The following is a 227,548-nucleotide window of genomic DNA, read 5'->3' on the forward strand; positions in this document are numbered from 1 at the left end:
AGCAGATGAAGGCCATTCAGAAAGAGCTGGGCGACGGTGACGAAGGTCACAATGAAATCGAAGAGCTGAAAAAGCGCATCGATGCCGCCGGCCTGCCGAAAGATGCCTTGGCCAAGGCCACCGCCGAGCTGAACAAGCTCAAGCAAATGTCGCCGATGTCCGCTGAAGCCACCGTGGTGCGCTCCTACATCGACTGGCTGGTGCAGGTGCCGTGGAAGGCGCAAAGCAAGGTACGTCTCGACCTGGCGCGTGCTGAAGACATTCTCGATGCCGATCACTACGGTCTCGAAGAGGTCAAGGAGCGCATTCTTGAATACCTCGCCGTGCAGAAGCGCGTGAAGAAGATCCGTGGCCCCGTGTTGTGCCTGGTGGGTCCTCCTGGCGTGGGTAAAACCTCGCTGGCAGAGTCGATTGCCCACGCCACCAACCGTAAATTCGTGCGCATGGCCCTGGGTGGCGTGCGCGACGAGGCGGAAATTCGTGGTCACCGCCGGACTTACATCGGTTCGATGCCGGGAAGATTGATTCAAAAGATGACAAAAGTGGGAGTGCGCAATCCGCTGTTCCTGCTCGATGAAATCGACAAAATGGGCAGCGACATGCGTGGCGACCCGGCATCGGCGTTGCTGGAAGTGCTCGATCCGGAGCAGAACCACAACTTCAACGATCACTATCTGGAAGTCGATTACGATTTGTCCGATGTGATGTTCCTGTGCACCTCGAACTCGATGAACATCCCGCCGGCACTGCTGGACCGGATGGAGGTCATTCGTCTGCCGGGCTACACCGAAGACGAAAAGATCAACATTGCCGTCAAGTACCTGTCGCCCAAGCAGATCGCCGCTAATGGTCTGAAGAAGGGCGAGCTGGAATTCGACGAGGAAGCGATTCGCGACATCATCCGTTACTACACCCGTGAAGCCGGTGTGCGTGGCCTCGAACGTCAGATCGCCAAAGTCTGCCGCAAGGCCGTCAAAGAGCACGCGCTGGAAAAACGTTTCTCGGTGAAAGTGACAGCAGACTTGCTGGAGCACTTCCTCGGCGTGCGCAAATTCCGCTACGGTCTGGCAGAGCAACAGGATCAGATCGGTCAGGTGACTGGCCTGGCGTGGACGCAGGTCGGCGGTGAATTGCTGACCATCGAAGCGGCTGTGGTGCCGGGTAAAGGTCAATTGATCAAGACCGGTTCGCTGGGCGATGTAATGGTCGAATCGATCACTGCCGCGCTGACCGTTGTGCGCAGCCGTGCCAAAAGCCTGGGCATTCCTCTGGACTTCCACGAGAAGCGCGACACACACATTCACATGCCGGAAGGGGCGACCCCGAAAGACGGTCCTAGCGCTGGTGTGGGCATGTGCACGGCACTGGTGTCGGCCTTGACCGGAATTCCGGTGCGCGCCGATGTTGCCATGACGGGTGAGATCACGTTGCGTGGTCAGGTACTGGCGATTGGTGGTCTGAAGGAAAAACTGCTCGCGGCTCATCGCGGCGGAATCAAGATTGTGATTATTCCGGAAGAAAACGTGCGCGATCTGAAGGAGATTCCTGACAATATCAAGCAGGATCTGCAGATTAAACCGGTTAAATGGATTGACGAGGTCCTGCAAATTGCGCTGCAATACGCGCCGGAGCCCTTGCCGGATGTGGCTCCGGAGATAGTTTCCAAGGACGAAAAACGTGAGTCTGATTCAAAGGAAAGAATTAGCACGCATTAATACGTTTTTGCCTGGGTGGCTTCCTTGACAGCTTTTTAGAGCCCTTGTTATAAAGCGGCTCTTAAGTGTCTGTAGGCCATTCAGCACTCGTTTTTGCTTTCACCAAAAAACTTAGAATCATCTCAAAATAGATATAAGGGGACTTAGAGTGAACAAGTCGGAACTGATTGATGCTATCGCTGCATCCGCTGATATCCCGAAAGCTGCTGCTGGCCGTGCGCTGGACGCTGTGATCGAATCCGTCACTGGCGCTCTCAAGGCTGGCGACTCCGTTGTTCTGGTTGGTTTCGGCACTTTCTCCGTGACTGATCGTCCAGCTCGCGTTGGTCGTAACCCACAGACCGGCAAGACGCTGCAAATCGCTGCTGCTAAAAAGCCAGGTTTCAAAGCCGGTAAAGCACTGAAAGAAGCTGTTAACTAAGTTAGTTTGTTTCAGGTTTTTACCCATCCGGGTCGGGGTCATGCCTGACTTGGCAGCGGAGCGGTAGAGCAGGTCGCTGGAACAGCCGCCTGTAACGCCGGGATCGAGGGTTCGAGCCCTGTCCGCTCCGCCAGTTACGAGAAGGCGCATCCTCGGATGCGCCTTTCTTCTATCCGGATTCTACCCACGCTCCACGGTTGCCAAATTTTTGAAGTTCAACCGTTTCTGGGGGACGCATGCTGCAGAATATCAGGGACAATTCACAAGGCTGGATTGCCAAGACCATTATCGGGGTCATCGTTGCACTGATGGCTCTGACCGGTTTCGACGCCATTTTCCAGGCCACGACGCATACCAACGATGCGGCCAAGGTCAATGGTGAAGAAATCAGCCAGAACGAGCTGAGCCAGGCCGTTGACATGCAACGCCGTCAGCTGATGCAACAGCTGGGCAAGGACTTCGATGCTTCCTTGCTTGACGAAAAAATGCTCCGCGAATCGGCCCTCAAGGGTCTGATCGATCGCAAGCTGCTGCTGCAAGGCGCAGAACAGTCGAAATTCGCTTTCTCCGAAGGCGCACTGGATCAGGTGATCCTGCAGACTCCTGAATTCCAGGTGGACGGCAAGTTCAGCTCCGAGCGCTTCGACCAGGTGATTCGTCAACTGGGCTACACCCGCATGCAATTCCGCCAGATGCTGGCTCAGGAAATGCTGATCGGTCAGTTGCGCGCCGGTGTTGCCGGCAGCGGCTTTGTTACCGACGCCGAAGTGCTGGCCTTTGCCCGTCTGGAAAAACAGACCCGCGATTTCGCCTCGCTGAACGTCAAGGCCGATCCGGCCGCGGTCAAGCTGACTGACGATGAGGTCAAGGCTTACTACGACGAGCACGCCAAGGAGTTCATGACCCCTGAGCAAGTGGTTGTCGATTATGTCGAGTTGAAGAAGTCCTCGTTCTTCGACCAGGTTGGGGTCAAGGACGAAGACCTGCAGGCGGCGTATCAGAAAGAGATCGCCAACCTGTCGGAACAGCGTCGAGCGGCGCACATTCTGATCGAAGTCAACGACAAGACCACCGACGCTCAGGCCAAGGCGAAGATCGAAGAAGTCCAGGCGCGTCTGGCCAAGGGCGAGAAATTCGAAGCGCTGGCCAAGGAGTTCTCGCAGGATCCGGGTTCGGCCAACAATGGCGGTGACCTCGGTTTCGCCGGTCCTGGCGTTTACGATCCTGCCTTCGAAAAAGCCCTGTACTCGTTGAACAAGGATCAGGTGTCCGAGCCGGTGCGTACCGATTTCGGTTACCACCTGATCAAGCTGCTGGGTGTTGAAGCGCCGGAAGTTCCGACCCTGGCCAGCCTGAAAGACAAGCTGACCCGCGAGCTGAAGACTCAACAGGTCGAGCAGCGTTTTGTCGAGGCAACCAAGCAACTGGAAGACTCGGCGTTCGAAGCGTCTGACCTGGCTCAGCCTGCGGCAGATCTGAAACTGACTGTGCACACCTCCAAGCCGTTCGGCCGTGAAGGTGGTGAAGGCATTGCGGCCAACCGTGCTGTGGTGACCGCTGCGTTCAGCCAGGAAGTGCTGGAAGAAAACGCCAACAGCACCGGCATCGAGCTGGATCCGGAAACCGTGGTTGTCCTGCGTGCCAAGGAGCATCTGAAGCCCGAGCAACTGCCGCTGGAAGCGGTCAACACCTCGATTCGTGCCCAGTTGACCAAAGAGCATGCCAGCGCTGCGGCCAAGACCAAGGCTGACCAGTTGATCGCCAGTCTGCGTGATGGCAAGACTCCGCTGGACAAGGCAGTTGATGGCCAGAGCTGGAGGGTTGTGACGGCGGCGACTCGTGCTCAGGAAGGGGTTGACCCGACTGTGCTGCAGGCGTTGTTCCGTATGCCGAAGCCGGCGGCCAAGGGCAAGCCGACGTTCAGCAGCGTGACCTTGCAGGACGGTAGTCTGATGATTGTGCGTCTGGACGGTGTGAATGAAGCGGTAGCGCCGACTGATGAAGAGAAGGCGCAGTACCGTCGTTTCCTTGCTTCGCGTGAGGGGCAGCAGGATTTTGCGGCGTTGCGTAAGCAGTTGGAGAGTCAGGCGGACATCAAGCGGTATTGATGGTTGACTGAGTGGTAACAGGGAAGCCCCGATCTTATGGTCGGGGCTTTTTTTTCGCTTGGGTTTTTGCGCTTGGCGGCCTTTGGGCCGACCATGCTCTTGTGGGTTGGGTGAATATCCGTTGCTTCGGGTGCTGCGGCTGGCGGTTTCGCCCTTACGGCGACTCCCTTTGGCAAACGCCCCAAAGGAAGCAAAGGTCTGGGCCCCGGCGTTCGGCCCTCGCCGTGGCTCGGGTTCCTTCGTTACGGGATTCATCCGGGGGCATCGCCTCCGGTTTGCTTCGCTGCACCTCCTCTCGATGTGTTCGACTTCGTCGAACGGTCGCTGCGCTCCCACCCCCCCGGATAAACCCCTCCACTCAGCCTGCCGAAGGGGCCGGCACGGCAAGATCAAGAGCTGCAGCCGAGCTTGCGCTCATCCTGTTGAGTGGTGAAAAGCGTGCGGTCGGCTTTTGCTTTTCTGTAGGAGTGAGCCTGCTCGCGAAGGCGGCCTACGAGCCGACCTGTCTCTAACTGACTATCCGCAGATCAATTGTGGGAGCTGGCTTGCCAGCGAAGACGTCCGACTAGCCGCCCGGCCCCTTACAGACAAACATCCCAATCACACAAACCCATAGCTCCGCGCCATGAGCGCCGCATACAAAGTCAAAACCAGCAATCCCACAACAATCCACGGAAAAAACCCAACCCCCAGACTCCCCAGCAGCAAACCACCCGCCAAACCACCCCCGGCAATCCCGACATTCCACAGGGTCACCAGCATCGACTGGGCCGTATCGGCAGCCTCGCCAGCGGTTTTCGCCGATGCAGTCTGCAGCAGTGAAGGCATCGCACCGAACGCCAGGCCCCACACGGCGACGGCGATGTAGACCACGGTCGCCGAGTCTCGCCACAGGCCCAAGGCGATGGCGGAGAGCATGAACAGCAGCGTGCTGATCAGCATCAGCTCGCGCAGCCAGTGATCGATCAGGCTGCCGACGATCCACAGGCTGAGCACTGAGGCGAGGCCGAACACCAGCAGCACCCGGTCGATATCACTGGCCAGTCCCGACGGTTGCAGGAATGGTGCGATGTAGGTGTACAGCAGGTTGTGGGCGATCACGTAGGTCAAGGTTACGAAGAGCACTGAGCGTACGCCGGGCAAGGTGAAGACCTGACGCAGAGGCAGGCGTTTTCCTGCGCGTTCTCCGGCAAAGTCCGGCACTTGCCAGCGCACCCAGATCACCAGCAATAGCGTCAGCGCAGTCATGATGGCGAAGCTCAGGCGCCAGCCGACCAGTGTGCCGAGCAGTGTTCCCGCCGGGATGCCCAGCGACAGCGCCAGCGGCGCGCCGAGCATGGCTACGGTAATCGCGCGGCCTTGCAGGTGTGGGGCGACCATACGGCTGGCGTAGCCTGCCAGCAACGCCCACAGCAGCCCGGCAAATATCCCGGCGAGCAAGCGCGCGGTCAACGTCAGCCAGTACCACTCCGACACGGCGGTGATGCTGTTGGCGATGGCGAAGCCGCCGATGGCAGACAGCAGCAATGGCCGACGACGCCAGCCGCGGGTGGCGATGGTCAGCGGGATGGCGGCGAGCATCGAGCCAATCGCGTACAGGGTAACCAGTTGCCCGATCAGTGCCTGCGAGACATTCAGCCCCGCGCTCATTTGTGGTAGCAGGCCGGCGGGCATGGCTTCGGTCAGCACCGTGATGAAGCCGGCGGTGGCCAGGGCCAGCAGAGCGCCGAGGGGTAATCGTTCGCGGGTGTCGACTGGCTGTGTGAGGGCCGAGGAGGCCAGTTGTACGTCGTTCATGAGTCAGCGTCCATGTGCCGAAGTGGGTGAAGGCCTTAGGCTAGGGCGCTGCGCAGTGGAGAAAAATGGGTTACGGTTCCGAACATATCGGACACGGATGTCGTGAATCGGAGGGATGGAATGGACAGTCTGGGCAGTATTTCGGTGTTTGTGCAGGTCGCCGAGACCCGCAGTTTTACCGAGGCGGGGCGGCTGCAGGGCGTGTCGGCTTCAGCGGTGGGCAAGAGTATCGCTCGGCTGGAGGCGCGATTGGGCGTGCGGCTGTTTCATCGCACCACCCGCAGCATCACCCTGACCAGCGAGGGCGCGCTTTTTCTCGCACGCTGTCGCAAAATTCTTGCCGAGGTGGAAGCCGCCGAATTCGAGCTCTGCGATTCCGCATCGCAACCCCATGGCAAACTGCGCATCAGCCTGCCGCAGGTGCACGGCCTGGTGATGCCGGTGATGAACGAGTTCATGGCGCTGTACCCGCAGATCGAGCTGGATCTGGACCTGACCGATCGCATGGTCGATGTGGTGGAGGAGGGCTTCGATGCGGTGATTCGTACCGGTCAGCCACGAGATTCGCGGCTGATGGCGCGGCCCTTGGGCGCGTTTCACATGGTGCTGGTGGCGAGCCCGCAGTATCTGCAACAGCGCGGCGTACCGCGAATCCCCGCCGATCTGGCGGAGCACGCCTGCTTGCGGCACACCTTTCATGCCACCGGCAAGCTGGAGCCGTGGCCATTGATTGGCGAGGAGGGCGCGCCGGAGCCGAGGTTGCCGGCGCGGCTGGTCACCACCTCCATCGAAGCCGTCAATCATGCGGCCCTGGCAGGGATGGGTATCGCCTGCCTGCCGGATTTCATGACCCATGAGGACGTAGCGCAGGGGCGCTTGCAGCGGGTGCTGGATGCGCATCTGCAACACGTCGGTCAGTTCTGGGTGTTGTGGCCGTCCAGCCGCCATGCCACCGCCAAATTGCGCGTCTTCATCGATCACTTGGCGCTGCGACTTTTTCCGGTAAACAAGGGTCAATAGGGTTGTAACGGCTTTAAGACACAATCCATGCGCCGCAGGGCCAAGTTCTGTTGCACAATACGCCCCGGACTGTTTTTCCTCAGGATGTTCAATGTTGATTTCAATTCCCATGCGTGTCGTTGGGTTGGCGCTGTTGTTGACCGCTGTTGCTGGCTGTTCGAAGGACAAGCCGATCTATGAGCATGAGAACTTCGATGATTCCGGCACGTTCTCGCGCAATTATCCGGTGGCCGACACCGCGAGTTGCGAGGCGGCCCGTCGTGCGTTGCTCAGCCAGGGCTACATCATCACCAGCAGTGACCCGAAACTGGTCAGTGGCCACAAGAGTTTCCAGCAGACCGGGGAAACCCACCTGGAAATCAGCTTCAACGTGGTGTGTGCCGAAGATGGCAGCGCCAAGCACCATGCCACGGTGTTCGCCAATGCCCTGCAGGATCGCTACGCGCTGAAGAAGACCAACAACTCCGCCAGTCTCGGGGTTGGCGTACTGGGTTCGGTATCGATGCCGATCGGTTCTTCTGACGATTCGATGGTCAAGGTTGCCAGCGAAACCGTGACTTCGCAGAAATTCTACGAGCGGTTCTTCACTCTGGTTGAGTTGTTCCTGCCGGCAGATGCGAAGAAAGCCGCGCATATCGAAGAGAAACCCAAGACCGATCTCGGTGTGCCGGAGCCCAAGCCTGCCGCTGCAGCGCCGGCGACGTCTTCAACACCTGCGCCGGCAGCAGAGACAGCGCCTGCGCCACAGCCAGCCGGGATTGTCGAGCCTGCCCAGAACACGACGCCGGCAGCCCCGGCAGTGACCCCGGCGCCGGCCCAGGTTGCGCCGACCCCAACGGGTTCCGAGCCGGTAGTGCCGCCGGCCGAGTCAGCGCCGATTACCCCGGCACCGAGTGCAGAGCCTGCACCGGCCACCGAAACGATCACGCCGCCGGCCAACCCGACCAATATCCCGCCACCGTCCGAGCCGATTCCGGCAATGCAGTAAGCCGCGCCGGGTTCTCCTGTGGGAGCGGGCTTGCTCGCGAATACGGAGTGTCAGTCCATGTACATGGCGACTGACACTGCGCTTTCGCGAGCAAGCCCGCTCCCACATTTGTTTTGTGGTGTACTCAAATCTCGTTACATTCCCCCGACAAAAATCCTGCGATAAATTCCTGACCACCTGCTACGTTTTATTCATGAAGGCTGGATGTCACTTTTCCTTCATACGGGCACGATAGGCTCGAGGCACTGGTCAGTTGGCCGGGCTATTTTCAAGCGGGCGGCAGGGGGATGACACGATGGACGAGTATCAAGAAGAACTGCTCGAATACCAGGCGTATGAACTGGATCAGCCAGAGCCGGCCGAAGACGCCACCGAGCTGTAAGGTGTCAGGCGGTTTTGCGGTGACTGCGGCGAAACTCGCCGGGCGTCTGGCCGCTCCAGCGCTTGAAGGCGCGTTGAAACGCCTCGGCTGAAGCAAAGCCCAGCAGGTAGGCAATTTCGCCGAACGCCAGTTCGGTGTCGCGGATGTAGGTCATCGCCAGATCACGGCGGGTGTCGTTGAGGATCGCGCGAAACTGTGTGCCTTCTTCGGCCAGTTTGCGGCGCAAGGTCCAGGTTGGCAGCTTCAGGCGCGCCGCCACTTCTTCCAGGTCGGGCTCCCGGCCACCATTGAGCAACGGCCCCAACAGCTGAGTAATACGTTCACGCAGGCTGCGGGTGCGGGTCAATTGCTCCAGTTCCCGTTCACACAACGTCAGCAAATGCTTCCAGGTACTCGGGCAGTGCTCGGGGTTGCGCAGCGCAAGGCTGTTCAGGCTCAGGCGCAATTGATTGCGCTCAGCGCCGAACTGGATCGGGCAGTCGCCCAGTGCGCTGTAGGCGTCGCGATAGTCCGGCGCGTCAAATTCGATCTCGATGCGCTCGGCGCGCAGTGGCTCGCGCCCGACGCTGGACAGCTGATGCAGCCAGCCGGCGATGATCGAATCCACCACAAAGCGGTTATAGGCGTTGTACGGGCTGATCGAATAGAAGCGCAGCCACGCGCCATGGGCGTCTTCATGAAAACTCGACTGGCCGCGATAGTTGGAGCCGTACAGCGGCTCGAAGCGGATCAGGCAACGGGCGGCCTCGCGCACGGTCGGCGCTTGTGCGGCAGTGACCCCGGCCAGTCCAGCCTGACTCAAGCGGCTGAGCTGGCCCATGCGCAGGCCCAGCGCCGGATCGCCGGTCAACTGGATCGCGCTGTGCCCCAGACGCATGTAGCGCGGGATCGACAGCCGCGCACCGGCCTCGGCCAGTCGCGCGGCATCCAGACCATATTGTTCAAGCAGTGATTGCGGATCAGCGCCGTGGCTGCGCACCGCATCGGCCAGGCTGTGAACGAAGCCTACCGACAGATCCCCAAGGCGCATCGGCAGCGGCTTCATGTCTCACAACCAGACGTTCAGCAGGCGCGCACCACGGGCCTCGCCGTCGGCGAATTGCTGGCCGTTGCTGCTGAGGAAGCTTTGCCCCGAGCCGGGCTTGTCCCAGAATTGGCCGCGCAGGAACACACTCATGCCGGCAATTGCACGGCTGCTCGGCGGTTGCGCGGTCAGCGTCAGGCGATGCCACGCCTGACCTTCACTGATTTCCCCGGGCTTGAGGCTGACCGACCCCGGCGTACTCGAACCCTTGTAGCCGGCCCACGGCTGATTCCAGGCGTCGTGACCGACGACGAAGGCGGGTACCGCCACCAGTTGCGCGCCATGCTCGTCGAGTTGGCGATAGTTGTCGGGGTACCAGCTGTCGCTGCCGATCAGCACGCCCAAGCGCCCGGCCGGGGTCTCGACCACGTTGATCGCGTGGGCATCTTCGCTATCTAGCACATCGCGCTGTTCGAAGATCGGGTGCATCTGCCGCTGGGGCTGGCCCAGCGGCACGCCATCACGACCGAACACCACGCTGCTGTTGAACAGCGCGCCGCTGCCGGGCTTGAGCTGTCCATCGCGAATGCTCGGTTCGGGCAAGACGATGGAGCCGGCCACCAGCGTCACCTGGAATTCCTTGGCAAGACCACCGAACAACGCCTGGTAGTCCTTGGCCATGGCCTTGGACTTCATGCGCAGGTGCGCGTCGTCGAGGCGATTTTCGCCCTTTGCAGTGAGCCAGGCGCGGGCGAACAGCAACGGATTGCTCGCCGCCAGCCAGTTCATGGCTTCGGCGAGGGTCGGGGCCTGATACAGCTCGTCTTTTTCGCCGCTGATCATCAGCCAGGTGCCGACATGCTCGGGCAGGACTACCACGGTTTTTTCGTTCAGCAACCCCTGATCCTGCGCCTGTTGCAGATAGGCCGCGAGTTTGCGATGCAGGCGTTCCGGGCTTTGGTAGTCGGTGGGAAACAGTTCCGGCTGGATGCCCAGCAAATTGCCACGGTCGGACGGGGTGCCCTGATCGACCGCCAGTTTGATCCGCAGGTCCGACAGGTAATGCCCCGCCGGCCGGTCCGCCGCCCACATGGCGTAGGTGGTCAGGGCGGCAACGATAGCCATGGAGAAAAACAGATACAGAAGTTTGCGCATGAAAACCAACAACAGCCGGGTACAGGGTGTGGCGACTAGGGTAGGGCGCATACCTGCGCTTGCCAAGGGGCGCTGCGCATTTGGATCAATAAGTTGTCAGTTTCGGTCATTGAGTGACAGCAGTGCGACTCTTAGTCTGTCGAACATGACTGACGGGGGACGCAGAGCTCCCGCAATTTCCGTGATTGCTCGTTGTGGAGTTACCGATGACCGCCGCTCACTACCCGCACCTCTTGGCCCCGCTGGACCTGGGATTCACCACGCTGCGCAACCGCACCCTGATGGGCTCGATGCACACTGGCCTAGAAGAGAAACCGGGCGGCTTCGAACGCATGGCCGCGTACTTCGCCGAGCGTGCCCGTGGCGGCGTCGGTCTGATGGTCACTGGCGGTATCGGCCCGAACGACGAGGGCGGCGTGTACTCCGGTGCAGCCAAGCTGACAACCGAGGAAGAAGCGCTCAAACACCGCATCGTCACCCGCGCAGTGCACGAGGCGGGCGGCAAGATCTGCATGCAGATCCTCCACGCCGGGCGGTATGCCTACAGCCCGAAACAGGTGGCGCCAAGCGCGATTCAGGCGCCGATCAACCCGTTCAAGCCCAAAGAGCTGGACGAGGACGGCATCGAGAAACAGATCAGCGATTTTGTCACCTGCTCGGTGCTGGCACAGAGCGCCGAGTACGACGGTGTGGAAATCATGGGCTCGGAAGGTTATTTCATTAACCAGTTCCTCGCCGCGCACACCAACCACCGCACTGACCGCTGGGGCGGCAGCTACGAAAACCGCATGCGCCTGCCGGTGGAAATCGTTCGCCGCGTACGCGAAGCAGTCGGGCCGAACTTCATCATCATTTTCCGTCTGTCGATGCTCGATCTGGTCGAGGGCGGCAGCAGCTGGGAAGAGATTGTGACCCTGGCCAAAGCCATCGAGCAGGCTGGCGCGACCATCATCAACACCGGCATTGGCTGGCACGAAGCGCGGATCCCGACCATCGCCACCAAGGTGCCGCGTGCGGCGTTCAGCAAGGTCACCGCCAAGCTGCGTGGTTCGGTGAGCATCCCGCTGATCACCACCAACCGCATCAACACCCCGGAGATCGCCGAGCAGATTCTCGCCGAAGGCGATGCCGACATGGTCTCGATGGCGCGGCCATTCCTTGCCGATCCGGACTTCGTCAACAAGGCCGCCGAAGGCCGCGCCGACGAAATCAACACCTGCATCGGTTGCAATCAGGCGTGCCTCGATCACACCTTCGGCGGCAAGCTCACCAGTTGCCTGGTCAACCCGCGTGCCTGCCATGAAACCGAGCTCAACTATTTGCCGGTGCAGCAGATCAAGAAGATCGCCGTGGTCGGTGCCGGCCCTGCCGGTCTGTCCGCCGCGACCGTGGCCGCCGAGCGTGGCCATCAGGTGACGTTGTTCGATTCGGCCAGCGAGATTGGCGGCCAGTTCAACATCGCCAAGCGCGTGCCGGGCAAGGAAGAATTCTTCGAAACCCTGCGCTACTTCAAGCGCAAGCTGCAGACCACGAATGTCGAGGTGTGCCTGAACACCCGCGTCGACGTGGCGAAACTGGTAGAGGGCGGTTACGACGAAATCATCCTCGCCACCGGCATCGCACCACGTGTGCCGGCGATTCCGGGCGTCGAGAATGCCAAGGTGTTGAGCTATCTGGACGTGATCCTTGAGCGCAAACCGGTGGGCAAACGCGTTGCCGTGATTGGCGCGGGCGGTATCGGTTTCGACGTCTCCGAGTTCCTCGTGCACCAAGGCGTGGCCACCAGTCTGGATCGCGCCGCGTTCTGGAAGGAGTGGGGCATTGACACCCATCTGGAAGCCCGTGGTGGCGTAGCCGGGATCAAAGCCGCACCGCACGCTCCGGCTCGCGAAGTGTTCCTGTTGCAGCGCAAGAAAACCAAAGTCGGTGATGGTCTGGGCAAGACCACTGGCTGGATTCACCGCACCGGTCTGAAGAACAAGCAGGTGCAGATGCTCAACAGCGTCGAATACCTGAAGATCGACGACGAAGGCCTGCACATCCGCATCGGCGAAACCGGCGAGCCGCAAGTGCTGGCGGTGGACAACATCGTCATCTGCGCCGGCCAGGATCCACTGCGCGATCTGCAGGACGGTCTGGTCGCAGCGGGGCAGAACGTGCACCTGATCGGCGGCGCTGATGTGGCGGCGGAGCTGGATGCCAAGCGCGCGATCAATCAGGGTTCGCGTCTCGCCGCTGAACTTTAACCACCACGAATCCCCCCTGTGGGAGCGGGCTTGCTCGCGAAGGCGGAGTGTCAGTCAACGCATAGGTCGGCTGACACGACGCTTTCGCGAGCAAGCCCGCTCCCACAGTAGATGTATGGTGTTCGCACGGATCCTGTAGGAGTGAGCCTGCTCGCGATGGCGTCCTGTGAGCGACTAGAATGCCGGCCTCTGCCCAGAATGATCAGTCGCCCATGCTTGTTCCTCCCGCCAACTGGCTACCCCAAGCCCCCCTCGAATTGCTTCAACTCGACTGGCTCACCAACGCCGGAATCGAGGTCGCGATCCTGCGTCTGGATCGGATCGACCCGCTGATCAGCGGCAACAAGTGGTTCAAACTCACCGAACACCTCAAGGCTGCCGATCGCGCCGGCGCGCAGGGCATCATCAGCCTGGGTGGCGCGCATTCCAATCATCTGCATGCGCTGGCTGCGGCTGGCAAGCGTCTGGGTTTCGAAACCGTTGGGCTGTTGCGTGGCCATCCACAGCAGACGCCCACGGTTGAGGACTTGCAGGCGTTCGGCATGCAACTGCACTGGCTCGGTTACGGCGGCTATCGGGCGCGGCATGAGCCCGGCTTCTGGGAGCCTTGGCAGGCGCAGTACCCGAATCTGCACGCGGTGCCGGAGGGTGGCGGCGGATTGGCCGGTGCGCTGGGCTGCAAAGCGCTCAGGGAGCAAGTCAACACGCAACTGAACCATCTGGGCTGGAGCGATTATCAAGGCTGGTGGCTGGCGTGCGGCACCGGGACGACTCTGGCAGGGCTGGTACTCGCCGAGGCGGGAGAGCGTGCGGTGTACGGTGCGCTGGCGGTGCCGGAGGATCATGGCGTGGCGGCGCAGGTGGAGGCGATCGTTCGGGAGACGGATATGGCAATGACGAATTACGCATTGTTCGACGCGAGTCGGGGTGGGTTCGCCAAAGTCGATCCGGTGTTGCTCGAATTCATCGACAACACTGAACAGAGCAGCGGCGTCCCGTTGGAGCCGCTGTATACCGGCAAGGCTTTGTTGATGCTCAAGGAGCAGATCGAGGCCGGCAGATTTGAGCCAGGCACCCGGTTGATCTTTGTTCATACCGGCGGTTTGCAGGGGCGCCGCGGATTCAATTCCTACAGTTGAACTTCTGTGGCGAGGGAGCTTGCTCCCGCTCGGCGGCGCAGCCGTCGTCGATTCAGCGAATACAGTTTGCCTGACAGTCCACATTTTCAGGATTCAGGTCTGCTGCGCAGCCCAGCGGGAGCAAGCTCCCTCGCCACAGGGGAAATTCACCGAGTTGGTGTTCAACCGCGTTTGGGCATCATCCGCAGCAACGTGTTATCGCCCACCACATAATGGTGATAAAGCCCCGCCACGGCATGCAGACCGATCAGCCAGTAACCTGCGGTGGCAATCAGCACGTGCCAGCCTTCAACTTGTTTGGCGAACGCTTTGTCCTCGCTCACCAGCAATGGCAAATCGAAACCGTAGAACATCACCTGATGCCCTTCGGCGCTGGTGATCAGCCAGCCAAGAATCGGCATGCTGATCATGAACAGGTACAACAGCCAGTGCATCACCCGCGCCAGCAGGGTTTGCCACTGCGGCGAGGCCGGGAAGATTTTCGGTGCCGGGCCGATGCTGCGTGCTACCAGACGAAACCACACCAGCACGAACACGGTCAGGCCGAGCATGTAATGCACTTCGCGGATCAGCGTGCGACCGCCACTGCCTTTGGGAAAAATCCCGCGCAACTCCATGCTGGCGTACACCAGCACCAACAGGATCAGCATCAGCCAGTGCAGCAGCACGGACACGGTGCTGTAGCGGGATTCGGAACTTGTCCACGGCATACGGTGTTTTCCTCACAGATCAGGGTCGCCACGTGCCGTTCTTGTGCGACGGCATGCTTTAACTGTAATCCGCTTTGGCGGATTTGCCTGAGGCTGATCGGAGTTTCACTGCGCTGAGTCAGGGCTTTAGCCAAAAAAAACGCCAGTGTCGCGAAGACCCTGGCGTTTTCTATTGTTTGACCAAAGGCGCAATCAGCTCGATTGCGGCATCTCACCGTTGGCCAGACGCTTGTTGATGTCGGCAATCACTTCCAGCAGGTCGCTGATGGTGTCGATCATGTAGTGGGGACGCGAATCGGCGAACAGCGCGTGGATGCGTTTGCGTTCGCTGGCCATTTCGTCGCTGCCCAGCGCCCGGTAGCCGGCGTAATCCAGGCCCAGTGCGTTACCCGAGCAGATCAGCGCCACGGTCCACATTCCGGCGCGACGACCTTCGAGGATGCCCGGCACGGTGTCGTCGATCTTCACGCAGGCGCCGACGTCGTCGATGCCCAGGGCGATCACGTTGGCCAGGGCCTGAGCCGGCCATGGCCGACCGTTCGGCACTTCGTCGGTGGCGACTACGTGGTCGGCGACGTAGCCGTTGGTAGCGGCCAGCGCCACGACCTTGTCCATCACCTGTTTCGGGTAGCCGGAGCAGGAACCGATCTTGATCCCTTGCTGGCGCAGGTTGGCGATGGTTTCCAGTGCGCCGGGAATCAGCGCCGAGTGCTCGGCGATCTTCTCGATCTGCAGCGGCATGAAGCGGTTGTAGATCGCGGTCACGTCATCATCGGTCGGGGTGCGGCCGAAGGCTTTGCGGTAACGCTCGGCCACTTGTGGCTGATCGCACAGGGTACGAATGTGATCCCACTTGCCCATGCCCATCGGGCCACGGGCCTCTTCGATGGAGACCTGAACGTCGAATTCGGCGAAGGCTTCAACGAAGATCTGCGTCGGTGCGAACGAGCCGAAATCGACCACGGTGCCGGCCCAGTCGAGGATGGCGGCTTGCAGTTTGTTTGGGTTGGTGTAGTTCATGTTGGTCAGAATCCTGTATTGGAATGCGATTCAAACTGTAGGAGTGAGCCTGCTCGCGATAGCGGTGTGTCAGTCGCCATCGTCGGTGAATGCTGAAACGCAATCGCGAGCAGGCTCACTCCTACAAAGGGATTTTTGGTGTGGGTTAGATCTCTAGCACTTCCATCTCGCGCAGCACTTCACCCACTGCCGCCACGGCCTGGCGCATTTCGTCCGGATTGACGTGACCGATGCAGCCGACGCGGAAGGTTTCGACCTGGGTCAGTTTGCCGGGGTAGAGGATGTAGCCCTTCGCCTTGACCCGTTCGTAGAAGTCCTTGAACTGGTAACGCGGGTCTTGCGGGGCATGGAAGGTGGCGATGATCGGTGCCTGGATCGCCGCCGGCAGGAAGCTGCGCAGGCCGAGTTTGCCCATCTCTTCCATCAGCGCCTGACAGTTGGCGGCGTAGCGCGCATGACGGGCGGGCAGGCCACCTTCTTCGTTGTATTGCAGCAACGCTTCGTGCAGCGCGGCGACCACGTGGGTCGGTGGGGTGAAACGCCACTGACCGGTCTTCTGCATGTAGGTGTGCTGGTCGTACAGGTCCATCGCCAACGAATGCGAGTTGCCGGCCGCTGCAGCCAGCGATTCTTTGCGGGCGAAGACAAACCCCATCCCCGGCACGCCTTCCAGACACTTGCCCGAAGCGGCGATCAGCGCATCGAACGGGACTTTTTGCGCATCCACCGGCAACGCGCCAAACGAGCTCATGGCGTCGATGATCAGGCGCTTGCCGTGCTGCGCAACAACGTCGGCAATCTCTGGCAGCGGGTTGAGGATGCCGGTGCTGGTTTCGCAGTGGATCAGCGCGACGTGCGTGATGTCGCCATCGGCGCGCAGCAGGCGGTCGACGTCAGCGGCGGTGGTCGGTTCGTCTTCGGCGGTTTCGAAGGTGCTGAACGAGCGGCCGAGCACTTCGCAGATCTTCGCCAGACGCTTGCCATAGGCACCGTTGATCAGCACGAGGATTTTGCCGTCGCGTGGCACCAGGGTGCCGATGGCGGCTTCGACCGCGAAGGTGCCGCTGCCCTGCAACGGCACGCAGTGGTGAGTGGCGGCGCCGTTGAGGATCGCCAGCAATTGTTCGCAGAGGCTGGCGGTCAGTTGATTGAAGCGGTCATCCCATGACCCCCAGTCGACCATCATTGCCTGGCGGGTGCGGGCCGAGGTGGTCAACGGGCCGGGAGTGAGCAGGATGGGTGCGGCAGTACTCATTCGTGTGTCCTCGCGTAAGCGCTGTGGGATGAAGCTACGGGGCATACGTTGCAATTCGGCGGTCTATCAATCAAATTGTTTGTTGTTATGCCAGCCATCAGTGAGGGTTATCCATGAATCTGTTCCAACTGCGCGCCTTCGACGCCGTGGCCCGGGAAGGCAGCTTCACCCGCGCCGCCGCGCGTCTGTTCATCAGTCAGCCGGCGGTCACCGGACACATCAAGGCGCTGGAGGAGCATTACCAGATCACCTTATTGCGCCGTACTGCACGCCGGGTGGAGCTGACCGAGGAGGGCATTAAACTGGCGGCGATCACCCGCGCCATGTTCGGTCTGGCCGAAGAAGCGCAGACCCTGCTCGAAGCCAACCGCCAGTTGCTCACCGGGCGTCTGGAAGTGGCGGCGGACGGCCCGCACATGGTCATGCCGATGCTCGCCAGCCTGCGCGCGCGCTATCCGGGGATCACGGTGAATTTGCGCCTGGGCAATGCCCAAGAAACCTTGGCGGCGCTGTTATCCGAGCATGCGGACGTGGCGGTGCTGACCGAGGTCGAACCGCGCAAAGGCTTGCATTTGCAAGCGTTGAGCGAATCGCGGATTTGCGCGCTGGTGCCGGCGGCGCATGCGTGGGCGCAGCGTGCCGGCGAAGTGAAGCTCAAGGAGCTGGATCAAGTGATCATGGTGTTGCGCGAGCCGAGCTCGATTACCCGCCGTACCTTCGATCAGGCGTGTGCGCAGGCGGCGGTCAATCCGCGAGTGTTGCTGGAACTCGACAGCCGTGAGGCAGTGACCGAAGCGGTGGCAGCGGAGCTGGGGGTGGGTGTGGTGTCGTCGGTGGAGGTCAGCCATGACCCGCGGGTGGTGGCGATTCCGATTGTCGGGGACGGGCTGGTCAATCGGCACATGATCGGCTGCATGGAGCGGCGGCGGGAGTTGCGCCTGATTCAGGCGTTCTTCGGTCTGGCGACAGTTTGACAATTCGCGTCGCCTCATTCGCGAGCAAGCTCGCTCCCACAGGTATTGTGGCGTGTACATAATGTGTGAACGACCGAGAACCCTGTGGGAGATTCTATGTTGCTCAGCAACCCTAGAATCTCAAACTGATCGGTATTCGCCCTGATTCTTCATCAGGGTGAATGCCACTCGGCAGAGCTTGCGAGCAAGAGCTACCAATGCCTGTGTTTTCGAGAAGCCTCTGGCCAGGTAAGACTCGTAAAAAGGCTTCCACTTGGTTGAGCGACACGCCGCCATTGCGGCGTTGTAGGCTAATCGACGGGTCTCCGGATCTCCTTTTTTGCTCAGGAACCTCGGGCCGTTCTTTTTCCCCGAATCGTCCACCGTCAGATCCATACCCAAAAACGCGATGAACGCGTCGCTGTTGGCAAAGTCACCGCGCATATAGGTCGTTGCCAACCCAGTTGCAGTCAGCTCTCCCACGCCCTCGATTGCTTTGCAGCGGTCAATATTGTCATCAATACCGGCCTCTTTGCTGACTTTGCGCAGCAGTTTTTGAATGACCTTGTCGGATCGCTCGAATGCCTTTTGCTGAGCCGTACGTTCTTTCTTCAGCAAGGGTTCGTCGGCCCAGCTCAACATCAGACCCGTATGGTTCTGAATCAGCGTCGCGCGTCTGTGCAGTAAGCTTTTCAGTACGGTGTAGGCTTTAGGAGGCGGGTTCCAAAGCCGCAGTTTGCTTTGTTCATTCGTCAGATAGCGTGCGAGCACGCGTGCATCGCAGGGATCATTTTTGGCTCGCTGACCGACACCGCGACGATAGTGGCTGACTCGATAAGCATCCACCACATAGACCTGATGTCCCATCGCATGAGCCAGATCAACAGTCTCCAAATGGTAGATATTGGTGGCTTCGACAGCGATAGCGCTTTGCGCGGGCAGAGTTTTGAGCCAACGTTTGAGGGCGGCACGATCATTCTTGACCGCTTCAATAGTTTCCAAGTCGGCGCGATAGACAACGATTTCGGCCTTGGCGATATCGATACCAACAACCGTCTGCGAAGTAAGGATTGTCATGACGAATCCTCGGAGCTAGTGTTTAAGAGCTTGTTGGGGTCTACCGTTGCGCTGGCTTGTCTCTGTCGTCGGTTTACCGATGAATTCCTTATTGGCGCTTTGGGTAGAAGGGGCGGGACGAGAAGTCTCCCACGGTCTGTACTGGTCAGAGTCAGAATCGAGTCTGTAGTCCCGCCCACCCCTTCAAGTCTAAACATACAAGCGAGCCTGCTCGCGAAGGGGCCAGACCGGTTTACACAAGGCTCTCGCGCACCATCTCGAGAAACGTCGCCACCACCCGCCGTGAACTCTGCTCACGCAAGCACACCAGTGTCTCGGTCAAGCGCCGGGTGCAATCGGTAATCGGCAACGCACACACCCGCGAATCCGCGCCAAACTCCGCCGCCGATACCACCCCCACACCGATCCCCACCACCACCGCCTCACGCGCCGCTTCCCGGCCCTCGACCTGAATCGCCGGACGAATGCGGAACCCGGCGCGGGCCATTTCTTCCTCCAGGGTCTGCCGGGTCACCGAGCCGTGTTCGCGCAGCACCAGCGGTGTGTCGTCCAGATCGGCCAGGCAGATCGACTCGCGCTCGGCCCACGGATGATGGCGCGAAACGAACGCCACCATCGGGTCGTTACGCAGCGGCACGCACAGCAGACGTTCATCACTGACATCACGCCCGAGCAGCGCCAGATCGGCCTGATAGTTGAACAAGCGAAACAGCGATTCATCGGTGTTGCCGGTTTCGATCTTCACGCTGATCCCCGGATACCGCTCACAGAACTGCGCGATCTGCGGCAGCACGTGTATCGGCGCGTCCACTGCGAGAATCAGGCTGCCGGTCTGCAACGCCTGGGATTCCTGCAGCAGCTCCTGGGCTTCAGCCTCGATCACAAACAGCCTCTGAGTGATTGCCAGCAGGCGCTCACCGAGATCGGTCAGCCGCACCGAGCGCTTGTTGCGATGAAACAGCAACACGCCGAAGCGTTCTTCGAGTTTGCGCACCTGGTCGGAAATCGCCGGTTGCGTGAGAAAAAGCCGTTCGGCGGCTTTGGTAAAGCTTCCATGGACGGCCACGGCGTGGAAGGCTTTGAGCTGGGCGTGGGACACCGACATGCAGCCTCCAGTAACAAGCTGAGCTTATGTGTGAAATACGATAAATCGATTTTATTTATTAAACAGTAATTGCTTTGATCCGCTCACGCCAGCGCTGACTGTCCGCTCGGACAGCAGCGTCGGCGATGAGCCTGTGCGTGCAACAACAGGACTCATCTGACCGCTATCGCCATCAGGGATGGGGCGCTGGCGCAGTGCTCAACAATAAAAAACACAGGCGTTTACTTAACGATTCTGCCGGCACACTCACACCCTGAGGTCAGAACCACAATGAACAAGCACATCGGCACCATTGCGCGTTGGCGCATGCAGATTTTCGCTATCACCTGGCTCGCATACGCCGCTTTCTATTTCACCCGCAAAGCGTTTTCGGTGGCCAAACTGGGCATCGCCGAAGACCCGACCTTCATGCTCGACAAAATGGCCATGGCCAACCTCGATGCGATCTATCTGGCGGCCTACGCCATCGGCCAATTCACCTGGGGCATGCTCGCCGACCGCTTTGGCCCGAGGGTCGTGGTGCTTGGCGGGTTGTTGATTTCCGCTGGTGCGGCATTGGTGATGGGCAGTTTTGCCACCTTGCCGATCTTCGCCACCTGCATGCTGATTCAAGGGCTGGCGCAGTCCACCGGCTGGTCGGGCTTGTGCAAGAACCTCGGCAGTTTTTTCCCTTCCGCACAACGTGGGCGAGTGCTGGGGTTGTGGAGTTCCTGCTATGCGTTTGGCGGTCTGGTGGCGTCGCCGTTCGCCGGTTGGTGTGCGTACACGCTGATGGGCACCTGGCACGCGGCGTTTATTTCCAGTGCGGCGGTGGTCGCGGTGGTGGCGGTGTTGTTCTTCATTTTTCAGCGCAACAAACCCGAAGATGTCGGCCTGCCAGCGGTAGAGCCGGAGCCGGAACTGAGCGCTGAAGAGATCGAAGCCAACAGCAAACTCAGCGTCTGGGAGCCGTTGAAGGAAATCCTGCGCAACCGCACGGTGCTGGTGCTGGGGCTGGCGTACTTCATGTTGAAACCGGCGCGTTACGCGATTCTGTTGTGGGGCCCGGTGATCGTCTTCGAGCAGATGCCAAGTGTCGGCAAGGTCGGCGCGGCGATCATTCCCACCTCGTTCGAACTGGCCGGTCTGCTAGGGCCGATCCTGATCGGTCTGGCCTCGGACAAACTGTTCGGTGCCCGGCGCATGCCGGCCTGTGTGTTGAGTCTGCTGGCGCTGACCGTGACCCTGGCGCTGTTCATGGGCGCCTTGCAAACCGGCAGTGTGTTGCTGGTGGTGGCGCTGCTGTTTGTCATGGGCCTGACCCTGTACGGCCCGGATTCGATGATCAGCGGCGCGGCCGCCATCGACTTCGGCAAAGCCAAGGCCGGTGCCACGGCGGCCGGTTTCGTCAACGGTTGCGGCTCGGTCGGCGCGGTGCTCGGCGGATTGCTGCCGGGTTACTTCGATTCGGTGACGGTGTTCATCGTCTTCGCCGGTTGCGCGTTGTTCTCGGCGCTGGTGCTGATTCCGCACTGGAACAGCCGCCCGGTCGGGGTGATGGAACCGCGCGCGTCCATTCCCAATTGCCCGCTGACGATCAAACCCCTGCGTAACTGAAAACCCTTGCCTCGTGGCCTGCTGCGGCGCTCGCGGCGGGCTGTGCCGTGGCCATCTGACTGGAGAATCCCATGCGACCGTTTTGGCTCGAACAGGCCTTGCAGGCCGACCCATCCCCGACGTGCCCGCCGCTGCAAGGCGAAGTGCGCAGCGACGTGTGCATCGTCGGCGGCGGCTATACCGGGTTGTGGACGGCGATCATGCTCAAGCAGCAGAACCCGGAACTCGATGTGCTGCTGATCGAAGCCGACATCTGCGGCGCCGGCGCCAGTGGGCGCAACGGTGGTTGCGCGTTGTCGTGGTCGGCCAAGTATTTCACCCTCGAGCGACTGTTCGGTGTCGAGGAGGCGGTGCGCCTGGTCAAGGAATCCGAGCGCAGCATCCACGCCATTGGCGCGTTCTGCGAACAGTACGGTGTTGATGCCGATTACCGCCTCGACGGCACGCTGTACACCGCCACCAACAAGGCGCAGGTCGGTTCGACCGACGCCGTGATCGCAGCACTGGAGCGCAATGGCATCAACTCGTTCACCCAGCGTCCCGTGGCCGACGTGCAGCGCATGGCCGGTTCCAGCAAGCATCTGGAGGGCTGGTTTTCGCCGGCGGCGGCCAGTGTGCAACCGGGCAAACTGGTGCGCGGGCTGCGTCGGGTGGCGTTGCAGCTAGGCGTGAAGATTCACGAGAACACGGCGATGACCGGCCTGGAGGAGGGCCGTCCGGCGCGCATTCACACCGCTGGCGGCAGTGTGATTGCCGACCGCGTGGTGCTGGCGATGAACGCGTGGATGGCCCGGGCGTTTCCGCAGTTCGAGCGCAGCGTGGCGATCGTTTCCAGCGACATGCTGATCACCGAGCCGCGCCCGGATCTGTTGCAGGAAATCGGTTTGACCAGCGGCGTCACGGTGCTCGATTCGCGGATTTTCGTGCACTACTACCACAACACGCCGGACGGCCGGATCATGCTTGGCAAGGGGGGCAACACGTTTGCGTTTGGTGGGCGGATGTTGCCGGTGTTTGATCAGCCATCGCCCTATGCGGATTTGCTCAAGCGTAGCCTTGGGGAGTTTTTTCCGGCGTTTGCCGAGGTCAAGGTGGATGCGACCTGGAATGGGCCCTCGGATCGTTCGGTGACCGGGTTGCCGTTTTTTGGGCAGATGAGTGCCAGTGGCAATGTGTTTTATGGTTTTGGTTATTCCGGCAGTGGCGTCGGGCCGTGTCACATGGGCGGGCAGATTCTTGCCTCGTTGGTGCAGGGGCTCGATAACCCCTGGACCCGTTCGCCGTTGGTGAACGGGCCGCTGGGGTTTTTTCCGCCGGAGCCGATTCGGTATCTGGGGTCGTTGATGGTACGTAATGCGATTCGGCGCAAGGAGCGGGCTGAGGATCATGGGCGGCGGCCGCGGCATCTGGATGTGCGGTTGGCGAAGTTTGCGGCGGCGGCTGGGAAGGCTGACAAGGGGTGAATGGGGGCTTTGATTTATGGGGGCATATCCGTTGCTGTGGTAACGGCTGCTTAGGGTTCCGCCCTTACGGCGGGTCACTTTTGACAAACGCCTCAAAAGTAACCAAAAAGGCTTGCCCCGGCGTTCGGCCCTCGCCGTGGCTCGGGTTCCTTCGCTCCGGGATTCATCCGGGGGCATCGCCTCCGGTTTGCTTCGCTGCACCTCCTCTCGATGTGTTCGACTTCGTCGAACGGTCGCTGCGCTCCCACCCCCGGATAAACCCCTCCACTCAGCCTGCCGATGGGGCCGGCACGGCAAGATCAAGAGCTTTCGGCGAGCTGACACTCGGCCATTTGAGTGGTGAAAAGCATGCGCCCGGCTTTAGCTCTCCTGTGGAAGCTGGCTTGCCAGCGATGGCGGCCTACGAGCCGACCCACCTCCCACTGCCCACACCCAATCCACTGTGGGAGCTGGCTTGCCAGCGATGGCGGCCTACGAGCCGACCCACCTCCCACTGCCCACACCCAATCCACTGTGGGAGCTGGCTTGCCAGCGATGGCGGCCTACGAGCCGACCAACCTTCAACTGCCCACACCCAATCCACTGTGGGAGCTGGCCTGCCAGCGATGGCGGCCTACGAGCCGACCAACCTTCAACTGCCCACACCCAATCCACTGTGGGAGCTGGCCTGCCAGCGAAGGCGGCCTACGAGCCGACCAATCTCTAACTGCCCGCACCCAATCCACTGTGGGAGCTGGCCTGCCAGCGAAGGCGGCCTACGAGCCGACCAATCTCTAACTGCCCACACCCAATCCACTGTGGGAGTTGGCTTGCCGGCGATGGCGGCCTACGAGCCGACCAATCTCTAACTGCCCACACCCAATCCACTGTGGGAGTTGGCTTGCCGGCGATGGCGGCCTACGAGCCGACCAACCTCCCACTGCCCGCACCCAATCCACTGTGGGAGCTGGCTTGCCAGCGAAGGCGGCCTACGAGCCGACCAACCTCCAACTGCCCGCACCCAATCCACTGTGGGAGCTGGCTTGCCAGCGAAGGCAGCCTACGAGCCGACCAATCTCTAACTGCCCACACCCAATCCACTGTGGGAGCGGGCTTGCTCGCGAAGGCGGCCTGACAGTCGACCAATCTCCAACAGCCCACACCCAATCCAACTATAGGAGTGAGCCTGCTGGCGATAGCCACCTCCCAGCCAAACAGTGTCCGGCCGCCGTACTCAATTCCTATGTTTGCGGCACTTAAGGATCGGCACCATGCAGCAGCCAATCGAGCAACAGGCTGCTGTCGCGCGGTGGTGGTGTTTCGCTCGGTGGCGCAGGGCGTGGGTTGGCGAGGCAGAGAATCGGGCGATCCGGGTCGCTGTCGAGGAAGCTGACCCACACCTCACTGCCGGCGCGGGGCAACTGGTGGGCGGTGAGTCGGCCGGCGCCGGTCAGCGCGATTGGCAGCCACAGGCATGCAGACGCGGCTGTTTGCGCCGGCCATAGGCTGACGCCGATGCGCCCGCGATCATCCAGTTGTGCGGGCTGGCCGGGCGATCCCAGCACTTGTGCCAGGTGGTAGCCGCCGATGTTCGGGCGCGGCTGTGCCAGTGGCGGGCGAAAATCGTTTGACCAGGGCAGGGCAGTGAAGTCGTTTCGATAGCGATGCACATCCGTTGTCGGATCGAGGATCGAGGGATGCTGGCCTTGATGGTGCAGCTCGGTGATCAGCCATTGTTCATTGAAGGCATTGATCGGATGTTCGCTGATCTGCAACAGATGCCCGCTGCGCAACGCGCTGCAATCGCAGGTGCCGCGGATCGAGCGCGACTGACAGCGCTGGCGCTGCAGATGGCGACGGCTGCGTTGTTCGGCGTGACGCTGTTCCCCCGACAGGTTCTGCGGCGTGAGCGGGGGCACGGGATGATTGGCTGCGTCGGCGGCGATGGCCTCTTGTCCACGGTTGCGAATGCCGTGCGCGGCCATCAAGGGTGGCGCGTCATGGCGCTGAAACAGCGTGCTGACACGTGGTGACGGCGTGTCTTCGGTGATGCCAAACGGTACCGGCAATGGTTCCTGCGGCAGACTGAGGTTGTCATCGGCAAATATCAGCACATGCCCGTTCGGGTGATGTTCGAAGTGATAATGGATGCCTTCCTCCTCACACAGCCGTTGCACGAAGGCCAGGTCGCTTTCCTCGTACTGGATGCAAAAGGGCCGCGGCGGGTATTGGCCGACGCTCATTTCGATCCGGTAACTGTCCGCCGGCAATTCATATTCGCCGAGCAATTGCGCGAGGATCGCCGGCACGCTCGTTTGCACGAAGACCCGGCGCCGGGGCGGCTGGTCCAGACTCAGCAGCAGCGGGACGAGGATCAGCCGGTAGCCGATGCGGTGGCTGGCGCGATGCTCGCAACTGACGCTGTGGATCAGACCGTGAATCCCGTGATCGGCGCCCAGGCGCAGGAATGCCGGTTGATGCAGCAGACTGCCAGGGGACAATGCCGGCGCCAGACCGATCACTTCGATTTCGAAGCGAAACGGCTGATTGAGTGCTTCCTTGCCACTGAAACGCAAGACCGGCAGGCACAGCGGGCCGTCGGTCAGGGTCAGGGTGAACGGGCTTTCCTTGTCATTGAGCATTCGTACGGGCTCTGTGGGCAATACGGACGGCAGAGGGTACGAAAACGCGAGCACGAATGGTCATGGCTGGTGGGCTTTTCAGAATCGCCCTACAAGTCGTGGTGAAGATGTCGATTCAACAATGATTTTTTTGGTCGATTGCCGACTTTAGGCCGTATAAACTTGGCGCCACGCGTCGGCCAATAGATGTCTCGGCGCCACAGATCAAGAGAGTGAGTAATGGGCGCACAGTGGAAGGTTAAACACAAAGAAGCGGCAGCCAACGCCAAGGGCAAGATCTTCGGCAAACTGGTGAAAGAAATCACCATCGCTGCCCGCAACGGTGCCGATACCGCCACCAACGCACACCTGCGTCTGGTGGTCGAACAGGCCAAGAAAGCCTCGATGCCCAAGGAAACCCTGGACCGCGCCATCAAGAAAGGTGCCGGCCTGCTGGGCGAAACCGTGCAATACCACCGCGTGACGTACGAAGGTTTCGCGCCGCACCAGGTTCCGTTGATCGTCGAGTGCGTCACCGACAACATCAACCGCACCGTCGCGGAAATCCGCGTGGCCTTCCGCAAGGGCCAACTGGGCGCTTCCGGTTCGGTGGCCTGGGACTTCAACCACGTCGGCATGATCGAAGCCTCGCCGGACACTCCGGACGCCGATCCGGAAATGGCCGCGATCGAGGCCGGTGCCCAGGACTTCGAGCCGGGCGAAGAGGGCGCGACCCTGTTCCTGACCGATCCGACCGACCTCGACGCTGTGCAGAAAGCCCTGCCTGAGCAAGGTTTTACCGTGCTGTCGGCCAAACTCGGTTACCAGCCGAAGAACCCGGTCAGCGGCCTGAGCGCCGAGCAGATGGCTGAAGTCGAGGCGTTCCTCGAAGGCCTCGACAACCACGATGACGTGCAGGACATGTTTGTCGGTCTGGCGGGCTGATCTGTTGCAAAGATAACTGTGGCGAGGGAGCTTGCTCCCGCTCGGCTGCGCAGCAGTCGTTGTTTTTGGGACGGCTTTGCCGTCCAGCGGGAGCAAGCTCCCTCGCCACAGGATTTGCGTCAGTTACAGCGTTTCCAGCACCTCAATCACTTCGCTGAACCCCGGCCGCGCCAGCACATCTGGCTGACAGCAACGCTGTTCCAGCACTTCCAGCACCTCGCGCTGTTCATCGCTCAACCCCGAGTCGATGCGCGCCAGCAATTCCCCGAGCAGAACCCCGAACGCCCGCACTTCGATGCGTTGCAGCGCCCGGGTTTCCAGGGTGTCGGTGGTGGCATGGAACGACGCCGCGCCGAAATCCCCGAGCAAGCAATCACCCTGATCGTTCAACAAAATGTTGTGGCCGTAGAGGTCGCCGTGGGTGATGCCCTGTTGATGCAAGTGTTCGGCCGCCGAAGCGATGCCTCGGGCAATGTTCAGCGCCACTTCGGCACTGAAGCGGCAATCCTCGGCATACACATCCCGCGAGCAGCTCGCCAGGCTCGGTAATGCCGCCAGATTGCGAAAGCTTGGGTCGATCAGTTGCATCACCAACCCCTGTTGGCCATCGGGATGCCCGTGAATACGGCCTTCGACGCGGATCAGGTTCGGGTGCAGTCCGGCGGTGATGCAGGCGTTCATCTCGTGCAGCGGCGAACCGTCGCTGGTCATTTCACCTTTATAAAGCTTCACCGCGACCGGCACCTGCGAGCCGTCGTCGCGCTGCCACTGCGCCCGGGAAATCACCCCCGAGGCGCCTTCGCCCAGGCGCTGTTCCAGACGCAGCGCCGACCAGTCGATCAGCGGCGTGGCTTCCAGCGCGGCGGCATCGGCCTCGGTTTCCAGCGGATTGCCGGCATACGCCAGCCAGGTCAGGCTCGGCAGGGTCAGCAGCCACTGCGGCAGTTCACGCATCTGGTTGGCGGCGATGCGGATCAGCTCCAGGCGATGGCATTGGCTCATGGAGGCGGGCAGCGCTTGCAGGCGATTGCCGGCCAGCAGCAGTTTTTGCAGATAAGGGCGCTCGCCCAATTCGTTCGGCAAGGTTTCGATGCAGTTGTCGGTCAGGATCAACCAGCGCAACAGCGGCGGCAGTGCGGCGCCCGGTACGTGGCTGATGCGGTTGGCCTTGAAGCCGATCATCGTCAGCGCTGTACATTGGCCGACGCATTCCGGTACTTCGGTGAAGCGATTGTCCGAGCAGAACAGAATGCGCATCCTGGTCAAGCGATGCAGGTCGTCCGGCAGGCTGCTCAAGGCGTTGCCGCTGAGGTTGAGCACCTCCAGCGTATCGGCCAGCTCGAAAATCTCCCGGGGAAACTCGGTCAGGCCGCAAGACAGATCCAGCCGGGTAATGCCCGACAACTCGCCGGCGCGCAATTGAGCAAGGGTGTGCATGGGGATGTTCACTATCAAAAGAAAGAAGCGCCGGGCGCTCGAAACGGGCGACATGATAACGGCAATGGCTGGATTTGCACTGACCCGACTCCCGATAACACCGGAAACCCTGTGGGAGCGAGCTTGCTCGCGAAGGCGTCCTGTCAGTCAGTGATTCGTCACTGACACTCCGCTTTCGCGAGCAAGCTCGCTCCCACAAGGGACTTGAGTTGTCAGTGGATTTCCTGCAACTGCCCCAGGCGACTGCGGGTGCGGGCCAGGTCGATGGCATTGCCGCCAAGCGCCTCGCGCAGTGGCAAGCGGCTGAGCAGGGTCAGGTGTTTGTCCTGGTCGTAGAGCACGTCGATCAGGTTGATGAAGCGCTGTTGTGCAGCGATCGAGCACTCACCGAGTTCCGGCAGGTCGTCGATGATCCACTGGTCGAAACGCCGACACAGCTCCAGGTAATCCATCACCGCCGTCGGTTGCTCGCACATATCGTTGAAGGTGAAAGCGACCCGGCTGCCATCGCACAGCCGCGCCTGAACGTGTCGGCTGCCCACCGGCAACTCAATGGCCGGGGCACCTTCGGGCGGCAGGTTCAGCGTCTGGCGCTGGGTTACGGTGGCTGGCCACACATAGTGGCCCTGTGTGAAAACCTGATGCGCATGGTTGCTCGCCTGGCTGCGGTAATCGTGCGGGCCGCCGACCTCCATCACTTGCATTCGGGCGTTGATCAATTCGATCACCGGTTTGAAGCGTGCGTGATAGAGCGGATTGGGCAGCAAGCCTTCCGGCGGATAGTTGGAGGTCACCAGCAGCAGAATTCCGCGCTGAAACAAGGCCTTGAACAGCCGAGTGATGAGCATCGCATCGCCGATGTCATGCACATGAAATTCGTCGAAACACAGTACCCGGCAATCGGCTAACAGCTCGTCGAGGGTGACGCCGAGGGCGTCGTCCTGTTCGCGATGATGGAACATGCCCTGATGCAGCCGGGCGAAGAATTCATGGAAATGCACGCGCTGTTTCTGCGCGGTCGGCAGTGCCTGGAAGAAACCGTCGAGCAGCCAGCTCTTGCCGCGTCCGACCGCGCCATGCAGGTACAGGCTCGGCGGCGTTTGCGGCTTGGCGCCGAACAACAGGCTGGCCTGTTGCGCCATGCAGTCGATCACCCGCTGCTGGCTGTGGCTGAGGGTGTAGCCCTGACCGTGAGCCTTGTGCCGGAAATAGTCGCGGATCGACTGGGCATTCGCGTCATGCCCGGCATTCGCGGGCCGGCCCTTGGCGAACCAACGGCGCAGCGCCGACCAGCGTAGGGTCAGTGGCGATCGTTTGGGCGATCGAGAGGGCACAGTGCAGTCACTCCGTAGTCATCAGGCCGACGCCCGGGAGCGCGGCGCCGTAGTGTAACCAGAGGCGGCGCCCGGCTTCCATCACGGCTCGTCGACTGTGGGCGATCACTGAACAAATTTGTGCGGGACGTACAGCTATTTTCAGCGATGTAATTCGCCGTGTTGCCAAACTTTCGAAACATATCCCGGCAGATCCATGGATCCAATCGACTGGCGGATTCGTCGACCGTTGCTAACCTGAAACACAGCAACGTCATCCAGGATGTTCCCTCGCAAGGAATGGGAAAGTGATTGCACGTGTGGTGGTGGGCCTGCTCGGGGTGCTTGGGGCCTCGGTGTATGCGGCGGATCTTCAGGTCGAAGTACGCGTTGACGTGCAGCGTGGTTGCCAGTTGATCGGCCAGCAGCGCGAAGCGGGTATCGAACAATTGGGCGTGCTGGATTTCGGCAGTACTGCGCGTCTCGATGACCCGGCCGGGCCACTCGGAGCGGCGCTGACCAACCAACGGTTGCCACGCCTGGAGTGCAACCCTGACACGCCGTATCAGCTACGGGTCGACGGTGGCCTGCATGGCGGGGTTGGTGAGGTTCGCTATATGGCGGGGGCGGCGGGGAGCCAGCCGATTCCTTATCGGCTGTATCAGGACGCGGCGCGCCGGGTGCCGCTGGTGGTGGACGTACCGGTGAGCGGTCGGGTGCCGGACACCGGCACTGTGGAGCTGCCGCTGTACGCGCGGATCGAGCGTCTGGCGCAGGTTCCGCAGGTCAGCCGCTATTCGGATCTGGTAAAGGTCACCGTGACCTGGTGAGTGCAGGATTTCAGGCAATCCGCTGGAGGCGGGTTGCGCAGGGAAGGCGCGTTCAATGCTGAACGCGAGGTACGCAGGCATCCTGAAGGAGTAGGAGCGGACGCAATGACAGGCAAGCACTGGATGGTTATCGCCGCAGGGACAATGCTGTTGCTCGCTGACGACGCACAGGCGGCAATCAGTGGGCAGATCAATGCGCGGCTGATTCTGATCGCCGGGTGCGAAGTCACCAACAGTGCCACGCCCGCGATCCCGGTGAGCAATCTGGGCACCCTCGACTTCGGTCAGCAGGGGCCGACCTGGACCGCGCCGATCAAGGCCAGTCTCGACGGCGACAGCAGCGGCAAGTTGAACGTCGCCTGCAATCCCTCGGTCACCGGTTTCACCGTCACTATTGATGGCGGCAGCCACGGTGACGGCACCACCCGCCGCCTGAGCAACGGGCGCCAGACCCTGCCTTATCAACTCTTTCTGGATGCCTCCGGCAGCCAGCGCTACAGCATTGGCCAACAACACAACTTCGCTGTCACCAGCGGTGCGCAGATACCGATTCCGGTGTTTGGCACGGTGGTGGCGAATACCCGCGCGGTACCGGCAGGTGTCTATACCGACACGCTGACGGTGACGCTCGACTGGTAACCCCGTAGAGGACGGACACCATGCGCAAGTTTGCATCAAGGATAGGTTTGTCGTTGCTCGGCCTGACGCTGGTTTCCAGTGCCAACGCCGCCACCACGGTCACCGGCCAGATCACCGCCAGCCTGACCCTGATCAGCAGCTGTCAGGTCAACGGTGCCGGCGGTTCCACCGGGCTGAACTTCGGTGCGCTGAACTTCGGCACCGCCAACAGTCTGTTCACCACCGCCAGCGGGCAAGTGCTCGGCGGTGGTGGCGGGGCGCTGTCGATTCTCTGCTCCAGCGGCACGACCCCGGTGGTCAAGGTGCGTGCCGGTGCTCACGACGGGCAGTCGCCGGGTGGCGCTCGCGCGCTGTACGACGGTGTCGCCAACTACGTGCCGTACGACTTTTACACCGATGCCGGGCATTCGCAGCTACTGCCGATCGACGGCACGATCAACCTGGCGACCAGCACTGGCGTGGCGCAGACGGTGAATATCTACGGTCAGGCGGTGGGCAAGGCCGGGTTGCCGGCGGGCACGTACACCGACACCGTCGCTGTCGAACTGACGTTCTGATGCCATGCGCCGCCAAGGCTGTGCCGCGCTGCTCCTGCTCTGTGCGGGCAGTGTGCCGCTGCCGCTGGGGGCGGCGACCAGCCAGAGCTTTCAGGTCAGCGCGACCATCACGCCGGGGTGTCTTGTGGTCGGCGGAGTGTCGAATTACGGCGGGCTGAATTTCGGTTCGAGTTCGGCCCTCGCGACCGGCACGGTGCAAGTGGCATTGACCGGCGGCGTGCAACTGCAATGCACGCCGGGGGTGGCACTGAACATGACGGTCGATGGCGGCCAGTACAACAGCAGCGGTCGGCATATGCAGATCAACAGCGGCAGTGCGCGGGTGGCGTATGCGCTGTTTCGCGATGCGGCTTACAGCCAGAGCCTGGGCATTGGCCAGAGCGTGGCGGTGGCCTATAGCGATGCGAACAACATCAGCCTGCCGATTTACGGCCAGGTGCAATTGCCGGGCAATCAGCCTGGGGGGACGTACAGCGACGTGTTGCAGGTGCAGCTGTCGTGGTGAGGCGAAGTTTGAATGCTGACAAGGAGCAGGTTCATGGGGGTAGTTACTTCACTGCATTCGGTTGTGCAGCTGGTGTTGCTGGCGCTGGTCATACTCGGGGCCGGGCATGCACAGGCCGCCAGTTCGGTGCTGATCTGGCCAATCGATCCGGTGCTGGAGGCCGATCAACAGGCCAGTGCGTTGTGGCTGGAGAATCGCGGCACGGAAACCGCCAACCTGCAGATCCGCGTGTTCGGCTGGAGTCAGAGTGGCTTTGCAGAGCAATACCAGAACCAGCGTGATGTGATCGGTAGCCCGCCGGTGGCGAAGATCGAGCCGGGGCAAAAACAACTGGTGCGCCTGACCCGGACCAAGGATGTGCCGCCGGGGCAGGAACTGGCCTACCGGATCATCATCGACGAAATCCCTTCTGCCCAGCCGCCGGCTGCCGAGGGCGGCAAAACCGCAGCCGCGATCCGCTTTCAGATGCGTTATTCGGTGCCCTTGTTTGCTTACGGTGCGGGGCTGTGGAGCAAGGAAGACAGCACCCGCCCGCGTGATCCCAAAGGTGTCGGTGTGCCGCAACTGAGCTGGCGCACGGTGGCGGTGGACGGTCGGCCGTATGTCGAGGTGCGCAACCAGGGCGCGGTGCATGCGCGGCTGACCGACGTGGTGATCAAACAGGGTGGGCAGAGCAAGCCATTGGCCGAGGGCTTGCTGGGTTATGTGTTGCCGGGAGCAGTGATGCGCTGGCCGGCACCGGGGCCGTTGGCCAGTGAGTCGGCGTTGCAGGTGCGAGTCAATGGTGGCGCGCAGGTGCAGAGCATTGCGCCGGGACGCTAAAACAAGACGCTGTGTCGAGAGGATTACTGTGGCGAGGGAGCTTGCTCCCGCTAGGTTGCGAAGCAGCCCCAAGCCGTGGCAGGTAGTCCGCTTCAACAGTTCTGACGACGGCCGCGCCGCCGAGCGGGAGCAAGCTCCCTCGCCACAATGATTGCGTCGGGTCGTCAAAAAACCAGAGAAAGATAACTGGCTTTGGCAAGAGTGGCATCAGGAGGATCAAGTCCATTGACGGACGTAAAGCGTGTATGAGCCCGGGATGGGCTCGTCGTATTCAGCGTCCGTTGTGGCTCATGACCGGCGCGTGGTGCCTGATGTTCGTGCAACCATCCGAGGCCGGCGAACTGCCGCCGCCGCCCAGCGGCATGGAGGCCGTAAGTGATGCACAGTTGTTTCTGGAACTGGTGGTCAATCAGATGAACACCGGGCGGGTGGTGGCAGTGCAGCAGCGCGACGGGCATCTGTTTCTGCCGGCCAGCGTATTGGCTGCAACCGGGATGAAACTGCCGGGCAATGCTGGGGCCGAAGTCGATCTCGACGGCCTGCCGGGACTGCACAGCGAGTACGACAGTGTCGGTCAGCGGCTGCTTCTGGATGTGCCGCCGCAGTGGCTGCCGGATCAGTTCATCGGTAATCGCGAGAACTATCCGCGCACCCCGGCGCTGAGCAGTTTCGGCGCGCTGTTCAACTACGACTTGTACCTTAATGACACCGACGATGCTGGCACTTATCTGGCGGCGTGGAACGAGGTGCGGCTGTTCGACAGCTGGGGCACGCTGTCCAACACCGGGCAGTACCGGCGCACCTTGTCCGGGGATTCGGTCAGTACGCTCGACAATGGTTACCTGCGCTACGACACCACCTGGCGTTACTCCGATGACGAGCGAATGCTCACCTACGAAGGCGGGGACGTGATCAGTGGCGCCTTGCCCTGGAGCAATTCGGTGCGTCTGGGCGGCGTGCAGTTCTCACGGGATTTTGCCGTGCGCCCGGATCTGGTGACCTATCCGTTGCCGCAGTTCGCCGGTGAGGCCGCGGTGCCGTCGTCGGTTGATCTGTTTATCAACGGCTACAAGTCGAGCAGCACCGACCTGCAACCGGGGCCGTATACCCTGACCAACATTCCGTTCATCAACGGCGCCGGGGAGGCAGTGGTGGTGACCACTGATGCGCTGGGGCGGCAGGTGTCGACCACGGTGCCGTTCTATGTCACCAGCAGTCTGCTGCAAAAAGGCCTGAGTGATTTTTCGGTGGCGGCCGGTACGTTGCGCCGCGATTACGGCTTGAAGGACTTCAGCTATGGCCCCGGCGTGACCTCCGGCAGCCTGCGCTACGGTGTCAGCGACAGCTTCACCCTGGAAAGCCACGCCGAAGCGGCTGACTCGCTGACCCTCGGCGGGATCGGCGGCAATTTGCGTCTGGGCAATTTCGGCGTACTCAACAGCGCCATCAGTCAGAGCCGATTCGAGGGTGACGCTGGCGAGCAATTGAGCCTCGGTTATCAATACAGCAGCCAGCGTTACAGTTTTTCCTGGCAGCGCCTGCAACGCCGCGATCGGTACGCCGACCTCAGCGTGATCGACAGCCCTTACATCAGCCTCAGCCGGCGCAGCGAGCAGGCGACCCTGAGCGTCAACCTCGAACGCTGGGGCAGCCTCGGTGCTGGCTACTTCGACGTGCGCGCGGCGGACGATTCGCGCACGCGGTTGCTCAACCTGAGCTGGAGCAAACCACTGTGGCGCAACAGCAGTTTTTATCTGTCGGCCAACCGCGAGATCGGCGACAGCAACTGGGCGGTGCAGGCGCAACTGGTGATTCCGTTCGATCTGCGCGGCAGCCTGGCGATCAGCAGCGAGCGCAGCAAGACCGGGCAGAGTCAGCAGCGGGTCAATTACAGCCGCTCGGTGCCGACCGAGGGCGGGGTCGGTTTCAATCTGGGTTACGCCAAGGGTGATGGTCCCGATTATCGCCAGGCCGACGTCACCTGGCGTCTGCAATCGGTGCAATTGCAGGCCGGTGTTTATGGCACTTCGGAGGCTGAAACCCGTTGGGCCGATGCCAGTGGTTCGCTGGTGTGGATGGACCGCCAGGTGTTCGCGGCCAATCGCATCGACGATGCTTTTGTGGTGGTCAGCACCGAGGGGTTTGCCGATATTCCGGTGCGCTACGAAAACCAGCAGGTCGGTCAGACCGATAAAAACGGCCACTTGCTGGTGCCGTGGAGCAGCGCGTACTACCGCGGCAAATACGAAATCGATCCGCTGAATCTGCCGGCCAACGTGCGCAGCCCTAACGTCGAACAGCGCATCGCCGTGCGTCGTGGCAGCGGCTATTTGCTGGAGTTTCCGCTGACCCGGGTGATCGCCGCGAGCATCGTGCTGGTGGATGCGCAGCAACGCGAGCTGCCATTGGGCGCGGGCGTGCTGCACGAGCAGAGTGGCGCGCGCACGGTGGTCGGCTGGGATGGTCTGGTCTATCTGGAAAACCTGCAGGCGCAGAACGCGTTGCTGGTGACGCTGGCGGACGGCAAGATCTGCAAGACGCAGTTCGAGGTGGACATGCAGCAGAGCCAGGTGCCGCTGATCGGCCCGTTGGTGTGCCAGTGAATGCGGTGCGGATCTGCCTGTGTCTGGCGCTGCTGCTGCCGGGGGTAGCGCAGGCCTTGTGTTCGGTGGTGAGCACCACACCGGCGGCGTTCGGCTCAATCAGTTCGATTGCCGTGCGCACCACGACGCAGCCCAGTTCCACCCTCAACGCCGGGTTGAGTTGTACCGGTTCATTGCTGTCATTGCTGACCAGCAACGATCATTTCTACGCCACCATCACCTCGACCCAGAGCGGCTTGCGCGGGCCGACCGGCGACGTCATCGGCTACACAATTTACGCCAACAACAGCACCAGCTACCCGGTCACCCGTGGCACCGCATTCGACTTCGCCCGCAACGGCATCATCGATGCCTTGGGGCTGCTCAACGGCACCACCCCGAAAACCGTGCCGCTGTATCTGGGCACGACCATTGGCAGCAACGTCGCCGCCGGGGTGTACACGGAAACCCTGAGCATTTTCTGGAACTGGAATTACTGCTCGGGCATTGGCATTGGCGCCATTTGCATCGGCCGCGATATTGCCAGCGGCACCACCACGCTGACCGTGAACCTGACCGTGTCCAACGACTGCACGATTACCGCGCCGAACATCGCCTTCGGCAGCGCGCCGGTAATCAGCGCCTTTACCCCGGTGACCGGGCAGACGATCAACCTGGCCTGTACCAAGGGCAGCGCTTACACCGTCGGTTTGAGCGACGGGCAGAACCCGCTCAGCGTCGGCGGTCGGCGGCGGATGATTTCCGGGAGCAACTATCTGGCCTACGACATCTTCAAAAGCGCCGGCACCACCCGGTGGGGCAGCGTCGGCAGCGCGCGCCGGTCGAGCACTGACGCGGAGGTCAATCCGGGGAATGGACTGGGCACGGGGAGCCAGATTTTCAATTACAACGCGAAGATCTACACCGACCAGACCACGCCGCCGGCGGGGACGTACCTGGACAATGTGGTGCTCGACGTGGGTTTCTGACTCATACGATGAACCCTTGTGGGAGCGGGCTTGCTCGCGAAAGCGGTAGACCAGCCACCATCATTGTTGAATGACACACCGTATTCGCGAGCAAGCCCGCTCCCACAGGGGGATTGCGCAGTTTTCACAATGGCAGTGACTGCCTCAGTTGCTGCGCCGCCGGCGAGTCCGTCGGGCTGACCATCGCATAGTTGTACCCGCCACCGGACCAGTAATCGGCCTGCAGATCGCCGTCGCTGCGGCTACCGCGTGGCAGGAAGGTGTTCTTCGGTCCCGGTGGCCGCACGTAGAAACTGACCTTGTGGCCGCTGCGATCCTCATACATGACCATCGCCGCCGGGCCTTCGTTGGTGCTGAGCAGGCGGCCGCTGACCGGTTCGAAGCCGGCGGATTTCAGATCCGGCAAGCGACTGGCCTGGGTGAAATAGCGGTCGAGCCAATGCTGCATGTCGCCGTCACTGTCGACTTTGTAGTCCGCCGGCAAAATCCCTTGCTGGGCGATCAAACGATAGGCCTGCAAGGCATCGGTCATCGGCAGCATGGAGGAGCGCACGAGGGTCATCTCCCGCGCCTGCCAGCCACTGAAGCCGCCGATGCCGACCGCGATCAGCAACACCGCCGCGCTGGCCAGGTGGCGCCGCGACTGACGCTTGAGGCGCTGGCGAATCAGCGCTGGATCGAGCTCCGGATTGGCCGGTTGCTGCAAGGCACCACCCAGGGCTGCGCGCAACAACTGGGCGTCGTGCTGCCAGGCGCGCACTTGCGCGGCGGCTTCCGGGTGAGTGGTCAGCCAGGTGTCGACCAGACGCCGGTCGGCTTCGTTGAGTTGGTGATCGACGTACGCGTGCAGGTCGCGCTCGCTGGGGGGCATGCTGATCATTTGAGTATCCGCAAGGAAGGGCTGCTGATTTCGCCGTCGCTGAGCTGGCGCAAGGCCTGGCGGGCGCGGGACAGGCGCGACATCACGGTGCCGCTGGGGACGTTGAGGATTTGCGCGACTTCCTTGTAGCTCAGGCCTTCGACCGAAACCATCAACAGCAGCGCGCGTTGCTCGCTGGGCAGTCGATCGAAGGCTTGCAGGGTCGATTGGGCGATCACGGTGCGCTCGGTCGAGGGTTCGGCATCGTCGCGACCGGTGAAGAATTCGAGCATCCGCGCATAACGACGCGAGCGCCGATGGGCATCGAGAAACTGGCGATAGAGGATCGCGAACAGCCACGCGCGCACGTCACCCTCGGCGCGTTTCTCGCCCCAGCCGGACAGGGCCCGCTCAAGGCTGGCCTGCACCAGATCGTCGGCGCTGCTGCTGTTGCGGGTCAATGACACGGCAAAGCGGCGCAATCTGGGAATGATTTCTCTCAACTGTTCGTCGAATTCGCTCATGAATTTCTACTAGTCACTACGCTGTGGACTAGGGAGACGTCTGCCGTTCGAGGTTATTCCACGTTCGGAAAAATAAATACCGGGCCATGGAATAAATCCCGATGGGGCGCGTCTTGCTGATTCTTCCTACTTGTGGCCGATGGCCCTGGAGTTATTCATGGTTGATCGCACTTCACCGTCGGGCAGGCCGTCGCGCCCACCCTTGAGTGCCGCGAGCACAGTGTTGCGCCTGACGGCGATTGCCGTGGTGGTTGCCGCAGTGGCCGGGGCGTTTGCCTACGTGCACGGTAACCTTGACCCACAACGTCTGACGCCCAAGGCGCTGGTCGATGTGCTGGAGAAAAACAACGGCGTGCACCCCGGATTTCGCCGCAATCACGCCAAGGGCGTGTGCGTGATCGGACATTTCGAGAGCAGTGGCGAGGCGCGGGCGTTTTCTTCCGCGCAGGTGTTCAACGAGGCGCAGACCCCGGTGGTCGGACGCTTCGCATTGCCGGCGGGGAATCCCTATGCCCCGGACAGCAGTGTGCCGATCCGCAGCCTGGCGCTGCGTTTCACCCAGGCCAACGGGCAGCAATGGCGCACCGGGATGAACAGCATGCCGGTGTTCCCGGTCGGCACTCCCGAGGCGTTCTATCAGTTGCAGCAGGCGCAGTCGCCGGACCCGGCCACGGGCAAACCGGATCCGTCGAAAGTCCCGGCATTCTTCGCTGCGCATCCGGAAGCCGTGCCGTTCCTGACGTGGGTGAAGACCGCCAAACCTTCCGCCAGCTATGCCACTGAAACCTACAACAGCGTGAATGCGTTTTATCTGGTCAACGCCAGCGGGCAGAAGCAGGCGGTGCGCTGGAGTGTCACGCCGCTGGCGCGTGATGCCGCCGGAGCCTCGGCGCCGGAGGGTGCGGATTTTCTCGAGAAGGATCTGGTGCAGCGTCTGGCCGAGGGGCCGTTGCGCTGGCAGTTGAATATCACCTTGGCCAACCCTGGTGATCCGGTGAACGACGCCAGCAAAGCCTGGCCCGAGGGCCGCAAGGTGATCAACGCTGGCACGCTGGTGCTGGAGAAGACTCAACCGCAGCTCAGCGGCGAATGCCGTGACATCAACTACGATCCGCTGGTGTTGCCGGCTGGTATCGAGGGTTCCGACGACCCATTGCTCGCGGCGCGTTCCGCCGGTTACGCCGATTCTTATCTACGGCGTACCAGTGAAGTCAGCCAATTGCCCGCCGCCAAACAGGAGGCTCGCCCATGAGCACGCAACCGACTCATTTCGCTCTCTTGGCGCGCCTGCTGCACTGGCTGATGGCGGTAATGATCATCGCCATGTTGTTCATCGGCGCCGGCATGGTCACTTCGGTTTCACAGCGGCATGAATGGCTGATCCATCTGCATAAGCCGCTGGGGATTGCGATTCTGCTGCTGGTGGTCGTGCGTCTGTTGGTGCGGTTTTCCACCCGCCAGCCGCCACTGCCGGACGATCTGCCGGGCTGGCAGGTGCTGGCGGCCAAGGCCTCGCATGTGTTGTTGTACGCGTTGATGCTGGTGCTGCCGCTTCTCGGTTGGGCGATGATCAGTGCGTCGGGGGAGCCGGTGATGCTCAGCAATACCTTGCACTTGCCGTCGATCCTGCCAGCCGATGCGCAAGTGTTTGCCCTGCTGCGCAAGGCGCATGGCTATTTGGCGTACCTGTTGTTTCTGACCGTGCTGTTGCACCTGGCGGCGGCGCTGTTCCATGGTTGGGTGCGCCGCGACCAGGTCCTTGACAGCATGTTGCGCGGTCGTGATCGCGACTAGCCCGCCTGGGTGGCGCACCGCTGGGGTGCGCCATTTTTCAGGGTCAGCCACCAGTAACCCAGCGCCATCGCATTGATAGCGGCACCGAGCAGACACACGCCGGTCCAGCCGGCCCAGGCGTACATCGCCGTCGACGTAATCGAACCCAATGCACTGCCGATCGAATAGAACAGCATGTAGCCGGCAGTGAGACGGCTTTGCGCTTCGGGGCGCACGTTGTAGATCATGCTCTGGCTGGTGACGTGCACGGCCTGCAAGCCCAGATCGAGGGTGATCACGCCGAGCAACAGCGCCCACAACGAGGACTGGGTGAGGGCGATCGGCAGCCACGAGGCGAGCATCAGCAGCAGCGACAGACCGCTGACCCATTGGCCCAGACCGCGATCAGCCAGATGTCCGGCCCGCGCAGCGGCGAGTGCACCGGCGGCGCCGGCCAACCCGAACAGGCCAATTTCGCTATGGGATAACGACAGCGGAGGGGCGGCCAGCGGCAGCACCATCGGCGTCCACAGCACCATGGCGCTGGCAAAGGTCAGCAGCGCGAGAATCGCCCGTTGCCGCAGCACCGGCTCTTGCCTGAACAGGCTGAACACCGAAGCGATCAGCTCGACGTAACCACTGGGCGGCTGCGCGGCTTCATCCCGGGGCAATACGCGCAACAGCAGCAGCGCCATCAGCAGCGTCAGCCCCGCCGACAGCAGATAGATCGCCCGCCAACCAGCCAGATCAGCCATGGCCCCTGCAATCGTGCGGGCGAGCAGAATGCCGACGACGATGCCGCTGGTGACGACGCCGACTACCCGGCCGCGTTGCGCCGGAACGGCCAATGTCGCGGCGTAGGCCACCAGTATTTGCGTGACCACGGCGAGCAAACCGGTCAGGGTCATGCCGAGCAGCAACCACGCGCTATCGGGGGCCAGCGCGATCATCAGCAGGGCGGCAGCCGAGAGCAGGGTCTGAGTGACGATCAGCCGGCGACGGTTGAGCAAATCGCCGAGCGGCACCAGCAACACCAGACCGAGGCCATAACCGATCTGCGTCAGGGTGATGACGATGCCGATGGTTGCCGGCGCCATGGCGAAGGCCTCGGCCATGGCGTCCAGCAGCGGCTGCGCGTAATACACGTTGCCCACGGCCAGTCCACAGGCGATGGCGAACAGCAGCACCACGCTGCTTTTGAGGGGTTGAGATTGCATGCCCTGATTCCTTTTTGGGTTTCAAATTAAAACCAGAATCAAGGTAGGCAGCTTGGTTTTAATTTGCAACCTTTTTGGTCGTGGCATTTGATTGCGCAAAAAAAGATCGCAGCCAACAGCTGCGATCTTTGGATGGAGCGGGGGAGGGATCAGCGCAGAGTGTCGACCATGTCGGCGATGGTGGTCAGCACGTCCTTGCCCAACTGTTTCGAGCGCTTGCCCGACCAGCCCGTTTCTTTGTCCGGATGGTCGTCGTGATCCTTGAACGGCATTTCCAGGGTCAGCGACAGGCAGTCGTACTTCTGACCGACAGCGTTGCAGGCCAGGGTCATGTTGGCCTGGCCCGGTTCGTCGCGGGTGTAACCATACTTGGTCTGGAAGTCTTTGGTGGTGTGCTTGAGGTGCGTGCGGAAATGCTCTTCAAGCTTCTCGATACGCGGCGTGTAACCCGGGTTACCTTCACAACCGGCGGTGAACACGTGGGGAATTTCTTCGTCACCGTGTACGTCGAGGAACAGATCGACGCCGTACTTTTCCATCTGCTGTTGTATGAAAAGTACCTCGGGGCTGACTTCCTGACTGGCGCTCTGCCAGGCGCGGTTCAAATCCTGGCCCATGGCGTTGGTGCGCAGGTGACCGTGGAAGGCGCCGTCCGGGTTCATGTTCGGCACCAGATACAGATCGGCGCTGGCCAGCAACTTGTTCAGCACCGGGTCGTCGTGGCGTTCCAGGCGTTCGATCACACCTTCCATGAACCATTCGGCCATGTGCTCGCCCGGGTGCTGTTGCGCGATGATCCAGATTTTGCGCTGGCCTTCGGCGCCGCTGCCCTTGCGCAGCAGCTGAATGTCACGACCCTCGACGCTCTTGCCGGTGGCCAGTAGCTCGGTGCCGGCCTTGCTCAGCGCTTGCTCGATCAGCCAGTCATGACGACCGCGGCTGTAGGGTTCGAAGTAGGCGAACCAGGCGTGGGTCTGCTCGGCTTCGAGGCAGAAGCGCAGGCTGTCGCCTTCGAAGCTGGTAGGAATACGGAACCAGTTGACGTGGTCGTAGGACGCGACAGCCTGATAGCCAGTCCAGGCCTTGTTGTAAGAGGATTGACTGGCGTTGACCAGGCGAAACCAGTGTTCCTGATGGACATGCAGGCCGCTGGCCTTGAAGTGGAACCACTGGAAGTGAGCGCTGCGGGTATCCGGGCGAATGGCCAGAACCGGGTTGAGCGGATTGGAGATGTCGATGACTTGAATGTTGCCGCTGTCGAAGTTGGCGCTGATGTCGAACGAAGATTTGGCCACGGTCATAATCGGTTCCTGAATATGATTTTTATGGCGGCTACTTTACACGCAAGACAGGGCTGAAACCGAGGGAAATTGCGGGTTGCGGTGGGGGGCGTCTTCCGTGACGCGCAAGCAGCTTAGAGAGTGTGCGATTGATTCTCAAGTGCTAATTGTCATTAGTTTGGCCCAATCCGGCCGGGCTTTGCTTGCCAAGCGATATTCTTTTGATATTATCCGCGCCATCGAATTTGCAACACCAACGTCTTCATTAGCCTGAAGCCATAAGCCCGAAAAACGGGCAAAAAAAGACCCGGCAAAAAGCCGGGTCAAAAACCGTGATTAGCCTGATGAGGAGATAGTCCAGAAGACCGACCTAAGGTCTCTGGTCCATCGACTGATCTCGCGACCAGCTGCTTGCAATAATAATCATTATCATTTGCAAGTCAAATGTTTTTATCTGCTCGATGGGAAAAATCTTTCCTGTCCGTCCGCTTCCCGTGTCCGTCAGAGCTGTTCGCCATCGATTGAATGGTCGACCATCGCCCGCGCCATATCCACCATGTGCACCACCGAAAAGGCCAGGTCGCGGCTTGCGCCCTGCAGATTTTCGGCTGCCTTGAAGGCAGTGGCCGCTGCACAGCGCAACAGATCTGACGCGTGCACCAGGGCTTCTTCGCCGCTGAGATGGCGTTTCACATTGAAAAAACGCTCCTCGACCTCGGGTTCTGAAACAGCTGGTTTCAAGTAATAATCCAGCGCCCGCTGCGCTGCCGCGTTGCCTTGAGGGGAGGTGAACGTGGTGTCCATTTGCAGATCGGGCAAGTCTTTGCTGCTGATATTCATGGTGAAGGGTCACTCCTTGTTCGATTGAAGATCCGTGCTTTCAGCATAGTACGATGCGTAGTTGTGACCAGAATTTAAATACTACAATATGTGTTTTGTCGGCCGAAGGCGGGGCAAGTAAGGTGCCGCACATGGATAAATGGATTGAGTTGGTCAAGGCCAAGATGAGTGAACTCAAAATCACTCAAACAGAGCTCGGAGAGCGCGTCGGCATGTCCCAGGGCGGCATCGGCCATTGGCTGAACAAACGTCGCGAACCGGGCATCACCCAAATGAACCGCGTGTTGCAAGCGCTGGGCATGGACTTCCTCGAAGTCGTGCTGGTGATCCGTGAGCCGCAGGAATCCACGGATGACGAGATGCCACTGGCGCAGAAGTACAACCCGTACTTCCGCTACCCGGTCAGCGACTGGCGCACCTCGTGTGAAACCCGCGAAAGTGCAGCCACGAGCTATACCCCGACGCAGGACAAGCAGCGCTTCGAACTGACGGATTATCACGCCCGTGGTGCAGCGTTCTGGCTGACGGTGGCGGGGGACTCGATGACCGCACCCACCGGCCAGAGCATCGCCGAAGGCATGCTGATCCTGGTGGACCCGGAGGTGGAAGCGGTGCCCGGCAAACTGGTGATCGCCCAGTGGCAGAACAGCGAAGAAGCGATCTTCCGCAAACTGGACGAAGAGGGCGGCCAGCGTTACCTGGTACCGCTCAATCCGACCTGGCCCAAAGCCCTGTTCACCGAGGAGTGTCGAATCATCGGCGTGGTGGTTCAGGCTACGGCGCGTTTCTAGTCAGATCGATCCTCGCGCGGCGTAGGATCGATCTCCCATTTACACGGCTTCCAATTCAACCAAAGCGCTGCCTTCGCCGACCATTTCGCCTTCATGGCAATACAGCGCTTTGATCACTCCCGCATGGGGCGCGCGAATGCTGTGCTCCATCTTCATCGCCTCCAGCACCACCAGTTGCGCACCGGCCTCGACCGATTGCCCGGCCTCCACCAACACCCGCACGATGCTGCCGTTCATGGGCGCAGTCAGACCGCCCTGATGGCTGTGGCTGGCGTCGACGGCGCTGATCGGATCGTAAGTCTGAATGCGCCGCAACTCGCCGTCCCATTGCAGGTACAGCGAATCGCCCTGACGAATTGCCCGCAAGGTGCGGCGCACGCCATCGTGCTCGACGACCAATGCTTCATCCGTCAGTTTGGCGTTGTCGGCGGTGCTCAAGGTCAACGCCCGATCCTGACCTTCACAGCTCAAATGCAAGGTGATTTCCGCCGGCAACCCCGCGCGCAAACCGCTGTTCAACGCCCACGGCGAACCGAGGTCATCCGCCCGAACAGTGCCCGGCAAGCTCTGCGCGAATGCCTGCGCTGCGGTCTGCCAGAACTCATCGCTCAACGCACGCGGCGCTGGTAACAACTGTTCCTGATAACGCGGAATAAACCCGGTATCCAGCTCCGCGGCGGCAAACGCCGGATGCGCGATGATCCGCCGCAGAAAGTTGATGTTGGTCTTCAAACCGCCGATCGCGAACTCATCGAGCATGCTCAACAGCCGCAGGCGCGCCTGCTCTCGATCTTCGCCCCAGGCGATCAGCTTGCCGAGCATCGGGTCGTAGAACGGCGAAATTTCATCGCCTTCTTCTACGCCGCTATCGACCCGACGCCCAGGTCCTTCAGCCGATTCACGATACAAATCCAGGCGACCGGTAGCCGGCAGGAAATCATTCGACGGATCTTCGGCATACAGGCGCACTTCAATCGCATGGCCATTGAGCGGCACCTGATCCTGGGTGATCGGCAACGCTTCACCGCGCGCCACACGAATCTGCCACGCCACCAGATCGAGGCCGGTGATCGCTTCGGTGACCGGATGCTCGACCTGCAGACGGGTATTCATCTCCATGAAGAAAAATTCGCCACGCGCATCGAGCAGAAACTCGACGGTGCCGGCACCGACGTAACCGATCGCCTGCGCCGAACGCACGGCCGCTTCGCCCATGGCGCGACGCAGTTCCGGGGTCAGGCCCGGGGCCGGGGCTTCTTCGACGACTTTCTGGTGCCGGCGCTGAATCGAGCAATCGCGCTCGTTGAGGTACAGGCAGTTGCCGTGTTGGTCGGCGAACACTTGGATTTCCACGTGACGCGGTTTGAGCAGGTATTTCTCCACCAGCATCCGCGAATCGCCGAACGACGACTGCGCTTCACGTTGCGCCGAGGCCAGGGCTTCGGCCAGTTGGCTGACGTCCTCGACGACTTTCATGCCTTTGCCGCCGCCTCCGGCAGTGGCCTTGAGCAGCACCGGATAGCCGATGCGTGCGCAGGCATCGCGGAAGGTTTCGAGATCTTGCGCCTCGCCGTGATAGCCCGGCACCAGGGGCACACCGGCGGTTTCCATCAGCGCCTTGGCCGCCGATTTGCTGCCCATCGCGTCGATGGCCGAGGCAGGCGGGCCGAGGAAAAGCAGCCCGGCCTGTTCAATGGCGCGAGCGAAACCGGCGTTCTCCGACAGAAAACCGTAACCCGGGTGAATCGCCTGAGCGCCGCTGGCCTTGGCCGCTGCGATCAGTTTGTCGATTTGCAGATAGCTGTCGGCGGCTTTGCTGCCCCCGAGATCAACGCGGATATCCGCTTCGCGGCTGTGCCGCGCTTCGCGGTCGGTGGCACTGTGCACGGCGACGGTGGTCAGGCCCAGCGCCTTGGCGGTACGCATGACCCGGCAAGCGATTTCGCCACGGTTGGCCACCAGCAGGGTGGTGAGAACAGGTGCGCTCATCAACGCGGCTCCTTGGTGGTGGATGCGGCTTGCCAGCTTGGCGGACGTTTTTGCAGGAAGGCGCGCAAGCCCTCCTGGCCTTCAGGGCTGACGCGGATGCGTGCGATGGCGTTTTCGGTGTAGCGGCGCAGAGCTGGGGTCAGCGCGCCGTTGCCGACTTCGCGCAGCAGATCCTTGCTGGCGCGCATCGCGGCGGGACTGTTGAGCAGCAGATTGTCGATCCATTGCTCGACGGCTTGATCAAGCTCGGCGGCCGGGTAGCTCTCGGACAACAAACCGATTTCCCGCGCACGCTGCCCGCCGAAGCGCTCGGCGGTCAGCGCATACCGACGCGCCGCACGTTCGCCGATGGCCTGCACCACGAACGGACTGATCACCGCCGGCGCCAGGCCGATGCGCACTTCCGACAGACAGAATTGCGCGTCATCGGCGCCGATCGCCATGTCGCAGCAACTGATCAGGCCTAGCGCGCCGCCGAACGCCGCGCCTTGCACCACGGCCACGGTCGGGATTTTCAGCTTGGCGAGGTTGTACATCAGCTCCGCCAATTCGCGGGCGTCGTCCAGATTGGTGTGGTAATCGAGTTCGGCTGACTGCTGCATCCACGCCAGATCGGCGCCGGCGCTGAAGTGTCTGCCACGCCCGCGCACCAACAGGAAACGCAGGCTGGCGTCGCTGGCAACCTTGTCCAGCGCCAGAATCAGTTCGCGGATCATTTCTGCGTTGAACGCGTTGTTCTTTTCCGCACGGTTGAGCCACAGGGTGGCGAAACCCCGTGGGTCGTTGTGCAGTTCAAGGGTGTTGAAGTCGCTCATATTCTTCCGTCTCCACGGTTTCTGTGGGAGCGGGCTTGCTCGCGAAGACGGTCTTTCAGTTCCGGATACGTCAACTGAAACACCGCTTTCGCGAGCTAGCCCGCTCCCACAAAAAAGCATCACATCCGGAACACGCCGAAGCGGCTCGGCTCGATAGGCGCGTTCAACGACGCGGACAGGGCCAGGGCCAGCACATCGCGGGTCTGCGCCGGGTCGATGACGCCGTCGTCCCACAGCCGTGCGCTGGAATAGTAGGGATGACCCTGCTCTTCGTACTGATCGAGGATCGGTTGCTTGATCTCGGCTTCCTGCGCGGCGCTGAAGGCCTGGCCGCTGCGTTCGGCCTGCTCGCGCTTGACCTGCACCAGCACGCCCGCAGCCTGTTCGGCGCCCATCACGCCAATGCGCGCATTCGGCCACATCCACAGGAAGCGCGGATCGTAAGCGCGCCCGCACATGCCGTAGTTACCGGCGCCGAAACTGCCGCCGATGATTACGGTGAATTTCGGCACCTTGGCGCAGGCCACCGCCGTCACCAGTTTCGCGCCGTGCTTGGCGATGCCTCCGGCCTCGTACTTCTGGCCGACCATGAACCCGGTGATGTTCTGCAGGAACAGCAGCGGAATGCCGCGCTGGCAGGCCAGTTCGATGAAGTGCGCACCTTTTTGCGCGGCTTCGGCGAAGAGGATGCCGTTGTTGGCGAGGATCGCGATCGGGTATCCATGCAGGTGCGCAAAACCGCAGACCAGGGTGGTGCCGAACAGCGCCTTGAACTCATCGAACACCGAGCCGTCGACCAGCCGCGCAATCACTTCGCGCACGTCGAATGGCTGTTTGGCGTCGGCCGAAACCACGCCATATAACTCGTCGCTGGCGTACAGCGGCGCAATCGGCGTGCGCTGCTGCACTTCGCCGAGCTTGCGCCAGTTGAGGTTGGCGACGCTGCGGCGGGCGAGGGCGAGGGCGTGTTCGTCGCTCTCGGCGTAATGGTCGGCCACGCCGGAAATCTTGCAGTGCACATCGGCACCGCCGAGGTCTTCAGCGCTGACCACTTCACCGGTCGCGGCTTTCACCAACGGTGGGCCGGCAAGGAAGATCGTCGCCTGATTGCGCACCATGATTGCTTCGTCCGCCATCGCCGGCACATAGGCGCCGCCAGCGGTGCACGAACCCATGACCACGGCGATCTGCGGAATGCCCATCGCGCTCATATTGGCCTGGTTGAAGAAGATCCGGCCAAAGTGCTCGCGATCCGGGAACACTTCGTCCTGACGCGGCAGGTTGGCGCCGCCCGAGTCCACCAGATAGATGCACGGCAGGCGGTTTTGCTGGGCGATGGTCTGCGCGCGCAGGTGTTTTTTCACGGTCAGCGGGTAGTACGAGCCACCTTTCACCGTCGCGTCGTTGGCGACGATCATGCACTCGACGCCTTCGACCCGGCCGATCCCGGCAATCACCCCGGCGGCCGGTACGTCTTCGCCATACACGGCGTGCGCGGCGAGCTGGCTGATCTCGAGAAACGACGAGCCCGGATCGAGCAGACGATTGATCCGCTCACGCGGCAGCAATTTACCGCGCGAGGTGTGCCGTTCCTGGGCTTTCGCGCCGCCACCCTGCGCCACTTGGGCGAGCAGGGTGTGCAGGGCGTCGACCTGTTCAAGCATCGCCGCGCTGTTGGCGGCGAACTCCGCTGAACGGGGGTTGAGCTGGGTATGCAGGATAGCCATGTGCAGCTCCGTTTAGCGGGTTTCGTTGAACAGTTCGCGACCGATCAGCATGCGCCGGATCTCACTGGTACCCGCGCCGATTTCGTAGAGCTTGGCGTCGCGCAGCAAGCGGCCCGCAGGGAATTCGTTGATGTAGCCGTTGCCGCCGAGAATCTGGATGGCGTCGAGGGCCATTTGTGTGGCGCGTTCGGCGGTGTAGAGGATCACCCCGGCGGCGTCCTTGCGCGTGGTTTCGCCGCGCTCGCAGGCCTGGGCCACCGCGTACAGGTAGGCGCGGCTGGCGTTGAGTTGGGTGTACATGTCGGCGACTTTGCCCTGGATCAGCTGGAATTCGCCGATGCTCTGGCCGAACTGCTTGCGATCGTGGATGTACGGCACGATCAGGTCCATGCACGACTGCATGATCCCGGTCGGACCGCCGGACAGTACGACGCGCTCGTAATCGAGGCCACTCATCAGCACCTTCACGCCGCCGTTGAGCACACCGAGGATATTTTCTTCCGGCACTTCGACGTCATCGAAGAACAGCTCGCAGGTGTTGGAACCGCGCATGCCGAGCTTGTCGAACTTGTTGCTGCGGCTGAAGCCTTTCCAGTCGCGCTCGACGATGAACGCAGTGATGCCGTGCGGGCCTTTTTCCAGGTCGGTCTTGGCGTAGATCACGTAGGTGTTGGCGTCGGGGCCGTTGGTGATCCAGGTCTTGCTGCCATTGAGCACGAAGCGGTCGCCGCGTTTGTCGGCGCGCAGTTTCATCGAAACCACGTCGGAGCCGGCGTTGGGTTCGCTCATGGCGAGGGCGCCGACGTGTTCGCCGCTGATCAGCTTCGGCAGGTACTGGCTTTTCTGTTCGTGGTTGCCGTTACGGTTGATCTGGTTGACGCAGAGGTTGGAATGCGCGCCGTAGGACAGCGCCACCGAAGCCGAACCACGGCTGATTTCCTCCATCGCCACCACATGCGCCAGGTAACCCAGGCCCGCACCGCCGTACTCTTCCGGCACGGTGATACCCAGCAGGCCCATGTCACCGAATTTGCGCCACATGTCGGCCGGGAACAGGTTGTCGCGGTCGATCTGCGCGGCGCGTGGGGCGATCTGATCGGCGACGAAGGACTGAACCTGATCGCGCAGCATGTCGATGGTTTCACCGAGGGCGAAGTTCAGGGATGGGTAGCTCATGGGTCACCTTTTGGCTTTTTTGTAGGGTGGGGAGGGCGGTCAATGGCTCTCACCTTTACGTTAACGTAAGCCTGTGACGAATGGCTGTCAATCACCCTTTACGTTAACGTCAACATAGGCGAGAGTAGGACCAGTTCAGGATTGAAGCGGAGTGCTTTTGGTGGGAGCGGGCTTGCTCGCGAATGCAGTGTGTCAGCCTATACATCTGGCGACTGATCCTCCCCATTCGCGAGCAAGCCCGCTCCCACCCGAAGCAAAATCCCGGTAAACCCACTAATAAAGACAATAGGGGTCGTCATGGATCAACCCAGTGCAAACCCGCAGCGCAGCTACACCCGAGGCTCCCAGGACCAAGCCTTGCTGGCGATGACCATCGGGCAGAAGTTCGACCAGACTGTCGCGCAACACCCGGATGGCGAGGCGCTGGTCGTACGGCATCAGCAGTTGCGCTACACCTGGCAGCAACTGGCCGATAGCGTCGATCTGCACGCCAGAGCCTTGCTGGCGCTGGGTTTGCAGGCCGGCGATCGGCTTGGCATCTGGGCGCCGAACTGTGCGCAGTGGTGCATCACGCAAATCGCCACGGCGAAGCTCGGCGTGATCCTCGTCAACATCAACCCGGCCTACCGCAGCTCCGAACTGGAATACGTGCTCAAACAGTCCGGTTGCCAGTGGCTGGTTTGCGCCGGCGCGTTCAAGTCCTCCAACTACCACGCCATGCTGCAAGGGCTGGTGCCGGAACTCGCCGAGCAATCCATAGGCCAGTTGCGCAGCGAACGTCTGCCGGATTTACGTGGGGTGATCAGCCTCGACGCACAGCCACCGTCGGGCTTCCTGCCGTGGTCGCAACTGGCCGATCTGGCGAGCAGTGTTTCGCCCGAACAATTGCGTGAGCGCAGCGACAGCCTGCACTTCGATCAACCGGTGAATATCCAGTACACCTCCGGCACCACCGGTTTCCCCAAGGGCGCGACCCTCAGTCACTACAACATCCTCAACAACGGTTACATGGTCGGCGAAAGCATCGGCCTGACCCCGAGCGACCGGCTGGTGATCCCGGTGCCGCTGTATCACTGCTTCGGCATGGTCATGGGCAACCTCGGCTGCATCACCCACGCCAGCACCATGATTTACCCCAACGACGCGTTCGACCCGTTACTGACCCTGCAAACCGTCGCCGAAGAACAAGCCACCGGCCTCTATGGCGTGCCGACCATGTTCATCGCCATGCTCGATCAACCGCTGCGTGGCGAATTCGATCTGTCGAGCCTGCGCACCGGGATCATGGCCGGCGCCACGTGCCCGATCGAAGTCATGCGCCGGGTCATCAGCGAGATGCACATGAGCGAAGTGCAGATTGCCTACGGCATGACCGAAACCAGCCCGGTGTCGCTGCAGACCGGACCCAACGATGAGCTTGAACTGCGCGTGACCACCGTCGGCCGCACCCAGCCGCAACTGGAAAGCAAAATCATCGACGAGGCCGGCAACCTGGTGCCGCGCGGTACCATTGGTGAGCTGTGCACCCGCGGTTACAGCGTGATGCTCGGTTACTGGAGCAACCCGCAGGCCACCGCTGAAGCCATCGATGAGGCCGGCTGGATGCACACCGGCGACCTGGCCAGTATGAACGATGAGGGTTACGTGAACATCGCCGGGCGCAACAAGGACATGATCATTCGCGGCGGCGAGAACGTTTATCCGCGTGAGCTGGAAGAGTTTTTCTTCACCCACCCGGCGGTGGCGGACGTGCAGGTGATCGGCATTCCGTGCTCGCGTTACGGTGAGGAGATTGTCGCCTGGATCAAGTTCCACCCCGGTCACAGCGCCTCCGAACTGGAATTGCAAACATGGTGCAAGGAGCGCATCGCGCACTTCAAGACGCCGCGTTACTTCAAATTCGTCGAAGAGTTCCCGATGACGGTGACGGGCAAGATCCAGAAATTCAGGATGCGTGAGATCAGTATCGAGGAGCTCCGCGAAAAGCAGGCCTGACAACGATCAAATGTGGGAGCGGGCTTGCTCGCGAATGCGGTGTATCAGATACAAATTTGTCGCCTGACACTCAGCATTCGCGAGCAAGCCCGCTCCCACAGGGAATCTGTGATGTTTTCCGGAATCACAGAAAGCACAAAGGGGAGCCGAAGCTCCCCTTTAATTTTGTCGTCGCGTGCTCTTTCTTATTATTGAGGGGCGGTCTGTTGTTGTTTTTGGCAACCGTGGCCCTTTACCGCTGTTTTTGGCGACCCCCATCCGGGGTCAAGAGCAAACGTATTTTTTTGAGCGCTGATCTGCTTTCTCGTTAAACGATCCAACCGATTCGGGAGCTACCTGAAGGTAGTTTTATTGTTCTCTGCCCGGTTGCGGGTCACTCCTGAGAGCACCCTGGAAAGCACACCTTCTCCAAAAAAATCTGTTAGCTGCGTCTCTGCCGTGTTGTTTTTGTTATGTCAGAGTCGGTACGTCTTATTTTTATTGGTTTGCTGCTTTTTATTCTTGTTATGCCATAGAGATAGCAGAAGCCGTGCCAACTTTTTAAAATCCTTGTAAATCAAGGGTTTGAGATTTTTGAAGGATTTTTCTTTCAGGCAAAACCAGACAATTTGTTTCCGTGTTACTCGACTACGCCCACGTTTCCGACACAGCGGTAACACCTTCACCCTCACTGGGCGTTACGGGCCTTGGCCACACGCGAACCGCTCGGGCGACCGAGCACCGCGCTGATCTGCTGACCCGCCGCAATCAAGGCGTCCAGGTCGATACCAGTCTCGATGCCCAAGCCGTTGAGCAGGTACACCACATCTTCGGTGGCGACGTTACCGCTCGCGCCTTTGGCGTACGGGCAGCCGCCGAGGCCGGCGATAGAGCTGTCGAACACCGCGATGCCTTCCAGCAGGCTGGCATAGATGTTGGCCATCGCCTGGCCGTAGGTGTCGTGGAAGTGCCCGGCGAGTTTTTCCCGTGGCACTTGCGCCGACACCACTTCGAACAACCGCCGGGTCGCGCCGGCGGTGCCGGTGCCGATGGTGTCGCCGAGGGACACTTCGTAGCAGCCCATTGCGTACAACTCGCGCGCGACCATCGCCACTTGCTCCGGCGCGACCTCGCCTTCATAAGGGCAGCCGAGCACACAGGACACGTAACCGCGCACGGTAACGCCATGCTGTTTCGCCGCTTCCATGATCGGTGCGAAGCGCGCCAGGCTTTCGCTGATCGAGCAATTGATGTTGCGCTGCGAGAACGCCTCGGACGCGGCGGCGAACACCGCGACTTCTTTCACGCCTGCTGCCAGCGCGTCTTCAAAGCCGCGCAGGTTCGGCGCCAGTGCGCCGTAGGTCACACCGGGCTTGCGCTGGATCTGCGCGAACACCTCGGCGGACCCGGCCATCTGCGGCACCCATTTCGGTGAGACAAAACTGCCGACTTCGATGTAACCAAGGCCGGCGGCGCTCAGGGCGTCGACCAGTTGCACCTTGTCAGCCACGCTGATCGGTTGGGCTTCGTTCTGCAGGCCATCGCGCGGGCCGACTTCGATCAGGCGTACTTGAGAGGGGAGGGACATGGGATTGACCTGCTCATTTTCGGAATTACATGAGGTCCCTGTGGGAGCGGGCTTGCTCGCGAAGGCGGTGTATCAGATACAAAATTTGTCGCCTGACACTCCGCCTTCGCGAGCAAGCCCGCTCCCACAGGAAATGAGTTGTGGCTGATTACTGCGCTATCTGCTGGCTCTTCAGCGTCTGTTCCAACGCCTGCACGCAGCGTTCTTCAGCAGTATCGAGTTCCAGCTTCATCTGTTCGATGTCGAGCAGCTGCTGCTCGAGCTGTTCGCGGCGCTCGCTGATTTTCGCCAGCATGCTGTTGAGCTGTTTGGTGTTACCGCTGGACGGGTCGTAGAGCTCGATCAACTCACGGCATTCGGCCAGCGAGAAACCGATGCGCTTGCCGCGCAGGATCAGCTTCAGGCTGACCTTGTCGCGTGGGGAGTAGATGCGTTCCTGGCCACGGCGCTCAGGGCTGAGCAGGCCTTGTTCTTCATAAAAGCGGATCGCCCGGGTGGTGATGTCCAGCTCGCGGGCGAGGTCGGAAATGCTATAGGTCTGGCTGCTCATGAACGCGCTCGGAAAAGGTCTTGGCGCTAAGCTAATGGCGAGTTGACGTTTACGTCAAGGTTCAAAATGTGTGCTGTGAGGGATGGCCCCTTCGCGAGCAAGCCCGCTCCCACATTTGATTGCGTTCCATCTGGTGGAACGCGGTCGTATGTGGGAGCGAGCTTGCTCGCGAAGAACGATGACTCGGTAAAAAGACTTACACCTTATCGAGCTTCTTCTCCTGCGCCGCCACCTGCTGGCACAACTCGATGATCTGCTCGCGCATCCAGCGATTGGCCGGGTCCTGGTCGGTGCTTTCATGCCAATACAGATGAGTCTCCAGCGGCGGTACGTCGTTGACCGGCAGGTTGAACGCATGCAAGTCATTACGCCGGGCAAAGCGCTCGGGTACCGTCATCACCATGTCGGTCTGCTGCATGACCTGCGACGCCATCAGATAATGCTGCGAGCGCAGGGCGATCTTGCGCTGAATGCCCATTTTGCCCAGCGCCAGATCCACGTAGCCCAGCCCGCTGCGGCGGCTGGAGATATGGATGTGGGTCAGCGACAGATAGTCATCCAGCGACAGTTTTTCCTTGCCCGCCAGCGGATGGCCCTTGCGCATCGCACAGACGTAACGGTCCTCCATCAGCTTGACGTGACGCACCTGCGGGTCAGTGTTGAGCGGTGCATCGACGGCGAAATCCAGGCGCCCGGCAGCCAATTCCTTGGTAGTTTCGCGGCGTTTGGACAGGAAACTCTCGATGATCACCGTCGGCGCCAGACGCCGCAAACGCTGGAACAGCGGCGGCAGAATCACCGCCTCAGTGAGGTCGGTCATGCTGATGCGGTAAGTCTTCACCGCCTGCGCCGGGTTGAAAATCCGGCTTTCCTGCACTGACACCCGCAGCAGCGATAGCGCGTTGCGCACCGGGCCGATGATGTTCTGCGCCATCGGCGTCGGCACCATGCCCTGCGCGGTGCGCACGAACAGCGGATCGTTGAAGGTTTCGCGCAACCGCGCCAACGCGTTGGACACCGCCGGCTGGGTAATCCCGACAATCTGCCCGGCGCGGGTCAGGTTGGCTTCGGTGTAGATCGCGTCGAAGACGATGAAAAGGTTGAGGTCGACCTTACTCAGATTCATAACGCGGCTTCTCTTGTTCTGTGGGCTGACGATCAGCGGATCATATATCGGTGATGAATGTTTATACACGCCGAGAATAGGCTAGGTAAATTATCCGCGCTGTTCTAGCATCGATTGCATGATCTGAACAACCTCTGCCTAAAGAAGGTAATTGCTCATGGATTTCGCTTATTCGCCCAAGGTGCAAGAACTGCGTGAGCGCGTGACCGCGTTCATGGACGCTTACGTTTACCCGGCCGAAGCCGTGTTCGAACGCCAGGTTGCCGAGGGCGATCGCTGGCAGCCGACCGCGATCATGGAAGAGCTCAAAGCCAAGGCCAAGGCTGAAGGGCTGTGGAATCTGTTCCTGCCGGAATCGGAACTCGGCGCCGGCCTGACCAACCTTGAATACGCACCGCTGGCGGAAATCATGGGCCGTTCGTTGTTGGGGCCGGAGCCGTTCAACTGCTCGGCGCCGGACACCGGCAACATGGAAGTGCTGGTGCGCTACGCCAACGAAGAGCAGAAGCAGCGCTGGCTCCAACCGCTGCTACGCGGCGAGATCCGCTCGGCGTTCGCCATGACCGAGCCGGACGTGGCCTCGTCCGACGCGACCAACATGGCTGCCCGCGCCGTGCGTGATGGCGACGAGTGGGTGATCAACGGCAAGAAATGGTGGACTTCCGGCGCCTGCGATCCGCGCTGCAAGATTCTGATCTTCATGGGCCTGAGCAACCCCGACGCACCGCGCCATGCGCAGCACTCGATGATCCTCGTGCCGGTCGATACCCCCGGGGTGAAAATCGTCCGTCCGCTGCCGGTGTTCGGCTACGACGATGCACCGCACGGCCACGCCGAAGTGCTGTTCGACAACGTGCGCGTGCCGTACGAAAACGTCCTGCTTGGTGAGGGAAGAGGCTTCGAGATCGCTCAGGGGCGCCTCGGCCCAGGGCGGATTCACCACTGCATGCGCTCGATCGGCATGGCTGAACGTGCGCTGGAATTGATGTGCAAGCGCTCGGTGAGTCGCACCGCGTTCGGCAAGCCATTGGCGCGTCTGGGCGGTAATGTCGACAAGATCGCCGACTCGCGGATGGAAATCGACATGGCCCGTCTGCTGACCCTGAAAGCGGCGTACATGATGGACACCGTCGGCAACAAAGTGGCGAAGAGCGAGATCGCGCAGATCAAGGTCGTCGCACCGAACGTGGCCCTGCGGGTGATCGACCGGGCGATCCAGATCCACGGCGGGGCCGGGGTCTCGAATGATTTCCCGCTGGCCTACATGTACGCCATGCAGCGCACCCTGCGCCTGGCCGACGGCCCGGACGAAGTGCACCGCGCGGCGATCGGCAAGTTCGAAATCGGCAAGTATGTGCCGAAGGAAATGTTGCGTAGCGGTCATTAAGACCGCGTCGCCGGCTTCGCGAGCAAGCCCGCTCTCACATTCGACCGCATTCCAGCTGGAAGCATGCGATCAAAAGTGGGAGCGGGCTTGCTCGCGAAGGGGCCCATGCATCCAGCACATCAACATCAGATTCAATACAGCCAAACCTCAACCCGCCGATTCTTGATCCTGCCTTCATCCGCACTGTTCGCCGCCACCGGCATCAGCGCGCCAAACCCGCGCACCTCGCGCAGCACCACGCCGTTCTTCACCAACTCGCGACGCACGGCCATCGCCCGCAGCTTCGACAGCAGGTCGGCGCGTGCCGGATCGTCTTTCTCGTCGCCAAACCCCACCAGCGTCACCGCGCGCTCGGTCTTGTCGTGGCGCTGTATATAGTCGAGCACCCGCGCCAGATCCTGCCGCGCCTTATTGTCGAGGCTGGCGCTGCCTTCTTCGAAACGGAAATTCACTGTCAGACGCTGGGCGTGGCGGCTGAGGGATTGATAACCCTCGGGCATCAGCGCATTCGGCGTGACGGTCATCGCGTGCACGGTCTGGCTGATGAAACCTTTGGCCGCGACAATCTTCTGGCCCTGTGAGCTTTGCGCAAACGCCACCAATGCCGATGCCCATGGATTCTGGTTGTGGGGCGGCAGATAAAAGAACAGGCGCCGCGACAGCGGATAGTCCTCAGTGGCAATCAGGCTGTTGAGCGGCAACATCGATTGCGATGCGCCGTCGGCGATGGCCACGGCTTTGGCCTGGCGCACATACGGCAGACCGATGAAACCAATACCCTGCGGATCACTGCTCACCGCGTCGGACAATTGCTCGCTGGATTCGAAGCGTTTCGCACTGGAACTCAGATTTTTCCCACGCCGACCCAGCACCAGTTCCTTGAACGTGTCGTAAGTGCCGGACTGATCATCCCGCGCATATAAATGAATCGCGCCGCCGCGACCGCCGAGTTCTTCCCAGGTTTTCACCTCACCGCTGAAGATCCGCGCCAGTTGCTCGGTGTCCAGTTGCTGCAGTGGGTTGCCGGGGTGAAGGATTATCGCCAGACCGTCGATGGCGATGACCTGTTCGGCTTCGGGGCTCTTCATGTCGCCGAGCGCTTGCAGGCTGAGCAGTTCGTTGTCCTTGATCGGGCGGGAAGAAGCGGCGAGGTCGGCACTGGCGCTTTTCAGTGCAGTGAAGCCGGTGCTGGAACCGTGGGCGGCGACTTCAATCACCACCCGTTTGCCTTGGGCGTTCTGGCCGACGATGTGTTGTTCGTTGGCGGTGTCGGGATTTTCGCGGTGGACTTTGAGCAGCCCTTGTTCTTGCAGGAAACCTTCGACCAACGCCGGGCCGAGATCGGCGCCAATGGTGTTGGAACCCTGAATGCGCAATGCCGGGCCGTTTTCGGGGATGGGCAGAGTGGCGGCAGACACCGACAGCCATGCACTCGACAGAAAAGCGAACAGAACACGCAGGGTCATGCCGGCACCGAATCAAGCCAAGGGGATTGCCGGGGAGATTAAGTCAGGCGCATGACCAAAACATGACAGTGATCCAATGTAGGAGTGAGCCTGCTCGCGATGGCGGAGTATCAGCCAATAAACACATCGACTGATCCACCGTCATCGCGAGCAGGCTCACTCCTACAAGGTTCTCTTAAAGCTTGAGATCAGGCCAGTTCAAGCCAGATCGGCGCATGATCCGACGGTTTTTCCATGCCGCGCAGTTCATAGTCCACGCCCGCATCCTTGACCCGCGGCAGCAAGCCATGGGAGGCGAGGATCACGTCGATGCGCAGGCCACGTTTCGGTTCGTCCTCAAACCCACGGCTGCGATAGTCGAACCAGCTGAACATGTCGGTCACGTCCGGGTTCAAGTGACGATAGCTGTCGGTCAGGCCCCAGTTTTTCAGGCGGGCCATCCACTCGCGTTCTTCCGGCAGGAAGCTGCACTTGCCGGTTTTCAGCCAGCGCTTCATGTTGTCCGGACCGATGCCGATGTCGCAGTCTTCCGGGGAAATGTTCACATCGCCCATTACCACCAGCGGCTGTTCGTTGTGGAACTGGCTTTCCAGCAGGGTTTGCAGGTCGCTGTAAAAGCGTTGCTTGGCCGGGAATTTGGTCGGGTGGTCGCGGCTTTCGCCCTGCGGGAAGTAGCCGTTCATGATGGTCACCGGCACGCCATTGGCGTCGGCGAAAGTGCCCCAGATAAAGCGACGCTGCGCGTCTTCTTCATCGCTGGCGAAGCCTTTATGAATCGCGATCGGCTCTTTGCGCGACAGTAGCGCGACGCCGTAATGGCCTTTCTGGCCGTGGAAATAAACGTGATAACCCAGCGCACGCACTTCTTCCAGCGGAAACTGGTCGTCGTGAACCTTGGTTTCCTGCAGGCCGATCACGTCCGGCTGATGCTTTTCGATCAGCGCTGCCAGCTGATGCGGACGGGCGCGCAGTCCGTTGATGTTGAAGGAAACAATCTTCATGGTCGGCAGTCCTGGCAAAAGGGCGATGCTAGCTGACATGTGGGACGGGGGCCAGTGTGGGGTGGGAGAAATCATTTTTGCCTGCAAGATAGATGTTGTCTGAACCGGCCTCTTCGCGAGCAAGCCCGCTCCCACAGGTTTATGCATTCCAAATGTGGGAGCTCGCTTGCTCGCGAAGGCGTCATTTGAATCGATGAAGATCCCGAGTTGGTCTATACCTGTGGGGAACTGCGCCACCGGCAAAAGGTTCGTACCATCAAGAGCGCAGTCATTTGAGCCGCGCCCCGGGGAGAATCACCGTCATGCCTGAAACCCAGACCGCCATCGCCGACATCCACATGCTCGACCGCGGTTACTCGCGCGAAGCCCGATCGCTGCTGTATCAGGCCTATCGCCACGAGCCGACCTTCGGTTACCTGTTCGAGGCCGAGCGGCCGGGCTACGAGCAGCGCGTGCGGGCCACGGTGCGCGAACTGGTCAAACAGCATTTTCTGCAGGATCAGCCGGCCATCGGCCTATTGGTCAATGACCGCCTGATCGGCATTGCCCTGATCGCGCCGCCGCAGCGTCGCCTGGGCATCACCGAGAGCTGGGCGTGGCGCCTGCGCATGGTGCTCAGCACCGGTTTCCGCTGCACCCGGCGCTATCTGGAATACCACGATGCAGTGGCCGCCTGCGTGCCCAGCGACTCGGTGCACATGCTGCCGCTGCTGGGCATTCATCCGCAGTTTCAGGGCAAACACTTCGGCGAGCAGTTGCTGACCGCCGTGCACAACTGGTGCGCGGTGGACGAAACTTCGCAAGGCGTGGTGCTCGACACCGGCAACCCGCGTTACCTGGAATTCTATAAACGCCAAGGCTACGAAGAGATCGGCGAAGTGGCCGTCGGCCCGGTGCGCGAGCACGTGTTTTTTCACGCCAATCCGCAGGTGTTACAAACTGCAACGGCTTAGCCATAGAACTTTTCAGGAAATTTCCTGTTCTATCACGCTCCCAAGCCCGTGATAGCATCCGCGCCTATGAAGTTTCCAGGAAGATTTACCAGTGGCGTGCTCATGCTGTTAACCAGCTGCGCGGCGCTGGCTCAAAGTGAATTGGACGTGCGGATCAAACCGTCCAACGATGAACTTAAAGCCAATATAGAAGGCTATATCGGCAGCCTCGGCGATCGTGATGAAGAAGCCTTGCTGCGCTTCAGTCGCGGGGCCGAGGAGCAGGCGCGCAAAGCTGCGCAGGCCTTGGGTTATTACCAGCCGCAGATCGACAGTGACGTGAAGGGCGGCGACAAGCCGCGCCTGGTGCTGAACATCGATCCCGGCGAACCGATTCGCCTGCGCAACGTAACCATCCGCGTCGACGGGCCTGCTGCCTCCCTCAAATCCTTTCGTGTGCCGAGCAGTGACACGCTCAAGTCCGGCGCGGTGCTCAACCATGGGCGTTATGAAGACGCCAAACGCCTGATCCAGAACCAGGCCTCGCGCTTCGGTTTTTTCAGTGGCCATTTCACCAGTCAGAAACTCCTGGTCGACCCGCGTGCCGGGGTGGCCGACGTTGAATTGATCTACGAAAGCGGCCCGCGTTATGCGCTGGGCAAAGTCAGTTTCGAGGGCGATACGCCGTTCGACGAAGACCTGCTGCAACGCATGGTGCCGTTCAAGGCTGGCGACCCGTATGACTCCGAGCTGATCGCCGAACTCAACCGCGACTTGCAATCGAGCGGCTACTTCGAAGGCGTGCGCGTCGATGCGGCGCCGACGGCGGCCAAAAACGACGTGATCCCGGTCGACGTCAAACTCGACACCCGCAAGCCACGCACCATGGGCCTGGGCCTCGGTTATTCGACCGACGTCGGCCCACGGATCAAGGCCAACTGGACGCGCCACTGGGTCAACCCGCAGGGCGACAGTTACGGCTGGGAAGCCGAATTGTCGGCGCCGCGACAGAACGTCGGGTTGTTCTATGACATCCCGCTCGACCCGCCGCTGACCGACAAACTGCGTTGGGCCGGTGGTTATCAATTTGAAAACATCGACGGCTCGGACACCCTGAGCAAACTGCTGACCTTCGGCCCGGAATGGCACAGCAAGTTGCCGAGCGGCTGGCAGCGGGTGATCTCGTTGAAATGGCAGCGTGAAGAATATGAACTCGGCGACGACTCCGGCCTGAGTACGTTGCTGATGCCCGGCATCAGTTACTCGTACCTGAAAAGCGACAACCGCATCGACCCGCACAACGGCTATCGCCTGAGCTTCGAAAGCAAAGTGGCCAAGGAAGGCCTCGGTTCGGACAACAACCTTTTATATGGCACGGCGTTGATCAAAGGCCTGACCACGGTGTTCGACAAACACCGCTTCCTCGGTCGGGTGCAGGTCGGCGGTAGCGCCACCAACGGTTACAACTCGGTGCCGCCGTCCCTGCGTTTCTTCGCCGGTGGCGATCAAAGCGTGCGCGGTTACGACTACCAGAGTCTGTCTCCGGAAAACTCCGATGGCGACCGCATCGGTGGACGCTACATGGTCGCCGGCAGCGTCGAGTACCAGTATTCGATTGCCGAGAAATGGCGGGTCGCGACCTTCGTCGACCAGGGCAACTCCTTCAACAAACTCGAACTGCCGAACCTCAAGACCGGGGTCGGTATCGGTGTGCGCTGGGTCTCGCCGGTGGGGCCGATCCGCCTCGACCTGGCCCACGCGCTGGACGACGACGGCGGCATCCGGCTGCACTTTTCCATGGGGCCTGAGCTGTGAAGCGTGGTTTGAAAATAGTGGCACTGGCGCTGTTGGCGCTGGTGCTGTTGGTTGCATTGAGCATCGCAGCCGTACTCGGCACGCAAGCCGGCAGCCGTTGGGCGCTGAGCCTGGTGCCGGGTTTGAGCGTGGAGAATTTCCAGGGCCGTCTCGGTGGCCAATGGAGCGCCGATCATCTGCTGTGGCAGCAGGACAGCAGTCGCGTCGAGCTGAACCAGGCAATCTTCGCCTGGTCGCCGCTGTGCCTGACCCGCATGACTTTGTGCATCGAACAGCTCAAGGCCGATCAGGTAATTCTGCAATTCCCGCCGAGTGAAGAAACCACTGAAAGCGGCCCGATCAAACTGCCGGATCTGCAACTGCCGGTGGCCATCGAACTCGGCGACGTACAAGTCGGCAGCCTGCTGTTCAACGGCAGCGAGCAGCTCAAGGGCCTGCAACTGGCGGCGCACTGGACCGCCCAGGGCATGCAGATCGACAGCGTGAAACTGCAGCGCGACGACCTCAGCCTGAACCTCTCCGGCCTGCTGCAACCGACCGGCAACTGGCCGCTGAACATCGCCGGTGACCTGAGCCTGCCGTCCCCAGGCACTGGCCCATGGACGCTGGCGTTGAAAGTCGACGGCGATCTGCTGAAAACCATCAACCTGCACGCCAACAGCCACGGTTACCTCGACGGCCAGTTGAGCGGCGAACTGCAACCGCTGGCGGAAAACCTGCCGGCCAAGGTGCGCATCACTAGCGAGGCGTTCAAACCGAGCGCCGATTTGCCGGACACGCTGCAACTCAATCAACTGGTATTGACCGCCGACGGTGACCTGCAAAACGGTTATCAGCTCAACGGCAACGCCACGCTGCCCGCCGATAAAGGCCCGGTGGCGCTGCTGCTCAAAGGCAAGGTCGATGCCAGTGGCGCGCAGATCGCCGGCCTCGACCTGAGTGCCAACGACAAGCAAAGCCTCAAGCTCACTGGCAGCGTTGACTGGAGCAAGGGCCTCACGGCTCAGGCCAATATCAACTGGCAGGATTTCCCGTGGCATCGGCTCTATAACGAAATCGACGAGCCGCAAGTCGCCTTGCGCACCTTCACTGGCGAAGTCTCCTACACCGACGGTCAATACCTCGGTAACTTCGCCGCCGACCTCGATGGCCCGGCGGGGGCGTTCAGCCTGAGCAGCCCGTTCAGCGGCAGCCTGAAGCAGATCGCCTTCCCGCAATTGAAAATGGAAGCCGGGCAGGGCAAGGCCGAAGGTCATGTCAACGTGCAGTTCGCCGATGGCATCGCCTGGGACACCGCGCTGGATCTCTCTGCGCTGAACCCGGCGTACTGGGTTGCGGAGTTGCCGGGCACCCTGGCCGGGCCGTTGCGCAGCAAAGGCGAAATGAAGAACGAACGCCTGAGCCTGACTGCTGACCTCGATCTGAAAGGCAAACTGCGCGGCCAACCGGCGATCCTGCAAGCCAAGGCTGACGGCGCGGGCGAGCAGTGGAACCTGAATGCCCTGCAAATCCGCCTCGGCGATAACAGCATCAGCGGCAAGGGTAGCCTGCAACAGAAACTCACCGGCCAGATCGACATCAAACTGACGCGTCTGGCCCAGCTCTGGCCGCAGTTGCGCGGGCAGGTCATGGGGCAGGTCAACGTTGCTGGCACGCTGAAAGCTCCGCAAGGCAAACTCGGCCTGCAAGGTTCGCAACTGGCGTTTCAGGACAATCGCCTGCAAAGCCTCAACCTCGACGCCACGCTCGACAGTGCGCAACGGGCGAAGATCGATCTCAAGGGCAGCGGCATTCAGGCCGGCGACACCAATCTTGGCGTGTTGACCGCCAGCGCGCAGGGCGACATCAAGAGCCAGAAACTCAACCTCGACCTGCTCGGGCCGAAGCTGAAACTGGCCCTCGGTCTGGACGGCAATCTGGACAAGGGCAACTGGCGCGGCCGTCTGGCCAGCGGCGATATTCAGGCCGGCGGCCAGGACTGGAAACTGCAGAGCCCGGCCAAACTCGAACGCCTCGCCGACGGCAAGATCAACTTCGGCGCGCATTGCTGGATGTCCGGCAATGCCAGCCTGTGCGGTGAAGATCAGCGGCTGCTGCCGGAGCCGAAACTGCGCTATCACCTCAAGCAGTTCCCGATCGAAAGCCTCGCACAATGGCTACCGAAAGACTTCGCCTGGCAGGGCAAACTCAACGCCGACCTGCAACTGGACCTGCCGGCCAGCGGCCCCAACGGCGTGGTCAGCGTCGACGCCAGCGGCGGCACCTTGCGCATGAAGGAAAAGGATCAGTGGCTGGACTTCCCGTACCAGACCCTGAAGCTCACCAGCAAACTCACACCGAAGCGCGTCGATACCGAACTCAACTTCGTCGGCGGCAAGCTAGGCGAATTGATGGTGCAGGCACAGCTCAATCCGCTGCCGAAAAACAAACCGCTGAGTGGTTCTTTCCGTCTCAGCGGGCTGGACCTTTCGGTGGCGCGGCCGTTTGTGCCGATGGTCGAGAAACTGACCGGGCGCCTGAACGGCAGCGGCACGATTTCCGGCGGGCTGCTGGCGCCGCTGGTCAACGGCACCGTGCAACTCAGCGACGGCGAAGTATCTGGCGCCGAGTTGCCGATGGAGTTGCAGAATCTGCAACTCACCGCGGTGATTGCCGGCGAATCGGTGCGCCTCGACGGTGGCTGGAAAAGCGGCAAGAGCGGGCAGGGCAGCCTGAACGGTAACGTCGCCTGGGGCCAGGCGCTGGTGGTCGATCTGGCGCTCAAGGGCACGCAATTGCCGGTCACCGTCGAGCCGTACGCCAAGCTGGAAGTGGCGCCGGACCTGAAGATTTCCATGGCCGGCGATGAGCTGAAAATTGCCGGCAGGGTTCAGGTGCCGCGAGGCGAAATCACCGTGCGTGAACTGCCGCCGTCAACGGTGAAGGTGTCCGACGACACGATCATCGTCGGGGCGCAGACCGAAGAGGGTAAACCACCGCTGGCGATGAAAATGGACATCGACGTGGTGGTCGGCGAAGACAAACTGAGCTTCGCCGGGTTCGGCCTGACCGCCAACCTGCAAGGTCAAGTGCACATCGGCGACAACATGGACACCCGCGGCGAGCTGTGGCTCAACGACGGCCGTTACCGCGCCTATGGCCAGCGCCTGAACGTGCGCCGTGCGCGGCTGCTGTTTGCCGGCCCGATCGATCAGCCGTATCTGGACATCGAGGCGATTCGCCAGACCGACGACGTGATCGCCGGTATCCGCCTGAGCGGCAGCGCCGAGCAACCGACCACGCAAATCTTCTCCGAACCGGCCATGAGTCAGGAACAGGCCTTGTCCTACCTGGTACTGGGGCGTCCGCTGAGCACCAACGGTGAAGACAACAACATGCTCGCGCAAGCGGCGTTGGGCCTGGGCTTGATGGGCAGTTCCGGGGTCACCAGCGGCCTGGCCAAGGACCTGGGGATTCAGGACTTCCAGCTCGACACCCAGGGCAGTGGCAACACCACCAGCGTAGTTGCCAGCGGCAATATCTCCGAGAAACTCAGCCTGCGTTATGGCGTCGGCGTGTTCGAACCAGCCAACACCATCGCGCTGCGTTACAAGCTGAGCAAGAAGGTTTATGTCGAGGCGGCCAGCGGCGTCGCCAGTTCGCTGGATATCTTCTACAAACGGGATTTCTAGACCGTAAGTGGTTATTTGAACCGAGGCGCGGCCTTCGCGAGCAGGCCCGCTCCCACATTCGAACTGTGCCAGGCACGGATTTGTGTTCGCTCGCCCCCCCTGTGGGAGATTCTATGTTGCTCAGCAACCCTAGAATCTCAAACTGATCGGTATTCGCCCTGATTCTTCATCAGGGTGAATGCCACTCGGCAGAGCTTGCGAGCAAGAGCTACCAATGCCTGTGTTTTCGAGAAGCCTCTGGCCAGGTAAGACTCGTAAAAAGGCTTCCACTTGGTTGAGCGACACGCCGCCATTGCGGCGTTGTAGGCTAATCGACGGATCTCCGGATCTCCTTTTTTGCTCAGGAACCTCGGGCCGTTCTTTTTCCCCGAATCGTCCACCGTCAGATCCATACCCAAAAACGCGATGAACGCGTCGCTGTTGGCAAAGTCACCGCGCATATAGGTCGTTGCCAACCCAGTTGCAGTCAGCTCTCCCACGCCCTCGATTGCTTTGCAGCGGTCAATATTGTCATCAATACCGGCCTCTTTGCTGACTTTGCGCAGCAGTTTTTGAATGACCTTGTCGGATCGCTCGAATGCCTTTTGCTGAGCCGTACGTTCTTTCTTCAGCAAGGGTTCGTCGGCCCAGCTCAACATCAGACCCGTATGGTTCTGAATCAGCGTCGCGCGTCTGTGCAGTAAGCTTTTCAGTACGGTGTAGGCTTTAGGAGGCGGGTTCCAAAGCCGCAGTTTGCTTTGTTCATTCGTCAGATAGCGTGCGAGCACGCGTGCATCGCAGGGATCATTTTTGGCTCGCTGACCGACACCGCGACGATAGTGGCTGACTCGATAAGCATCCACCACATAGACCTGATGTCCCATCGCATGAGCCAGATCAACAGTCTCCAAATGGTAGATATTGGTGGCTTCGACAGCGATAGCGCTTTGCGCGGGCAGAGTTTTGAGCCAACGTTTGAGGGCGGCACGATCATTCTTGACCGCTTCAATAGTTTCCAAGTCGGCGCGATAGACAACGATTTCGGCCTTGGCGATATCGATACCAACAACCGTCTGCGAAGTAAGGATTGTCATGACGAATCCTCGGAGCTAGTGTTTAAGAGCTTGTTGGGGTCTACCGTTGCGCTGGCTTGTCTCTGTCGTCGGTTTACCGATGAATTCCTTATTGGCGCTTTGGGTAGAAGGGGCGGGACGAGAAGTCTCCCACGGTCTGTACTGGTCAGAGTCAGAATCGAGTCTGTAGTCCCGCCCACCCCTTCAAGTCTAAACATACAAGCGAGCCTGCTCGCGAAGGCGTCTTCTCATTCATCGATGATGCTGAGGTTGCCGACCTCTTCGCGAGCAGGCTCGCTCCTGATTTGAACTGTTGGGATTACTGGGGCGGGCGGCACACCAGCGCCACCCGTTCGTAGTTCAGCGCCTTGTTGCGTTCCGACAACGCATAAGGCGCTTCGCAGCGCTGGTTCTGCCAGTTGATGATCAGGGTGCCGGCGTCGGCCTCCACCAGCGCCAGTGCCTTGCCGCCCGGGTCGGAGATCGCCAATTGCTTGCCGGCGCTGTCCTCCAGCGAGGCGCCAAACGGGATCGGCTGGTGCTGCGCATCGAACAAGGCGAACTGCACGCGGCGTCCGGTCTTGCTGGTGTAACGCGCCAGCACCACGGCACCACGGCGTGGCACCACTTGTCGGGTCGCATTGTCGATCTCGACATCGCCGCCCAGATCGCGGGTGTCGAGGTTGATCCAGTTCACGCGATAAGGCTGCGCATTGGGCACCACGGCGAAGCCGTTACTGCCAGTGCTGGCCCCGGTGAAACTGCCGATTTTCACTCCTTCCACGCCTTCGACCTGAGCCAGCGCGAACGTCTCGCCCACGGTTTGTCCGATGTTGATCCCGCCGGCATGGCCGACGATCGAACCTGCCAGGTTCAGGTTCTGCGAGTTGTAACCGCGGCCCTGACTGTAACCGGCACTGATATCCATCACCGAGGTGCGGGTGCTGAGGTTGACCGACCCGGAGCTGCCACCGGTGCTGCTGTTGCCGGCTTGTACCGAGTAATAGGTGTCGCTGTCTTCCGACAGATAGCCGTTGATGCCCATTTGCGTGGTGTCGCTGGATTTCTGCGTGCTGGCCGAGACAAACGCCCGGGGAGCGCGGGGCTTGGAACCCAGCGGGAACGACACCGACAGGTTGACCAGTGTGTCGTTGTTCGCCGCCCCGTAATTGCCGACATCCTTAGTATACGTCGCGCCGATGTTGTAACTCACATCCCCCCAATAGTTGCTGTACCCGGCCGACAGGCTTTGCGAACCGCCGCGCCCCCAGTAACGCTGGTCGCTGGCGTTCACGTAGACGCTGCCATATTCCTGGTTGCGCCCCAGGCTCTGGTTGACGGTCAGGTCGGTGCGGGTTTTCGAGTTGCCGGTGCGTTGCTGGCCATCGCGGCTCAACTCCTCGACGTGCTCGGTGAGGGTGCGATAGCCCTCGGTCGAGTAACGGTAGGCAGCGAGGGTGAAGTTGGTGTCGGTGCCGGTGAACGTTTTCGCATACAGCGCGCGCAGGCTGTTACCGGTGACCGTTTCGCCGAAGGTGTTGCTCATCGAGTGGGTCAAGTCCAGGGAGATCGCACCGATGGCGGTATTGCGACCGGCTCCGACGGACAACGCCTTGAAATTGTCCGTCGCCTGCACACCGACGATCCCGGACAAGTTGCTGCTGATGCCATACGCCAGTGTGCTGCTGACAAACTGCGGGGTCTTCTGATCCTCGCTGTTGCTGTTGTACTGGCCGGCCGAGACGCTGTACTTCAACTGGCCCTGACGAACCATGATCGGTAGGCTGGAAAATGCTTGCACCGTCACCCGGCGTCGACCATCGGCTTCGATAATCGTCACTTCCAGGTCACCGTTGGAACCGCTGGGGTAGATATCGCTGATCTCGAACGGCCCCGGCGGCACGTTGGCGGTGTAGAGGATGTAGTTGTTCTGGCGAATCTCCACGGTCGCGCTGGATTGCGCAATGCCGCGAATCACGGGTGCATAACCGCGCTCGCTGTCGGCGCGCATGCCGTCGTCGGACGCCAGTTTCAGGCCGCGATAGCGCACGCTGTCGAACAGGTCGGCGTCGGAGAAAATATCCCCGGCACTGAACTGGCCTTTGAGCGCGGTCACGTCATGTTGCAGATAGCTGCGGTTGCTCTTGAACGTGCTGGGCTGGCCGGTGCTGCTGTTGAAGTTCGATTCGTTACGCAAACGCCAGGCGCCGAGGTTGATGCCATTGCGCAAGCCAACGTTATTGCTCAGCGTGTTTACACCCTGAGTGCTGTTGCGGCTGCTGCTCAACTGATAGTTGATGAACGCGGCGGGCACGCCTGCGTCCCACAAAGCCGGGTCGACATAGCCACGCCGGCCACGCTCCATGGCGCTTTGCGGCACGCTGACCATCAGGCGCAGGCGCGGCACGTCGTAGCGCACGGTGGCGTGGTCGATCAACGCGGGCAGGTCGAGGCAGGCGTCGGGGTCATCGCCGACGAGTTTGCCAGCGGCTTGCAGTTTGCCGATGTCGACCCCCAATTGCTGCACCATCTCCAGGGTCAGGCAGGCCTGGACCTTACCCGTGCCGGGGGGGCGACGGAAGTCGATATCGCGACGGCCGACCAGGGTCTCGTTGCCGTAGAGATCCACCCGGTAAATACCGGGCAGTACGCGACTGGTGGCGAGCAGTGATTGCAGGTCAACAGAGGAGGGAGCGCCTTGCAGAAACGATGTATTGAATTGTTCTTCGTCATCGGCCAGGCAGGTGCAACTGAACACCAGGGCCATTGAAAAAGGCACCAATCCGTCGCGCTTGAGTAAAAACATGCAGGAACCCTATATCACCTCCGATACGAACTAACGGAGCGAAGAGAAATACAGTGAAAGTGCGGCTGTGACAGCGACACGTAAGTTATGGCGCTTCTTTATTCAATCTGGCTCGAATATCGGCACTGTTGGAAAGTTGCGCGCTGTAACGGTCTTGTGCGCCATAGTCATTAATGCTGCTGAATAACAGGCGTGCGGTATTGGTGTGATGAAGTTGTTTGAGGCTGAACTCTTTTTGTTCGCCGGGAGCAATCATCATTGAATCAAAGGGATGTTCGCTGAGTGCGCCCGATTGCAGTGTTATTTCGGCAATCGACACGTGATACTGGCCCGGGTTGTTCACCAGCAGTACTTGTTTGCCGGCGCGTTCGGCCAGGCGCCAGGTCAGTTCGCTCGGTGCCAGGTAGGCATTGTTTTTCAGTCCCGAGGGGCGGAAGAACACCTTGATGCGCTGGCGCACGGCCAGTTGCAAAGTGTTGGCCGATTTCGCCGACTGGGGAATTTCCTGCACGTTGAGCCAGACCACCGACTCGCGGTCGGTCGGCATGCCCGCGCCTTCGTAGATCACCCGCAAGATCTGCTGTTCGTCGCCGCTGACTCGCACCAGTGGCGGAGTGACGGCAAACGGTACCGCGGCAGTTTCACTGGACTCGGTGTCGATCCACGACTGAATCAGTACATCTGCACCGCTGTTACGCACGGTGATCCCGGCTTCCTTGTGTTGGCCGTCGAAGACCAGACGGGTGCTGCTCAAGGAAATGCCGGCCGTGGCCTGATTGGCCACGAGCAGACCCAAAAGGCCCGCACAAAAGGACAATGAGTGACGATAAAACATGATGGTTACCGCGCAAGTGATTGAAAGCGCGGGGCCGTGTGGCCCCGCACCGGGCTCGAGCATTTGCGCGGGTTATTCGTATTGCAGCGTGAACGGCAGGGTGGCATCGCCGCGACCGGCAACGGCAGTTGCCACATCGGCGGTGGTGACGTAGGCGGCCGAGAATTTCAGCGTGGTGTTGCTGTCTTGCAGGGTATTTTCGATCTTCGCGGTGGACGGCGAGCTCAGGTCGATCAATGCGCCGTTGGAGTCGAGCAAGGCGATACCGATGTTCTTCGCAGCGCCCAGGCCGTCGATCAGCTTCAGCACTTTGGTCCCGGCAACGATGCCCGAGCCTGCGCCCTTGGTCGGTTCGAAAATCATCGCCACTTTTGTGCCGGCGTTGCAGTTGATCTTCATGTCGAAGTTTTCGGCGCTCAGGGTGCCGTTGCCTTTAGGTGCAGTGGCGGTGCCCATGTCCTTGATCGACACTTCGCCCATGTTGACCGAAATGGTTTTGTTGCTTCCGGCGCCTTCAACCGAGCAGGCATCGTTGTTGATGGTGCCGGTGAAGTTGATGGTGCCGCTGCCGGCCTTGGTCGGGGTTGGGGCCGGTGGATCTTCTGCCAGAGCGTTGCCGGCAGCGGCAATGATCGAAAGGGCGAGAAGTGCGCGAGTCAGATTTTTCATGTTGCTTTTCCATTGGTTGGGGTTAAAGCAACACAATAAAACCCGGGTTCCCGGTGGAACATCAGACGATTCCTAGATGCGGGGATGTTACGTCGAAGTGCAGAGTCGTTTATTTGAACAAGTTGCGTTCTATGCAATAAGCCAGTAACTCTTGATCGCTATTTACTTCAAGTTTGCGCATGGCTGAGATTTTCTGCGTACTGATGGTTTTGGCACTTCTGTTCAATCCTCTGGCAATTTCGTTAACGCCCTGGCCTTGAACGAACAGCCGCAGAATTTCATGTTCCTTGGGCGACAGTCGGGAAAAGCGTTCATCCAGATCGGCGCCATCGTTGAGCACCGACGTTGGCGCTGGTCCTTTGCTACGTACCCGATTGCCTTTGGCAATGGCTTTGAGCGCCACCTCTATTTCAACGTGCAGCTGGCTTTTCTGAATCACCGCCAGTACACCGAGTTCCTGCAGGCGGGTCAGGATCAGAGGATTGGAAATCATGGTCAGGACCAGCACCTTCACTTCAGGAAAATGCCGGGTCACGAACTCCACCAGCTTCAGGCCGTCACCGTAGGGCGAGTCACCGGGCATGTTGAAATCGGTGATCAACAGATCCACCGCCTGAGACTTCAGCAACTCGATCAAGCCATCGGGACACACTGCCTCGCCCACCACGTTGAAGCGTCGGTCACGCTCGACCAGTTCCCGTACCCCCAGAAGGACGATGGGATGATCGTCGGCGATGACAACGTTGAAGGTTTCCATGGGTGCTTTATCCAGAGTGAAATTATTCGAGGGTGTCGAGCAGGTCAGTCAGACGCGCCAGTTGTTGGCGCACTTGCAGGGCCAGCGCCGGGGTGATCGCCATGCCGGTCAAGCGACATTCCAGCTCGACAAACGTGCTGGCCAGGGCCTCGACCCGCACGGCGCCGAGTGCCCCGGCCATGCTGTGCAGTTGCTGTGCGACGCTGCTGGCGTTGGCCGCATCCAGCGCCGTCAGTGTGGCCTGAACGTCGCGGCGCAGGGTCGCGACAAACAGCTCGCGCATTTTGGGTGAGAGGGGTGGCGCGGCGTCTGCCACCGGCGCGATCGCTGTCTGGCAGTGGCTTTGCAGCTGTGTGCGCAGTGTCGCCAGGTTCAGCGGCTTGACCATCCATGCGTTCATGCCGACGGCGGCGCAACGTTCGCCTTCTTCGCGCAGGGCATTGGCGGTGACGCCGATGATCGGCAGCGTCGCATCCTGCTGGCGCAGTGCGGCGGCCAACTGGTAACCGTTCATGATCGGCATGTTGACGTCGGTCAGCAGCAGATCGAAGCGTCCGGGTGCCCATTGCACCAGCGCCTGTTCGCCATTGGCGGCGACCACTACCGAACAGCCCAGCGCCTCCAGTTGTTCCTTGATGATCGCCGCATTGATCGTATTGTCCTCGGCCACCAGTACGCGCAGGTTCAGCGTTCGGCTGTTTTTCTGCTGCGAAGGCGCACGCGGGTGACTGGCGCCGTGTCGGGCCAGCGCAATTGCCCAGCCAATTGCACGTACATCGTCGGCATCAACCAGCCAGTCGCTGCCGCTCACCTGCGCCGGATTAGGGCCGCCCGCCATGGCGATGATTCGCGGGCCATCGAATACGCTGGCGTTGGCCAGCGGCGCAAGGTCCACCAGCAGCGCCGAGGAGGGTGGCAGCTCGTTCGTCACCAGGCGGCAATCAAGACCAAAGCGGTCAAGCCAGGCGCTCAGATGCTGCGCCAGTTCGGCCACCGGTGCCCGTACATAAACGGCGGCGCCGCCGGCCACGAACGATGGGCAATCGGCGAGGCTGCCAGGTGCGCAATCCAGGGTCAGTTGCAAGTTGAAGCGGCTGCCCAGTCCCGGCTCGCTGACCACGTTCAACTGACCCTGCATCAACTCACACAGCCACTTGCAAATGGCCAGACCCAACCCGGCACCGGCATGACTGTCGGCTTCGTTGACTTGATAGAACGGGTCGAACAACTGCTGTTGCTGCGCCTGGGAAATGCCGACGCCCGAATCGCTGACCTGCCACTGCACCTCGGCGCGCCCGCCAGTGTTTTGCAGCACATGAACGCGCATGACCACACGGCCATTGTCAGTGAACTTGATTGCGTTGCTCAGCAAGTTATTGAGGATCTGGCGAATGCGCTGCGCATCACCGAGCAATTGATCCGGTAGCGCCGCATCGATGCAGGCATACAGTTGCAAACCTTTGCCACGGGCAAACGCGCCGAAGCTGCGCACGACGTCTTCGGTCAGCTCCAGCGGACAAAACGGCTGAAGCTCGAGATTCATTTGCCCGGCCTCGATCTTCGACACATCCAGCACGTCGCTGATCAGCTTGAACAGACTGGCCGACGAGCGCTGGATGGTGTCCAGATAAGCCTGTTGACGCGGGTTAAGCGTGGTCAGACCGAGCAGTTCCAGAGTGCCGAGCACGCCATACAGCGGCGTGCGGATTTCATGGCTCATCGTCGCCAGAAACCGGCTCTTGGCTCGATTGGCCGAATCAGCGGCCTGGCGCGCGACCTCAAGCGCCGCCGCGTCTTCGACATGGCGGGTCACATCATGCAGTGCACACAGCCAGGCGTCCTGGCCCTGATAACGGGTGGCGACGAAGGCGACATGCAAATGCCGACCGTCAATCTCCAGTTCGGCATGGCCTTGGCCGGTCGCTGCCTGCCGGTCGAGCAGGTTTATCAGTTCGCGGGTGTCGTGCCATTGCTGGGCGCGCTGGTTCTCCAGCAACACCTGATGATCGCGGCGACTGATCACGCACAGGCCGGTGGGCGCGGTGTCGATGACCGCGCGGCTGAACGCTTCGCTTTCGGCGATGCTCGCGTGGGCACTTTGCGCGGGAAGAATGACGCGCTGGGTGTACCAGCGATTGAGTGCCCGGCCACTGCCGAGCAGGGCGAGCACGAGAACCAAAAGGCACAGCAATGGCCACAGCGCGTAATCGAGAAAGCTCTGCACACTGATAACGTAAATCGCCGTCCACGGACGTTCGTCGGGGCTGGTCAGCTTGAACACCAAGCCGTCCGCGGTCAGATTCGTGCCTTCATTGAGCACTTGATCGGGCTTCAGCGCACCGATCAACACCGTACCGTCGGGCGTGAGCAGGGTGAAGTCGTCGTAAATCGACCACGCCATCAAACGCTCGATGTTGTTGACCTGGGACAGTTTCAGCAGCGCGCCGACCACCGCCCAGGAATTGGCGCCTTCGATGGCCTGCGTCGGTTTGCTCAGATTGATCCGCACGTAGGCCAGCAGAGTCGGGGTAACGTTGTCCTTCTCGGCGAACGCGTAGGGCACCCAGTGAACCTGCGCTGAAGTCTGCGTGCGCCGTTGCATGTTCATCCGGGTCATGAGCTCGACGAAGGTGCTTATCTGCGTCGGCCCTGCACCACGCAAACGGCCGGCGGCGGGCACGGCGATATCGAAATTGTCCGGCCCGTTGAGCAGGATCACCTGCGGTGACTGGTAATGCGAGGCTGCCCAGAAGGCGCTGTAATAAGCTGCCAGATAGCTGCCGAGGGCAAACACCTTGGGGTGTTGGCTGGGGGCGATTCGCTCCGGATCGATCTTTACGCTGAACGGCAGCGAAAACGGCAGCCCACGGCCTTCGTAAATGTTCGGCCCTTCTTCGGGCAAAAGCTTTTGGACAACAGGTGGCGTCACAGCCTCGGAAAGGTACACACCCTTGGCGCTGGCCCTTGAGATAGCGTCGAGAAAGGCTTCCTGCTCGTGAATGTTTTCCATCAGTCGGGCGAAGTGGAACTGCAGGGTATCGCGCTGTTCTTCCACCATGCGCTGCACGCCCAGATAACTGATGCCCAGCAACAACAGGACCAGCGCACCGAGCACCAGCAAGCTCTTGTTCAGGCGTAGCGAACTGCTGGCGAGTCTTTCCAGAAATGCGTTGGGCTGCGGCATTACAGCGCCTGATCAGTCAAAGTGGAAAAGTGTCTGGACACAAAGACCTCGGTAGCAAACAGCGTCGTCAACAGCGTATGGGGTTCACCATGCATTGGCCGGTCCATCATGGGTCAGCAACTGCTGGAACTGCTCCGCAGACACGGCGTGGGAAATCAGGAAACCCTGAACCTGAGTGCAGTCGATCTTACGCAACAGAGCAAGTTCTTGCGCGGTTTCCACGCCTTCGGCGACCACCGTCAGGCCCAGTTGCCGACCCAGGGTGACAATGCTGGTCAGCGCCTGGGCCAGCTCGGCGTTACTGTTACAACCCTTCACCAGGGCGCGGTCGATTTTAAGCTCGGTGAAAGGTGCAGACACCAGATTCATATAAGAACTGTAGCCTTTGCCGAAATCATCCTGAGACAAACCGAAACCCTTGATCCGCAAGCGGCAGGCGCCGGCGTAGAAATTACTGATGTCATCGGGCACCGAACATTCCATCAGCTCGAAACAGATCCGCGCCGGCAGGCCTTCATGTTGCAGCACGAAAGCGAGGATGCGGTCGGGCAGGTCATGGCTGTTAAGCAGGTGCGTGGGCAGATTGATCGACACCGGAATGTCATAGCCCTGCTGGCGCCATACGGTTTGCGCGGCAATCGCCTGTTCCAGCATTCGCCAGAGCAGCCGTTCTTCGAGGTCATAAGCAATCAGCGCCGGTAGAAATGCCCCTGGCAACAGCGTGCCATGTTCGGGATGCATCCAGCGCACCAATGTTTCGGCGGCGACGATGCGCCCATTGTCCAGTGCCTTTTTGGGTTGGAACCAGGCCTGTAATTCACCCTTGTCCAAAGCATGCAGAATACTTTGCCGATCAATGCCGGGCTGCGTCGCGACCGGGCCGGCCTGGCGCAGCGTCTGTAACTGCTCGATCAGACAACGCAGGGCAGCGCTGTTGACCGGTTTGGAAATCAGCCCGATGACTTTGACCTGCAGGTTGCTCGCCACCAGGCTCGCGCCCATCAACATGCGCCGCGAGGCAGCGCTCATGATCGCCAGTGCCGGGCGCGAGGGCTGTGCGGCCAGGCCCTGGATGAACTGCACGCCGTCCATGCCCGGCATCAGCAGATCGGTGAGGACCAGATCGAACTCGCGGTTTTTCAGACGCCGCAAGGCTTCTTCGCCGTCCCGGGCAAACTCCAGATCGAACACGCCCAACTCGTTGAACAGGTTCTGCAAGTACAGGTGCTGGAACGGATGATCTTCGACAATCAGCAGGCTAGAGGACTTCATGGGTGACTCGTTCGTAGGGAGCCAGGACGATCGACAAGGCTCTTAGCGTAAAAGGTTTGACCAGGCAGTGGTTCATGCCGGCCGCCAGGCACAGGGCCTCTTCACCGCGCAGGGCGTTGGCGGTGGCGCCGATGATCGGCGTGGTGCAGCCCAGGTGACGCAAGGCTTTGGCCAATTCATAACCGTTGAGTCGTGGCATGTTGACGTCGCTGAGCACGACATCGAAGGTGTCGTCCTGCCACAGTGACAAGGCCTCTTCGCCATCGCTGGCCAACGCTACCGTGCAGCCCAGCTCTTGCAACTGGTCGCGCAGGATCAACTGGTTGATTGCATTATCTTCGGCCACGAGGATGTGCAGGTGCAGCGGCGCCAGCGCCTGGGTTTCTGCCTGTTGCGGATGCTCAATGGTCTGGCCGCCCTGAGCCTGACGCACGGCTCGGCGGATCGCGGCCAGATCACTCAGATTCGCCACCCAGCCTTTACCCGTGCATTGCGGTTCACAGGCAGCATCGCCGCTGGCCAGTACCCGCGGCCCTGACCATTGCAGTTCGCCGCGCGGCTCCATCGGTGCCGGGTACAGTTCCAGCAACACGCCAGCGTCGGCTGATTCGTGGTTGTCCGGCGCGCCGAGGTGCGGTCGGGCGCCCCAACGGCGCAGCCAGCCAGCGAGGCTTTCGGCCAGTTCGCGTACCGGCGACACCACGTAAACGGTTTCACCCGCCAGATTCGGCGCTGCTGCGGGCAATCCGCTGCCCGCGCGCTGCTCCAGTGGCAAGGTCAGGGAAAAACTACTGCCCAGCCCCGGTTCGCTGACCATGCGTAGCGTGCCGTTCATCAAATTTGTCAGCCGCTGGCAGATCGGCAGGCCCAACCCGGTGCCCGCGACCGCATGGCTATTGCCCTGAGTCTGATAGAACGGATCGAAGATAAATGCCTGATCAGCATGGGCAATGCCGCGCCCGGTGTCCGACACCTGCCATTGCACGCACACGCGCTCGCCTTCACGGGACAGCGCTTTGACCCGCAACACCACGCGTCCGGAGTCGGTGAATTTGACCGCGTTGCTCAACAGATTATTGAGAATCTGCCGCACCCGGCTGACATCGCCCACCAGGGTGTCGGGCAGTTGCGGATCAAAGCATGCGTACAGTTGCAAACCTTTGCTCTGCGCCGCCGCCGCGTATCCCTGCACCACCTCCTGCGCCAGCGCAACGATGGAAAAATCGCTCAGCTCCAGCGCCAGTTGCCCGGCCTCGATTTTCGACACATCAAGCACATCGCAGATCAATTGCAGCAGGGTCGCGGACGAGCCTTCGATCGCGCGCAAATAGCTTTTCTGCTGGTTGTCGAGCCGGGTGCGGGCGAGCAGTTCGAGGGTGCCGAGCACGCCATACAGCGGCGTGCGGATTTCGTGGCTCATGGTCGCGAGAAACAGGGTTTTCGCTTCGTTGGCGGCATCGGCCGACTGGCGCGCCTGCTCCAGCGCCGCTTCGATTTGCCGGCGCGCGCTGATATCGCTGAAGGCGCAAAGCAATACGTCTTCACCTTTGTAGCGGGTCGGTGCGCAGCTCAGGTACAGGTGCCGGCCATCAGCGGTGTCGAAATAGTCGGTCAGGCAGGGCGCATTGTCGTCAAACGCAGCGCGAATCCAGCCGGGGCCCAGTTGCTGGCTGCATGTGCCCAGCCATTGTTGGGCAAGGGTATTTTCCAGTACCACCTGGCCATCGCTGCGGCGCAACACGCAGAGTGCCACGGGTGCGGTCTGGATCACGTCGCGGCTGAACAGCTCGCTTTCCACCAGCGCCTGAATCCGGTGCAGTGTGGGCGTGATGAAGCGATGTTCCAGGCGCCGGGTCAGCAGACACACCAGGTTGATGCTCGCCAGACAGAACACCAGTGCGCCAAGCATCTGCGGCCACAAGGCCCAAAGCACCGCCAGCAAGTCGATGGAGTAGGTGAGTTGCCAGTCCGACGACTTCAGTTGTTTGCGCAACACCAGTTGCTCGGGCAGCCAGCCGTTGCCGACGAATCCGAAGAAATCCTGCTGGCGCAGCAGTGGCAGATCCTGCCCCGGCGGCGGCTTGTGGCTGTTGCTGAAGAGCGGCATCCCTTGCGAGTTGAACATGGTGAACTCGCCGGCGCTATGGTCACTCAAGGCGTTGGAGACTTCCCGGTCGTCCATTTCCAGACCGAGCCAGCCGGAATCGAGGTCGCGATCATCCAGGCGAATGAAGATGTACAGCTGCGAGTGCCCTTGCAAGTTGTGGGTCAGCCAGATTTCTTTGAGGGCGCTGGTGTTGTCGCGTTTGAAGGTTTCCAGGCGATCAAGCATCGCACGCGGAAAATCGCCAGCCATGGGCGTCGTGTTGTACAGGCGCCACACCTGCGCCTCGGTGCCGCTGCTGACGTAGAGCAGATTCAATTTGCGCGCTTGCAGATAGTCACGCATGCGCTGGGTCAGCCAGATGCTCCATTGCTTGCCGGGGGTTTGTCCCAGCAGCAGCCGGATTTCTTCCTCGGACAGCGGCGCGCTCAAAGCGGTCTGGCGAGTCGCCGACAAACTCAGGCTTTCCAGCAGCGCCTCGCGGGTGGTGAAAAAGGTGTGCGCCTCGGCGATGGCGCTGCTCATGTAACTGCGCCGCTGAGAAATTTCGTTGTTGAAGGTGAACAGCAGAAAGCTGTACACGCCGCCGAGGATGCCCACCAGCAGCACCCACGCAAAAATGCGCAACAAACGTCGCGCAGCGTGGGGTGTGGACAGGACCGGGCTGATCTGGTGGAGGTAGTTCTTCAATCGCATCCCGGCACAGTAGGAGCGGCCGGGCATGATGAAAATCAGACGATTCTTAAAGAGGGCTGCGCGAACAATTGGCTATAGCAACCCATCAATGGATTCAAAGGTAACTCATGACAAATGCAATCGTTGCGTTGGCTGTTCCGGCGCGCATGCCCTTGTCAAACCCACCATTGCCACCTGTTTCAGCGACGCGAAAGTAACGAGCGCTCAGGGGGATCTTCAAGTTGCCTCCCGCAGGGGAATAGTCCGCGAACACATAGCTTTGATGTAAAACCAAGGGGTTTCCATTGCTATCGAGTACTTGCAACGCCACGCCCTGAGCAGTCGAATCTGCACTCAGCTTTACGATGCCCCTCGTGGAGTTTTGCGAAGGAGAAGTCAGGGTAGGCTTGAGCGTATAAGTTACTTTGTTTATGCCTGGCGGACAGTTATTAAGGCTGATGTCAAATTTGACCGGCTCAGAATATGCGCCGTTTTGGGCAAAGCTACTCATGTCATGCGCGCCCATGTCTACTTTGATGTCAGGCGTTTCACAGGATTGAGGCACAATCGTTGTGCCATTGGTCGCCATTGCGAGTGGTGACACTCCATCTGCATGGAAAATCCCAAGTGTTCCTGCCGGGATTTTCTGTACATCGATTACATCCGCTATTTTGAATAGCCGTAGCACGTGTCTTGTGGTGTCCCATCCGTATCCGCCCGCCTCTCGGCGAATACCCGGATAAATGGGTAGGGTTACATTGTCTTTGTAGGACCATTGCCATGCGAGCCCGGTGTTTCCGATTGCGTAAACAAGGTCACCCGATTTAGACACACCGACGTTGTTCTGAACACCATATGAAAACTCGTTAGTACATTTATACGAGCTGGGCGTAGGTCCCATTGTGAATGGAGGACTTTCATATATTACGGTGCCGTTAGGTGTATCACGAGGAATCGAAAGTGTAGCGGGTACTTGCATAGTGATAGTTGTTTGATGATGACCCGGGTAGAACGAGCAATTAGCCGCGCCCGCGTAGCAGGGCGCAAAAAGTAACGACAGACATAGCGTGTGAATCAATTTCGTTAGCTGGAGCGGGCGCTGGAGTTTGAAACGTTTCATGAAGAGGGCTTTACGTATCGGCCAGTGAGCGGCGTACGTTAGCCAAGGTATTCAAGCCCGCACATCAGGCGATTCTTAGAAAGCAATCATCCCTTGCACCGTGTTGCCGCCTTCGCGAGCAGGCTCGCTCCTACATGTGGAATGGGTTCCCCCTGTAGGATTGAGCCTGCTCGCGATGGCGTTCTTCCATGCAACACAAAAACCCACTCCACTGGTCAACTAATTACAAAGCAACCTAACTATTACGTTGACATTCGCTGCCTAGGCAGTAACATCTCGACATACATTCACTGCCTAGGCAGTTATTAGGTGAGCACATGAAGCATTTCACCCCGGACGAATTCAAACACTGCCATCTCGGCCTGTTGCTCGGCCGTGCCGCGCTGCTCAAGGACCGGATCATCGACACCCACATGGAACCCCACGGCATCACCGCCGCGCAGTTCAAGGTGTTGATCATCATGGCCCAGTTCGGCGTCGACACCCCGGCCGAGCTGTGCCGGCATCTGTCGCTGGACAGCGGTTCGATGACACGCATGCTCGATCGTCTGGAGCAGAAAGGTTTCCTGGCTCGCCAACGCAACGAAGGCGATCGCCGTCAGGTGCAGCTCAAGCTCACCGAGCAGGGCCAGCAACTGGCCGATCGCCTGCCATACATCGGTGCCGATGCGATGAATGAACTGGCCGGCGCCATCTCCCGCGAAGAGCTGAAAACCCTGGAATACATCCTCAAGAAAATCCTGCTGGCAGCCGGTGACCCGATCACTATCCAGCGGTTAGGTGAACACAATGAGCGGTAAAACCTTGCGCAGCAGTCTGACCCTGGTGCTGTCGGCAATGATCCTCGCCGGCTGCGCCAACTACAGCGGCCTCGACACTCAAGGCAAAAGCCTGGATGCGAAAAGCCTCAACGCCAGCCAGTCCCTCAACGGCGTGACTCTGTCGCCGGCCGCATGGCCGAAGAGCGACTGGTGGACCAGCCTTGGCGATCCGCAACTCGACGGTCTGATCCGCGAAGCGCTGCACGACAGCCCTGACATGCAGATCGCCGAAGCCCGCGCGCATCAGGCCAGCGCCGCCGCGTATGCCGCCGATGCCGAACGCTATCCGACCCTCGACGCCAGCGCCGGCATCAGCCGTTCGCGGCTGGCCAAGGATCAGGACCCGCGAGGGCAGGGCGACGCCTACGCCACCGTGCGTAACGTCAGCGCCGGTTTCAATTACAACTTCGATCTCTGGGGCGGCCAGCGTGACGCCTGGGAAGCCGCACTCGGTCAGGCCCGTGCCGCCGAAGTCGACCGCCAGGCTGCGCAGTTGACCCTCGCCGCCGATGTGGCCCGCGCCTACAGCGATCTGGGGCAGGCGCACATCGTTTATGACCTGGCCAACGAAGACCTCAAGCGCACCAGGCAGATGCTCGAGCTGAGCCAGCGCCGCTTGGGTGCCGGGATCGACAGCCAGTACCAGTTTCAGCAAACCCAGAGTCTGGAAGCCAGCTCCGAAGCCAGCCTGATCGACGCGGAAAAACGCCTGAACAGCGCGAAAATCGCCTTGGCCGTGTTGCTCGGTAAAGGTCCGGATCGCGGCGGCGAAATCGCCCGGCCAAAAGTGTTGCAGGCCAGTGCCGTGGCGGTGCCGTCGGTGCTGCCGGCGGAACTGCTTGGCCGTCGCCCGGATCTGGTCGCTGCGCGCTGGCGCGTAGAGGCGGCGAGCAAAGACATCGACTCGGCGAAAACCCGCTTCTATCCGAACTTGAACCTCACGGCTTCGGCCGGTGCGGAATCCTTGTTGGGTGACGCGATGTTCGGGTCGGCCAGTCGTTTCTTCAACATCGCCCCGACCATCTCGGTGCCGATTTTCGATGGCGGGCGTCTGCGCGCCAACCTCGATGCGCGCGACGCTGATTACGATCTGGCGGTGGCGCAGTACAACAAAAGTCTGGTGAAAGCACTGGGCGATGTCAGCGACACGATCAACCAGTTGCGTGACATCGGCCGCCAGATCGGTGCGCAGCAGCACGCCACCGAGATTGCCCAGGATTCTTACAACACCGTCGTCCAGCGTTACGGTTCCGGCATCGGCAACTACCTGGACGTGCTCAGCATCGAGCAGCAATTGCTCCAGGCCCAGCGTCAGCTGGCCACCCTCAATGCCGAGCAGATCGACCTGTCGATTCAACTGATGCAAGCGCTGGGCGGCGGCTTTCAGGGTGAAACCCTGACCGCAGCCAACGCCACCCCAGCCACGTCGCACAACTAATTCAGGTATTTGTCATGGCCACTGCCGAAAACACTCAAGCTCAAGCCAACACCCCCGACACCGGCAATCCGCGCAAGCGCAAAGTCATGCTGTTGGTCTTGGCCGTTATCGTGCTCCTCGCCTGTGCTGGCGTGTGGGCGTATCACGAATTCATCGGGCGCTTCAACGAGAGCACCGACGACGCCTACGTCAACGGCAACGTCGTTGAGATCACGCCGCTGGTGACCGGCACCGTGGTCAGCATCGGCGCCGACGATGGCGACCTGGTCCACGAAGGTCAGGTGCTGATCAACTTCGACCCGAACGACGCTGAAGTCGGCCTGCAAAGTGCCCAGGCGAAACTGGCGCGCACCGTGCGTCAGGTACGTGGCCTCTACAGCAACGTCGACGGCATGAAAGCCCAGGTCAACGCGCAACAGGCCGAAGTGCAGAAGGCCCAGGACAACTACAACCGCCGGAAAAACCTCGCTGCTGGCGGGGCGATTTCCCAGGAAGAACTGTCCCACGCTCGCGACGACCTGACCTCGGCGCAAAACGCCCTGGCCAACGCCAAGCAGCAACTGAAAACCACCAGCGCACTGGTCGATGACACCGTGGTTTCGTCGCACCCGGACGTGATGTCCGCCGCTGCCGATCTGCGTCAGGCCTACCTGACCAACGCCCGTAGCACCCTGATTGCGCCGGTCACCGGTTACGTCGCCAAACGCACCGTGCAACTCGGTCAGCGTGTACAGCCGGGCACTGCGCTGATGGCGGTGATTCCGCTGGATCAATTGTGGATCGACGCCAACTTCAAGGAAACCCAGCTGCGTGACATGCGCATCGGCCAGCCGGTGGACATCGAGTCCGACATCTACGGCAGCGACGTGAAATACAGCGGCACCGTCGACAGCCTCGGCGCCGGCACCGGCAGCGCGTTCGCCCTGTTGCCGGCGCAGAACGCCACCGGTAACTGGATCAAGATCGTGCAGCGCGTGCCGGTGCGGATTCACATCAATGCCGAAGAGCTGGCCAAGCACCCGCTGCGGGTCGGTCTGTCGACCAACGTTGAAGTGAATCTGCACGACCAGAGCGGCCCGGTGCTGGCCCAGCAACCGCCGCAAAAGGCCTCGTTCAGCACCAACGTCTACGACCGCCAACTGGCTGAAGCCGACGCGATGATTGCGCAGCTGATCCACGACAACAGCGCAGCGGTGAGCAAGACCGCGCAACGCTGACCTGCACTGACCTTGTAGGAGTGAGCCTGCTCGCGATAGCGGTGTATCAGTCGAGAAAATTGGGTCTGACACACCGCTATCGCGAGCAGGCTCACTCCTACAGGGCTGCGGCGACCATCAGGTTTCATAGGATTCACAATGAGCAATAACGCCTCTTTCACGCCGCCCAGCCTGTTGCTCAGCACCATCGGCCTGTCGCTGGCGACGTTCATGCAAGTGCTCGACACCACCATCGCCAACGTGGCGCTGCCGACCATTTCCGGCAACCTCGGGGTGAGTTCGGAGCAGGGCACCTGGGTGATCACCTCGTTTGCCGTGAGTAACGCCATCGCGCTGCCGCTGACCGGTTGGCTCAGCCGGCGTTTCGGCGAGGTGAAGCTGTTTCTCTGGGCCACCATCCTGTTTGTGCTGGCCTCGTTTCTCTGCGGTATCTCCACCTCGATGCCGGAACTGATCGGCTTCCGTGTGCTGCAAGGCCTGGTGGCCGGGCCGCTGTACCCGATGACGCAGACGCTGTTGATTGCCGTGTACCCCCCCGCGAGGCGCGGCATGGCCCTGGCGTTGCTGGCGATGGTCACGGTGGTCGCGCCAATTGCAGGTCCCATTCTCGGTGGCTGGATTACCGACAGCTACAGCTGGCCGTGGATCTTCTTCATCAACGTACCGATCGGCATCTTTGCGGTGATGGTGGTGCGCTCGCAACTGGCCAAGCGCCCGGTGGAGACCAGTCGCCAGCCGATGGACTACGTCGGGCTGATCACGCTGATCATCGGCGTCGGCGCGTTGCAGGTGATCCTCGACAAGGGCAATGACCTGGACTGGTTCGAGTCGAACTTCATCATCATCGGTGCTGCGATTTCGGTGATCGCCCTGGCAGTGTTCGTCATCTGGGAAATGACCGATCAGCATCCGGTGGTGAATCTGCGCCTGTTCGCCCATCGCAACTTCCGCATCGGCACACTGGTGCTGGTGCTGGGTTACGCCGGGTTCTTCGGCATCAACCTGATTCTGCCGCAGTGGCTGCAAACCCAGATGGGTTACACCGCGACCTGGGCCGGTCTGGCGGTGGCGCCGATCGGGATTCTGCCGGTGTTGCTGTCGCCGTTTGTCGGCAAGTACGCGAACAAATTCGACCTGCGCCTGTTGGCCGGTCTGGCGTTCCTCGCGATTGGCCTGAGCTGCTTCATGCGCGCCGAGTTCACCAACGAGGTGGACTTCCAGCACATCGCCCTGGTGCAGCTGTTCATGGGGATTGGCGTGGCGCTGTTCTTCATGCCGACCCTGAGCATCCTCATGTCCGACCTGCCACCGAGCCAGATCGCCGACGGCGCAGGCCTGGCGACCTTCCTGCGCACCTTGGGCGGCAGCTTTGCCGCATCGCTGACCACGTGGATCTGGATCCGCCGCGCCGATCAGCATCATGCATACATGAGCGAAAGCATCAGCGCCTATGAGCCGGCGACCCGCGAGACCTTGAATCATTTGGGCGGCGCGAGCCAATCGGCGTACGCGCAGATGGATCAGATCCTCACCAGCCAGGCGTACATGCTCTCCACCGTGGATTACTTCACGTTGTTGGGCTGGGGCTTCATGGGGCTGATTCTGATTGTGTGGCTGGCGAAGCCACCGTTTGCGGCGAAGGCCGGCCCGGCAGCCAGCGGTCACTAGGCAAAACGCGGTCAAAAATGTGGGAGCGGGCTTGCTCGCGAAAGCGGTGTATCAGACAAATCAATGCTGAATGACACTCCGTATTCGCGAGCAAGCCCGCTCCCACATTGGGTTTTGTGTTGTGTCAGTTGGCAGGTGCTGCCAGTTGTGGCGGCGGAGCAAAGTCGAACGGCGCCAGGGCAAACCCGTTCTCATCCACCTGCAACGCCCAACCCTGACGATCCCAGTCCCCCAGCACAATCCGCTTCGCCGCTTGCTCACCGAGCTGCAGCTTGTGGATCGCCGGGCGATGGGTATGGCCATGAATCAGGGTTTTCACCGCGTATTGCTGCATGATCCGCGGAATCTCTTCCGGTGTGACATCGACGATGTCATTAGCCTTCATCCGCGTCTGCGCGCGGCTTTCGCTGCGCAGCTTGCGCGCCAGTTTGTGGCGGGTGCTCAGCGGCAGGTGGCGCAGGATAAACAGCGTGATCGGGTTGCGCAGGTAGCGCCGCAGCTTCATGTAGCCAACGTCGCGGGTGCACAGGCTGTCGCCGTGCATCAGCAGCACCGGCTCGCCGTAAAACTGCACGACACTCGGGTCCTTCAACAGCGTGCAGCCAGCCTCTTTGCAGAAGGCCTTGCCGAGCAGGAAGTCGCGATTGCCGTGCATCAGAAAGATCGCCGTGCCGCTGTCGCTCAATTGGCGCAGGGCCTGGCAGATGGAACGCTGGAAGGGCGTCATGGCGTCGTCGCCAATCCACGCCTCGAAAAAATCGCCGAGAATGTACAACGCACTCGCCGAGCGGGCGCGTCCGGCGAGCAAATCCAGAAACGCCCGGGTGATGTCCGGGCGCTCCTCTTCCAGATGCAAGTCTGAAATCAGCAATATCACGCTTCGATGATCTCGGCTTTCTCGATGATCACGTCGTCTTTCGGCACGTCCTGGTGACCGGCCTTGGAAGTGGTGGCAACGCCTTCGATCTTGTCGACCACGTCGGTACCGGCAACCACTTTACCGAACACGGCATAACCCCAGCCCTGAGCGGTCTTGGCGGTGTGGTTGAGGAAGCTGTTGTTGGTGGCGTTGATGAAGAACTGCGCCGAGGCCGAATGCGGGTCCATGGTGCGGGCCATGGCAACGGTGTACTTCTCGTTTTTCAGGCCGTTGTCAGCTTCGTTCTGAATGCTTGGGCTCTTGTCTTTCTTTTCCTGCATGCCAGGCTCGAAACCGCCGCCCTGGATCATGAAGCCCTTGATCACACGGTGGAACACCACGTTCTCGTAGTGACCTTTCTTAACGTATTCGATGAAGTTGGCAGCGGTGATCGGCGCTTTTTCCGCGTCCAGTTCGATGACGATGTCGCCGTAGTTGGTGGTCAGTTTGACTTGAGTCATGATCGCTACTCTTTATAAGGAATTCGTGGTTTTCGGACACTGAGTACCGAAACCGGTTCAGCCTGCATCGGCCAAGGTGCGCAGTTTAGCGTGACAGGCGCGAATTTCGAGGCTGTTTTTCAAATCCCGGTGATTAAATGCGCTCCTTTATAGGCCACGCTCTGTCAGCCCCTTGACAGCATCGGCTATGATAGCGGCTTTGTTTTGTCTGGCCCCCTTTGCGGCCGCGCACATGTAAGTCAAGGATCCTATGAGCAAGCCCACTGTCGACCCTACCTCGAATGCCAAGTCCGGCCCTGCCGTGCCGGTCAATTTCCTGCGGCCGATCATCCAGGCAGACCTGGACTCGGGCAAGCACACCCAGATCGTCACCCGTTTTCCGCCTGAGCCCAACGGCTACCTGCACATCGGCCACGCCAAGTCGATCTGCGTGAACTTCGGCCTGGCCCAGGAGTTCGGCGGCGTCACGCACCTGCGTTTCGACGACACCAATCCGGCCAAGGAAGACCAGGAATACATCGACGCGATCGAATCCGACGTCAAATGGCTGGGCTTCGAGTGGTCCGGCGAAGTGCGCTACGCCTCGCAGTATTTCGACCAGTTGCACGACTGGGCGGTGGAACTGATCAAGGCCGGCAAGGCCTACGTCGACGACCTGACCCCTGAGCAGGCCAAGGAATACCGTGGCAGCCTGACCGAGCCGGGCAAGAACAGTCCGTTCCGCGACCGTTCGGTGGAAGAGAACCTTGACTGGTTTGCACGCATGCGCGCCGGTGAGTTCCCGGACGGCGCCCGCGTGCTGCGCGCGAAGATCGACATGGCCTCGCCGAACATGAACCTGCGCGACCCGATCATGTACCGCATCCGCCACGCCCATCACCATCAGACCGGTGACAAGTGGTGCATCTACCCGAACTACGACTTCACCCACGGTCAGTCGGACGCCATCGAAGGCATCACCCACTCGATCTGCACCCTGGAATTCGAAAGCCATCGTCCGCTGTACGAGTGGTTCCTGGAAAACCTGCCGGTGCCGGCCAACCCGCGCCAGTACGAGTTCAGCCGCCTGAACCTGAACTACACCATCACCAGCAAGCGCAAACTCAAGCAACTGGTCGATGAAAAGCACGTCAATGGCTGGGACGACCCGCGCATGTCGACGCTGTCGGGCTTCCGCCGCCGTGGCTATACGCCGGCGTCGATCCGCAACTTCTGCGACATGATCGGCACCAACCGTTCCGATGGCGTGGTCGATTTCGGCATGCTCGAGTTCAGCATCCGTCAGGATCTGGACGCGAACGCCCCGCGTGCCATGTGCGTGCTGCGTCCGTTGAAAGTCGTGATCACCAACTACCCGGAAGGTCAGGTCGAAAACCTCGAACTGCCGCGTCATCCGCAGAAAGAAGAACTCGGCGTGCGTCAGCTGCCGTTCGCCCGTGAAATCTACATCGACCGCGATGATTTCATGGAAGAACCGCCAAAGGGCTACAAGCGCCTGGAGCCGAACGGCGAAGTGCGTCTGCGTGGCAGTTACGTGATCCGTGCGGACGAAGCGATCAAGGACGCCGACGGCAACATCGTCGAGCTGCGTTGCTCGTACGACCCGGACACCCTCGGCAAGAACCCTGAAGGCCGCAAGGTCAAAGGCGTGATCCACTGGGTGCCGGCGGCTGCCAGCATCGAGTGCGAAGTTCGTCTGTACGATCGCCTGTTCCGCTCTCCGAACCCGGAGAAGGCCGAAGACAGCGCGAGTTTCCTCGACAACATCAACCCTGACTCACTGCAAGTGCTGACCGGTTGTCGTGCTGAGCCATCGCTTGGCAACGCACAGCCGGAAGACCGTTTCCAGTTCGAGCGCGAAGGCTACTTCGTTGCCGACATCAAGGACTCGAAACCAGGTCAGCCGGTATTCAACCGTACCGTGACCCTGCGTGATTCGTGGGGCCAGTGATTTAGCGTCAAGGAAATATAAAGTGCTGACGATCTACAACACGCTCACCAAGAGCAAAGAAGTCTTCAAGCCGCTGGATGGCAACAAGGTGCGCATGTACGTGTGCGGCATGACCGTGTACGACTACTGCCACCTCGGCCACGGCCGCAGCATGGTCGCGTTCGACCTGGTGACCCGCTGGTTGCGTTTCAGCGGTTACGACCTGACCTACGTGCGCAACATCACCGACATCGACGACAAGATCATCAATCGTGCCCGCGAGAACGGTGAGTCGTTCGAAGTGCTGACCGAGCGCATGATCGCCGCGATGCACGAAGACGAAGCGCGCCTGAACATCAAGAAGCCGGACATGGAGCCGCGCGCCACGGATCACATTCCGGGCATGCACGCGATGATCCAGACCCTGATCGACAAGGGCTTCGCTTACGCTCCGGGCAATGGCGACGTGTATTACCGCGTCGCCAAATTCATGGGCTACGGCAAGCTGTCGCGCAAGAAGATCGAAGACCTGCGCATCGGTGCACGCATCGAAGTCGACGAGTCGAAAGAAGATCCGCTGGACTTCGTCCTGTGGAAAGCCGCCAAACCGGGCGAGCCGAGCTGGGAATCGCCGTGGGGCGCCGGGCGTCCGGGCTGGCACATCGAGTGCTCGGTGATGTCCACCTGCTGCCTCGGTGAGACCTTCGATATTCATGGCGGCGGCAGTGACCTCGAATTCCCGCACCACGAAAACGAAATCGCCCAGAGTGAAGCGGCCACCGGCAAGACCTACGCCAACGCGTGGATGCATTGCGGCATGATCCGTATCAATGGCGAGAAGATGTCCAAGTCCTTGAACAACTTCTTCACCATTCGCGACGTGCTCGACAAGTACCACCCGGAAGTCGTGCGTTACCTGCTGGTGTCGAGCCACTACCGCAGCGCGATCAACTACTCGGAAGAAAACCTCAAGGACGCCAAGGGCGCTCTGGAGCGTTTCTACCACGCGTTGAAAGGCCTGCCGAGCGTTGCTCCGGCCGGCGGCGAAGCCTTTGTCGAGCGTTTCACCACGGTGATGAACGACGACTTCGGCACGCCGGAAGCCTGTGCGGTGCTGTTCGAGATGGTGCGTGAGATCAACCGTCTGCGCGAGAGCGATCTCAATGCGGCGGCCGGTCTGGCGGCACGTCTGAAAGAGCTGGCGAGCGTGCTGGGCGTGTTGCAGCTGGAAGCCGATGACTTCCTGCAGGCGGGCGCCGAAGGGCGTGTCGATGCGGCTGAGGTTGATTCGCTGATTGCGGCGCGTCTGGCGGCACGTGCGGGTAAGGATTGGGCTGAGTCCGATCGTATCCGTGACCAGCTGACGGCAATGGGCGTGGTGCTGGAAGACGGCAAGGGTGGGACTACCTGGCGTTTGGCTGACTGAATGCCTGATCCGCTTTAAAAACAAAACCCGCCGTGTGCGGGTTTTTGTTTTTGGGGTGCGCTGTGGTTTTTGTGGTGAAGGGACTGGCGCCTTCGCGAGCAAGCCCGCTCCCACACGGGTCATCGGTTACGCCACCAATCCTGAGTCGGTCGCAAATCCCTGTGGGAGCGGGCTTGCTCGCGAAGAGGCCCACAAGGCCGACGCATCATTCAGCCTGGCGCGAGCGCTTGTAGAGGGTATTGCGGCTCACCCCAAGCCTGCGTGCCAGATGCGAAATATTGCCCCCGGAAGCCTTCAGCTCCCGGTTCAACGCTTCAACATCATTCAGATCCAGCCCCAGCGGCTGCACGCTCTCCACCGGCTCCATCTCCAGATCAACAAAAAAATCATCCGGCAGATGCTCCGGCCGCACCGGTTGCTCCTCGGCCATTGCCAGCGCTACCTGCATCACACTGCTGACCTGACGCAGATTGCCCGGCCACGGGTGCCGCTCGAACAGCTCCAGCACTTCGCGGCTGAGCCCGGCCCATTGCGTCGGTTCGCGATGTTGTTCCCACAGCCGTTTGAACAGCGCCTGCTTGTCGCTGCGCTCGCGAAGTGGCGGCAATTCGAGGGTCAAACCGCCGATGCGGTAGTACAAGTCCTCACGAAACCGCCCCAGTTGCACTTGTTCGCGCAAAGAGCGGTTGGTCGCCGAGATGATCCGCAGATCCACCGGGAACAACTCGCTGCTGCCCACTGGTTGCACGCAGCGCTCCTGCAACACCCGCAGCAGCCGGGCCTGAGTCGGCAACGGCATGTCACCGATTTCGTCGAGGAAGAGGGTGCCTTTGTCGGCTTTGCGGATCAGGCCGATGCTGCCTTTCTGGTTGGCGCCGGTGAACGCGCCTTTTTCATAGCCGAACAGTTCCGACTCCACCAGTTCGGCGGGGATTGCCGCGCAGTTGACGGCGATAAATGCCTGTTTGCTGCGTGAGCTGGCCTGGTGCAGGGCTTTGACGAAGACTTCCTTGCCGACCCCGGTTTCGCCGTGGATCAGCAGCGGAATGTCTTTTTCCAGCAGGCGTTCGGCCTGACGCACGGCTTTCTCGACGCGGCTATCACCGAAGTGCAGGGTGCTGAGGCTGATCGCTCCAGCTGGTTTGTTCGACGTTTCGGTGTTTTTCGGGTCTGCAAACACCCGGGGCTGGATCGCAGCCTGTTTCGGCCGCTTCAGCAAACACTGAAAACGGTTGCGCCCGGAGGTCTGCAGGGCGAACGGCAAGCCGTCCGGCTGATTGATCAGCTCCAGCAGCGACACGTTGAACAGGCTCTCGACACTGACCCGCGACAGGCGCACGCCGAGCAGATTGTCGGCGCGGCGATTGGCCGACAGCACTTGACCGCTCTCATCGAAAATCAGCAAACCGGCCCACTGACTGTCGAGGTTGTTCAACCCGGTGTTGAAGGTCAGTTGAAAGTGCTGGCCGTGGAACAGGTTGAGGATCAGCCGGTTCTCCACGGTCTGACTCATCATCTTGACCATGCCCAGCGTGTGCGAGGGCGGCAGATAGCTGTCGCTGGAGACGTCGAGCACCGCGATCACCTTGCGCTCGGCATCGAAAATCGGCGCGGCGGAACCGGTCATGAAACGGTTGGCTTTCAGAAAGTGTTCATCGTGCTCGATGTGCACCGCCTGTTCGCAGGCCAGCGCGGTACCGATCGCGTTGGTGCCGCTGGAACACTCCATCCAGCTCGCCCCGGCCTGAAACCCCCGCGCCAGACTCGGCTCGATAAAGCGCTGAGTGCCCCACGAGGTCAGCACCTGGCCCTGATGGTCGGCGAGCATGATCAGGCAGTTGGAGTTGCTCAGGATATTTTCGTAATACGGCAGGACTTCCTGATGGGTGGTTTGCACCAGCGCGTGGTGACTGTCGAGCAACTGTGCGATGCCGGCGGCGGGCAGTTGATCGAAGGCCGGGGTGCTTTGGTGGTCAAGGCCGAAGGCGCGGCAACGTTGCCAGGAGGTCTGGACAATCGCGTCGTGGGACAGCGGCGGGGCAGGTGCGGCCATGGTGGTGGGCCTCTGAAGGGCATTTTATTGTTGTTATGGCACTGCTTTCAAAACCAACACAGATCAAAACTGTGGGAGCGGGCTTGCTCGCGAAAGCGGTATATCAGACACATTTACATCGACTGACACACCGCCTTCGCGAGCAAGCCCGCTCCCACATTGGATTTTCATCGTTCACAGAATTTGGGCAAAAAGCGTTCATAGAGTGTTGTTCACTATTGTTCATTGTCAATCGCCCAACTGTTCAAATGTGTTCAGCAATGAACGCCCATTCCCCGCGTTTTCAGCCCTTTTCACGACAAATCAACCACTTGCCATTTCTGGCACGAATGTCGCTCTGCTGCACAGGTCGCTTGACTCCAATAATAAAAAGGCCGAGCCATGTCACTCACCCTGGAGCACGTCAGCCGCACCGTCGAGGGCCAGACCTGGATCGACGATGCCTGCCTGAAATTCGAACCCGGTTCGTTCAACGTTTTGCTCGGCCGTACCCTGTCCGGCAAAACCAGCCTCATGCGTTTAATGGCCGGGCTCGATAAGCCCGACAGCGGCCGCATCCTTATGAACGGCGTCGACGTCACCCAGCGTCCGGTGCGCCTGCGCAACGTGTCGATGGTTTATCAGCAGTTCATCAATTACCCGACCATGACCGTGTTCGAGAACATCGCCTCGCCGCTGCGTCAGGCCGGTGTTTCCAAAGAAATCATCCATAGCAAAGTGCTGGAAACGGCGAAGATGCTGCGCATCGAGAAGTTCCTGCAGCGCTATCCGCTGGAGCTGTCCGGCGGCCAGCAGCAGCGCACGGCGATGGCCAGGGCGCTGGTCAAGGATGCCGAACTGATCCTGTTCGACGAGCCGCTGGTCAACCTCGATTACAAGCTGCGCGAAGAGCTGCGTCAGGAAATGCGCGAGCTGTTCAAGCTGCGTCACACCATTGCGATTTACGCCACCACCGAGCCCAACGAAGCGTTGGCGCTGGGCGGCACCACGACGATTCTGCACGAGGGCCGGGTGATCCAGAGCGGCCCGTCGACCTCGGTTTACCACCAGCCGCAAACCGTGCTGGCGGCGGAGCTGTTTTCCGAACCGCCGATCAACCTGATGCCCGGGCGCATCGCCGGCAACGAAGTCAGCTTCGCCAATTTCGTGCACTTCCCGCTGAACGTCGATCTGCGCCCGGTGGGCGAGGGCGAGTTTCGCTTTGGCGTGCGCCCAAGCCATATCTCGCTGGTGCCGAGCAACGATGACGATCTGGAGCTGGCGGTGACCGTCGAAGTGGCCGAGATCAGCGGTTCGGAAACCTTCCTGCATGTGCGCAACGAGCATTTCCTGCTGGTGCTGCACCTGCCGGGGGTTCACGAATACGACGTCGATGCGCCGATCCGCATCTACATCCCGACTCACAAACTGTTCGTGTTCGATGCGCAGGGCCGTCTGGTGCAGGCACCGGGCCAGCGTGTCGCGAGGGTTGCCTGATGGCCGAAATCCGTTTGCAGCACCTCGCCCACAGCTACAGCAAAACCCCGAGCGGCGCGGAGGATTACGCGATCCGCGAGATGGACCACGTCTGGGAGCAGGGCGGCGCGTATGCCTTGCTCGGCCCTTCGGGTTGCGGCAAGTCGACCTTGCTCAACATCATTTCCGGCCTGCTCAGTCCCTCGCAAGGGCATGTGCTGTTCGATGGCAAAGCGGTGAATGACCTGACCCCGGAGAAGCGCAACATCGCTCAGGTGTTCCAGTTCCCAGTGGTCTACGACACCATGACGGTGTTTGACAACCTTGCCTTCCCCCTGAGAAATCAGGGCATGGCCGAGGCGAAAGTGCACAGCAAGGTGCAGGAAATCGCTGAAGTCCTTGACCTGCAAAACCTGCTGAGCAAAAAGGCGCGCAACCTCACCGCTGACGAAAAACAGAAAGTCTCCATGGGTCGTGGTCTGGTGCGCGACGACGTTTCCGCAATCCTGTTCGACGAGCCGCTAACGGTGATCGACCCGCACCTGAAGTGGAAACTGCGACGCAAGCTCAAGCAGATCCACGAGCAGTTCAACATCACCATGGTCTACGTCACCCACGATCAGCTCGAAGCCTCGACCTTCGCCGACAAAATCGCGGTGATGTATGGCGGGCAGATCGTGCAATTCGGCACGCCCCGTGAGTTGTTCGAGCGGCCGAGCCATACTTTTGTCGGCTACTTCATCGGCAGCCCCGGCATGAACCTGATCGAAGTGCAGCCGCAGCCGGGTGGGGTCGGTTTCGCCTCGACGCACTTGCCGTTGTCTGACGCCTTGCAACGGCATATCGAACATGGTCAGTGGAAAAATCTGAAGGTCGGCATCCGCCCGGAGTTCATTCACGTGTGGGACGAGCCGTTTGATGACGCGATGCAGGCCAGGGTCGTACACGTCGAAGACCTCGGCACCTACAAGATCCTCACCCTTGACCTCGATGGCGCACCGCTGAAAGTGCGTCTGGCCGAAGACAAACCGGTGCCGCAGGGCACGGCGTACATCAGTTTTCCTGCGCAGTGGCTGATGGTTTATGCCGATGAGTTTCTGCTTGAAGCCGATGAAGAGGTGCAGCCATGAACAAGGTGCAGAACAACAAGGCCTGGTGGCTGGTGTTGCCGGTGTTCCTGCTGGTGGCGTTCAGTGCGGTGATCCCGATGATGACCGTGGTCAACTACTCGGTGCAGGACATCTTCGACCAGTCCAGCCGCTACTTTGTCGGCGCCGACTGGTACAAGCAGGTGCTGCTCGATCCGCGCCTGCATGACTCGCTGCTGCGCCAGTTCATCTACTCGGCCTGCGTGCTGTTGATCGAAATCCCGTTGGGCATCGCTGTCGCCTTGACCATGCCGACCAAGGGCCGCTGGTCGTCGGTGGTGCTGATCATTCTGGCGATTCCGTTGCTGATCCCATGGAATGTGGTCGGCACCATCTGGCAGATCTTCGGCCGCGCCGATATTGGACTGCTCGGTTCGAGCCTGAATGCGCTGGGCATCAGTTACAACTACGCGGCCAACACCATGGACGCCTGGGTCACGGTGCTGGTGATGGACGTCTGGCACTGGACTTCGCTGGTGGCACTGCTGTGTTTTTCCGGGCTGCGGGCGATTCCCGACGTGTATTACCAGGCGGCGCGGATCGACCGGGCTTCGGCGTGGGCAGTGTTCCGCCATATTCAGTTGCCGAAGCTGAAAAGCGTGCTGCTGATCGCGGTGATGCTGCGCTTCATGGACAGCTTCATGATCTACACCGAGCCGTTCGTGCTCACTGGCGGCGGGCCAGGCAATGCCACGACTTTCTTGAGCCAGACCTTGACCCAGATGGCCGTCGGTCAATTCGATCTGGGGCCGGCAGCGGCGTTTTCGCTGGTGTACTTCCTGATCATCCTGCTGGTTTCGTGGCTGTTCTACACCGCCATGACCCATTCCGATGCCAATCGCTGAGGGCCCGGCCATGAGCAAGAGAAAGCTTATTCCGTTGCTGGTGTACATCCTGTTTCTGCTGGTGCCGATCTACTGGCTGCTGAACATGTCGTTCAAGAGCAACACCGAAATTCTCGGCGGGTTGACCCTGTTTCCGCAGGATTTCACCTGGCACAACTACAAGGTGATTTTCACCGACCCGAGCTGGTACACCGGTTATCTCAATTCGCTGTATTACGTCAGCCTGAACACGGTGATCTCGCTGAGTGTGGCGCTTCCGGCGGCCTATGCGTTTTCGCGCTATCGCTTTCTCGGCGACAAGCACCTGTTCTTCTGGCTGCTGACCAACCGCATGGCGCCACCGGCGGTGTTTCTGTTGCCGTTCTTTCAGTTGTATTCGTCGATCGGACTGTTCGACACGCACATTGCCGTGGCCTTGGCGCACTGCCTGTTCAACGTGCCGCTGGCGGTGTGGATTCTGGAGGGCTTCATGTCGGGTGTGCCGAAGGAGATCGACGAAACCGCCTACATTGATGGCTACAGTTTTCCCAAGTTCTTCGTGAAGATTTTCATCCCGTTGATCGGTTCCGGCATAGGCGTCACGGCGTTTTTCTGCTTCATGTTTTCCTGGGTCGAACTGCTGCTGGCGCGCACGCTGACTTCGGTGAATGCCAAGCCGATTGCCGCGGTGATGACGCGCACGGTGTCGGCCTCGGGCATCGACTGGGGCGTGCTGGCAGCGGCGGGGGTGTTGACCATCCTCCCGGGCATGCTGGTGATCTGGTTTGTTCGCAACCACGTGGCCAAGGGCTTTGCCCTGGGTCGGGTCTGAGGAACGCATGATGGAATGGATGAGCTGGACCACCCCCACGGCGGGGTTCTTTATCGCCATCGGCCTGCTGCTGGTGGGCATGACCACCTGGGAATTGCGCTCGCCGAGCATCCTGCGGCGAGGTTTTCTGCCGATTGCCACCACCCGTGGCGATCGCTTGTTCATCGGTCTTCTCGGCAGCGCCTACCTGCATCTGCTGGTAATCGGCGTCACCGACTGGAGCATCTGGGTAGCGTCCGCGCTGTCTCTGGTGTGGCTGTTGGCTGTGATGCGCTGGGGCTAGTCGAGTCGCTCGGCAATCGTGCTCCGTAACTCAAACTGGAGGTCTCTATGTTCGACAAAAACAATAAGCTGCGACATAGCATTTCATTGGCAGCCTTGCTGGCACTCAGCGGTTTGAGCGCATCTGCCTGGGCCGATGCCTACGAAGACGCTGCGAAAAAATGGATCGGCAGCGAGTTCAAGCCGTCGACCCTGACGGCGGATCAGCAGCTCGAAGAATTGAAGTGGTTCATCAAGGCCGCCGAGCCGTTTCGCGGCATGGAAATCAAAGTGGTTTCCGAGACCCTGACCACCCACGAATACGAGTCCAAGGTGCTGGCCAAGGCCTTCAGCGAAATCACTGGGATCAAGCTCACCCACGACCTGCTGCAAGAAGGCGACGTGGTGGAAAAAATGCAGACGGTGATGCAGTCGGACAAGAACATTTACGACGGCTGGGTTAACGACTCGGATCTGATCGGTACGCACTTTCGCTACGGCAAAACCGAATCGATCACCGACCTGATGGCCAACGAAGGCAAGAACTTCACCTCGCCGACCCTCGACATCAAGGACTTCATCGGCATCTCGTTCACCACCGCGCCGGACGGCAAGATCTATCAACTGCCCGACCAGCAGTTCGCCAACCTGTACTGGTTCCGCGCCGACTGGTTCGAACGCGCGGATCTGAAAGCCAAGTTCAAGGAAAAGTACGGCTACGAACTCGGCGTGCCGGTGAACTGGTCAGCCTATGAAGACATCGCCAAATTCTTCAGCGAAGACGTCAAGGAAATCGACGGCAAGCGCGTCTACGGGCACATGGACTACGGCAAGAAAGACCCGTCGCTGGGCTGGCGCTTCACCGATGCCTGGTTCTCCATGGCCGGTGGCGGCGACAAGGGCCTGCCCAACGGCTTGCCGGTGGACGAGTGGGGGATTCGCGTCGAGGACTGTCATCCGGTCGGTTCCAGCGTGACCCGTGGCGGCGACACCAACGGCCCGGCGGCGGTGTTCGCCACCACTAAGTATGTCGACTGGCTGAAGAAGTACGCGCCACCGGAAGCGGCGGGCATGACTTTCTCCGAGTCCGGCCCGGTGCCGTCGCAGGGCAACATCGCTCAGCAGATCTTCTGGTACACCGCGTTCACCGCCGACATGACCAAACCGGGCCTGCCGGTGGTCAATGCCGACGGCACGCCGAAATGGCGCATGGCGCCATCGCCGCGTGGGCCGTATTGGGAAGAGGGCATGAAGCTCGGGTATCAGGACGTGGGTTCGTGGACGTTCATGAAATCCACGCCTGAGAAACAGAAGCTGGCGGCGTGGCTGTACGCGCAGTTCGTCACCTCGAAAACCGTGTCGCTGAAGAAAACCATCGTCGGCCTGACGCCGATTCGCGAGTCGGACATCAACTCGCAGGCGATGACCGATCTGGCGCCGAAGCTCGGTGGCCTGGTCGAGTTCTACCGCAGCCCGGCCCGCGTGCAATGGACCCCGACCGGAACCAACGTGCCGGACTATCCGCGTCTGGCGCAATTGTGGTGGAGCCACATCGCCGAAGCGGCCAGCGGCGAGAAGACTCCGCAACAGGCGCTGGATGGGTTGGCCAAGGATCAGGACGCAATCATGACCCGCCTCGAACGCTCCAAGGCGCAAGCCACTTGCGCACCGAAAATGAACCCGGAACGCGACGCGCAATACTGGTTCGATCAACCGGGCGCACCAAAACCGAAACTGGCCAACGAGAAGCCGAAGGGCGAGACCGTGAGCTACAACGAACTGCTGAAATCGTGGGCGGATGCGCGTAAGTGATAGGGGAACTGTGAAAGGCAAACGGCACCGGAAGGTGCCGTTTTTTTTGCTGCCTGATCTACCGTAATCGCTTGCAGGCAAGCTCCCACAGGTTTCTGCGTCGCTCACACATTCCGAGTGCACCTGAAACCACTGTGGGAGCTTGCCTGCAAGCGATTGCTTTCTGACATTCAACATGGATATCGCTTGATCCGACGCTTTCGCGAGCAAGCTCGCTCCCACAGGTTTTGGCTGTGTTAACACACTCTGTGGATGACTACTGCCCCTGTGGGAGCGAGCTTGCTCGCGAAGGCTGAGTATCAGATTACTGTGGGAGCTTGCCTGCAAGCGATGGGGCCGTGGATGTCGCCGCAGGAAAGCCGAGGCGAAACACGGTCATGACGCCGGGCAAGCTCTTCACCTCCGCCACGCCCTGATGCAGGCTCATGATCGAGCGCACGATTGCCAGTCCCAGCCCGGTGCTGCCCTGTGAACGCGAGCGGGCGCTGTCGACGCGGTAGAAGCGGTCGAACAGGTGGGGCAGGTGTTGCGCCTCGATGCCGGCGCCGGGATTGCTCACCAGCAGTGACGCTTGCGTTGCACCTTGCTCGATCAGCAAGGTGATGGTTTTGCCATTCGGGCAATGGCGCAGCGCGTTGGACAGCAGATTGGAAATCGCCCGCTGGATCATCAGCCGATCGCCCAACACCGATGCGCTGCCAACAACATTCAAATGAATCTGCTTGTCCTGCGCCGCCAGCGAAAACATCTCCGCGACCTTCGCCGCTTCCTCCTCCAGCGCCACCGCTTCAAACGGCGCCAGTGCCGACGGATGACTGACCTGCGCCAAAAACAGCATGTCGGAAACAATCCGCGCCACGCGCTCCAGCTCCTCGGTGCACGACACCAGAACGTCCTGGTATTCCTCGCTCGTGCGCTCGCGCGACAGCGTCACCTGGGCCTTGCCCATCAGATTGTTGATCGGCGTGCGCAGTTCATGCGCCAGGTCATCGGAGAACTGTGACAACTGCTGCACCCCGGCATCGAGGCGATGCAGCATGAAGTTGATGCCCTGCGCCAGTTCGCTCAACTCCTGCGGCATGTTCACCACCGACAGCCGATGATCCAGGTCCTGCGTCGAGACCATCGCCGCCACTTTGCGAAACTCGCGCAGCGGCGCCAATCCACGCTGCACCGCGCCCCACGCCGTCAGGCCGATGAACACCAGCAACAGCGGCAGGGCAATCAGCGTCGAGCGCAGATAGGCGCTGAGCAAAGCCTGATCATGCGCGTTGTCCATCGACAGCAGCACCGGCACGCTGCTGCCATCCTTGAGGCGAATCAGCTTCGACGCGGTGAGGAACTTCGCGCCTTCGGCATCGCTGCTGTCGCTGTAGGTCAGTTGATCGGTGGTCCCGCGAACAGCTCTGAGTTCCACCCGTGGATCGGTCAGACCCGTGCCGGATTTGAGCAGCGGCGAACGCAGATTCGAGCGCTCGTAAATCGTCAGCGTCAGGTTGTCATGGCCCATGACCTGATCGAGCAGAATGTGCGGCTTGCCACTGACTTCGTTGGCATCGACGTACAGCGACAGGCTGTGCTCGACCTGCGCCATCTTCTTTTGCAGGCTGTCGCGGGACAGCGCATTCAGCTCATGGGTCAGGGCGAAATAGGCGAGGATCGCCAGGAACACCACCAACAGCGCGCCGAGAATACTCACCGTCAAACCAAGGCGCATCGACAGGCTGGCCGGCTTCATTCCCGCGCCTCCAGCACGTAGCCGACACCGCGCAGGGTGTGGATCAGCTTGTTGTCGAACGGGTCATCGATCTTCGCCCGCAAGCGCCTGATCGAGACTTCGACCACGTTGGTGTCGCAGTCGAAATTCATGTCCCACACCAGCGAGATGATTTGCGTACGGGTCAGCACCTCGCCGGACTGGCGCATCAGCAGGTGCAGCAGGGCGAATTCCTTGGTGGTCAGGTCAATACGCTGCTCGCCGCGAAATGCGCGATGACGCCCGGGATCGAGTTCCAGATCGGCGACTTTCAGCACCTGCGGCAGCGGGATGTTTTCACTGCGGCGCATCAGGGTGCGCACCCGCGCCAGCAGTTCGGGAAACTCGAAAGGCTTGACCAGATAGTCGTCGGCGCCCAGATCCAGACCGCGAATCTTGTCCGCCAGGCGCCCGCGCGCGGTGAGCATCATTACCCGCGTCGAGTGGGTGCGGCGCAGTTGCTCCAGCACGCCCCAGCCGTCCAGTTCCGGCAAGTTCACGTCGAGAATAATCAGGTCATACGCCTGCTGTTGCGCCAGATGCAAGCCATCGGCGCCAGTGGCGGCGTGGTCAACGATATAACCACTTTCGGTCAAACCCTGATGCAAGTATTCGGCAGCTTTAAGCTCGTCCTCGACGACAAGGATTCGCATGATCTATCACCACTTTTATTTAAGGGATATTTAATTAAGGCAACCCCTCACCCTAACCCTCTCCCCGAGGGAGAGGGGACTGAATGCGGGATATTTCAGAACTACGCCAACGTGAAAAAACTTTACTGAATCCATAATCGACTTGATGTAACAGGTCGATAAAAAACGCGAGACACTTCGGTCGGCCCCCTCTCCCCCCGGGAGAGGGCTGGGGTGAGGGGATGTCCGCAACGATAAAGGTTGTAGCGGCTACAGGGTCAACAACTCAATGCTTTAATCCGGGGCTGTGCGACAGTCCGCCGCAGCGCGGACCACGTGACTCTCGTAAGTTTGATTCCGACAAGTACTGTTCAGCAGATAACTACCGAGTATTTGTTTCCATGTATTGCGGCAAAGCCGTTTGCACTTCGCATCGTAGAACAAAACAACTTTGCTGAACCGTGGATAACGGATTTGTAATGTTCCAGTCACCTTGTCGATAAGTTCAAAACCCTAACGTGGCGGCATCGAAAAATCCTGAATCAAAGGAAGTCCTCCATTGCCCGGTTTAATTGAACTGACGGCGCGATCACGCCTGAAAAAAGCTGCCAGCGGCCTCTTGTTGCTGGTTGGCAGCAGCTTGGCCAGCGCATCGACCCTGACACTGGATCAGGCGCTGCAAAGTGCCTTCGCCGGCAACCCCGATCTCGCCGCCGCGCAGTGGGAAATCGGCATTGCCGAGGGCGATCGGCAACAGGCCGGGCTGATCCCTAATCCCGAGGTGTCGTGGGAGGCCGAAGACACCCGGCGCGACTCGCGCACCACTACGGTGATGCTCAGCCAGCCGATTGAACTGGGCGGCAAACGCGGTGCGCGCATTGATGTCGCCAGCCGTGCGCAGGACGCCGCCGGCGTCGAACTGGAGCGCAAGCGCAATGCCTTGCGCGCCGATGTGATTCAGGCGTTCAACAGCGCGCAAACCGCGCAGCAACGCTTGCAGCTGTCGCGTCAGTCACTGCAACTGGCCGAGCACGGTTTGCGCGTCGCTCAGGGGCGGATCGAGGCCGGTAAATCGTCGCCGGTCGAAGGCACCCGGGCACAGGTGCAGCTCTCGGAAGTGCGCCTGGAGGTGAGCCGCGCCGAGCGCGATCAGGCCAACGCCTATCAGCAACTGGCGCAAGTCATGGGCGCACCGTTGCCGACCTCGACCAACGTCCAGGCCGCCACGCAAAACCTCGCCACGCTGCCGCCGCCGGGCCGTTTGCTCGAGCGTCTGAACCAGACCGCCGAGCTGCGTCTGGCGAAACTGCAGATCGATCAGCGCGAAGCCTCGTTGGGCCTGGAAAAGTCCCAGCGCATTCCTGATCTGACCGTGAGCATCGGCAGCCAGTACAGCGAAACCGAGCGCGAACGGGTCAACGTGGTCGGGCTGTCGATGCCGATTCCGCTGTTCAACCGCAATCAGGGCAACGTGCTCGCCGCCGCACGGCGCAGCGATCAGGCGCGGGATCTGCGCAACGCCACCGAGCTGCGTTTGCGCACTGAAGTCCAGACCAGCCTTGAGCAATGGCAGACCGCCAATGGCGAAGTCAACGCGTTCAACCAGACCATCCTGCCTGCCGCACAAAGCGCAGTGGACAGCGCCACCCGTGGTTTCGAAATGGGCAAGTTCGGTTTCCTCGACGTACTCGACGCCCAGCGCACCCTGATTGCCGCGCGCAGCCAATACATCCAGGCCGTCAGCGAGGCGACCGACGCCCGCGTGCGCCTCGAACGGATCTACGGCGACCTCAGCGTCAGCCCTTGAATTTCACTTTTCAGACAACTGCGCGATGGCACGGCGCAGAGGAGTTTCCATGGATAAAAAACTGATGGTGGTCGCGGTGGCGACCTTGGTGTTGGGCATTGGTATCGGTTCGATGTGGCCGGCCAATTCAAATATCGACGCGCATGCCGATGAGGCTGCTGAACACGCCGATCACGATGAAGAAGGTGCAGCGGCTGACCATGCCGAAGAGGGCCACATCGAATTGAGCTCCGAGCAGATCGCGGCGGCGGGCATTCAACTGGTCGAGGCGCGGGCGCAGAGCATCAGTCTCGGCCTGTCGTTCCCCGGAGAAGTGCGTTTCGATGAGGACCGCACGGCGCACGTCGTGCCGCGCGTGCCGGGGGTGGTCGAGTCGGTGGCGGTCAACCTCGGGCAAACCGTGAAGAAGGGCCAGTTGCTGGCGGTGATCGCCAGTCAGCAGATCTCCGATCAGCGCAGCGAACAGGCCGCCGCGCAACGTCGCTTGGCGTTGGCGCGTACTACCTACGAGCGCGAGAAAAAGCTCTGGCAGGACAGGATCTCCGCCGAGCAGGATTTCCTCCAGGCAAAGCAGGCGTTGGAAGAGGCGGAAATCGCCATGAACAACGCCCGGCAAAAAATCAGCGTGCTCAGCGGCAGCGTGGTCGCCACCGGCGGCAATCGCTACGAACTGCGTGCGCCGTTCGACGGCGTGGTGGTGGAAAAACACCTGACGCCGGGCGAGGTGGTCGATGAAACCACCGCCGCGTTCACCCTTTCGGACTTGTCCCGGGTGTGGGTGACCTTCGGCGTTTCACCCAAGGATCTGACCCAGGTGCAGGTGGGCAGACCGGTCACCGTGAGCGCGCCAGAACTGAAAGCCGAAGTGAGCGGCAGCGTGGCTTACGTCGGCAGTCTGCTCGGCGAACAGACCCGCACCGCGACCGTGCGCGTGACCCTGGAAAACCCGCAGGGCTCATGGCGTCCGGGGCTGTTCGTCACCGCACTGGTCGCCACCGAGAGCCGCCAGGCCAAAGTCGCCGTGCCGGAAACCGCGATCCAGACCGTCGAGGACAAACCCACGGTGTTCGTGCGTACCGACGACGGCTTCAAGGCGCGGGCGGTAGAACTGGGCAGCCGTGCCGCCGGCCACGTCGAAGTCACCCAAGGCCTGGAACCGGGCGTGCAAGTCGCCAGCGCCGGCAGCTTCGTCCTCAAGTCGGAGCTGGGCAAAGCCTCAGCCGAGCACAGTCATTAATTCTGGAAGGTCACCATGTTCGAACGCCTGATCCAGTTTGCCATCGAGCAGCGCATCATCGTGCTGCTCGCCGTTCTGCTCATGGCCGGCCTCGGCATCGCCAGTTATCAGAAACTGCCGATCGACGCCGTGCCCGACATCACCAACGTCCAGGTGCAGATCAACACCGGCGCCGCCGGGTTCTCACCGCTGGAAACCGAGCAGCGCATCACTTTCCCGATTGAAACCGCGATGGCCGGTTTGCCGGCGCTGGAGCAGACCCGGTCGCTGTCGCGTTCGGGGCTGTCGCAAGTGACGGTGATCTTCAAGGACGGCACCGACCTGTTTTTCGCTCGCCAACTGGTCAACGAGCGTCTGCAGATTGCCAAGGAGCAATTGCCCGAAGGCGCGGAAGCCGTGATGGGGCCGATCTCCACCGGCCTCGGTGAAATCTTTTTGTGGACGGTCGAGGCGAAGGAGGGCGCGTTGAAAGACGATGGCACAACCTACACGCCGACCGATCTGCGGGTGATTCAGGACTGGATCATCAAGCCGCAATTGCGCAACGTACCGGGTGTTGCCGAGATCAACACCATCGGTGGGTTTGCCAAGGAATACCAGATCGCGCCGGACCCGAAACGCCTCGCCGCGTACAAGCTCACGCTTACCGATCTGATCACCGCGCTAGAGCGCAACAACGCCAACGTCGGCGCCGGCTACATCGAGCGCAGCGGCGAGCAATTGCTGATCCGCGCGCCGGGGCAAGTGGCGAGTACCGAGGACATCGCCAACATCGTCATGGCCAATGTCGACGGCACGCCGATCCGGGTGAAGAACGTCGCCACCGTGGAAATCGGCCGTGAATTGCGCACCGGTGCGGCTACCGAAAACGGTCGTGAAGTGGTGCTTGGCACGGTATTCATGTTGATCGGCGAGAACAGCCGCACCGTGTCGCAAACCGTCGCGAGCAAGCTTGAACAGATCAACAAATCCCTGCCGCAAGGCGTGATCGCCGTGCCGGTGTACGACCGCACGCACCTGGTCGACAAAGCCATCGCCACGGTGAAAAAAAACCTGATCGAAGGCGCGATTCTGGTGATCGCGATTCTGTTCCTGTTCCTCGGGAACATCCGCGCCGCGCTGATCACGGCGATGGTGATTCCGCTGTCGATGCTGTTCACCTTCACCGGCATGTTCAGCAACAAGGTCAGCGCCAACCTGATGAGCCTCGGCGCGCTGGACTTCGGCATCATCGTCGACGGCGCGGTGGTGATCGTCGAAAACACCCTGCGCCGCCTGGCTCACGCGCAGCAGCATCACGGGCGTTTGTTGACCCGTGCCGAGCGTTTCAAGGAAGTCTTCGCCGCGGCGAAGGAGGCGCGGCGCCCGCTGATTTTCGGCCAGTTGATCATCATGGTCGTGTACCTGCCGATCTTCGCCCTGAGCGGCGTTGAAGGGAAAATGTTCCACCCGATGGCGTTCACCGTGGTCATCGCGCTGCTCGGTGCGATGCTGTTGTCGGTGACCTTTGTGCCGGCAGCGATTGCGCTGTTCGTCACCGGCAAGGTCAAGGAAGAAGAGGGCGTGGTGATGCGTGGCGCGCGTCGTGTTTATGCGCCGGCGCTGGCCTGGGTCATGGCGCATCGCGCGGTGGCCGTGGGCGCGGCGTTGGCGGTGATCGTGCTCAGCGGCGTGCTCACCAGTCGCATGGGCAGCGAGTTTGTGCCGAGCCTCAGTGAAGGCGATTTTGCCCTGCAAGCGTTGCGCGTACCGGGCACCAGCCTGACGCAATCGGTGGACATGCAGCAGCGGCTGGAGACGCTGATCCTGGCCAAAGTGCCGGAGGTTGAACGGGTGTTTGCCCGCACCGGTACGGCCGAAATTGCTTCTGATCCGATGCCGCCGAACATCTCCGACAGCTACGTGATGCTCAAACCGAAGGATCAATGGCCAGACCCGAACAAGTCCCGCGAAACCCTGATGGCCGAGCTGCAAGCCGCTGCCGCGACGCTGCCGGGCAGCAACTATGAACTGTCGCAGCCGATCCAGTTGCGCTTCAACGAACTGATCTCCGGCGTGCGCAGCGACGTCGCGGTGAAGGTGTTCGGCGATGACATGGACGTGCTCAACGCCACGGCGGCGAAGATCGCGGCGGTGATGCAAAAGGTCAACGGTGCCGCTGAAGTGAAGGTCGAGCAGACGACCGGGTTGCCGGTGTTGACCATCAATATCGACCGCGACAAGGCGGCGCGCTACGGGCTCAACGTCGGTGATGTGCAGGACACCATCGCCGTCGCAGTGGGCGGGCGTCAGGCCGGGACGTTATATGAGGGTGATCGGCGTTTCGACATGGTGGTGCGTTTGTCCGACGCCATGCGCAAGGACATCGACGGCTTGTCGGCGTTGCTGATTCCGGTGCCGGCGTTGAGCGGTGCGGCGAATCAGATCGGTTTTATCGCGCTCAAGGACGTCGCCAGCCTCGATCTGGTGCTCGGGCCGAACCAGGTCAGCCGCGAAAACGGCAAGCGCCTGGTGATCGTCAGCGCCAACGTGCGCGGGCGCGATATCGGCTCGTTCGTCAGTGAGGCCGGTGCGCTTATCGAACGCGAGGTGCAGGTGCCGGCCGGTTACTGGACCAGTTGGGGCGGACAGTTCGAGCAACTGCAATCGGCGGCCAAGCGCTTGCAGATTGTGGTGCCGGTGGCGTTGCTGCTGGTGTTCGGCTTGTTGTTCATGATGTTCAACAATCTGAAGGACGGTTTGCTGGTGTTTACCGGGATTCCGTTTGCGTTGACCGGCGGGGTGATGGCGCTGTGGCTGCGGGATATTCCGCTGTCGATTTCCGCAGGCGTGGGGTTTATCGCGCTGTCCGGGGTGGCGGTGTTGAACGGGTTGGTGATGATCGCGTTCATTCGCAATTTGCGTGAGGAGGGACGGTCGCTGGCGGAGGCGATCAACGTCGGCGCGTTGACGCGGTTGCGGCCGGTGTTGATGACGGCGTTGGTGGCGTCGCTGGGGTTTATTCCGATGGCGCTGGCAACCGGCACCGGTGCCGAAGTGCAGCGGCCACTGGCAACCGTGGTGATCGGCGGAATTCTGTCCTCGACGATCCTCACGCTTCTGATATTGCCCGCGCTGTACCAGATCGCCCATCGCCGGGATGAGGACACCGTCCCGTCTGAATAGGTGATCCCTTGTGGGAGCGGGCTTGCTCGCGAAGAGGCCGTGTCAGTCGACATCAATGTTGGATGACACACCGCTTTCGCGAGCAAGCCCGCTCCCACATGGGTTCCGTGCACTGATCCGGCAGATAACGGATATGTAATTCCCCCGCCACCGTCACGAAAGGTGCGCCTTGTTACCTTGATCCCGTCAGCTACTTAAACGAGGAATCAAACATGAAATTCGTCCAACTGAGCACCTTCGCAGCCGCCCTGATGTTGTCGTCCCTGGCCATGGCCGAAGGCGGCGGTGACCGTACTTTCGAGCGGATGATGACCGCCAATGACCGTTCCATGGAGCTGTTCGTCGCCAAGGAACAGGCCCGCGACCCGGTCGTGGTCAACGAGAAGAAAGACGACAAGAGCAAAGACCTGTAAGCCCGGCGTACTGAAACAAGCCCGTTGTCGTGTGCCGATGCCGGGTTTTTTACGGAGGAGTAAACATGCAGTTGATCAAATGGATGACCCTCGCCGGCGTCATGGCGATGTCGGTAAATGCACTGGCTGAAGGCGGCGGCGATCGCACTTTCGAGCGTGCGTTCAGCGCCAACGCCAAAGCCATGGAGCAATACGCCGCCGAGCAGGGCAAAGCGGCGCCGGTGGTCAAGGAATATGAATACGGCATGAAGCTCGACGTGGTGAAAATCGTCAGCGTGGTGAAGCCGCAACCGGCTTGCTCGGTGGTGCCGACCGCCATGACCTACGAGGACTCGCAAGGGCAGCTCAATACGCTCAGATACAGCGTGGCAGGCGTGTGCCGCAACAGCGGTGGCTAATTGCTGCAGCATGAGCCTGCATTGAGACATTGATTCGACGGAATACAGTTACACGGTGCTGAGAGGTTTTTGGCATATATACAACTTCAATTGAGCCTAAAAAACTGTCAACTCTGACAGTTGCCCCCATGTCTGATCGCACCAAGAGTGAGAGCGGCATAAACAACTTCAATCACTCTGCATTTAGAAGGCAATTTTATGGGCACCCAAGTAGATAAGTACAATGACTCCAATTTCGAATCCATCGTTCTACAAAACTCCACGCCTGCCTTGGCGATGTTCTACGCTACGTGGAACGGTGCTTCAAGAGGCATGGCTATCACGTTCAGGCAGGCAGCCCTCCGTTATTCAGCCGATGTGAGCTTCGTCATGTTGGATATAGAGGAAAGCCCTCAAATGGCTCAGAGATTTGAGGTCACTAACGTTCCTACAGTTTGCTTGTTCAAGAATGGCAAAGTGGTAGCGACGCTAGGGCTCGCTGACGAAGCTCAATTAACTGCCTTTATTGATAGGAATATTTAGCGCAAAAGAAGTAATTGGTGGGCGAATTTCTCGAGAGCCGCGATTAAAGCGGCTCTTGTGCGTTCAGTATTTCATTTCGTGATGTTTAAAACTGTGTGGGAAAAACTGAACCTTCCCACAATGTTTTCAGGTTGTCCGTCGGACGTCCGCTCTCTAGCCTGTGTAGGTCGCTGCCAAATCAGCGATCGGGATTGGAACCCCTCGGCTTAACTGAAGCAAAACGCACCGTTCATGACGTATGCTTGCGCACTTTCATGTGTGCACTCCGTTATGGCGGCTGTGCGCGGGAGACTTCGAGTCTGTCGGGTTTTGCTCAGTTGCCCGGGTTCCAACCTGCGTACAGCTGCCACCCCTTCGCGTGGAACCGAAAGGGCCAGCTCCACCGTCAAGCTGAGTGAAAACATTATGAAAAAGCCAACACCCAATCCGCCCGAAGCGAACGCTGCTGCAGACCCCGATCCAACATCCCCCTACGCCGCCATCGACACCCACAAACTCCACGAAGCCGCCGAGCGCGCCCTCGACTACTACCTCAAGCCCGCAGCGCCCATCATGGCCACGCCATACACCGCCAACGCGCTGTTTCTGGTCAATCCCAACGCCGACACCGAATCCCTGCTGGCCAACGCCTGCGAATCCCTGGCCTCGGCCACGGTGATGCTCGGCGACTTCGCCGCGTTGCTGGAGGGCACGCATCGCAAGACGCTGCTCGGCATCGCGCAGGTGGTCATGCTCGGTGAACTGGCGGTGAACAAAGCGCTGGATAACGTGGAACCCGGCTCGTAATCCCTGTGGGAGCGGGCTTGCTCGCGAAAGCGGTGTGTCATTCAGCACTGATGTTGACTGACACGGCCCCTTCGCGAGCAAGCCCGCTCCCACAGTTTTCTGCGGCGTGATTTCGGACAGGCATAAAAAAGGCGCCCCGAAGGGCGCCAAAAAATTCACCTCTGACCAAAGGAGCAAGGAGCTTCTAAAGGTGAATGGTATTGCTCGGGTAAACTCAAAGAATCGCCAACGGATACTCGACGATCACCCGCACTTCATCCAGATCCGACTCGAACGCCGTGGCGCGGGTGGTGGCTTGGCGCAAGCGCAGTGACAGGTCTTTCATCGAGCCGCTTTGCACCACGTATTTGACTTCGATATCACGCTCCCAACGTTTCTGATCGGTCAGCGGATTGCCCTCGGCATCGCGGCGCATGTACACGGCGTTAGCCTTTGAATAGTCAGCGTCGGTGCCACGTGCGTAACGGGTCATGAACGACAGACCGGGTATGCCGTAAGTGCTCATGTCGAGGTCGTAGCGCACCATCCACGAACGTTCTTTCGGCGAGTTGAAGTCGCTGTATTGGATCGAGTTGTCGAGGAAGATCGAGTCCGACTGGCGCAGGTAATCGAAGTCGTCGTTGCCGTTGTTGCGCTGGTGGGAGAGGGCGACGGAGTGCGCGCCGAGTTTCACGCCGACGCGGCCGCTCCAGATGTTGTTGTCGAATTCGCCGAGAAGTTGTTTGCCTTCATCGACTGCCTTGTAATAGCTCAGACCACCGAACAACGACAGGTCATCCGACAGTGGATAGGTCCATGCGGTGCCGGCGTAATACTGATTCCAGGCATCCTTGAGGCGGCTGGAGTACAGGCTGAAACTGAGGTTCTTGTTCAGCACATAATCACCGCCGCCATACGCGATCCACGGCGAATTGACTGGGCCTGCGTAGAAGGTCGCGAAGTTCTCGCGCATGTCGCTCGACACCGGTTGGCTCATCGCGTGCAACCGACCGCCCTGCACCGACAGACCTTCAATGCTGGTGTTGCTCGCCGTCACCCCGCGAAAGCTTTCCGGCAGCAAGCGCGAGTCACCCGCCGCGACCACCGGATTGGCCGGGAACACATCGCCAACCTTGACCACCGTATCGAACGCCCGAATTTTCGCAGCGCCACCGACTTTGCTGTATTCGTCCCGTGCTTCGCCGTCGCTGTTGACCGGCAACACATCAAACGAACTGCGCCCGCCGTTTCGCCCGTCACCGGTATCGAGCTTCAGACCGATCATCGCAAACGCATCGACTCCAACCCCGACGGTGCCTTGGGTGAAACCGGATTCGAACTTGCTGATCACGGCATGCGACCAGGCTTCGGAGTAACCGTTGCCGGTGGGGCTGGACTGGCCGTTGCGATGATCACGATTGAAGTAGAAGTTGCGGTTGAGCACCGTCAGGCTGCTGCCCTCGACAAAGCCCTCAGGCTTGTCTTCTGCAAACACCATGGACGGCCCGGCGCCGACCACCACCGCTAAAGCGGCCATCGACATTTTTGTATTGTTAACCATCAAACACTCCTTGGGTTCGGCAGAACGGGAACGTGCGTCGGCGTGGTTTTATTGTTCGACGGGCAAAGGCCCGCCGGCATTGGTCGCCGGGTCACATCGTTGCAAGCTGCGGATAACGCCAAGGTGATGGGGGAATTACAATTTCGTCATGTGGCTGGAATGAAAACCCTCTATCAGGTCAGGGCTGCGAGTTGTTCGATTGTCTGTGGAAAACGCTCGACCAGACGGATCAGGGTTGTGGCCTGAGCATTGGGCGTTGCTCGTCCTTGCTCCCAGTTTTCGAGCGTTCGCGTGTTGGTGCGTAGATACATCGCGAATACTGACCGAGAGAGATTAAGTTGCTGACGGATGGCTACCACTTCCTCAGCAGTGATCGGCATCAGTTTTGGCAGCTGAACCTTGTGGGTACGCAAGGTGATTTTGCCTTGGCGTTCATCGGCCAGTGCTTCCAGTCCATCCATCAGTTCGGAAAAAATGTCACGTTTCATAGTGGCTTCTCGCGTTGAGTTCTCTATCCAGTGTTTTTCTGAAAAGTTTTTTCTGGGCAGGCGTCAAATCGTCCTGCTCGTTTTTGTTGTAGACGGTAAAGAGCCAGAACTGATCGAAGCCTGACCACCAGTAATAAATCACTCGTAATCCGCTGCGCTTGCCTTTCCCTCTTCGTTGGTCGCTGAAGCGAATTTTACGAAGCCCGCCTGTGTCCTCGATGAGATCGCCCGCTTCCGGATTTTTCAGCAACTCCAATTGAAAGCTGCGAAACAGATCGTCATCCAGATAGTCGTCTCGGTGCTTCTGAAACACAGGCAATTCGATAAATAGAGCATCCATGTTCTGTACGTTACCTACGTATAGTGTTGTCTCGATAATCGAATCGGTCAAGGCTTCCTGGCCTTGCTTTTCGTCCCTTTTTCAACGGTAGACGCCGGTCGTAAAAACACCTGTAGGACGAATCGACGAGTGTGGTGAGAACGTTCGATTGAGTAGAGAGGAGGCTTAGCAATTGACGTGTCGGAACAATCCGCAGCACTATCGCCCCATGACTGTCCAACTTCGAATGAACATGATGTGCTCCTCCATGACCGCTTCCGGCGGGCCATAAGGTCATACGTGTTTGTCATTTGACGTGTTACCCAAAGCCCCGCCAGCAATGGACGGGGCTTTTTCATGCCCCGTCCGCACATGGCTCAAGGAGAGAGAAATGTTCGACATCAGAAGAGCTACCCCGGACGATGCCCAGATTGCCTTCGATATCCGGCGACTAGCGATTCGGCATCAGTGCATTGGTGCCTATAGCGAGCAGCAAATGCTCGATTGGACGAGAGGTTCGGCCGAGGACGGTTACGACACACTCATGGCAAAGCATTTCTATTTGGGGTGCGTGGACGGTGAAGCGGTAGCGACCGGGATGCTTGATCTGGATTACCGTGAAATCGGCGCGATCTTCATTCGCCCGGATTTCATGCAGCGCGGGCTGGGCAAGCGTGTTCTGTACTTTCTCGAAGATTTGGCGCGGGATCTCGGGCTGACCGAGGTGTGTCTGGACGCGACGTTGAATGCGGTCAACTTTTACCGGCGCTGCGGTTACATCGGGGAGGAAAATGCGGTTTATCAATCGCCTTCTGGCCTGCAACTGGCCTGCGTGCCAATGGTGAAGACATTGGGATGAAGATCAAAAGATCGCAGCCTGCGGCAGCTCCTACAGGGGAGTTGTGTAGGAGCTGCCGAAGGCTGCGATCTTTTGACGTTAAATCCCGCAAAAACAAAAACGGCACCCGAAGGTGCCGTTTTCATTTGTAGCCAGCCGAGCAATCAGCCCGCCAGACCCGCCTGCTGAACCAGGGTCAGCAATGGCTGCGGGTACACACCGAGGAAGAACGCGACCACGGCGATGGCCAGCAGCATTACACCGCCTGCCTTCTGTTCCCAGTGCAGCTGGGCGTCGTGGCGGCGCAGGTTCGGTTCGATCAGGTACAGGGTGACCATCACGCGCAGGTAGTAGAAGACGCCGATGGCACTGCCCAGTACCAGCGAACCTACCAGCCACCATTGGTGCGACTCGACACCGGTGGCGATGATGTAGAACTTGCCGATGAAGCCAGCGGTCAGCGGGATACCGGCCAGGGACAGCATCATCACGGTCAGTACGGCGGTCAGGTACGGACGGCGCCAGAACAGGCCGCGGTACTCGTACAGGGCGTCGGCGTCACGACCGTTGTACGGCGAGGACATCAGGGTGATCACGCCGAAGGCGCCGAGGCTGGTGATCACATAAGTCACCAGGTACACGCCGATGGCTTCCACCGCCAGACCCTTGCTCGCCACCAGCGCGATCAGCAGGTAGCCGAAGTGCGCGATGGACGAGTAACCGAGCAGACGCTTGAGGTTGCTCTGGGTCAGGGCCAGCAGGTTACCGAACAGGATCGAGGCGACGGCGATCACGCTCAGTACGTCGCTCAGCACGCCACTGCTGGCAGCAGGGGAGATCTGGAACAGACGCACCATCACCGCAAACACCGCAACCTTGGAAGCGGTCGCAAGGAAGGCAGCCACCGGTGCCGGAGCACCTTCGTAGACGTCCGGCGTCCACAGGTGGAACGGTACCAGCGACAGCTTGAACGCCAGACCGATCAGCATCATGCCCAGACCCAACTGAGCCAGCGAGCTCGGCAGGTTGGTGGTAGCCAGCGCCTGACCGATACCGACGAAGCTCAGGGTGCCGGCGTCAGCGTAGAGCAGGGCCATACCGAACAACAGGAACGCGGAACCGGCGGCAGACAGCACCATGTACTTGATGCCGGCTTCCAGCGAACGCTTGTTGAAGAAGGCGTAAGCCACCAGACCGTAGACCGGCACCGACAGCAGTTCCAGACCGATGAACAAACCGGCCAGGTGCTGCGCGCTGACCAGAACCAGACCACCGGCGGCGGCCATCAGGATCAGCAGGTACAGTTCTTCACGGTTGCCCGGGTAACCTGAACCGCCATCGCCGAGGTAGGCGTGGGCGAGGGTTACACAAGCGAGGGTGGCGACCAGGATCAGCGCCATGTACAGGCAGGCGAAGGTGTCGATCTGCAGCAACGGGGTCACGGCCAGAGGCGCGACTTTCAGGGCTGGCAGGATCGACAGCAAGGCCAGGTTCAGACCGGCGACCGAGATCAGGAAGGTCTGCGAGTGGTTGCGGCGCCAGGCGATTGCCAGCATCACCACGATAATGGTGAGGCTGGTGATCAACAGTGGCGCTAGCGCAATAAAGTGTTGAATCGTGAATTCCATAGCGCTCTTACCGGGCCGAAGCGAGTTGAGTGAAGGCGGTGCCGAGCCACTGCTGCACGCCATGCATCGTGGCGGCGGAAGTGTCGAGGAACGGTTGCGGGTAGACGCCGAGGTAAATCAGCAGCACCGCAAGGCCCAGCACCATGGTCAGTTCGCGACCGTCCATGCCGTGCAGGATCGAATCCGATTTCGACGGACCGAAGTAGGCACGGTGGATCATGATCAGCGAGTAGACCGAACCGAACACCAGACCGGAGGTGGCAATCGCGGTGATCCATGGCGCGCTGGCGAAGGAACCGATCAGGATCAGGAACTCGCCGACGAAGTTACCGGTACCCGGCAAGCCCAGCGACGCGGCGGCGAAGAACAGGCTGATCGCCGGCAGGTAAGCGATACGCGACCACAGACCGCCCATCTCACGCATGTCACGGGTATGCAGGCGCTCGTACAGCTGACCGCTGAGGATAAACAGGGCCGCGGCCGACAGACCGTGTGCCAGCATCTGGATCACTGCACCTTGCAGTGCCAGTTGGCTGCCGGAGTAGATGCCGATCAACACGAAGCCCATGTGGGACACGGAAGAGAAGGCGATCAGACGCTTGATGTCGGTTTGCGCGAACGCCAGGAATGCACCGTAGAAGATCCCGATCAGACCGAGGGTCATGGCGATCGGCGCGAATTCGGCCGAGGCATTCGGGAACAGCGGCAGGGCGAAACGCAGCAGGCCGTAGGCCGCGGTTTTCAACAGGATACCGGCGAGGTCGACGGAACCGGCGGTCGGCGCCTGGGCGTGGGCATCAGGCAACCACGAGTGGAACGGCACCACGGGCAGCTTGACCGCGAAGGCGATGAAGAAGCCGAGCATCAGGATGTACTCGGTGGTCATCGACATCTTGGTCTTCAACAGATCGGCGTAGTTGAAAGTAATCACGCCAGTGTTGTTGAAGTTGACCAGCACCAGACCGAGGATCGCCACCAGCATGATCAGGCCGGAAGCCTGAGTGAAGATGAAGAACTTGGTCGCGGCGTAGATCCGGGTTTTCTTGCCGTCCGAAGAACTGTGACCCCAGAGCGCGATGAGGAAGTACATCGGCACCAGCATCATTTCCCAGAAGAAGAAGAACATGAACAGGTCGAGGGCGAGGAACACGCCGACAACGCCGCCCAGGATCCACATCAGGTTCAGGTGGAAGAAGCCAACGTGACGCTGGATCTCTTTCCATGAGCAGAGTACCGAGAGGATACCCAGCAGACCGGTCAGCAGGATCATCAACAGCGACAGGCCGTCGAGGGCCAGGTGCACGTTGATGCCGAAGCGCTGGATCCAGACGTGCTTGAATTCAAGCGCCCAGGTCGGATCGGCGCCAGGCGCCGGCGCAAATGAATAGTCACCGTGGGCCCACAGCCAGAGGCCGAGGGCGAGTTCCAGGGTCATGGTCAACAGCGCAATCCAGCGGGGGAGGGTAGCGCCGAAGCGCTCACCCATCCAGCACAGCAGGCCGCCGATGAAGGGGATCAGGATTAGCCAAGGCAGAATCATGACGGGCTCGTTTCCTTTCGCAAATTCGCAAGGTTCATATCAGACCGCTACCAGCACGATGGCGCCGATTACCAGCACGGCACCAGCAGCCATCGAGGCGGCATACCAACGCAGTTGACCGGTCTCGGTGCGGCTCAGGGCGGTGTGACCACCCTTGGCCATACGCGGGATCAGACCGATGGTCTGGTCGAGCGGGTCTCTGCGCAGTACATGGCTGATCGCAAGGTACGGCTTGACGAACAGTTTGTCGTAGATCCAGTCGAAGCCCCAGGCAGCGAACCACCAGGCCGAAAGGAAACGACCGATGCCGCTGTTGGCGATCGCCGTCACGAAGCGACGCTTGCCGAGGAACAGCAGGGCCGCCAGCAGGATACCGGCCAGAGCGATAGCGCCCGAGGCGATTTCCAGACTGTGCTTGGCTTCGCCACCGGCATGGCCAACGCTCTCAGGCAGTACGCCGTGCAGCGGTGGAACGATCATGGCGCCGACGAAGGTCGACAGCACGATCAGCACCGACAGCGGCAGCCAGTGAGCGATGCCGTGACCGGCGTGGGCTTCAGTCTTGGCTTCACCGTGGAACGTGATGAAGATCAGGCGGAAGGTGTACAGCGAAGTCATGAACGCGCCGACCAGACCTGCGTAGAGCAGACCGTGGTTGCCGCTGGCGAACGCTTCCCAAAGAATTTCGTCCTTGGAGTAGAAACCGGCGGTGACCAGTGGCAGAGCGGCCAGAGCGGCGCCACCGACGATGAAGCTGGCGTAGGCCAGTGGCAGTTTTTTCCACAGACCGCCCATCTTGAAGATGTTCTGCTCGTGGTGGCAGGCAACGATCACCGCACCGGAAGCAAGGAACAGCAGGGCCTTGAAGAAGGCGTGGGTCATCAGGTGGAAAATCGCGCCATCCCAGGCACCAACGCCCAGCGCCAGGAACATGTAGCCGATCTGGCTCATGGTCGAGTAGGCGAGGATACGTTTGATGTCGGTTTGTACCAGTGCGGCGAAACCTGCCAGTACCAGAGTCACACCACCGACGATGCCGACCAGGTGGAGGATTTCCGGCGCCAGGGTGAACAGACCATGGGTACGGGCAATCAGGTAGACACCGGCGGTCACCATGGTTGCAGCGTGGATCAGTGCCGACACCGGGGTTGGCCCCGCCATCGCATCCGCGAGCCAGGTTTGCAGTGGCAGTTGCGCCGATTTACCGACCGCACCACCCAGCAGCATCAGGGTCGCCAGGGTGATCCAGAAGTCGCCGACCTGGAATTTCTGCGGTGCCAGCACCAGCAGTTCCTGGATGTTCAGCGTGCCCACTTGCTGGAACAGGATGAACAGGCCGATGGCCATGAACACGTCGCCGATCCGGGTCACGATGAAGGCCTTGAGTGCGGCGTTACCGTTGTTGCGGTTGCTGTAGTAGAAACCGATCAACAGGTACGAACACAGGCCCACGCCTTCCCAGCCGAAGTACAGGAACAACAGGTTATCGCCGAGGACCAGGAACAGCATGCTGGCGATAAACAGGTTGGTGTACGAGAAGAAGCGCGAGTAGCCCGCTTCGCCGCGCATGTACCAGGACGCGAACAGGTGGATCAGGAAACCGACACCCACCACCACGCCGAGCATGGTGATCGACAGGCCATCGATGTAGAGGGCGAAGTCAGGCTTGAAGCCTTCGACCGCCATCCACTTCCACAGCACCAGGGTGTAGTGGCCGCCCTCGGGAGGCGCGACGTTGAATTGCCAGATGACGTAGGCGGCGACAATCGCCGACAAGCCAATGGAACCCACGCCGATCAGCGCCGAGAGGTTTTCCGACCAGCGTCCACGGGAGAACGACAGCAGCAGGAAACCGATCAGAGGGAATACAAAAGTCAGAAAGATTAGGTTCATCCGCGCATCTCACTGGCAGCGTCGATATCGAGCGTGTGGAAGCGGCGATACAGTTGCAGCAGGATCGCCAGACCAATACTGGCCTCGGCGGCTGCCAGGCTGATCACCAGGATGAACATGATCTGTCCATCCGGTTGCGCCCAGCGGGCGCCCGCAACGATGAAGGCCAGGGCAGAGGCGTTCATCATTACTTCCAGACTCATCAACACGAACAAAATGTTGCGGCGGACCATCAGGCCGACCAGACCAAGGCAGAACAGGATGCCGGCAACGGCCAATCCATGCTCGAGAGGGATAGCAGGCATGTCTTACTCCTTCGCCTCGTTACGGCCCAAATGGAACGCCGTGACGGCTGCGGCGAGCAGCAGCATCGAGGCGAGTTCGACCACCAGCAGATACGGGCCGAACAGGCTGATGCCCACGGCTTTCGCGTCTACGGTGGTGTGGCCGATGGCCTGACCGCTCTGGTGAGCGAACAGCACATACAGCAGTTCGGCCAGCAGCAGGGCGGCGAGAATCACCGGGCCTGCCCAGATACCGGGCTTGAGCCAGGTGCGTTCCTGCTGAACCGAGGCCGGGCCCAGGTTCAGCATCATCACCACGAATACGAACAGCACCATGATGGCGCCAGCGTAGGCGATCACTTCCAGCACGCCGGCGAACGGCGCGCCGAGGGCGAAGAAGGTCATGGCCACGGCGATCAACGAGATGATCAGGTAGAGCAGGGCGTGCACAGGGTTGGTGTTGGTGACCACACGAAGCGTGGACACAACCGCGATACCCGATGCGAAATAGAAAGCGAATTCCATCGTTCTTCCTTAAGGCAGCAAGCTCTTCACGTTGATCGGTTCGGCTTCGTTCTGCGCAGAGCCTTTCGGCTTGCCAGCGATTGCCATACCTGCAACACGATAGAAGTTGTAATCAGGGTTTTTGCCGGGGCCGGAGATCAAAAGATCTTCTTTCTCGTACACCAGGTCCTGACGTTTGAACTCGGCCATCTCGAAATCCGGGGTCAACTGGATTGCGGTGGTCGGACAGGCTTCCTCGCAGAGACCGCAGAAAATGCAGCGCGAGAAGTTGATACGGAAGAAGTCCGGGTACCAGCGACCGTCTTCGGTTTCAGCTTTCTGCAGCGAGATGCAACCTACCGGGCAAGCCACGGCGCACAGGTTGCAGGCTACGCAACGCTCTTCGCCATCGGGGTCACGGGTCAGGACGATGCGACCACGGTAGCGTGGCGGCAGGTAGACCGGCTCTTCCGGGTATTGCAGGGTGTCGCGCTTGCGAAAGCCATGGCCGAAGACCATGACCAGGCTGCGCAACTGGGTACCGGTACCCTTAACGATGTCGCCAATATATTTGAACATGGGTCAAATCCTCACTGAACCGCAACCGCAGGTGTGTTCCACAACACAACCGCAGCGGTTATCAGCAAATTGATCAGGGTCAGTGGCAGGCAGAATTTCCAGCTGAAATCCATCACCTGGTCATAACGCGGACGCGGAATGGAAGCGCGCAGCAGGATGAACAGCATGATGAAGAACGCGGTCTTCAGTGCGAACCAGACGAAGGACAGTTGCGGCAGGATGCCGAACGGACCGTGCCAGCCACCGAAGAACAGGGTGACCAGCAGCGCCGAGATCAGGATGATGCCGATGTATTCACCGACGAAGAACATGCCCCATTTCATACCGGCGTATTCAATGTGGTAACCGTCTGCCAGTTCCTGTTCCGCTTCCGGCTGGTCGAACGGGTGACGGTGAGTCACGGCGACGCCTGCGATGAAGAAGGTACAGAAGCCGAAGAACTGCGGAATGATGAACCACAGGTTCTGCGCCTGGTACTCGACGATGTCGCGCATGTTGAACGAGCCGACCTGCACCACGATGCCCATTAGGGCCAGGCCCATGAACACTTCGTAGGACACGGTCTGCGCCGAGGCACGCAAGCTGCCGAGCAGGGCGAACTTGTTGTTGCTCGACCAGCCGGCGAACAGCACCGCGTAGACCGACAGACCAGCCATGGCGAAGAAGAACAGCAGGCCGATGTTCAGATCCGCGACGCCCCAGGTCGGGGTGATCGGGATGATCGCGAACGCGATCAGCAGGGCGGACATGGCCACCACCGGTGCCAGGGTGAAGATCACCTTGTCGGCAAACGGCGGGGTCCAGTCTTCCTTGAAGAACATCTTCAGCATGTCGGCGGCGATCTGGAACATGCCGAACGGGCCAACGCGGTTCGGACCGTAACGGTCCTGCCACCAGCCCAGCAGGCGACGTTCGACAAAGCTGAGCAACGCGCCCGCGACCACAACGGCCAGCAGAATCACGATGGCTTTGATGACCGTCAGGATCACATCGATCACTTCAGGGGTGAACCAGGTCATTGCGCTGCCTCCTGCAGACCGTCGACGGACAGGCCGGCGAATGCCGGTGGAATGCCGGCGATGCCCGCAGGCAAGGCCACCAGACCAGCGCCCAGCTCTTCATTGATGCGCAGCGGCAGACGCAGGGTCTGGCCGGCCACATTCAGGCTCAGCAGAGCACCGTCGTTGACGCCCAGGCGATCCGCTTCGGATCTGGCCAGCGCCACGTACGGAGCCGGGATGCGTTCCTGTACCGGAGCGGCTTTCGACGAGTTTTCGTCGCTGCCGAACAAGTGATAGAACGGCACGGCCTGCCAGGTGCCCGGCGCCGGGTTGAATGCGCGCGGAGCGGCAGCGAACCAGTTCAGCGAATCGCCGGTGCTTTCGATCAGGCGGGTGCCCGGGTCGCCAGCACGCAGGTGACCACCGACTTCATCCTGGAACTTGTTCCAGGCTTGCGGCGAGTTCCAGCCCGGCGACCAGGCAAACGGCACCTGCTGACGCGGTTCGGCCGAGCCCGAGTAACCTTCCATGGAGAAGGCGAACGCGGTGTCTTTGTCTTGCGGGGTGCGCGGTTCGTGAACGCTGATGTCGGCGCGCATCGCGGTGCGACCGGAATAACGCAGTGGCTCACGCGCCAGTTTCAGACCCTTGATGCGGAACGCGGCAGACGGCGCGGCATCGACGATACTCGCCAGTTGCTCGGTGCTCGATGCCACGGCAGCGGTGACGTGGTCGAGTTGCGTCCAGTCGATCGGTTGGTTCAGCAGGGTCGAGCGCAGGGCGTGCAGCCAGCGCCAGCCTTCGTGAACCAGGATGCTCGCATCCATGTATTGCGGATCGAAAACCTGGAAGAAGCGCTGGGCGCGACCTTCCTGACTGACCAGCGTACCGTCGCCTTCAGCGAAGCTCGCCGCTGGCAGAACCAGTTGCGCGCGGTCGGTGGTGGCGGTCTTCTGGTGGTCGGCAACGATCACTACTTTCGCAGCGTTCAGCGCGGCATCGACCTTGGCTTTCGAGGTGCGGGTGTACAGATCGTTTTCCAGCACGACGATGGCGTCGGCCTTGCCATCGATCACGGCTTGCAGCGCCGCGTCGACCGATTCGCCACCGAGCATGGCCAGACCGAGGCTGTTGGCTTCCGGCACGATCAGGCTGATCGAACCGTTCTTCTCGCGCAGCTTCAGGGCTTTGGCGATGTTCGCCGCCGCTTCGATCAAGGCTTTGGAACCCAGCGAAGTACCGGCGATGATCAGCGGACGTTTGGCCGCGAGCAGGGCGTCAGCGATACGCTGAGCCAGTTCCAGTGCTTCGGCGTCCAGACCTTCAACGGCCGGGGCGCTGGCGTCCAGTGCGTGAGCCACGGCGAAACCAAGGCGCGCCAGATCATCCGGAGCTGCGTGAACGCATTCTTCGGCGATGTCGTCGAGCTTGGTTTCCGCCAGGCTGGCGATGAACAGCGGGTTCAGTTCGTGCTGGCCGATGTTCTTCACCGCCGCGTCGAGCCACGGCTGAACGCGCATGGCTTCGGCCATGTCTTCAGCTTTGCCCTTGACCGACTGACGAAGGGACAGCGCCATACGGGCGGCGGTCTGGGTCAGGTCTTCACCGAGGACGAACACGGCGTCGTGGTCTTCGATGTCGCGCATGTTCGGCACGGGCAGCGGGCTGTCTTTGAGCACTTGCAGAACCAGACGGATGCGCTCCAGTTCGGAGGCTTCGATACCGGAGTAGAAGTGCTCGGCGCCGACCAGTTCACGCAACGCGTAGTTGCTTTCGAGGCTGGCACGCGGCGAACCGATACCGACGATGTTGCGCCCGCGCAGCAGGTCAGCGGCTTTATCCAGCGCAGCGTCGACGCTCAGCTTGGTGCCGTCGGCCAGCAGCGGCTGACGTGGACGGTCGGTGCGGTTGACGTAGCCATAACCGAAACGGCCACGGTCGCACAGGAAGTACTGGTTCACCGAACCGTTGAAACGGTTTTCGATGCGACGCAGTTCGCCGTAACGTTCGCCCGGGGAGATGTTGCAACCGCTGGAGCAGCCATGGCAGATGCTCGGCGAGAATTGCATGTCCCATTTGCGGTTGTAGCGCTCGGAGTGAGTCTTGTCGGTGAACACACCGGTCGGGCAGACCTCGGTGAGGTTGCCGGAGAACTCGCTTTCGAGGGTGCCGTCTTCAACGCGACCGAAGTACACGTTGTCGTGGGCGCCGAATACACCGAGGTCGGTGCCGCCGGCGTAGTCCTTGTAGAAACGCACGCAGCGGTAGCAGGCGATGCAACGGTTCATTTCATGGGAAATGAACGGGCCGAGTTGCTGGTTCTGGTGGGTGCGTTTGGTGAAGCGATAACGGCGCTCGTTGTGGCCGGTCATCACCGTCATGTCTTGCAGGTGGCAGTGACCGCCTTCTTCGCACACAGGGCAGTCATGCGGGTGGTTGGTCATCAGCCATTCGACAACACTGGCGCGGAACGCCTTGGATTCTTCATCGTCGATGGAGATCCAGGTGTTGTCGGTGGCAGGGGTCATGCAGGACATGACGATGCGACCACGGGTGTCGTTCTCGTCGGTGTACTGCTTGACCGCGCACTGGCGGCAGGCCCCGACGCTACCAAGCGCGGGGTGCCAGCAGAAATAAGGGATGTCGAGGCCCAGCGACAGACATGCCTGTAACAGGTTGTCTGCCCCGTCGACTTCGAGCGCTTTGCCGTCTACGTGGATAGTGGCCATGGTTCAAAGGTCTTCGTTGGCCCGGTGTCAGCGGGCGTGGCTAATGGAATCTTGTTATCCGTCCGAATCCAGTCAGCCCCGAAAGGCGTCATCGGACGAAAGGCGAAGGGCACGGACCCTTCGCCTTTTTAAGCGTTTACGCGCCGACTGTGATCGGCCTTGCCAGAGGCGGGACGGCGGCGCTTGCGGGCGCGATACCGGCTTCGAACTCTGGACGGAAGTATTTGATGGCACTGCCCAACGGCTCCACGGCACCCGGTGCGTGAGCACAGAAGGTCTTGCCTGGGCCGAGGAAACCGACCAGACCCAGCAGGGTCTCGATGTCGCCTGGCTGACCACGGCCTTCTTCAATGGCCATCAAGAGCTTGACGCTCCATGGCAAACCATCACGGCACGGGGTGCAGAAGCCGCAGGATTCGCGGGCGAAGAACTGCTCCATGTTGCGCAGCAAGGAGACCATGTTGACGCTGTCGTCCACCGCCATCGCCAGGCCGGTACCCATCCGGGTGCCCACTTTGGCGATGCCGCCGGCGTACATTTGTGCGTCGAGGTGCTCCGGCAACAGGAAGCCGGTACCGGCGCCACCTGGCTGCCAGGCCTTGAGCTTGTAACCGTCGCGCATGCCGCCGGCGTAGTCTTCGAACAGCTCACGGCCGGTGACGCCGAATGGCAGTTCCCACAGGCCAGGGTTCTTGACCTTGCCGGAGAAGCCCATGAGCTTGGTGCCCATGTCTTCGCTGCCTTCGCGGGCCAACGATTTATACCAGTCAACGCCGTCGGCAATGATCGCCGGCACGTTGCACAGGGTTTCGACGTTGTTCACGCAGGTCGGCTTGCCCCACACGCCGACGGCGGCAGGGAAGGGCGGTTTGGAGCGCGGATTGGCGCGGCGGCCTTCGAGGGAGTTGATCAGTGCGGTTTCTTCACCGCAGATGTAACGCCCGGCGCCGGTGTGCACGAACAGTTCGAAGTCGAAACCGCTGCCCAGAATGTTTTTACCCAGCAGGCCCGCAGCCTTGGCTTCTTCCACGGCACGGTTGAGGTGCTTGGCGGCGGTGGTGTACTCGCCACGCAGGAAGATGTAGCCACGGTAGGTTTTCAGTGCGCGGGCACTGATCAGCATGCCTTCGATCAGCAGATGGGGCAGTTGCTCCATCAGCATGCGGTCTTTCCAGGTGTTCGGTTCCATTTCGTCCGCGTTGCACAGCAGGTAGCGGATGTTGATGGATTCGTCCTTGGGCATCAGGCCCCACTTCACGCCAGTGGGGAAGCCTGCACCGCCGCGACCTTTGAGGCCGGCGTCTTTCACGGTCTGGACGATGTCGTCCTGAGCCATGTCGGCGAAGGCTTTGCGCGCAGCGGCGTAACCGTTCTTGGCCTGGTATTCGTCGAGCCACACGGCTTCGCCGTCGTCACGCAGACGCCAGGTCAGCGGGTGAGTCTCGGCCGAACGCTTGATGCGGTTGGCAGGACCGAAAGATGTCAGGGTCATACGTAGCCCTCGAGCAGTTTGGCCACGCCGGCAGGCTGCACGTCGCCAAAGGTGTCGTCGTCGATCATCAGCGCCGGTGCCTTGTCGCAGTTGCCGAGGCAGCAGACAGGCAGCAGGGTGAAACGACCGTCGGCGGTGGTCTGACCCAGGCCGATGCCCAGATTGTTCTGGATTTCGCTGACCACCGACTCGTGGCCACCGATGTAGCAGACCATGCTGTCGCAGACGCGAATGATGTGACGGCCGACCGGCTGACGGAAGATCTGGCTGTAGAACGTCGCCACGCCTTCAACGTCGCTGGCCGGGATGCCGAGGATCTCGCCGATCGCGTACAGGGCGCCATCCGGCACCCAGCCACGTTCTTTCTGAACGATCTTCAGGGCTTCGATCGACGCCGCGCGCGGGTCTTCGTAGTGATGCAGCTCGTGCTCGATGGCCGAGCGCTCGGTTTCACTCAAGGTGAAACGGTCTGTCTGGATAAGCGTGCTGTTCATGCTTAGCGGTCCACGTCGGCCATAACGAAGTCGATACTACCCAGGTACGCAATCAAGTCCGCGACCATGCTGCCTTTGATCACCGAAGGGATCTGTTGCAGGTGCGGGAAGCTCGGAGTGCGGATCCGGGTACGGTAGCTCATGGTGCCGCCGTCGCTCGTCAGGTAATAACTGTTGATGCCCTTGGTCGCTTCGATCATCTGGAAGGATTCGTTGGCCGGCATGACCGGGCCCCACGAAACCTGCAGGAAGTGCGTGATCAGGGTTTCGATGTGCTGCAGCGTGCGCTCTTTCGGCGGCGGCGTGGTCAGCGGGTGATCCGCCTTGTACGGGCCTTCCGGCATGTTGCGCATGCACTGGTCGATGATCTTGATGCTCTGGCGCATCTCTTCGACGCGGACCATGCAGCGATCGTAGGCATCGCCGTTGGCGGCCAGCGGCACTTCGAACTCGAAGTTCTCGTAGCCGGAATACGGACGCGCTTTACGCAGGTCGAAGTCGCAACCGGTCGAACGCAGGCCGGCACCGGTGACACCCCATTCCAGGGCCTCTTTGGTGTTGTACTGGGCGACGCCGATGGTCCGGCCCTTGAGGATGCTGTTCTGCAGGGCCGCCTTGGTGTATTCGTCGAGGCGTTTTGGCAGCCATTCAACGAAGTCTTTCACCAGTTTGTCCCAGCCGCGCGGCAGGTCGTGGGCGACGCCACCGATGCGGTACCAGGCCGGGTGCAGACGGAAACCGGTGATGGCTTCGATCACCGTGTACGCCTTCTGGCGGTCGGTGAAAGTGAAGAACACCGGGGTCATGGCGCCGACGTCCTGGATGTAGGTCCCCAGGAACAGCAGGTGGCTGGTGATCCGGAAGAACTCGGCCATCATGATGCGGATGACGTCGACCTTCTCCGGCACCTTGATGCCGGCCAGCTTCTCGACCGAGAGCACGTACGGCAGGTTGTTCATCACGCCGCCGAGGTAGTCGATACGGTCGGTGTACGGGATGAAGCTGTGCCAGGACTGACGCTCGGCCATCTTCTCGGCACCACGGTGGTGGTAACCGATGTCCGGCACGCAGTCGACGATCTCTTCACCGTCCAACTGCAGAATGATGCGGAACGCACCGTGGGCCGAAGGGTGGTTCGGGCCCAGGTTGAGGAACATATAGTCCTCGTTGGCCCCGGAACGCTTCATGCCCCAGTCTTCAGGACGGAAGCGCGCGGCTTCTTCCTCAAGCTGTTGCTTGGCGAGGTTGAGGCTGAACGGATCGAATTCGGTGGCGCGCGCCGGGAAGTCCTTGCGCAGCGGGTGACCTTCCCAGGTCGGCGGCATCATGATGCGCGACAGGTGCGGGTGGCCTTTGAAGTCGATGCCGTACATGTCCCAGACTTCACGCTCGTACCAGTTGGCGTTCGGCCAGATGCTGGTGACGGTCGGCAAGCTCAGGTCGCTTTCGGACAAGGCGACTTTGATCATCACGTCACTATTACGCTCAAGCGACATGAGGTGATAGAACACGGTGAAGTCGGCGCCCGATGGCAGCCCTTGACGCTTGGTGCGCAGACGCTCGTCCACGCCGTGCAGGTCATAGAGCATGACGTACGGCTTGGGCAGGTTGCGCAGGAAGGTCAGGACTTCGACGAGTCTGGCACGCGCCACCCACAGCACCGGCATGCCGGTGCGGGTCGACTGAGCGGTGAACGCTTCGGCGCCAAAACGGTTGTTCAATTCGACGACCACATCCTGGTCGTCTGCCTTATAAGGCGGGATGTACAGAGCGCTGCCTGTAGTCATGGTTATTTTTTCGCTTTCGGTCAACGTAAAGAATGAAGCCAGCTTCTCGTTTCTTTGAAACAGACTGGATCAGACTTCGTCAGGGCTGCGCAGATTGGTGACTGCGATTCGCTGTTCGCGGCGCTGTTCCTTCTGCGATGGCATGTCGGCGCGATAAACGCCTTGGTCGCCAACGACCCAGGAAAGCGGACGACGCTCCTGTCCAATCGATTCCTGCAACAGCATCAAGCCTTGAAGGAATGCTTCTGGACGAGGCGGGCAGCCAGGTACGTAGACGTCCACGGGCAGGAACTTGTCCACCCCTTGAACCACGGAGTAGATGTCGTACATGCCACCGGAGTTGGCGCACGAACCCATGGAGATAACCCACTTCGGTTCGAGCATCTGCTCGTAGAGACGCTGAATGATCGGCGCCATCTTGATGAAGCAGGTACCGGCGATAACCATGAAGTCGGCCTGACGCGGTGATGCCCGGATAACTTCGGCGCCAAAGCGCGCGATGTCGTGGGGCGCCGTGAAGGCGGTGGTCATTTCCACGTAGCAGCACGAAAGGCCGAAGTTGTACGGCCACAGGGAGTTTTTACGCCCCCAGTTGACCGCGCCACTCAGCACGTCTTCGAGCTTGCCCATGAAAATGTTTTTGTGAACTTGATCCTCTAACGGATCGGAAACGGTTTCCCGTTCGCCGATCGGATATTGCTCGTTAGGAGCATCGGGGTCGATTCTGGTGAGATTGTATTGCATTGCCAAAGCCTCATTGTTTCAGCTTCGCCTGCCGCTTGCGACGAGCTTCCGGAGCCCAGTCAAGGGCGCCCACTCGGAACAGGTAGACAAGACCTGCCAACAGAATTGCTATGAAAACGAGAGCTTCGACGAATCCGGTCCAGCCGCTTTCGCGGACGGACACAGACCATGCAAAGAGAAAGAGGGCTTCGATATCGAAGATCACGAACAGCATCGCGACCAGATAGAATTTGGCTGAGAGCCGCAAGCGGGCGCCACCTGTAGGTAGCATGCCGGACTCGAACGGTTCGTTTTTGCTGCGGCCCCAGGCTTTTGACCCGAGGAGGCTGGAGACGCCAAGCATGAAGGCACACAGGCCGACGACACCCAGAAGGAAAATGGCAAAGCCCCAGTTGTGGGCCATGAGTCCTGTCGCTTCGGGCATGCTGGTAATCCTTAACAGAGAGCAAAGGTCTCTGAGCTTGATAAAGAAATAGGCAGTGACGATATGTCGCAGCAATCAATCGCGCTGATTTTATGGCTAAACACCCGGCAAGTAAAATTCCTATAGCGAAATTATTTATTGGAATAAGGACATAGCGTACCTCCAATGCCCTGCAGGCCATGCGTTGCGGGCATTAGCCGGGTTTATGCAAATAATGTTTTGTAGGGAATGTAACGAACATAGTTGCGGCTAAATGATAATTGATATCGTTTGCAGGGGTTTTGTAACTGTTTAGCGGCGCAGTAAACAGAAAGTTGTCTTATATGCCTGTTACTGCAAGTAGCGGTGGCGCCCGTTTTAGCTGATTTTTCTGACCTGAGTACTGGTCTGGATCAATGTTTTGTCGCGCGGCGGGCGCTAAACCTGTGGGAGCGGGCTTGCTCGCGAAGGCGTCTCGTCAGTTTGCATAGGCGGTGGCTGACACACCGCATTCGCGAGCAAGCCCGCTCCTACAGGGGGTTTGTGGTGTTTGGGGAATCGGCGGGCAAAAAAAACGCCCCGAACCAGTCGGGGCGTCAGTCTTGCGGCTTTGCGGTTAGCTTTCTATACGATCCGCAAAGGCCGTTTGCTCAGCGAAGCCGAATCAGTGGAACTGTTCTTCTTCGGTCGAACCGGTCAGCGCGGTCACCGAGGACGAGCCGCCCTGAATCACGGTGGTCATGTCGTCGAAGTAGCCGGTGCCCACTTCCTGCTGGTGAGCCACGAAGGTGTAACCCTTGGCGGCGTCAGCGAATTCCTGCTCCTGCAGCTTCACGTAGGCAGTCATGTCGTTGCGGGCGTAGTCGTGCGCCAGGTTGAACATGCTGTGCCACATGTTGTGAATGCCGGCCAGGGTGATGAACTGGTGCTTGTAGCCCATGGCGGACAGTTCGCGCTGGAACTTGGCGATGGTCGCGTCGTCCAGGTTTTTCTTCCAGTTGAAGGAAGGCGAGCAGTTGTACGACAGCAGTTGGTCCGGGTATTCCTTCTTGATCGCTTCAGCGAAGCGACGGGCTTCTTCCAGATCCGGTTTGGCGGTTTCGCACCAGATCAGGTCGGCGTACGGAGCATAAGCCAGGCCACGGGCGATGGCTTGATCGAGGCCGGCACGAACCTTGTAGAAGCCTTCCTGAGTGCGCTCGCCAGTCACGAACGGCTGGTCGTACGGGTCGCAGTCGGAAGTCAGCAGGTCAGCAGCGTTGGCGTCGGTACGGGCCAGAATGATGGTCGGGGTACCGGCAACGTCAGCCGCCAGACGCGCAGCGGTCAGCTTCTGTACGGCTTCCTGAGTCGGAACCAGTACTTTGCCGCCCATGTGACCACACTTCTTCACGGAAGCCAGTTGGTCTTCGAAGTGAACGCCAGCGGCGCCTGCTTCGATCATGCTCTTCATCAGCTCGTAAGCGTTCAGAACGCCGCCGAAACCGGCCTCAGCGTCAGCCACGATCGGCGCGAAGTAGTCGATGTAGCCATCGTCGCCCGGGTTCTTGCCGGCTTTCCACTGGATTTGATCAGCACGACGGAACGAGTTGTTGATGCGCTTGACCACGGTTGGCACCGAGTCCACCGGGTACAGCGACTGGTCCGGGTACATCGATTCGGCGGAGTTGTTGTCCGCAGCCACTTGCCAGCCCGACAGGTAGATCGCCTGGATACCGGCCTTGACCTGCTGAACAGCCTGGCCGCCGGTCAGGGCGCCCATGCAGTTGACGAAATCTTTCTCTGGGCGGAAGGACGGCTTGGCACCCTGGGTCACCAGGTTCCACAGCTTCTCGGCGCCCATTTTTGCGAAGGTGTGCTCAGGTTGAACCGAGCCACGCAGACGGACGACGTCAGCAGCGGAGTAAGTGCGAGTCACGCCTTTCCAGCGCGGGTTTTCAGCCCAGTCTTTTTCAAGGGCTGCAATTTGCTGTTCGCGTGTCAGTGCCATGGAGATAAACCTCGTCGCGTCTTTATGAAAAGTTGTTCTGCGGTGGAAAATTCCTGCGCTCGCTGACCAGAAGCTTAGGTGGTCAAGTCGGATTCGGCGGGGTAGGCGACGGGATGAACGATGGGCTCGAGGGGAAGTGAGCAGGTAGTGGCGGACTGCGGGCGCATTCGGGCGTCGTGGGCCTTTATACGGTCTACAGCGTGAAGCCGGGTTACCTAATTACGCTTCCGTCCCTCGGGACAACTTCGTTCCAGTCGGCAACCTCGTCAAACACACCTTGTGGGCGGTACAGACACGAAGCGGTTCGCGGGGTAGGTGCGAACATCGCTTCGAAGGCCCTTGCCAGGGCCTCTGATTAGCGGGAGCGAGGCCATCATGCCTTCGCTTTTTTGGCCCGTCAAACGTTTTGTAGTGCTTTTTTTAAAGCACTACATCTTTCGTCTAATACGACTAATCAGTCAGTTTTCGGTGCTTTAGTCCAGAGCGTCGACTTTGACCCGCAAGGTCATGTCATCCCGGCCTTGAGTCGAGTAGCTGCGGGTCAGGCCCTGTTTATCGGCCTGAGTCTGGCGATTTACGCCGGCGAGGGTGATCCATTCGCCCAGGCGTCCGCTGACCGTTGTGTCGGTACTTTGCACGTTCACTACATCAGGACGGTCCTGGCTCATACGGTCACGGTTGGTACTGATCGCCAGGTGAACGATGTCGCCGGTGACGCTGGCGGTAACGTAGAAGCCTTGGGTGACGTTGCGGTATTGGGTCTGGCTGTTGTAACCGCCGTAGGAGTCACTTTGAACATTGGTGATCGGCACGCTCTGACCAACCTGAATCAGCGCCGGCATGCCGTCGGTGGCCTGCACTTGCTGCACGCCGCCGTCACGGCTGGCGGTGCTGCGGCTGATGATCCGGGTCTGATTCGGCTGCGCGCCGTTGACCGAATAACCTTCATCGCCGCGACCGTTGTTTTCATTAGTGTCGACCGTGATCAGCAGACGTTTGGGCGCAGTGTCCAGTTGCGTGATCAACGCCTTGAGTTCCTGGATCTTGTCCGGCTCGGCCTTGATGATCAGTTGGTTGCCATAGGCGCTGACCTGGCCGTCCTTGCCGATGAAGTCTTGCGCCATCGGCAGCATGTCGGTGCTGGTGCGGTAGTTGAGGGGGACGATTTCTGTGGCTGCCATCACCGAAAAACTGCAACCGAGCAGCAGGGTGGTGAGCAGGGTGCGTAGGGACATGTCCGTTATCTCCGCTTTCGAAAGGCTTGATATTGCCAGTTTGTCGGCCCAGGGTGGGGCAAGTTGAATCGTAGACAGCAAAACGCCCCGGCATCCGAAGATGGCGGGGCGTTTTGAGGGTGCTCACATACCGCTTTTTGTGGCGAGGGAGCTTGCTCCCGCTGGGCTGCGCAGCAGACCCCAAATCTTCAGGGCCGCTTCGCGCCCCAGCGGGAGCAAGCTCCCTCGCCACAGGGTTTCACGGGTATGGGATCTCTGTTGATCAAGCCGAATGCCGAACCATATCGACATGCGGAATCCCGGCTTCGAGGAATTCCTCGCTGACCAGGCTGAAGCCCAGGCGCTCATAGAACGCCGTGGCCTGTACCTGGGCGCTGAGCATCTGCTGCTGCAGGCCGCGGGCTTCGGCTTCGGCGATGACCGCTTGCATCAGCGCATCGCCCACCTTCATCCCGCGCCAGTCCTTCAACACCGAAACCCGACCAATGTGCCCGTCAGGCAGCAGGCGGGCGGTGCCGATCGGAAAGTCGCCTTCGAACGCCAGAAAATGCACGGCGGTCGCGTCATCGGCGTCCCATTCCAGCTCGGGTGGCACCGATTGTTCGGCGATGAACACCGTTTCACGAATGCGCCGGATCTCGGCGATATCCTTCTGCCAGTCTGCGACACGTACGCGAATCTTATTCATCGGCAAATCCCAGGCTGCCCTGTTTGACCAGTTCGCACAGCAGGCCGCGACCGTCTTCGTCGTTCAGCCACTCGCCGAGGTTGTCGACGTGCAGCGCATCGGCGGCGCAGATCAGCTTCAGCAGCTCGCGCAGCTTGCCCGGCAGGTAACGGCTCTGGCCGCTGGCGAACAGCAGCAGATCGTCATCGACTTCCGACCAGGCCAGGCGCGCGCTCGGGTTGCGGATCAGCACTGCGCCGTCTTGCAAAGCGTTGAGGAAGTCATCTTCTTCAACGTCTTCCGGGCCGACCACCAGTTCCGGGTAGCGCGGCTCGGTCATGTACTGGCCGAACCAGGTCAGCAGCAGGCGCTCGTCGCTCATGTGCTCGGCGAGCAGGCTTTTCAGGCGGCCGAGTGCGTCGTGCTGGATCTGATGCGGATCATCGCTGACCGGTTTCGCATCGGCGTCGGTGTAGCGTTCTTCGTCAGTCAGGAACTGGCTGAGGAAGTCGGTGAAGTGGGTCAGTACTTCAGAAGCGCTCGGGGCGCGGAAGCCGACCGAGTAGGTCATGCAGTTGTCCACGGCGACACCGCAGTGGGCCAGGCGCGGTGGCAGGTAGAGCATGTCGCCCGGTTCCAGCACCCATTCTTCGGTTTCGTGGAATTCGGCGAGGATGCGCAGATCCGCGTGTTGCAGCAGCGGGCTCTCGGAGTCGCACATCTGGCCGATTTTCCAGTTGCGCTGGCCGTGGCCTTGCAGCAGGAACACGTCGTAGTTGTCGAAGTGCGGGCCGACGCTGCCACCCGGGGCGGCGAAGCTGATCATCACGTCATCGACGCGCCAGCTCGGCAGGAAGCGGAAGTTTTCCAGCAGTTCGCTGACTTCCGGCACGAATTGATCAACGGCCTGAACGAGCAAGGTCCACTCTTTTTCCGGCAGCTTGCTGAATTCGTCTTCGGCGAACGGGCCGCGACGCAGCTCCCACGGGCGCTCGCCGTGCTCGATCACCAGGCGCGACTCGACCTCTTCTTCCAGGGCCAGGCCGGCGAGTTCGTCGGCGTCGATCGGGCTTTCGAAGTCAGGGATGGCCTGACGGATCAGCAGCGGCTTTTTCTGCCAGTAATCGCGCATGAATTCGCGCGCCGTGAGACCGCCCAGGAGTTGAAGAGGAGTATCAGGATTCATGTGTAACCTATTGAAAAAAAGCATTTTTCAGACGGGAATAAAAACGCCCGGCGCGGCCGGGCGTCTCAAACGGGTCAAGCGGTGAATCAGATGCGTCGGGCTTGCGCTACAGCGTTGCCGATGTAGTTGGCCGGGGTCAGCTGTTTCAGCTCGGCTTTCGCTTCGGCTGGCATGTCCAGGCCGTCGATGAAAGTCTGCAGCGCTTGCGGGCTGATGCCCTTGCCGCGGGTCAGTTCTTTCAACTTTTCGTACGGGTTTTCGATGTTGTAGCGGCGCATTACGGTCTGGATCGGCTCGGCCAGCACTTCCCAGCAAGCATCCAGATCGGCAGCAATCTTGTCGGCGTTGAGCTCGAGTTTGCTGATGCCCTTGAGGCTGGCTTCGTAGGCGATCACGCTGTGAGCGAAGCCCACGCCGAGGTTGCGCAGTACGGTGGAGTCGGTCAGGTCGCGCTGCCAGCGGGAGATCGGCAGTTTGCTCGCCAGGTGCTGGAACAGCGCGTTGGCGATGCCCAGGTTGCCTTCGGAGTTTTCGAAGTCGATCGGGTTGACCTTGTGCGGCATGGTCGACGAACCGATTTCGCCAGCGATGGTGCGCTGTTTGAAATAACCGAGGGAGATGTAGCCCCAGATGTCACGGTCGAAGTCGATCAGGATGGTGTTGAAGCGCGCGATCGCGTCGAACAGCTCGGCGATGTAGTCGTGCGGTTCGATCTGCGTGGTGTACGGGTTGAAACCCAGACCCAGCTCGTCTTCGATGAAGGCGCGGGCGTTGGCTTCCCAGTCGATCTGCGGGTAGGCCGACAGGTGCGCGTTGTAGTTGCCCACGGCGCCGTTGATCTTGCCCAGCAGCGGCACGGCAGCGACTTGAGCGATCTGACGCTCGAGACGGTAAACCACGTTCGCCAGCTCTTTACCCAGAGTAGTCGGGGAGGCCGGTTGACCGTGGGTGCGCGACAGCATCGGCACGTCGGCGAAACGGATCGCCAGTTCGCGGATGGCGTTGGCAGTCTGACGCATCAGCGGCAGCATCACGTCGTCACGGCCTTCGCGCAGCATCAGGGCGTGGGACAGGTTGTTGATGTCTTCACTGGTGCAGGCAAAGTGGATGAACTCGCTGACCTTGGCCAGCTCCGGCAGCTTGGCCGCCTGCTCCTTGAGCAGGTATTCGATCGCCTTGACGTCGTGGTTGGTGGTGCGCTCGATCTCTTTGACGCGCTCGGCGTGCTCCAGCGAGAAGTTTTCAGCCAGTTCATTGAGAACGGCGTTGGCCTCGGCGGAGAAGGCTGGCACTTCCGGGATACCGGCGTGGGCGGCCAGGCGCTGGAGCCAGCGCACTTCAATCAGGACGCGGGCACGGATCAGGCCGTACTCGCTGAAAATCGGGCGCAGGGCCTGGGTTTTGCCGGCGTAGCGGCCGTCAACAGGGGAAACCGCAGTGAGCGAAGAGAGCTGCATGGGGTGTTCTCGGACAGTCGGGCAACGAAATGGGGCGCGTATCATACATGAAAAATCCGCCGGTCCGTTGCCAACTGACCGGCGTATTACGCGCTACAGACTACAAAACTTTTATTTGCGCGACGATTTACTCGCTGCGCATCAACGGATACAGCTCTTTGAGCAGCTTGCGCCGGCTGATCACCAACTGCCAGCGGTGGCCGCCGAGCTGTCGCCACAGGCGTGCCGAACGGATGCCGGCCAGCAGCAGGGCGCGGATCTTCGAAGCGTTGCTCGGTTGCTGCAGGTTGCGCATGTCGCCATGCACCTGAATCCGCTGGCGCAGGGTGCTCAGGGTGTCCTGATACAGCGCACCGCAGGCGGCGATCACGTTTTCGTGGGCCGGGCCGAAGTGCTCGACCTGCGACTGGATCTGCGGCAGGCGCTTGCCGATGGTGTCGAGCATGTCGTCACGTTTGGCCAGTTGGCGTTCCAGACCGAGCATCGACAGGGCATAGCGCAGCGGCTCGCGCTGCAGGGTGCTCGGGTCGCGCTCGAGCGCGCCGATCAATGCCCGATAACCCTCGCGCAGATTGAGGTCGTCGCCGCCGTACACATCCAGTGTGTCCTTCGGGTCGCGTACCAGCAGGCTGCCGAGCATGCAGCTCAGGCCGGCCTCGCTGGTCTGGCCGGTCTTGGCGATGCGGTCGACCAGCACGGCGGCGAGAAACACCCCGCCCAGCGCCGTCAGTTGCTCCTGAGTCGGGCTCATGCCTGGCCGCTCCACGGTTCGGCGACTTCGATCACGCCGCCACCGAGGCAGATTTCACCGTCATAGAACACCACGGACTGGCCCGGGGTCACCGCGCGTTGCGGTTCGTCGAACACGGCGCGGTAGCCGTTTTCGGTTTTTTCCAGGGTGCAAGCCTGATCGCTCTGGCGATAACGCACTTTGGCAGTGAGGCGCAGTGGCTGGCTCAGGTCGATCGGGTTGACCCAATAGATTTCCGAAGCGAGCAGGGCGCTGGAGAACAGCCACGGATGGTTGTTGCCCTGGCCGACGATCAGCTCGTTGGTGTCCAGATCCTTGCGCAGCACGTACCACGGCTCGTCGCCGGCATCTTTCAGACCGCCGATGCCCAAGCCCTGACGCTGACCGATGGTGTGGTACATCAAGCCGTGGTGACGGCCGATGACTTCGCCTTCGGTGGTCTTGATCTCGCCCGGTTGCGCCGGTAGGTATTGCTTGAGGAAGTCGCTGAAACGTCGCTCGCCGATGAAGCAGATCCCGGTGGAATCCTTCTTCTTGGCGGTCGCCAGCTCGTATTTCTCGGCAATGGCGCGAACTTCCGGCTTTTCCAGTTCACCGACCGGGAACAGGGTTTTGGCGATCTGCTCGCCGCCGACGGCGTGCAGGAAGTAGCTCTGATCCTTGTTCGGATCGAGGCCCTTGAGCAGTTCGGTGCGGCCATCGATGTCGCGACGGCGCACGTAGTGGCCGGTGGCGATCAGGTCGGCGCCAAGCATCATGGCGTAGTCGAGGAACGCCTTGAACTTGATCTCGCGGTTACACAGGATGTCCGGGTTCGGCGTGCGACCGGCCTTGTATTCGGCGAGGAAGTGCTCGAACACGTTGTCCCAGTACTCGGCGGCGAAGTTGGCGGTGTGCAGCTTGATACCGATCTTGTCGCACACGGCCTGGGCATCCGCCAGGTCGTCCATGGCGGTGCAGTATTCCGTTCCGTCGTCTTCTTCCCAGTTCTTCATGAACAGGCCTTCCACTTCATAGCCCTGCTCGATCAGCAGGAGAGCGGAAACGGAAGAGTCCACGCCGCCGGACATGCCGACAATGACGCGCTTCTTGGATGTGTCAGAAGGGGCTGGATCACGCATAGGGATTCAATGAGTGTCTTGAAAAAGGACGCGATTCTAGCAGGCTCACGGCCTCAAGGCTAAAGAGAAGGGCGGATCAGTTCGAGACTGAAGTGATGGCCGGCCAGATAGTCGTCGATGCAGCGGATGATCAGCTCACTGCGCCAGTTGTCACGCTGAGCGATTAATTCGCTACGGGTCAACCACTTGGCGCCGACGATGCCGTCGTCAAGTTGATAGTCCGGGTGGTGTTTCACCGCTTTGGCGCTGAAGCACACGCGTTGATAAGTCACGCCGTTGCTCGGCGCGGTGTACAGATAAATGCCGATCACGCCGGTGGGTTCGACGTCCCAGCCGGTTTCCTCGAGGGTTTCGCGAATGGCGGCGTCGATCAGGGTCTCGTTCGGGTCGAGATGGCCGGCGGGCTGATTGAGCACATAACGCCCGGCCTTGTGCTCTTCGACCATCAGGAAGCGGCCGTTGTCTTCGACGATGGTGGCGACGGTGATGTGGGGGAGCCATTCCATAAAACCTTCCTCAAAATCCAGGTTAAAACTCAATCCCCCTGTGGGAGCGGGCTTGCTCGCGAATGCGGTTTATCATTCAACATCGTCATTGACTGAACCACCGCATTCGCGAGCAAGCCCGCTCCCACAGGGGTTTTGTGTTGTGTTCGGAAACACAAACCCCGGCACACGGCCGGGGTTTGTGATGTTCCCTTTACAACCTTAAACCAGCGCAGCAATCGCCGCGTTGAACGTTGCGCTTGGGCGCATGGCCTTGCTGATCAGCTCGGCGTCGGCGTGGTAGTAACCGCCGATGTCCACTGGCTTGCCCTGCACCGCGTTGAGCTCGGCAACGATGGTCGCCTCGTTCTCGGTCAGGGTTTTGGCCAGGGTCGCGAACTGCGCTTGCAGTGCAGCGTCTTCGGTCTGGGCGGCCAGGGCCTGAGCCCAGTACAGCGCCAGGTAGAAATGGCTGCCGCGGTTGTCGATGTTGCCGACCTTGCGCGATGGCGACTTGTTGTTGTCGAGGAACTGGCCGGTGGCCTGATCCAGGGTTTTCGACAGAACCAGCGCTTTCGGGTTGTTGTAGTTCACACCCAGATGCTCGAGGGAGGCTGCCAGTGCGAGGAACTCGCCCAGCGAATCCCAGCGCAGGAAGTTCTCTTCGACCAGTTGCTGCACGTGCTTCGGCGCCGAACCGCCGGCGCCGGTTTCGAACAGGCCACCACCGTTCATCAGCGGCACGATCGACAGCATCTTGGCGCTGGTGCCCAGTTCCATGATCGGGAACAGGTCAGTCAGGTAGTCGCGCAGTACGTTGCCGGTCACCGAAATGGTGTCCTTGCCTTCGCGGGTGCGCTGCAGGGTGTACTTCATGGCATCGACCGGCGCCATGATCTGGATGTCCAGACCGCTGGTGTCGTGATCCTTCAGGTAAGCCTGAACCTTCTCGATCACCACGCCGTCGTGGGCGCGCATCGGGTCCAGCCAGAAGATCGCCGGGGTGCTGCTGGCGCGAGCACGGTTGACGGCCAGTTTGACCCAGTCCTGGATCGGCGCGTCTTTGGTCTGGCACATGCGGAAGATGTCGCCGGCTTCGACAGCCTGTTCCATCAGCAGGTTGCCCTTGCTGTCGGTAACGCGAACCACGCCGTCAGCCTTGATCTGGAAAGTCTTGTCGTGCGAGCCGTACTCTTCGGCTTTCTTCGCCATCAGGCCAACGTTTGGCACGCTGCCCATAGTGGTTGGATCGAACGCGCCGTTGGCTTTGCAATCTTCGATCACAGCCTGGTAGATGGTTGCGTAGCAACGATCCGGGATCACCGCCTTGGTGTCGTGCAGCTGACCGTCGGTGCCCCACATCTTGCCGGAGTCGCGGATCATCGCTGGCATCGAGGCGTCGACGATGACGTCGCTCGGCACGTGCAGGTTGGTGATGCCTTTGTCGGAGTTGACCATCGCCAGCGATGGGCGAGCAGCGTAGACCGCCGCGATGTCAGCTTCGATCTGTGCTTGCTGCTCGGCCGGCAGGGCCTTGATGCGAGCGTACAGATCGCCGATGCCGTTGTTCAGGTTGAAGCCGATCTGGGCCAGCACGTCAGCGTGCTTGGTCAAGGCGTCTTTATAGAACTCGGCAACGATCTGGCCGAACATGATCGGGTCGGAGACCTTCATCATGGTCGCTTTCAGGTGCACCGAGAGCAGCACGCCCTGCGCCTTGGCGCTTTCGATTTCAGCGGCGATGAACGCGCGCAGGGCGTTTTTGCTCATCACGGCGCAGTCGAGGATCTCGCCGGCCTGAACGCTGGTTTTTTCTTTCAGGACGGTGGCGGTGCCGTCTTTGGCGATCAGCTCGATTTTCACAGCGTCAGCGGCGTCGATCAGGGCAGCTTTTTCGCTGCCGTAGAAATCGCCGGTGCTCATGTGAGCGACGTGGGACTTGGAGTCTTTGGCCCACGCGCCCATTTTGTGCGGGTGCTTGCGCGCGTAGTTCTTGACCGACAGCGGAGCGCGGCGGTCGGAGTTGCCTTCACGCAGAACCGGGTTCACGGCGCTGCCCTTGACCTTGTCGTAACGCGCCTTGGCTTCTTTTTCGGCTTCGTTGGTCACGGTTTCCGGGTAGTCCGGCAGGTTGAAGCCCTGGGCTTGCAGCTCTTTGATTGCCGCTTGCAGCTGAGGTACCGAAGCACTGATGTTCGGCAGCTTGATGATGTTGGCTTCAGGCGTAACGGCCAGGTCGCCCAGTTCGGCGAGGTGGTCGGCTACGGCTTTGTCGCCCAGTTGCTCGGGGAAGCTGGCCAGGATGCGCGCTGCAAGAGAGATATCGCGGGTTTCCACGGCGATATCGGCCGAGGCGGTGTAAGCCTCGATGATCGGCAGCAGGGAGTAGGTGGCGAGGGCTGGAGCTTCGTCGGTGAAGGTATAGATGATCTTCGAGCGGGTGGGCATATTCGGATTAACTCTCTCTTCTTTGCTAAAGCGTGCGCAGAAACTCGAGGGGCGCCGGGTAAGCGCGTTCGTTCAAAGTCATCCATGAACCGAATGTCGAGAATCTTCGCGGTGATGTTGGGTGCATCAGTAGAGCGTCAAGCAGTCAGGCTGCGGTAACAACCCGACCAATCAGGCGGAAAGTCTCGTTCTAGAGAGGCCAGCCGTCGTGACCCTGTGGTCAGCGGGCGGCATTATACATAGGTAGCTGGCAATCTGCCGATGGTTCATATGCAACGAGTCTCGTCCATTGGTCTAAAGGTCGCAGGGGCGGGTGGGGCGTAGAGTCGCTGCGAATGCTTGAGTTTGGCGCTTTTCCCTTTGCTTTCAGGCTTGTACGAAACCAGATGTGCCCGCGCCGTGAACAGAGGGTTTGCGTGTTGATTTAACTGGGTTACGCTCGAACCAAGCCAGATGTTCAATCCAAACAATGGAGTTCAGCATGGGTTACAAGAAGATTCAGGTTCCAGCCGTCGGCGACAAAATCACCGTCAATGCAGACCATTCTCTCAATGTTCCTGATAACCCGATCATCCCCTTCATTGAAGGTGACGGCATTGGCGTCGACGTCAGCCCGGTGATGATCAAAGTGGTTGATGCTGCCGTGGCCAAGGCCTACGGGGGCAAGCGCAGGATTTCCTGGATGGAGGTTTACGCTGGCGAAAAAGCGACTCAGGTCTATGACCAGGACACCTGGCTGCCCCAGGAAACCCTGGACGCCGTCAAGGATTACGTGGTCTCCATCAAGGGCCCGCTGACCACCCCGGTCGGTGGTGGCATCCGCTCCCTCAACGTTGCCCTGCGCCAGCAACTCGATCTTTATGTATGCCTGCGCCCGGTGGTGTGGTTCGAGGGTGTACCGAGCCCGGTGAAAAAGCCCGGCGACGTCGACATGGTGATCTTCCGCGAGAACTCCGAAGACATTTATGCCGGTATCGAATGGAAGGCCGGCTCCCCTGAGGCCACCAAGGTCATCAAGTTTCTGAAAGAAGAGATGGGCGTCACCAAGATCCGTTTCGATCAGGATTGCGGTATCGGCATCAAGCCTGTTTCCAAGGAAGGCACCAAACGTCTGGTGCGCAAGGCCCTGCAATACGTGGTGGACAACGACCGCAAGTCGCTGACCATCGTGCACAAGGGCAACATCATGAAATTCACCGAAGGTGCCTTCAAGGACTGGGGTTACGAGGTGGCGAAGGAAGAGTTCGGCGCCGAGCTGCTCGATGGCGGCCCATGGATGAAGTTCAAGAACCCGAAAACCGGCCGTGAAGTCATCGTCAAGGATGCCATTGCCGACGCCATGCTCCAGCAGATCCTGCTGCGTCCGGCCGAGTACGATGTGATCGCCACGCTGAACCTCAACGGTGACTACCTCTCCGACGCCCTGGCGGCTGAGGTGGGCGGTATCGGTATCGCGCCGGGCGCCAACCTGTCCGACACCGTGGCCATGTTCGAGGCGACACACGGTACCGCGCCGAAGTACGCCGGCAAGGACCAGGTCAACCCGGGTTCAGTGATTCTGTCGGCCGAGATGATGCTGCGTCATCTGGGCTGGACCGAAGCGGCTGACCTGATCATCAAGGGCACCAACGGCGCCATCAAGGCCAAGACCGTGACCTATGACTTCGAACGTCTGATGGAAGGTGCCACGCTGGTGTCTTCTTCGGGCTTCGGTGAGGCGATCATCAAGCACATGTAAGTCGTGCAGGTACAAAAAAACCGCCTTCGGGCGGTTTTTTCATGACTGGGTGACGGTTGAGTCAGCCTGATACCTTTTCTTGATGGGAGGCATGCTTGGCCGATTCGTTTGTCTCCTTCTCCGTCTGGATTTTTACCGCGTGCAGGCCTTTGGGGCCCTGAACGATGTCGAAGTTGACGATTTGTCCGGCCTTGAGGGTTTTATACCCGTCCATGTCAATGGCGGAGTAGTGTGCAAAGAAATCGATCTCTTTGCCGTCCTCGTCACGTCCTTCCCGGGCATCGGTGTTGATGAAGCCGAACCCCTTGGCATTGTTGAACCACTTGACCTTGCCGACAGCCATGCTCAAATCCCTCTGCAACAGACTCCATCGCTGGAGTATCATCCAGGACATCCGCAATCTGATTCGTTAAAAGAATTGACTCCGCGGATCTTTTTTACCCACTGTGGGCTCTATTGGTTGTAACACCGTTTTCCCGATAGTCAAGGTGACCGGGCAGTCGGAGTTGAAAAGGTGTACAGCCGCCCCCACCACTGTATTTGCACAACTGACGAACCTTTCTTTCCATGCATGCAATCAGCCAGATTCGACTAACATTCAATCAGGATCGCCCGCTTCTCCAAAAGGATCTTCCACAGGAGCACGACGACGATTCGGCAGGCGTTGCTGTTCAGGAAGCAAAGCCTGCGTTACAGGCGCCGCCGATGTACAAGGTGGTTTTGTTCAACGATGACTACACACCGATGGATTTCGTCGTCGAAGTGCTCGAGGTGTTTTTTAACCTGAATCGCGAGCTGGCGACCAAGGTCATGCTGGCCGTTCACACAGAAGGACGGGCAGTATGTGGAGTGTTTACCCGCGACATCGCCGAGACAAAGGCCATGCAGGTCAACCAGTACGCCAGGGAAAGCCAGCATCCGCTACTCTGTGAAATCGAGAAGGACGGTTAATCGCCGACCACTTGGGTATGAGGTGAAGCTATGTTAAACCGCGAGCTCGAAGTCACCCTCAATCTTGCCTTCAAGGAGGCTCGTTCGAAGCGTCATGAATTCATGACCGTCGAACACCTGCTGCTGGCCCTATTGGATAATGAGGCTGCCGCCACCGTATTGCGTGCCTGCGGCGCAAACCTCGACAAACTCAAGCACGACCTGCAGGAGTTCATCGACTCCACCACGCCATTGATCCCCGTCCACGACGAAGATCGCGAGACCCAGCCAACCCTGGGCTTCCAGCGTGTACTGCAACGTGCTGTCTTTCATGTGCAGAGCTCGGGCAAACGCGAAGTAACCGGCGCCAACGTGCTGGTTGCAATCTTCAGTGAGCAAGAGAGTCAGGCCGTATTCCTGCTGAAACAGCAGAGCGTTGCGCGCATTGATGTCGTCAATTACATCGCCCACGGCATTTCCAAAGTGCCAGGGCACGGCGATCACTCTGAAGGTGAACAAGATATGCAGGACGACGAGGGCGGTGAGTCTTCTTCTTCAGGCAATCCGCTGGATGCTTATGCCAGCAATCTCAACGAACTCGCGCGCCAGGGTCGCATTGATCCGCTGGTCGGCCGCGAATCGGAAGTCGAGCGTGTCGCGCAGATTCTCGCGCGCCGACGCAAAAACAATCCGTTGCTGGTCGGCGAAGCAGGCGTGGGTAAAACCGCGATTGCCGAAGGCCTGGCCAAGCGCATTGTCGACAACCAGGTGCCGGATCTGCTGGCGAACAGCGTCGTCTATTCGCTCGACCTCGGTGCTCTGCTCGCAGGCACCAAGTATCGCGGTGATTTCGAGAAGCGCTTCAAGGCGCTGCTCAATGAACTGAAAAAACGTCCGCAAGCGATCCTGTTCATCGACGAGATCCACACCATCATCGGTGCGGGTGCTGCGTCCGGTGGCGTAATGGATGCCTCGAACCTGCTCAAGCCGCTGCTGTCGTCTGGCGACATTCGCTGCATTGGCTCGACCACGTTCCAGGAATTTCGCGGCATCTTCGAGAAGGATCGTGCGCTGGCGCGACGCTTCCAGAAGGTCGATGTCGTCGAACCGTCGGTGGAAGACACCATCGGTATCCTGCGCGGCCTGAAAGGGCGTTTCGAACAGCACCACAACATCGAATACAGCGATGAGTCGTTGCGCGCCGCTGCTGAACTGGCATCGCGCTACATCAATGACCGGCATATGCCGGACAAGGCCATCGACGTGATTGACGAGGCGGGTGCCTATCAGCGTCTGCAACCGGTCGAGATGCGCGTCAAGCGCATCGAAGTGCCGCAGGTTGAAGACATTGTGGCGAAAATCGCGCGGATTCCGCCGAAGCACGTCACCAGCTCCGACAAGGAACTGCTGCGTAACCTGGAGCGTGACCTGAAGCTGACGGTGTTTGGTCAGGATGCGGCGATCGATTCGCTGTCGACCGCGATCAAGCTGTCCCGTGCCGGCCTCAAGTCGCCTGACAAGCCAGTCGGTTCGTTCCTGTTCGCAGGTCCCACCGGTGTCGGTAAAACCGAGGCTGCGCGGCAACTGGCCAAGGCGTTGGGCATCGAACTGGTGCGTTTCGACATGTCCGAGTACATGGAGCGACACACCGTATCGCGTCTGATCGGTGCGCCTCCGGGTTATGTCGGCTTTGATCAGGGCGGTCTGTTGACCGAAGCGATCACCAAGCAGCCGCACTGCGTATTGCTGCTCGATGAAATCGAGAAAGCGCATCCGGAAGTCTTCAACCTGCTGCTGCAGGTGATGGACCACGGCACGCTCACCGACAACAACGGGCGCAAGGCGGATTTCCGCAACGTGATCGTGATCATGACCACCAACGCTGGCGCCGAAACCGCGGCGCGTGCTTCGATCGGCTTCACTCATCAGGACCACTCGTCTGATGCGATGGAAGTGATCAAGAAGAGCTTCACGCCGGAGTTCCGTAACCGTCTGGACACCATTATCCAGTTTGGTCGCCTCAGTCATGAGGTCATCAAAAGTGTGGTGGACAAGTTCCTTACCGAACTACAGGCGCAGCTGGAAGACAAGCGTGTGTTGCTGGAAGTTACCGATGCGGCGCGCAGTTGGCTGGCGGCCGGCGGTTATGACTCGGCGATGGGTGCACGTCCGATGGCGCGTCTGATCCAGGACAAGATCAAGCGTCCGCTGGCGGAGGAGATTCTGTTTGGCGAGCTGGCCGAGCATGGCGGTGTGGTGCACATCGACATCAAGGATGGTGAGCTGACGTTTGACTTCGAAACCACGGCTGAGATGGCCTGACGGTTGTTGGTCTGTTGTAAAGCGAAAGGCGCCTTCGGGCGCCTTTTTTGTTGTCTGATTTTTTGGGTGTATATCCGTTGCTGCGGTAACGGCGGCTTAGGGTTCCGCCCTTACGGCGGGTCACCTTTTCCAAACGCCGAAAAGGTAACCCAAAAGGCTTTACCCTGACGTTCGGCCCTCGCTTAGGCTCGGGTTCCTTCGCTGCGGGATTCATCCGGGGGCAGCGCCTACGGTTTGCTTCGCTGCACCTCCTCTCGCTGTGTTTGGCTGCGCCAAACGGTCGCTGCGCTCCCACCCCCGGATAAATCCCTCCACTCAGCCTGCCGACGGGCCCTCAGATCAAAAGCGGTACTCGAGCTAACGCTCATTGTGTTGAGTGGGGCGGCTTCGCCGCATGGGGTGCACGCTCTCTGAACTGTAGGAGCCAGCCTGACAGCCGACCAATTTCCAACTGAACACACTCATTCCAACTGTGGGAGCGGGCTTGCTCGCGAAGGCGGCCTGACAGCCAACCAATTTCTAGCTGATTACACCCGATCCCACTGTGGGAGCTGGCATGCCAGCGATGGCGGCCTGACAGCCGACCAATTTCCAACTGAATACACTCATTCCAACTGTGGGAGCGGGCTTGCTCGCGAAGGCGGCCTGCCAGCCAACCAATTTCTAGCTGATTACACCCGATCTCACTGTGAGAGCTGGCTTGCCAGCGATGGCGGCCTGACAGCCAACCAATCTCTAACTGAAAACACCCCCTACCATGTAGGAGCTGCCGAAGGCTGTGATCTTTTGATCTGCTTTGGCTTTGGCTTTGGCTTTGGCTTTGGCTTTGGCTCTTGATCTGGCTTTTGATTTTTTGCCCCTTCGGCAGGCCGAGCGTAGGTGTCCATCCGGGGGTTAGGCGCGCAGCGCCATGCGGCGGAGCCGCATACATCGAGAGGAGGTGCAGCGAAGCAAACCGGAGGCGATGCCCCCTGATGGGCACCGTAGCGAGGGAACACTGAGCCTAAGCGAAGTGCCGTACGCCGGGGCAAAGCCTTTTGGGTTACCTTTTCGGCGTTTGGAAAAGGTGACTCGCTGTAAGAGCGAAACCATAGGAGGCCGTTACCGCAGCAACGGATATACACCTAAAACCCAGGCCCAAACTCAAACTCAAACTCAAACCCAAACCCCAAATCGCAAACAAACAAAAACGCCCGGCAAAGCCGGGCGTCTTGTATTGACTTGATTAACGAGCGCGGTAAGTAATGCGCCCTTTGCTCAAGTCATAGGGCGTCAGCTCGACGCGCACTTTGTCACCGGTAAGAATACGAATGTAGTTCTTGCGCATCTTGCCGGAAATATGCGCGGTTACGACGTGCCCATTTTCCAACTCCACACGAAACATGGTGTTGGGCAGGGTGTCGACGACAGTGCCTTCCATTTCGAAGCTGTCTTCTTTCGACATGCAGTAAAGCCCTCGGTATCCAATGAATGGCCCGGTGCAACTGCGCCAGGCAAAAGCGGCGTGCATTGTGCCCGAAAAAGGGGGTTTAAGCCAAGGGGTTTACGGCTTGCGATCAGTTAAGGATCACCCAGCGCTGATTAATCAGCAATTCGATGGGGCGATATTGGGTCTTGTAGCTCATCTTTTTGCAGTTCTTGATCCAGTAACCGAGATACACCGCTTCCAGCCCCAGGCGCTGGCTTTCGGTGATTTGCCACAGGATTGCGAAACGGCCCAGGCTACGGCGCTCCTCGTCAGGTTCGTAAAAGGTGTAGACCGCCGACAGGCCGTTGGGCAGCAGATCGGTTACCGCGACGGCGAGTAACCGTCCGTCGAGACGAAATTCATAGAAGCGCGAAAAGGGCAGGTCGCGTACCAGAAAGGTCGAAAACTGGTCGCGGCTCGGCGGGTACATGTCGCCGTCGGCGTGTCGCTGTTCGATATAGCGCTGGTAGAGATCGAAATATTCTTCGCTGAAGTGCGGTTTTACCGGGCGAACCTGCAGATCGGCATTGCGTTTGAAAATACGTTTCTGCTGGCGGTTGGGGCTGAACTGCGACACCGGGATACGTGCAGGCACGCACGCATTGCAATTCTGGCAATGGGGCCGATACAGATGATCGCCGCTGCGACGAAACCCCATTTCCGACAGGTCTGCGTAGACATGCACATCCATGGGCTGACTCGGGTCGAGAAACAGCGTCGTCGCCTGCTCCTCGGGCAGATAACTGCAGGAATGAGGCTGAGTGGCATAGAACTTCAAGCGCGCCAACTCGGTCATGATCAACCCTCGGGATAAGCTGGTGAATTAAGTGTAAGCCACGCGCGCAAAAGTCGCTCAGCAAACCCAAGTGGCAAGACTGGGTTGATCCAGATGGCGAGCCAGATAGTCGGCGAATTCCTGGCGGGGGATCGCGCGGGCGCCGAGGCTGTGCAGATGATCGGTCGGCATCTGGCAGTCAATCAGAACGAATCCCGCTTCCTTCAGATGCTGCACCAGCGTGGCAAAGCCGAATTTGGAGGCGTTGTCGGCGCGGCTGAACATCGATTCACCTAAAAACAGCTGCCCCATCGCCAGGCCATACAGGCCGCCGACCAGTTGGCCCTGATCCCAGACCTCGACCGAATGGGCGAAACCGCGTCGATGCAATTCGAGGTAGGCGTCCTGCATGGCTTCGGTGATCCAGGTGCCGTCGGCGTAATCTCTGGGGGCGGCGCAGGCGCGAATGACGGCGTCGAAATCCTGATCGAAGGTCACCTGGTAGCGTTGCTTGCGCAGCAGTTTGCCGAGGCTGCGCGAAACATGCAGTTCGTCGGGAAACAGCACGGTGCGTGGGTCCGGCGACCACCAGAGGATCGGCTGTCCTTCGGAAAACCACGGAAAACAGCCGTGCCGGTAAGCCTGCACCAGACGATCGGCGGACAGATCGCCACCGGCAGCCAGCAATCCATTGGGATCGCGCATGGCCTTATCCAGGGGCGGGAAAGTCAGGGAATTGCGTTGTAACCAAGTCAGCATGGCGTCCAGGCTTGCAGAAGGGGAGGGCGGTGCGGGCGCGAGGCCCGCGCTAAAGTGTGCCGTTAAATGACAGGAATGTCGTCCAGATACTTCTCCGCGTCCAGTGCCGCCATGCAGCCGGCGCCGGCCGAGGTCACGGCCTGGCGGTAGACATGGTCGGCCACATCGCCGGCAGCGAAGATGCCGGGGATCTCGGTGGAGGTGGCGTCACCGTCACTGCCGCCCTTGACCAGCAGATAACCGTCGCGCATTGGCAATTGGCCCTGAAACAGCTCGGTGTTGGGTTTGTGGCCGATGGCGATGAATACGCCGGCCAGTGCCAGTTCGCGGGTCTGTCCGGTGTGGCTGTCACGCAGGCGCGCGCCGGTCACACCGCTGGCATCGCCCAGCACTTCGTCCAGGTTCTGGTTCCAGTGCAGGCGAACGTTGCCATTGGCGGCTTTTTCGAACAGTTTGTCCTGAAGGATTTTCTCCGAGCGCAATTTGTCGCGGCGGTGGATCAAGTGCACCTCTTTGGCGATGTTCGACAGGTACAGCGCCTCCTCGACCGCGGTATTGCCACCGCCGACCACGGCGACCACCTGATTGCGATAGAAGAAGCCGTCACAGGTCGCGCAAGCCGAAACCCCTTTGCCGGCGAAGGCTTCTTCCGAAGGCAGGCCCAGATACTGCGCCGAAGCGCCGGTGGCGATGATCAGGGCGTCGCAAGTGTAAGTGCCACTGTCGCCAATGAGCTCGAACGGGCGTTGCTGCAACTTGGCGGTGTGGATGTGGTCGTAAACGATCTCTGTGGCAAAGCGCTCGGCGTGTTTTTGCATGCGCTCCATCAGCGCCGGGCCGGTCAGGCCTTCGACGTCGCCAGGCCAGTTGTCGACTTCGACGGTGGTGGTGAGCTGACCACCGGCCTGCAGCCCGGTAATCACCACCGGTTTGAGGTTGGCGCGGGCGGCGTACACGGCGGCGCTGTAACCGGCGGGGCCGGAACCGAGAATGATCAGGCGTGAATGCTTCGCTGCGTTCATCAAATACACCTCATAAGCCTTTGTCACAAAAGGCAATGCATGCTCAAATTGAGCCGCAGGATTTGTGCGCTTGGCTATGCTCAGCTATGGGGTTTGAAGCATGGCATCAGCCGCACAAACCCGTACAATGCCGGGCTGTTACAGAATATTTGTAGAGCGCTGTGTTTATGGCTGTGTTTATAAAAGCTGCGGCACAGTGTTAAAAGTAGTCTCAGATGCGCCGGTTCACTTTTTTACCTGCCTGGATTGGGCAGTTTTTTATCGACATTCAATAGATGGACGCGCCCCGGGCGCAGGAAAAGAAGCGTTTTGAAGAAATCCACCGCAGCACCAAAAACAGTCGTTCCGCTCTGGCGCCAGCAATTGCACTACCGGCTCAAGGAAGGTGCATTGATCGCCATCGGAGCCTTGTGCCTGTTCCTGATGATGGCCTTGCTGACCTACGGCAAGGATGATCCGGGCTGGAGCCACAACAGCAAGATTGACGACGTGCAGAATTTCGGCGGCCCCGCCGGTTCTTACAGCGCCGACATCCTGTTCATGGTGCTGGGTTACTTCGCGTACATCTTCCCGCTGCTGCTGGCGGTCAAGGCGTATCAGATCTTCCGTCAACGTCACGAGCCGTGGCAGTGGAGCGGCTGGCTGTTCTCCTGGCGTCTGATCGGTCTGGTGTTCCTGGTGCTGTCCGGCGCTGCGCTGGCGCATATCCATTTTCACGCCGCCACCGGTCTGCCGGCGGGTGCGGGCGGGGCGCTGGGCGAAAGTCTCGGCGATCTGGCGCGCAACGCGCTGAATATTCAGGGCAGCACGCTGTTGTTCATTGCGCTGTTCCTGTTCGGCCTCACGGTGTTCACCGACCTGTCGTGGTTCAAGGTGATGGACGTCACCGGCAAGATCACTCTCGACCTGTTCGAACTGTTCCAGGGCGCCATCAACCGCTGGTGGTCTGCCCGTACCGAGCGCAAGCAACTGGTCGCGCAACTGCGTGAAGTCGATGACCGCGTTCACGATGTGGTCGCCCCGACTGTCACCGACAAGCGTGAACAGGCCAAGGTCAAGGAGCGCCTGATCGAGCGTGAGCAGGCCCTGAGCAAGCACATGTCCGATCGCGAGAAGCAGGTACCGCCGGTCATCGCCCCGGCTCCGGCCAAGGCGCCCGAGCCAAGCAAGCGCGTGCAGAAAGAGAAGCAGGCGCCGTTGTTCGTCGACAGCGCCGTGGAAGGCACCTTGCCGCCGATCTCGATCCTCGATCCTGCGGAAAAGAAACAACTCAATTACTCGCCGGAATCCCTGGCAGCGGTCGGCCACTTGCTGGAGATCAAGCTCAAGGAATTCGGCGTCGAGGTCACCGTGGACTCGATCCATCCGGGCCCGGTGATTACCCGTTACGAAATCCAGCCTGCAGCCGGCGTCAAGGTCAGCCGCATCGCCAACCTGGCGAAAGACCTTGCACGTTCGCTGGCCGTGACCAGCGTGCGGGTGGTCGAGGTGATTCCGGGCAAGACTACGGTCGGTATCGAGATTCCTAACGAAGACCGGCAGATCGTGCGTTTCTCCGAAGTGCTGTCGACCCCCGAGTACGACAACTTCAAATCGCCGGTCACCCTGGCCCTGGGCCACGACATCGGCGGCAAGCCGGTCATCACCGACCTGGCGAAGATGCCGCACCTGCTGGTCGCCGGTACTACCGGTTCCGGTAAGTCGGTGGGCGTGAACGCGATGATCCTGTCGATCCTGTTCAAGTCCGGCCCGGACGACGCCAAGCTGATCATGATCGACCCGAAAATGCTCGAGCTGTCGATCTACGAAGGCATTCCGCACCTGCTGTGCCCGGTAGTGACCGACATGAAAGACGCCGCCAACGCCCTGCGCTGGAGCGTTGCCGAGATGGAACGTCGCTACAAGCTGATGGCGAAGATGGGCGTGCGTAACCTGTCCGGCTTCAATGCCAAGGTCAAGGAAGCCCAGGACGCCGGCGAGCCGTTGAGCGATCCGCTGTACAAGCGCGAAAGCATTCATGACGAAGCGCCGCTGCTGCAGAAGCTGCCGACCATCGTCGTGGTCGTCGACGAATTCGCCGACATGATGATGATCGTCGGCAAGAAGGTTGAAGAACTGATTGCGCGTATCGCGCAGAAGGCACGTGCCGCCGGTATTCACCTGATCCTCGCGACCCAGCGTCCTTCGGTGGACGTGATCACCGGTCTGATCAAGGCCAACATTCCGACCCGTATGGCGTTCCAGGTATCGAGCAAGATCGACTCGCGGACCATCATCGATCAGGGCGGCGCCGAGCAACTGCTCGGTCACGGTGACATGCTCTACATGCCGCCGGGCACCAGCCTGCCGATCCGGGTACACGGCGCGTTCGTTTCCGACGATGAAGTGCACCGCGTGGTCGAGGCCTGGAAACTGCGTGGCGCACCGGAATACAACGATGACATCCTCAACGGTGTCGAAGAGGCGGGCAGCGGTTTTGAAGGCAGCAGCGGTGGCGGCGACGGTGATGATCCGGAGGCCGACGCGCTGTATGACGAAGCCGTACAGTTCGTCCTGGAAAGCCGCCGGGCGTCGATTTCTGCAGTACAGCGCAAGCTGAAGATCGGTTACAACCGCGCTGCGCGCATGATCGAAGCCATGGAAATGGCCGGGGTCGTCACCTCAATGAACACCAACGGTTCGCGTGAAGTTCTGGCCCCGGGCCCGGTTCGCGACTGATTAAAAGCAAAAGGCGGGACAATGATGTGCCGCCGCTCCCCCAACGAGTATTCAAGAGGACTCCCATGCGTCTTATCCGCATGCTGTTGCCAGTACTGGCGCTGACCACGTTCACGGCTCACGCCGATGACAAGGACGTGGCGCGTCTGACCCAATTGCTGGAAACGTCGAAAACCCTGACCGCGAACTTCTCGCAGCTGACCCTCGACGGCAGCGGCACCCAGTTGCAGGAAACCACCGGTGAGATGACCCTGCAGCGTCCGGGCCTGTTCTTCTGGCACACCAATGCCCCGAACGAGCAGACCATGGTCTCCGACGGCAAGAAGGTCACCCTGTGGGACCCGGATCTGGAACAGGCGACCATCAAGAAACTCGACGAGCGTCTGACCCAGACCCCGGCGCTGCTGCTGTCCGGTGATGTGTCGAAGATCAGCCAGAGTTTTGATATCACCGCGAAAGAGGCGGGCGGCGTGATCGACTTCACTCTCAAGCCGAAAACCAAGGACACCTTGTTCGATAATCTGCGCCTGTCGTTCCGCAATGGCCTTGTCAATGACATGCAACTGATCGACAGCGTCGGTCAGCGCACCAACATCCTGTTCACCGGGGTCAAGGCCAACGAAGCGGTACCGGCGTCGAAGTTCAAGTTCGACATCCCGAAGGGTGCTGACGTAATCCAGGAATAACCCGGATCCCGGGTTGGGCTCTTTTGGCTTGGAGCTTTTGTGGCGAGGGAGCTTGCTCCCGCTGGGGCGCGAAGCGGCCCCGCTCTTGAATCAAAAGCGGTGACTGCTACGCAGTCCAGCGGGAGCAAGCTCCCTCGCCACAGGTATTCCAACCGGTTTCAGACAATCAGAGGTTTCAACGCTACGTGATGGATCTGTTTCGCAGTGCACCGATTGCCCAGCCACTGGCCGCGCGTTTGCGTGCGACCAATCTGGATGAGTACGTCGGTCAGGAGCACGTGCTCGCTCGCGGCAAGCCTCTGCGTGAGGCGCTGGAGCAGGGTGCCCTGCATTCGATGATCTTCTGGGGGCCGCCGGGTGTGGGCAAGACCACCCTGGCGCGATTGCTCGCGGAAGTCTCGGATGCGCATTTCGAAACGGTCTCGGCGGTGCTTGCCGGGGTCAAGGAGATCCGTCAGGCCGTTGAAATCGCCAAACAGCAGGCCGGCCAATACGGCAAGCGCACCATTCTGTTCGTCGATGAAGTGCACCGCTTCAACAAATCGCAGCAGGATGCGTTCCTGCCGTACGTCGAAGACGGCACGCTGATTTTCATCGGTGCCACTACCGAAAACCCTTCGTTTGAATTGAACAACGCGCTGTTGTCGCGGGCCCGCGTCTATGTGCTGAAAAGCCTCGACGAGACGGCGCTGCGCAAACTGGTGCACCGCGCGCTCACCGAAGAGCGTGGGCTGGGCAAGCGCAACTTGACCCTCAGCGACGAAGGCTTCCAGATGCTGTTGTCGGCCGCTGACGGCGATGGCCGGCGCCTGCTCAATCTGCTGGAGAATGCCTCGGATCTGGCCGAAGACAATAGCGAAATGGGCACCGAGTTGCTGCAAAGCCTGCTCGGTGACACCCGGCGACGCTTCGACAAGGGCGGCGAAGCGTTCTACGACCAGATCTCCGCGCTGCACAAATCGGTACGCGGTTCCAACCCCGATGGCGCGCTGTACTGGTTTGCGCGGATGATCGACGGCGGCTGCGATCCGTTGTACCTGGCTCGGCGCGTGGTGCGTATGGCCAGCGAAGACATCGGCAATGCCGACCCGCGCGCCCTGAGCTTGTGCCTGGCGGCGTGGGAAGTGCAGGAGCGCCTCGGCAGCCCCGAAGGCGAGCTGGCGGTGGCCCAGGCCATCACCTATCTGGCCTGTGCGCCGAAAAGCAACGCGGTGTACATGGGCTTCAAGACCGCGCTGCGCGCCGCTGCCGAATACGGTTCGCTGGAAGTGCCGCTGCACTTGCGCAATGCACCGACCAAACTGATGAAGCAATTGGGCTATGGCGACGAATACCGCTACGCCCACGACGAACCGGATGCCTATGCCGCCGGCGAAGATTATTTCCCGGAAGAGCTCGAGCCGATTCCGTTCTATCAACCGGTGCCCCGTGGCCTGGAATTGAAGATCGGCGAGAAGCTCAACCACCTTGCCCAACTCGACCGTTTAAGCCCAAGACAGCGGAGAAAATAGTGCTTCCATTGATCGTTGCAGTCTCCGTCGGCGGGATTGCCGGCACCCTGTTGCGCTTCGCCACCGGCAATTGGGTCAACGCCAATTGGCCACGGCACTTCTATACCGCGACGCTGGCCGTTAATATCGTGGGCTGTCTGCTGATTGGCGTGTTGTACGGCCTGTTTTTGATACGCCCGGAGGTGCCGATCGAGGTGCGTGCCGGGTTGATGGTCGGCTTCCTCGGGGGGCTGACGACATTTTCATCCTTTTCACTGGATACGGTGCGCCTGCTGGAAAGCGGGCAAGTGCCGCTGGCCTTGGGCTATGCGGCGATCAGCGTATTCGGCGGGCTGCTCGCGACGTGGGCCGGCCTGTCCCTGACCAAACTTTGATAACGAGAAACCGACATGCTCGATTCCAAACTGTTACGTAGCAACCTTCAGGACGTAGCGGACCGCCTGGCTTCCCGTGGCTTTGCCCTGGACACCGCGCGCATCGAAGCGCTGGAAGAACAGCGCAAGACCGTCCAGACCCGCACCGAAGCACTGCAGGCTGAGCGTAACGCGCGTTCCAAATCCATCGGTCAGGCCAAGCAGCGCGGCGAAGACATCGCGCCGTTGATGGCGGACGTCGAGCGCATGGCGGGCGAGCTGAGTGCCGGTAAAGTCGAGCTGGACGCGATCCAGACCGAACTGGATTCGATCCTGCTGGGTATCCCGAACCTGCCGCACGAATCGGTACCGGTCGGCAAAGACGAAGACGACAACGTTGAAGTGCGCCGCTGGGGCACACCGACGCAGTTCGATTTCGAAGTGAAAGACCACGTTGCCCTCGGCGAGAAGTTCGGCTGGCTGGACTTTGAAACCGCCGCCAAACTGTCCGGCGCCCGTTTCGCCCTGCTGCGCGGCCCGATCGCCCGTCTGCACCGCGCCTTGGCGCAGTTCATGATCAACCTGCACGTCAACGAGCACGGCTACGAAGAGGCTTACACGCCTTATCTGGTTCAGGCCCCGGCGCTGCAAGGCACCGGCCAGTTGCCGAAGTTCGAAGAAGACCTGTTCAAGATCGCTCGCGAAGGCGAAGCCGATCTGTACCTGATCCCGACCGCCGAAGTGTCGCTGACCAACATCGTGGCCGGTGAAATCGTTGATTCGAAACTGCTGCCGATCAAGTTCGTCGCCCACACCCCATGCTTCCGCAGCGAAGCCGGTGCGTCGGGTCGCGACACTCGCGGCATGATCCGTCAGCACCAGTTCGACAAGGTTGAAATGGTGCAGATCGTCGAGCCTTCGACTTCGATGGAAGCGCTGGAAGGCCTGACCGCCAACGCCGAAAAAGTCCTGCAACTGCTGGGTCTGCCTTACCGCACCCTGGCGCTGTGCACCGGTGACATGGGCTTCAGCGCCGTGAAAACCTACGACCTCGAAGTGTGGATTCCGAGCCAGGACAAGTACCGCGAAATTTCGTCGTGCTCCAACTGTGGCGACTTCCAGGCCCGCCGTATGCAGGCGCGTTTCCGCAACCCGGAAACCGGCAAGCCTGAGCTGGTGCACACCCTGAACGGTTCCGGCCTGGCAGTCGGGCGTACGCTGGTGGCGGTGCTGGAAAACTACCAGCAGGCCGACGGTTCGATCCGCGTGCCAGACGTGCTGAAGCCGTACATGGGTGGCCTTGAGGTCATCGGCTAAATGAAATATCTGCCGCTGTTTCACAACCTGCGCGGCAGTCGTGTGTTGGTGGTCGGTGGGGGGGAAATTGCCTTGCGCAAATCCCGCCTGCTGGCCGATGCCGGTGCGCTGCTGCGGGTGGTCGCACCTGAAATCGAAGCGCAATTACGCGAACTGGTCACCGCCAGCGGTGGCGAATGCCTGCTGCGTGGTTACGTGGAAGCGGATCTGGATGGCTGCGGCTTGATCATCGCCGCCACCGACGACGAAACGCTGAATGCGCAAGTCTCCAGCGATGCCCATCGGCGTTGCGTGCCGGTCAACGTGGTCGACGCGCCGCAGCTATGCAGCGTGATCTTCCCGGCGATCGTCGACCGTTCGCCACTGATCGTTGCGATCTCCAGTGGCGGCGATGCGCCGGTGCTGGCCCGTTTGATTCGCGCCAAGATCGAAACCTGGATTCCTTCGACCTACGGCCAACTGGCCGGTCTTGCCGCGCGTTTCCGCAATCAGGTGAAAAACCTGTTTCCGGATGTGCAGCAGCGTCGTGGTTTCTGGGAAGACGTGTTTCAAGGCCCGATTGCCGACCGGCAACTGGCCGGGCAGGGCACTGAGGCCGAACGTCTGTTGCAGGCCAAGATCGATGGCGAAGCGACCGTTACCACCGGCGAGGTGTATCTGGTGGGGGCAGGGCCGGGTGATCCGGATCTGCTGACCTTCCGCGCCTTGCGTCTGATGCAGCAAGCCGACGTGGTGCTGTACGACCGTCTGGTGGCGCCGGCGATTCTCGAGTTGTGCCGTCGCGATGCCGAGCGTGTCTACGTCGGCAAGCGTCGCTCAGACCACGCCGTGCCGCAGGATCAGATCAACCAGCAACTGGTGGATTTGGCCAAGGCCGGCAAACGCGTGGTGCGCTTGAAGGGCGGTGACCCGTTCATCTTCGGTCGCGGTGGTGAAGAAATCGAAGAGCTGGCGGCCCACGGGATTCCGTTCCAGGTGGTGCCGGGGATCACGGCGGCCAGCGGTTGCGCGGCGTATGCCGGGATTCCGCTGACCCATCGCGACTACGCGCAGTCGGTGCGCTTCGTCACCGGTCACCTGAAGGACGGTTCCACCGATCTGCCATGGGCCGACCTCGTCGCCCCGGCGCAGACGCTGGTGTTCTACATGGGCCTGGTGGGCTTGCCGGTGATTTGCGAGCAGTTGATCAAACACGGTCGTAGCGCGGACACCCCGGCGGCGTTGATCCAGCAGGGCACCACGGTCAATCAGCGAGTCTTCACTGGCACGCTGGCCGACCTGCCGCGCCTGGTGGCGGAGCATGAAGTGCATGCGCCGACGCTGGTGATCGTCGGCGAAGTGGTGCAGCTGCGCGAGAAACTGGCGTGGTTCGAGGGTGCTCAGGCGCAGGTCTGAAACCTCGTCGCCCTCATTCGCGAGCAAGCCCGCTCCCACATTGGATCTGTGTCATGCACAAATCATCTGTGGGAGCGGGCTTGCTCGCGAAGAGGCCCTCAAAAACACCGAATCAATTAACCCCGCCGCCAAACTCCTTTCCCACTCAGCCGCTCCCGATCATGGGCGATGGTGAAATCCTGCTTCGGCCCCTTCGGCACAATCCCCGTCGGATTGATGGTCTTGTGGCTACCGTAGTAGTGATTTTTGATGTGCTGAAAATCCACCGTCTCGGCAATCCCGGGCCACTGATACAGCTCACGCAGCCAGTTCGACAGGTTCGGATAATCGGCAATTCGCCGCAAATTACACTTGAAGTGCCCGTGATACACCGCGTCGAAGCGAATCATCGTGGTGAACAAGCGCACGTCTGCCTCAGTCAGGTATTCTCCGGTGAGATAACGGTTGGCGCCTAAAACGCGCTCAAGATGATCGAGCTCGGCAAACACTTCATCGAACGCCTCTTCATAAGCCTGTTGCGAGGTGGCGAAGCCGGCACGGTACACGCCATTGTTTACCGCCGGATAAATCCGTTCGTTCAGTGCATCGATCTCGCCGCGTAACGGTGCCGGGTAAAAGTCCAGCTCGTTACCGGTCAGGCCATCGAAGGCGCTGTTGAACATGCGGATGATTTCCGCCGATTCATTGCTGACGATGCGCTTGAGTTTTTTGTCCCACAACACCGGCACCGTGACGCGCCCGGTGTAGTTCGGGGTGTCGGCGGTGTAGCGCTGGTGCATGAAGTTAAAGTGATCGAGCTTGTCGCCAGTCGAGCCAAGCGCCTTGTCAAAGGTCCAGCCGTTTTCCAGCATCAGCCAACTGACCACGGACACGTCGATCAGGCTTTCCAGGCCTTTGAGCTTGCGCAGGATCAACGTGCGGTGCGCCCACGGACAGGCGAGCGACACATACAGGTGATAGCGCCCGGCTTCGGCAGCAAAGCCGCCTTCACCGCTCGGCCCGGGCTGGCCGTCAGTGGTAACCCAATTGCGCCGTTGCGCCTGTTCGCGCTGAAAGGCGCCGTCCTTGCTGCTTTCATACCACTTGTCCTGCCAGTGGCCATCGACGAGTAAACCCATGATCAAGACTCCTGATTCCAATAAGCGTTGGAGCCGAGTCTATTCCGATGAGTTCGAACAAAAAGCGCAAAGATCGGGCGTCTATGATCGGTTAAATCGATTTGTTGCGCGCCGCCCAGTACTGCTCGGCAGTCGCGAACGCTTGCTCGCGGCTTTGACCAAGGCCGCGCAGGGCCAAGGCCATGGTCGAAATCAGGGCCATTTGCGGATAGCTGTCGACCACCTCGCCGCGCCACGCAGCCTTGAGATGTTCGACGTCCAGCGAGGCCGGTTTGACGTGGCGCTGGCTCGACAGTTGCGGCCATTCCTCGTCCCAGCTCTCGCCGCCCTTGGTGCCGTACAGGTGGCTGTCGGCATCCGGGTTGATCTCGATTTCGCCGCCGTCACCCTTGACCACGATCGCCGTGTCGCCGAGCAAACCACTGGCCTCGCGATGTACCGCTTGATAGCCCGGATGAAAAATACTTTGCAGACCACACCGCGCGCGCAGCGGGTTGAGGATGCGTGCCAGCGAATGGATCGGCGAGCGCAGGCCCATGGTGTTGCGCAGGTCGATCATCTTCTGCAACTGCGGCGCCCAGTCGATCAGCGGCATGAACGCCAGACCGCCGTTGTCCAGCGCGCTGCCGACCTGCTGCCAGGTGCGGCACAGCGGAATGTTCAGCTCGCCAAGCAGTTGTTCGGTGTACAGGCGCCCGGCGGTATGCGCGCCGCCGCCGTGCATGAAAATCCGCACGCCGTTTTGCGCCAGGCACTTGGCCGACAGCAGGTACCACGGCAGATGGCGTTTCTTGCCGGCATAGGTCGGCCAGTCCAGATCGACGTTCAGCGTTGGCGCTGACAGGCGCTCGCGCAAGGCTTCGGTGAAACCGGCCATTTCCTCGGCGCTTTCTTCCTTGTGCCGCAGCAGCATCAGAAAGGCCCCGAGCTGGGTGTCTTCGACTTTGTCGTCAAGCACCATGCCCATGGCTTCCCGCGCTTCTTCACGGGTCAGGTCGCGGGCGCCGCGTTTGCCCTTGCCGAGGATCCGTACGAACTGCGCGAACGGGTGCTCGGCGGGCGTTTCGAGGGTCAGCGCTGGAAAGTCGGTCATAAGCAATTCGTCGGTTTGGGCAGGCCCGCCAGTTTCGCGGCGAGTTTGGCAGGGGTGCCTTTGAACAGTCGGTTCAGGTGCAGGCTGTTGCCTTTGTCCGGGCCGAGTTTGAGTGCGGTGTACTTGATCAGCGGGCGGGTGGCCGGCGACAGCTGGAATTCTGCGTAAAAGCTGCGCAGCAGTTCTAGGACTTCCCAGTGTTCGGGGGTCAGTTCGATGTCTTCAGCGGCGGCGAGGGCGCTGGCAACGTCATGGGACCAGTCGTCGAGGTCGACCAGAAAGCCGTCCTTGTCCAGTTCGATGGCGCGGGCGCCGACAGTCATCGAGTTCATAGCCAACTGTTGACCTTGTCGTGATGGATCGACAGTTCGACGAACGCCGGGTAATCGATGGCTTCAGCCCAGTCGGGAGCAACGATGGCACGGGCCTGCAGGTCTTCGGCGAGGGCGAACAGCTTGACCCGGCGCTCGTTCAGCGTGTTGAACGGCGCGGTTCCCGCTTGCAGGGCGTAGACCGCATCGCCGGATAACAGTAAGGCGTCGGCAGCGCCAATCAGGCGTAGGCAACTGCTCAGGCGCTCGTCGCCGAACGGGGAATGAGACAACACATGCAAAGTCGACATCAGAGGGTGATCACCTGGTCGTAACGGTCAATAAGGGCGGTGATTTCGCTGGCGCCGAGCGGCTGCGCTTCGTCCAGCGACAGCGTGCTAAGGCCACGGGCGCTGGCGCTGTCGGTGCAGTAGAACAGTTCTTCGACACCGAACATCGGCAGCGCCTGCAGGTTGGCGCTGAGGTCTTTCTGTTGCAGAGCCTTGGCGTTCTGCCCTGCGGCCAGTTGCAGCACGCCGTCATCGAGAAACAGCAGGCCGATCGGCAGATCGAACGCGCCACCGGCGAGGACGATGTCCAGCGCTTCGCGGGCGCCGGGGCCGGACCATGGCGACTGGCGGCTGATGATCAACAGGGATTTGGCCATCTCACGCGCCTCCGAAACAGATCAGTCGATCGGCGTCCTGCACCGCATCGTGCAACTGGCCGAGGCCGGACAATTCCCACGGCGCGCTGACCGCGACGGCATCACGCTGGTAGCGTTTGGCTTCTTCGTCATTCAGTACGCCACGGCGCAAGGCGGCGGCGATGCACACTACGCCGTCCAGTTGCTGCTCGGTGATGAACGCGCGCCACTGTTTGGGCAGGTCCAGCTCGTCCTGCGGTGTGACCACCGCGTCGGAGGCGTTGTACACACCGTCCTGATAGAAAAACAGCCGGACAATCTCATGCCCCCCCGCCAGCGCAGCCTGCGCAAACAGCAGGGCGCGACGCGAGGAGGGCGCATGGGCGGCGGAAAACAGCGCAATGGCGAACTTCATGACGGACTCGATCAGCAAAACTGCGGCCATGATAAAGCTTTATGAAGGCAGCCGCGAAACCAAGTGAAGCACATGCCCTCTGTGGGAGCGGGCTTGCTCGCGAAGGCGTTGGGTCATTCGAAACATCTTTGACTGAAGCACCGTTTTCGCGAGCAAGCCCGCTCCCACTGGATCGTCTTTCAGCGGGGCATATAGCCAAGTTGCCAACGCCGCGGAATGCTCAGGGACAGCACGCCCAGCACTGCCGCCAGCAAGCCGCTGGCGAACAATGCCCGAAGCCCGAAATGCTGCTCCAGCAGCGCGCCGAGAATCGCGCCGATGAACATCCCGCTCCACGGCACCAGTTGCACCCGCCAGCCATTACGCCGCTCGCCGAGCATCCAGCGCCCCAGTCCACGGCCGAACCGCGACAGCGCTCCGGTCACGTAGGTCAGGCCCACCGGCAGACCGTTCACTTCCTCGACCGCCGCGTTGAGCATGCCCATCGCGATGATCGCCGCCAGCAGCGCCGGCAGTTGCGTGTCATACGGCCAGGCCGCCGCCAGGCAGAGCAGGGTGGCGATGCACAGCAACAGGGGCAGCGTGCGCCGGCCGCCGAGGCGTCCGATCACGATGCCCAAGGCATTGCCGATCACGAACGTGACGACGAGGATCACCAGACGCAAGGTCAGACCGAGGTCGCCGTCACTGATCGCGACCGCCAGCCGTGTGGTATTGCCGCTCATGAACGAAACGAAATCGCCGCTGGCCATGAAGCCGATCGCATCGGTCATGCCGGCGAGTACCGACAGGCTGGCGACCAGCGCCAGACCGATGCGCCCGCGCCATTTCTGCCGATGCAGATGCCCGGAGGTGGCGCGGTGAGTCGAAGTGGAGGGCAGCATCGGCGACGATATCCTTCAGCGGCGGTTACGGTTCCAGCCCATACAGATCGCAGTAATCTGCCCAGCTCATGTGGGCCATTTCCGCTACCTCGCGATGCACCTCCATGCGCTGGGCCTGATACTCCTCGGGCGTTGCCGCTGTGAGCAGCAAAGTCAATTCCCAGGCAAACAGCCCCTGATCTTCCGCTTCGGCCTCGAAGGCTTCGTGCAGGCGTTCCTCACGATACTGCGCCGGGGTTTCGCCTTTGGCCTGAGCCAGCAACGGATTGAGATGATCGAGGGTTTCGCGCAGTTCGGGGCGCGCGTCGAGAAACAGTTTCAGGGCTTGTTCATGTCGCTGGTCGGTGGGCGCCATGTGTGTTCCTTGTGAGGCTGATGACCCTAGGGTGCCGGAGCAGTCGCTGCGTGTCGCGCTATAAATGCAGTAAAGCAGAACGATTTTGCCTGTTGCGATGATACAGTCCGCTTTTTTCTGAATGAGCGAATGCAATGCGAATTCTGATGGTAGCGCTGGCCGCGAGCGTGCTGGCCGGTTGCGCGGGTTCGGTGATGGACGATTCTCGCACCAAAGCCCCCTACAAGGTCCTGACCTCGGACAAACCGGAGAAAGTTGTCGCTCAGTGCGTACAGTTCGGCTGGCAGGACGAAGCAGTGTTTGGCGTGGACGCCGGAGCGTATCTGCAACCGGGTAAGAAGGGTGGTTCGACGGTGTACACCCGTTCGGCGGAATCATTTGTCGACGTGACCAGCGATGCTTCGGGAACCGTGCTCAACTACTACGCGCAGAAGGATGATTTTGTCGCCAAGCGCCGGCTGGCGGCGTTGGCGACCTGCCTCTGATATTGCGCTGAAGCGGCTGCGGTCTTCGCGAGCAGGCTGGCTCACACACACACTGGATTTGTGTTCGCCACCGATCCTGTAGGAGTGAGCCTGCTCGCGATAGGGCCAGTGAATTCAACCGATCAGACGCTTCTGGAAATAATGCCGGCTATGCCCCGGCGGGTAATCAACGATCTCGCCAAACTGGCTGAATCCCAGCTTCTCGTAGAACGCCGGCGCCTGAAAATCGAAGGTGTCCAGCCAGATGCCGAGGCAGTTCTTCTCTTTGGCCAGATTTTCCGCCAAGGCCATCAGTTCCGAGCCGATGAGTTGCCCGCGACCGTGCTCCGGGACGCACAGCAACTCGATGTACATCCACTGGAAGATCACCCGGCCGTACAAACCGCCGAGAATCGCGTCGTGCTCATCGCGCACCAGCAGGGCGAAAGGTTCAGAGGTGGAGCCGCCGGTCCGGGCGTCGTTATACGCAATCAAAGGCTCGAGAATGGCTTTGCGCTGTTCTTCCGTAGGGTTCCGCGACAGCTCGATTCGCAACGTCATGTGCAACTTCCTTGTGAGATGAGCCGCCAGCCTATCCTGCCCGGGGAGCGTCTTCCAAGTCCTTCCTCATCCCTTTGGAACCGCCGCTGTCGCGCCGGGGTCTAGCTTTTACAGCGTCATTCCGAACGCGGTTGATGAGGATCCCCCATGAATATTTTCGAAGCCCTTCGCGAAAGCCACGACCGCCAGCGCAGTTACGCCAAAGCCCTGGTCAAAACCAGCGGCGACACCCCGGAGCGGGTTGAAGCCTACAAGCAGCTCAAGGCCGAACTTCAAGCCCACGAAACCGCTGAAGAACGCCACTTCTACATCCCGCTGATGGAGTTCGACAACGGTGTTGACCTCAGTCGCCACGCCATCTCCGAGCACCATGAAATGGACGAGATGATGGAAGAACTGGATGAGACCGAGATGTCCAGCCCGGCGTGGCTGGCAACGGCGAAGAAGCTCTCCGACAAAGTCCATCACCATCTCAAGGAAGAAGAGCAGAAATTCTTCCAGATGGCCGGCAAATTGCTCGATGACAAGCAAAAGGAACAACTCGCTGGCCAGTACGAAAAGGAGTACCAGGCGCAACTGCCATGAGTACTGAATGCCAGTTTTTGCAGTGTCGGCGTGTAGGCCTTTGGCCATGCGTTGGGTGGGTCTTGTCGTAATTGGCTGTATATTCATCCAGTGTTTTCGGCGTTTTTGACTTGAGACGCCGATTGACTGCGACAAAACCGCCGATGGACAAAAAAACCACCTCCGTTAGCTTGAAGGCCTCTCCTCGGACAGGAGAGTTCTTAAATCAACGGAGTGAAAAACATGAATCAACCACAAGCTCAAACCCAACTGCGACACGGTCGCGTCACCTCTCCAGCCAGCCGCGGTGCGGTAGCCATCGAGCAAGGATTGCTCGGTGCCTGGCAGGTCAACGAAATGGAAGGCGGCAAGAACTTTCCGGCGCTGACGGCAGGGCCTTTTCCTGCGCCGTATGGCAGCGATAGTGACAGCGTCACGCCACCCGCCGATGGTTACATTCTCAGCGGTGGCAAGACCGATGCCCGTGACTGCGTGAACTTCACCGACGAGGAAATGAGCAAGAAGCTCAACCGTCCGTTCAGTTGGCCACTGCTCAGTGTCACCCCTGGCCAGACGCTGGAAGTGAAGTGGGAATACACCGCGCCGCACACCACCCGTGGCTATCGCTGGCTGATCACCAAAGATGGCTGGGATCCGAAACAGCGTATTTCCCGTGCACAACTTGAGGCGCAGCCTTTCGCCGAAGACTTCTACACTCAGGTGCCGTATTACAGCTATCCGGGGGAATTGAAGGCCAAGGTCAATCATTCGGTGAAATTGCCGGCCAACAAAAAGGGCCGTCACGTCATCGTGCTGATGTGGATCGTCGCCAACACCGGCAACGCGTTCTATCAGGCGTTCGACGTCGACTTCAAATAACGGCGTTACGCTCAACCCACAGGTTCTGAAGGATTAGAACATGTCAAATATCGACTTCACGCTAGTGCAAAACCAGGCGGCCGACGCGGCCTCGCTGATGCCGAGCATCGCCGGCAAAAAAATACTCATGGGCTTCTGGCACAACTGGCCGGCGGGTCCAAGTGACGGCTATCGTCAGGGCCGCTTCGCCGAAATCGCGCTGGAAGCGGTGCCCAAGGAGTACAACGTGGTCGCGGTGGCGTTCATGAAGGGCAGCGGGATTCCGACCTTCAAGCCGTACAACGTCTCCGACGCCGAGTTCCGGCGTCAGGTCGGCGTGCTCAACAGCCAGGGGCGGGCGGTGCTGCTGTCCCTGGGTGGCGCCGATGCGCACATCGAGTTGCGCAGCGGGCAGGAACAACCGCTGGCCAATGAAATCATCCGTCTGGTCGAAACCTACGGCTTCGATGGGCTGGACATCGATCTTGAACAGAGCGCGATTGATTTCGCTGCCAACAAGACCGTGCTGCCAGCCGCGCTGAAACTGGTCAAGGATCACTACGCAGGCCAGGGCAAGCACTTCATCATCAGCATGGCCCCGGAGTTTCCGTATCTGACCACCAACGGCAAATACGTCGGTTACCTGCAGGCACTGGAAGGCTATTACGACTTCATCGCGCCGCAGTTCTACAACCAGGGCGGCGACGGGGTCTGGGTACCGGAAGCCAATAATGGCAATGGTGCGTGGATCGCGCAGAACAACGATGCGCTGAAGGAGGACTTCCTCTATTACCTGACCGAAAGTCTGGTGACCGGTACTCGGGGCTTCACCAAAATCCCGGCGGAAAAATTCGTCATCGGCCTGCCGGCCAACGTCGATGCGGCCGCCACCGGTTATGTGATCGACAGCACCGCGGTCGGCAATGCGCTCAAACGTCTGGCGATCAAAGGGCTGCCGATCAAGGGCCTGATGACCTGGTCGGTGAACTGGGACAATGGCGTCAGCAAGGATCGCGTGCCGTACGGCTGGGAATTCAGTCGGCGTTATGGACCGTTGATTCACGGAGCGAAAACAGCGGCACAGGAAACGGATGACACGTTGTCGCGCGTCGCCCGTTAGCCGCAATTAAAGAGCCCGGTAGCGCTGCCGGGCTTTTTTGCGTGGGCCAGGCAAGTAATGCTCGGGTGTGAGTCATAGCGGGGCGGGTGGTTTATCCGATTGGGACGCGCTCGGTACATTGAGTAAATGACTTGACGAGATCCAGCAAGCAGGCAGCCGCCTGATTGATCTGCGTATCGGTAAGCGCCGCGTAGCCAATCAGCACGCCGGGTTTGACCGCGTGACTGCTGGTGAATGCGGATACCGGTTGCAGGCAAAGGTTGAAGAGGGCAGCCCGTGCGCAGAATTCTCTTTCATCAATGTCTGCGGGTAACCACAGCACAAAATGTAATCCGGATTGCTCGCCGGAAATCTGCAGATCAGGGTTTTCTCGCAGCTTTGAGATCAGCAAATCGCGTCGATGTTGATACGTCTGTCGCGAGATGCGCAAATGCCGTACATATTTTCCGGTGCAGAGAAACTGGTTGAGTGCGAGCTGACCCAGTATGCCGGGCGTCTGGCCGGTGTCTTCGATGAGGTTGATGACTTTCTTCTGTAAATGTTTGGGAATGACCATGAAGCCCAGACGAAAGTTGCTGAACAGGGTTTTATTGAAGCTGCCGCAGAAAATCACCCGGTCGTTTGTATCTATTGATTTGATGGCGGGCAGGGGAGCACTGCCATAGTTGTACTCGCTGTCGTAGTCGTCCTCGATGATGACCGCATTGGCTGCGGTCGCCGAGGCCAGCAGGGCCTTGCGGCGTGCCATGCTCATGCAGACACCCAAAGGAGCCTGGTGGGAGGGCGTGACATAAATGGCCTGAACCGGACTGGCGGGTGACAACGCTTCAACGATCAGACCTGAATCGTCCACTGGAATATCGATGATTGTGTTTCCGGAACAATTGAATATCCGCCGGGCCCAGTAATAGCCGGGATCTTCCATGGCAACAACGGCCTCTTTTCCCAAGACCCGGCTGATGAGGTCGAGACAGTGTCTGATGCCATGGGTAATCACGATGTCCTGAGGTGAGCAGTCAATCCCGCGGTAGATCTGGATATGGTCGCAAATGGACTTGCGCAAGTTTTCGTCACCGCCGAGTGACGAGGCCGATACTGCGGTGGCGAGGTCTTTGGCGGAAGGTGTGCATAACGACTTTACATCTTTTTCTTCGAGCAATCCCGGATCGGCCAGTCTGGCAATAAACGGTACATACGGCTGTAAATAAGTAATGGGAGCAGGTGAATCGGATGACCGGTGAGTATCAAGTTCGACTTGCAGTTCCTTAGTTCTGGCGGCGGCGATCAGATTGTCCGGCAATGTTGCGCAGACCACCGAGCCGGCACCTCGCTTGCGAATGATGAAACCTTCTTCGCGTAATTGATCGAAAACAGTTTCCAGGGTCCCTCGGGAAACTCCCCATCTTTGCGCAAGCGTGCGTGTGGAGGGCAGCGCTTCGCCGGATGGGAGCCGACCGGAACTGATCAGGTGTTCAAGGAAACGGCACAAAAGCTGATGTTTGGTGGACAGCGAATGTTCGGTCAATTCGAACGGCAAGACTAGGTCGAGGCCAACTGGCCGCTTACCTCTGGTCATAGTGGTACACACCAAAATCCATTTAATGGATCTTCATCTTAGCGCGGCATACAAATACGCTCAACGCCGCTCAAGCTAACGCGTTGAGGGGTGGCGCGCGAGTCATTGGGGTCAAGAGAAACTGGATTGGTATAGGGATATCGTCGGCAATGACTGCTTTTGAAAAACTGTCAACACTCAATAAGACTAATCATCGCGAGCCGCAACTAAAGATTGCGATAGTCGGAGGGGGTGCAACAGCGATTAGTGTAATTGATGCGTTGCAGCGCGACGTTAAGCTGAAAAATATGGATGTTGCAATTACCCTCTATGAGCCTGACAAGAAAATTGGTCCAGGTCGCGCTTATCAAAACGATGGTGATTATGGATTGATTAATCGCCAGGCCCGATTCATGTCCGTGAAAAGTGACGATCCCCGGCACTTTGTAGGATGGGTCACTCATAAATATGGAAGTGCACTGGCGCAACTTGATTTCCTGCCCCGTCACTATTTTGGTGAGTACCTGTCCGATTGTTTTGCCGAGCAAGTGGCGCTGGCGCGCGACCTCAAGCGGCCGATTCGGGTGATCGGGCAAAAGGTCACCAGCCTGACAATGCACGATGACAAAGCGGTCGTCGGTGTCGAAAACGGGCCGCAACAAGTGTTCGACCGGGTGATTCTGTGCATCGGTACCGCTGAACCGGCGGATATCTTCTCGTTGGCCTGCTCCCAAAACTACATCGGCAATCCGTATCCGATGTGGACCAAGTTTTCCGCGATTGGCGGCGACGATCAGGTGGCGATCATTGGTTCCAGCCTCTCCGCTGTCGATGCAGTCCTGGCCCTGAATGCCCAGGGACACCGCGGCAAGATCGTCATGCTGTCGCGCAATGCGCTGCTGCCAGCGGTGCGCATGCCGCATCACGACTTCACTTACAAGGTCATCACCCGCGAACGCATCGAAGAGCTGCGTGATGAAGCGGGGATGATCTCCTGGTCGAAATGGCTTGGCCTGATCACCTTCGAACTGACAGCCCAAGGCGTGGATCTGGAGAAGCTCAAGGCTGAACTGGCGCCAGGTCAACTGCCGTTCGAGCGGCTGGAGCGCCATCTTCAAGCATCGGCCCGTGGCGAAAAGTGGCTGTCCATCCTGATTGATATTGCCAACGACTACGTCGAGCTGGCCTGGGACAGCCTGAGTGCGGGCGATCGCAGTTACTACATGGCCAACTATCATTCGATTTTCATGAGCCTGTGCAATCCGATGCCTCCGGCAACGGCCAACAAGTTGCGCAACATGCTTGAGTCCGGGCACCTCGTGATTCGCCCTGGCCTGAAGGGCGTGGAACTGAGTCCTGGTGGCGGTTTTGTCCTCAATTATCAGGCAGGCGCCTGTCATGCCGACTGGGTCATCAACGCCACGCGATCTGAAACGGGTGGCGTCGGGCAGACCGGTACCGAGCTGGTGTCCTCGATGGTCAACAATGGCGTCGCTCAGCACCATCCGTTTGGTGGCCTGCACGTGTCATTCGGTTCGCACAAGGTCATCGACCGCAGTGGCAAGGCCAGCGACGCTATTTATGCCTTGGGCCAACTGGCTGCCGGTAACCATTACTACACCAGTTCACTGGCCATGATCACACGTCAGATCGACCGGGTTCTGCCGCATCTGCTGACGACTGATCAATACCTCAAGGAGCTTTCTGCGTGAAATCCAGCCGCCCCGGAATCCTGTTACCTGCAGCGTTGTTGTCGGCCGTAATCGTGCCGCAGCTTGGACTCGGTCTGATGACGCCTACGGTTGCAAAACTGGCGGAAGAGTTTCGAGTCCCCCATGAGGCGATTCAGGAAACATTCGTTGTTTACATGATCGGGTATGCGTTGTCCGTGGTATTGGCAGGGATTCTTGCCGACCGTGTCGGAGCCCGTCGCGTACAGATTTCGGGGTTGTTGATTTGTGCTGCCGGGTGCCTGCTTGCAGCGCTCTCGGACTCCTTTTACCTGTTTGCGGTTGCGCGTTTCATGCAGGCCCTCGGAGGGTGTGTAGGGACCGTAACCACCAGGCTGATCGTGAAATCCGATTATCCGGAAAGCAAACGCCTGCGAATTCTCACCACCCTTGCCTCGGCGATAGCGCTCACGCCGTGTATCGCACCGTTGCTCGGCGGCGTGCTGTTACCTTCGCTTGGATGGCGCTGGATGATGGGCGGCGTGGGGATGTTCAATCTCGCGGCATTGGTGCTTTTCTGGCAGGTCGACACCTCTCCGGGAGCATCGGATTCGACGGGGCGCAGCATCATTGCCGTTTATGCCGCCAACTTCAAAAATGCGGATTATCTGGCTTATGCCGCCGGGATCAGTCTGGTGTGGATGAGTTACTTCGTGTTCCTGTCCTGTTCGACTTATGCGCTGCAGACGGAGCTGGGCATGTCCAGTCTGGGTTACGGCGCGGTGATCTCCCTGTGTGCCGTCGGTTATGTGATTGGCAGTACGCTGGCGCGAGCATTGAGCGCCAGGTGGGCGTTGAACGAGATCCTGCTGCTTGGAAGCAGGGTAGGCATGGCCGGGTGCATGTTGCTGGGCATTCTGCTGTCGGTCTTCGGCAGTGTGCTGCCGGCGCTGCTGATTCCGATGGTGTTCATTCTGTTGTCGGTCGGGATGGTGATTCCCGCGACTCAGGCCGGGTTATTGAAGAGCGTCAGCCGCGATATCGGTATTTCCTCCGGGCAGTTTTTCTTTTTCCAGATGGCGGCGGGGGCCGGTTACGGTTTGCTGGTCAGCTCCTTTTCCGAACTGGGCGTTCGTGGCCTGGCACTGTTTATCGCCATTCCGATGGTCGTGTTGTTCGTTTTCCTGAATATGTCGCGGGCACTGTCGAAGTCCCCGGATGAGCAGTTGAAGGCAGTCTCTCGGACCTGAGATTGCTGTTGCTGCGACCCTGATAAAAAAACAAGGATGTGTAGTCGTGCAGTATCTGAAATCGCTGAAGTTGAACAGTGTGTGTTATGACATTCGTGGCCCGGCACTGGAGCAGGCCAGAAAGATGGAGGAGGACGGCCAGCGCATTCTCAAGCTGAACATCGGCAATCCGGCGCCGTTCGGTTTCGAGGCACCCGACGAGATACTCCAGGATGTGATCCGTAATTTGCCGAAGGCGCAAGGTTACAGTGACTCCAAAGGCTTGTTCAGCGCCCGCAAGGCCGTCATGCAGTACTGTCAGCAGAAGCAGATCGAGGGCGTCGGCGTCGACGATATCTACTTGGGCAATGGTGTCTCCGAGCTCATTGTGATGTCACTGCAGGCGCTGCTGAACAACCGCGATGAAGTGCTGGTGCCCGCACCGGATTATCCGTTGTGGACCGCCGCGGTGAGTCTTGCCGGGGGCAATGCGGTGCACTACATGTGCGACGAACAGCAGGACTGGTGGCCGGACCTTGATGACATACGGGCCAAAATCACCCCCAACACCCGAGCGCTGGTGATCATCAACCCCAACAATCCCACCGGTGCGGTGTATCCGCGAGACGTGCTGCTGGGAATGCTGGAGATCGCGCGCCAGCACAATCTGGTGGTGTTCTCCGACGAGATCTACGACAAGATTCTCTACGACGAGGCGGTGCACATCAGCACCGCCTCGCTGGCGCCGGACCTGCTGTGCCTGACCTTCAACGGGTTGTCCAAGTCGTACCGGGTGGCCGGATTCCGCTCCGGCTGGCTGGTGATTTCCGGGCCGAAGCAACATGCCGCCGGCTACATCGAAGGCATCGACATGCTGGCGAACATGCGCCTGTGCGCCAACGTTCCGGCCCAGCATGCGATCCAGACCGCGCTGGGGGGTTACCAGAGTATCAATGACCTGGTCTTGCCTCAGGGGCGCCTGCTCGAACAGCGCAACCGGGTGCATGAATTGCTCAACGCTATTCCCGGCGTCAGTTGCGTCAAGCCGATGGGCGCGCTGTACGCATTTCCAAGGATCGATCCGAAAATTTGCCCGATCAAGGATGACGAGAAGTTTGTCCTCGAACTGCTGATGTCGGAAAGGCTGCTGGTGGTCCAGGGAACCGCGTTCAACTGGCCCGCGCCCGACCATTTCCGCGTGGTCACGTTGCCGGCATTGCCGGACATCGAAGACGCCATGGCGCGGATTCATCGATTCATCAGCAGCAGGTCAGTCAACAACCTGAGCGTTCGCCGAATGTCGAATAACGCCCGGGACCTGTGGCCGGTCTTCTGATTCCAGACGCAGATCAAGTAAGCAAGTTGTCATGCCAGACGTAAGTTCGTGGCAGGTATGACAGCGCAAAGTGCCAGACGGCTGGATGCCACGCTCGGCCATCTCTCTAAGTTGTGCAGCATAAAGGAATGAGTATGCGGAACTTTGATGCGCAGGTTTCTTATCGGGTCATGCTTTCTCAGGATGAGATTAATCATCGTGGGGCCGGTTGGGAAAAAGAGGCTTTGAATGAACTGGAAGAGCGACTTGGGGCAGGGTCCGACTTTCCCTGTATCTTTTCCAAGAATGCATTCAAGAAGTCTTCGATCAAGTTTGTATTTGTCGACACTTTGGATGCCCAAGGGTTGGCGAAACTGGCTGAAGGCTTGAAAGAGTATGTAACGCTTTCCAGAACATGGAGTGGTTCTATCGAAGACGCTTATCCGCTCATCGTGTTCTTTTCAACCGATGCGATATCGGCGAGTACCGCGCAGGAGTATCAGGCCGCCGGGTGGGGCGTGTTGCAGAGCCTGCACTGGCTGGATGAAAGCCCGTGGCCGGACAGCGTCGATGTCGACCCGGAGTCACCGTTCTGGTCGATGTGCTTCGCGGGAATGCAACTTTTTGTGAATATGAGTTCTCCCGCATACAAACTTCGCAAGAGCAGAAACCTCGGGTCGAGATTTGCGCTGGTGATTAATCCGCGTGAACGCTTCGATGTATTTGCCGGCGATACCGTGGGCGGACGTAATGTTCGCGCCAATATACGCAAACGCATCCTTAAATATGATTCGGTGCCCCACGCCTTGCAATTGGGCGGGTTTGGCTCTGACGCCAAAGAGTGGTGGCAATACGGTTTGATTGAAGAAAATGCAGAGCGTACGGATGTTTGTCCATTCAAACATTCCAGCCATGAAAATAAAGAGGAAGCCTGATGTTCAAGTTGATTGTATCCAACGGCAGAGTGGCAGACCGCACGGCATTTACCCGTATCGGTGCGTTGAAGGCCGCGTCGGCACTTGAAGCAAAGTACGGTGTAGCGCCGCTGTATATCGGTGATGGCAGTTGCGAGCCGGCTGCCGATGACTGGACAGTCAGTCTGCCGGCAGGACGCGAGCAGATCGATTCGCTGCACCGCGCCGTGGCCTGTGCGGTAGAGGAGCAGCAACTCACAGTGGTCATCAACGGCACCTGCCCGGCCAGCCTGGGCAGCGTACCTGCGGTGGCCAGACATTACCCGGACCTTTGCCTGGTGTGGGTCGATGCCCATGGTGACTTCAATATTCCGACGACCACTGACACGGGCTACCTGGGCGGGATGGTGGTGTCGGCATTATGTGGCCTCTGGGACAGCGGCTGTGGCGCCGGCGTGCGTGCGGAGAACGTCATTCTGGTCGGCGCGCGCGACATCGACGGGCAAGAGCAGCGTCTGCTGAGCGCCAATAATGTGCGCACGCTTTCCCCGCAGCAGGCAACTGCCGAAGCGGTGCGCAGCGCTATCGGCCAATCGAAGGTCTGGGTGCACATCGATTGGGACTCTCTTGAGCCTGGCTACGTGCCCGCCGATTACGCAGTGCCTGACGGTCTGCTGCCGCAACAGCTCGCGGCGATCCTGGGAGCGATTCCGCTGGAGCAGATCGTCGGCCTGGAAATCGCCGAGTTCAATGCATCCTGCGATGCGGCGACGGCACAGCGTGCAACCCAGTGCATCATCGATATCGTTGACCCGCTCCTGTCCAAAGCGTGTCTTGAGGCGAGTGTGTGCCATGCATAAACCGGCTGCTGCTGCCAGGCTGCGTTTCAGCAAGATGCACGGTGCGGGCAACGACATGATCATTCTCGATCTGCGTGATGCGCAGGATCCGTCACGCGAGTTGTGCAAGTACCTGGCTAACCGCCATAAAGGTATCGGCGCCGATATGGTCCTGGGCGTCAAGGCTGCGCGCAATCCATCGTCCGTGGCCTCGTTCGACATCTGGACGGCGCAGGGTGAGTCCTCCCGGCAATGCGGCAACGGCGCGCGGTGTGTCGCCGCATGGCTGGTTCGGGCAGGCCTGACGGAGGCGTCCGAGTTCACCCTCGACAGTCCTTCCGGTACCCACCGGGTTCGGGTCATGGAGGACGGCAACTATCAGATCAGCATGGGCGCGCCGAATTTCTCGCCCGCCGCCATCCCGGTGTTCGGCTTCGACCAAGCGCAGTCGGCTTATCAACTGGAACTCGCCGGGCAACACCTGGCGTGTTCGGCGGTATCGATGGGCAACCCGCATGCGGTGATCGAAGCCGAACGTGATCAGTATGAGATTCCAGCTGTCGGCAATGCCCTGCAAAACTCCGGGTATTTCTCTCCTGACGTCAACGTCGGGTTTGTACAGCTGCAATCGCGCAACAGGATAAAACTCAAGGTCTACGAATTCGGCGCTGGCGAAACGCTGGCCTGCGGCAGCGGTGCCTGCGCGGCGGTCGCGGTGCTGGCGCGGGCCGGGCGGGTCGACCGCTCGGTCGATGTCGAACTGCCCGGCGGAACCCTTGAAGTGACATGGGAGAGTGACTTGTCCGCAATGTACCTCTCCGGCCCTGCTGAATTCGTATTTGATGGAGAACTCGCTCATGCCGTTGTATGAAAGCATTCTGGACACGATCGGCCGCACGCCAATCGTCAAGCTGCAAAGGCTCGCCCCGGAACACGTCAGCATTTATGTGAAGGTCGAGTCGTTCAACCCCGGTGGTTCGGTCAAGGACCGGCTGGCGCTGGCTGTGGTACTCGACGCCGAAGCCAGAGGCCTGTTGAAGCCTGGCGATACGATCGCCGAATGTACCTCCGGCAACGTCGGCATTGCGTTGGCGATGGTTGCTGCGGCGCGCGGCTATAACTTCGTGGCGATCATGTCCGACAGTTACTCGATCGAACGGCGCAAGCTGATTCGCGCCTATGGCGGCAAGGTTCTGCTGTTTCCTGCTCATCTGGGCAGCAGCGGCGGCAACCAGATTGCCGATGAACTGGCACAGAAATTTGGCTGGTTCAGATCGCGACAATTCGATAACCCGGCCAACCCTTCCTATCACCGCGAAACCACCGCCACCGAAATCCTCGGTGATTTCGCCGGTAAACGCCTGGACTACTTTGTCACCGGTTTCGGCACCAGCGGCACACTGACCGGCGTTGGCCAGATGCTGCGAGTCGCGCGACCTGCGGTGCAGATCGTTGCCGCAGAGCCGGAAAATGCCGCGTTGCTGTCGGGCGGCACCTGGGGCGTGCACCAGATCCAGGGACTCGCGCCCAACTTCACGCCGACCATCATGGACAAGACCGTCATCGACAAAGTCCTGACCGTGAACGAGTACGAAGCACGTGACACTTCGCAGCGCCTGGCCAGGGAAGAGGGGATCTTCGTCGGCATTTCTTCGGGCGCTTCGGTCGCCGCAGCGTTGAAGGTTGCCGAGACCGCAGCGGCCGGTTCGGTGCTGCTGGCCATGTTGCCGGATACCGGTGAACGTTATCTCTCGACGTTCCTGATGGACGGCATCGCCGAAGGTTCCGACGATGACTGGTTGCAGTCGCTCGAGCCGTAACAGGCAACCGGCTATTTGGCGAAGCAGGCGCTCTAAGGGATTAGCATCATGGTGGAAACTCTTCCGGCAGCAGATTACATCGAGTTCGCGCGCCCGTTTCCAATGCATCGTGGAGGTGTACTGGAAGATTTCAGGCTGACGTATGAGACGTTCGGGCAACTGAATGATCGTCGCGACAACATCGTCCTGGTGCTGCCCGGCATGTCCGCCAACAGCCACGTCTGCAGTGTCGCCCGCGATCCTGAGGCGGGCTGGTGGGAGGACTTTGCAGGTTCAGGCAAGCCGATCGATACAGACCGCTGGTATGTGATCTGTTTCAACTACCTGGGTGGTTGCAAGGGCTCGACGGGGCCGCTGTCCACCGAGCGGGCGAGTGGCAGGCCTTACCAGTCGCGCTTTCCCGAGCTGAGCATCGAAGACATCGTCGACACGATCGTCATGGCCGTGAAAGCGCTGGGCATGGCGCAAGTGACCTGCCTGATCGGCGCTTCGATGGGTGGCATGTGTGCGCTGGCCCTGTTGACCCGGCATCCGGGGTTTGTCCGGCATCACATCAACCTGTGCGGCGCGGCCAGTTCGCTTCCCGTGTCCACAGCCTTGCGTTCATTGCAGCGGGAAGCCATCCGCAGTGATCCGCTGTGGGCCGGTGGCGAGTATTCGCCGGATGCGCGCCCGATCCATGGCATGACGCTGGCTCGCAAGATCGGCCTGTTGAGTTATCGCTCCGGCGCGCAATTGAATCGCCGTTTCAGCCGCAGCGATCAGGCGGCGGGGAAATCCGTCGGCATGACCCACGACTTTGAAGTCGAGGATTATCTGCAGGCCAATGCCTGGCGATTCGCACGGGATTTCGACCCCAACAGTTATCTGCAGCTAAGCCGCGCGATTGATCTTTATGCCTGTCTGACGCCGCCGCAGGGCGGTTTTCAGACTGCCGGGCTGGAGCAGGTTCTGGTGGTCGGCGTCGAGAGCGACACGCTGTTTCCTGTCGCGCAACAGCAGCACATCGCTCAAGGGCTCGAACAGGATGGTGCCGAGGTGACCTTTGTCCGGCTCGATTGCCCGGACGGACACGACGCCTTTCTGACCGATCTGCGGGCGTTCGGGCCGCTGCTGGAACATTTCATGAATCGTATTGGTTCCGTCCTCCCTGCGGGCAGGGCGGAGCGTTGTCTGGAGTTGCACGATGAACGATTTTGACAAGGTTGCATTGGTGACCGGTGCCAACCGTGGCATCGGTTTCGAGGTGGCGCGACAACTGGCCGCCGAGGGCGTGACGGTGGTGCTCAGTGGCAGGAATTATCAGGCTGTCGCTCAGGCGGCCGATGAGCTGACCGGCATGGGCCTGAAGGCGTTCCCGTGCCTGCTGGATGTCACGGATGAAGACAGCATCGCCTCGGCGGTCAAATTGCTGGAGGCGAAGTTTGGTCGACTGGATATCCTGATCAATAACGCCGCGATCCGTATCGAATCCTACGGGTTGAACCCTTCGCAACAACCACTTCAACAGTGGCGCCAGACGTTTGAAACCAACCTGTTCGGCATGGTCGCGGTGACCCAGCATTGTCTGCCGCTGATTCGCCAGTCTGCGGCCGGACGCATCGTCAACGTATCCAGTCTGCTGGCATCGCTCACCACCCATACGGACGTCGATTCCTACGCCTATTCACCGATGTTCAAATCCTTGCCGGGCTACAGCGCCAGTAAAAGCGGGGTGAATTCGTGGACGGTTCACCTGGCTTACGAACTGCGCGACACGCCCGTCAAGGTCAATGCCGTGCACCCCGGTTACACCAAAACCGGCATGAATGACGGCGCCGGTGATCTCGATGTGCAGGAAGGCGCGCGAACCAGTGTCGCGCTGGCGCTGATCGGTGCCGATGGCCCCACGGGCACTTACCGCCATCAGGATCGCGTGATTCCCTGGTGAGTCGTTGCTGTTTTTCTGCTTTTAACTGTTCAGTAGAAAGGATTCTTCATGATTAAGCTTGCACTCGTCACCGATAAGCCGAACCTGCACATTGACTACGACATGCCGCCATTGCTGGAAGCCTGCAAGCAACTGTCGATCAACGCCGATGTGTGCTTCTGGGACGATCCGTCAGTCGATTGGGCGGCGTATACCGCCGTATTGATCCGTTCACCGTGGGACTGCATTGAAAACCTCGAGGAATTTTTTGCCTGGTGCGACAAGGTGCATGCACTGACCTGCCTGTTGAACGTGCCCTCCGTGGCCCGGTGGGGTTTGAACAAGTTGTACCTGAAGGACATTGCTGCGCGCGGCGTGCCGATTATTCCCAGTGTGTTCCTGGCGCCCGACGATGCCCCCGAGGGTTATCTGGCTGACTTCCTCGACGCGAACACCGACAGCCACGAATTTGTCGTCAAACCGACGATCGGCTCGTATTCGCGCGGGGTGAAACGGTTTGTCCGCGGCGGTTCCGAGGCCGCGCTGGCGCACATTCGCGCGCTGCAACAGCGCGGTTCGCACGTGATCATCCAGCCGTACATCACCACCATCGACACTTACGGCGAGACGGACCTGACCTTCTTCGATAACACCTTCAGCCATTCCATCCGCAAGGGTGCCATGCTCATGGCGGACGGTACGGTGAATGTGCCGACCCCCGAATTTCGCCAGCCGCGCGAGGCGGATGCCGAGGAGCAGGCGGTGGCGCTATCGGCGCTGGTGGCTTCTGCCGAGGTGCTCGGGCTTGAGCTGCCGTTGCTCTACGGCAGGGTCGACGTGATCCGCGACTATGACGGTCGGCCGATGATCATGGAGATGGAGATTTGCGAACCGTCGCTCAACCTGCCGTTTCGCGCCGACAGTGCGATGAACCTGATCAAGGGCGTGCTCAAGCGCATCGACCGGCACCTGGTCGATCTCTGACAACCTCCGCGAACGCCAGTAAACAAGCCCGACAGCATTGCCGGGCTTTTTTTGTGCGCGCGATTATTCGACTATGGGCGTTTTCCGATGGCACAAGGAACAGGCGTCATGACCAAGACAGCCGCGCGGGTCAACATTGTCGACACTCAGGTGTTGTCCCACGACTGGTATCTGTTGCAGAAAATCACCTTCGACTATTTGCGCAACAACGGTGACTGGCAGCGGCAGACTCGCGAAGTCTACGACCGTGGCAATGGCGCGGCGATCCTGTTGTTCAACCGCGAAAAGCGCACGGTGGTGCTGACCCGCCAATTCCGCTTGCCGGTGTTCGTCAACGGCCACGACGGCTTGTTGATCGAAGTGGCGGCGGGGCTGCTGGAAGGTGCGGCGCCGGAACAGCGGATCCGCGACGAGGCCGAAGAGGAAACCGGTTACCGCGTGCATGACGTGAAGAAGGTCTTCGAGGCCTACATGAGCCCCGGCTCGGTGACCGAGAAACTGCACTTTTTTATCGCCGAATACGACGCGAAGTCGAAGGTCAGCGAGGGCGGCGGCCTGGAAGAAGAAACCGAAGAACTGGAAGTGCTGGAGTGGCGCTTTGATGAGGCACTGGCGGCGTTCCGGCGTGGCGAGATCTGCGACGCCAAGACCATCATGCTGTTGCAGTATGCGGCGATGAATAATCTTTTCGACAGCTGATTCAGCGCCAATCCATTGTGGCGAGGGAGCTTGCTCCCGCTGGGCTGCGCAGCGGCCCCAGGTTTTTGCCAGTGCTGCGCACTGGAGCGGGAGCAAGCTCCCTCGCCACACATATGGCATTTACAGGGTTAAAACAGGTCGCCTGTTCTACCGACATCAGACCAGTCACCACCCTCCAGCACCAGCAACCGCTCTTTGGCCTCAAGCCCGCCCGCAAACCCGGTCAACTTCCCCGACGCGCCGATCACCCGATGACACGGCGCCACAATCGAAATCGGATTGCGCCCGTTCGCCGCGCCCACCGCACGCACCGCCGTCGGGTTGCCGATCTGCTCGGCGATCTGACTGTAAGTGCGGGTTTGGCCAAACGGAATGGTCAGCAGCGCCGCCCAGACCTTCTTCTGAAATTCGGTGCCGACAAAGTCCAGCTCCAGATCGAAACGATCACGGCGGCCGGCAAAATATTCTTCAAGCTGCTGCGCGGCTTGCAGAAGCAGCGGATTGTCCGGCGCTTCCGTCATCGGCCCGAGGCGTACCCGGCCCGGTTTGTCGTTTTCCCAGAGGATGGCCGCCAGTCGTGCGCCGTTCGCCACCAGCTTCAATTCGCCGACCGGTGAGGGCAGGGTGATGAACGTGTAAGACATGGTCAGAACTCCGGATCGGTACGGCGAGAGCGCTCAGCATACTGCCTGAGCGGGGAGGCGCAAATCGCAATAGCGACCATACTGCTTGGTGCTTTTGCTGCGTTCCCCTCTGCTCTGCACAGAACCCGAAAACAAAAAAGAGATCGACTCATGAAGTACGAACCTTTGGCCAAAACGCTGATCGCGACGTCACTGGCACTGAGCTGCCTCATGGCCCACGCTGCTTCCGTGGCCCCGGTCGCCGCCGAAAACGGCATGGTGGTCACCGCTCAACACCTGGCCTCGCATGTCGGCGTCGATGTGTTGAAAAACGGCGGTAATGCGGTGGATGCGGCGGTCGCTGTGGGCTATGCGCTGGCGGTGGTGTATCCCGCAGCGGGCAACCTCGGCGGTGGCGGTTTCATGACCATTCAACTGGCGGACGGGCGCAAGACGTTCCTCGACTTCCGCGAAAAAGCCCCGCTGGCGGCGACCGCCAACATGTACCTGGACAAGGACGGTAACGTCGTCCCGGATCTGAGCACCCGTGGTCACCTCGCCGTGGCAGTGCCGGGCACCGTGTCGGGCATGGAGCTGGCGCTGAGCAAGTACGGCACCAAACCGCGCAAGGACATGATCGCTCCGGCGATCAAACTGGCTGAGGACGGTTTCGAACTGGAGCAGGGCGACGTCGATCTGCTGGACTACGCCACCGATGTGTTCAAGAAGGACATGCGCGATTCCGGCTCGATCTTCCTGCACAACGGCGAGCCGATGCAGGTCGGGCAGAAACTGGTGCAGAAGGATCTGGCGAAAACCCTGCGCACCATCTCGGACAAAGGCGCCGACGGTTTTTACAAGGGCTGGGTGGCCGACGCCATCGTCACATCCAGTCAGGCCAACAAGGGCATCATCACCCAGGCCGACCTCGACAAATACAAGACCCGCGAACTGGCCCCGGTGGAGTGCGATTACCGTGGCTACCATGTGGTCTCGGCACCACCGCCAAGCTCCGGCGGGGTGGTGATCTGCGAGATCATGAATATTCTCGAAGGCTATCCGATGAAGGATCTGGGCTTCCATTCGGCCCAGGGCATGCACTATCAGATCGAAGCGATGCGTCATGCCTATGTGGATCGCAACAGCTATCTGGGCGACCCGGATTTTGTGAAAAATCCGATCGAGCACCTGCTGGACAAGAACTACGCCACCACGCTGCGTAACGCGATCCAGCCGCAGAAGGCCGGGATCTCCGCCGAGCTGAAACCCGGCGTCGCCCCGCATGAAGGCAACAACACCACGCACTATTCGATCGTCGACAAGTGGGGCAACGCAGTGTCGGTGACTTACACCCTCAACGACTGGTTCGGCGCCGGGGTGATGGCGAGCAAGACCGGGGTGATCCTCAACGACGAGATGGACGACTTCACCTCCAAGGTCGGCGTGCCGAACATGTACGGTCTGGTGCAGGGCGAGGCCAACGCCATCGCCCCGGGCAAAACCCCGCTGTCGTCGATGAGCCCGACCATCGTCACCAAGGACGGCAAAGTGGTGATGGTGGTCGGTACGCCGGGTGGCAGCCGCATCATCACCGCGACCTTGCTGACCATGCTCAACGTCATCGACTACGGCATGGGCCTGCAGGAAGCGGTCGACGCGCCGCGTTTCCATCAGCAATGGATGCCTGAGGAAACCAACCTTGAAGACTTCGCCGCCAGCCCGGATACCAGGAAGATCCTCGAGAGCTGGGGCCACAAGTTTGCCGGGCCGCAGGACGCCAACCACATCGCCGCGATTCTGGTCGGCGCGCCGTCGCTGGGCGGTAAACCGGTGGGCAAGAACCGTTTCTACGGGGCCAACGATCCACGGCGTAACACCGGGTTGTCATTGGGTTATTGAGCGGCGTAAAAAGGGCGGCGGGGCTTGGCTCCGCCCCCCTGTCTCAAGGATCGATCAAGGAAGGCCCATCATGTCTAGCGCATTGCTGATCATCGACGTCCAACAGGCTCTCTGCTCGGGCGAGTATCAGTGCTTCGACATCCACCGTGTGATCGACACCATTAACCAGCTCAGCACGCGCGCGCGCAAGGCGGGCGTGCGGGTGGTGCTGATTCAGCATGAGGAAAAGGACAGCCCGCTAGCCCATGGGGCCGAAGGTTGGCAACTCGCCGCCGGCCTGCTGACGACCGCCGAAGACCGGCGCGTACGCAAAACCACCCCAGATTCGTTTTATCAGACCGAGCTGGGCAAGCTGCTGCCCAGCGAAGACTTCGAACGTCTGATCATCTGCGGCCTGCAGACCGACTACTGCGTCAACGCCACCGTACGCCAGGCCCATCAGTTGGGTTACGACGTCGTGCTCGTGGCTGACGCCCATTCCACCGTGGACAACGGCAACATGAGCGCCGAAGACATCATCGCCGAACACAACAAGGACCTGGCGCACCTGACCGGCGCCATGGCCCGGGTCGACGTCAAACCCGCAGCCGAGATCATTTTCTAAACCAGCGAATCCCCCAGTGGGAGCGAGCTTGCTCGCGAAAGCGGTGAGTCTGTGACGCATGTGTGGGCTGACCCGACGCCTTCGCGGGCAAGCCCGCTCCCACAATGGTTGATGGTGTTCACAGATTTCCATGTCCAGCATGAGTTCCCTGTGGTGAGCGAGCTCGCTCGCGCTGGGCTGCGGAGCGGCCCTCACACCTCAAGTCGCAAACAGAACCCCACGAATCTCCCCAACCCGCGGGGCCACGACGCCCTCCAGCACCAACCGCGTAATGGTCTCGGCTGCCGTCGCGTAATCCTCATCCTGCGGTACTTCGCGCCCGGTGATGCAGCCTATCTGCCAGCCAATGTTGGTGTAGGTGCGGGTTGCCGACCAGATGAACAGCATCAGGTGTTCCGGGTCCACCGGGGCCAGCAGGCCGCGGTCTATCCAGCTGCGCAGGCATTCGACGTTGCGTCGGGCTTCGGCGTGCAGCAGGTCGCGGCATTCGTCTGGTAACTGGCGCCCGCCGAGCAGCAGCTCGCCGCTGAATACCTTGGCAATCGCCGGGTGTTCACGGGCGATGCGGATGCGCGCGGCGATGTAGGCGCGCAGGCCGATCATGGGATCGTCGCTTTCGCGCAACGCCGCTGAGGCTTCCAGCAGCGGTTCGACAAACTCCAGCAGAACCTTGGAATAGAGGTTTTCCTTGGTCTGGAAGTAGTAATACAGGTTGGCCTTGGGCACGCCGGCGCGGGCGGCGATGTCGCGGGTCTGGGTCGCGTCGAAGCCGTTGGCGGCGAATTCTTCGCTGGCGGCAGCGAGGATCCGTTGCTCGTTGCGTACGCGGATGGCGCTCATGGGAACACGGTGTGAATAGAAGGCATGGGCAGATTCGGGCAAAAGTCGGTTTCGCAATATACAAAACTATATAGCGATGAGACCAGCTAACTGCTCGACTCGTGTCAGGGCCGACTGATTTTTTGTGTAAATTTTCCGATTCAGTCTTTCCTCTGGCGAGCGCTCTCTCTAGAATCCGCCCGGCCTTCGCAATGGAGGCTCTTTGATATCATTTGGCTGGGTTCACATAGGGAAGACAACATGCAATTCGGGAAAATCCTGGCGCTGGGCCTGGTGCTTGCGCTCGGTGGCTGTGCCAGTTTCACCAAAGACGAGGTCGCGCCGGTCAAGCTGCCATCGATGGCCAGCTACGCCAACAAACCCAATGTCTATGTGGACTTCGACTTCTATCAGGGCGAGCCGAAAAGCGCTTCGGCCGTAGAAGTGCCGCAGGCGCGTGACCAGCTCAAGCCTGAGCTGCAAAAGATTCTGAGCGATTCGGGCCTGTTCGGCCGCGTCACCCTGGACGAGTTCCAGAAGCAGCCGGGCGACTACAGCCTGCGTCTGAAAATGTACAACCATCCGCCGAATGCCGGTTCGATGGTGTTGGGTTTCATCAGTGGTTTCAGCCTGGGGGTGATCCCGGCATACGGCACCGATCAGTACACCATGAGCCTCGAAGCCGTGGACGGAACGGGTCAGGCCCTGACCACCGCGAGCAACCATGATGCGGTCGGTACCTGGATCGGTATCTGGTTCATCCCGCTGATGGGCAACACCCCGAAGGCGGCGGTCAACGACACCTTCGCCCGTCAGGTCAACGCGCTGCTCAAGCAGATGATCGACAACAACAACCTGAAATACTCGGCACTCGAGCCCCGTACTCCGCGGGCCTGATGCCAAAAAAAGAGCCGCAATCGCGGCTCTTTTTTTGCCCTTACTTCAGGGCCTGGATGAACTGAGGATCGCTGTACAGTTCCTTCAGCAGATCGCGCAGCATCGGGTTATAGGCGTTGACCGCGTTCGGAATCGCAATGAAACCAAAGAAGCTGCTGCTCCACTGGCTGCTGACATGCTTGGTCGCGTCGTAAACCACGTTCTGCCCATTAAGCAGGGTGAAGCGTGCAGCGAGTTCGCCATCGCCCGTGCCCATGCCGGCCGACAGGTTGTTCTTCACCACCAGCACTTTCAACTGACGCTGAGCCTGCGGATCAAGCAGACCGGCCTTGCGCAGTTCTTCGGTGATCGCGTCCTGGATGTGCGCCGGGATGCTGCCGGATGGCGAGCGCACCGGATTGGCCCGCACAGTCAACGAACCTTCGCCAGACTCGGCAGTTACCTGAGGATTGCTGATCGCCTGCAGGGGCGGGGTCTGCTTGAGCTTCTGGACGTTCTCGTAGCTCGGCTCATAGCGGGTCATGGTCATGCCACAACCTTGCAGCAGCACGGCCAGCATCGGGATCAACAACAAAGACTTGTTCACGGCGTTTCCTTGCGTGAGGAATAAGGGGGGCGAATTATGGGCAGAGTGCCATCATTGAGCAACCGACTTCACCCGTGAAGCGCTCAGTGCTTCAACAGATTCTCGATCTGCGCCAGTTCCCAGGTACTGAGCAGATTCACCGGGTCGGTGCCGTAACGGCTGTTGAATTGCCATTCGCGGCCATCCGGGCAGCGGCACTGTTCACAGTGATGCAAGTGCCCACCCTCAAAATCCAGCAACAGGCGCCAGCCCTCGATATCGACCGCGACCAGTCCGGCATCACTGGGTGTCTCGGATCTGTTGAACATCAGCACACCCAGCGCAGCCTCGCGCAAGCGCTGGCAAACGTCGCGGGCGGTCAGCAGTGCAGTCATGGTCGTACTCGATGGGGGCAGAAGCGCGTCAGGATAAATCGCGCGTCGACGGGTGTCAGCGATCACTGGCCCGATTCCGAACTATTCCGTAACATTCGCACCCCTCATTTTCGCGAACATCCGCGGCCACCCCTCGTGGGCCGCTCAGTCAGGTAAGCCATGAAACCGAAACGTCTGCGCGCCGATGTCCTGGCCGGACTCACCACCTCGTTTGCCCTGTTGCCCGAATGCATTGCGTTCGCGCTGGTGGCGCATCTCAATCCGCTGATGGGCCTGTACGGCGCCTTCATCATTTGTACGCTGACGGCGTTGTTCGGCGGCCGGCCGGGAATGGTCTCCGGGGCGGCGGGCTCGATGGCGGTGGTAATCGTCGCGCTGGTGGTGCAGCACGGTGTGCAGTACTTGCTGGCAACGGTGTTGCTCGGTGGTTTGATCATGATGGCGTTCGGCTTGTTGCGCCTGGGCAAACTGGTGCGCATGGTGCCGCACCCGGTGATGCTCGGTTTCGTCAACGGCCTGGCGATCATCATTGCACTGGCGCAACTGGAGCATTTCAAGAGCGGCGAACACTGGCTCAGCGGCATGCCGCTGTACCTGATGACCGGGCTGGTGCTGCTGACCATGGCCATCGTCTACATCCTGCCGCGCCTGACCCGCGCGGTGCCGCCGGCATTGGTGGCGATCCTCGGCGTGGGCCTGCTGGTCTACCTGTTCGGCCTGCCGACGCGCACCCTCGGCGACATGGCGCACATCGCCGGCGGTCTGCCGAGCTTCGCGCTGCCGGACATCCCGTGGACGCTGGAAACCCTGCGCATCATCGCCCCGTACGCGATTCTGATGGCACTGGTCGGCCTGCTGGAAACCCTGCTGACCCTGAACCTCACCGACGAAATCACTGAAACCCGCGGCTACCCGGATCGCGAGTGCGTGGCGCTGGGCGCGGCGAACGTGGTCTCCGGCGCGTTCGGTGGCATGGGCGGTTGCGCGATGATCGGCCAGACCGTGATCAACCTCAGCTCTGGCGGCCGCGGGCGTTTGTCCGGGGTGGTGGCGGGGGTGCTGATTCTGCTGTTCATCCTGTTTCTGTCTCCGCTGATCGAGCGTATTCCGCTGGCGGCACTGGTGGGGGTGATGTTCGTGGTCTCGCAGCAAACCTTTGCCTGGGCGTCGTTGCGGGTGTTGAACAAAGTGCCGCTCAACGATGTGCTGGTGATCATCGCCGTGACCACGATCACCGTGTTCACCGATCTGGCCACCGCCGTGCTCTGCGGGATTATCATCGCCGCGCTGAATTTCGCCTGGCAGCAGGCCCGCGAGTTGTACGCCGATGAGCATCTGGAAGCCGACGGCAGCAAGCTCTACCGCCTGCACGGCACGCTGTTTTTCGCCTCGACCACGCCGTTCCTCAACCAGTTCGACCCGGCCAATGACCCGGCCCGGGTGACCCTGGACTGCCGGCATTTGAGCTTCGTCGATTACTCGGCGATTGCCGCGTTGAAGACCCTGCGCGAGCGTTACGAAAAGGCGGGCAAGGAGCTGCAGGTGTTTCATCTGTCCGAGCGCTGCAAGAAGCTGTTGAAACGCGCCGGCGTCGAACACCACTGATTGCAGTTGTGGGAGCGGGCTTGCTCGCGAAGGCGGTATGTCGGTGAAACGGTATCGACTGCCATTACGCCTTCGCGAGCAAGCCCGCTCCGACAGCGGCGATGCCAAAGATCACTATCGGGAAAATTTCTTCGCCCCGGCCACACAAAGAATCACGCCCACCGTCACCACCAGCATGCCGATGCTGACTTGCTCATGCAGCAACGTCGCTGCCAGCGCCAGGCCGAAAAACGGTTGCAGCAACTGCAGTTGACCAACCGCGGCAATCCCGCCCTGGGCCAGACCGCGATACCAGAACACGAACGCGATCAGCATGCTGAACAGCGAAACGTAGCCCAGACAGACCCATGCCGACACGCTGATGCCGCTGAAGGATGGTGGGGCCAGCCACAGGCTCGCAATTGCCATCGGGGGCAGCGACAAGACCAGCGCCCAACAGATCACCTGCCAGCCACCCAGGGTGCGCGACAGTTTTGCGCCTTCGGCATAACCCAGACCACAGACCAGAATCGAGGCCAGCATCAGCAGGTCACCGGTGGGCGAGGCGGACAATCCCTGTGACAAGGCGAACCCCACCACCAGAGCACTGCCGAGGATCGAGAAGAACCAGAATACCGGGCGGGGACGCTCGCCACCGCGCAACACGCCAAACAGCGCAGTGGCCAATGGCAGCAAGCCGACAAAGACGATCGAATGCGCCGATGTCACGTGCTGCAATGCCAACGCGGTCAGCAGCGGGAAGCCGAGCACGACGCCCAATGCCACGATCAACAACGAAAACCACTGATCCCTGGACGGTCGCCGCTCACGGAACAACCACAACAGGGCAACGGCCAGGACGCCGGCAATGGCGGCGCGCGCGACGGTGAGAAACACCGGGTCAAACTCCAGCACTGCCAGACGCGTAGCCGGAAGCGAGCCGCTGAAGCACACCACGCCAATAAAGCCATTGATCCAGCCGCTGGTTTTTTCCAGTGCCGGGTTGCTCACGTTTGAAGTCCTTTCCATACGATTCACACTCATTGTGGGTTGCTTTGAGATAATCCTATGATCGAGAATCAGGACAATCAAAAAATTGTCATGGATACATCCCGACATGTCCCGCTCTCGTTACAAGACCCTCGTCGACACTTACGCCGCCGACATTCGCACCGGACGTCTGGCGCCCGGCACCCGCCTGCCGACGCACCGGCAACTGGCCACGCAGGAAGGGCTGGCACTGGTCACGGCCTCGCGGGTGTACGCCGAACTCGAAGCCATGGGGCTGGTCAGCGGCGAAACCGGGCGCGGCACCTTCGTGCGCGAAACCTCGTTGTCGCCGGGGCAGGGCATCGACCAGAAAGACGTGGCCGTCGGCATGATCGACCTCAATTTCAACTACCCGTCCTTGCCCGGTCAGACGCAATTGTTGCGCACCGCACTGCGCCAGTTGGCGTTGTCGGGAGATCTGGAAGCGTTGTTGCGCTATCAGCCCCATGCCGGCCGGGCCCACGAACGGGCTTCGGTCGCGCGCCATTTGCTCAGTCGCGGTGTCAACGTCGACGCCGAGCAAGTGCTGCTGGTCAACGGCGCCCAGCAGGGGCTGGCGGTGACGCTGATGGCGTTGCTCAAGCCCGGCGATGTGATCGCCGCCGATGCGTTGACCTATTCCGGGTTCAAAGTGCTGGCCGAGGCGTTGCATCTGGAAGTGGTGGCGATCCCGGTCAACGAGCAGGGGCCGGATCTGGCCGCGCTGGAAAAACTCTGCCGCAGTCGCTCGGTGCGTGCGGTGTACAGCATGCCGACGCTGCACAACCCGCTTGGTTGGGTGATGCCTATCGAGCAGCGCGAAGAATTGGCTGCCATCGCGCGACGGCATGATCTGACCCTTATTGAAGACGCGGCCTACGCTTTTCTGGTGGAAGACCCGCCGCGTCCTCTGATCGACCTGGCGCCTGAGCGCACGGTGTACGTCTCGGGCCTTTCGAAGAACATCGCCACCGGCCTGCGCGTCGGTTTCATTGCTGCGCCTGCGGCCCACGTTCCTGCGTTGGAGCGGGTGATCCGCGCAACCACCTGGAACACCCCGGGACTGATGACCGCGATTGTCTGTGGCTGGCTCGACGACGGCACCGTGATCGAGCTGGAAGCGCAAAAACGCCACGATGCTCAGGCGCGCCAGGCGCTGGCTGCCGAGTTGCTCAAAGGGTTGCCGTGCGTCGCCCATCCGAACTCGTATTTCCTGTGGCTGCCCTTGCCGGAAGACGTGCGTGCCGATCAGATTGTGGTGGAGCTGATGCAGAAGCAGATTTCGGTCACCACCGCCGAGCCGTTCGCCGTATCGGCGCATGTGCCGCATGCCATTCGACTGGCCCTGGGTTCGGTGGAAATGGATGTATTGCGGCAGGCCTTGACCACCGTCAGGAAGGTCATTGCCGCTTACCTGTAAAACGAGGCCCGGGGGGACAGATGTTACCCTTGCGCAGCCAGATTCAAGCCGTTCCGGAACCTTAGATGAAAAACACCGTTGCACTCTTGCTTGCCTTGACCGCCACCGCCGTACTGTTCAGCTCGACCACCCGCGCCGCAGGCGATCCGCAAGCCGGCGAAAAGATCTTCCCGCGCCTGTGCGGCGGCTGCCACCAGGTTGGCCCGGATGCGCGTTCGGGATTCGGCCCACAACTCAACGGCATTATCGGTCGAGCCGCTGGGACCTCGGCCAATTACGTGTATTCCGAGGCGATGAAAAACTCGGGCAAGACCTGGGACCGAGAAACGCTGACCGCGTATCTGAAAGATCCAAAGGACGTGGTGCCGGGCACACGAATGATTTTCTGGGGGCTGAGTGATGAGGAGAAGATCGATAATTTGTTGGCGTATCTGCAGCAGTTCCCCAATTAAAGATTTTGCTCGGTCGGCCCGGCAAACCAGGCCAACGGCATTTGCGAAGTCAAAGAGGGCCGATCAAGCCACCTGATTGCGGCCCGCCGCTTTCGCCTGATACAACTGCTGGTCGGCACGTTTGATCAGCATTGTGTGGCTGTTGTCCGCCGGGTCGGCCAGCGCGACGCCAATGCTCACCGTGACCTGGCCGATGTCAGCAAAGTGCGCCTGGGCCACGGCGGTACGGATTTTTTCCGCGACCACCTCCGGTGTATCAGGCTGGGCGACTTCCGGTAGCAATACGGCGAACTCCTCGCCGCCGTAACGGGCGACGAAATCGGTGGCACGCACGCTGACCTGAATGAGTTGCGCCAATTGCTGCAGCACGTCGTCGCCAATCGCGTGGCCGTAGGTGTCGTTGATGCGCTTGAAGTGATCGGCGTCGATCAGCAGCAGGGCAAACGGTCGCCCGGTGCGGCGGAACAGCAGGCTGTATTCGCTAAGTTTTTCATCGAAGCGGCGGCGGTTGTAGACACCGGTCAGGGCATCGTGGGTCGCCAGGTTCAACAGTTCGGCATTGGCTTGCATAAGAGCGGCGGTGCGCTGGGCGACGGTGGCTTCCAGCGAGGCGTTGGCTTCCTGCAGTTCGCGCTCCTTGGCCAGCAGCGACTGGGTCATGGCGTCGATCGACTGCCCAAGCTGAGCGATTTCCCGCACCGGGTGCTGCAGCGGGAAGTGTGCACCGGGCTGCTGGTTCTGCACCTGTTTGGCCGAGTGCGCGAGTTGCTCGATCGGCCGGCTCAGATACTGCGCCAGATAGTACGCCACCAGCCCGAATGCCACGGCGGCGGCCACACCCAGCAACAACAATTTATAGAGCAGCAGGCGCGCCGGCTCCAGAGCGGTGTCCAGTGGCTGGCGCACGGCAATCGACCAGGACAGCGCAGTACTCGAAGGCGTCGGTACGGTGACCATGCTGGTCAGGTAACCGTTGCCGACCGACCAGCCCGGCAACTTCGACACATTCACCGCCAGTTGTTGGCCCATCAATGCTTCCGGGTACAGCACCTTACCGTCATGATCGATGATCAGCGCTTCGATATCCGGCGATGCATTTTTATGTGAGAACGCTGCCGATTCGACGATACGCGTCACCCAGCTCCAGTGCGCGTGCGCCCCCAGCACGCCAACCACCTGGCCGTCGGCGTTGCGGATCGGGGCGGCGAAATCGATGAACCGCAGCGGTTCGCCGTTGGGCGTTCCCGGCAGCAGTTTGGCCAGCAACACCGCTTCGTGCGGGTCACCGGTGTACTCACCCCGCAGGCCAGCCTGGAACCATGGCCGCTGCTGTACCGATTGCCCGACCAGCAAATTGTTGACCGCTTGATGCACATGGCCGTCGGCATCGGTCACGCCCATCCACGCATACTCGGCCCGGGCCTGGGTGCGCAGTTGCATCGATTTGAGAATTGCCGGGTTGTCGAGATCGCCGCGCTCCAGATGCGGCGCACGGCTGAGCAGGTAAACCTCGAGCTGGCGTTCGCGCAACTGGTCACCGAGCAGCGTCGCCGCCGAACGCGCGGTATTGAGCAATGAATTGCCGCTGACCTGTTTCGTCTGTTCGGTGGCGATATGACCGACATATAAGCCGACGCTCACCAGGGTCAGCAGGGACAAACCGGCGAACCAGAGGGTCAGGTGGCTTCGCAGACTGGCTTTGAGCATGGGCAGGCAAATTCTGTTTGGACGTTGTGGCCGCATGGTATGCGCATTAAGCGTCGGGCTGCCAGTCGGTCGCTTCGGATAAGCACCGTCGGAAGTTTCGCCAATGCTCTGCGTGGCAAGATCGTTTCCGACGCGAGTTGTTGAAAAGAACCACGGCTGCAAACGACGAAATGAAAAAGCCCGGCTGATCAGGCCGGGCTTTCTTTGACTGCTTCAGAACCGTTGTTTCAGGCATTGCGGCTTTCGATCAGACGATCCGAGCCACCTTCAGCAACGCGGCGCTCCAGCAGACGATCCGAGCCACCTTCGGCAACGCGGCGCTCCATCAGACGATCCGAGCCACCTTCGGCAACGCGGCGTTCCAGCAGACGATCCGAGCCACCTTCGGCCACGCGGCGCTCCATCAGACGATCCGAACCACCTTCAGCCACGCGGCGCTCCATCAGACGATCCGAACCACCTTCAGCGACGCGACGTTCCTGCAGACGATCCGAACCACCTTCGGCAACACGGCGTTCCAGCAGACGATCCGAGCCACCTTCAGCGACACGGCGCTCCAGCAGACGATCCGAGCCACCTTCGGCAACGCGGCGTTCCAGCAAACGATCAGAACCACCTTCAGCCAGACGGCTTTCAATCAACTTGTCCGAGCCGCCTTCAGCGACCAGGGTGTGAGCGGGTGTTGCTGCAAAAGCGTTAACTGCAAGAACCGAGAAAGCGATGCCGAGGATGGTTTGGCGTTTCATGATCGTGTGCTCCGGGGTGTATTGGGTTGGTATGGAGCTGATGTTACGCCGCGGATTTTTTATGAGAACTTCATTGGCGTGATGGTGACTATCGACGCCAGCGATGTAAGCCGGAACGCCTGATTCAGAGCTTCTGCACCCGAATGCATAGCTCGCCGGTGGCGCGGGTCAGGGCCAGATCATGCAGTGCGTCGTGGGTCAGACCCTGCCGAGCCTTGGCCAGCCAGACCGGGCAATTCGGGTCGCGGCGATGCGGCGCGAAGTCGGCGTACTGGCGCAGCAGGCGGGTCTGCAATTCATCCAGGCGCGGACGAATCTGCTTGGCCAGATCCGGTCGCGGGGTGTCTGGCGCCACACCAGCCGCTTGCCATTGCGCGAGCAATCCGTACTGCACCAGTTTGTTCGCTTCCATTTGTGCAGCGATCAACTGGGCGACGTCTTCGGGGTCGAGCTGGTATTCGGTCGCCAAAGTGCGGGCATTGGCGATGACCTGGGCTTCGCGCGGGCTGTCCTGAATCGGCTTGCCACTGTCCCATTTGGTCAGGGCGACGAGGTCGCCGATGTTCAGGCGTTCGTTCAGGGTGGTCAGCAAAGGACGCAATGCTTCGGAGGAAGCAGGGGGCTCGTCGGCGTGCGCCATGTGACTGAAAAGAACCAGCAGGGAACAGGTCAGAGCATTTCGCAACGGAGTCATGGGCAGGCGCGTTCCACAAAAAATAGTGCCGACATTTAAGCCTTGAGCAGAGGCGATGTCGACCGACTTTATCCCGCCCATCTAGCGTAATATCCCTCGCATCTCCCACCCCGAGAACGATCCTCAATGCAAACCCCCAGCACCATCAAACCGCTCTGGCAAACCTACCTGTTGTTCCTTGCGCCGATGGTGTTGTCCAACTTCCTGCAATCGATGTCGGGCACGGTCAACAGCATCTACATCGGGCAGATGCTCGGTACGCAGGCGCTGGCGGCGGTGTCGGGGATGTTTCCGGTGATCTTTTTCTTCATCGCGCTGGTGATCGGCCTGGGCGCGGGCGCCGGGGTGTTGATCGGTCAGGCGTGGGGCGCACGCGAGGCACACATGGTCAAGGCGATCGCCGGGGCAACGCTGTTGCTGGGGGTGTTGATCGGTTTGCTGGCGGCGGTACTCGGCAGCGTGTTTGCGCGGCAGGCCTTGCAAGGGCTGGGGACGCCGGCGGATGTCCTGGACGACGCAGTGGCGTATGCGCACGTGATGATGTGGATTCTGCCATCGATGCTGGTGTTTGTGCTGTTCACGCAATTGCTGCGCGGGGTCAGCGATACCGTGTCGCCACTGTTGGCGCTGATCGTGTCGACCTCGGTCGGGCTGGCACTGACCCCGGCGTTGATTCGCGGCTGGTTCGGTCTGCCGCAGTTGGGCATTCAGAGCGCCGCCTACGCGGGTCTGGCCGGTAACCTGTCGGCAATGGCATGGCTGGCGTGGCGGCTGATTCGCAACAAACATCCGCTGGCGCCGGACCGCGAGTTCTTCGCGGCACTGCGGCTGGACGCGGCGATTCTCGGCAAAGTGCTGCGCATCGGCCTGCCGACCGGGGTGCAGATGATTGTGTTGTCGCTGTCGGAGCTGGTGATTCTGGCGCTGGTCAACCAGCACGGCTCGCAGGCGACAGCGGCCTATGGCGCGGTGACGCAGATCGTCAACTACGTGCAGTTTCCGGCGCTGTCGATCGCGATCACCGCATCGATTCTTGGCGCGCAGGCCATTGGTGCCGGGCAACTGCAGCGCCTGGCAGCGATCCTGCGCACCGGGCTGGTGATCAACGTGGGCCTGACCGGCGGTTTGATCGTGCTCGGTTACCTGTTGTCGCACTGGTTGCTGGGATTGTTCCTGACCGAAGATTCGACCCGGGCGATGGCTGAGCACTTGCTGCACATCATGTTGTGGAGCCTGTTGGTGTTCGGTTTCCAGGCGATCATCGGCGGCATCATGCGCGCCAGCGGAACGGTGCTGGTGCCGGTCATTATTGCGATTGTCTGCGTGGTCGGCGTGCAGTTGCCGGCGGCTTACTGGCTGGATGGGCAGTACGGCCTGCAAGGCGTGTGGATGGCGTTCCCGGTGGCGTATCTGGGCATGCTGGTGTTGCAGACGCTGTATTACAAACTGGTCTGGCAGCATCAGAAGATCGAGCGGCTGGTCTGACGAACAAAGAGGGTCGTCCCGGGGGTGGCCCTTTTTCGTGTCGCTGGCATTGTCGATCAAAGCGTCGTAGCTTACCCGCCATAACAATAAGGATGCTTGAGGGTATCGATGGGAGCGTTCCGTCTGTTGCTGGCCGTTCTGGTCGCCGTTTCTCATATGGGCAAGACGGTCGCAGGGTTCAATCCGGGAGTGGTCGCGGTCATCTCCTTTCTGATCATCAGCGGGTTTGTCATGACTTCGCTGATCGAGCGCAACTACAGTGTCCCCGGGAAAATCGGCCTGTTCTACGTGGACAGGGCCTTGCGGTTGTACCCGCAGTTCCTGTTCTACTTCCTCCTCTCTTGTACGGTGATCCATTTCCTTCTGCCCGGCACTCCTCAGGCGGCGGAGCTGACGCTCAAAACGATCGCCAGCAGCGTGCTCATGCTGCCGCTCGGCTTCTACATGTTCGGAGTGGCGGGAACCGAAATCGTCCCCCCGGCCTGGTCGCTCGGCCTGGAGATGTGTTTCTACCTGGTGATCCCGTTCCTGCTGATTTTCAAGCTGCGGGGCGCTGCATTTGTGCTCTCGCTCGGCATTTTCATGCTGGCGTGTCTGGGTTACCTCAACACGGATGTCTACGGTTACCGGTTGCTGCCCGGGGTACTTTTTATCTTCCTGTGCGGCAGTTATCTGTATCGGTCTCAGGCCAAAGGAGTGGCAATCGCCGCTGGTACAGCGGTGCTGGCAGGGTTGCTCTTCGTCGCGATCATGGCGGGGCTGATCGAACGTCGCCCGTTCAACGCGGAGGTGAGCCTGGGTATCGCGTTGGGCATCCCTGCGGTGTATCTGCTGACTCGCTTCAAATATCACCGGGTTGACGAGTTTCTCGGCAACATCAGTTACGGAGTGTTCCTCAATCATTTTGTGGTGATGTATTTTTTGCGCGGTTTCTGGCCGGTTGCCTACGACAACCACATCGTGGTGGCGGTGCTGGTGCTGGCCTTTGCGTTGAGCGGGGTTTCCTACTACTGCGTCGAACGCCCGGCGTTGAAGCTGCGTCATCGGCTGCGTCGCGGGCAGCGGCAGAGCGTTCAAGCCCAAGGCGTCGAGACGCCGGCCTGAACCACACCGGCAGACAAATGACATGGCGCATTCGCCGGTTGTTTGCTTAAGTCAGTCGAGGCCTCGAAGGTTTGCCCTGTCCGGAGAATCCCATGCGTGCCCGATTCACCACTGTGGCACTGTTCACCGGCCTGTGCGTCATGACCTGCGCGCAGGCCGCTGAATACAATCGCGTCAACACTACCGCCAGCAGGATCAGCTTCATTTACAAGCAATTCGGCAATCAGGTTTATGGCACCTTCGGCAAGTTCGACGCGACACTGCAGTTCGACAGCGACAACCTCGCCGGCGCCCACACCACGCTGCACATCGACCTGGCCAGCATCAATGCCGGCAGCGACGACGCCAATACCGAGCTGGTGAAACCGGCGTGGTTCGATACCCAGCGCTTTCCCGAAGCGGTGTTCGTATCCAGCCGTTTTACCCGCGTGGCAGACAATCACTATCTGGTCGCCGGCCAGCTTACCGTCAAAGGCATCACCCGCGAGGTGCAGGTGCCGGTCGAGCTGAAACCGGACAGCGCGATCGGCATTTTCGACGGCGAACTGGTGCTCAAGCGCAACGAATTCGGACTTGGTGCGGGGGAGTGGGCGGACACAGTGGTATCCAACGATATTGCCATCACCTTCAAGGTGGTGGCGCCACAACAGTGACGCCACCGCTGGCAATCAATACGCGCGCCAGTGTCCCGGCGCCCAGCGCCACTCACGTCCATCCCAACGATAGTGACCGGCGACCCAGTGATAACCGGGCGCTGGCATGACCGGCACGACTTCCACCGGCGGCGGTGGCCGATGCGGCCGTACCGGTTCGACAATGCAGCCCGACAGGGTGATCGCGACCAGTGAGGCGGCGAGCAGGGTTTTCAAGGTTCGTGACATGGTGGTGTTCCCGATAGATGAAGTTGGCAGGCGAGGCGGTTTCAACGGGCCCAGTGACCTTCGATCCAGTACCAGTTCGGTCCGCGTGCCTGCCAGTGGCCTGGTCGCCAGTGCGCGCCGTACCTCACCGGTTGCCAGTGGCCGGGCAGCCACACGTACCCGCGTCCTTCCCAGCGCCAGTGACCCTGATCCCAGACATAACCGGGACGCGGCCCGGGCATCACTTCCATGCGCATCGGCGGCGGGGCTTGCTGGACGATCACCACCTGCTGGGCAAACGCTGGCGCACTGGCCAGCGCCGCCAGTGTCACAGGCACCAGCAACAGGGTTTTTCGCCATTTGAACAGTGAACGCAAAACGCTCATGACAACTCCTCAAGGCCTGCGTGAAAAAAGTGAACGCAGCTGGAGAATTGGACGCCAAATCGACGAAAGATCCGGTCCACTCAGGATGAAATTTTCTTCAGGTCAACCACCATCCTCTCTGTAGGAGCTGCCGAAGGCTGCGATCTTTTGGTTTTTTAGACACAAGATCAAAAGATCGCAGCCTGCGGCAGCTCCTACATAAAGCATGCGTAGGGACGGGGTATGATGTCGCGGTTTTCCGCCGGAGTTCAGCTGTCATGCCACGCATCACCCACTACAAATCCCCATGCCCCGAAAGCGTCAACAGCCAGATTCTGCAACTGGTGGTCGATTACCTCACCGACATCAGCGCGGTCGGTCTTGGCCCGAGCAATCTGCTGTACAACGTCTATCAGTACGCGGTCGGCTATGAGGTGCATCTGTATCTGGAAGCGCTGAACGGCGAGAAGGGCACCGAGGTGGAGTTGCTGGTGGCGACGGCCGAGGACGACCCGGAACGGGTTACTGGTTTCCTCTTGTACCTGCCGGTGCAAGGCGACTGGGAAGCGTGCAGCGTCGCCTATATGGCGGTGCGCGAAGGCTATCGGCGCCAAGGGGTGGCGCGGGCGATGATTGGCGAGATGGTGGCGCGTTATCCGCATGCCGAACTCACCTGCAGCGTCGGCAAGGTGCCGTACTTCGAGGCGCTGGGCTTCGAGGTGATCGGCGCGCGCGAAACCCAGGTGCTGATGAGCACCCGGCATTACCGCAGCAACGGCCTGCGCGGTTTCATCGACACCACGCCGATCTATCGCTCGCTGGAAGTGCAGCAGATCCACACCTACCTGCTGCAGAAAAACGGCAAGCGCGCGATGCTCGATGCCGAAAAACAGCGCGACCGGCATCTGGATCAAACTACCCGTCACGTCGAAGAATTTGTCCGTCAGCGCCTGACGCTGCACTGAGTCCGGAGCAAAAAACGGACAAAAAAAGAGCCTCAAGGCTCTTTGATGGGGAGAAGTAGAGCCCATGAGGCTCAAGCTGCGCATGAAACAGGGAACAGGCTTGATTTGGGGTTCAGAACACCCGTTCCCTACGCAGTCGCTCAGGAGTCAAGCGCCTGCGTACCTTCATCATGGGAACGCGCGGAGGCTGACTCAAGTACCGCTAGTCGCACGGGCGGCGGCCCGTTCCACCATCGCGATGATGGTGGCGAACAATTCGTCCTTCGCTTGCCCGGCACTGATTTCAGCGCTGGCGGCAGCATTCGACAATGCCTCGGCAGCACCGAGCATCGCGCGCAAACCGGCCTGGGTGATTTCCCCGCCAGCAGCCAGCGGTTGCAGCACACTGCGGCACTTTTCGAGGAAGATTGCCTCGTAGTCGCGCTTGATCTTTTCCAGCTCCGGAGTGCTGCCCAGCGCTGCAATGACCCCCGGAATCTCATTGCCCTGCAATAACACGCAATCGACGTACGCGGTGGCGATCACCGTCGCGGTGTCGATCAGCGTTGGCGGGCACCGGTCGATCGCTGCATCCATCACCGCAGTCTGGCGCGTATCGAAGTCGCGATACAGCGCCGCGAGCAAGCCCGAGCGAGTGGTGAAGTGGTCGTAGACCACCGGTTTGGTGACCCCGGCCTTGTCCGCCAGATAACCCAGGGTCAGCGCATCGGTGCCCTCGGCCCGAATGATCTGCCAGGCGACGTCGAGCAACTGGCGGTTGCGATCTTCGCGCGACAGGCGACGTCGTGGTTGGGCAGGGGGATCGGCTTCGGTCATTTCTTTGGTTGACATCGCTTATATACCAAACGTAACTTACTGTTCGTAACTTACCAAGAGTATATAGCCCTTGGTCAGCGCAAACTTACAGGAGAATGACCATGCACGCATTGATTGTTGTGGCGCATCACGAACCGCGTTCGCTGACTCACAGCGTGGCAACGCAGATTGCCGAGGGCTTGACCCGCGCCAACCCTACCAATACCCGGGAAATCGCCGATCTGTACGCCGAGGGATTTCAGCCGGTGTTCGGCGCAGCGGATTTCGCCGTGCATCACCGTGAGGCGCGGCCGCCAGCCGACGTATTGGCGGAACAGGCACGGATAGATCGGGCCGACGCCCTGGTGCTGGTATTCCCGGTGTACTGGTGGTCGATGCCGGCGTTGCTCAAGGGTTGGATTGATCGGGTGTTCAGCAACGGCTGGGCGTTCGATTTCGCTGGCGACCTGAAGCATGTGAAGAAGCTGCAGCGCCTGCGCGTGCATCTGGTCGGCCTTGCAGGGGCCGATGAACGCGCCTACGAACGCCACGGTTATGGCCCGGCGATGAAGGCGCAGATCGAACACGGGATTTTCGATTACAGCGGGGCGACAGTGGTCAGTTCGACGCTGATGGTGGAGTCGGAGGTGCGTGATCCGCAGGAGCATTTGCAGACGGCACGGCACATCGGTGCCCAGATGTTCACCTGAAATCTCACCTCCTGCAGGAGCTGCCGAAAGCTGCGATCTTTTGATCTTCAAAACAGGATCAAAAGATCGCAGCGTGCCGCAGCTCCTACAGGTTTTGTCAGCGCGCGCCGGGCCAGCCGGCCTTGGCGAGGGCGGCGAGCAGCGTTTCCGAATCCAGCCCCGATACCGCATGCCCGTTGCCCTCGGTGCTCTCGCTGGCGAGCAGGGCGTTGATGATCGCTTCTTCGACTGCTTCGGTGGCGGCCAGGAACAGCTCGCTGATGTGGTCATTGTTGACCATGCGCAAGCCGTCGCAGGTCGGCGCGCCTTTGCCCTCGTAGGCGGCGGGCGGCACGTGTTCGTTGCCGGTGGCGAAGGCGATGAAGATGTCACCGCTGTGGTCTTCGTTGCCGCCGCCGCTGCGCGCCAGACCGAGGCTGGCGCGTTGCGCGAGACGCGTGCATTGATGCGGCAGCAGCGGCGCGTCGGTGGCCAGGCAGACCACGATCGAGCCCATGCCCGGATGCGGCAGCGAAGCACGCAGGAACGGCGAATCTACCTGCTCCATGTAGCGCCCCACCGGGTAACCGTCGACCCGCAACTCGCTGCGAATGCCGTGGTTGGCCTGGACGATCGCGCCCACCGTCCAGCCGCCCTGAGCGCTGCTCAAACGCCGGGATGCGCTGCCGATGCCACCCTTGAATTCGTGGCAGATCATGCCGCTGCCGCCACCGACGGCACCTTCTTCAACGGCGCCGTCATGTGCTGAATTCAGCGCCTCGGCGACATGCTCGGGTTTGACGTGAAAACCGTTGATGTCGTTGAGCAAGCCATCGAAGGTTTCCAGCACCACCGGCATGTTCCAGTAGAGGCGCCCGTCGTCCGGTTGCTGCTGGCGATCCAGCGCAATCAACGCATCGCGCACCACGCCGAGGCTGTGGGTGTTGGTGAAGGCGACGGGACTGGTCAGCAGCCCGGCCTCGCGAATCCACTCAAGGCCGGTGGCATCGCCATTGCCATTGAGCACATGCACCCCGGCGAAACACGGTTGCTGGTTGGTCGAGCCGCGACGCGGTTCGATCACTGTGACGCCGGTGCAGATGTCACGTCCGCTGTCGCTGCGACCACGCACGTTACTGTGGCCGACGCGCACGCCGGGAACGTCGGTGATGGCGTTGAGCGGGCCGGGTTGCAACTGGCCGATGCGGATGTTCAGGTCACGGGCACGAGGTTTCATGTTTTGTCTCTCTGTAAAAATCTGAAGGACTCACGGACCTTGTAGGAGTGAGCCTGCTCGCGATTGCGGTGAGCCAATCAACAAAGATGTTGAATTCAAAGACGCCATCGCGAGCAAGCTCGCTCCCACAGGGAAATGTGTTGGGGTTACTGACCGTTCTTGATCTTGCTCCACACCCGCGTGCGCACGCGCTCGATGGCTTTGGGCAGCGGCTCAAGCGTGTACAGGGTGGCCATCGCCGACGCGGACGGATACACCGCCGGGTTATCCCGCGTGGCCGCAGCCACCAGTGGGGTGGCGGCGCGGTTGCCGTTGGGGTACGACAGGTGATCACTGACCGGCGCGATCACTTCCGGGCGCAGCAGGTAGTCGATAAACGCCAGACCCTGAGCGCGGTTCGGCGCATCCTTGAGCAGCACCAGCGTGTCGAACCACACCGGCGCGCCTTCCTTGGGCAGGCTGTAGGCGATCTTCACGCCGTTGTTGGCCTGCTCGGCGTTGGTTTTGGCTTCGAGCATCGCGCCGGACCAGCCGACGGCCACGCAGATGTTGCCGTTGGACAGGTCACTGATGAATTTCGACGAGTTGAAGTAGGCGATGTGCGGGCGCAATTTGAGCAGCAGCGCTTCGGCTTTCTGATAGTCCTCGGGCTTGGTGCTGTTGGGCGGCAGCCCGAGGTAGTGCAGGGCCACCGGGAGCATCTCCGACGGCGAATCGAGCATCGCCACCCCGCACTGGCCAAGCTTGGCGAGGTTCTCTTCCTTGAGCACTAGATCCCACGAATCCAGCGGCGCCTTGTCGCCAAGCGCGGCGCGCACCTTGTCGACGTTGTAGCCGATGCCATTGGTGCCCCACAGGTACGGCACGGCGTATTGATTGCCGGGGTCGTTGTTGGCCAGTTTGCTCAGCAGATCGTTGTCCAGATTCTTCCAGCCCGGCAGTTGATCGCGCGGCAGCGGGGCGAGGGCGCCGGCCTTGATCAGGGTCGGCAGGCTGAAGTTGCTCGCCACCACCACGTCGTAACCGCTGCGGCTGGTCAGCAGTTTGCCTTCGAGCACTTCGGCGCTGTCAAAGGTGTCGTAAACCGGTTGAATGCCGCTATCGCGCTTGAAGTCAGCCAGGGTATTGGGGCCGATGTAGTCGTACCAGTTGTAGACGTGCACGCTCGGTGCGTCGGCGGCACTGGCGACGGATGCGACGCCAAAACAGGCGAGCAGGCCAAGGTGGATGCCCCGGTTGATATAGCCACGACGACAACGCATGATGCGGCACTCCTGGCCTGCGGCAGGCCGGTGATTGACAGGAGTGCTCAGCCTATCGGGGCGGGCGTGCCTGACCCATTCCCATCATGGGTTACTCAAAAGGGGTAGAGCGTGGACGCGTTGTTGCAGGAGTTGCCGGTGCATCAAAGTCTGGCGCGGGTGTTTGCCACGGTTGGGCAGGACGGTTTCTGGCGCGCGCTGGTCGACACGCTGCGCCTGCTGGTGCCGCTGGACAACGCGCTGGTGGCGCTGATGAAGGCGGGGCAGGCACCGCAATTGCTGATCGACTTCGACAGCAAGGGCCGCGCCGACGAGCAGGAAGAACTGGCCAGCTACAGCGCCGGGATGTACCTGCTCGATCCGTTCTACCAAACCGCCTCGACCGGCATCGCCGACGGCCTGCACAGCCTGGCCTCGGTGGCGCCGGACCAGTTTCTGCACAGCGAGTATTACCAGAGCTACTTTCGCTCGGTGGTCGGTGAGGACGAGTTGCAGTTCATGATCAACATCGAGGGCGGGGTGCTTGGCCTGTCACTCGGGCGCTCGACGACTTTCGACCTGGCCGAGCAGGGCCGTCTGCTGTGTGTGCGCGACTGGGTGTTGGCGGCGATGCGTCGCCATGTGCAGTTGTTGCCGCCGCAAGGGACCGGCGTCGAGCCAGTGGCGGGGGATCTTGCGACGCTGCTCGATTGCTTCGATGCACGCCTGACCACCCGTGAAGTCGACACCGCGCGGCTGATTCTGCAAGGCTTTTCCAGCAAGGCCATCGCCCAGCAGATGGGCATCTCGCCGGAGACGGTGAAGGTGCATCGGCGCAATCTCTATCACAAGCTCAATGTGACTGGGCATGGCGAGCTGTTTGCGTTGGTGTTGCGCCCACCCACTGCCTGAACCTGTGGGAACTGGCTTGCCAGCAATGACGGCCTCAAAGTCCACCAATCCCCAACTGAATACACCCGATCCAATTGTAGGAGCCAGCCTGCGAGCCGACCAACCCCCATCTGAATGCACTCAGTCTAATTGTGGGAGCCAGCCTGCTGGCGAAGGCGGCTTACCAGCCCACCAATCCCAAACTGAATGCACTCAGTCAAATTGTGGGAGCTGGCTTGCCAGCGATGGCGGCCTGCCAACCGACCAACCTCCCACCTGAATGCACTCATTCCAACTGTGGGAGCGGGCTTGCTCGCGAAAGCGGCCTGCCAGACAAAATCAAAACAACAGAGCAAACGCCGCACATAAACATAACCCCGCAACCACGTTTAAAGTACACGAACCGTTACGCCATAACGGCTACATCGCCTTGCGCCGTTACCTACGCGTACGCCAGAATCCGCCGGCTTACACGGCTATGGGCCGGGCTATATCCTTTCCCTGTCACTGAAAATCAGTGATCGGGTTTGGTAGCCCGTCTGTAATAGCTGTATGGCAACACCTATGCAGTCCCTTTGCGGGGCTCGGTTTTATGGTGGTCATGCGTGGGGCTCACTCGTGAGCGCCGGGTTCCTATTGCAGCCGGTCTACCAACCCGCGTATGGCCACCACCCCTCGTTTGGTAGCGAGAGTGATGGCTCCTGAAGAACTGCAATAGGAGTACATCCATGTTCAAAGCCACACCCAATCCCCCGGACACTTCGATCCCATACGACTCAGCCCTCGACCCGCAGAAGATAAAAGCGGCAACCGACCGCGCCATCAATTTCTACCTCAACCCCGGCGCACTGAAGATCTCGATCCCTTCAGCCTCGTCATGCAAGGCGAACAGAATCTTCCTCATCGACCCCACCGTGGACGAAGAAACGTTGCTCGTCGAAGCCTGCGAATCCCTGGCCGCTGCCAGCGATATGGCCCGAGATATCGGCGACTCCATCGACAACCCACAGCGCCGGGCCATGCTGATGCTGCATCAGGTGATCATGCTCAGTGAACTGATGGTCAACCGGGTACTGGACGGCCGCCGCGTGCCGAACTAAGTGCCCGGTCCCCTGTAGGAGCTGCCGCAGGCTGCGATCTTTTGATCTTGTTTTTTAAAAGCAACATCAAAAGATCGTCCGAACGCGGCCCGAACCTGCGGCAGCTCCTACAGGGAGTCATTCTTCCAAAGTGCCTCGATCGGAGTTCCAGCTGATGTCCGAAACCAAGCCCAATCCGCCAATCACAGACCCGCTATCACCCTACGAATCCCTCAACTCCAGAAAACTCCACGAAGCCGCCGAACGCGCCCTCGACCACTACCTCGCACCCGCGCAAATCATGGCAACGCCATACACCCCCAGCAGCATGTTCCTCGTCAATCCACAAAACGACACCGAATCCCTGCTGGCCAACGCCTGCGAATCATTGGCCTCGGCCACGGTGATGCTCGGCGATTTCGCCGGCACGCTGGAGGGGCCGAGTCGTAATACGGCGCTGGGCATTGCGCAAGTGGTGATGCTGGGGGAGTTGGCGGTGAATCAGGCGCTGGATAACGTTGTGCCCAAGGAATAGGCGCTGACAGTTCTGGCCTCTTCGCGAGCAAGCCCGCTCCCACAGTGGATCTTCGTTGGTCACAGGTTATGTGACCGGCAAAAGAAACTGTAGGCGTGAGCTTGCTCGCGATTGTGTCTAGTTCTGATATAGGTATAGAAGGTCCTACTTCTCAAGAAAGACCTTGGTATAGCCTTTTTTATCTCTTGGCTTATCCCGCAGCTATGACCGTCAGGTATTTGTTATTACAGGCAATGGCACGTGTACCGTCGGGCGTGATGGCAATTCCCATCACGCCCATAGCAGGGAGGTGAGCGTCTAATATTACTTCCAGACTTACCGTATCTATGACCGAAACAGCACTAAAGGTGTCATGCGAAGTCAGAAATACGTGTCGGCCGCCCGGCGCGATGGCGATATGTTTAGAACCTCGCATCACGCTAATGTTCTTTTTCACCGACTGGCTTGGCACATCGATTACTACTACCTTATTTGCGGCACTAGCAACAATAAACGCATACAGGCCGTCTGGAGTGATGCCTATGGCCGTCAAGCTGCCCTGGGTCAAAAGCGCAATGGTCTTAGTCACCAAGTAGCTCTTCGTATCGATGATCGAGACAGATTGGTTGAGGCTATCGATAACAAAAGCCTGCTTGCCATCTGGCGTGATTGCAATCTCGGAGGGTCGACTATTCGCCCCTGTGAATATTGTCTTGATCACTGACAAGCTCTGTACATTGATGACGCTGACTGAACTTCCGTTGAATGCACTAACAAAGGTGTGTGCGCCGTCTGGTGTGATGGCAACCCCGAATGGGTAGGGGATTGTCTCAATGCCAATGGTTTTAATCACTGACAGATTCAACATGTCGATGACAAAGAGTATGTTCCGACTTGTAATAAAAGCTCGCGAGCCATCCGGCGTGATGGCAGCGTGGGTGGGGTAGTCACCGATTCTGGTTGTCTTAATCTGTGATAGGTTCACCGCATCGTAGAGCCCGACGGAGTATGAGTTATCAACGGTCAAAACACGCAAGCCGTCCGCCGTGATGGCAATATTTTTTGCGCTCGTATTGTGTGCAACCAACTCCGTATATCCAACAATCGTCAGCCTCGCCGTGGCAGTTTTAGTACCGCTAACAGCGATCAAATTGTAAGTTCCAGGGTTTCCTTTGGCTTTCACACCACTAACGGTCAGCATACCGTTATTGTCAGTCCAGAAGTCACGGGAACCATTGCCATTGTCGGCATAGGTGAAGCCTGCTGGCAGGTTCAGGGTGATTTTTTCATTCGGAACAGGCACGCCTTGAGTCGTACTTGAGTTCAGGACGATGTCCTCGACCAGGTCGTTATATTTTTTCAAATAGGGCTGGTTGATAAATGTCAGTTCTGCCTCATGAGTGGCCTTTACGGTATAGGTACGCACAGGGAAGTCCACTGCCTCGCTCTCATTCGTGTTCTTGCCGAACGCGGCCTTGAACTCCATGGTCAGCGGGCTGCCATCCTTGAGGTTTTTCAAGCCTTCAAGGGCGATGCTTCGCTCGTAGTAACCTTGCGCGATCCATTGATCAGTGACGTATGAGCCTGGTGCCGTATGAATCTGCAGGTTGTAGTCGCTGCCATCAGCGTTCGTCCCTTTCAGACGCAGCCAGACATATTGGCCTGTGGCAATCAACGGCCAGACGCCCATGCGATAGGTGGCATTGCTGGTCAGATTCCCTACGTTGAACTCCGGGCCTTCGCCGTCGTTGTCCGCGTCCTTGATGATCGGTTTGAGCAGTTCATTCTGCGGCATGCTCAACACAGTCAAATCAAAGACGAGGGACGGCAGCGGCTTGCCGTCGCGGATGACGACGTAGGACACCTTCACATCTTTGTTCAGGTTGAACGCGACCACACTATTCGGAATCGCAAACTCCCGGTTGCTTCCCAGCGGCCGAGGAGCAGAGGTGTGCGAACCGCCTGCGGGCGTACCCTGTGCGCCAGTCCAGGTGGCGATGATTTCATCAGTTGGCAGCAACGCGCTGTTGTCCGGCACCACGATGGTCAAGGTGTCCCTGACCAGCAGCGGGTTGAGTGCGCTGTCGCCGTTGTTCTCCTTGATCCAGGGGGCGAGCAGTTCCAGCGCGACGCCCACGGTGAACACCAATGGATTCGAAAGGCTGGTCTCATCTGTGGCATGGCGCCAGAGCTGGTAGCGGACGGTGATCTTGCTGCCGCGGTTCGGTTCGATGTGTTGGGCGACGAAGGCGGCGTCCAGGTTGATGACCCAGTCTTGCTGGGCGGTTACGGCATTGAATGTGCGGGACCCGGGCTCCTCGCCGGAGATGTCGCCCACCCACTTCCAGGTGGCCTCGTCGTTGGCTACCCATGGCTTCACCACAGGCCTGGGGATGGTCAGTCTACTGGTACCGCCGGGCAGTGTGGCCGGGTCGAGGAAGCCGTTCGCCACCCCGAGGACAATCGGGGCGTCCAGCTCGAATTTCGGTTCACCCACATTGAGCAATTTCGTGTGCAGCGACTCGCGTCTGAGGATCTCGTCGCCTTCGGCTATCAGCAGGTCGTACCACCCCTTCAGGGTGCCGCCGTCAAGGAGCTTGAGGTTGTAGTCATCGACGGTGATGACGAAACCTTCGGGATTCTCGACTTCATACTCCTCCGGAATGTGCCACTCCAACTCAGGCAGGAAGGTGCTGCCGTCCGGACTTTTACCCAACAGGAACAGCTCAATGCCCATGCCGTACTCAATGGCCGGATCGAACGGAATGCGGACGTTGATGGGGGTCTTCGTGGGATCGATGAAGTCACCCTCGGCTTCTTCGATGATCGGTGCGGCCAGGCGGTGGGCTGCGCCGGTGACTTGTACAAATTGCCCTTTTGAGCGTAACGGGTCACTGCTGCCGCTGCGTTCCAGCCGATAGAAGAAACTGACCTGGGTATTGACCAGTTTACGCACGGCCGCAATGGACAGCTTGAACTCGTAGTTATGCGGAATATTGTCGACGGTCTGGGGCAGGGCGGTGACTTCGACTTTTTCGCCCTCCAGGGTGGTGCCGAGCATGGTCAAGTGAATGATGTCATCCATCTCGAAGTCTGGCCGTGTGGCCGTGACATGCACCGTGATGTCGTTATCGCCCTGTTTATCGGCGTCGAGTTCATTATTGACAGCCTCCTGAACAATCGGTGCGGCCAGCAGGTCGATGCCGGTGGTGACGACGATGCGGGTTGCCTTGCACCAGTCTTCCGATTCATTGCCGACGATGTCGCGCACCTTGAAGGTGACCGCCAGACCGAAGAGGTCGGTGTCACCAGCCCGTTCAATAGTGGCTTTGGAGACCGTGATCAATATCGGGTTTGCCGCTGGATCGTTGATCTGCTCCAGGGTCACCGGTGTGGAATACTCAAAAAAGCCGCCCCAACTGAGATGAATGACGTCGCCCTGCGCGATGTCAGGGTAAGGCAAGCCGCCGGCTGCGGACCTGATGACAATCGGCACTCCCGCTTCGGCAACGTCTTTGTCCACGCCGCCGTTGACGATTTCCGGGGGAATGTACATGTACAGGTTGGAGTGACCAGGGCCCGGGTCGATGTCCTGGCCACCGGGGAGTTCCAGTTTGACGAAGAGGTTGAGGGGCTTGTCCGGACGCTCTTCTTTTTGATTGGGCTGTTTGATTTCGTAGGTGAGTTGGTAAGGACCTGTCTGCAGATGACGGGGAGCCACCCACAAGAGGGTCGGTTGCTTGAGCTCGGCCGCGTCAATGATGGGACGCCCGTCGACCTCACGATCATTGAGCAGCAGCTTGACGGTATCGCCGACAGCCTTGGTGGCCCAGATGGGGATGACGACTTGCAGACCGTCATCGGGAAAGTTGAGCAGCGCCGCCGCCCGGTTGATCCCCCACTGGCCGGAAGGCAAGAGGCGCCCGGGGACTAGCGGGTCCAGCAGTGAATGGGGGGCAGAGATTTTCATCTTGGGTTGAACGAGCATGGACGGAACTCCGTGCGAACTGTCGGAAGACAAAGGGCATGGAGTTATTCAGCGCTGAAGATGACGGCTGTGGCTACTGTCAGAAATTACAGGTGAGGAGGTATTTGCGATGAACGGTCGGGGGGCGCTGAGGTGATTGCGAGTGGGCAGGATAGCGCGGCGATCATCAGCAGCGTGCTCAATGATCATTCGTTGAAGACAGGTACGATTTGATCTCGGCCTGAAACGACAAAACCCGCCGCCCCGGTTGATCGGGGCGGCGGGTTTTGTCCTTCTGAAGAAATGGGTTGCCGGTGAGTCAGTCTTCGCGAGCAGGCCCACTCCTACAGGGATGAGTGGGGTTCGCGGGATGTCGGGTCAGTCGAGGCGTTTGAAGACGAGCGCCTTAAGACCGCTCTCAGGATCAATATCCGGAAACTCCGGCGGATTCTCCAGCCGCTGCTCAAAGCGCAAGCTCGGCGCCTCTTGCGTCACGCCATCGATCAAAAAGTCCGAACCAAACGACGGATCATTCATGCACGCCAGCACCGTGCCGTTCGCTGTCAGCAGTTCCGGCAGGCGGCGCAGCACGCGCTGGTAGTCCTTGGTCAGCAGAAAACTGCCTTTCTGGAACGATGGCGGGTCGATGATCACCAGGTCGTACGGGCCGCTGTTGATCACCTTGCCCCAGGACTTGAACAGGTCGTGGCCGAGGAAACTCACCTTGCTCAGGTCATGCCCGTTCAAGCGATGATTGTCGCGACCACGGCTCAGCGCGGCGCGGGACATGTCGAGGTTGACCACATGGCTGGCGCCGCCTTCGATGGCTGCGACGGAAAACCCACAGGTGTAGGCGAACAGGTTCAGTACGCGTTTGCCTGCGGCCTGCTCACGCACCCAGTTGCGCCCGTAGCGCATGTCGAGAAATAGCCCGGCGTTTTGCTTGCGGCCCAGGTCGACGCGGTACTGCAAGCCGCCCTCGACGATGCTCATCTCGTCGATTTCATTGCCCAGCAACCATTCGGCAGTGCTTTGCGGCAGGTAACGATGTTGCACCAGCAGGGTGTGCGCGCCGGACTGCTGCCACTGGGCCGAGGTGCTGATGTCGAGCAACAAGAGTTTGAGCGCTTCGAGTTGCTCGGGCGCCGGCTCCTTGAACAGCGAGACCAGCACCACGCCTTGCAGCCAGTCCACTGTCAACTGTTCCAGCCCCGGCCAGCAACGCCCGCGGCCATGGAACAGGCGGCGGGTTTCGCTCGGTGCCGCGGCGAGTGCAGGCAGCAGATGGGCGCGGAGGGTGGCGAGGGCTTCAGGGTTCATCAGTCACGGTCGGCAAGCAAAAGGGCCGGCATTTTAACCACAAAAACCGCCTGACGAACGCCGGTCAGCCACGACCACTGTCGACTGTTAAGAAAAGACCTGTATCAAAAATGAATTTATGCAGGGCGCGCTGCTCATACCAGATAAGCAGCGGATTCGAGCCGCTAAGTCGTTAATGCAATTCAGGGAGTGCCAGTTCATGAGTCCAACATCGACACCGAGCGCGCTCCTTCCTGGCGGGTTGATTCTGGTGGTTGAGGACGACCCGTTGATTCTGGAGTTTCTCTGCGAAATTCTTCAGGAGGAAGGTTTCAAGGTCGAGCCGCAAACCAGCGCGGATGCCGCCAAGCCGTATCTGGAAAAGCACGCGTCGGATGTCGCGTTGCTGCTCACCGATATCACCATGCCCGGCGAAATCAACGGCGCCGGGCTGGCCAATCTGGTTGGCGACCGCTGGCCGGAAAAACCGGTGATGGTCATGTCCGGTTATGAAACCCCGGAGACTTCCGGGGTCAAGCATCCGGTGGCGTTCATCAAAAAGCCCTGGGCGATCGGCCAGTTGCTTGACTGTGTCGACAGCGCGTTCAAGTCCAAGGCCCAGCGTTTGCACTGAGGCAGTGGGCGGATTGGCCGGGCAAAAATGCTACATTGCCCGGCCAATCCGCCCAGTTCTGTCAAAGGATGCGATCTTTTGTCTGCTTACGATAACGTCTTCGATCGCGCGTTCAGCGCGTTCCTGTTCGACATGGACGGCACCGTCCTCAACTCCATCGCTGCTGCCGAGCGCGTCTGGGCTGCGTGGGCTAGACGTCACGGCGTTGATGTCGAAAGTTTCCTGCCGACCATTCATGGCGCCCGCGCCATCGACACCATTCGCCGGCTGAACCTGCCGGGGGTCGATGCCGAAGCGCAAGCGGCGTTCATCGCGCAGGCGGAAATCGATGATGTCGAAGGGATTGTGCAGATTCCTGGCGCGGCAGCGTTTCTCGCCAGCCTGCCGGCCGAGCGCTGGGCGATGGTGACCTCGGCGCCTCGGGATCTGGCGGTGCGGCGCCTGGCAGCGGCAGGGATTCCAGAGCCTGCGCTGATGATCACGGCCGAGGACGTGACGGCAGGTAAACCTGATCCGGCGGGATATCGTCTGGCGGCGAAACGCCTTGGGCTTGATGCTCGTGACTGCCTGATTTTCGAAGACGCCGCTGTTGGCATTCAGGCCGCTGAAGCTGCCGGAGCGGCGCTGATGATCATCACCACAACGCACCAGCATCCCCTCGAAACGCGCCATGCGACCATCGACAGTTATGAGTCGCTGAGCGTCACTGTCGACAGCCAAGGTCAACTGCACCTGCAAAAAACCTGACGCAAAGCATTCCCCAGTGGGAGCGGGCTTGCTCGCGAAGGCGTCGAGTCAGTCACCATTGATGCCGAATGTACCGGCCCCTTCGTGAGCAAGCCCACTCCCACCCTTGATCAAGGCCAGCCCGAGAACCTACATCCACCGACAATCCCCCGGTGGGAGCGAGCTTGCTCGCGAAGGCGTCGGGTCAGTCACCATTGATGCCGGATGTACCGGCCTCTTCGTGAGCAAGCCCACTCCCACCCTTGATCACGGCCAGCCCGAGAACCTACATCCACCGACAATCCTCTGTGGGAGCGGGCTTGCTCGCGAAGGCGTCGAGTCAGTCACCATTGATGCCGGATGTACCGGCCCTTTCGTGAGCAAGCTCACTCCCACCCTTGATCACGGCCAGCCCGAGAACCTCCATTCACCGACAATTCCCTGTGGGATCGGGCTTGCTCGCGAAGGCGTCGGGTCAGTCACCATTGATGCCGGATGTACCGGCCCCTTCGTGAGCAAGCTCACTCCCACCCTTGATCGCGGCCAGCCACAGAACTTCCATCCACCGACAATCCTCTGTGGGAGCGGGCTTGCTCGCGAAGGCGTCGGATCGGTCGGGACCGGTCTTTGGTCGGCAACGCCTTCATCCGGCGTATATCAGGTCTACGCTGATCCATTCCTTGCAATTTCCGTGTATTGCCGATCAAAGAGGTGAACCCATGAAAATCGACTTGAGTGGAAAACTGGCCATTGTCAGCGGCAGTACAGGTGGCATTGGTCTGGGCATCAGTCAGTCGCTGGCCGACGCGGGGGCCACGGTGGTGGTGATCGGCCGCGAGACGGCCAAGGTCGAGCAAGCGCTGGCGAGCATTCGGCAGAACGTGCCGGGTGCGCAACTGCGCGGTCTGACGGCTGATCTGGGCACTGCCGAAGGTGCGGAAAAGCTGTTCGCCGCTGAACCGTGCGCAGACATTCTGGTGAACAATCTGGGGATTTTCGACGCCGTGGATTTCTTCGACACCCCGGACAGCGAGTGGACGCGCTTCTACGAGGTCAACGTGATTTCCGGCGTGCGCCTGTCGCGCCATTACGTGCCGGGGATGGTCGAGCAGGGCTGGGGCCGGGTGATTTTCCTGTCTTCGGAATCCGGCGTGGCGACGCCGGCCGACATGCTCAACTATGGCGTGACCAAGAGCGCCAACCTCGCGGTATCCCATGGCTTGGCCAAGTGTCTGGCGGGCACCGGTGTGACGGTCAATGCGATCCTGCCAGGCCCGACCTTTACCGGTGGCGTTGAACACATGCTCAAGGACGCCGCCGCCGAGTCCGGCCGCAATCTGCGTGAAGAAGCTGATGCGTTTGTGCGCAGGGCGCGGCCGACGTCGATCATCCAGCGTGTGGCCGACGTCGCCGAGGTGGCGCATCTGGTCACGTACATCGCTTCGCCGTTTTCCTCCGCCACCACCGGCGCGGCCTTGCGCGTGGATGGCGGTGTAGTCGACAGTATGGCGATCTGAACCGCGAAGACTCTGGAGAAGCGTTTATTTATGGCAACTGCATCAGCAACGATCGATATCCCGGCTTCGGCCGATCAGGTCTGGCAATTGATCGGCGGCTTCAACACGCTGCCGGACTGGCTGCCGTTGATTCCCAAGAGTGAACTGAGCGAAGGCGGCCGCGTGCGCACCCTGCAAACCGCCGACGGCGCGGTGGTGATCGAGCGTCTGCAAGCGTTCGACAACGCCGCCAGGACCTACAGCTACTCGATCGAACAGGCACCGTTCCCGGCGACTGACTATCTGGCGACGATCAAGGTTGAAGCTCAGGGGCAGGGCGCTCGAGTGACGTGGTCGGGACGCTTCAACGCCAAGGGCGTGAGTGATGAGGAAGTGGTGGCGCTGTTCACCGGCATCTATGAGGGTGGCCTTGAGGCGCTGCGGGCCAATTACCCGGCCTGATTGAACACCACAAAAAACCTTGTAGGAGTGAGCCTGCTCGCGATAGCGGTCGATCATTCAACAATTATGTTGGCTGACCCACCGATATCGCGAGCAGGCTCACTCCTACAATGCAGCTCGGTGATTCTCAGGACTGCGAGATCAAACTCTGCCGACAATCCAGCACCAGTTTCGCACCGCCCAGCTCACTGCTGCCGACCTCAAGATTGAAGCCATGCAGGCTGACAATCGCCGCGACAATCGACAATCCCAGGCCAAAGCCGCTCTGCGGTTGCCCACCCTCGGCCCGATAGAAACGCTGAAACACCGCCTCACGCTCGGCCTCGGGAATTCCCGGTCCGGAGTCGTGGACTTCAATCCGCGTATGCCCGGCATCATTCACACCACGCAAAATTACCGTGCCGCCCGCCGGGGTGAACTTGATCGAATTGCTCAACAGATTGGCCAGTGCCTCGAACAGCAACGCCCGGTCGCCATTCAGGGGTGGCAGGGTTTCCGGCATGTTCAGCACGAACAGCAGTTCGCCTTCCTCGGCCAGCGGCAGGTAAAACTCATGCAGTTCTTCGAGCAATTGCACCGGATCGAGCTCGACAAAACCTGAGCGGCGCTGACGGTCTTCCAGCTCGGAAATCCGCAGCAACCCGCGAAACCGCGCCATCAGCGTATCCGCCTCGGCCAGCACCAGGTCCAGTTGCGCCGCTTCCTGCGAACCTTCACCAGCCTGCTGTTGCATGCGATACAACTGCGCGCGCAAACGCGTCAGCGGCGTGCGCAGGTCGTGGGCGATGTTGTCGCAAACGCCTTTGACTTCGTGCATCAGCCGTTCGATGCGATCAAGCATGGCGTTAACGATGGCGGCGAGCATGTCCAGTTCATCGCGGCGGTTGGACAGCGGCAAACGGTGGGTCAGGTCGCCGGCGACAATCGCCTGGGCGCTGTCTTGAATCGCGCGGATGCGGCGCATCGGTCGGCGGCGCAGCAAATGCCAACCGGCAATCCCCGGCAGGATCGTCAGCGACACCCCCCAAAACAACGCATGCAGAATGATCCGCGTCACCGCGAACAGCGAGCCGTTGTCGCGCAGCAACACCAGCCAGCGACCATCGCGGGTCTGGGTTGCCACCGCGTCACAGCTGTCGGCGGGTAGGGTCGGGTCGTCGGAATCGGCGCATTCATTCAGGGTATGAATCTTGCCGTCCAGCGGCAGGCCTTCGGGCAGTTGCTGCAACGCGCCGCCGAGGTACATGCCCTGGGCGTCGAACAAGCCATAGGCGTCGATGCCGCGGATGTCGAAGGTCATGCTGGCGGCGAGCGCTTCTTCCAGTTGCTCACCGCGAAAGTGCGAAAACAGATGCTGACGTTGCATCAGCGAATGCTTGGCAAGGTTATCGAGGTAGCTGGACACCTCGAAATACATGACCCCCATGAGGATCGCGCTCCAGGCCACGAACAGTGAACTGTAGAGCGCCAGCAAGCGGCTGCTGGAGGAGCGCCAGCCGTCAGACGGGTTCGGCAATGACATAACCCGAGCCCCGTACCGTGCGAATCAGCGGGACATTGCCCGCCGCGTCGATCTTCTTGCGCAGACGACCGATGTGTACGTCGATCAGGTTGGTGCCCGGGTCGAAGTGATAGCCCCAGACTTCTTCGAAAATCATCATTCGCGAGAGGATCTGCCCGCTGTTGCGCATGAGGAATTCCAGCAGCTTGTATTCGGTCGGCAGCAGCGTCAGCACTTGTCCGGCGCGGCGTGCTTCGTGGCTGATCAAATCCAGTTCGAGGTCGGCGACCTGCAGCGTGGTGGCCTGGGTGGCGACGCTGTTCTGCCGGCGCAGCAAGACCTCCACACGCGCGGCCATCTCGTCGGTGGCGAACGGTTTGGTCAGGTAATCATCGCCGCCGGCGCGCAAGCCGCGCACGCGCTCATCGACATCGGAGAGGGCGCTGATCATCAGAATCGGCGTGGCCACGCCCATGGTGCGCAGGGTGGTGACGATCGCCAGGCCATCGAGTTCCGGCAGCATGCGGTCGAGGGTGATCAGGTCGTAGTTGCCGCTGACGGCACGGTCGAGGCCTTCGCGGCCATTGTCGACCCAATCCACTTGCAGGCCGTGGCTGCTCAGTTCGGCGACGATTTCACGGGCAGTCACGGCGTCGTCTTCGATGGTCAAAATACGCGTCATAGGGCAGGCCTTGATCGGTTCAAACGGAATGGCTGCATTTTGCCAAGTATTTTGCGTCGCGCTTTAAATTAACTTTCATGTACAGCCTGTCACAAACGTCAATCCGGGGCGCTTTGCCGCTTTGGCGTCAATGCATAAAACCCGCTGCTTTCAGTCCATTGTTGCAAATTGCAATGAATGTAGAAGTTCAGTCTTTTTAAATCATTGAAATTCAAAGAATTATTTAAAGTTGTCGACTGGCACGGTCGCTGCAATTCCTCTCGTGACGAGTTGTAACACCATTTTTCATGCCTGGAGCACTACAACAATGAATAGATCCCCTGATGGGTTTTATCCTGCCTTCGAAGGAGAGTCGAGCAACGTGTCAGGCGTGTCCTGGGGCGCGATTTTCGCGGGCGCAGCGGCGGCCGCAGCACTGTCGATGATTTTAGTGCTGCTTGGCTTCGGTTTGGGATTCTCTGCCGTTTCACCTTGGGCCGGGGAGGGCGTCAGCGCCAAGAGTCTGGGGATTTCGACGATTGTCTGGCTGGCGGCGACGCAAATTATCGCCTCCGGTCTGGGTGGCTACATCGCCGGTCGCCTGCGGGTGAAGTGGGCCAACATGCACGGGGATGAAGTGTACTTCCGTGATACCGCCCATGGCTTCCTTGCCTGGTGTGTGGCTACGCTGGTCACCGCAGTATTGGTAGTCGGCTCGGTCAGCAGTGTGATCAGTGGCGGTGTGCAGGCCGGTGCCAGTGTCGCCGGTGGCGCAGCGGCTGCCGCGACCCAGGCTGCCGGTAGCGCAGCGGCCAACACCGACAGCAACCAGTACGGTTACTACATCGACAATCTGTTCCGCGATGACCGTCCTGCGTCGGTCAGTGATGACGCCGCCCATGGCGCCGTAGCGCGGATCTTCGCCCAGAGCCTGGCCAACGGCCAACTCAGCCCGGAAGACCGTACCTACCTCGCGCAACTGGTCGCACAACGGACCAATCTGAGTCAGGTCGACGCCGAGCGTCGTGTCGATGAAGTGTACGCCCGCACTCAGAAAGCCATCGCCGACGCCAAAGTCAAAGCCCAACAGGCTGCCGACACCGCCGCGAAAGTCGCTGCCTGGACCTCGCTGTGGATGTTCATCGCGCTGCTGGCCGGTGCGTTCTTCGCCAGTCTCGCAGCCACCTTCGGCGGTCGCCGCCGGGATGCGGTCGAGTACGTTGAAGTCGAGACCTACGCCACCACGACCACTCTGCCTCCAGTCCGTTAACAAGGAGAATCACCATGCGCTCTCTATTACTGTTTTTCCTCGGTGTGCCAATCCCGATCATCATCCTGATCGCCCTGTTCGTACACTGATTCAAATGCTCCATTGAGGCCCATGCCTCGGCCGCTTTCACTTCACGGTGAAAGCGGCTTTTTGCTTTCTGGCGCGCACCATTCGTCTTCTCCAACCGAATCGTTGAACAATCCGACCGCTTTCACTGGCCTGGATCAATATTCGCGTTTGTAACTTCCCCTAACGTAAATGTTCCAGGCCTTTGCTGAGGTTTGAACTACAGTGCTTCACGCGCACTTTGCTGCGCTGACGAAGTACCCGCGAGCCCGCCCGCGATCCAACAATTAAACGGGCCGCACGGTGTAGAGCAGCAAGGAGCTGACGCAATACATTCCCCTGAACCTTTTCACGGATGAACTTCGTAATGCACTGCCTAGAACGCACTTTCGATATCCAGCCCCTGACCCAGGCGGATATGACCGTCCACATCAATGGTCAACCGGTGACGGCGGCCATTGGCGAAACCGTCCTGAGCGTTATCCAGTCGCTTGGCGTGCGCCAGGTCGCACGCAACGACCATGGCCAGATCAGCGGCGCCTACTGCGGCATGGGCGTGTGCCAGTGCTGTCTGGTGAAAATCAACGGCCGCCACAAGCGCCGTGCCTGCCAGACCGTGGTGCGCGACGGCATGCAGATCGAAACCCAGGTCAACCGCATCAACGAGCAGGAGGTCGTATGAGCCTGCAACCGGTGATCGTCGGCGGTGGTCCGGCGGGGATGGCGGCGGCCATCGAGCTGGTAAGTCATGGTGTGCGCTGCACCTTGCTCGAAGAGGCCTCGCGCCTTGGTGGGGTGGTCTATCGCGGGCCGTTGCGCGACGGCGTGCAACTGGATTATCTGGGGCCGCGCTATTCCGAAGCCCTGAACAAACTGCACGGTGATTTCCAGGAACAGTCCGGGTTGATCGACGTGCGCCTCAATCATCGCGTGGTCGGTGCCGAAGGCACCCGTGCACTGGTGGTGCTCGACGGCGACGAGCAATTGCACGAGATCGAATATCCGCAATTGCTGCTGGCCGCCGGTTGCCACGAACGCAGCGTGCCGTTCCCCGGCTGGACCCTGCCAGGGGTGATCATGCTCGGCGGTCTGCAACTGCAAATCAAAAGTGGTGTGGTCAAGCCGCAGGGGCCGGTGGTCATCGCCGGTACCGGGCCGTTGCTGCCACTGGTGGCAACGCAGCTGCACGCGTCCGGCGTCAAGGTCGCGGGCGTGTACGAAGCCTGCGCCTTCGGCAAGATCGCCCGCGAAAGCCTGGCGTTGCTGAACAAGCCGCAGCTGTTCCTCGATGGTTTGAGCATGCTCGCTTACCTGAAACTGCACGGCATCCCGATGAACTACGGCTGGGGCGTGGTCGAAGCGCACGGCGAAGGTGAACTGAAGAGCGTCACCGTGGCGCCGTACTCGGCCAGTTGGGAGCCTGATCTGACGCGCATCGAGCGCTTCGAAGCGCAGACCCTGGCGGTCGGTTACGGCTTCATCCCGCGCACCCAGCTCAGTCAGCAGATGGGCCTCGATCACGGTTTCAGCGACGACGGCTACCTGCGCGCCAATTCGAACAACTGGCAGCGAAGCAACGAGCCGCATGTGCACCTGGCCGGTGACATGGGCGGGATTCGCGGCGGTGAAGCGGCGATGCTTGCCGGCAAGATCGCCGCGACCTCGATCCTGCTGCAACGCGGGGTAATCGAAGAAGAACTGGCTCGGGTACGCCGCGATCGTTATCTGGGCAAACTCAAATCCATCGTGCGCTTCCGTGCGGCCGTCGACCGTTACACCGAACGTGGTGTCGGCCAGACCGCTTTGCCGGCCGCCGACACCGTGATCTGCCGCTGCGAACACGCCACCCGCGCGGATATCGATCTGGCACTGGAGCAGGGTGTGCAAGACATCGCCAGCCTGAAAATGCGCACCCGCGTCAGCATGGGCGATTGTCAGGGGCGGATGTGCGTCGGCTACTGCAGCGACCGTCTGCGCCAGGCCACCGGGCGCAAGGACGTTGGCTGGCTGCGCCCGCGCTTCCCGATTGATCCGATTCCTTTTTCCGCGTTCCAGTCCGTCGGCACGGAGGCCGCATCCCATGAGTAAGTTCTATGACGTGATCATCGCCGGCGGCGGCGTGATCGGGGCGTCCTGCGCCTATCAATTGTCCAAGCGCCAAGGCCTCAAGGTGGCGGTGATCGACGCCAAGCGCCCGGGCAACGCGACCCGCGCTTCGGCCGGAGGCTTGTGGGCCATCGGCGAGTCGGTAGGGCTGGGCTGCGGGGTGATTTTCTTCCGCATGATGTCGGCCAACCGCAAGCGCGAAACCCAGGGCGCGGCTGTGGCGGTGGACGCCAGCACGCCACACATCCTGCCGGAGTCGTTCTTCGATTTCGCCTTGCAGTCCAACGCGCTGTACCCGGCGTTGCACCGCGAGCTGAAGGACAAGCACGGGATGGATTTCAAGTTTGAAAAGACCGGGCTGAAGTTCGTCATTTATGACGACGAAGACCGGCTCTACGCCGAGCACATCGTCAGTTGCATTCCGCACCTCGCTGATCAGGTGCGCTGGCTCGATCAGGCCGCGCTGCGTGAAGCCGAACCGAGCGTCAGCCATGAGGCCCGTGGCGCGCTGGAATTTCTTTGCGATCATCAGGTCAGCCCGTTCCGTCTGGCCGATGCCTACATGGAAGGTGCGCGGCAGAATGGCGTCGACATCTTCGTCAACACCAACGTCACTGGCGTGTTGCACCACGGCAGCCGCGTGACGGGTGTGCAGACGGCCGAAGAGGGCGTGTTCCACTGCAAGACGCTGATCAACGCCGGCGGTGCCTGGGCGGCGGATTTGAGCGAGTGGGCCACCGGTGTGCGGATTCCGGTGAAACCGGTCAAGGGCCAGATCCTGCTGACCGAGCGCATGCCGAAAATCCTCAACGGCTGCCTGACTACCAGCGATTGCTATGTGGCGCAAAAGGACAACGGCGAAATCCTGATCGGCAGCACCACCGAAGACAAAGGTTTCGACGTCACCACCACCTACCCGGAAATCGCCGGGCTGGTGCAGGGCGCGGTGCGCTGCCTGCCGGAACTCAAGGACGTCAACCTCAAGCGCACCTGGGCCGGCTTGCGTCCGGGTTCGCCGGATGAACTGCCGATCCTCGGGCCGATGCGTGGGGTGGAGGGGTATCTGAATGCCTGCGGACACTTCCGCACCGGTATCCTGACCTCAGCGATCACCGGCGTGCTGCTGGACAAACTGGTCAATCAGGAAGCGCTGCCGCTGGATATCACACCGTTCCTGGCGGATCGGTTTGAGGTGGCGCCGGTCAAGCAAGAACGTGAATTGGAAATGGCCTAAGTCCATCCACAATTCCTGTAGGAGTGAGCCTGCTCGCGATGGCGGTGTATCAGTAACAGAGATGGCTACTGATAGATTGCAATCGCGAGCAGGCTCACTCCTACAATTGGAATTGTGGTGAATTCAGGCCTTGCGCGCTTCCTCTTCCAGTTGATCCGACTCGAACAATCGCGCCAGTTCCGCCCGGGCTTCCTGGGCGGTTTGCAAAACTTTGGCCGCGTCGTCGTAAACCGCGTGTTGGGCCTCCAGCACCTGTTCGTCGTGATGCTTGAAGCGCTTGATCCGCGCATCCGCCTGGGCCTGGGTCAGACCGAGGCCGACCAGGGTGCGGCGGCTCATTTCCAGACTGGAGTAATACGTCTCTCGAATCGGCTCGGCGCCGACATCGACCAGGCGGTGGACGTGCTGACGGTTACGTGCGCGGGCGATGATTTTCATGTGCGGATAGAGCTTGCGCACGATCTCGGCGGTCTTGATGTTGGTCTCCGGATCATCCGTGGCAATCACGAAATACTCCGCCTCGCCAACCTTGGCCGCATTAAGGATCTCCGGGCGCATCGGGTCGCCGTAGAACACCGGCACACCGCCAAAACTGCGCGACAGTTCGATGGTTTCCACCGAGGTGTCCAGCGCTACGAACTTGATGTTCTGCGCCCGCAGAATCCGCGCCACGATCTGGCCCATCCGGCCCATGCCGGCGATCACCACGCGCGGCGCCTCGGTGTCGATCTCGCGGAATTTCTCCGGCACCTCCACTGGCTGCACTTTCGGGCTGACCAATCGTGCACAGATCAACAGCAGCAACGGCGTCAACGCCATCGACAGGGTGATGGTCAGCACCAGCAGGTCATACAGGCGCGCTTCGAACAGGCCCTGATCGCGACCGATCTTGAACACCACAAAGGCAAATTCACCACCGGCGGCGAGCACGATACCCAGGCGAATCGCACTGACTTTCGTCAGCCCACCGGCCAGACGCCCGACCACAAACAGCAGCGGCAACTTCAAACCGATCAACAGCAGCGTCAGGCCCAGCACGGTGATTGGCGCGCTGAGCAGCAGGCTCAGGTTGGCGCCCATGCCGACGCTGATGAAAAACAGCCCGAGCAGCAAGCCCTTGAACGGCTCGATCTGCGCTTCCAGTTCATGGCGATATTCCGAATCCGCCAGCAGCAGGCCGGCGAGGAAAGCCCCGAGGGCCATCGACACGCCGACCAGATCCATCAGCCACGCCGTACCGATCACCACCAGCAAGGCGGTGGCGGTGGACACCTCTGGCAGACCGGTTTTCGCCACTACGCGAAACACCGGACGCAACAGATAACGCCCGCCGACCACCACCACGGCGATCCCGCCGAGCACCTGCAGACCGTGGTTCAGGCTTTCCGCGTTGCTACTGGCGTGGGCGCTGCCGGCGAGCATCGGCACCAGCGCGATCAGCGGGATCGCGGCGATGTCCTGAAACAGCAGAATCGCAAACGCCAGTCGCCCGTGGGGGCTGGTCAGTTCCTTGCGCTCGGCCAGGCTTTGCAGGCCGAATGCGGTGGACGACAGCGCCAGACCAAGACCGAGCACGATCGCACTGTTCAGCGGCTGACCGAACACATACAACGCCAGCACGCCGATCACCGCTGCGGTCAGCAGCACTTGCGCCAGACCGACGCCGAACACCGACTTGCGCATCACCCACAAGCGGCGCGGTGACAGCTCAAGGCCGATGATGAACAGCAGCAACACCACGCCCAGTTCGGAAATATGCGCAACGCTCTGCGGATTGCCAATCAGACCGAGCACCGACGGGCCGATGATCACCCCCGCCAACAGATAACCGAGCACCGCGCCCAGTTGCAGACGTTTGGCCAAGGGCACGGTGAGCACGGCTGCGAAGAGAAACACGACAGCGGCTTGTAACAGGTTGCCTTCATGGGGCATGGGTTGACTCCTGACAGCGGTACGGCGGGGGGTGACAAGGATAAAGGCTGCGCCGCTCGTCAATCCACCACAAAACCCTGTGGGAGCGGGCTTGCTCGCGAAAGCGCTGGTTCAGTCGATGTTGGTGGCGACCGGTACACCGCATTCGCGAGCAAGCCCGCTCCCACAAGGGCGATAGCATCAAATCTGTAATAATTTGCATCATTTGGTTACATTGATAGCCTTCGCGAATCAATCTTTTCGAGTCCGCCATGGCCATCAACTTCGACCTCAACGACCTGCAAGCCTTTCGCGCCGTGGTCGAGCAGGGCAGTTTCCGCAAGGCCGCCGACACCGTGCGCCTGTCACAACCGGCCCTGAGCCGGCGCATCGAAAAGCTCGAAGACGCCCTCGGCGTAAAGCTGTTTGAGCGCACCACGCGCAAAGTCAGCCTGACCCAGGCCGGGCGTGGTTTCATGCCCAGCGTCGAGCGCTTGCTGGACGATCTGGACGTGGCGCTGCTGGGTATCAGTGAAGTCGCATCGACCCGACTCGGTCATGTCACCGTGGCTTGCGTACCCTCGGCGGCGTACTACTTCATGCCGCGAGTGGTCGCCCGCTATCACCAGCAGTTTCCGCGGATCAAGGTCAAAGTCCTCGACTCCAGCGCTCACGATGTACTCAGCGCAGTGGTCAACGGCGAGGCGGATTTCGGTTTGAGTTTTCTGGGCACGCAGGATGCCAAAGTCGATTTCGAACCACTTGTGCAGGAGTGCTATGTCGTTGCTTGCCGGCGCGATCACCCGTTGGCCGAGCGCAGCAGCGTGACCTGGGACGAGTTCTATCAGCAGGATTACATCTCGCTGGACAAGACGTCCGGCAACCGTTTTCTGCTTGATCAGGCCTTGAGCCGTGTGGTGCCGCAGCGCCCGAGCATCTGCGAGACGCGGCATGTGACGACGATGATTGGTCTGGTGGAGGCGGGGCTGGGGGTGGCGGCGGTGCCGCTTATGGCGATGCCCGGGCCGGATCATCCGATCCTGACGCGGGTGCCGTTGACCGATCCGCAAGTGATGCGCAGTGTTGGCATCCTCAAGCGCCGGGGTCGCACGTTGACCCCGGCGGCATTGGAACTGGAGCGGCTGGTGGTGGAAATGAAAGTCCAGCCGCCAACGCTCAGCGCTTGACCGAATCCAGCCCGGTGGCCTGCACGTCAGCCTGGGCAGCAGGCGCGGCGAGGTAGTCGAGCAGGGCTTTGGCCTCTTTTGGATGCTGCGCGCCGACCGGGATGCCGGCGGCGAAGCGCGTCACCGACTGCACCGACTCGGGAATCTTGCCGACAAAACTCACCCCCGGCACCGGCAGCAATTCGCTGACCTGCTGGAAGCCCAGTTGATAATCGCCGGTGGCAACCACCGAGCCGACCGGGACTTTCGGGACCATTTTCGCTTTCGGTTTCAACTGATTTTCAACACCGAGTTTGTTGAACAACTCCTTCTCGATGTACACGCCGCTGGCGCTGTCGGAGTAGGCCACCGATTTTGCGTCGAGCAAGGTTTTCTTCAGGCTTTCAACACTGCTGATGTCCGGCTTCGGCGCGCCTTCACGCACCACCAGACCGATCCGTGAATCCGCCAGTTCGACCCGCGAGGCCGGGTCGACCTTGCCTTGTTTGATCAGGTCATCGAGGGCGTAGCCGACCATGATCACCACGTCGGCGTGCTCACCGCGAGCGAGGCGATTAGGGATCGCTTCCGGCGCCTTGCCCATCGACGGGCCGAGTTGGGTGTCGAGGGTGTTGCCGGTGGCGGCCGCGAATTTCGGGCCGAGAATTTTGTACGCGGCGGTGAAGCCGCCCGACGTCATCACGTTCAGCTGTTCAGCATGGGCCAGGGCGCTGAAAGCGAAGAGGGCGATGGCGCTGAGATTGATCAGTTTTTTCAAGGTGATTGCTCCTTATGCGGCAACCGGTTGCAAACGGCCGCCTGCGCGGCGATAGAGGTACAGCGTGGCGCACAACGCACACAGTGCGCCGACGCTCATCCAGTAACCTGGCGCGGCTTTGTCGCCGGTGTACTGGATCAGGAAGGTCGACATCGCCGGAGTGAAACCGCCAAAAATCGCGGTCGCCAGGCTGTAGGCGAGAGAGAAACCGGCCACCCGCACCTCCACCGGCATGATCTCGGTCAGCGCCGGAATCATCGCGCCGTTGTACATGCCGTAGATGAACGACAGCCACAGCAGCGACAGCAACATATGGCTGAAACTCGGCGCCTGCACCAGGTACGACAGCGCCGGATAAGTGGTGGCCAGCGCCAGCAGCGACATCGCGATCAGCACCGGACGTCGGCCGATACGGTCGGACAACATGCCGCCAATCGGCAGCCAGATAAAGTTCGACACGCCCACCAGCAAGGTCACCAGCAACGCATCGGAAGTGCTCAGGTGCAGCACGGTCTTGCCGAAGGTCGGCGCGTACACGGTGATCAGGTAGAACGCGGTGGTAGTCAGCGCGACCATCAACATGCCGCCCAGCACCACGCCCCAGTTCTGACCAAGCGTGCGAAACACTTCCTTCATGCTCGGACGGTGTTTGCGTGCGGCAAACTCTTCGGTTTCTGCCAGGTTACGGCGCAGGAAAAAGATGAAGGGCACGATCATGCAACCGACGAAAAACGGAATGCGCCAGCCCCAATCGGCAATCACGCTCGGCGCCATCCACGCGTTCAGCGCGTAGCCCAAGGCTGCCGCGACGATGATCGCCACTTGCTGACTGGCGGACTGCCAGGCAGTGAAGAAACCTTTGCGACCCGGTGTGGCGATTTCGGACAAGTACACCGAAACACCCCCCAATTCCGCACCGGCGGAGAAGCCCTGCAACAGCCGACCGATCAACACCAGCGCCGGCGCAAACAAGCCGATGGTTTCGTAGCCGGGCACCAGCACAATCAGAATCGTGCCGCTGGCCATGATCGACAGGGTGACGATCAACCCTTTGCGCCGACCGACATCATCGATGTACGCACCGAGCACGATCGCGCCCAGCGGACGCATCAGAAAGCCTGCGCCGAACACCGCGAACGTCATCATCAGTGAAGCGAACTCACTGCTCGCCGGGAAAAACACCGCCGCGATCTGCGTGGCGTAGAAACCGAACAGAAAGAAGTCGAACTGTTCGAGGAAGTTGCCCGAGGTGACCCGGAAAATGGCGCCGGCCCGCGAGCCGCCGTGTGGGATTGAGGCTGTCATAATAAAAAACTCCACCGCTTTTATGACGTGCGCGACGTGGAAGCGGCGCACGGTTGTTATTGCGGCGGATGGTCGCGCAGCTGTAACAGGATGTTAATTGCATTGTTGGCATGGATTGATGCGCAAAGCGGATCAATCCTGAAAACACCGTCTAACCTGTGGGATCGGGCTTGCTCGCGAAAGCGGTGGTTCAGGCGGAAAAGTGTTGAATGTGCCGGCCTCTTCGCGAGCAAGCCCGCTCACACAGGTTTCCGGATTGACTGCAAAACTTGCTCCCACCAACTGCTCTGTGGGAGCGGGCTTGCTCGCGAAAGCGGTGGTTCAGGCGGAAAAGTGTTGAATGTGCCGGCCCCTTCGCGAGCAAGCCCGCTCCCACAAGTTTCCGGATTGACTGCAAAACTTGCTCCCACCAACTGCTCTGTGGGAGCGAGCTTGCTCGCGAAGGCGTTGTGTCAGATAAAGCGAATGCTGGAAGTGCCGCCCGGTTAGTCTGTACTCCCATTCATGCTCGTTCCCGTGTCGGGCTCTGTGATCAGAAAGGGTGGCAGCGGGCAGTCGAGCAGATCCGCCACCGCACGAAACAACTCGGCTTCCGCCACAGTGATTACCCCGTCATGCATCACACAGCGGGTCATCGCATTGAGCAGGGCAGGCCGTTCTTCTGGCATCAAGTGGCGCAGGCGTTTGATTGCGGCTTCGAGCCCTTGCAGATCCTCAAGTTCGACCGGTAATTCCGAGGGTCGCTCGAATGGCAATCCCTCCCAGGCAAAGTGCAGCGCCTGCAACGCCACTTGCTGATTCTGCTGACCGGCGCGCGCCATCGCATTCAGCAGCACCAGCAGTTGTTCGGCGCACTGGAACAAGCCGAACTTGAACTGAACCGCTGGCGCGCCCTCGACATTGCGTTCGACTATGCGTAGCAGTGTCCACTCCAGCAGCTCGGTTTCGTTATCGGCGTCAATCAGCAGGTTCATGTTCTGCTTCATCGTCGCGAAAGGTTTCTTGCCAAGGCGCTTAAGGCTGGGAATCAGCAGATCCAGCAACGGCAGGCGCAGGCCCGGATTGAGTAGTGACAAATGCTCGCGCATGGCATTGAGGATGTTGAACAGCGTGCGGTCGAGGCTCGACTCCAGCAGAGATAATTGCAGCGCCCGCAGCGAGTCGGAGCGCGACAACAACAGGCCGTATACCAACGCTTGCGCGCTGTCGGTGCTGCGTGCCGCAAGTTTGAGCTTTTGTGGAATTTTCTCCAGCACCCGGCGCGCTTCGATCAGATGTTCGGCGCGTGGCGCACCGATAGCGGCCACGGATGCCTGCACGGCGTTCATGTCGTACACCACGGACATCGCTGTGTCCGGCACGCCGCTGAAGGCATCCGGGACCGGCAGCACGGCTCTGGCCACCATTGAGTCCTGCGGCGGCGCGGCAATTTTCACGAACGTGCCATCCCAACTGGCATCGATGCGACGAATACGCTCGCTCAGATCCGGATGACTGGACATCAAGTCAAAGCTTGAAGTGCCCGAACCGAAATACAGATGGCTGAACTCGGCGGCGCGCGCCGCGTTGATCTTCGCGCCCAACGCGTAGCCGCCGATCTTCTTCAATGCACCGGCAATGCTTTGTGGGTCGCGGGTGTACTGCACCGCTGTTGCATCGGCGAGGAACTCGCGCTGCCGGCTGACCGCCGCCTTGATGAGATTGCCGAATACGGTTCCGCCATACCCGACGATGCACAGCACGGTGCCAAACATCACGGTGAGGATGGCCGGTTGAGTGCGATTGACTGGGGAGCGACGCACGTCATCCATGCCGCGCAAAATGAAGCTGCCAGTCAGGCCGATCACCAGGATGCCGTGGACGACGGCGACCAGGCGAGTGTTCAAACGCATGTCACCGTTGTAGATGTGACTGAACTCGTGGGCGATTACGCCTTGCAGTTCATCACGCGACAGCAGGGTGATCGCTCCCTGCGTCACACCGATGACCGCGTCTTGCGCGGTAAAACCTGCGGCGAATGCGTTGATGCCCAAATCCGGTAGCAGGTACACCGAAGGCACGACGGTGCCCGACGCCAGGGCCATTTCCTCGACCACATTGACCAGGCGCTGCTCTTCCAGAGTTTGCGCGCTGTGATTGATCAGACGTCCGCCCAGCCGACGTGCGACCACTTTGCCGCCGGCCGATAATTCGCCGTATTTGACCAGGCCGCCGACCAGCACAATGCTTGTCACCACCACCGAAACGGCGGTGAACATTTCCCAGCTCAACTCAAGGTCCATGACCGTATTGCCGTCGCCGTCGGAAACCGGCAGCGTCATCAGCAAGCACGACATGAGGATCAGACTGAGTACAGCGAGGCCCATCAAAATAACGAGCAGCACCGAGCGGCGCTTGGCCTGGCGCTGTTGCTGGAAGAAATTCATCGTAAAGTCCGGAAGATGTCGGGTGCGCCTGTCGTATCGTGTTCAGGGGGGCTGGCGGTTACTGCGCGGACGACGCAGTAAGCTGGCCGTCCCATTGTGGATCGATACGCCGGATACGTACGCTCAGATCGGGATGGGTAGCAAACATGCGACTCAGCGTGGTCGAGACGCCTGTGCTGAAGTACAAATGACTGTACTCACCGGCCCGGGCAGCGCTGATTGACGAACCTTGAGCGCCGATTTTTTTCAGGGCGCTGACGAGTGCCTGAGGGTTGCGAGTGAATTGCACCGCACTGGCATCGGCCAGGAACTCGCGCTGGCGGCTCACGCCGGCCTTGACCAGATTGCCAAAAAAATTGCCGATGCAACCGGCCAGACACAGCAAAAAGCCAGCGAATAACGCCAGCAGCATCAAGCGCACGTCGCGCTTTCCACCCTTGAGCAGGCTTGCCATCAACAGACCGCCGGAAAGCCCTAGCACCAGAAGGCCGTGTACCACTGCCACGAGTTGCGTGTTCAGGCGCATATCGCCATTGAAAATGTGGCTGAACTCATGGGCGATCACCCCTTGCAGCTCTTCGCGAGTCAGTTGGGTGACTGCGCCCTGGGTTACGCCGATGACCGCGTCCTCAGGTGTAAACCCCGCGGCGAAGGCGTTGATACTTTGATCCGGTAACAGGTACACCGCTGGCATTACGCTGCCAGAGGCGATAGCCATTTCCTCGACAACGTTCATCAGCCGTTTTTCGCCCGGCGTCATCGCAAATCCGTTGAGCCAACGCCCGCCAAGCTTCTCGGCCACCACTTTGCCGCCCGCCCGTAACTCCCGGTATTTCAGGAGGCCGCCGATCACCACGATGCCGCCGACGATTGTTGCGATAACGCCCAGCGCCATAAAGGCATCCAGCAGACTTCCGGTTCCGCTCAGATAATCCTCAAAACCACTGAAGACGAAAGGCAGGCTCGTCAGACCGATCAACATGACAATGGACAGGATCATCATGTTGATCAGGCGCGCGGTCTGGTTTTTCGCCTGGCGTTGTTGTTCGAAAAAGTTCATCGGGCCTTCCGTGGGCAAGGGGGGTTAGAAAGAAACTTTGGGAGCTGTCTTGATCGCCAGAGTGTCGGCAAATTTGAGCGGTGCCGCATCATCGCGATGGCCGAAGCTGGGGGCTAGCAACACTGTCGGAAAACTCTGCTTGAGGGTGTTGTAGGTCATCACCGCATCGTTGTAAGCCTGGCGGGCAAAACTCACTCTGTTTTCAGTACTGCTCAATTCTTCACTCAACTGCAGCATGTTTTGCGAGGCCTTGAGATCGGGATAAGCCTCCAGCGTGACATTCAGACGATCCACGGCAGTATTGAGCGCGCTGTCGGCCTGACCCAGATGTTCGATGTTTTGCGCGTTACCCGGTTGTGCCTGCGCGGCCTCAAGTACGGCCACCGCGGCATTGCGTGCCGCGATCACGGCTTCAAGGGTTTCGCGCTCGTGGGCCAGAGCGCCCTTGGCAATGGCAACCAGATTGGGGATCAGGTCGTAGCGACGCTTGAGCTGGACTTCGACTTGCGCGAAGGCATTCTTGATTTCGTTGCGGCGTGCGACCAGCGAGTTGAATGCGTGCACCGCGTAGAGGGCGCAAAGACCGAGCAAAACCAGATTGACGACAAGATAGGTGTTCACAGTGATGTCCTTATTCACTCGGCAGGATTTTGCGCGGCATATTAGCGCAAAAGCATGCAGTTGAGCCCGGATCCTGTGGGAGTGAGCCTTCTCGCGAAGGCGGCCTGCCTGCCAACGACAATGCCCGGGCATCCCAGACAAAAAACAAGGAATGATTGCGTGACGCCGCGGTCGGAGTTCAGGTATCACACACCTGAAGGAGGTTCACCGATGAACAGCAAAACCCTAGTCGCCAGCCTGGCCCTGGTTGCCGGCATTGCCGGGATCAGTCCACTTGTTCAAGCGGCGCAAACCTCAAGCGAACCCACTGTCCAGTCGCCGACCAGCGACCGCGAGTTGAAGGTCAACGATCGCGCTCCAGACATTTATCAGCGCAGCGACAAAGCGTTGAAGAACTGGAAACAGAAAGGCTTGAAAGCCCCGGTCGATCAGGCGCAGTGGGTGCAGATCAATGACAAGTACGTGATGGTCATGATCACCAACGGCACCATTGTCGAGATGCAGCCTGTCGAGCGTTAAGTCCCCCGACTCAAAAGCCCTGCGCATGCACTCGTGCAGGGCTTCCCACCTCAAAATGCTGCTGTGTCTGACCTCCTGCATCGCCGGATCCACAATCCGCGGAGTAATAGCGTTGCTCTGCGCCATCAGCTTGCCAATCACCGGCAATTCTGGGAAAACGGCCGTCAGTTAAGCGATTGAGTGAATGTCATGACTGATGAACTGCAGGTAATCGATCTTCAGGTGGGCGAGGGCAAGGCTGCCGTCAAAGGCGCGCTGATTACTACCCAATACACTGGCTGGCTGGAAGACGGCAGCGAGTTCGATTCTTCCCACAGCCGTGGCAAACCTTTCCAGTGCGTGATTGGCACGGGCCGGGTGATCAAGGGCTGGGATCAAGGGCTAATGGGCATGCAAGTGGGCGGTAAGCGAAAGCTGCTGGTGCCGGCGCATCTGGGCTATGGCGAGCGGACGATGGGCAAGATTCCGCCGCATTCGAATCTGGTGTTCGAGATTGAGTTATTGGAGGTTTTGACGCGGGAAGATTGAGGCGGATGCAGTAATGACCGCCTCTCGTAAGCCTGAGAATCCGAGCGGCCTTCACGCCCAGTGCAGTGGTGGTGTCTGGGGGAAGCAGATGTCTACTTCCAGTTTCGCTGCGGCCGATAGATTGACCAGCGCATCGAGAGAAAATTTGTCGATTTTCCCGTTGAGCACGTCATTGAGGCGTGGCTGAGTAATTCCCAAACGCTTGGCGGCTTCCTTCTGAGGAAGCTCCCAGGCACGAACCGTTTCGCAAAGCGTGCGCATAAGTTTGGCCCGCAGGCGCATGTTGGCCGCGTCCTGCGGCGTATCTTCCAGTGCGTCCCAGATGCTTGAGAAATGCTGGGAAGGGTGTTGATGATCCTTCATGGCTTAACCTATTTCCTGGTATCTGGCGCGTGCCAGTTCGATGTCTCGCGTTTCAGTTTTGCGAGTGGTCTTTTGCATGGCGTGCAGCACATAAATCGCGTCAGGCCGATTGACCACGTAAAACACTCGAAACGCTCCTGAGTCTTCGGTGATTCTGATTTCATTGACACCCCGTCCTACGGTTTTCATGGGGCGCCAATCAAAAGGCTCGTCGCCCTGTTGCAACAGATCCAATTGAAATCCCGCAGCTCTGCGAGCATCCAAAGGAAAAGCTCTCAGATCCTTGAGTGCACTTGCGACAAACACCACATCCTTGTGTCTTGGCATCGACTTCTCCTTTGTTGAAAGGAGAAGCGTAATGGCTCCGACGAAAACGCGTTGCGGCGGTGTGTTGCAAAGAATGGCAGAAGTCACCTATCAGCAGGCTATATCGAAACCGATATAAATCAAGCTTGATTTTCCTTATCTGATATTCGGTATCGACATCGCCAGTTTGCTCCCACAGGGGATTAGAGTAGGGC

Annotated in this window: 198 protein-coding genes and 2 pseudogenes (1 of these 200 only partly in view); 96 read left to right on the forward strand and 104 right to left on the reverse strand. The window is 60.2% G+C overall.

Annotation, left to right across the window (positions count from 1 at the left end):
• The 3 genes from lon to ACS4NR_RS04395 all read left to right on the forward strand — a co-directional run.
• Positions 1-1,715: the 3' portion of an endopeptidase La gene (gene lon, locus ACS4NR_RS04385; RefSeq protein WP_003223634.1), read on the forward strand. Its footprint begins 682 nt before the window's first position; 1,715 of the gene's 2,397 nt are visible here — the last part of the coding sequence; the start codon falls outside the window, past its left edge; it ends in the stop codon at positions 1,713-1,715.
• A gap of 148 nt (positions 1,716-1,863) precedes the next feature.
• On the forward strand, positions 1,864-2,136 hold the full coding sequence (locus ACS4NR_RS04390) for an HU family DNA-binding protein (protein WP_008077714.1): 273 nt from the start codon (positions 1,864-1,866) through the stop codon (positions 2,134-2,136).
• Between the two features lie 236 nt (positions 2,137-2,372).
• Positions 2,373-4,244: a SurA N-terminal domain-containing protein gene (locus ACS4NR_RS04395; protein ID WP_456019182.1), complete on the forward strand. Its 1,872-nt coding sequence runs from the start codon at positions 2,373-2,375 to the stop codon at positions 4,242-4,244.
• 600 nt (positions 4,245-4,844) lie between these two features.
• Here the strand turns inward: ACS4NR_RS04395 and ACS4NR_RS04400 are convergent.
• A complete protein-coding gene (locus ACS4NR_RS04400) occupies positions 4,845-6,041 on the reverse strand; it encodes an MFS transporter (RefSeq protein WP_456019183.1) in 1,197 nt (398 codons plus the stop codon).
• A 120-nt stretch (positions 6,042-6,161) separates the two neighbouring features.
• Here ACS4NR_RS04400 and ACS4NR_RS04405 point away from each other — a divergent pair, with 120 nt between their 5' ends.
• The 3 genes from ACS4NR_RS04405 to ACS4NR_RS04415 all read left to right on the forward strand — a co-directional run bounded on the left by ACS4NR_RS04405 (position 6,162) and on the right by ACS4NR_RS04415 (position 8,431).
• Positions 6,162-7,061, forward strand: coding sequence for a LysR family transcriptional regulator (locus tag ACS4NR_RS04405; RefSeq protein ID WP_456019184.1), 900 nt, complete (start codon positions 6,162-6,164; stop codon positions 7,059-7,061).
• Positions 7,062-7,152: 91 nt separating this feature from the next.
• A complete protein-coding gene (locus tag ACS4NR_RS04410) occupies positions 7,153-8,049 on the forward strand; it encodes a DUF2242 domain-containing protein (RefSeq protein ID WP_456019185.1) in 897 nt (298 codons plus the stop codon).
• A gap of 253 nt (positions 8,050-8,302) precedes the next feature.
• Positions 8,303-8,431: a hypothetical protein gene (locus tag ACS4NR_RS04415; protein WP_456019186.1), complete on the forward strand. Its 129-nt coding sequence runs from the start codon at positions 8,303-8,305 to the stop codon at positions 8,429-8,431.
• Between the two features lie 4 nt (positions 8,432-8,435).
• Here the strand turns inward: ACS4NR_RS04415 and ACS4NR_RS04420 are convergent, their stop codons facing one another.
• The gene (locus tag ACS4NR_RS04420; RefSeq protein ID WP_456019187.1) at positions 8,436-9,476 is read right to left on the reverse strand and encodes an AraC family transcriptional regulator; all 1,041 of its coding nucleotides are present in this window, start codon (positions 9,474-9,476) and stop codon (positions 8,436-8,438) included.
• Positions 9,477-9,479: 3 nt separating this feature from the next.
• Positions 9,480-10,610, reverse strand: coding sequence for a nitrilase-related carbon-nitrogen hydrolase (locus tag ACS4NR_RS04425; RefSeq protein ID WP_456019188.1), 1,131 nt, complete (start codon positions 10,608-10,610; stop codon positions 9,480-9,482).
• 206 nt (positions 10,611-10,816) lie between these two features.
• Between ACS4NR_RS04425 and ACS4NR_RS04430 the strand changes: the two genes are divergently transcribed.
• Together ACS4NR_RS04430 and ACS4NR_RS04435 are read left to right on the forward strand one after the other, a co-directional pair.
• Positions 10,817-12,856 carry an oxidoreductase gene (locus tag ACS4NR_RS04430; RefSeq protein WP_456019189.1) on the forward strand — a complete coding sequence of 680 codons (2,040 nt, stop codon included), beginning with the start codon at positions 10,817-10,819 and terminating at the stop codon, positions 12,854-12,856.
• A gap of 212 nt (positions 12,857-13,068) precedes the next feature.
• Positions 13,069-13,995: a 1-aminocyclopropane-1-carboxylate deaminase/D-cysteine desulfhydrase gene (locus ACS4NR_RS04435; protein ID WP_456019190.1), complete on the forward strand. Its 927-nt coding sequence runs from the start codon at positions 13,069-13,071 to the stop codon at positions 13,993-13,995.
• Positions 13,996-14,156: 161 nt separating this feature from the next.
• On the opposite strand, the gene ACS4NR_RS04440 is transcribed toward ACS4NR_RS04435, so the two are convergent.
• From ACS4NR_RS04440 to ACS4NR_RS04450, 3 genes are all read right to left on the reverse strand, one after another.
• A complete protein-coding gene (locus ACS4NR_RS04440; protein ID WP_115985616.1) occupies positions 14,157-14,705 on the reverse strand; it encodes a cytochrome b in 549 nt (182 codons plus the stop codon).
• A 192-nt stretch (positions 14,706-14,897) separates the two neighbouring features.
• Entirely contained in the window at positions 14,898-15,725 is an 828-nt protein-coding gene (phnX, locus tag ACS4NR_RS04445) for a phosphonoacetaldehyde hydrolase (RefSeq protein ID WP_456019192.1), read from the reverse strand.
• 145 nt (positions 15,726-15,870) lie between these two features.
• The gene (locus tag ACS4NR_RS04450; protein WP_166496709.1) at positions 15,871-16,980 is read right to left on the reverse strand and encodes a 2-aminoethylphosphonate--pyruvate transaminase; all 1,110 of its coding nucleotides are present in this window, start codon (positions 16,978-16,980) and stop codon (positions 15,871-15,873) included.
• Positions 16,981-17,093: 113 nt separating this feature from the next.
• On the opposite strand from ACS4NR_RS04450, the gene ACS4NR_RS04455 reads away from it, so the two are divergent.
• Positions 17,094-17,954, forward strand: coding sequence for a LysR substrate-binding domain-containing protein (locus ACS4NR_RS04455; protein WP_456019193.1), 861 nt, complete (start codon positions 17,094-17,096; stop codon positions 17,952-17,954).
• A gap of 120 nt (positions 17,955-18,074) precedes the next feature.
• Here ACS4NR_RS04455 and ACS4NR_RS04460 read toward each other — a convergent pair whose 3' ends face one another.
• Together ACS4NR_RS04460 and ACS4NR_RS04465 are read right to left on the reverse strand one after the other, a co-directional pair.
• Positions 18,075-19,010, reverse strand: a complete 936-nt coding sequence (locus ACS4NR_RS04460) for an IS110 family transposase (protein WP_456019194.1) — start codon at positions 19,008-19,010, stop codon at positions 18,075-18,077.
• 232 nt (positions 19,011-19,242) lie between these two features.
• On the reverse strand, positions 19,243-20,115 hold the full coding sequence (locus ACS4NR_RS04465; protein ID WP_456019195.1) for a LysR family transcriptional regulator: 873 nt from the start codon (positions 20,113-20,115) through the stop codon (positions 19,243-19,245).
• A 270-nt stretch (positions 20,116-20,385) separates the two neighbouring features.
• On the opposite strand from ACS4NR_RS04465, the gene ACS4NR_RS04470 reads away from it, so the two are divergent.
• Together ACS4NR_RS04470 and ACS4NR_RS04475 are read left to right on the forward strand one after the other, a co-directional pair.
• Positions 20,386-21,711: an MFS transporter gene (locus ACS4NR_RS04470; RefSeq protein WP_456019196.1), complete on the forward strand. Its 1,326-nt coding sequence runs from the start codon at positions 20,386-20,388 to the stop codon at positions 21,709-21,711.
• Positions 21,712-21,782: 71 nt separating this feature from the next.
• Complete coding sequence (locus tag ACS4NR_RS04475) at positions 21,783-23,174, forward strand: FAD-dependent oxidoreductase (RefSeq protein ID WP_456019197.1); 1,392 nt, start codon at positions 21,783-21,785, stop codon at positions 23,172-23,174.
• 1,235 nt (positions 23,175-24,409) lie between these two features.
• On the opposite strand, the gene ACS4NR_RS04480 is transcribed toward ACS4NR_RS04475, so the two are convergent.
• Positions 24,410-25,795, reverse strand: a complete 1,386-nt coding sequence (locus ACS4NR_RS04480) for a type VI secretion system Vgr family protein (RefSeq protein ID WP_456019198.1) — start codon at positions 25,793-25,795, stop codon at positions 24,410-24,412.
• 219 nt (positions 25,796-26,014) lie between these two features.
• Between ACS4NR_RS04480 and ACS4NR_RS04485 the strand changes: the two genes are divergently transcribed.
• Positions 26,015-26,719: a YebC/PmpR family DNA-binding transcriptional regulator gene (locus ACS4NR_RS04485; RefSeq protein ID WP_027614601.1), complete on the forward strand. Its 705-nt coding sequence runs from the start codon at positions 26,015-26,017 to the stop codon at positions 26,717-26,719.
• A 123-nt stretch (positions 26,720-26,842) separates the two neighbouring features.
• Here ACS4NR_RS04485 and ACS4NR_RS04490 read toward each other — a convergent pair whose 3' ends face one another.
• Positions 26,843-28,156 (reverse strand): leucine-rich repeat-containing protein kinase family protein, encoded by a 1,314-nt coding sequence (locus ACS4NR_RS04490; RefSeq protein WP_456019199.1) that lies wholly within the window; start codon positions 28,154-28,156, stop codon positions 26,843-26,845.
• Positions 28,157-28,368: 212 nt separating this feature from the next.
• The gene (gene zapE, locus ACS4NR_RS04495) at positions 28,369-29,490 is read right to left on the reverse strand and encodes a cell division protein ZapE (RefSeq protein ID WP_456019200.1); all 1,122 of its coding nucleotides are present in this window, start codon (positions 29,488-29,490) and stop codon (positions 28,369-28,371) included.
• Positions 29,491-29,777: 287 nt separating this feature from the next.
• On the opposite strand from zapE, the gene ACS4NR_RS04500 reads away from it, so the two are divergent.
• The 7 genes from ACS4NR_RS04500 (at position 29,778) to ACS4NR_RS04530 (ending at position 36,393) form a co-directional block, all read left to right on the forward strand.
• Entirely contained in the window at positions 29,778-30,299 is a 522-nt protein-coding gene (locus tag ACS4NR_RS04500) for a Csu type fimbrial protein (protein WP_253149638.1), read from the forward strand.
• Between the two features lie 105 nt (positions 30,300-30,404).
• Entirely contained in the window at positions 30,405-30,938 is a 534-nt protein-coding gene (locus ACS4NR_RS04505; protein WP_095138827.1) for a Csu type fimbrial protein, read from the forward strand.
• A gap of 20 nt (positions 30,939-30,958) precedes the next feature.
• Positions 30,959-31,495: a Csu type fimbrial protein gene (locus ACS4NR_RS04510; protein WP_098968110.1), complete on the forward strand. Its 537-nt coding sequence runs from the start codon at positions 30,959-30,961 to the stop codon at positions 31,493-31,495.
• A gap of 4 nt (positions 31,496-31,499) precedes the next feature.
• Entirely contained in the window at positions 31,500-32,000 is a 501-nt protein-coding gene (locus ACS4NR_RS04515; RefSeq protein ID WP_095138831.1) for a Csu type fimbrial protein, read from the forward strand.
• Between the two features lie 33 nt (positions 32,001-32,033).
• On the forward strand, positions 32,034-32,822 hold the full coding sequence (locus tag ACS4NR_RS04520) for a fimbrial biogenesis chaperone (protein WP_456019202.1): 789 nt from the start codon (positions 32,034-32,036) through the stop codon (positions 32,820-32,822).
• A gap of 245 nt (positions 32,823-33,067) precedes the next feature.
• Positions 33,068-35,425 (forward strand): fimbria/pilus outer membrane usher protein, encoded by a 2,358-nt coding sequence (locus ACS4NR_RS04525; RefSeq protein ID WP_456019204.1) that lies wholly within the window; start codon positions 33,068-33,070, stop codon positions 35,423-35,425.
• Complete coding sequence (locus ACS4NR_RS04530; protein ID WP_456020355.1) at positions 35,422-36,393, forward strand: Csu type fimbrial protein; 972 nt, start codon at positions 35,422-35,424, stop codon at positions 36,391-36,393. The genes ACS4NR_RS04525 and ACS4NR_RS04530 overlap by 4 nt, the downstream gene beginning before the upstream one ends.
• Before the next feature lie 124 nt (positions 36,394-36,517).
• Here the strand turns inward: ACS4NR_RS04530 and ACS4NR_RS04535 are convergent, their stop codons facing one another.
• Both ACS4NR_RS04535 and ACS4NR_RS04540 read right to left on the reverse strand, forming a co-directional pair.
• Positions 36,518-37,273, reverse strand: coding sequence for an anti-sigma factor family protein (locus ACS4NR_RS04535; RefSeq protein WP_456019205.1), 756 nt, complete (start codon positions 37,271-37,273; stop codon positions 36,518-36,520).
• On the reverse strand, positions 37,270-37,776 hold the full coding sequence (locus ACS4NR_RS04540) for an RNA polymerase sigma factor (protein ID WP_103369274.1): 507 nt from the start codon (positions 37,774-37,776) through the stop codon (positions 37,270-37,272). Before ACS4NR_RS04540 ends, ACS4NR_RS04535 begins: the two co-directional genes overlap by 4 nt.
• A 157-nt stretch (positions 37,777-37,933) precedes the next feature.
• Here ACS4NR_RS04540 and ACS4NR_RS04545 point away from each other — a divergent pair, with 157 nt between their 5' ends.
• Both ACS4NR_RS04545 and ACS4NR_RS04550 read left to right on the forward strand, forming a co-directional pair.
• Positions 37,934-39,028, forward strand: a complete 1,095-nt coding sequence (locus ACS4NR_RS04545) for a catalase family peroxidase (protein ID WP_456019206.1) — start codon at positions 37,934-37,936, stop codon at positions 39,026-39,028.
• Complete coding sequence (locus ACS4NR_RS04550) at positions 39,025-39,570, forward strand: cytochrome b (RefSeq protein ID WP_166496722.1); 546 nt, start codon at positions 39,025-39,027, stop codon at positions 39,568-39,570. Before ACS4NR_RS04545 ends, ACS4NR_RS04550 begins: the two co-directional genes overlap by 4 nt.
• On the opposite strand, the gene ACS4NR_RS04555 is transcribed toward ACS4NR_RS04550, so the two are convergent.
• The 3 genes from ACS4NR_RS04555 to ACS4NR_RS04565 all read right to left on the reverse strand — a co-directional run bounded on the left by ACS4NR_RS04555 (position 39,567) and on the right by ACS4NR_RS04565 (position 42,886).
• Positions 39,567-40,766: an MFS transporter gene (locus tag ACS4NR_RS04555; RefSeq protein WP_456019207.1), complete on the reverse strand. Its 1,200-nt coding sequence runs from the start codon at positions 40,764-40,766 to the stop codon at positions 39,567-39,569. The genes ACS4NR_RS04550 and ACS4NR_RS04555 overlap by 4 nt on opposite strands.
• 149 nt (positions 40,767-40,915) lie before the next feature.
• Complete coding sequence (locus ACS4NR_RS04560; protein WP_456019208.1) at positions 40,916-42,067, reverse strand: M14 family metallopeptidase; 1,152 nt, start codon at positions 42,065-42,067, stop codon at positions 40,916-40,918.
• 480 nt (positions 42,068-42,547) lie between these two features.
• Positions 42,548-42,886, reverse strand: a complete 339-nt coding sequence (locus ACS4NR_RS04565; RefSeq protein WP_027614617.1) for a DUF6124 family protein — start codon at positions 42,884-42,886, stop codon at positions 42,548-42,550.
• A gap of 131 nt (positions 42,887-43,017) precedes the next feature.
• Here ACS4NR_RS04565 and ACS4NR_RS04570 point away from each other — a divergent pair, with 131 nt between their 5' ends.
• Positions 43,018-43,677 (forward strand): LexA family protein, encoded by a 660-nt coding sequence (locus tag ACS4NR_RS04570; RefSeq protein WP_456019209.1) that lies wholly within the window; start codon positions 43,018-43,020, stop codon positions 43,675-43,677.
• A 39-nt stretch (positions 43,678-43,716) separates the two neighbouring features.
• Here the strand turns inward: ACS4NR_RS04570 and ACS4NR_RS04575 are convergent, their stop codons facing one another.
• The 4 genes from ACS4NR_RS04575 to ACS4NR_RS04590 all read right to left on the reverse strand — a co-directional run bounded on the left by ACS4NR_RS04575 (position 43,717) and on the right by ACS4NR_RS04590 (position 49,384).
• Positions 43,717-45,666 carry an acetyl/propionyl/methylcrotonyl-CoA carboxylase subunit alpha gene (locus ACS4NR_RS04575; protein WP_456019210.1) on the reverse strand — a complete coding sequence of 650 codons (1,950 nt, stop codon included), beginning with the start codon at positions 45,664-45,666 and terminating at the stop codon, positions 43,717-43,719.
• On the reverse strand, positions 45,666-46,481 hold the full coding sequence (locus tag ACS4NR_RS04580; protein WP_103369280.1) for a gamma-carboxygeranoyl-CoA hydratase: 816 nt from the start codon (positions 46,479-46,481) through the stop codon (positions 45,666-45,668). Before ACS4NR_RS04580 ends, ACS4NR_RS04575 begins: the two co-directional genes overlap by 1 nt.
• Before the next feature lie 119 nt (positions 46,482-46,600).
• Positions 46,601-48,208: a carboxyl transferase domain-containing protein gene (locus ACS4NR_RS04585; RefSeq protein ID WP_456019211.1), complete on the reverse strand. Its 1,608-nt coding sequence runs from the start codon at positions 48,206-48,208 to the stop codon at positions 46,601-46,603.
• A gap of 12 nt (positions 48,209-48,220) precedes the next feature.
• The gene (locus ACS4NR_RS04590) at positions 48,221-49,384 is read right to left on the reverse strand and encodes an isovaleryl-CoA dehydrogenase (RefSeq protein WP_003223703.1); all 1,164 of its coding nucleotides are present in this window, start codon (positions 49,382-49,384) and stop codon (positions 48,221-48,223) included.
• A gap of 297 nt (positions 49,385-49,681) precedes the next feature.
• On the opposite strand from ACS4NR_RS04590, the gene ACS4NR_RS04595 reads away from it, so the two are divergent.
• Entirely contained in the window at positions 49,682-51,379 is a 1,698-nt protein-coding gene (locus ACS4NR_RS04595) for an AMP-binding protein (protein WP_456019212.1), read from the forward strand.
• A gap of 667 nt (positions 51,380-52,046) precedes the next feature.
• Here ACS4NR_RS04595 and ACS4NR_RS04600 read toward each other — a convergent pair.
• From ACS4NR_RS04600 to ACS4NR_RS04610, 3 genes are all read right to left on the reverse strand, one after another.
• Complete coding sequence (locus tag ACS4NR_RS04600; RefSeq protein WP_027614624.1) at positions 52,047-52,946, reverse strand: hydroxymethylglutaryl-CoA lyase; 900 nt, start codon at positions 52,944-52,946, stop codon at positions 52,047-52,049.
• A gap of 148 nt (positions 52,947-53,094) precedes the next feature.
• Entirely contained in the window at positions 53,095-53,496 is a 402-nt protein-coding gene (locus tag ACS4NR_RS04605) for a MerR family transcriptional regulator (RefSeq protein ID WP_003223708.1), read from the reverse strand.
• Positions 53,497-53,692: 196 nt separating this feature from the next.
• Entirely contained in the window at positions 53,693-54,622 is a 930-nt protein-coding gene (locus ACS4NR_RS04610) for a LysR family transcriptional regulator (protein WP_027614626.1), read from the reverse strand.
• Between the two features lie 157 nt (positions 54,623-54,779).
• Between ACS4NR_RS04610 and ACS4NR_RS04615 the strand changes: the two genes are divergently transcribed.
• On the forward strand, positions 54,780-56,009 hold the full coding sequence (locus tag ACS4NR_RS04615; protein WP_456019213.1) for an acyl-CoA dehydrogenase: 1,230 nt from the start codon (positions 54,780-54,782) through the stop codon (positions 56,007-56,009).
• 131 nt (positions 56,010-56,140) lie between these two features.
• Here the strand turns inward: ACS4NR_RS04615 and ACS4NR_RS04620 are convergent, their stop codons facing one another.
• Both ACS4NR_RS04620 and xthA read right to left on the reverse strand, forming a co-directional pair.
• Complete coding sequence (locus ACS4NR_RS04620) at positions 56,141-57,475, reverse strand: substrate-binding domain-containing protein (RefSeq protein ID WP_456019214.1); 1,335 nt, start codon at positions 57,473-57,475, stop codon at positions 56,141-56,143.
• A 188-nt stretch (positions 57,476-57,663) separates the two neighbouring features.
• Positions 57,664-58,476 carry an exodeoxyribonuclease III gene (xthA, locus tag ACS4NR_RS04625; RefSeq protein WP_095138861.1) on the reverse strand — a complete coding sequence of 271 codons (813 nt, stop codon included), beginning with the start codon at positions 58,474-58,476 and terminating at the stop codon, positions 57,664-57,666.
• Positions 58,477-58,778: 302 nt separating this feature from the next.
• Between xthA and ACS4NR_RS04630 the strand changes: the two genes are divergently transcribed.
• The 3 genes from ACS4NR_RS04630 (at position 58,779) to ACS4NR_RS04640 (ending at position 64,894) form a co-directional block, all read left to right on the forward strand.
• Positions 58,779-59,429 carry a GNAT family N-acetyltransferase gene (locus tag ACS4NR_RS04630; RefSeq protein ID WP_007961094.1) on the forward strand — a complete coding sequence of 217 codons (651 nt, stop codon included), beginning with the start codon at positions 58,779-58,781 and terminating at the stop codon, positions 59,427-59,429.
• A gap of 66 nt (positions 59,430-59,495) precedes the next feature.
• Entirely contained in the window at positions 59,496-61,223 is a 1,728-nt protein-coding gene (locus ACS4NR_RS04635) for an autotransporter assembly complex protein TamA (protein ID WP_456019215.1), read from the forward strand.
• The gene (locus ACS4NR_RS04640) at positions 61,220-64,894 is read left to right on the forward strand and encodes a translocation/assembly module TamB domain-containing protein (protein WP_456019216.1); all 3,675 of its coding nucleotides are present in this window, start codon (positions 61,220-61,222) and stop codon (positions 64,892-64,894) included. Before ACS4NR_RS04635 ends, ACS4NR_RS04640 begins: the two co-directional genes overlap by 4 nt.
• A 137-nt stretch (positions 64,895-65,031) precedes the next feature.
• On the opposite strand, the gene ACS4NR_RS04645 is transcribed toward ACS4NR_RS04640, so the two are convergent.
• The 9 genes from ACS4NR_RS04645 to ACS4NR_RS04685 all read right to left on the reverse strand — a co-directional run bounded on the left by ACS4NR_RS04645 (position 65,032) and on the right by ACS4NR_RS04685 (position 79,368).
• Complete coding sequence (locus tag ACS4NR_RS04645) at positions 65,032-65,967, reverse strand: IS110 family transposase (protein WP_103369841.1); 936 nt, start codon at positions 65,965-65,967, stop codon at positions 65,032-65,034.
• Between the two features lie 298 nt (positions 65,968-66,265).
• Positions 66,266-68,752: a fimbria/pilus outer membrane usher protein gene (locus tag ACS4NR_RS04650; RefSeq protein ID WP_456019217.1), complete on the reverse strand. Its 2,487-nt coding sequence runs from the start codon at positions 68,750-68,752 to the stop codon at positions 66,266-66,268.
• An 85-nt stretch (positions 68,753-68,837) separates the two neighbouring features.
• Positions 68,838-69,587, reverse strand: a complete 750-nt coding sequence (locus tag ACS4NR_RS04655; RefSeq protein WP_456019218.1) for a fimbrial biogenesis chaperone — start codon at positions 69,585-69,587, stop codon at positions 68,838-68,840.
• Between the two features lie 72 nt (positions 69,588-69,659).
• Positions 69,660-70,256 (reverse strand): fimbrial protein, encoded by a 597-nt coding sequence (locus ACS4NR_RS04660; RefSeq protein ID WP_456019219.1) that lies wholly within the window; start codon positions 70,254-70,256, stop codon positions 69,660-69,662.
• A gap of 109 nt (positions 70,257-70,365) precedes the next feature.
• A complete protein-coding gene (locus ACS4NR_RS04665; protein ID WP_127652064.1) occupies positions 70,366-71,013 on the reverse strand; it encodes a response regulator in 648 nt (215 codons plus the stop codon).
• Positions 71,014-71,035: 22 nt separating this feature from the next.
• On the reverse strand, positions 71,036-74,197 hold the full coding sequence (locus ACS4NR_RS04670) for an ATP-binding protein (RefSeq protein ID WP_456019220.1): 3,162 nt from the start codon (positions 74,195-74,197) through the stop codon (positions 71,036-71,038).
• 84 nt (positions 74,198-74,281) lie between these two features.
• Positions 74,282-75,469, reverse strand: a complete 1,188-nt coding sequence (locus ACS4NR_RS04675; protein WP_145596628.1) for an EAL domain-containing response regulator — start codon at positions 75,467-75,469, stop codon at positions 74,282-74,284.
• The gene (locus ACS4NR_RS04680; RefSeq protein WP_456019221.1) at positions 75,456-78,269 is read right to left on the reverse strand and encodes an ATP-binding protein; all 2,814 of its coding nucleotides are present in this window, start codon (positions 78,267-78,269) and stop codon (positions 75,456-75,458) included. The genes ACS4NR_RS04675 and ACS4NR_RS04680 overlap by 14 nt, the downstream gene beginning before the upstream one ends.
• A gap of 94 nt (positions 78,270-78,363) precedes the next feature.
• Complete coding sequence (locus tag ACS4NR_RS04685) at positions 78,364-79,368, reverse strand: fimbrial protein (RefSeq protein ID WP_456019223.1); 1,005 nt, start codon at positions 79,366-79,368, stop codon at positions 78,364-78,366.
• 317 nt (positions 79,369-79,685) lie between these two features.
• Here ACS4NR_RS04685 and ACS4NR_RS04690 point away from each other — a divergent pair, with 317 nt between their 5' ends.
• From ACS4NR_RS04690 to ACS4NR_RS04705, 4 genes are all read left to right on the forward strand, one after another.
• A complete protein-coding gene (locus tag ACS4NR_RS04690) occupies positions 79,686-80,168 on the forward strand; it encodes a MarR family winged helix-turn-helix transcriptional regulator (RefSeq protein WP_456019224.1) in 483 nt (160 codons plus the stop codon).
• Positions 80,158-81,627: an efflux transporter outer membrane subunit gene (locus ACS4NR_RS04695; protein WP_456019225.1), complete on the forward strand. Its 1,470-nt coding sequence runs from the start codon at positions 80,158-80,160 to the stop codon at positions 81,625-81,627. The genes ACS4NR_RS04690 and ACS4NR_RS04695 overlap by 11 nt, the downstream gene beginning before the upstream one ends.
• 14 nt (positions 81,628-81,641) lie before the next feature.
• Entirely contained in the window at positions 81,642-82,844 is a 1,203-nt protein-coding gene (locus ACS4NR_RS04700; protein ID WP_456019226.1) for an HlyD family secretion protein, read from the forward strand.
• Between the two features lie 138 nt (positions 82,845-82,982).
• Entirely contained in the window at positions 82,983-84,512 is a 1,530-nt protein-coding gene (locus ACS4NR_RS04705) for a DHA2 family efflux MFS transporter permease subunit (RefSeq protein WP_456019227.1), read from the forward strand.
• A 124-nt stretch (positions 84,513-84,636) separates the two neighbouring features.
• Here the strand turns inward: ACS4NR_RS04705 and lpxH are convergent, their stop codons facing one another.
• Together lpxH and ACS4NR_RS04715 are read right to left on the reverse strand one after the other, a co-directional pair.
• Positions 84,637-85,389: a UDP-2,3-diacylglucosamine diphosphatase gene (gene lpxH / locus ACS4NR_RS04710; RefSeq protein ID WP_456019228.1), complete on the reverse strand. Its 753-nt coding sequence runs from the start codon at positions 85,387-85,389 to the stop codon at positions 84,637-84,639.
• A complete protein-coding gene (locus ACS4NR_RS04715; RefSeq protein WP_027614639.1) occupies positions 85,386-85,892 on the reverse strand; it encodes a peptidylprolyl isomerase in 507 nt (168 codons plus the stop codon). The genes lpxH and ACS4NR_RS04715 overlap by 4 nt, the downstream gene beginning before the upstream one ends.
• Positions 85,893-86,142: 250 nt before the next feature.
• Between ACS4NR_RS04715 and ACS4NR_RS04720 the strand changes: the two genes are divergently transcribed.
• Both ACS4NR_RS04720 and cysS read left to right on the forward strand, forming a co-directional pair.
• Entirely contained in the window at positions 86,143-87,843 is a 1,701-nt protein-coding gene (locus tag ACS4NR_RS04720) for a glutamine--tRNA ligase/YqeY domain fusion protein (protein ID WP_047291683.1), read from the forward strand.
• 22 nt (positions 87,844-87,865) lie between these two features.
• Positions 87,866-89,248 carry a cysteine--tRNA ligase gene (cysS, locus tag ACS4NR_RS04725; RefSeq protein WP_456019229.1) on the forward strand — a complete coding sequence of 461 codons (1,383 nt, stop codon included), beginning with the start codon at positions 87,866-87,868 and terminating at the stop codon, positions 89,246-89,248.
• 205 nt (positions 89,249-89,453) lie between these two features.
• Here cysS and ACS4NR_RS04730 read toward each other — a convergent pair whose 3' ends face one another.
• Positions 89,454-91,301 (reverse strand): sigma-54-dependent Fis family transcriptional regulator, encoded by a 1,848-nt coding sequence (locus ACS4NR_RS04730; RefSeq protein ID WP_456019230.1) that lies wholly within the window; start codon positions 91,299-91,301, stop codon positions 89,454-89,456.
• Between the two features lie 381 nt (positions 91,302-91,682).
• On the opposite strand from ACS4NR_RS04730, the gene ACS4NR_RS04735 reads away from it, so the two are divergent.
• The 6 genes from ACS4NR_RS04735 to ACS4NR_RS04760 are packed head-to-tail and all read left to right on the forward strand — an operon-like array spanning position 91,683 to position 97,633.
• Positions 91,683-92,777, forward strand: a complete 1,095-nt coding sequence (locus ACS4NR_RS04735) for an ABC transporter ATP-binding protein (RefSeq protein WP_095138884.1) — start codon at positions 91,683-91,685, stop codon at positions 92,775-92,777.
• Positions 92,777-93,886 (forward strand): ABC transporter ATP-binding protein, encoded by a 1,110-nt coding sequence (locus ACS4NR_RS04740; RefSeq protein WP_456019231.1) that lies wholly within the window; start codon positions 92,777-92,779, stop codon positions 93,884-93,886. Before ACS4NR_RS04735 ends, ACS4NR_RS04740 begins: the two co-directional genes overlap by 1 nt.
• On the forward strand, positions 93,883-94,749 hold the full coding sequence (locus tag ACS4NR_RS04745; protein ID WP_007961995.1) for a carbohydrate ABC transporter permease: 867 nt from the start codon (positions 93,883-93,885) through the stop codon (positions 94,747-94,749). The genes ACS4NR_RS04740 and ACS4NR_RS04745 overlap by 4 nt, the downstream gene beginning before the upstream one ends.
• A gap of 10 nt (positions 94,750-94,759) precedes the next feature.
• A complete protein-coding gene (locus ACS4NR_RS04750; protein ID WP_027614646.1) occupies positions 94,760-95,560 on the forward strand; it encodes a carbohydrate ABC transporter permease in 801 nt (266 codons plus the stop codon).
• Positions 95,561-95,570: 10 nt separating this feature from the next.
• Positions 95,571-95,843, forward strand: coding sequence for a DUF2160 domain-containing protein (locus tag ACS4NR_RS04755; protein ID WP_102357790.1), 273 nt, complete (start codon positions 95,571-95,573; stop codon positions 95,841-95,843).
• 47 nt (positions 95,844-95,890) lie between these two features.
• Positions 95,891-97,633, forward strand: coding sequence for an ABC transporter substrate-binding protein (locus ACS4NR_RS04760; RefSeq protein ID WP_456019232.1), 1,743 nt, complete (start codon positions 95,891-95,893; stop codon positions 97,631-97,633).
• 304 nt (positions 97,634-97,937) lie between these two features.
• On the opposite strand, the gene ACS4NR_RS04765 is transcribed toward ACS4NR_RS04760, so the two are convergent.
• Both ACS4NR_RS04765 and ACS4NR_RS04770 read right to left on the reverse strand, forming a co-directional pair.
• The gene (locus ACS4NR_RS04765; RefSeq protein ID WP_456019233.1) at positions 97,938-99,371 is read right to left on the reverse strand and encodes a heavy metal sensor histidine kinase; all 1,434 of its coding nucleotides are present in this window, start codon (positions 99,369-99,371) and stop codon (positions 97,938-97,940) included.
• Positions 99,368-100,042 (reverse strand): heavy metal response regulator transcription factor, encoded by a 675-nt coding sequence (locus ACS4NR_RS04770; protein WP_007968802.1) that lies wholly within the window; start codon positions 100,040-100,042, stop codon positions 99,368-99,370. The genes ACS4NR_RS04765 and ACS4NR_RS04770 overlap by 4 nt, the downstream gene beginning before the upstream one ends.
• Before the next feature lie 538 nt (positions 100,043-100,580).
• Here ACS4NR_RS04770 and ACS4NR_RS04775 point away from each other — a divergent pair.
• The 7 genes from ACS4NR_RS04775 to ACS4NR_RS04805 all read left to right on the forward strand — a co-directional run bounded on the left by ACS4NR_RS04775 (position 100,581) and on the right by ACS4NR_RS04805 (position 108,349).
• Positions 100,581-101,828 (forward strand): TolC family protein, encoded by a 1,248-nt coding sequence (locus ACS4NR_RS04775; protein ID WP_456019234.1) that lies wholly within the window; start codon positions 100,581-100,583, stop codon positions 101,826-101,828.
• A gap of 49 nt (positions 101,829-101,877) precedes the next feature.
• Positions 101,878-103,065, forward strand: a complete 1,188-nt coding sequence (locus tag ACS4NR_RS04780; protein WP_456019235.1) for an efflux RND transporter periplasmic adaptor subunit — start codon at positions 101,878-101,880, stop codon at positions 103,063-103,065.
• A gap of 15 nt (positions 103,066-103,080) precedes the next feature.
• Positions 103,081-106,230: a CusA/CzcA family heavy metal efflux RND transporter gene (locus ACS4NR_RS04785; protein ID WP_456019236.1), complete on the forward strand. Its 3,150-nt coding sequence runs from the start codon at positions 103,081-103,083 to the stop codon at positions 106,228-106,230.
• A 212-nt stretch (positions 106,231-106,442) separates the two neighbouring features.
• Positions 106,443-106,643, forward strand: coding sequence for a co-regulatory protein PtrA N-terminal domain-containing protein (locus ACS4NR_RS04790; RefSeq protein ID WP_456019237.1), 201 nt, complete (start codon positions 106,443-106,445; stop codon positions 106,641-106,643).
• 65 nt (positions 106,644-106,708) lie between these two features.
• Positions 106,709-107,041 (forward strand): DUF2790 domain-containing protein, encoded by a 333-nt coding sequence (locus tag ACS4NR_RS04795; RefSeq protein ID WP_456019239.1) that lies wholly within the window; start codon positions 106,709-106,711, stop codon positions 107,039-107,041.
• 198 nt (positions 107,042-107,239) lie between these two features.
• A complete protein-coding gene (locus ACS4NR_RS04800; protein ID WP_456019240.1) occupies positions 107,240-107,563 on the forward strand; it encodes a thioredoxin family protein in 324 nt (107 codons plus the stop codon).
• A gap of 405 nt (positions 107,564-107,968) precedes the next feature.
• On the forward strand, positions 107,969-108,349 hold the full coding sequence (locus ACS4NR_RS04805) for a DUF6124 family protein (protein WP_456019241.1): 381 nt from the start codon (positions 107,969-107,971) through the stop codon (positions 108,347-108,349).
• Between the two features lie 214 nt (positions 108,350-108,563).
• Here the strand turns inward: ACS4NR_RS04805 and ACS4NR_RS04810 are convergent, their stop codons facing one another.
• The 3 genes from ACS4NR_RS04810 to ACS4NR_RS04820 form a co-directional block, all read right to left on the reverse strand.
• Positions 108,564-109,889, reverse strand: a complete 1,326-nt coding sequence (locus ACS4NR_RS04810) for an OprD family porin (RefSeq protein ID WP_456019242.1) — start codon at positions 109,887-109,889, stop codon at positions 108,564-108,566.
• A gap of 173 nt (positions 109,890-110,062) precedes the next feature.
• Positions 110,063-110,377 (reverse strand): helix-turn-helix domain-containing protein, encoded by a 315-nt coding sequence (locus ACS4NR_RS04815; protein ID WP_007964870.1) that lies wholly within the window; start codon positions 110,375-110,377, stop codon positions 110,063-110,065.
• Entirely contained in the window at positions 110,367-110,717 is a 351-nt protein-coding gene (locus tag ACS4NR_RS04820) for a type II toxin-antitoxin system RelE/ParE family toxin (protein WP_007964869.1), read from the reverse strand. The genes ACS4NR_RS04815 and ACS4NR_RS04820 overlap by 11 nt, the downstream gene beginning before the upstream one ends.
• Before the next feature lie 370 nt (positions 110,718-111,087).
• Between ACS4NR_RS04820 and ACS4NR_RS04825 the strand changes: the two genes are divergently transcribed.
• Positions 111,088-111,555 carry a GNAT family N-acetyltransferase gene (locus ACS4NR_RS04825; RefSeq protein WP_456019243.1) on the forward strand — a complete coding sequence of 156 codons (468 nt, stop codon included), beginning with the start codon at positions 111,088-111,090 and terminating at the stop codon, positions 111,553-111,555.
• A 143-nt stretch (positions 111,556-111,698) separates the two neighbouring features.
• Here ACS4NR_RS04825 and nuoN read toward each other — a convergent pair whose 3' ends face one another.
• From nuoN to ACS4NR_RS04935, 22 genes are all read right to left on the reverse strand, one after another.
• Entirely contained in the window at positions 111,699-113,162 is a 1,464-nt protein-coding gene (nuoN, locus tag ACS4NR_RS04830; RefSeq protein ID WP_095138920.1) for an NADH-quinone oxidoreductase subunit NuoN, read from the reverse strand.
• Positions 113,163-113,169: 7 nt separating this feature from the next.
• On the reverse strand, positions 113,170-114,702 hold the full coding sequence (gene nuoM / locus ACS4NR_RS04835; RefSeq protein ID WP_095138922.1) for an NADH-quinone oxidoreductase subunit M: 1,533 nt from the start codon (positions 114,700-114,702) through the stop codon (positions 113,170-113,172).
• Between the two features lie 39 nt (positions 114,703-114,741).
• A complete protein-coding gene (nuoL, locus tag ACS4NR_RS04840) occupies positions 114,742-116,595 on the reverse strand; it encodes an NADH-quinone oxidoreductase subunit L (RefSeq protein ID WP_095138924.1) in 1,854 nt (617 codons plus the stop codon).
• Positions 116,592-116,900, reverse strand: a complete 309-nt coding sequence (gene nuoK, locus ACS4NR_RS04845) for an NADH-quinone oxidoreductase subunit NuoK (RefSeq protein WP_003180046.1) — start codon at positions 116,898-116,900, stop codon at positions 116,592-116,594. Before nuoK ends, nuoL begins: the two co-directional genes overlap by 4 nt.
• 3 nt (positions 116,901-116,903) lie before the next feature.
• Positions 116,904-117,404 (reverse strand): NADH-quinone oxidoreductase subunit J, encoded by a 501-nt coding sequence (nuoJ, locus tag ACS4NR_RS04850; protein WP_007951462.1) that lies wholly within the window; start codon positions 117,402-117,404, stop codon positions 116,904-116,906.
• A 9-nt stretch (positions 117,405-117,413) separates the two neighbouring features.
• The gene (nuoI, locus tag ACS4NR_RS04855) at positions 117,414-117,962 is read right to left on the reverse strand and encodes an NADH-quinone oxidoreductase subunit NuoI (protein WP_003223795.1); all 549 of its coding nucleotides are present in this window, start codon (positions 117,960-117,962) and stop codon (positions 117,414-117,416) included.
• A gap of 11 nt (positions 117,963-117,973) precedes the next feature.
• Positions 117,974-118,981, reverse strand: coding sequence for an NADH-quinone oxidoreductase subunit NuoH (gene nuoH, locus ACS4NR_RS04860; protein WP_007964859.1), 1,008 nt, complete (start codon positions 118,979-118,981; stop codon positions 117,974-117,976).
• Positions 118,978-121,692: an NADH-quinone oxidoreductase subunit NuoG gene (gene nuoG, locus ACS4NR_RS04865; protein ID WP_456019244.1), complete on the reverse strand. Its 2,715-nt coding sequence runs from the start codon at positions 121,690-121,692 to the stop codon at positions 118,978-118,980. Before nuoG ends, nuoH begins: the two co-directional genes overlap by 4 nt.
• Positions 121,693-121,828: 136 nt before the next feature.
• A complete protein-coding gene (nuoF, locus tag ACS4NR_RS04870) occupies positions 121,829-123,184 on the reverse strand; it encodes an NADH-quinone oxidoreductase subunit NuoF (protein ID WP_443532379.1) in 1,356 nt (451 codons plus the stop codon).
• Entirely contained in the window at positions 123,181-123,678 is a 498-nt protein-coding gene (gene nuoE / locus ACS4NR_RS04875; protein WP_003223804.1) for an NADH-quinone oxidoreductase subunit NuoE, read from the reverse strand. Before nuoE ends, nuoF begins: the two co-directional genes overlap by 4 nt.
• A gap of 2 nt (positions 123,679-123,680) precedes the next feature.
• Complete coding sequence (gene nuoC / locus ACS4NR_RS04880; protein ID WP_027614664.1) at positions 123,681-125,465, reverse strand: NADH-quinone oxidoreductase subunit C/D; 1,785 nt, start codon at positions 125,463-125,465, stop codon at positions 123,681-123,683.
• Positions 125,466-125,534: 69 nt separating this feature from the next.
• The gene (locus ACS4NR_RS04885; RefSeq protein WP_003223809.1) at positions 125,535-126,209 is read right to left on the reverse strand and encodes a NuoB/complex I 20 kDa subunit family protein; all 675 of its coding nucleotides are present in this window, start codon (positions 126,207-126,209) and stop codon (positions 125,535-125,537) included.
• Between the two features lie 10 nt (positions 126,210-126,219).
• Positions 126,220-126,633 (reverse strand): NADH-quinone oxidoreductase subunit A, encoded by a 414-nt coding sequence (locus ACS4NR_RS04890; protein ID WP_003223812.1) that lies wholly within the window; start codon positions 126,631-126,633, stop codon positions 126,220-126,222.
• 643 nt (positions 126,634-127,276) lie between these two features.
• Positions 127,277-128,602, reverse strand: coding sequence for an isocitrate lyase (aceA, locus tag ACS4NR_RS04895; RefSeq protein WP_016775277.1), 1,326 nt, complete (start codon positions 128,600-128,602; stop codon positions 127,277-127,279).
• Between the two features lie 473 nt (positions 128,603-129,075).
• On the reverse strand, positions 129,076-129,837 hold the full coding sequence (locus tag ACS4NR_RS04900) for a secretin N-terminal domain-containing protein (protein WP_456019245.1): 762 nt from the start codon (positions 129,835-129,837) through the stop codon (positions 129,076-129,078).
• Between the two features lie 262 nt (positions 129,838-130,099).
• Positions 130,100-130,525 (reverse strand): GNAT family N-acetyltransferase, encoded by a 426-nt coding sequence (locus ACS4NR_RS04905; RefSeq protein WP_095138930.1) that lies wholly within the window; start codon positions 130,523-130,525, stop codon positions 130,100-130,102.
• The gene (locus tag ACS4NR_RS04910; RefSeq protein WP_095138932.1) at positions 130,518-131,690 is read right to left on the reverse strand and encodes a ribosomal protein uL16 3-hydroxylase; all 1,173 of its coding nucleotides are present in this window, start codon (positions 131,688-131,690) and stop codon (positions 130,518-130,520) included. Before ACS4NR_RS04910 ends, ACS4NR_RS04905 begins: the two co-directional genes overlap by 8 nt.
• 86 nt (positions 131,691-131,776) lie before the next feature.
• Entirely contained in the window at positions 131,777-133,147 is a 1,371-nt protein-coding gene (gene purB, locus ACS4NR_RS04915) for an adenylosuccinate lyase (protein WP_456019246.1), read from the reverse strand.
• A gap of 127 nt (positions 133,148-133,274) precedes the next feature.
• Entirely contained in the window at positions 133,275-133,898 is a 624-nt protein-coding gene (hflD, locus tag ACS4NR_RS04920; RefSeq protein ID WP_003223824.1) for a high frequency lysogenization protein HflD, read from the reverse strand.
• On the reverse strand, positions 133,895-135,019 hold the full coding sequence (gene mnmA / locus ACS4NR_RS04925; protein WP_027614667.1) for a tRNA 2-thiouridine(34) synthase MnmA: 1,125 nt from the start codon (positions 135,017-135,019) through the stop codon (positions 133,895-133,897). The genes hflD and mnmA overlap by 4 nt, the downstream gene beginning before the upstream one ends.
• A 59-nt stretch (positions 135,020-135,078) precedes the next feature.
• On the reverse strand, positions 135,079-135,525 hold the full coding sequence (locus ACS4NR_RS04930) for an NUDIX hydrolase (protein ID WP_456019247.1): 447 nt from the start codon (positions 135,523-135,525) through the stop codon (positions 135,079-135,081).
• A 201-nt stretch (positions 135,526-135,726) separates the two neighbouring features.
• Positions 135,727-137,952, reverse strand: a complete 2,226-nt coding sequence (locus ACS4NR_RS04935; RefSeq protein ID WP_456019248.1) for an NADP-dependent isocitrate dehydrogenase — start codon at positions 137,950-137,952, stop codon at positions 135,727-135,729.
• A 481-nt stretch (positions 137,953-138,433) separates the two neighbouring features.
• Between ACS4NR_RS04935 and icd the strand changes: the two genes are divergently transcribed.
• Positions 138,434-139,690: an NADP-dependent isocitrate dehydrogenase gene (icd, locus tag ACS4NR_RS04940; RefSeq protein ID WP_456019250.1), complete on the forward strand. Its 1,257-nt coding sequence runs from the start codon at positions 138,434-138,436 to the stop codon at positions 139,688-139,690.
• 61 nt (positions 139,691-139,751) lie between these two features.
• Here the strand turns inward: icd and ACS4NR_RS04945 are convergent, their stop codons facing one another.
• Positions 139,752-140,033 (reverse strand): cold shock domain-containing protein, encoded by a 282-nt coding sequence (locus ACS4NR_RS04945; protein WP_166496755.1) that lies wholly within the window; start codon positions 140,031-140,033, stop codon positions 139,752-139,754.
• 224 nt (positions 140,034-140,257) lie between these two features.
• On the opposite strand from ACS4NR_RS04945, the gene clpS reads away from it, so the two are divergent.
• Positions 140,258-140,641, forward strand: coding sequence for an ATP-dependent Clp protease adapter ClpS (clpS, locus tag ACS4NR_RS04950; RefSeq protein ID WP_011334948.1), 384 nt, complete (start codon positions 140,258-140,260; stop codon positions 140,639-140,641).
• A gap of 30 nt (positions 140,642-140,671) precedes the next feature.
• Complete coding sequence (gene clpA / locus ACS4NR_RS04955) at positions 140,672-142,942, forward strand: ATP-dependent Clp protease ATP-binding subunit ClpA (RefSeq protein ID WP_007964841.1); 2,271 nt, start codon at positions 140,672-140,674, stop codon at positions 142,940-142,942.
• A 1,225-nt stretch (positions 142,943-144,167) separates the two neighbouring features.
• Here clpA and infA read toward each other — a convergent pair.
• The 4 genes from infA to trxB all read right to left on the reverse strand — a co-directional run bounded on the left by infA (position 144,168) and on the right by trxB (position 146,966).
• On the reverse strand, positions 144,168-144,386 hold the full coding sequence (gene infA, locus ACS4NR_RS04960) for a translation initiation factor IF-1 (protein ID WP_002553999.1): 219 nt from the start codon (positions 144,384-144,386) through the stop codon (positions 144,168-144,170).
• Positions 144,387-144,498: 112 nt separating this feature from the next.
• Positions 144,499-145,206 carry an arginyltransferase gene (locus tag ACS4NR_RS04965; RefSeq protein WP_443532391.1) on the reverse strand — a complete coding sequence of 236 codons (708 nt, stop codon included), beginning with the start codon at positions 145,204-145,206 and terminating at the stop codon, positions 144,499-144,501.
• 57 nt (positions 145,207-145,263) lie between these two features.
• On the reverse strand, positions 145,264-145,944 hold the full coding sequence (gene aat / locus ACS4NR_RS04970) for a leucyl/phenylalanyl-tRNA--protein transferase (protein WP_456019252.1): 681 nt from the start codon (positions 145,942-145,944) through the stop codon (positions 145,264-145,266).
• Between the two features lie 62 nt (positions 145,945-146,006).
• A complete protein-coding gene (trxB, locus tag ACS4NR_RS04975; protein WP_204894810.1) occupies positions 146,007-146,966 on the reverse strand; it encodes a thioredoxin-disulfide reductase in 960 nt (319 codons plus the stop codon).
• 309 nt (positions 146,967-147,275) lie between these two features.
• Here trxB and ACS4NR_RS04980 point away from each other — a divergent pair, with 309 nt between their 5' ends.
• The 6 genes from ACS4NR_RS04980 to cysG all read left to right on the forward strand — a co-directional run bounded on the left by ACS4NR_RS04980 (position 147,276) and on the right by cysG (position 154,946).
• Positions 147,276-149,684, forward strand: coding sequence for a DNA translocase FtsK (locus tag ACS4NR_RS04980; protein WP_115985561.1), 2,409 nt, complete (start codon positions 147,276-147,278; stop codon positions 149,682-149,684).
• Between the two features lie 65 nt (positions 149,685-149,749).
• A complete protein-coding gene (gene lolA, locus ACS4NR_RS04985; RefSeq protein ID WP_166496756.1) occupies positions 149,750-150,370 on the forward strand; it encodes an outer membrane lipoprotein chaperone LolA in 621 nt (206 codons plus the stop codon).
• 188 nt (positions 150,371-150,558) lie between these two features.
• On the forward strand, positions 150,559-151,881 hold the full coding sequence (locus ACS4NR_RS04990; protein ID WP_003223849.1) for a replication-associated recombination protein A: 1,323 nt from the start codon (positions 150,559-150,561) through the stop codon (positions 151,879-151,881).
• Positions 151,881-152,255 (forward strand): fluoride efflux transporter CrcB, encoded by a 375-nt coding sequence (crcB, locus tag ACS4NR_RS04995; RefSeq protein WP_027614675.1) that lies wholly within the window; start codon positions 151,881-151,883, stop codon positions 152,253-152,255. Before ACS4NR_RS04990 ends, crcB begins: the two co-directional genes overlap by 1 nt.
• A 15-nt stretch (positions 152,256-152,270) precedes the next feature.
• On the forward strand, positions 152,271-153,551 hold the full coding sequence (gene serS / locus ACS4NR_RS05000; RefSeq protein ID WP_003223852.1) for a serine--tRNA ligase: 1,281 nt from the start codon (positions 152,271-152,273) through the stop codon (positions 153,549-153,551).
• Positions 153,552-154,946 (forward strand): siroheme synthase CysG, encoded by a 1,395-nt coding sequence (gene cysG, locus ACS4NR_RS05005; protein WP_095138950.1) that lies wholly within the window; start codon positions 153,552-153,554, stop codon positions 154,944-154,946.
• Between the two features lie 116 nt (positions 154,947-155,062).
• Here cysG and ACS4NR_RS05010 read toward each other — a convergent pair whose 3' ends face one another.
• The 8 genes from ACS4NR_RS05010 to ACS4NR_RS05045 all read right to left on the reverse strand — a co-directional run bounded on the left by ACS4NR_RS05010 (position 155,063) and on the right by ACS4NR_RS05045 (position 159,768).
• A complete protein-coding gene (locus ACS4NR_RS05010) occupies positions 155,063-156,064 on the reverse strand; it encodes a glutathione S-transferase family protein (RefSeq protein ID WP_456019253.1) in 1,002 nt (333 codons plus the stop codon).
• A gap of 91 nt (positions 156,065-156,155) precedes the next feature.
• On the reverse strand, positions 156,156-157,157 hold the full coding sequence (locus ACS4NR_RS05015; RefSeq protein ID WP_456019254.1) for a glycosyl transferase family protein: 1,002 nt from the start codon (positions 157,155-157,157) through the stop codon (positions 156,156-156,158).
• Complete coding sequence (locus ACS4NR_RS05020; protein WP_097088100.1) at positions 157,154-157,489, reverse strand: TusE/DsrC/DsvC family sulfur relay protein; 336 nt, start codon at positions 157,487-157,489, stop codon at positions 157,154-157,156. The genes ACS4NR_RS05015 and ACS4NR_RS05020 overlap by 4 nt, the downstream gene beginning before the upstream one ends.
• Positions 157,486-157,779 (reverse strand): sulfurtransferase complex subunit TusB, encoded by a 294-nt coding sequence (gene tusB / locus ACS4NR_RS05025; RefSeq protein ID WP_456019255.1) that lies wholly within the window; start codon positions 157,777-157,779, stop codon positions 157,486-157,488. Before tusB ends, ACS4NR_RS05020 begins: the two co-directional genes overlap by 4 nt.
• Entirely contained in the window at positions 157,779-158,135 is a 357-nt protein-coding gene (gene tusC, locus ACS4NR_RS05030) for a sulfurtransferase complex subunit TusC (RefSeq protein ID WP_047295096.1), read from the reverse strand. The genes tusB and tusC overlap by 1 nt, the downstream gene beginning before the upstream one ends.
• A gap of 1 nt (position 158,136) precedes the next feature.
• Positions 158,137-158,529, reverse strand: coding sequence for a sulfurtransferase complex subunit TusD (tusD, locus tag ACS4NR_RS05035; protein ID WP_047602022.1), 393 nt, complete (start codon positions 158,527-158,529; stop codon positions 158,137-158,139).
• 179 nt (positions 158,530-158,708) lie between these two features.
• Positions 158,709-159,413: a YoaK family protein gene (locus ACS4NR_RS05040; protein ID WP_204894805.1), complete on the reverse strand. Its 705-nt coding sequence runs from the start codon at positions 159,411-159,413 to the stop codon at positions 158,709-158,711.
• Positions 159,414-159,438: 25 nt separating this feature from the next.
• Positions 159,439-159,768, reverse strand: a complete 330-nt coding sequence (locus tag ACS4NR_RS05045; protein WP_456019256.1) for a DUF6388 family protein — start codon at positions 159,766-159,768, stop codon at positions 159,439-159,441.
• Between the two features lie 134 nt (positions 159,769-159,902).
• On the opposite strand from ACS4NR_RS05045, the gene ACS4NR_RS05050 reads away from it, so the two are divergent.
• Entirely contained in the window at positions 159,903-160,253 is a 351-nt protein-coding gene (locus tag ACS4NR_RS05050; protein WP_166496762.1) for a hypothetical protein, read from the forward strand.
• A 114-nt stretch (positions 160,254-160,367) separates the two neighbouring features.
• On the opposite strand, the gene ACS4NR_RS05055 is transcribed toward ACS4NR_RS05050, so the two are convergent.
• A complete protein-coding gene (locus tag ACS4NR_RS05055) occupies positions 160,368-160,793 on the reverse strand; it encodes a GNAT family N-acetyltransferase (RefSeq protein WP_456019257.1) in 426 nt (141 codons plus the stop codon).
• A 147-nt stretch (positions 160,794-160,940) separates the two neighbouring features.
• Here ACS4NR_RS05055 and ACS4NR_RS05060 point away from each other — a divergent pair, with 147 nt between their 5' ends.
• From ACS4NR_RS05060 to ACS4NR_RS05070, 3 genes and pseudogenes are all read left to right on the forward strand, one after another.
• On the forward strand, positions 160,941-161,378 hold the full coding sequence (locus ACS4NR_RS05060) for a hemerythrin domain-containing protein (RefSeq protein WP_456019258.1): 438 nt from the start codon (positions 160,941-160,943) through the stop codon (positions 161,376-161,378).
• A gap of 222 nt (positions 161,379-161,600) precedes the next feature.
• Complete coding sequence (locus tag ACS4NR_RS05065) at positions 161,601-162,236, forward strand: lytic polysaccharide monooxygenase (RefSeq protein ID WP_115985551.1); 636 nt, start codon at positions 161,601-161,603, stop codon at positions 162,234-162,236.
• A gap of 40 nt (positions 162,237-162,276) precedes the next feature.
• Positions 162,277-163,299: pseudogene (locus tag ACS4NR_RS05070) on the forward strand (chitinase); the annotation flags it as partial.
• 127 nt (positions 163,300-163,426) lie between these two features.
• Here the strand turns inward: ACS4NR_RS05070 and pdxR are convergent.
• Entirely contained in the window at positions 163,427-164,872 is a 1,446-nt protein-coding gene (pdxR, locus tag ACS4NR_RS05075) for a MocR-like pyridoxine biosynthesis transcription factor PdxR (RefSeq protein ID WP_456019259.1), read from the reverse strand.
• A gap of 188 nt (positions 164,873-165,060) precedes the next feature.
• On the opposite strand from pdxR, the gene ACS4NR_RS05080 reads away from it, so the two are divergent.
• From ACS4NR_RS05080 to ACS4NR_RS05130, 11 genes and pseudogenes are all read left to right on the forward strand, one after another.
• Positions 165,061-166,602 (forward strand): FAD/NAD(P)-binding protein, encoded by a 1,542-nt coding sequence (locus tag ACS4NR_RS05080; RefSeq protein WP_081730309.1) that lies wholly within the window; start codon positions 165,061-165,063, stop codon positions 166,600-166,602.
• On the forward strand, positions 166,599-167,810 hold the full coding sequence (locus ACS4NR_RS05085) for an MFS transporter (RefSeq protein ID WP_456019260.1): 1,212 nt from the start codon (positions 166,599-166,601) through the stop codon (positions 167,808-167,810). The genes ACS4NR_RS05080 and ACS4NR_RS05085 overlap by 4 nt, the downstream gene beginning before the upstream one ends.
• A gap of 46 nt (positions 167,811-167,856) precedes the next feature.
• Positions 167,857-169,050: pseudogene (locus ACS4NR_RS05090) on the forward strand (pyridoxal phosphate-dependent aminotransferase); the annotation flags it as partial.
• Positions 169,051-169,259: 209 nt separating this feature from the next.
• The gene (locus tag ACS4NR_RS05095) at positions 169,260-170,039 is read left to right on the forward strand and encodes a YqcI/YcgG family protein (RefSeq protein ID WP_456019261.1); all 780 of its coding nucleotides are present in this window, start codon (positions 169,260-169,262) and stop codon (positions 170,037-170,039) included.
• Positions 170,039-170,878: an arginase family protein gene (locus ACS4NR_RS05100; protein WP_049827968.1), complete on the forward strand. Its 840-nt coding sequence runs from the start codon at positions 170,039-170,041 to the stop codon at positions 170,876-170,878. Before ACS4NR_RS05095 ends, ACS4NR_RS05100 begins: the two co-directional genes overlap by 1 nt.
• The gene (gene dapF, locus ACS4NR_RS05105) at positions 170,871-171,728 is read left to right on the forward strand and encodes a diaminopimelate epimerase (protein WP_253149981.1); all 858 of its coding nucleotides are present in this window, start codon (positions 170,871-170,873) and stop codon (positions 171,726-171,728) included. Before ACS4NR_RS05100 ends, dapF begins: the two co-directional genes overlap by 8 nt.
• Positions 171,715-172,677: a cysteine synthase A gene (gene cysK / locus ACS4NR_RS05110; protein WP_027614693.1), complete on the forward strand. Its 963-nt coding sequence runs from the start codon at positions 171,715-171,717 to the stop codon at positions 172,675-172,677. The genes dapF and cysK overlap by 14 nt, the downstream gene beginning before the upstream one ends.
• Positions 172,678-172,725: 48 nt before the next feature.
• Positions 172,726-173,877: a homoserine O-acetyltransferase MetX gene (gene metX, locus ACS4NR_RS05115; protein ID WP_456019262.1), complete on the forward strand. Its 1,152-nt coding sequence runs from the start codon at positions 172,726-172,728 to the stop codon at positions 173,875-173,877.
• Positions 173,864-174,607, forward strand: a complete 744-nt coding sequence (locus ACS4NR_RS05120) for an SDR family oxidoreductase (RefSeq protein ID WP_096795626.1) — start codon at positions 173,864-173,866, stop codon at positions 174,605-174,607. Before metX ends, ACS4NR_RS05120 begins: the two co-directional genes overlap by 14 nt.
• A 48-nt stretch (positions 174,608-174,655) precedes the next feature.
• Positions 174,656-175,570, forward strand: a complete 915-nt coding sequence (locus tag ACS4NR_RS05125; protein WP_456019263.1) for an ATP-grasp domain-containing protein — start codon at positions 174,656-174,658, stop codon at positions 175,568-175,570.
• A gap of 108 nt (positions 175,571-175,678) precedes the next feature.
• Positions 175,679-176,269 carry an NUDIX domain-containing protein gene (locus ACS4NR_RS05130; RefSeq protein ID WP_456019264.1) on the forward strand — a complete coding sequence of 197 codons (591 nt, stop codon included), beginning with the start codon at positions 175,679-175,681 and terminating at the stop codon, positions 176,267-176,269.
• 128 nt (positions 176,270-176,397) lie between these two features.
• Here the strand turns inward: ACS4NR_RS05130 and ACS4NR_RS05135 are convergent, their stop codons facing one another.
• A complete protein-coding gene (locus ACS4NR_RS05135; protein ID WP_456019265.1) occupies positions 176,398-176,913 on the reverse strand; it encodes a methylated-DNA--[protein]-cysteine S-methyltransferase in 516 nt (171 codons plus the stop codon).
• Positions 176,914-177,063: 150 nt separating this feature from the next.
• Here ACS4NR_RS05135 and ggt point away from each other — a divergent pair, with 150 nt between their 5' ends.
• Together ggt and ACS4NR_RS05145 are read left to right on the forward strand one after the other, a co-directional pair.
• A complete protein-coding gene (gene ggt / locus ACS4NR_RS05140; RefSeq protein WP_456019266.1) occupies positions 177,064-178,791 on the forward strand; it encodes a gamma-glutamyltransferase in 1,728 nt (575 codons plus the stop codon).
• A 70-nt stretch (positions 178,792-178,861) separates the two neighbouring features.
• The gene (locus ACS4NR_RS05145; protein WP_456019267.1) at positions 178,862-179,395 is read left to right on the forward strand and encodes a cysteine hydrolase family protein; all 534 of its coding nucleotides are present in this window, start codon (positions 178,862-178,864) and stop codon (positions 179,393-179,395) included.
• 198 nt (positions 179,396-179,593) lie between these two features.
• Here the strand turns inward: ACS4NR_RS05145 and ACS4NR_RS05150 are convergent, their stop codons facing one another.
• Entirely contained in the window at positions 179,594-180,235 is a 642-nt protein-coding gene (locus ACS4NR_RS05150) for a TetR family transcriptional regulator C-terminal domain-containing protein (RefSeq protein ID WP_456019268.1), read from the reverse strand.
• A 240-nt stretch (positions 180,236-180,475) separates the two neighbouring features.
• Here ACS4NR_RS05150 and ACS4NR_RS05155 point away from each other — a divergent pair, with 240 nt between their 5' ends.
• Complete coding sequence (locus ACS4NR_RS05155) at positions 180,476-181,111, forward strand: hypothetical protein (RefSeq protein ID WP_095139000.1); 636 nt, start codon at positions 180,476-180,478, stop codon at positions 181,109-181,111.
• Between the two features lie 40 nt (positions 181,112-181,151).
• Here the strand turns inward: ACS4NR_RS05155 and ACS4NR_RS05160 are convergent, their stop codons facing one another.
• Positions 181,152-181,697, reverse strand: a complete 546-nt coding sequence (locus ACS4NR_RS05160; RefSeq protein ID WP_103369579.1) for a hypothetical protein — start codon at positions 181,695-181,697, stop codon at positions 181,152-181,154.
• 83 nt (positions 181,698-181,780) lie between these two features.
• A complete protein-coding gene (locus ACS4NR_RS05165; RefSeq protein WP_253149987.1) occupies positions 181,781-182,071 on the reverse strand; it encodes a DUF7693 family protein in 291 nt (96 codons plus the stop codon).
• Between the two features lie 159 nt (positions 182,072-182,230).
• On the opposite strand from ACS4NR_RS05165, the gene ACS4NR_RS05170 reads away from it, so the two are divergent.
• Positions 182,231-183,676, forward strand: coding sequence for a SulP family inorganic anion transporter (locus ACS4NR_RS05170; RefSeq protein WP_456019269.1), 1,446 nt, complete (start codon positions 182,231-182,233; stop codon positions 183,674-183,676).
• Between the two features lie 114 nt (positions 183,677-183,790).
• On the opposite strand, the gene ACS4NR_RS05175 is transcribed toward ACS4NR_RS05170, so the two are convergent.
• Positions 183,791-184,684: a DMT family transporter gene (locus tag ACS4NR_RS05175; protein WP_096795618.1), complete on the reverse strand. Its 894-nt coding sequence runs from the start codon at positions 184,682-184,684 to the stop codon at positions 183,791-183,793.
• 88 nt (positions 184,685-184,772) lie between these two features.
• Between ACS4NR_RS05175 and ACS4NR_RS05180 the strand changes: the two genes are divergently transcribed.
• Positions 184,773-186,104, forward strand: coding sequence for an aminotransferase-like domain-containing protein (locus tag ACS4NR_RS05180; protein WP_096795617.1), 1,332 nt, complete (start codon positions 184,773-184,775; stop codon positions 186,102-186,104).
• A 65-nt stretch (positions 186,105-186,169) separates the two neighbouring features.
• Positions 186,170-186,556 carry a c-type cytochrome gene (locus ACS4NR_RS05185; protein WP_456019270.1) on the forward strand — a complete coding sequence of 129 codons (387 nt, stop codon included), beginning with the start codon at positions 186,170-186,172 and terminating at the stop codon, positions 186,554-186,556.
• Positions 186,557-186,619: 63 nt separating this feature from the next.
• On the opposite strand, the gene ACS4NR_RS05190 is transcribed toward ACS4NR_RS05185, so the two are convergent.
• The 3 genes from ACS4NR_RS05190 to ACS4NR_RS05200 all read right to left on the reverse strand — a co-directional run bounded on the left by ACS4NR_RS05190 (position 186,620) and on the right by ACS4NR_RS05200 (position 189,703).
• Positions 186,620-188,263 (reverse strand): sensor domain-containing diguanylate cyclase, encoded by a 1,644-nt coding sequence (locus ACS4NR_RS05190; protein WP_456019271.1) that lies wholly within the window; start codon positions 188,261-188,263, stop codon positions 186,620-186,622.
• A 227-nt stretch (positions 188,264-188,490) separates the two neighbouring features.
• Positions 188,491-189,009, reverse strand: coding sequence for a phage infection protein (locus tag ACS4NR_RS05195; RefSeq protein WP_456019272.1), 519 nt, complete (start codon positions 189,007-189,009; stop codon positions 188,491-188,493).
• Between the two features lie 124 nt (positions 189,010-189,133).
• Positions 189,134-189,703, reverse strand: a complete 570-nt coding sequence (locus ACS4NR_RS05200; protein ID WP_095139018.1) for a chorismate mutase — start codon at positions 189,701-189,703, stop codon at positions 189,134-189,136.
• 126 nt (positions 189,704-189,829) lie between these two features.
• Here ACS4NR_RS05200 and ACS4NR_RS05205 point away from each other — a divergent pair, with 126 nt between their 5' ends.
• From ACS4NR_RS05205 to ACS4NR_RS05215, 3 genes are all read left to right on the forward strand, one after another.
• A complete protein-coding gene (locus ACS4NR_RS05205) occupies positions 189,830-191,188 on the forward strand; it encodes an MATE family efflux transporter (RefSeq protein WP_456019273.1) in 1,359 nt (452 codons plus the stop codon).
• Between the two features lie 108 nt (positions 191,189-191,296).
• The gene (locus ACS4NR_RS05210) at positions 191,297-192,292 is read left to right on the forward strand and encodes an acyltransferase family protein (RefSeq protein WP_456019274.1); all 996 of its coding nucleotides are present in this window, start codon (positions 191,297-191,299) and stop codon (positions 192,290-192,292) included.
• 92 nt (positions 192,293-192,384) lie between these two features.
• Positions 192,385-192,945 (forward strand): YceI family protein, encoded by a 561-nt coding sequence (locus ACS4NR_RS05215; RefSeq protein WP_456019275.1) that lies wholly within the window; start codon positions 192,385-192,387, stop codon positions 192,943-192,945.
• Positions 192,946-192,960: 15 nt separating this feature from the next.
• Here the strand turns inward: ACS4NR_RS05215 and ACS4NR_RS05220 are convergent, their stop codons facing one another.
• Positions 192,961-193,173: a YXWGXW repeat-containing protein gene (locus ACS4NR_RS05220; RefSeq protein WP_047601629.1), complete on the reverse strand. Its 213-nt coding sequence runs from the start codon at positions 193,171-193,173 to the stop codon at positions 192,961-192,963.
• 41 nt (positions 193,174-193,214) lie between these two features.
• Positions 193,215-193,538 (reverse strand): YXWGXW repeat-containing protein, encoded by a 324-nt coding sequence (locus ACS4NR_RS05225; protein WP_456019276.1) that lies wholly within the window; start codon positions 193,536-193,538, stop codon positions 193,215-193,217.
• 257 nt (positions 193,539-193,795) lie between these two features.
• On the opposite strand from ACS4NR_RS05225, the gene ACS4NR_RS05230 reads away from it, so the two are divergent.
• On the forward strand, positions 193,796-194,482 hold the full coding sequence (locus ACS4NR_RS05230) for a GNAT family N-acetyltransferase (RefSeq protein WP_456019277.1): 687 nt from the start codon (positions 193,796-193,798) through the stop codon (positions 194,480-194,482).
• A 192-nt stretch (positions 194,483-194,674) separates the two neighbouring features.
• Here the strand turns inward: ACS4NR_RS05230 and ACS4NR_RS05235 are convergent, their stop codons facing one another.
• Positions 194,675-195,313 carry a TetR/AcrR family transcriptional regulator gene (locus ACS4NR_RS05235; RefSeq protein ID WP_456019278.1) on the reverse strand — a complete coding sequence of 213 codons (639 nt, stop codon included), beginning with the start codon at positions 195,311-195,313 and terminating at the stop codon, positions 194,675-194,677.
• Between the two features lie 86 nt (positions 195,314-195,399).
• Between ACS4NR_RS05235 and ACS4NR_RS05240 the strand changes: the two genes are divergently transcribed.
• Positions 195,400-195,987, forward strand: coding sequence for an NAD(P)H-dependent oxidoreductase (locus ACS4NR_RS05240; protein ID WP_095139033.1), 588 nt, complete (start codon positions 195,400-195,402; stop codon positions 195,985-195,987).
• A gap of 97 nt (positions 195,988-196,084) precedes the next feature.
• Here the strand turns inward: ACS4NR_RS05240 and ACS4NR_RS05245 are convergent, their stop codons facing one another.
• Both ACS4NR_RS05245 and ACS4NR_RS05250 read right to left on the reverse strand, forming a co-directional pair.
• Complete coding sequence (locus ACS4NR_RS05245) at positions 196,085-197,203, reverse strand: DmpA family aminopeptidase (protein ID WP_456019279.1); 1,119 nt, start codon at positions 197,201-197,203, stop codon at positions 196,085-196,087.
• Positions 197,204-197,349: 146 nt separating this feature from the next.
• On the reverse strand, positions 197,350-198,465 hold the full coding sequence (locus tag ACS4NR_RS05250) for an extracellular solute-binding protein (protein WP_456019280.1): 1,116 nt from the start codon (positions 198,463-198,465) through the stop codon (positions 197,350-197,352).
• Positions 198,466-198,576: 111 nt separating this feature from the next.
• Here ACS4NR_RS05250 and ACS4NR_RS05255 point away from each other — a divergent pair, with 111 nt between their 5' ends.
• From ACS4NR_RS05255 to ACS4NR_RS05265, 3 genes are all read left to right on the forward strand, one after another.
• Positions 198,577-199,356: a helix-turn-helix transcriptional regulator gene (locus ACS4NR_RS05255; RefSeq protein WP_456019281.1), complete on the forward strand. Its 780-nt coding sequence runs from the start codon at positions 198,577-198,579 to the stop codon at positions 199,354-199,356.
• 707 nt (positions 199,357-200,063) lie between these two features.
• Positions 200,064-200,435, forward strand: coding sequence for a DUF6124 family protein (locus tag ACS4NR_RS05260; protein WP_456019282.1), 372 nt, complete (start codon positions 200,064-200,066; stop codon positions 200,433-200,435).
• Positions 200,436-200,589: 154 nt separating this feature from the next.
• Positions 200,590-200,949 carry a DUF6124 family protein gene (locus ACS4NR_RS05265; RefSeq protein WP_456019283.1) on the forward strand — a complete coding sequence of 120 codons (360 nt, stop codon included), beginning with the start codon at positions 200,590-200,592 and terminating at the stop codon, positions 200,947-200,949.
• Positions 200,950-201,139: 190 nt separating this feature from the next.
• Here the strand turns inward: ACS4NR_RS05265 and ACS4NR_RS05270 are convergent, their stop codons facing one another.
• Together ACS4NR_RS05270 and ACS4NR_RS05275 are read right to left on the reverse strand one after the other, a co-directional pair.
• Positions 201,140-204,916 carry a YncE family protein gene (locus ACS4NR_RS05270; RefSeq protein WP_456019284.1) on the reverse strand — a complete coding sequence of 1,259 codons (3,777 nt, stop codon included), beginning with the start codon at positions 204,914-204,916 and terminating at the stop codon, positions 201,140-201,142.
• A 357-nt stretch (positions 204,917-205,273) separates the two neighbouring features.
• On the reverse strand, positions 205,274-206,215 hold the full coding sequence (locus ACS4NR_RS05275; RefSeq protein ID WP_456019285.1) for a class I SAM-dependent methyltransferase: 942 nt from the start codon (positions 206,213-206,215) through the stop codon (positions 205,274-205,276).
• Positions 206,216-206,414: 199 nt separating this feature from the next.
• On the opposite strand from ACS4NR_RS05275, the gene ACS4NR_RS05280 reads away from it, so the two are divergent.
• The 4 genes from ACS4NR_RS05280 to ACS4NR_RS05295 all read left to right on the forward strand — a co-directional run bounded on the left by ACS4NR_RS05280 (position 206,415) and on the right by ACS4NR_RS05295 (position 209,512).
• Positions 206,415-206,828 carry a response regulator gene (locus ACS4NR_RS05280; protein WP_456019286.1) on the forward strand — a complete coding sequence of 138 codons (414 nt, stop codon included), beginning with the start codon at positions 206,415-206,417 and terminating at the stop codon, positions 206,826-206,828.
• A gap of 78 nt (positions 206,829-206,906) precedes the next feature.
• Positions 206,907-207,575 carry an HAD-IA family hydrolase gene (locus ACS4NR_RS05285; protein ID WP_456019287.1) on the forward strand — a complete coding sequence of 223 codons (669 nt, stop codon included), beginning with the start codon at positions 206,907-206,909 and terminating at the stop codon, positions 207,573-207,575.
• Between the two features lie 698 nt (positions 207,576-208,273).
• Positions 208,274-209,071 carry an SDR family NAD(P)-dependent oxidoreductase gene (locus tag ACS4NR_RS05290; protein ID WP_456019288.1) on the forward strand — a complete coding sequence of 266 codons (798 nt, stop codon included), beginning with the start codon at positions 208,274-208,276 and terminating at the stop codon, positions 209,069-209,071.
• 30 nt (positions 209,072-209,101) lie between these two features.
• Positions 209,102-209,512 (forward strand): SRPBCC family protein, encoded by a 411-nt coding sequence (locus tag ACS4NR_RS05295; RefSeq protein ID WP_456019290.1) that lies wholly within the window; start codon positions 209,102-209,104, stop codon positions 209,510-209,512.
• Between the two features lie 127 nt (positions 209,513-209,639).
• Here ACS4NR_RS05295 and ACS4NR_RS05300 read toward each other — a convergent pair whose 3' ends face one another.
• Both ACS4NR_RS05300 and ACS4NR_RS05305 read right to left on the reverse strand, forming a co-directional pair.
• A complete protein-coding gene (locus ACS4NR_RS05300; protein WP_204894771.1) occupies positions 209,640-211,034 on the reverse strand; it encodes a sensor histidine kinase in 1,395 nt (464 codons plus the stop codon).
• Positions 211,012-211,695: a response regulator transcription factor gene (locus ACS4NR_RS05305; RefSeq protein WP_027613239.1), complete on the reverse strand. Its 684-nt coding sequence runs from the start codon at positions 211,693-211,695 to the stop codon at positions 211,012-211,014. The genes ACS4NR_RS05300 and ACS4NR_RS05305 overlap by 23 nt, the downstream gene beginning before the upstream one ends.
• Positions 211,696-212,002: 307 nt before the next feature.
• Here ACS4NR_RS05305 and ACS4NR_RS05310 point away from each other — a divergent pair, with 307 nt between their 5' ends.
• The 4 genes from ACS4NR_RS05310 to hcnC all read left to right on the forward strand — a co-directional run bounded on the left by ACS4NR_RS05310 (position 212,003) and on the right by hcnC (position 216,350).
• The gene (locus tag ACS4NR_RS05310; protein WP_456019291.1) at positions 212,003-212,944 is read left to right on the forward strand and encodes a hypothetical protein; all 942 of its coding nucleotides are present in this window, start codon (positions 212,003-212,005) and stop codon (positions 212,942-212,944) included.
• 433 nt (positions 212,945-213,377) lie between these two features.
• Entirely contained in the window at positions 213,378-213,692 is a 315-nt protein-coding gene (gene hcnA / locus ACS4NR_RS05315) for a cyanide-forming glycine dehydrogenase subunit HcnA (RefSeq protein ID WP_027613237.1), read from the forward strand.
• Entirely contained in the window at positions 213,689-215,098 is a 1,410-nt protein-coding gene (gene hcnB, locus ACS4NR_RS05320; protein ID WP_456019293.1) for a cyanide-forming glycine dehydrogenase subunit HcnB, read from the forward strand. Before hcnA ends, hcnB begins: the two co-directional genes overlap by 4 nt.
• Entirely contained in the window at positions 215,091-216,350 is a 1,260-nt protein-coding gene (gene hcnC / locus ACS4NR_RS05325) for a cyanide-forming glycine dehydrogenase subunit HcnC (RefSeq protein WP_115987393.1), read from the forward strand. Before hcnB ends, hcnC begins: the two co-directional genes overlap by 8 nt.
• Before the next feature lie 123 nt (positions 216,351-216,473).
• Here the strand turns inward: hcnC and ACS4NR_RS05330 are convergent, their stop codons facing one another.
• Positions 216,474-218,282 carry a monovalent cation:proton antiporter-2 (CPA2) family protein gene (locus ACS4NR_RS05330; protein WP_456019294.1) on the reverse strand — a complete coding sequence of 603 codons (1,809 nt, stop codon included), beginning with the start codon at positions 218,280-218,282 and terminating at the stop codon, positions 216,474-216,476.
• A 251-nt stretch (positions 218,283-218,533) separates the two neighbouring features.
• On the opposite strand from ACS4NR_RS05330, the gene ACS4NR_RS05335 reads away from it, so the two are divergent.
• Positions 218,534-219,448, forward strand: a complete 915-nt coding sequence (locus ACS4NR_RS05335; RefSeq protein WP_115987396.1) for a LysR family transcriptional regulator — start codon at positions 218,534-218,536, stop codon at positions 219,446-219,448.
• Here ACS4NR_RS05335 and ACS4NR_RS05340 read toward each other — a convergent pair.
• The 5 genes from ACS4NR_RS05340 to ACS4NR_RS05360 form a co-directional block, all read right to left on the reverse strand.
• A complete protein-coding gene (locus tag ACS4NR_RS05340) occupies positions 219,438-220,205 on the reverse strand; it encodes a substrate-binding domain-containing protein (RefSeq protein ID WP_456019295.1) in 768 nt (255 codons plus the stop codon). The two genes, ACS4NR_RS05335 and ACS4NR_RS05340, sit on opposite strands and share 11 nt — an antisense overlap.
• 12 nt (positions 220,206-220,217) lie before the next feature.
• Positions 220,218-221,510, reverse strand: a complete 1,293-nt coding sequence (tcuC, locus tag ACS4NR_RS05345) for a tricarballylate/proton symporter TcuC (RefSeq protein WP_456019296.1) — start codon at positions 221,508-221,510, stop codon at positions 220,218-220,220.
• Positions 221,511-221,995: 485 nt separating this feature from the next.
• Positions 221,996-223,936 carry a M48 family metallopeptidase gene (locus ACS4NR_RS05350; RefSeq protein WP_456019297.1) on the reverse strand — a complete coding sequence of 647 codons (1,941 nt, stop codon included), beginning with the start codon at positions 223,934-223,936 and terminating at the stop codon, positions 221,996-221,998.
• Between the two features lie 58 nt (positions 223,937-223,994).
• A complete protein-coding gene (locus tag ACS4NR_RS05355; protein ID WP_095139685.1) occupies positions 223,995-224,996 on the reverse strand; it encodes a M48 family metalloprotease in 1,002 nt (333 codons plus the stop codon).
• A 24-nt stretch (positions 224,997-225,020) separates the two neighbouring features.
• Positions 225,021-225,623 (reverse strand): LemA family protein, encoded by a 603-nt coding sequence (locus ACS4NR_RS05360; protein WP_456020356.1) that lies wholly within the window; start codon positions 225,621-225,623, stop codon positions 225,021-225,023.
• Between the two features lie 204 nt (positions 225,624-225,827).
• Here ACS4NR_RS05360 and ACS4NR_RS05365 point away from each other — a divergent pair, with 204 nt between their 5' ends.
• Entirely contained in the window at positions 225,828-226,136 is a 309-nt protein-coding gene (locus tag ACS4NR_RS05365) for an RcnB family protein (RefSeq protein ID WP_443536226.1), read from the forward strand.
• Positions 226,137-226,325: 189 nt separating this feature from the next.
• Entirely contained in the window at positions 226,326-226,664 is a 339-nt protein-coding gene (locus ACS4NR_RS05370; RefSeq protein WP_108591595.1) for an FKBP-type peptidyl-prolyl cis-trans isomerase, read from the forward strand.
• 51 nt (positions 226,665-226,715) lie between these two features.
• Here ACS4NR_RS05370 and ACS4NR_RS05375 read toward each other — a convergent pair whose 3' ends face one another.
• The gene (locus ACS4NR_RS05375; RefSeq protein WP_443536223.1) at positions 226,716-227,027 is read right to left on the reverse strand and encodes a helix-turn-helix domain-containing protein; all 312 of its coding nucleotides are present in this window, start codon (positions 227,025-227,027) and stop codon (positions 226,716-226,718) included.
• Between the two features lie 3 nt (positions 227,028-227,030).
• Positions 227,031-227,354: a type II toxin-antitoxin system RelE/ParE family toxin gene (locus ACS4NR_RS05380; protein ID WP_027613227.1), complete on the reverse strand. Its 324-nt coding sequence runs from the start codon at positions 227,352-227,354 to the stop codon at positions 227,031-227,033.
• Between the last annotated feature and the right edge of the window lie 194 nt (positions 227,355-227,548).

It is taken from the genome of Pseudomonas sp. JQ36 (assembly GCF_053851495.1).

What these genes read in the sequence shown, in the direction of transcription:
- ACS4NR_RS04420 (WP_456019187.1), bottom strand. Translation starts at nt 9,476, where the DNA reads ATGAAGCCGCTGCCGATGCGCCTTGGGGATCTGTCGGTAGGCTTCGTT.
- ACS4NR_RS04680 (WP_456019221.1), bottom strand. Translation starts at nt 78,269, where the DNA reads ATGCGATTGAAGAACTACCTCCACCAGATCAGCCCGGTCCTGTCCACA.
- nuoG (WP_456019244.1), bottom strand. Translation starts at nt 121,692, where the DNA reads ATGGCCACTATCCACGTAGACGGCAAAGCGCTCGAAGTCGACGGGGCA.
- nuoH (WP_007964859.1), bottom strand. Translation starts at nt 118,981, where the DNA reads ATGACCTGGTTCACCCCTGAAGTGATCGATGTGATCCTGACGGTCATC.
- ACS4NR_RS05295 (WP_456019290.1), top strand. Translation starts at nt 209,102, where the DNA reads ATGGCAACTGCATCAGCAACGATCGATATCCCGGCTTCGGCCGATCAG.
- nuoE (WP_003223804.1), bottom strand. Translation starts at nt 123,678, where the DNA reads ATGAACAGCACGCTTATCCAGACAGACCGTTTCACCTTGAGTGAAACC.
- ACS4NR_RS04735 (WP_095138884.1), top strand. Translation starts at nt 91,683, where the DNA reads ATGTCACTCACCCTGGAGCACGTCAGCCGCACCGTCGAGGGCCAGACC.
- ACS4NR_RS05015 (WP_456019254.1), bottom strand. Translation starts at nt 157,157, where the DNA reads ATGACCGACTTTCCAGCGCTGACCCTCGAAACGCCCGCCGAGCACCCG.
- mnmA (WP_027614667.1), bottom strand. Translation starts at nt 135,019, where the DNA reads ATGCGTGATCCAGCCCCTTCTGACACATCCAAGAAGCGCGTCATTGTC.
- ACS4NR_RS05205 (WP_456019273.1), top strand. Translation starts at nt 189,830, where the DNA reads ATGCAAACCCCCAGCACCATCAAACCGCTCTGGCAAACCTACCTGTTG.
- ACS4NR_RS04945 (WP_166496755.1), bottom strand. Translation starts at nt 140,033, where the DNA reads ATGGCTGTCGGCAAGGTCAAGTGGTTCAACAATGCCAAGGGGTTCGGC.
- ACS4NR_RS04720 (WP_047291683.1), top strand. Translation starts at nt 86,143, where the DNA reads ATGAGCAAGCCCACTGTCGACCCTACCTCGAATGCCAAGTCCGGCCCT.
- ACS4NR_RS05020 (WP_097088100.1), bottom strand. Translation starts at nt 157,489, where the DNA reads ATGAACTCGATGACTGTCGGCGCCCGCGCCATCGAACTGGACAAGGAC.
- phnX (WP_456019192.1), bottom strand. Translation starts at nt 15,725, where the DNA reads ATGAACTACACCAACCCAAACAAACTGCAAGCCGCCATCCTCGACTGG.
- ACS4NR_RS05280 (WP_456019286.1), top strand. Translation starts at nt 206,415, where the DNA reads ATGAGTCCAACATCGACACCGAGCGCGCTCCTTCCTGGCGGGTTGATT.
- ACS4NR_RS05230 (WP_456019277.1), top strand. Translation starts at nt 193,796, where the DNA reads ATGCCACGCATCACCCACTACAAATCCCCATGCCCCGAAAGCGTCAAC.
- ACS4NR_RS04705 (WP_456019227.1), top strand. Translation starts at nt 82,983, where the DNA reads ATGAGCAATAACGCCTCTTTCACGCCGCCCAGCCTGTTGCTCAGCACC.
- ACS4NR_RS04620 (WP_456019214.1), bottom strand. Translation starts at nt 57,475, where the DNA reads ATGACCCTGCGTGTTCTGTTCGCTTTTCTGTCGAGTGCATGGCTGTCG.
- ACS4NR_RS05220 (WP_047601629.1), bottom strand. Translation starts at nt 193,173, where the DNA reads ATGTCACGAACCTTGAAAACCCTGCTCGCCGCCTCACTGGTCGCGATC.
- ACS4NR_RS04540 (WP_103369274.1), bottom strand. Translation starts at nt 37,776, where the DNA reads ATGAGCGAATTCGACGAACAGTTGAGAGAAATCATTCCCAGATTGCGC.
- ACS4NR_RS05180 (WP_096795617.1), top strand. Translation starts at nt 184,773, where the DNA reads ATGTCCCGCTCTCGTTACAAGACCCTCGTCGACACTTACGCCGCCGAC.
- ACS4NR_RS05055 (WP_456019257.1), bottom strand. Translation starts at nt 160,793, where the DNA reads ATGACGTTGCGAATCGAGCTGTCGCGGAACCCTACGGAAGAACAGCGC.
- ACS4NR_RS04575 (WP_456019210.1), bottom strand. Translation starts at nt 45,666, where the DNA reads ATGAGCGCACCTGTTCTCACCACCCTGCTGGTGGCCAACCGTGGCGAA.
- ACS4NR_RS04595 (WP_456019212.1), top strand. Translation starts at nt 49,682, where the DNA reads ATGGATCAACCCAGTGCAAACCCGCAGCGCAGCTACACCCGAGGCTCC.
- ACS4NR_RS05370 (WP_108591595.1), top strand. Translation starts at nt 226,326, where the DNA reads ATGACTGATGAACTGCAGGTAATCGATCTTCAGGTGGGCGAGGGCAAG.
- ACS4NR_RS05250 (WP_456019280.1), bottom strand. Translation starts at nt 198,465, where the DNA reads ATGCGTTGTCGTCGTGGCTATATCAACCGGGGCATCCACCTTGGCCTG.
- nuoN (WP_095138920.1), bottom strand. Translation starts at nt 113,162, where the DNA reads ATGGAATTCACGATTCAACACTTTATTGCGCTAGCGCCACTGTTGATC.
- ACS4NR_RS04400 (WP_456019183.1), bottom strand. Translation starts at nt 6,041, where the DNA reads ATGAACGACGTACAACTGGCCTCCTCGGCCCTCACACAGCCAGTCGAC.
- nuoJ (WP_007951462.1), bottom strand. Translation starts at nt 117,404, where the DNA reads ATGGAATTCGCTTTCTATTTCGCATCGGGTATCGCGGTTGTGTCCACG.
- infA (WP_002553999.1), bottom strand. Translation starts at nt 144,386, where the DNA reads ATGTCGAAAGAAGACAGCTTCGAAATGGAAGGCACTGTCGTCGACACC.
- ACS4NR_RS04440 (WP_115985616.1), bottom strand. Translation starts at nt 14,705, where the DNA reads ATGCCGTGGACAAGTTCCGAATCCCGCTACAGCACCGTGTCCGTGCTG.
- ACS4NR_RS04935 (WP_456019248.1), bottom strand. Translation starts at nt 137,952, where the DNA reads ATGCCCACCCGCTCGAAGATCATCTATACCTTCACCGACGAAGCTCCA.
- ACS4NR_RS05130 (WP_456019264.1), top strand. Translation starts at nt 175,679, where the DNA reads ATGACCAAGACAGCCGCGCGGGTCAACATTGTCGACACTCAGGTGTTG.
- ACS4NR_RS05045 (WP_456019256.1), bottom strand. Translation starts at nt 159,768, where the DNA reads ATGGCGCCCACCGACCAGCGACATGAACAAGCCCTGAAACTGTTTCTC.
- ACS4NR_RS04395 (WP_456019182.1), top strand. Translation starts at nt 2,373, where the DNA reads ATGCTGCAGAATATCAGGGACAATTCACAAGGCTGGATTGCCAAGACC.
- ACS4NR_RS04630 (WP_007961094.1), top strand. Translation starts at nt 58,779, where the DNA reads ATGCCTGAAACCCAGACCGCCATCGCCGACATCCACATGCTCGACCGC.
- ACS4NR_RS05120 (WP_096795626.1), top strand. Translation starts at nt 173,864, where the DNA reads ATGAACGATTTTGACAAGGTTGCATTGGTGACCGGTGCCAACCGTGGC.
- ACS4NR_RS04635 (WP_456019215.1), top strand. Translation starts at nt 59,496, where the DNA reads ATGAAGTTTCCAGGAAGATTTACCAGTGGCGTGCTCATGCTGTTAACC.
- ACS4NR_RS04430 (WP_456019189.1), top strand. Translation starts at nt 10,817, where the DNA reads ATGACCGCCGCTCACTACCCGCACCTCTTGGCCCCGCTGGACCTGGGA.
- ACS4NR_RS04555 (WP_456019207.1), bottom strand. Translation starts at nt 40,766, where the DNA reads ATGCAATCTCAACCCCTCAAAAGCAGCGTGGTGCTGCTGTTCGCCATC.
- ACS4NR_RS04485 (WP_027614601.1), top strand. Translation starts at nt 26,015, where the DNA reads ATGGGCGCACAGTGGAAGGTTAAACACAAAGAAGCGGCAGCCAACGCC.
- ACS4NR_RS05275 (WP_456019285.1), bottom strand. Translation starts at nt 206,215, where the DNA reads ATGAACCCTGAAGCCCTCGCCACCCTCCGCGCCCATCTGCTGCCTGCA.
- ACS4NR_RS04750 (WP_027614646.1), top strand. Translation starts at nt 94,760, where the DNA reads ATGAGCAAGAGAAAGCTTATTCCGTTGCTGGTGTACATCCTGTTTCTG.
- ACS4NR_RS05235 (WP_456019278.1), bottom strand. Translation starts at nt 195,313, where the DNA reads ATGTCAACCAAAGAAATGACCGAAGCCGATCCCCCTGCCCAACCACGA.
- ACS4NR_RS05195 (WP_456019272.1), bottom strand. Translation starts at nt 189,009, where the DNA reads ATGAAACGCCAAACCATCCTCGGCATCGCTTTCTCGGTTCTTGCAGTT.
- ACS4NR_RS04610 (WP_027614626.1), bottom strand. Translation starts at nt 54,622, where the DNA reads ATGAATCTGAGTAAGGTCGACCTCAACCTTTTCATCGTCTTCGACGCG.
- tcuC (WP_456019296.1), bottom strand. Translation starts at nt 221,510, where the DNA reads ATGACAGCCTCAATCCCACACGGCGGCTCGCGGGCCGGCGCCATTTTC.
- ACS4NR_RS04650 (WP_456019217.1), bottom strand. Translation starts at nt 68,752, where the DNA reads ATGTTTTTACTCAAGCGCGACGGATTGGTGCCTTTTTCAATGGCCCTG.
- nuoF (WP_443532379.1), bottom strand. Translation starts at nt 123,184, where the DNA reads ATGACCCTGACATCTTTCGGTCCTGCCAACCGCATCAAGCGTTCGGCC.
- ACS4NR_RS04565 (WP_027614617.1), bottom strand. Translation starts at nt 42,886, where the DNA reads ATGAATATCAGCAGCAAAGACTTGCCCGATCTGCAAATGGACACCACG.
- ACS4NR_RS05350 (WP_456019297.1), bottom strand. Translation starts at nt 223,936, where the DNA reads ATGAATTTCTTCCAGCAACAGCGCCAGGCCAAGCGCCGCTCGGTGCTG.
- ACS4NR_RS05040 (WP_204894805.1), bottom strand. Translation starts at nt 159,413, where the DNA reads ATGCTGCCCTCCACTTCGACTCACCGCGCCACCTCCGGGCATCTGCAT.
- ACS4NR_RS04780 (WP_456019235.1), top strand. Translation starts at nt 101,878, where the DNA reads ATGGATAAAAAACTGATGGTGGTCGCGGTGGCGACCTTGGTGTTGGGC.
- metX (WP_456019262.1), top strand. Translation starts at nt 172,726, where the DNA reads ATGGTGGAAACTCTTCCGGCAGCAGATTACATCGAGTTCGCGCGCCCG.
- ACS4NR_RS04745 (WP_007961995.1), top strand. Translation starts at nt 93,883, where the DNA reads ATGAACAAGGTGCAGAACAACAAGGCCTGGTGGCTGGTGTTGCCGGTG.
- ACS4NR_RS05050 (WP_166496762.1), top strand. Translation starts at nt 159,903, where the DNA reads ATGCGAATTCTGATGGTAGCGCTGGCCGCGAGCGTGCTGGCCGGTTGC.
- ACS4NR_RS04820 (WP_007964869.1), bottom strand. Translation starts at nt 110,717, where the DNA reads ATGGATGCTCTATTTATCGAATTGCCTGTGTTTCAGAAGCACCGAGAC.
- ACS4NR_RS04510 (WP_098968110.1), top strand. Translation starts at nt 30,959, where the DNA reads ATGCGCAAGTTTGCATCAAGGATAGGTTTGTCGTTGCTCGGCCTGACG.
- ACS4NR_RS04715 (WP_027614639.1), bottom strand. Translation starts at nt 85,892, where the DNA reads ATGACTCAAGTCAAACTGACCACCAACTACGGCGACATCGTCATCGAA.
- ACS4NR_RS05080 (WP_081730309.1), top strand. Translation starts at nt 165,061, where the DNA reads ATGACTGCTTTTGAAAAACTGTCAACACTCAATAAGACTAATCATCGC.
- ACS4NR_RS05135 (WP_456019265.1), bottom strand. Translation starts at nt 176,913, where the DNA reads ATGTCTTACACGTTCATCACCCTGCCCTCACCGGTCGGCGAATTGAAG.
- ACS4NR_RS05125 (WP_456019263.1), top strand. Translation starts at nt 174,656, where the DNA reads ATGATTAAGCTTGCACTCGTCACCGATAAGCCGAACCTGCACATTGAC.
- hcnB (WP_456019293.1), top strand. Translation starts at nt 213,689, where the DNA reads ATGAGCCTGCAACCGGTGATCGTCGGCGGTGGTCCGGCGGGGATGGCG.
- ACS4NR_RS04825 (WP_456019243.1), top strand. Translation starts at nt 111,088, where the DNA reads ATGTTCGACATCAGAAGAGCTACCCCGGACGATGCCCAGATTGCCTTC.
- ACS4NR_RS04580 (WP_103369280.1), bottom strand. Translation starts at nt 46,481, where the DNA reads ATGAGCGACTTCAACACCCTTGAACTGCACAACGACCCACGGGGTTTC.
- ggt (WP_456019266.1), top strand. Translation starts at nt 177,064, where the DNA reads ATGAAGTACGAACCTTTGGCCAAAACGCTGATCGCGACGTCACTGGCA.
- ACS4NR_RS04905 (WP_095138930.1), bottom strand. Translation starts at nt 130,525, where the DNA reads ATGAATAAGATTCGCGTACGTGTCGCAGACTGGCAGAAGGATATCGCC.
- ACS4NR_RS04615 (WP_456019213.1), top strand. Translation starts at nt 54,780, where the DNA reads ATGGATTTCGCTTATTCGCCCAAGGTGCAAGAACTGCGTGAGCGCGTG.
- ACS4NR_RS04435 (WP_456019190.1), top strand. Translation starts at nt 13,069, where the DNA reads ATGCTTGTTCCTCCCGCCAACTGGCTACCCCAAGCCCCCCTCGAATTG.
- ACS4NR_RS04815 (WP_007964870.1), bottom strand. Translation starts at nt 110,377, where the DNA reads ATGAAACGTGACATTTTTTCCGAACTGATGGATGGACTGGAAGCACTG.
- ACS4NR_RS05060 (WP_456019258.1), top strand. Translation starts at nt 160,941, where the DNA reads ATGAATATTTTCGAAGCCCTTCGCGAAAGCCACGACCGCCAGCGCAGT.
- ACS4NR_RS04460 (WP_456019194.1), bottom strand. Translation starts at nt 19,010, where the DNA reads ATGACAATCCTTACTTCGCAGACGGTTGTTGGTATCGATATCGCCAAG.
- ACS4NR_RS04450 (WP_166496709.1), bottom strand. Translation starts at nt 16,980, where the DNA reads ATGAGTACTGCCGCACCCATCCTGCTCACTCCCGGCCCGTTGACCACC.
- hcnC (WP_115987393.1), top strand. Translation starts at nt 215,091, where the DNA reads ATGAGTAAGTTCTATGACGTGATCATCGCCGGCGGCGGCGTGATCGGG.
- tusD (WP_047602022.1), bottom strand. Translation starts at nt 158,529, where the DNA reads ATGAAGTTCGCCATTGCGCTGTTTTCCGCCGCCCATGCGCCCTCCTCG.
- ACS4NR_RS05310 (WP_456019291.1), top strand. Translation starts at nt 212,003, where the DNA reads ATGAATAGATCCCCTGATGGGTTTTATCCTGCCTTCGAAGGAGAGTCG.
- ACS4NR_RS05170 (WP_456019269.1), top strand. Translation starts at nt 182,231, where the DNA reads ATGAAACCGAAACGTCTGCGCGCCGATGTCCTGGCCGGACTCACCACC.
- tusB (WP_456019255.1), bottom strand. Translation starts at nt 157,779, where the DNA reads ATGTCGACTTTGCATGTGTTGTCTCATTCCCCGTTCGGCGACGAGCGC.
- ACS4NR_RS04805 (WP_456019241.1), top strand. Translation starts at nt 107,969, where the DNA reads ATGAAAAAGCCAACACCCAATCCGCCCGAAGCGAACGCTGCTGCAGAC.
- ACS4NR_RS04520 (WP_456019202.1), top strand. Translation starts at nt 32,034, where the DNA reads ATGGGGGTAGTTACTTCACTGCATTCGGTTGTGCAGCTGGTGTTGCTG.
- ACS4NR_RS04965 (WP_443532391.1), bottom strand. Translation starts at nt 145,206, where the DNA reads ATGACCGAGTTGGCGCGCTTGAAGTTCTATGCCACTCAGCCTCATTCC.
- ACS4NR_RS05010 (WP_456019253.1), bottom strand. Translation starts at nt 156,064, where the DNA reads ATGGGTTTACTCGTCGATGGCCACTGGCAGGACAAGTGGTATGAAAGC.
- ACS4NR_RS05335 (WP_115987396.1), top strand. Translation starts at nt 218,534, where the DNA reads ATGGCCATCAACTTCGACCTCAACGACCTGCAAGCCTTTCGCGCCGTG.
- ACS4NR_RS04455 (WP_456019193.1), top strand. Translation starts at nt 17,094, where the DNA reads ATGAATCTGTTCCAACTGCGCGCCTTCGACGCCGTGGCCCGGGAAGGC.
- ACS4NR_RS04665 (WP_127652064.1), bottom strand. Translation starts at nt 71,013, where the DNA reads ATGGAAACCTTCAACGTTGTCATCGCCGACGATCATCCCATCGTCCTT.
- ACS4NR_RS05260 (WP_456019282.1), top strand. Translation starts at nt 200,064, where the DNA reads ATGTTCAAAGCCACACCCAATCCCCCGGACACTTCGATCCCATACGAC.
- ACS4NR_RS04890 (WP_003223812.1), bottom strand. Translation starts at nt 126,633, where the DNA reads ATGCCCGAAGCGACAGGACTCATGGCCCACAACTGGGGCTTTGCCATT.
- ACS4NR_RS04740 (WP_456019231.1), top strand. Translation starts at nt 92,777, where the DNA reads ATGGCCGAAATCCGTTTGCAGCACCTCGCCCACAGCTACAGCAAAACC.
- clpA (WP_007964841.1), top strand. Translation starts at nt 140,672, where the DNA reads ATGTTAAACCGCGAGCTCGAAGTCACCCTCAATCTTGCCTTCAAGGAG.
- ACS4NR_RS05190 (WP_456019271.1), bottom strand. Translation starts at nt 188,263, where the DNA reads ATGCTCAAAGCCAGTCTGCGAAGCCACCTGACCCTCTGGTTCGCCGGT.
- ACS4NR_RS04675 (WP_145596628.1), bottom strand. Translation starts at nt 75,469, where the DNA reads ATGAAGTCCTCTAGCCTGCTGATTGTCGAAGATCATCCGTTCCAGCAC.
- ACS4NR_RS04525 (WP_456019204.1), top strand. Translation starts at nt 33,068, where the DNA reads ATGAGCCCGGGATGGGCTCGTCGTATTCAGCGTCCGTTGTGGCTCATG.
- ACS4NR_RS04425 (WP_456019188.1), bottom strand. Translation starts at nt 10,610, where the DNA reads ATGCGCAAACTTCTGTATCTGTTTTTCTCCATGGCTATCGTTGCCGCC.
- trxB (WP_204894810.1), bottom strand. Translation starts at nt 146,966, where the DNA reads ATGAACGCAGCGAAGCATTCACGCCTGATCATTCTCGGTTCCGGCCCC.
- ACS4NR_RS04770 (WP_007968802.1), bottom strand. Translation starts at nt 100,042, where the DNA reads ATGCGAATCCTTGTCGTCGAGGACGAGCTTAAAGCTGCCGAATACTTG.
- ACS4NR_RS04505 (WP_095138827.1), top strand. Translation starts at nt 30,405, where the DNA reads ATGACAGGCAAGCACTGGATGGTTATCGCCGCAGGGACAATGCTGTTG.
- ACS4NR_RS05355 (WP_095139685.1), bottom strand. Translation starts at nt 224,996, where the DNA reads ATGAACTTTTTCGAACAACAACGCCAGGCGAAAAACCAGACCGCGCGC.
- ACS4NR_RS04550 (WP_166496722.1), top strand. Translation starts at nt 39,025, where the DNA reads ATGAGCACGCAACCGACTCATTTCGCTCTCTTGGCGCGCCTGCTGCAC.
- ACS4NR_RS04645 (WP_103369841.1), bottom strand. Translation starts at nt 65,967, where the DNA reads ATGACAATCCTTACTTCGCAGACGGTTGTTGGTATCGATATCGCCAAG.
- nuoM (WP_095138922.1), bottom strand. Translation starts at nt 114,702, where the DNA reads ATGATTCTGCCTTGGCTAATCCTGATCCCCTTCATCGGCGGCCTGCTG.
- ACS4NR_RS05330 (WP_456019294.1), bottom strand. Translation starts at nt 218,282, where the DNA reads ATGCCCCATGAAGGCAACCTGTTACAAGCCGCTGTCGTGTTTCTCTTC.
- ACS4NR_RS04560 (WP_456019208.1), bottom strand. Translation starts at nt 42,067, where the DNA reads ATGACCGTGGCCAAATCTTCGTTCGACATCAGCGCCAACTTCGACAGC.
- ACS4NR_RS04570 (WP_456019209.1), top strand. Translation starts at nt 43,018, where the DNA reads ATGGATAAATGGATTGAGTTGGTCAAGGCCAAGATGAGTGAACTCAAA.
- ACS4NR_RS04690 (WP_456019224.1), top strand. Translation starts at nt 79,686, where the DNA reads ATGAAGCATTTCACCCCGGACGAATTCAAACACTGCCATCTCGGCCTG.
- ACS4NR_RS04795 (WP_456019239.1), top strand. Translation starts at nt 106,709, where the DNA reads ATGCAGTTGATCAAATGGATGACCCTCGCCGGCGTCATGGCGATGTCG.
- clpS (WP_011334948.1), top strand. Translation starts at nt 140,258, where the DNA reads ATGCATGCAATCAGCCAGATTCGACTAACATTCAATCAGGATCGCCCG.
- ACS4NR_RS04885 (WP_003223809.1), bottom strand. Translation starts at nt 126,209, where the DNA reads ATGCAATACAATCTCACCAGAATCGACCCCGATGCTCCTAACGAGCAA.
- ACS4NR_RS05365 (WP_443536226.1), top strand. Translation starts at nt 225,828, where the DNA reads ATGAACAGCAAAACCCTAGTCGCCAGCCTGGCCCTGGTTGCCGGCATT.
- ACS4NR_RS04590 (WP_003223703.1), bottom strand. Translation starts at nt 49,384, where the DNA reads ATGAGCTACCCATCCCTGAACTTCGCCCTCGGTGAAACCATCGACATG.
- ACS4NR_RS04695 (WP_456019225.1), top strand. Translation starts at nt 80,158, where the DNA reads ATGAGCGGTAAAACCTTGCGCAGCAGTCTGACCCTGGTGCTGTCGGCA.
- ACS4NR_RS05225 (WP_456019276.1), bottom strand. Translation starts at nt 193,538, where the DNA reads ATGAGCGTTTTGCGTTCACTGTTCAAATGGCGAAAAACCCTGTTGCTG.
- ACS4NR_RS04760 (WP_456019232.1), top strand. Translation starts at nt 95,891, where the DNA reads ATGTTCGACAAAAACAATAAGCTGCGACATAGCATTTCATTGGCAGCC.
- ACS4NR_RS04685 (WP_456019223.1), bottom strand. Translation starts at nt 79,368, where the DNA reads ATGAAACGTTTCAAACTCCAGCGCCCGCTCCAGCTAACGAAATTGATT.
- ACS4NR_RS04670 (WP_456019220.1), bottom strand. Translation starts at nt 74,197, where the DNA reads ATGCCGCAGCCCAACGCATTTCTGGAAAGACTCGCCAGCAGTTCGCTA.
- purB (WP_456019246.1), bottom strand. Translation starts at nt 133,147, where the DNA reads ATGCAGCTCTCTTCGCTCACTGCGGTTTCCCCTGTTGACGGCCGCTAC.
- ACS4NR_RS04475 (WP_456019197.1), top strand. Translation starts at nt 21,783, where the DNA reads ATGCGACCGTTTTGGCTCGAACAGGCCTTGCAGGCCGACCCATCCCCG.
- ACS4NR_RS04810 (WP_456019242.1), bottom strand. Translation starts at nt 109,889, where the DNA reads ATGGTTAACAATACAAAAATGTCGATGGCCGCTTTAGCGGTGGTGGTC.
- ACS4NR_RS05215 (WP_456019275.1), top strand. Translation starts at nt 192,385, where the DNA reads ATGCGTGCCCGATTCACCACTGTGGCACTGTTCACCGGCCTGTGCGTC.
- ACS4NR_RS04930 (WP_456019247.1), bottom strand. Translation starts at nt 135,525, where the DNA reads ATGGAATGGCTCCCCCACATCACCGTCGCCACCATCGTCGAAGACAAC.
- ACS4NR_RS05300 (WP_204894771.1), bottom strand. Translation starts at nt 211,034, where the DNA reads ATGTCATTGCCGAACCCGTCTGACGGCTGGCGCTCCTCCAGCAGCCGC.
- ACS4NR_RS05375 (WP_443536223.1), bottom strand. Translation starts at nt 227,027, where the DNA reads ATGAAGGATCATCAACACCCTTCCCAGCATTTCTCAAGCATCTGGGAC.
- ACS4NR_RS04910 (WP_095138932.1), bottom strand. Translation starts at nt 131,690, where the DNA reads ATGAATCCTGATACTCCTCTTCAACTCCTGGGCGGTCTCACGGCGCGC.
- ACS4NR_RS04800 (WP_456019240.1), top strand. Translation starts at nt 107,240, where the DNA reads ATGGGCACCCAAGTAGATAAGTACAATGACTCCAATTTCGAATCCATC.
- ACS4NR_RS04465 (WP_456019195.1), bottom strand. Translation starts at nt 20,115, where the DNA reads ATGTCGGTGTCCCACGCCCAGCTCAAAGCCTTCCACGCCGTGGCCGTC.
- hcnA (WP_027613237.1), top strand. Translation starts at nt 213,378, where the DNA reads ATGCACTGCCTAGAACGCACTTTCGATATCCAGCCCCTGACCCAGGCG.
- ACS4NR_RS05165 (WP_253149987.1), bottom strand. Translation starts at nt 182,071, where the DNA reads ATGACTGCACTGCTGACCGCCCGCGACGTTTGCCAGCGCTTGCGCGAG.
- lolA (WP_166496756.1), top strand. Translation starts at nt 149,750, where the DNA reads ATGCGTCTTATCCGCATGCTGTTGCCAGTACTGGCGCTGACCACGTTC.
- dapF (WP_253149981.1), top strand. Translation starts at nt 170,871, where the DNA reads ATGCATAAACCGGCTGCTGCTGCCAGGCTGCGTTTCAGCAAGATGCAC.
- ACS4NR_RS04700 (WP_456019226.1), top strand. Translation starts at nt 81,642, where the DNA reads ATGGCCACTGCCGAAAACACTCAAGCTCAAGCCAACACCCCCGACACC.
- cysG (WP_095138950.1), top strand. Translation starts at nt 153,552, where the DNA reads ATGAAATATCTGCCGCTGTTTCACAACCTGCGCGGCAGTCGTGTGTTG.
- ACS4NR_RS04405 (WP_456019184.1), top strand. Translation starts at nt 6,162, where the DNA reads ATGGACAGTCTGGGCAGTATTTCGGTGTTTGTGCAGGTCGCCGAGACC.
- cysK (WP_027614693.1), top strand. Translation starts at nt 171,715, where the DNA reads ATGCCGTTGTATGAAAGCATTCTGGACACGATCGGCCGCACGCCAATC.
- ACS4NR_RS04655 (WP_456019218.1), bottom strand. Translation starts at nt 69,587, where the DNA reads ATGTTTTATCGTCACTCATTGTCCTTTTGTGCGGGCCTTTTGGGTCTG.
- nuoI (WP_003223795.1), bottom strand. Translation starts at nt 117,962, where the DNA reads ATGTTCAAATATATTGGCGACATCGTTAAGGGTACCGGTACCCAGTTG.
- ACS4NR_RS05270 (WP_456019284.1), bottom strand. Translation starts at nt 204,916, where the DNA reads ATGCTCGTTCAACCCAAGATGAAAATCTCTGCCCCCCATTCACTGCTG.
- ACS4NR_RS04900 (WP_456019245.1), bottom strand. Translation starts at nt 129,837, where the DNA reads ATGTCCCTACGCACCCTGCTCACCACCCTGCTGCTCGGTTGCAGTTTT.
- ACS4NR_RS04605 (WP_003223708.1), bottom strand. Translation starts at nt 53,496, where the DNA reads ATGAGCAGCCAGACCTATAGCATTTCCGACCTCGCCCGCGAGCTGGAC.
- ACS4NR_RS04470 (WP_456019196.1), top strand. Translation starts at nt 20,386, where the DNA reads ATGAACAAGCACATCGGCACCATTGCGCGTTGGCGCATGCAGATTTTC.
- ACS4NR_RS04730 (WP_456019230.1), bottom strand. Translation starts at nt 91,301, where the DNA reads ATGGCCGCACCTGCCCCGCCGCTGTCCCACGACGCGATTGTCCAGACC.
- tusC (WP_047295096.1), bottom strand. Translation starts at nt 158,135, where the DNA reads ATGGCCAAATCCCTGTTGATCATCAGCCGCCAGTCGCCATGGTCCGGC.
- ACS4NR_RS05150 (WP_456019268.1), bottom strand. Translation starts at nt 180,235, where the DNA reads ATGAGCGCCATCCGCGTACGCAACGAGCAACGGATCCTCGCTGCCGCC.
- ACS4NR_RS05145 (WP_456019267.1), top strand. Translation starts at nt 178,862, where the DNA reads ATGTCTAGCGCATTGCTGATCATCGACGTCCAACAGGCTCTCTGCTCG.
- ACS4NR_RS04790 (WP_456019237.1), top strand. Translation starts at nt 106,443, where the DNA reads ATGAAATTCGTCCAACTGAGCACCTTCGCAGCCGCCCTGATGTTGTCG.
- ACS4NR_RS05200 (WP_095139018.1), bottom strand. Translation starts at nt 189,703, where the DNA reads ATGACTCCGTTGCGAAATGCTCTGACCTGTTCCCTGCTGGTTCTTTTC.
- aceA (WP_016775277.1), bottom strand. Translation starts at nt 128,602, where the DNA reads ATGGCACTGACACGCGAACAGCAAATTGCAGCCCTTGAAAAAGACTGG.
- ACS4NR_RS05240 (WP_095139033.1), top strand. Translation starts at nt 195,400, where the DNA reads ATGCACGCATTGATTGTTGTGGCGCATCACGAACCGCGTTCGCTGACT.
- ACS4NR_RS05100 (WP_049827968.1), top strand. Translation starts at nt 170,039, where the DNA reads ATGTTCAAGTTGATTGTATCCAACGGCAGAGTGGCAGACCGCACGGCA.
- ACS4NR_RS04585 (WP_456019211.1), bottom strand. Translation starts at nt 48,208, where the DNA reads ATGGCTATCCTGCATACCCAGCTCAACCCCCGTTCAGCGGAGTTCGCC.
- ACS4NR_RS05155 (WP_095139000.1), top strand. Translation starts at nt 180,476, where the DNA reads ATGCAATTCGGGAAAATCCTGGCGCTGGGCCTGGTGCTTGCGCTCGGT.
- ACS4NR_RS04990 (WP_003223849.1), top strand. Translation starts at nt 150,559, where the DNA reads ATGGATCTGTTTCGCAGTGCACCGATTGCCCAGCCACTGGCCGCGCGT.
- xthA (WP_095138861.1), bottom strand. Translation starts at nt 58,476, where the DNA reads ATGAAGATTGTTTCCTTCAACATCAACGGACTGCGCGCCCGTCCGCAT.
- ACS4NR_RS05175 (WP_096795618.1), bottom strand. Translation starts at nt 184,684, where the DNA reads ATGGAAAGGACTTCAAACGTGAGCAACCCGGCACTGGAAAAAACCAGC.
- ACS4NR_RS04765 (WP_456019233.1), bottom strand. Translation starts at nt 99,371, where the DNA reads ATGAAGCCGGCCAGCCTGTCGATGCGCCTTGGTTTGACGGTGAGTATT.
- nuoK (WP_003180046.1), bottom strand. Translation starts at nt 116,900, where the DNA reads ATGCCTGCTATCCCTCTCGAGCATGGATTGGCCGTTGCCGGCATCCTG.
- hflD (WP_003223824.1), bottom strand. Translation starts at nt 133,898, where the DNA reads ATGAGCCCGACTCAGGAGCAACTGACGGCGCTGGGCGGGGTGTTTCTC.
- ACS4NR_RS04660 (WP_456019219.1), bottom strand. Translation starts at nt 70,256, where the DNA reads ATGAAAAATCTGACTCGCGCACTTCTCGCCCTTTCGATCATTGCCGCT.
- ACS4NR_RS05185 (WP_456019270.1), top strand. Translation starts at nt 186,170, where the DNA reads ATGAAAAACACCGTTGCACTCTTGCTTGCCTTGACCGCCACCGCCGTA.
- ACS4NR_RS05305 (WP_027613239.1), bottom strand. Translation starts at nt 211,695, where the DNA reads ATGACGCGTATTTTGACCATCGAAGACGACGCCGTGACTGCCCGTGAA.
- ACS4NR_RS04515 (WP_095138831.1), top strand. Translation starts at nt 31,500, where the DNA reads ATGCGCCGCCAAGGCTGTGCCGCGCTGCTCCTGCTCTGTGCGGGCAGT.
- ACS4NR_RS04600 (WP_027614624.1), bottom strand. Translation starts at nt 52,946, where the DNA reads ATGTCCCTCCCCTCTCAAGTACGCCTGATCGAAGTCGGCCCGCGCGAT.
- ACS4NR_RS04480 (WP_456019198.1), bottom strand. Translation starts at nt 25,795, where the DNA reads ATGCTCAATGACAAGGAAAGCCCGTTCACCCTGACCCTGACCGACGGC.
- ACS4NR_RS04410 (WP_456019185.1), top strand. Translation starts at nt 7,153, where the DNA reads ATGTTGATTTCAATTCCCATGCGTGTCGTTGGGTTGGCGCTGTTGTTG.
- icd (WP_456019250.1), top strand. Translation starts at nt 138,434, where the DNA reads ATGGGTTACAAGAAGATTCAGGTTCCAGCCGTCGGCGACAAAATCACC.
- ACS4NR_RS04490 (WP_456019199.1), bottom strand. Translation starts at nt 28,156, where the DNA reads ATGCACACCCTTGCTCAATTGCGCGCCGGCGAGTTGTCGGGCATTACC.
- ACS4NR_RS05290 (WP_456019288.1), top strand. Translation starts at nt 208,274, where the DNA reads ATGAAAATCGACTTGAGTGGAAAACTGGCCATTGTCAGCGGCAGTACA.
- ACS4NR_RS05380 (WP_027613227.1), bottom strand. Translation starts at nt 227,354, where the DNA reads ATGCCAAGACACAAGGATGTGGTGTTTGTCGCAAGTGCACTCAAGGAT.
- ACS4NR_RS05095 (WP_456019261.1), top strand. Translation starts at nt 169,260, where the DNA reads ATGCGGAACTTTGATGCGCAGGTTTCTTATCGGGTCATGCTTTCTCAG.
- ACS4NR_RS04545 (WP_456019206.1), top strand. Translation starts at nt 37,934, where the DNA reads ATGGTTGATCGCACTTCACCGTCGGGCAGGCCGTCGCGCCCACCCTTG.
- serS (WP_003223852.1), top strand. Translation starts at nt 152,271, where the DNA reads ATGCTCGATTCCAAACTGTTACGTAGCAACCTTCAGGACGTAGCGGAC.
- ACS4NR_RS05210 (WP_456019274.1), top strand. Translation starts at nt 191,297, where the DNA reads ATGGGAGCGTTCCGTCTGTTGCTGGCCGTTCTGGTCGCCGTTTCTCAT.
- ACS4NR_RS04755 (WP_102357790.1), top strand. Translation starts at nt 95,571, where the DNA reads ATGGAATGGATGAGCTGGACCACCCCCACGGCGGGGTTCTTTATCGCC.
- ACS4NR_RS04785 (WP_456019236.1), top strand. Translation starts at nt 103,081, where the DNA reads ATGTTCGAACGCCTGATCCAGTTTGCCATCGAGCAGCGCATCATCGTG.
- ACS4NR_RS05245 (WP_456019279.1), bottom strand. Translation starts at nt 197,203, where the DNA reads ATGAAACCTCGTGCCCGTGACCTGAACATCCGCATCGGCCAGTTGCAA.
- nuoC (WP_027614664.1), bottom strand. Translation starts at nt 125,465, where the DNA reads ATGACTACAGGCAGCGCTCTGTACATCCCGCCTTATAAGGCAGACGAC.
- aat (WP_456019252.1), bottom strand. Translation starts at nt 145,944, where the DNA reads ATGCTGACTTGGTTACAACGCAATTCCCTGACTTTCCCGCCCCTGGAT.
- ACS4NR_RS05265 (WP_456019283.1), top strand. Translation starts at nt 200,590, where the DNA reads ATGTCCGAAACCAAGCCCAATCCGCCAATCACAGACCCGCTATCACCC.
- nuoL (WP_095138924.1), bottom strand. Translation starts at nt 116,595, where the DNA reads ATGAACCTAATCTTTCTGACTTTTGTATTCCCTCTGATCGGTTTCCTG.
- ACS4NR_RS05065 (WP_115985551.1), top strand. Translation starts at nt 161,601, where the DNA reads ATGAATCAACCACAAGCTCAAACCCAACTGCGACACGGTCGCGTCACC.
- ACS4NR_RS04535 (WP_456019205.1), bottom strand. Translation starts at nt 37,273, where the DNA reads ATGATCAGCATGCCCCCCAGCGAGCGCGACCTGCACGCGTACGTCGAT.